This window comes from Pseudomonas peradeniyensis, from assembly GCF_014268935.2.
Lineage (GTDB): Bacteria > Pseudomonadota > Gammaproteobacteria > Pseudomonadales > Pseudomonadaceae > Aquipseudomonas > Aquipseudomonas peradeniyensis.
Map to the genome: position 1 here is coordinate 605,634 of NZ_JABWRJ020000002.1, position 227,531 is coordinate 833,164.

Here is a 227,531-nt window from a genome sequence, read left to right on the forward strand (position 1 = left end):
GGAATGTCGGCGGGGTACGCGACTTCAACAGAATCGACGCTGAAGGCGTTGACCAGAACATTCTTGAAAAATCGCTGGCTGATTTTGAAGGGGAAGCTGCAAAAGCGATTAAGGGCCTAATCGAAGGGGAGGATTTCTCAGGAGAGAGGCGGGAAATCGTCCTATATCTCATCGGTCTGCTTGCTGTCCGCTCTCCACATCGGCGCGAGCAGATGCGTGCATTTCAAGCACAGATCATCGAGCGGATGATGGATCTCAGCTTGGACTCGAAAGAACGCTGGGATTCTCAGATCGAAGGTTTGCGGGCGAGTGGGGGAAAGGTCCTCGATAACGTCACTTACGAAGATGTAAAACGTTTCCATGAGAGCAAGGCATATACAATCCAAGTGGCTAGGGAGAATCACATTAGAATAGAAATGAGCCTGCTCCAGACCATTGTCCCTCTGCTTTCGGCGCGCAACTGGTCTCTGATTCGCTCCGATGACGAAAGCGGCTCATTCATCACTACTGATCGTCCGGTCTTACTGGAGTTCGAGGAGCCGGAAAATGTCCCCGCTTTCTACCGCAGATCTCCTGGCTTTGGCTTGGACAAGACTTACCTCTATTTCCCCGTTTCGAAACATGTCTCTTTGCTCGGGCAGTTTTCTGAGCACCAGGCGGAGATGGGAGCGACACGCACTATTGTAGCCAGTCTCAACTCTGCAATGCTGGGGTCGGTTTACCGCCAGGTGTACGCCCCTGGCCTGGATTTCCCAGTGATGTCAGCCGATGGCAAAGTCATAAGCGGGAAGGCGTTGGTCAAGTAATGAAGCTTCGAGGTCGTTCTTATCGCGCTGTCCCTCCTACGGACACGATCCAAAGCCACAAAGCCGTTGTTCGTATCCGCTCTGGCCGATTGCTTCCCTTCGTGAAGGGAAGCATTGGGGCGTTTTCTGCCGGTCCTTACCTAGTATTTGACGCGGGTGTAGGTAGCTCTCACTGGATCCTTCGCAAGTCCCGATTCGATTCCACTGAAAGCCATAACTAGCTGATTTGTTTATAGACACCCTATGAGGTACATCAAAAAATCCACCAAATTCCAGACCCGCGAAGACCGGGCCCTCACGGCCAAAAACCGTCCGTCTGTCTCCGCACCAGCCCCCAGAAGTCACCGCAGTCCTTGCAGTGCGGGCGTTTTGTTTCTAACCATCTCAGCAGGCCTCATCAATGACCAGATATAGCTAACCTGGACGTGTCTGCTGTGACATGGCTGCTGTACGCAGAAGACCATCTGGTCTACCGAGTTATCTTTTCCTCAGTTCGCCAATCTGCGTACAGCTGCCACCCTCACCACTCAGAACGCAATTATATCGAGTGCGCTTTCACCATGGCAGCAGTACGTGGGACACCTCAGGTGTGCCGGTCCTTTTCGTCCCGGTCGGCCAACCCACGTACTGTTGCCACCTAGCCCCTCCGTGCAATCCATTTCCTACGTTTTCCATCGCTATTTCCTAGCCCCAAGAACCTTGCACTAGAAGCCCCCAAGGAATAAATTCCCTACCAGTCGCGGCAAATTCCGCGACCGGGTTTGGCGACCCGGATAAACTTGGCGCAGCAGCGCCCCACACGATTGCAGGCGCTTTTTTTGCGTCCGCAGCCTCGTGCCATGGCGGCTGTGCGCGGGAGACCTTCGGGTCTGCCGGGTTCCAAGTTCCCGGTTCGCCAACCTGCGTACAGCTGCCACCCATTGTTTGGCGACAGTGCGTGGTGGTTCCAACCTAACTTGGAGTCTCATGCATGACCATCACACGTCTGTACAGGATCCTCGCATCCGCTCTCCGCCGCCCAACCCCCGCGGCCACCCCATCCCCAACCTTCTACCCGATCGACAGCCACTCCCTCGCCACCCGCGCCAACCGGGAGGTGCCCCATGCCTGACCATGAACGCCTGTCTACTCTCCAGAGCTACGTCTGGACCCTCGAACTGCTCGGCGAGGCGCTGGTCCAGCATGACGAGGTGCTGGAGTGCGAGCACAACCCGCAGCTGAGCTTTCGCAACACGGCGGGGATCCACCAGGCGATCCGGATCATCAGCCGGTTGGCCAGCGAGCAGTTTGGCAAGCTGGAGGCGATGAAGGAGGAGAGTGTTTCTGGGGATTGATGCTGTGGGATTTTGGGGCCGCTTTGCGGCCCTTTCGCGGCACAAGGCCGCTCCTACAGGTACGGCGCTGCTTTGAGATTCTGCGTAGTCCTGTGGGGCGGTGCGCCCATGCTACTTGCCCGCGAAGGGGTGCAAAGCAGCCTCGTTAGTGGCGATGAAGCGCTAACTGAGTAGGCCAGCATTTTCAAATCACGCCTGCGTCAGGCCCTACCAGAACCACCCACCCCGCGCGAGCTCCTGCTCGCAACTCCGATACTGCGCACCAAACACCGAAGCCCGGGCCTGGACCTTCTGCGAGACGTTCTTCAGCCACGGCTTGGCGTCGTAGCTGCGGTTGCGGTAGCCGCCCCAGCCTTCGTGGTAATTCAGGTACTGGCCATAGGCGTCCCACTTGGACACGCCGTTGACCTGCTGGCTCTTCTGCATGTACCAGCCCATGAAGTCGATCGCGTCGGCGAAGTCGTCGCGGGCGGCGCCCCAGCCGCCGGCATCGCGCTTGTAGTCGGCCCAGGTCTCGTCCTTGGCCTGGGCGTAGCCGTAGGCGCTGCTGACCCGGCCCCAAGGGATGAAACCGAGGAAGTAGTAGCGCGGCGGCAGGGCGTCGTGCTTGAACGAGGACTCCTGGTACATCATCGCCATCGGCACCTGCACCGGCGCACCCCAGCGCGCCTGCATCTTCAGCGCCGCCTCGTGCCATTTCGGCTTCTCGCGGAAGATCTCGCAGAGGTTGTCGGGGTTGGCCGGGGGCTTGGTGGCGCAGCCGGCAAGCAGCAGGAGCAGGGCTGGCATCAAGAGCCGAAGCATGACGGGGTTTCCTTTGGCAGACGTCGGGGGCGCAGGTTGTTGGCGCTTTATACAGGCTTTGGGGAGGCATATGAATCAGGGGGCTGTTGCGCGATGCCGAGCTGGCCACGGTAGGGCGGTCGTCGCCCATGGCTCGACGGGTAAGTGTATCGGGTTTATATTTCTTTGAAATTTTATGGAATCGTAAACCGAGGGAGACAGCCGATGATCGGCGAGCGGCTTAAACGTGCCCGCGCTGCTGCTGGCCTGTCGATGCAGGCGCTAGGTGATCAGGTGGGCGTGAGCGCCAACATGATCAAGAAGTATGAACATGACCAGAGCATGCCCAGTTCCGGCGTGCTCGTGCGTCTGTGCAAGGCGCTGTCGGTGCGCGCCGAGTACTTTTTCCGCCCTGCCAAGGTCGAGCTGGCGGGTGTCGAATATCGCAAGCGTTGCAGCACGCCCAAGGCGATCCTCAAGCGCATCGAGGCCGATGTGCTGGATCAGGCGGAGCGTTGGCAGGAGCTGATCAATCTATGGCCGGATTATCCCGTGCAGGCGTTCAGCGCGCCGGCAGGGCTGCCCGCACAGTTGGATTCGCTGCAGGCGGTCGACAGCCTGGCGGACCAGGTGCGGCAGCTGTGGGGGCTGGGGGCGAGCCCGATTCCCGATTTGATCGACGTGCTGGAGACGCATGGGATTCTGGTGATCATCACTCAGGTCGATGCACAGGCGAAGTTCGATGGCTTGCAGGCCAGCGTGGCGGGGCAGCCGGTCATCGTGGTGTCGGCGGACTGGCCGGGTGACCGGCAGCGCTTCACCCTGGCCCACGAACTTGGTCACTTGCTGATGCACGGTCGGTTGGCCGAAGGGCTGGACGAGGAAAAGGCCTGTAACCGTTTCGCCTCGGCATTGCTGGTACCGGCCAGCGCCATGCGGCAGCATCTGGGCAACAAACGCCACATGTTGGAGGTGCGCGAGTTGTATCTGCTCAAGGCGGAATTTGGCCTCAGCATGCAGGGTTGCCTGTATCGCGCTGGCGACCTGGAGATCATCCAGCAGGCTGTGCGTGAGCGGCTGTTCATGGTCTTCGTCAAACAGGGCTGGCGCAAACAGGAGCCAGGGGCTGCGTACCGGCAGGAAACCACACGGCTGTTCCAGCAACTGGTCTACCGCGCGTTGGGGGAGGGGATTATCGGCGAGTCCAAGGCGGCGGAGCTGCTGGGCATGACGGTCTATCAGTTCCACCAGGCGCGCAAACTGGAGTTACTGGATGCAGTTGCTCATCAGTGATGCCAACATCCTGATCGACCTTGAAGAGGGTGAGCTGCTGGCCCAACTCTTCACGCTGCCTTACCAGTTCACTGTGCCGGATATCCTCTATTTCGATGAGCTTGAAGCCCAGCATGCGCATCTGCTGGGCCTGGGGCTCGAGCTGGCTGAGCTCAACCCTGCCACCATGCTCTATGCCGTGGAGTTGGTTGGCCGGGTCAGGGGGCCTAGCCGTAACGACTGCTTCGCATTGGCGCTGGCCAGGCAGGAGAAATGCCCGCTGCTATCCGGGGACGAGGCGTTGCGCAAAGCGGCTTTGCTGGAAGAGGTTGAGGTGAAGGGCACGCTCTGGGTGGTTGAGGAGCTTGTTCGAGAAGAGGTGATCTCTGTTGACCAGGCCCATGAGGCCTATCGACGGATGCGGGCGAATGCACGGCGGCTGCCCTGGGCGGTTGCTCATCAACGTCTGGATGAGTTCTATCGATAGCGGCTGAAGTGCTCCCCGAAAAGCCCTAACTCCCTGACCCCAACCATTCCACCCGCTCCCTCAGTTCATCGAGCGCCATCTGGACGCGCTCGTCCTGGGCATTGTCCAGGCTCAGGAACAGGGAAGCTGCATCGGCACGGTTGCCGGATGTATCGAGGGTGTCGTAGGCCCAGATTTCCACCCACGCCCGGGTATCGTCCACCGATTGGCTGAGGCGCAGCGAGCCATCGGCAAGCAGCGCATCAAAACGCCGCTTGGTCATGCCGTAGACGGGCTGCGCGGGTGCGGCCAGGAGCGTTTGGCTGGCCAGGGCTGTTTCACCGGCCAGGAAAACACCCTGGCCGAGAGCTGGTTCAGCGGAAATTGCGACTTTGCGTTTCACCGGGGAGCGTAGGTAAGGCCGAGCCTGTTTGAACAGCTCGGGCGCGCTGGCGCTGAAGGCATAGGCCTGCACCGCGCCGTTGTGCTGGTTGGCATCAGCAGCTTGCAGACTGGCTCAGTGCCTATGCCGATGATGAACATCCGGAAAATGCGCATGGCTATGTCGAATCGGCGCATGCACATGCGGGTGGCTGTGCGGCTCGGTACCGTCCCACTCGAAGTCGTGCTCATGCCGATGGTGCTCATCGTGCGTATGCCGGTGGCTATGATCGAGGGGCTCATGCTGATGCTCGTGAACATGGTTCTCCAACAGGTGAATCCACACACCCAAGGCCATCAACGCCGCAGCGAGCAGAAACATCACGGACACCGACTCACCCAACATCAGGATCGCGACCGCAGCCCCCAGGAACGGCGCCGTGGAAAAATACGCCCCGGTACGCGCACTCCCCAACCCGCGAAGCGCCAGGACGAACAGCACCAGGCTGACGCCGTAGCCGAGAAACCCAACCAGCAGGATCGACCCCAGCGTGCCCAGGGCCGGCAGTTGCGAGCCGATGGCCAAGGCCAGGCCGCTATTGACCACGCCCGCTGCCAGGCCTTTGCTGCCGGCGATGAACAGCGCGTCCGAGGCAGAGACCTTGCGGGTCAGGTTGTTGTCGATCGCCCAGCAAAGGCAGGCGAACGCCACCGCCAGCGGGCCGATCCAGTCATGGGCGGTCGCGGTCTCCTGTGGCCATGACAGCACGATACCGCCCAGGACGATGGCAACCATGCCGATCACGATCCGGCGGTCGGCGTTTTCCTTGAATACCACCCACGCCAGCACTGCCGTAAGAACCGACTCGAGATTGAGCATCAACGATGCAGTGGCCCCCGCTGTGCGAGTGAGCCCGAACATCAGCGCCACAGGTGCAAGCACGCCGCCGAAGAGGATGGCACCCAGCAACCAGGGCCATTCTCCGGCAGGCAGCCCGGGCCGCTGCCAGCTGCGATCGCGCACCAGGCGGACGAGGGTCAGGCCGACGCCGCTGCCCAGGTAGAGCAGCCCGGCCAGCAGGATGGGCGGGGTATCGACACCCAACAGTTTGGCGAGCGGTGTGCTTGCGCCGAACAGCGCCGCTGCAACCAGCGCGTAGAGAACACTCAGATTCATGATGGGGTTGTCCTGTCAGGCTCATTGCGTGCAGGGGAGCATCATAGCGTTGCCGGGATATGCGTTATGTGAAGAGTGGACTCACGTCCGGCTGGATGCTGGGGCGCCCTGTGGCCCAATCACGGGGCAAGCCCGCTCCCACGCAAACGCCTCCAGGGTTCTCGTATCGTTGATGCCGATGTTGTCTTCTGGATAACGGTCAAGCAGAGTCTGCCTACCTTGTCAGGAGACGCCCATGCCATCAGCCGTTTTCGCCGCCGCCCAATGCGCCATTCGTGATGGCGACATCCCCGCCAACCTGGCCTTGCACCTGGCGTTCATGCGCCAGGCCCATGAGCATGGCGTGGAACTGTTGCTCTTCCCCGAACTGTCGCTCACGGGCTACGCCCCCACCCTGGCCAGTGGCCTGGCGCAGGACCTGGACACGCCGCTGCTGGCGCCACTGCGCCAGCTCGCCCAGGAAGCGGGCATGACCACGGTGGTCGGGATGCCGCTCAAGGTACCGGGCCAGGACAAGCCGCGGATCGCGGCCTGCATCCTCCACCCGGATGGCTCGATTGCGGTCTATACCAAGCAGCACCTGCATACCGGCGAGGACGTGTTCTTCAGTGCGGGGAGCGGCGGTGAGTTGTTGTCCGTTTCCGGGCTGTCCGTGGCCTTGTCGGTGTGTGCCGATTTCAGCCATCCGGAGCATGCCGCCCAGGCGGCGCAGCGCGGTGCGCAGGTGTACGCGACGGGTGTGCTGATCGGAGAGGGTGGGTATCCGGCGGATAGCGCGTTGCTGCAGGGTTATGCACAGCGGCATGCCATGGCCGTGCTCATGGCCAACCATGGCGGCACTACGGGCGGCTGGGCGGCGGCTGGGCGCAGCGCGTTCTGGGACGAGCAGGGGCGGTGTGTCGTGACTGCTTCAGGGGCAGGGAATCGGCTGTTGGTTGTTTCTGGGCAGTCGGGCGAATGGCAAGGACGCGAGGTGTTCGTGTCTCTCGATGTCGCGGAGTCAGCCTGAAATCACTTGGCTAATCGCTCGGCTGCTTTGCGGTAAACCTGATCCCGCTCACGTTTATCCACGGCGATCACGAATACCACGACTTCCTGGTCGATGACCTGATAGATCAATCGATATCCACTGCTGCGCAGCTTGATCTTGTAGCAGTCCGGGAAGCCATGCAGACGGTTGGCTTCGACCCTCGGGTTGAGCAGCACGGTTGCCAGCTTCTTCTTGAGCTGTTGGCGAATGGTGTCGCCGAGCTTCTGCCATTCCTTGAGTGCGCGCGCATCGAAATCGAGGTTATAGGTCATCCAGCGTTACCCTTACCCTCTGCGGCGCGGCCAGGCGTTCGCGGACCGTGGCGAGCAATGCTTCGTCCTCTTCGGTCAGCAACACGGGTTTGAACGGCAGTTGCCCGCGCTCAGCGACGTATTGCAGTGCCTGGCGCATCAGCTCGGAAGGGGTTACACCGAGTTTTTCCAGCTCACGGTAGGCGCGCACCTTGAGTTCGTCGTCGATACGCACATTGATGGACGCCATGCTTGCAGTCTCTTTGTAATGACAGTGGTCTGTACAATGAGGCAAAGCAGTCGGTTGGGCAAGGGTGGCAACGAGCTTACCGACAGGCGTGTTACTCGTTGAACTCCGGAGCGACGTCGGGCTGCAGGGAGGGCGATTTCGAGGTGACCGCTTCGAACCACACCGGCCACGAACTGCGATGCCGGTTCTCCACCTGCACGCAAGGAATCAACCGCTCGCGCAATACCTCGGTCCTGCCCACGCTCACCGCCAGCCGATACTTGGCACTGTGCACGCACTCCCGGTCGCCAAACTCGCAACGGTCCAGGCTGGTCCCGCCGCAGGGGCCGTTCGCCAGGCCTTTGGGGCAGGTCTCGGGGCAGATGTAGAGCGTGTCCTCCAACCGACAGCTGCCGCAGGTATCGCACCCCACCATCGGGCGTTTGATGCGCCGCTCCAGCTGATGCAGCCACTGTGCTGCGGTGGGGTTGGCCCACAGCGGCCGGGTCACGGCCCAGCCGAAGGCCTTGCTCAAGGTCGTGGTGCGGCTGAACAGCTGATGGTGCATCGCCGACAGCAGGTGGTAGCGAACCTTTTCCTTGTTGGAGGCGGTGATCTGCCGTTGCCCGAAGCGCCAGGCGTGCCCGGGTGGGTGGAAGGTGACCGGCGTCAGGCCAGGTGCCTGCCAGGCTGCTTCCCAGGCCGTGGTCCAGTCCTGCAGTGAGGTGAACTGCGGCTGCAGCGTGTCGATGGCCTGCTCCAGCGCCTCGAACTGAGCCACCTCGTGGATACCGGACAGGTGCACGCCGGCATAGCCCATCAATTTCAGGCCGATCACCTGCAAGGCCAGGCGATGGTTGGCGCGTTCCCTGGCGTAGGCCTTGGACACCGCCGTTTCGGCGGTCAGCAGCGCGCGCATCGATGGCGTGACGGTCACCCCGGCAACGTGATCGAGCATCCCGGCGCGGCCTTCGGTCAGCGCCATGATGCAGGCCATCAGCGGCTTGGGCCGGGGCTGGCGCTGCATCCAGTCGAAGGCTTCCTGGTGTTTGTCGATATCGAAACCGAGCTGCAGGATCAACAGGTCGGCGCCGGCAGCGAGTTTCTTTTCGGCCTTGCAGTACTGCGCGCCGCCTTCGGCTTCCTGGTACTTGAACGGGTTGAGCGCGGCGGCCAGCAGCCAGTGGGGGCGGGCCTGGCGGACGATCTGCAGGGCGGCGACGGATTCCAGGTAGCGCACCGGCCGTTCGCCCGGGTTGTGGCCGGGCAGGCGGTCGCCGGTGAGCAGCAGCAACTGGTCGAGGCCGGCGGCGTTCATGCGCTGCAACTGGGCCAGCAGGTCGCGGCGTTCGCGGTCCTTGCCGGAGAAGTGCAGCAGGGCGGGGACGGGCTTCGCGAGGCTGCTGAAGGCCTCCAGCGGCGACATGTCCAGGGCGCTGCCGACGCGATCGCCGATGGCCACGGTCAGCGGCCAGCCGCACAGCCGGGTGCGCGCCATGAGGGTTTCGAGGGTGGCGAAACGCTCGGCGCCGGGCTTGGGGACGAATTCCAGGATGCAGGCGAAGGCGTTGGCGTCCAGGGTCGTTTTCAGCAGGCTCATGGGGTGCGGGCTACCGGGTTGGGGCAGGGTGGCAGTGTGCGGCAGATTGGTGGGTGGGGCATGTCTGATTGCGCGGGGGAATGTGTTGATTGAGACATCCTAGGCGACCCAGTCCCCTGTAGGAGCGGCCTTGAACTGGCCTAATGATTTTGGACACCTTCATCGGGCGCTATGATGGCGCCCAATTGGAGGCAAAATCAGTGCGTAAATCTTATTCAAGAGAATACAAAGTCCAAGCTGCCGAAATGGTGCTGGACGGTGGGCAGTCAGTTCCTGAGGTCTGTGCCGCCCTTGGGCTGGGCCCTACCGCGCTTCGCCGCTGGGTTGACCAGGTACGTGAAGAGAGAGCCGGCAAGGTTCCGGCTGGAGCCAAAGCGATCACACCCGAGCAGCAACGAATTGAAGAACTCGAAGCGCTGGTTCGGCAAAAGGATCGGGATATCGAAATCCTAAAAAAGGCCAGTGCTCTCCTGCTTCGGGACTCCAAAGATCGTTCTCGCTGATCAACGAGCTGAGTGAGCAATACCCTGTTGTCGACTGCTGCCGCGTGCTTGGGGTTAAGCGCAGCAGTTTCTATGCGTGGCGCAAACGGCAAGGACGTGAAAAACCGGCCAGAGATGCGCTACGCCTGCTGGTAATCAAGCACTTCAACGCATCGCGAAGTGCTTCTGGCTCGCGAACCCTGGCGCAGGAATTGCGGCATGAAGGCCATGAAATAGGACGATACAAGGTGCGTGCGCTAATGCGCGAAGCTGGCCTGAAGTGCAAGCAGCGCAGGCCGCACCGCTATCGGTCATCAGGGGCAGAAGCGTTGATCGCCGAGAATCAGCTGAAGCGCAATTTCAAGGTTTCGGCGATCAATGAGGTTTGGTGTGGTGATGTGACCTATATCCAGGTTGGCAGGCGCTGGCTGTACCTAGCCGCCGTGATTGACCTCTATGCCCGTCGCGTAGTGGGTTGGGCATTCTCGATGATTGCAGATGCCAACTTAGCTTGTAACGCCCTGCGCATGGCAGCTGAATCGCGGGGTAGGCCGGCGGGCGTAATGTTTCATTCAGACCAGGGCTGTCAGTATACCAGCCATAAATTCAGAGCCGCGCTCGATGAGTACAACTTGAACCAGAGCATGAGCCATCGAGGCCAATGCTGGGATAACGCTGCCATGGAGCGATTCTTCGGAGCATTGAAATCAGAATGGGTGCCGGCAGAGGGTTACGAGACCGAAGCGCAGGCACGAGTGGATATCCAGGCTTATCTGATGCGCTACAACCTCAAGCGCCTCCACAGCTACAACGGCTATGAAACGCCAGTAGCCATGGAGGAAAAACTCAAGGCAGCGGCATGAACCTTAACCGGTGTCCAAAATTACTTGACCAGTTCACCTTGTGCCGCGAAAGGGCTGCGCAGCAGCCCCAGGATTTCAGTGTTGATGCAAAGATCGCCGGGGCCGCGTTGCGGCCCTTTCGCGGCACAAGGCCGCTCCTACAGGGTTCGATATTCCTGCCAGCCATCATGAGGAAATTTTTAGTTCATCTCAAATTTAATGAGTTTGTCTCACCTTCGCCTCGCGCCCAGAATGCCCTCATTCATTTCAAGGCTCGAGGGACGACAACATGGCACTGGCACACAACCTGGGGTTTCCGCGCATCGGCCGCGACCGCGAGCTGAAGAAAGCCCAGGAGGCCTTCTGGAAGGGCGAGCTGGACGAAGCCGGGCTGCGTGCCGTGGGTCGTGGCCTGCGCGCCGCGCACTGGCAGGTGCAGAAGGCCGCCGGCATCGAGCTACTGCCGGTGGGCGACTTCGCCTGGTACGACCAGGTACTCACCCACTCGCTGACCTTCGGCGTGATCCCCGAGCGCTTCCGTGCCAAGGACGGTGCCAAGCCGACCCTGCAGACCTTGTTCGCCATGGCTCGTGGCATCAGTGACAACTGCTGCGGCGGCGCCCACGCCCAGGAAATGACCAAGTGGTTCGACACCAACTACCACTACCTGGTCCCCGAATTCACCGCCGACCAGCAGTTCGCCCTGAGCTGGGAGCAGCTGTTTGAAGAAGTTGAAGAAGCCAAGGCCCTGGGCCACGCGGTCAAGCCGGTGCTGATCGGCCCGCTGACCTACCTGTGGTTGGGCAAGACCAAGGGTGCCGACTTCGACAAGCTCGAGCTGCTCGATCGCCTGCTGCCACTGTACGACCATATCCTCAACCGCCTGGCCGTGCAGGGCGTGGAGTGGGTGCAGATCGACGAGCCGATCCTCGCCCTCGACCTGCCGCAGGACTGGAAGAACGCCTACGAGCGCGTCTACAACATCCTCCAGCGCGCCCCTTTGAAAAAACTGATCGCCACCTACTTCGGCGGCCTGGAAGACAACCTGGGCCTGGCCGCCAACCTGCCGGTCGATGGCCTGCACATCGACCTGGTGCGCGCCCCGGACCAGTACCCGACCATCCTCGACCGCCTGCCGGCCTACAAGGTGCTGTCGCTGGGCGTGGTCAACGGCCGCAACGTCTGGCGCTGCGACCTGGAAAAGGCGCTGGACGTGCTGCGCCATGCCCACGAACGCCTGGGTGATCGCCTGTGGGTGGCACCGTCGTGCTCGCTGCTGCACAGCCCGGTGGACCTGGCGCGTGAAGACCAGCTCGATGACGAACTGAAGAGCTGGCTGGCCTTCGCCGTGCAGAAGTGCCAGGAAGTGGCGCTGCTGGCCAAGGCGCTCAACCAGCCCGAGGCGGCCGATGTCGTCGAGGCGCTGGCGCAGAGCCGCGCCGTGCAGCACGCCCGCGCCACCTCGCCGCGCATTCACAAGCCGGCGGTGCAGGCCCGCGTCGCCGCGATCAAGCCCGCCGACAGCCAGCGTGCAACCGCCTTCGAGCAGCGTATTGCCAAGCAGCGTGCCGGGCTGAACCTGCCAGCCTACCCGACCACCACCATCGGTTCGTTCCCGCAGACCTCGGCGATCCGCCTGGCGCGCCAGTCGTACAAGCAGGGCAAGCTGACCGAGGCGGATTACATCGAGGCCATGCACAGCGAGATCCGTCATGCGGTGCAGATCCAGGAAAACCTCGGCCTGGATGTACTGGTGCACGGCGAGGCCGAGCGCAACGACATGGTCGAGTACTTCGCCGAGCAACTGGACGGTTATGTGTTCACCCGCTTCGGCTGGGTGCAGAGCTACGGTTCGCGCTGCGTGAAGCCGGCGGTGATCTTCGGCGACTTGAGCCGCCCGAAGGCCATGACCGTGGACTGGATCAAGTACGCCCAGGGCCTGACCCGCAAGGTGATGAAGGGCATGCTGACCGGCCCGGTGACCATGCTGATGTGGTCCTTCCCCCGCGAGGATGTGAGCCGCGAAGTGCAAGCCCGTCAGCTGGCGCTGGCGCTCCGCGACGAGGTGGTCGACCTGGAAGCCGCCGGCATCAAGATCGTGCAGATCGACGAGGCCGCCTTCCGCGAAGGCCTGCCGCTGCGCCGCAGTGCCTGGCCGCGCTACCTGGAGTGGGCCACCGAGGCCTTCCGCCTGTGCGCCTCGGGCGTGCGTGACGAAACGCAGATCCACACCCACATGTGCTACAGCGAGTTCAACGACGTGATCGAATCGATCGCGGCGATGGATGCCGATGTGATCACCATCGAGACCTCACGTTCGGACATGGAGCTGCTGGAGGCCTTCGAGCGCTTCGACTACCCGAACGAGATCGGCCCGGGGGTGTACGACATCCACTCGCCACGGGTGCCGAGCAAGGAGGAGATGGTCAACTTGCTGCGCAAGGCGGCCCGGCGAATTCCGGCCGAGCGCCTGTGGGTCAACCCGGACTGCGGCCTGAAGACCCGCGCCTGGCCGGAGACCGAAGCGGCGCTGGTGAACATGGTGGCGGCGGCGCGGGCGTTGCGCGCCGCAGTCTGAAAACCGCGCTGGCTCCCGATGCGGCAGCCAATGCGCTTCAGAAGGTGCCGCGCAGGGTTACCGAGACATTGCGCGGATCGCCCCAGTAGTAACCGGTCGGCGTCGGCGCCACCTGGCGGTAGTACTTTTTGTCGAACAGGTTGTTGGCGTTCAGCTGCAGCGAGTAGTTGTCGTTGAAGCGGTAGTTGACCATCGCGTTGTACACCGCATACCCCGACTGCGAGGCTTCGGCGCTGCCGCTGCGGTTGTAGATGTCGCTCTGCGCCTGCACGCCGCCACCCACGGTCCAGGCCTGCAGCTCGCCCGGCAGGCGATAGCTGGTGAACAGGCGCAGCATGCGCTTGGGGTCGGTGGTGCGGATCGGGTTGCCGTTGTTGCCGGTGGTGTCCTTGAGGTACTCGGTGGTGTTGTAGGTGTAGCCACCGGTCACGTTCCAGCCCGGCAGCACTTCGCCAGAGATCTCCAGTTCGAAGCCCTGGCTGCGGTTCTTGCCCGCGGCGACCTTGCAGTAGCCGCTGGTGTAGTTGGGCAGGCATGGGTTCGGCCCGCTGAGGTCGTCCAGCGCGTTGCCGACCTGGTAGATGCGGAAGAATGCCAGCGAGGTGTTCAGCCGGCCCTCGTAGAACTCACCTTTGATTCCCGTCTCGTAGGCTTCGCCGGTGACCGGCTCGAGCACGGAGCCGGCAGCGTCGGTGTTGGTCTGCGGGTTGAAGATCTCGGTGTAGCTGGCGTAGGTGCTGAAGTTCTCGTTCAAGTCGTAGATCAGCGCGGCGTACGGCACGATCTCGTTGTCGACACTGAACTTGCCGCTGGCCTTGGTGTTGTTCTCCTGCTCGTAGTCGTACCAGTTGGCGCGGGCGCCGATGATCGCGGTGAGCGGGTCGGCCAGGGAGATGCGCCAGGTGGCGTAGGCGCCTTCCTGGGTGGTGCGGGTGCGCACCGGGTGGGCGGTGATATTGATGTTCGGGTTGGCCAGGCTGGTCTTCGGGTCCCAGGTGCGGATGTCGAACACCCCCGACTGCACATTGTTGGTGGCCGAGGCGTAGGAGTCGTTGCGGATGCGCTCGACGCCCAGCATCAGCTCGTGGGTGCGGCCAAGCAAATCGAACGGGCCATTGAGGGTGGCGCTGAGGTTGTTCTGCAGGCTCTCGCCGCCATCGCCTTCGGTCACCTGGTAGCTCATCAGGTAAGGGTTGCGGGTCGGGTTGGCGGTGCCGGTGGCGCGGCTGAAGTAGGTCTGCTTGAAGCCGTTGTCGTCCAGCTCGAAGTGGGTGCGCTGGGCCATCAGCTTGAGCGTCCAGTCGTTGTCGAAACGGTGTTCGAGCTCGGCGAAGGTCTGCAGGTTGCTGCGGTTCCAGCGGTTCCAGTCGGCGCCCAGGTAGGTGCTGCGGCCAAACGGCAGCGGCGAGCCGTCGTAGTCGGCCGGCAGGTTGCCCCAGGCGCCGGTGGCGTCGAGCTGGGTCCATTCCAGGCCGGTGGTGAGGGTGGTGCTGTCGTCGAGGTCGAAGGCCATCACCCCGTACAGCACGTCCTTGCGCTCCTGGCGCGACTGCTGGAAGTGGTCCTTCTCGTCGTGCACCGCGATCACCCGGCCACGCACGTTGCCGGTTTCGGTCAACGGCCCGGAGAGGTCGGCGACGTAGCGCTGGGCGTCCCAGGTGCCGAGGGTGACGCTGCCTTCGCCCTGGAATTCATAGGTGGGGCGCTTGCGCACCAGGTTGACGGTGCCCGAGGGGTTGCCGGCGCCGCGCAGCATGCCGGTGGCGCCGCGCAGGACCTCGGCGCGGTCGAGGATCGCCGAGTCGCTCTGGATGAACGAGCCGCCGCCGCTGCTCTGTACCACGGTGGCGCCGTCGTACTGGATGGCGTCGATCTGGTAGCCGCGCGAGAAGTACTGCACCCGTTCACTGTCGGTGAGGTTGACCACCACGCCGGGGGTCTGTTCGAGCAGGTTGGTGAGGTTGGTGATGTTCTGGTCGTCGATCCGCTGGCGGGTGACCACGGTCACCGACTGCGGGGTGTGGCGGATGCTTTGCGGGGTCTTGCCGATGGTCACCGCCCCGGTGGTGTAGGAGCCGCTGTGTTCGGTGGTCTCGCCCAGGCGGTTGCTGGAGATGCTGGTGGCGCCCAACTGCAGCGCGTCGCCGACGTCCAGGGCCGGGAGCAGCAGGAAGCTCTTGTCGCTTTCCTGTTGGACCTGCACGTCGCTGCCCCGCAGCAGGATCTGCAGGGCCTGGGCGCTGTCATGCCGGCCTTGCACGCCCTGGGTGGTCTTGCCCCGCAGGCTGGTGGCGTCGAACGACAGGTTCAGCCCGCCCTGGCGCGCCAGCTGGTCCAGGGCGGCGGCCAGCGGGCCGGCCGGGATGTTCCAGTCGCGCTGCTGGCTCTGGCTGGCGGGCGCGGCGAGGGCGAGGGTCGGCGGCAGGCCGGCGCAGGCCACGCCCAGGCCCAGGGCGGCGGCGCGGATGGCATGGCGCAAGGGGGCGTTGCGAGGGGAACACGGGCGAATCATGAAGCGCTCCTGAAGGTTGGCAGACCACTGTTCGGGCTTGTTTCCTTCAGGCCGGACGAGAATGAGATTCCACCTCATTTATTTTTTTGCGATGTTTTCAGGCGGCGCCGATGCTCACCCAGAAGCGTGTGCGGTAGTCGACGCGCACCGGCAGGCTGCGGGCGACCAGCAGCAGGATCTGGTCGGTGTCGGCCAGCTGGAAGGTGCCGGAAACCTTGAGCCCGGCCACTTCCGGCGCGCAGCGCAGCAGGCCGGGGCGGTAGCGCGACAGTTCGTCGATGAACTCGCCCAGGGGCATCTGCTGCACGCTGAGCACGCCATCGGTCCAGCCCCAGGGGTCGTTGTGCAGGGTGGCGGGCTGGTAATCGCCCTGGGCGAACACCTGCAGCACCTCGCCGGGTTTGACCCGATGCGCGGCGGCAGAGGCGGGGAACAGCGTCACCTCGCCCCGGCGCACGGCCAGCAGCAGGCCCTGGGCGTTTTCCCGCAGCAGCAGCTGGCCGCCCTGGGTGCTCAAGGCGCCGACGCGGGTGTCGATGCTGAACGGGCGGTTGTCGTTGGTGTTGCCGTCCAGGCTGACCTCGCCGCGCAGCAGGGTCAGCCGGCGCTGCTCGGCGCTGTAGCGCAGGTCGATGGCGCTGGCGGTGTTCAGGCGGATCAGGCTGCCGTCGCTGGCCAGCAGTTCGCGGCGCTCGCCGGTGGCGGTGCGGCTGTCGGCCATCAGCGCCGGCAGGCCCAGATGCTCGCGCGCGGCCCAGCCGACGCTGCCACCGAGCGCCAGCAGCGACAGCAGCTTGAGATGGTCACGCCGGCTCATGCGGCGGCGCTCGCTGCCGGCCAGGGTCTGGCGGCTCAGCTCGGCGGGCAGGCTGGCCAGTTCGTCGCCGAGGCTACTGACCCGCTGCCAGGCCTGGGCATGCTGCGGGTGGCTGGCCAGCCAGCGCTGGAACTGCTGTTCGGTGCGTGGGCCGGGGCTGTCGTAGCGCAGTTTCACCAGCCATTCGATGGCTTGGTCGACCTGGGCCTGGGTCGGGTTCTGGTCAGGCATCGGCGTAGCGGATCCGGTAGCAGACACCCAGGGCCTTGGCCAGGTCGCGCTCGACCGTGGCCCGGGAGACGTCCAGGCGTTGCGCGACCTGGGTAAGGGTGAGGCCGTCGAGCTGGGCCAGCAGGAACGCCTGGCGCACCCGTGGCTTGAGGCGTTGCAGGGCGCGGTCGAGGCGTTCGAGGGTGTCGAGGATCAGCAGGCGCTGTTCTTCGCTGGGGGCTTCCAGCTCGGGCAGGCTGGCCAGGCTCTCTAGGTAGGCTTTTTCCAGGGCACGGCGGCGGAACTGGTCGATCATCAGGCCGCGGGCGATGCTGCTCAGGTAGGCCCGTGGCTCCTTGAGCGGTGAAACCTGGCGCGCCTTGAGCAGGCGTACGAAAGTGTCCTGGGCCAGGTCCGCGGCATGCTCTCGGCAGCCGACCCGGGCGCCGAGCCAGCCGCGTAGCCAGCGGTGGTGCGCTTGATAGAGCAGATCGACCTCGGCCGGTTTCAGCGTGTCTTCGATCTGCATCGTCTGGAGAGCCTGCCCGGATAATGTGATTGTTAATAGTTCTCAATTCTATGCGGGGCGCGGCGAGCGGATCAATGGTATGCCAGTAATTCGATGCGCAAGATTGAGCGTTTCACCGATGAACGGTTGGGCTAGGCTAGGGGATCGTGACTTGTGCGAACGCCCTTGATGATCCTTGCAGACCTTTCCCCGCAGGCTTTTGACGATGCCGCCGCCTGGCTGGCCGGGCAAGACCCGGACTGGGCGCGGCATATTGCCGCCGTGGGGCCCTGCCGGCACCGTGCCACGCCCGGGCGCGAGCCGTACGAGGCGCTGGTGCGCGCGATCGCCTACCAGCAGTTGCATGCGCGGGCGGCCGAGGCGATCCTCGGGCGATTACTGGCGCTGTTCGCGGAGGGGGCGTTTCCCTCGCCCGAACAGTTGCTGGCGGTGACGCCGGAGGCGATGCGCGCCTGTGGGTTTTCCGCGAGCAAGATCGCCACGGTTCACGGGATTGCCCAGGCGCGTGTGGCGGGCGTGGTGCCCAGCCGGGAAGAGGCGCTACGCATGTCGGATGCCGCACTGGTCGAGCGCCTGGTGGCGCTGCGCGGGGTGGGGCGCTGGACGGTGGAAATGCTGCTGATCTATAGCCTGGAGCGATCGGATATCCTGCCGGTGGATGATTTTGGCGTGCGCGAGGGGTATCGGCGCATGAAGGGGTTGGACAAGGCACCGACGCCTGCGCAGATGCGTGCGCTCGGTGCTCCGTGGAGCCCTCATCGCACCGTGGCGGCCTGGTACCTGTGGCGGGCTTGAAGTGTCGTCCGCCTGCATGGCCCTATCGCGGGGCAAGTCGCATCGGCGCACCGCGATAGGGCCCGTGAAAACACCGCAAGAATCGGAGTTCCACGCATCATCCACCCTGCCAGGCTGACGGTATCGAATCCCAGGAGAGGCCCCTGATGAAGCCCGCCCCGACCACCTACACCACCGACGCCGAACGCTGGCACGCCGTGCAGGCCCGCGACACCGACGCCACCGGCCATTTCGTCTACGCCGTGCGCACCACCGGCGTGTATTGTCAGCCCGCCTGCAAGTCGCGCCTGGCCAAGCGCGAAAACGTCGAGTTCTTCAGCGCCGCCACCCAGGCGGAGGCCGCCGGTTACCGCCCGTGCAAGCGCTGCAAGGGCGGGCAGGGCAGCCGCCGTACCGAGCTGGTGGCCCGCGCCTGCCGCCTGATCGAGGCCAGCGAGACCGCACCCAACCTCGACCAGCTCGGCAGCGAGCTGAACCTCAGCCCGTTCCACCTGCACCGCCTGTTCAAGGCCGAGACCGGCCTGACCCCCAAGGCCTACGCCTCGGCCTTCCGCGCCCAGCGCCTACGCGAGCGCCTGGACGCCGCCGGCAGCGTCACCGAAGCCATCTTCGACGCCGGCTACAACTCCAACAGCCGCTTCTACGAAAGCGCCGGCGAGCGCCTCGGTATGCGCCCCAGGGAATACCGTGCCGGCGGCAAGGGCGCGACCATCCGTTTCGCCCTGGCCCAGTGCTCACTTGGCGCGATCCTGGTGGCCCAGAGCGAACGGGGCATCTGCGCGATCCTGCTCGGTGACGAGCCCGAACCCTTGCTCAAGGACCTGCAGGACAAATTTCCCAAGGCCCAGCTGATTGGCGGCGATGACGCTTTTGAGCGGCTGGTGGCGGAGGTGATCGGCTTCGTCGAGGCCCCGGCCCTGGGCCTGGCACTGCCCCTGGATGTGCAGGGCACCGCGTTCCAGGAGCGGGTCTGGCAGGCGCTGCGCGAGGTGCCGGCGGGGACCACGGTCAGCTACACCGACATCGCCGAGCGCATCGGTGCGCCCAAGGCCGTGCGGGCCGTCGCCCAGGCCTGCGCGGCCAACGCGATTGCCGTGGCCATTCCCTGCCACCGGGTGGTGCGCCGCGATGGCGACCTCAGCGGCTACCGTTGGGGCATCGAACGCAAGCGCCAGCTGCTGGACCGAGAGACGGCACTCTCCTGAGCCTCCAGACCGCGTAGAATTCACGCCCTGTCGAGTTGTGTAGAGGAACATTCGATGAGGCGTGTCAGCCTTGACCGATTCTATGCGGGGATTTTCGCCCTGCTGTTGTGCCTGGCCGTGCCGGCCTGGGCCGCGCCGGCCACGCCGGTATCGCGCCTGGCCGTGGCCGAGCAGCAGGTGCTGGACGAGAACGCCAGCCTGGAGGAGTTGAGCGAACGGCTCGACCAGATCCGCCAGGGCGTTACCAGCAATGCCAACGACGACCTGCTCGCGCAGCTGCGCCAGTCGGCCCTGCAGGTGCAGCGCCAGGCCGATGTGCTGGTCACCCAGCGTACCGCCGACGTGCAGCGCCTGGACGACCAGCTCAACGTGCTCGGCCCGCCGATGGAGGAGGAGGCCGAGAGCCTGACTCGCCAGCGCAAGCAGCTCAACGACGAGAAGAACAAGCTGGTCGCCGAGCAGAAGGACGCCACCACGCTGACCCAGTCGGCCCGTGACCTGTCGACACAGATCGTCAACCTGCGCCGCAGCCTGTTCAACTCGCAGATCACCAGCCGCGCCGCCAGCCCGTTGAGCCCGGCGTTCTGGTCGAGCCTGATCCGCCCCACCGACGACGACGTGGCGCGCCTGCGCGACCTGCGTGGCGAGGTGTCGGACGCCATGGCCAGCGCCTTCAGCGCCGAGCACCGCTGGTTGTTCATCACCGCGCTGGTGGCGGCGGTGCTGGTCTGGACCTTGGTACGGCGGGTGCTGGAGCGCCTGCTGGCCGACGCCATGATCCGCTGGCTGCCCGAAGGCCGCCTGCGCCGCAGCGCCCTGGCGCTGAGCGTCAGCCTGGCGACCCTGGGCACCATCTCCGGTTCCGTGTCGCTGCTGCGCTGGGGCCTGGAGAGCAGCGCCGACCTTGGCACGGACCTGGCCAGCCTGACCAACCATATCCTCGCCCTGGTGATCTTCAGTGCCTTCATCTCGGGCCTGGGCCGCGCCATGCTGATGTTGCAGCGCCCGTCCTGGCGCCTGCCGCCGATCCCCGACGAAGTGGCCAGCGCCCTGGGCTGGTTCCCCAAGGTCCTGGCCCTGGCGCTGATGGTGCTGCTCACCCAGGAGCGCATCAACAGCGTGATCGGCACCAGCCTGGCGCTGACCCTGGCCACCAACGGCCTGACTGCCCTGGTGGTGTCGCTGCTGTTCGTCGTGGCCCTGCTGCGCTACCGCCGCGCCCGTCGCCAGCATGACCTTGAGCGGCCCAAGGGCCTGGCCGGGCTGATCCCGTTCGTGATCGTGGTGTGGGTGCTGGCGATCCTGCTGACCCTGCTTGCCGGCTACCTGACGCTGGCCTACTTCCTCACCGCCAAGCTGCTGTGGATAAGCGTGGTGGTGGTCTGTGCCTATCTGCTGGTCACGGTGTTCGGCGACTTGTGCGAGACCCTGCTGTCGCCCCGCCAGCCCGGTGGCCTGGCGCTGGCCTCGGCGCTTGGCCTGCAGCAACGCCACCAGGCCCAGGCCAGCACGGTGCTGGCGGGCATCGGCCGCACGCTGCTGCTGTTCGCCGCCGCGCTGCTGGTGTTCATGCCTTCGGGCACCAGCCCGGGCGAGCTGCTGCTGAGCCTGGCGGACTGGGACGGCACCGGCGGCAAGGTGCTGGGCAACCTGAACATCGTGCCCCAGGACATCTTCCTGGCCGTGGCGATCTTCCTCGGTGGCTGGTTCGCCATCCGCGTGGTCAAGCGCTGGCTGAGCGAGCGCCTGCTGCCGGAGACCGACATGGACGCCGGCATGCGCGCCTCGCTGGTGACCCTGGTCGGTTACCTGGGCTTCCTGTTCCTGGCCATGCTGGTGATGTCCACCCTGCACATCAACCTGACCAGCCTGACCTGGGTGGTCAGTGCGCTGTCGGTGGGTATCGGTTTCGGCCTGCAGCAGATCGTGCAGAACTTCATCTCCGGCCTGATCCTGCTCACCGAGCGTCCGGTGAAGGTGGGTGACTGGGTGAGCCTGGCCGGTGTCGAGGGTGATATTCGCCGGATCAACGTGCGCGCCACCGAGATCCAGATGTCCGACCGCTCGACGGTGATCGTGCCCAACTCGCAGTTCATCTCGCAGAACGTGCGCAACGTGACCATGGCCAATGCCCTGGGGGTGGTCAGCGTGACCCTGACGCTGCCGCTGGAAACCGATGCCAGCCATGTGCGCGAGCTGCTGCTGGCGGCGTACAAGGAGCATGAGTCGATCCTCGATGCGCCGGCCACATCGGTGACCTTCAAGGACTTGACCAGCAGTGGCATGGTGATCGGTGTGAGCGGTTACGTGGCCTCGCCGCGGCAGGTGTCGGGCACGCGCAGCGACCTGCTGTTCACCATCCTCGGGCGCTTGCGTGACGAAGGCATTGCCCTGTCGTCGCCGCAGAGCATGGTGCTGGTGCAGGAGAACGGGCGACCGGCCGACGAGCCGGCGTGAGGCCCTTGGGGCTGCTTTGCAGCCCTTTCGCCGGCAAGCCGGCTCCCACAGGGGTTACCATTCACCTGTGGGAGCCGGCTTGCCGGCGAAAGGGGCGCAAGGCGCCCCCACTGGGTTTCAATGCTGCTTGGCCCGCCGAATCCTCATCAGGATCACCAGCAGCACCAACCCCGCCACCGGCGCCATGCCCAGCATCGCCTCCCGCGCCGTCAATCCCGCCCCCAGCACATTCAATCCGCCATACAGCAGCTTGAACAGGTTCAGCAGGTAATAGGTGATGGCAATGATCGACAAGCCTTCCACCGCCCGCTGGATCTTCACCTGGGCATCGGCCCGGGCATTGAGGCTGCGCAGGATCTCGGCGTTCTGCTCCTCCATCTCCACCTGCACCCGCGCCTGCAGCAGGTCGCCCAGGTTGGCGACGTTCTTCGCCAGCTGCTCCAGTCGCTGCTCGGTGGCCACGCAGTAGCGCAGGGTAGGCTTGAATCGCCGCTCAATGAACACCCCCAGGCGCTGGCAGTCGGCGACATGGCTCTCACGCAGCTCGCCCAGGCGTTCGAACACCAGTTGCGCATAGGCCTGGCTGGCGCCGAAGCGGTGGCGGGTCTGCACCGTGCGGTCGACCACCTGGCGCGACAGGTGGGCGATGGCTTCGAGCAGGGCCTTGGAATCGTGGGCCGCGCTGCTGGCGCCGCGTTCGGAAAGGCTCACCAGGGTGGCGTCGAAATCGTCCAGTTCCTGGCTCAGGGCCTTGGCCGTGTCCAGGGTCAGCGAGGCCATCATGCGGTAGGTCTCGATCTCCAGCAGGCGGCGGATCATGCGGCCCTGGCGGTAGGCGTTGAGCCGGCGGTTGATGAACAGCAAGCGGTTGGTGCCGTCCCCGGTCAGGCGGAAATCGCTCCACACCACCGCATCGCCACCGCCGACGCTGGAGCCGCAGGGGTCCTTGAAGCCATAGCGGGCGAGGTCCAGGTCCTGTTCGTCGCGTACCAGCACCTGCACGGCGTTGATCACCTGTGCCGCCTGCGGGGCGATGGCCTCGGCGAGCACGGCGGGCAGGGGTTGCCAGTCGTTGTCGTGGGTCGTGCAGGGCACCACCAGGGTCAGGGTGAAGAATTCGGTGTGGCGTTCCCACTTGAACGGGTGGCCGTCCAGCCGGGTGATGCCCTGGGCCGCATGGGTGTCGGGCGCCTCGGGGCAGCAGCGCTGCAGCAGGGCCTGGCAGGCGTTGGCGTCGCCGAGCACGGCAAGGTGGTAGACATGCGCCGGGTCGTCGAAATACAGCGACGGGCGGGCGTGCAGTTCGTTGTGCAGGGCGGTGCGAAGAGGATGCATGGGTGGGCTGGCCTGGTGTTGTGATTGTGGGGCTACCAGGAGGTGTGACTTCGCAGGGCGGGGCAAAAGTCACGGGGTGCCGGGGCCGCGTGTTCGGGAATTACACCTGCCTGTGTAGGAGCGGCCTTGCCGAGGCGTCGGACCGGCCGGAAAGGGCCGCAAAGCGGCCCCGGCGATCTGTCTTGTGGCGCAGACTCTGGGGCCGCTTCGCGGCCCTTTCGCGACACAAGGTGTTCTGGTCAAGTTTTTCCGGACACCGATTACGGTGATCAAGCCGCCTGCTGCTCCATGGCTATTGGCGACAGGTAGTTGTTGTAGCTGTGGAGCCTGACTCGGTTGTAACGCATGAAGAAGCTGGTCATATCCTGTCTGGCTTCTTCGATCTCTGTGTAGCCCTTAGTGGGCACCCACTCTGACTTGAGCGTGCCGAACAAGCGCTCTGTCGGTGCGTTGTCCCAGCATTGGCCTCTACGACTCATGCTTTGGGTTATGCCATGCTCAAGCAGTTCGGATTGGAAGCGCTGGCTCGTGTATTGGCAACCTTGATCCGAATGAAACATCAAGCCCGTATGCTTGCCTCGTACTTCCACAGCCATTCTCAGTGCTTTGGCGACCAGGTTGGCGTCATTGATCAGAGAAAATGCCCAGCCAACGACCCGGCGGGCGAACAGGTCAATGACCACAGCCAAGTGATACCAGCGCTTTCCGACCATCAGGCTGGTAACGTCGCCGCACCAAACCTGATTGACTGCTGCTGGCCGGAAATTACGTTCAAGGACATTCTTGGCCACAAATGCCTCAACACCTTTAGAGCGATATTGGTGGCGACGGCGCTGCCTGCTGGTCAGGTTTGCCTCCGCCATAAGTCTTCCAGCCAGATACCTTCCCACTTTGAGTTGCTGGGCCTTCAAGTACTGAGAGATCATTCTTGCACCGGCACTTTCTCTGCTTTCAGCATGCAGTTGCACAACCTTTTCCCTGAGCGCATCGCGCTCGGTATCCGGTACTGAGCGGCGATGGAGCCAGTCGTAAAACGCGCTACGGGAAACGCCCAGAACACTGCAAAGCTGGCTGGTCGGATACGAGCCTGACTCTCTCAGCTCCTCGATCAGGAAAAACGACCGGGATCCGACATCAAGAGAGCGGTAGCCTTTTTTAATATTTCGGCCTCGGTCTCCAAGCGTTTGATCTTGGCGCGTAACTGCTGGAGCTCCCGCTGTTCGTCACTAATCGCCTTGGTGCCTGGCACTGGCTGTCCTTTCTGGCGTTCTTTACGAACCTGATCCACCCACCGGCGCAGAGCCGTTGGACCGACGTCCATCGATGCGCAGACGTCGGGAACCGAACAGTTGTCGTCAAGAACCATGCTTGCAGCACGTTGCTTGAACTCGCGGGTATAGGTCTTTCGCTCTTGCATGGAACCTCCTGAATGGGCGAATCATATCGCCCTTAAGAGGTGTCCGGGATCATTAGGCCAGTTCAAGGCCGCTCCTACAGGGATCGTGCAGGGCAGGTCTCCTGGCGTCAGCCGCAAGAGCAGCGGTTCAGCGCATGTTCCGCCAGCGCCCGCCCCATCTGCACGTTGTGCGCGGCGTTCACCAGCATTCCCAGCCCGGGTTCGCCGGCCAGGGCGCAGCAGTACTCGTCGATGGTGTCTTCGATACCACGCATCAGCTGGATGGCGTGAAGCAGCGCTTCGGTGGTGGGCATATCGTCGTTGATGGTGAAGAAGGGGCGGTTGAGCGGTTTGGCAGGAGGTGGATCAGGAACGATCTTTTTCATGGGAAGCACTCATTTCGATTGGAAAGGTGCCGCCTCCAGATCCCTCTCACAGGATGAGGGTGGCAGCCGTACGCGGGGTGAGAGACCGGTCGAAATGAGCAAATACCGGCCAGGCCTGGGCCTGCCCGCGCACAGCCGCCATGGCAGTGCTGCGTACTTCATTTCGACGGTGGCAGGCTCTCACACCCGGTCGCCGGAAAGACGACCTGGGGAAGTTAGTCCTGCTGATGGTCCTCGACAATTCAGACGCGTCGGCAGCGTGCGTAGGGTAATTCCCAAGCTGTTCTGCTTTGAAGCACTTTGTTTCAGGTTCGGAAATCTCTGACAGGCAAGGCTGATTTGCACAGGCAGGGTTTTTATCGCTCTGAGATTGGCCAGAATGATTGGCCTGGCGATGTGGTTCTGGTCATTGCTTCCAAGGAGGTGATTTTGAAAGACACGAATCTTGCGTATGACGAAAGGCCGAACAATCCTGTCTCGGAGGTGGATGAATTGGAGCCTCAGCCATTCGTGGTCGGTGATGAGGCGTTTGAAGCGTTCATCGACAACCTCGAATATTACCCGCTCAAGGAAAACCAATGCCTTCAAAACCTTATGAGTAGGCCGAAGCGTTGGATTTGAGTGTGGCAGGTGATGCAAATGATCAGATCGCAAGTGCGCCATTGCCCGCTGGATCAATGAGGCTGGGCAGAAGTAGCGCGGGTTGTCGTGGGAGCGGGCTTGACCCTCGATGGGAATGGAGGGCTGGGCTTTCGAGGATACTAAAGACTGTCGCGTGCCGGCGCCCAGGTGTACGACGTTTGTTTTGAGGCGCTTACGAGATCGAGCGCCGCCCGCGCGGCGCATCGCGACGCAAGGCCACTCCTACATCTGTTTCGGGCCAGTCAATCCTGTGCCATTACCGGGTCCGCCTTGTTGGTACGACGCGGTTTCAGTGTAGGCACCACTGGCGCCTCACCTGTCTCAAGACAGGCACCAAGGCGGGCAACCATGGCCTGACAGGTTCGGCACGTTGCAACAAATGTAGGAGCGGCCTTGCGTCGCGATGCGCCGCGCGGGCGGCGCTCGATCTTGCAGGCGCTGCAAGGCTGCCGTCGAACACCTGCCAGCCTCACGCGCCCTGTGAAAGGGCTCAGCTACTCACCCCAAACACCGCGTCACATGCTTCACCGACTGATACCCCGAAAGCCCCCAAGGCCCAAGCTCTCGCCCAATCCCGCTGCCCTTGGTCCCGCCCCACGAGGTCTCGACGAACACCGCCTGCACCGAGTTGATCCACACATGCCCCACCTCCAGCGCATCGGCCACGCGCTCGGCGCGCTCCAGGTCAGCGGAGCAGACGGTGGCCACCAGGCCGAAGCGGCTGTCGTTGGCCTGGGCGATGGCTTCGGATTCACTGCCGAAGCGCCGCGCGCACAGCACCGGGCCGAAGATCTCCTCGCTCCACAGGCGGCTGCTCACCGGCACATCCACGTACAGCGTCGGGCTGACGAACCAGCCGTCGCGGTCCAGCGCCTTGCCGCCGGCCAGGCACTTCAAGCCCTCTTCGCGGGCGGTGGCGAAATAGCCGGCGACCTTGAGCCACTGCGCCTGGCTGGTCAGCGGCCCCATGTCCACTTCTTCCGCCAGCGGGTTGCCCACGCGCAAGGCTTCCAGCGCCGCCTGCAAGCGCGGCAGCAGGGCGTCGGCGATGCCGTCCTGCACCAGCAGGCGCGAGGTGGCCGAGCACATTTGCCCGGCGTTCCAGGTGATGCCGGCGACGATCCACTCCACGGCCTGGTCGACATCGCAATCGTCGAACACCACGATGGCCGACTTGCCGCCCAGCTCCAGCGTCACCGGGCGGCACTGGGCTGCGGCGGCGCGCATCACCTGGCTGCCGACGCCGTTGCTGCCGGTGAACGACAGCTTGTCCAGGCCATTGTGACCACTCAGGGCGGCGCCGGTCTCGGCCTTGCCGCCCACGATGTTCAGCACGCCGGCCGGCAGGCCCAGCACCTCGGCGATCTGGCCGTAGGTCTGCTCGATCAGCGGGGTGACTTCGGAGGGCTTGAGCACCACCGTGCAGCCGGCCGCCAGGGCTGGAGCGAGCTTCCAGGCGCTGGTCACCAGCGGGAAGTTCCACGGCACGATCAGGCCGACCACGCCCACCGGCTCCAGGCGGGTGCGGGCAGTGAAGCCCGGCGCGGCCAGGGGCACGTCGCGGTTCTTCGCCGGCAGTTGCTCGGCGAGGTCGGCGTAGTAGGCGAAGGTGGCGATGGCGTCGTCCAGGTCGATTTCGGCCTCGTGGCGCGGCTTGCCGTTGTTGCGCATCTGCAGGGCGATCAGTTCGTCGCGGCGCTGGCCAAGCTGTTCGGCGAAGCCGCGCAGGTAGGTGGCGCGCTCGGCGGCGCTGACCGTTTTCCACGATGCCAGGGCGCGACGCGCGGCGGCCACGGCCTGGTCGACCTGGGCGCTGCTGGCGGCCATCAGTTCGGCGAACGGCTGGCCGTCGGACGGGTTGTGCACAACGATGCAGTCGCTGCCCTGGCCTTCGACCCAGCGGCCGTCGATGTAGTGAGGTGTGGTCATGGTCGGATTCCAGTCAGGCCATTTCGGCAGTGGTCACGGGCTTTACGGGCGTGCTTTTGCAACGCACCCAGCGCGGGCCTTGTGGGCCGTACACGCCAGTGGGTTCAGGGAACAGGTTGAGCAGGATCAGGTACAGCACGGCGGCGATGCCGAGGGTCACCGGCAGGCTCAGGTCGATACCGCCGGCCAGCTCGCCCAGCGGGCCGACGAACTGCCCCGGCAGGTTGACGAAGCACAGGCCGATGGCCGCGCTAGGGATCCACGCACCCATGCCGCGCCAGTTCCAGCCATAGTCGAACCAGTAGTGGCCGCCTTGCTGGCCACGGGTGAACACTTGCAGGTCGTCGGCATGGTAGAAGCCGCGGCGGGTGATCAGGCCGAGGATCATGATCACCATCCACGGGCTTGTGCAGGTGATGATCAGCACGGCGAAGGTCGACACGCTCTGCACCAGGTTGAAGGTGAAGCGGCCGACGAAGATGAAGCCGATGGCCAGCACGCCGATCAGCAGGGTGGCGGCGGCGCGGCTGAGCAGGCGCGGGAACACGCTGGACATGTCCAGGCCGGTGCCGTACAGCGCCGTGGTGCCGGTGGACATGCCGCCGATCACCGCGATCAGGCACACCGGCAGGAAGAACCAGCCCGGCGAGATCGCCAGCAGGCCGCCGACGTAGTTGTTGGCGGCGATGTAGTCCGGTGCCTGGCTGGCCACCAGGGTGGCGGTGCACAGGCCGAACAGGAACGGGATCAGCGTGGCGGCCTGGGCCAGGATCACTGCCAGCATGATGCGCGACTTGGCGGTTTCGCGCGGGATATAGCGCGACCAGTCGCCAAGGAAGGCGCCGAACGACACCGGGTTGCTCATGGCCAAAATCGCCGCGCCGACGAACGCCGCCCAGAAGCCGGCCTGGCCGAGGTTGACGCTGCCGGCGTAGCCCGCGTCGAAGGGCCCGGCGAAGGCGAAGATGCCCAGCAGGAACAGCAGGCTCGAGGCCCACACGGCGATCTTGTTGACCCACAGCATGAAGCGAAAACCAAAGATGCACACCACCAGCACCAGCACCGCGAACAGGCCGTAGGCCAGGCCCAGGGTGAGGTCGGTTTCCGGCAGGCCGACCAGGCGCTTGGCGCCGCCGACCAGGGCATCGCCCGAGCTCCACACCGACAGCGAGAAGAACGCCACGGCGGTCAGCAGCGACAGGAACGAGCCGACGATGCGCCCGTGCACGCCGAAGTGGGCGCCGGACGATACCGCGTTGTTGGTGCCGTTGAGCGCGCCGAACAGGCCCATCGGCGCAAGGATCAGCGCGCCCACGCCGACGCCGAGCAAAATCGCCCAGACGCCGGCCTGGAATGACAGCCCGAACAGCACCGGGAAGCTGCCCAGCACGGCGGTGGCGAAGGTATTGGCGCCGCCGAAGATCAGGCGGAACAGGTCCAGCGGGGCGGCGTCGCGTTGATCGTCGGGGATCTGTTCGACGCCATTGGTCTCGATACCGGTCGAGTGGCTCATGGTGATGCTCCAGCGCGAATGTTGTCGGCCGTCGGGCGGCCTTGTTGTGGGTGCGATGGCAGTGCGGCAGGGCCGCTTGAAAGGGAATCAGGCCGGCGAGATGACCGACAGGTGCTCGTGGCAGGCCAACCAGCGTTCGCCGTGCAGGCGGAAGACGATGGTCTCGCGTTCGTTCAGGTCGAGGGTTTCGCCAGCGACGCGCAGGCGCGTGGCCACATCGTGCATGAAGATCGCCACGTCGCCCTGCAGGCTCATCTGCGCGTTGCTCGACTCACAGCCGAGCACGGCGAATCCGTCCGCCTGCCAGCTCGCCCAGAGATCTTCATAGGCGCGGCGAGACAGCAGCGGTTGCGGCACGGTGTGGAAAAGGAAGGTGGCGTCTTCGCTGAAGCAGGCGAAGTAGCGGGCGGTGTCGTTGCTGGCGAAGGCGGCGACGAGGTCGGCGGCGGCCTGCCGTACCTGGAGTGTCTGGTCCACGGGAGTGGCCTCACGGTTTATTGTGATTGTTGGTGAAGCGATTCTGGTGGGGGCGGGCGGGGGGAAAAATCGCTGTGGGCAAATAATCAGTTCAGGAAATCGTGAACCAATGGGCTGACCGACCAAGTAACCGACCAAGTAGCGCTACTAAAAATTGCCGATCCATCAGGCTGGTGATTGGGGGCAGGCACTTCATCATCGTTCCCCCAGCGCAACTCTGAGGGTTCACCCATGGGCCTACCGATCTGCGTCTCTCCTCTCTACCGTTAGCCCTGTCGCCCGCCTGGCCCCAGGCCGCACGGGCATTTGCCACGGCCCGCCGACTGACGGTCGCTTCGTTCAGCCAGCGTTGCCTACTCTCATAGTCCCCACTGTGGATGTGTGGGGCGCGGCCCGACCGCAGCGGCCAGGATGGCCTGTTCTCACACCAAGAGGAGAGAACGATGAGCAATTTCTCGCAAGTCGCCAACTTCGAAGGCCAGGTGCCACGCATCGACCCCAACAACGCCACCATGCTGCTGATCGACCACCAGAGCGGCCTGTTCCAGACGGTCAAGGACATGCCCATGACCGAGCTGCGGGCCAATGCCATCACCCTGGCCAAGGTCGCCAGCCTGGCGAAGATCCCGGTCATCACCACCGCCTCGGTACCCCAGGGCCCCAACGGCCCGTTGATCCCGGAAATCCACGAGGCCGCGCCACATGCGCAATACGTGGCCCGCAAGGGTGAGATCAACGCCTGGGACAACCCCGAGTTCGTCGCCGCGGTGAAGGCCACCGGACGCAAGCAACTGATCATTGCCGGCACCATCACCAGCGTGTGCATGGCTTTTCCCAGCATCAGCGCGGTTGCCGCTGGCTACCAGGTGTTCGCTGTCATCGACGCGTCAGGCACCTACTCCAAGATGGCTCAGGAAGTGACCCTGGCGCGGGTGGTCCAGGCCGGCGTGGTGCCGATGGACACCGCCGCCGTCTGCTCCGAGGTGCAGCGTACCTGGAACCGTCCGGACGCCGCCCAGTGGGCCGAGGCCTACAGCGCGGTGTTCCCGCACTATCAACTGCTGATCGAGAGCTACGCCAAGGCCCAGGCCGTCGTCACCGGTCATGAGCAACTAGACTCGCAACGCGACTGACTCTGGCTGTTTCCCATCCAAGCAAGGAGATCCACCATGGCATTCCAATACAAGCGTCTGGACAAGAACAACGCCGCGGTACTGCTGGTCGATCACCAGACCGGGCTGCTGTCGCTGGTGCGCGACATCGACCCGGACCGGTTCAAGAACAACGTGCTGGCGCTGTCCGACCTGGCCAAGTACTTCAAGCTGCCGACCATTCTCACCACCAGTTTCGAGACCGGTCCCAACGGCCCGCTGGTGCCCGAGCTCAAGGAGCAGTTCCCCGAGGCGCCCTACATCGCCCGCCCCGGCAACATCAACGCCTGGGACAACGAGGACTTCGTCAAGGCGGTGAAAGCCACTGGCAAGAAGCAGCTGATCATCGCCGGCGTGGTCACCGAGGTGTGCGTGGCCTTCCCGGCGCTGTCGGCGCTGGAGGAGGGCTTCGATGTGTTCGTGGTCACCGATGCCTCCGGCACCTTCAACGAGCTGACCCGCGACTCGGCCTGGCGTCGCATGGAGGCCGCCGGCGCGCAGTTGATGACCTGGTTCGGCGTGGCCTGCGAGCTGCACCGTGACTGGCGTAACGACATCGAAGGATTGGGCACGTTGTTCTCCAACCACATTCCCGACTACCGTAACCTGATGACCAGCTACAGCAAGCTGGCCAAGTGACGGTGTGTCCGGGCCCCGGTGGCGGGGCCCGGGCCCGTCCTGTCGGTTACGAGGTAATGGATGGCTCCACTGATTGCCTATTTCAGGCTTGCCCTGCGCCCCGGGCGCGATGTGCTGCTGTTCGCGCTGCGTACGGTGGTGGCGGGCCTGCTGTGTCTCTACCTGGCGTTCGTGTTCGACCTGGAACAACCGAAATGGGTGCTGATGACGGTGATCATCATCAGCCTGCCGCTGGCCGGCATGACCCTCAAGCGCAGCCTCGCGCAGGTGCTCGGCACGGTGGTCGGCGCGGCGGTGGCCGTGCTGCTGATGGCGTTGTTCGCGCAGATGCCGTACACCCTGCTGGTCAGCCTGGCGCTGTGGCTGGGGCTGTGCACCGCCGGTGGCACCTTGCTGCGCTATACCGATTCCCATGCCTTCGTGCTCAGCGGTTTTACCGCGGTGGTGGTGGCCATGCTGGCCGTACCCGAGCCCGAGGGCACCTTCATGCTGGCCGTTACACGGGTTACCGAGACCTTGCTGGCGGTGGCCTGCGTGGCCGTGGTCAGCCTGCTGAGCGCCCGTCCGCAGGCCGTGGCCAACAGCTATTTCGCCAAAGTCGACAGCCTGCTGAAACTGATCGCCCAGCATGCCGCCGAGGTGATCCGCACCGAAGAGGACGAGGCCGCATTCGGTCAGCGTCAGGCCCGGTTGATCGCCGAGGTCAGCGCGCTGGAAGGGTTGCGTCGGCACCTGTACTTCGATGCCCCGCACCTGCGCAGCGGTGATGGGCTGGTGCAACTGTTCGCCAACCAGCTGGTGCTGCTGGTTTCGCGACTGCTGGTGCTGCGTCAGCAGCGTGAGCTGATCAAGGCGCACTGGCAGGGGCCGCTGCCCGCGGATATCCAGCTGCTGCGCGACGCCGAACTGGCGAGCCTGGATGCGCTGGCGCGTGACGGTATGGCGCTCTCGGCAGCGGACCGCGAGGCCCTGCGCACCCTGCACAAGGGGTTCGATGACGCCGCCGACCGTGCGGAATTTCTCAATGAGCCACTGCCCCCGCACCTGCGCGCCCTGGCCTGGGCCTTGCGCTGGGAGCAGGCGCGCCTGCTGCAGCAACTGGACGAGCTGATCGAGCTGAACGAGGTCATCCAGCAGGGCCGTCTGGCCAGTTGTCCCCAGCAGCAGGGGCGCGCCAGCGCCTTGCACCTGGACTGGCCGCTGGCGGCGATGAACGCCGTGCGCGCCTGCCTGGCCCTGTTGCTGATCGGCGGGTTGTGGATCGAGAGCGCCTGGGATGGCGCGCGTTCGGCGGTGATCCTGATGGGCGTGATGTGTTCGCTGATGGCGACCTTGCCCCGACCGCTGCTGGCCAGCCAGAACTACAACCGCGGGCTGTTGGTGGGCATGGGCTTGTCCGCGCTCTATCAGTTCGCCCTGCTGCCGCTGTTCACCGACTTCGAGATGCTTGCCCTGTGCCTGGCACCGTTGCTGTACCTGGCGGCGGTCGGCCTGGCCAACCCGATGACCGCGGGGATCGGCATGGGCATCGGCCTGATCAGCCTGTTGATGATCGGGCCGCAGAATGTCGGGGCCTATCACAACAGCGATATCCAGTGGTTCGAGTTCGCCGGTGGCTACCTGGTAGCCGGGGTCCTGGCGATGGCCGTGTTCGCGCTGGTCTTTCCGTTCAATGCGCAGAAACGCATCGCCCGATTATTTCGCCAGACCCGTGAGGATGTGCGCCGCCAGGTGCTCGGGAACGGTTCGCTGGCCGGGCAGTTCGCCTTCGAGAGCCTGCTGCTTGATCGCCTGTCGGCGCTGATCGGTCTGTTGCCGGCCGCTGCGGACATGACCTCGCGCGAGCGTGTCGAGTGTGCGCTGGTGTGCCCGGCGCTGGCCATCGCCCTGGGCCAGGCGCGTGCCTTGTGCAACAGTGACCTGGCGTTGCCGGCGGCGACCCGGACACGCTTGCGGGAAAGCCTGCAGGGCGTCGCCGACTTCGTTGGTGGCCAGGGCGCGGTGGCGCTCGATCCGCTGTTGCGGGAACTGGACGACCAGGCGCAGTTGCTCGATGCCTTGCATGGCGCGCCAGGGCAGATGGGGCGTGACGTCTTGCGCCGACTGTTCATCCTGCGGGTGGCGCTGGCGGTGGCCGGGCAATTGCTGGCGCGTTATCGCCAGGTGCTGGAAGCTGAACGATCGCGGCTGTTGCCGGAGGTGGCCAATGCCCATTGACTTCGAGGTGGGCGGGGTCTACCTGCCGCCCATCGCCCAGGCGCTGCTGCTGGCGCTGCCGTTGTTTCTGCTGGTCGATGCCTTGTTGCGCCGGGTGGGCGTGCTGGCATTCACCTGGCATCCGGCGCTGTTCCAGGGTGCCTTGTACACCGCGATTTGCGCGGCCCTGTTGTTGTGGATGGGAGTGAGCAGGTAGATGTCGTCGATCAAGCCGCTGTTGTCGCGCAGCCTGACCCTGGTCATGCTGGCCGTTGCCATCGTGCTGGGCTGGCTGGCCTGGACGCACTATACCCAGGCGCCCTGGACCCGCGACGCACGGGTGCGGGCCGATGTGGTCACCCTGGCGGCGGAGGTCAGCGGCCGAATCGTCGCCCTGCCGGTGCGGGACAATCAGTTCGTGCACAAGGGCGACCTGCTGTTGCGCATCGACCCGGCGCGCTATGAACTGGCCGTGCTGCATGCCCGGCGCGCGGTCGAGGTGGCACGGGCAGCTCTGGGGCAGTCGCAGGCGAACATCGTCGCCAACCAGGCGTTGCTCAAGCAGCGGCGCAGCGAGGAACAGCGCCGTGGCAAGCTGCAGTCACTGTCGGCCATTTCCGCCGAGGAGTGGGAAAAGTCCAAGACTGATGTGGCTGTGGCCCAGGCCGACCTGCTGCGCGAGCAGTCCAGCCTCGGCCTGGCGCAAGCCAATGTGCAACTGGCCGAAGCCACGCTGGAACAGGCGCAACTTGACCTGCAGCGCACCGAGGTGCTGGCGCCGGTCAATGGTCATGTCACCAACCTGCTGACCCGCCAGGGCGACTTCGCGCAACCGGGCGCCGCATTGCTGGCGTTGGTGGACAGCGATTCGTTCCATGTCAGTGGCTACTTCGAGGAGACCAAGCTGCCGCGCATCGCCGTCGGCAGCCGGGCGCGCATCGTGTTGATGAATGGCCAGGCGTTGCAGGGCACGGTGGAGAGCATCGCCTACGCCATCACCGACCGTGAGAACCAGCCGGGCAACCGCCTGCTGGCCAACGTCAACCCGAACTACACCTGGGTCAAGCTGGCCCAGCGCGTGCCGGTACGCCTGCGCCTGGAGCCGCAGGATGCCGAGGCGCCTGCTTTGCGGGCCGGGACCACCGCCACTGTGACGATCCTCGAAGAATGACGGATGATGCAGCAGTGAGCCGTGGACGAGTGTTGCCGATGTTCGACCTGAACGACCTTTATCTCTATGCCAAGGTGGTGGAGCACGGTGGCTTCGCGCCCGCCGGGCGCATCCTTGGCCTGCCCAAGTCACGCCTCAGCCGGCGCGTGGCCAAGCTTGAGGAGCGCCTGGGTGTGCGCCTGATCCAGCGCTCCACGCGGCAGTTCCAGGTAACCGAGGTGGGGCTGGAGTATTACCGCCATTGCCTGGGCATGCTCGAACAGGCCGTCGCCGCCGAGGATGCGGTCGAACGCAACCGCGCCGAGCCCCGCGGCATCGTGCGTCTGGCCAGCAGCACCGCGTTGCTCGATTCGCGGCTGGCGCCGATGCTGGCGCGCTTCATGGCGCAATGCCCGGTGGTCGAACTGCTGGTAAAGAGCTACAACCGCCGGGTGGATGTGATCGGCGAGGGCTTTGACCTGGTGCTGAGCGTGCAGCACCAGCCACTGGAAAGCAGCGAGCTGGTGATGCGTCGCCTGGCCCCGAGCCGGCAGTGCCTGGTGGCTGCGCCGGGCCTGTTGGCCGAACACGGGCGCCCGCTGTCGCCGGAAGGGCTCCAGGTTCTGCCGAGCTTGAACTGGGGCGCCAACGTGCAGGACGCCTCCTGGATGCTGGTCGGGCCCGCAGGCGCCGAGGCTGCCGTGCGCCATCGACCCCGCGTGGTGTCGGACGACCTCGCGGTGCTGCGCGAGGCCGCCCTGGCCGGGGTGGGCGCGGTGCTGCTGCCCGAGGAGGCGGTGCGCGACGACCTGGCCGCCGGGCGATTGGTGCATGTCCTCGACGACTGGGCGCCACGGGAAGGGGAGGTGGTGGCGTTGTTCCCTTCCCGTCGCGGGTTGATGCCCGCGGTGCGCAAGCTGATCGACTACCTGGCCGATGCCTTCGAGCAGGAGCAGCAGGCCGCTACGCCGGTTCGCGCTCGCTGAAACCAGGCTCTGCGGGTGGGCGGGCCGACCAGAACGCCAGGCCTGCCGCCAACGCGGTCAGCGCGGCGCCGGCCCAGGGGGTGGCCGCCAGCGTCGCCCCGGTGATCACCACGCCGCCGATGGCCGAGCCCAGCCCGACACCGAGGTGCATGGCCGACATGTTCAGGCTCATGCCCGCCGGGAAGGTATCCGGGCCACGGGTCGCCAGGTAGCTCTGCACCACGGGCGAGGTGGTCCAGCTGAGCCCGCCCCAGAGCATCATCGCCGGCAGGAACAGCCAGGGCGTGCCGACGCTCAGGGGCAGTACCAGCAGGCTGGCGAGATAGAGCAGTGGCGCCAGGGCGATGGAGCGGCCGGCGCCGAGCCGGTCCGCCATCCAGCCGCCGACATAGCCGCCCGAGACGCCGGCGATTCCGAAGGCGGCGAACAGGGCGGCCAGCCATTGCACGGGGATGTCGGCGACCTGCCGGGCATAAGGCGCCAGGTAGGCGAACACCGTGAAGTGCCCGGCGATCATCAACAGCGACACACCCTGGGCGGCCACCAGGCGACTGTCGCGCAGATGGCGCAGGTAGCTGCCCAGGGCGATGCGTTCGCTGCTCTGCAGTTGCGGCAGTCCGCGCCAGGCCATCAGCAGCACCGCGATCGCCAGCAGGCTCAGGCCAGTGAACACCCCTCGCCAGCCCAGCACGTCGCATAGCAGCATTCCGGCGGGGACGCCCAGCACGAGTGAGCTGCAGATGCCCATGAAGATCACACCAATTGCACGGCCACGCAGGGCTTCGGGCACCAGGCGCGTGGCCATCAGGGTGCAGGTCAGGCAGGTGAGGGCGCTGGTCGTGGCCATGCCGATGCGGGCGAGCAGCAGCGCGGTATAGCCCGGCGCCAGGGCCGCGGCGAGGTTGCACAAGGCGAACAGGGCCAGGGTGATGCAGAGCAGTCGGCGCAACGGGAAACGGGTGGTCAGCAGGGGAGAGAAGGGGGCGGCGAGGGCGAAGCTCAGGGAGAAGACCGTGGTCAGTTGCCCGGCGATCCCCAGTGGGACCTGCAGGCCATCGGCCAGGGCCGGCAGGATGCCGACCGTGATGTTTTCCGCCATGCCCGTGGCGAATGTCGCCAGGGCCAGCAGCCAGATACGCGGGCTCATGTGTTGCCTCCGATAAACGGGCCGGCCAAGGTCCGGACCCATTTGTCCCGACGGTTGACCGGCAGTGGTCAGGTCCATCGGGTTTCGAGGCAGTGCTTCGGTTATCCCGGTTCAAGCAGGAGGGATTGTAGACGGTTGTGCGCAGGCGATGAAGCCTTGGGTTCTTTCAGGCTGAACAGGACTCCATGGGCTGAGAGATCGCGCAGGGAATCATCACCAGCGTGGGGGGGGGGGGGGGGGGGGGGGGGGGGGGGGGGGGGGGCCGGGCCCCGCGAATACGAAATGCCCTGAAGATCACAGCGTGATCGGCTTCAACTTGAGCCCCATGGCCTGGGCCCGCACCGCCGCGCCGCTGAAGGCCGCGGCATTGCTCGGTGGTGGCGTGGGCCCGTGCACATGCCCGGCCAGTTCGGTGTTCATCTCCTGGACCAGGTCGAGCAGGTCGCAGAGCACCTGCAGCACATTTACCGCCTCGGAACCCAGCCAGGTCTTCGGTGCCTGCAGGCGCTGGCTGATCTTTACCACGCTGTGGCGCAGGCCCTCGATCCGCTCCTGGACGTCGCCGCCGATCGCTGTGTTGAGCTTCTGCCCCACCGCCAGGTTCAGGTCGCGGCCGGTGGCCTGGTGCAGGTCGTCGAGGGCGGCCAGGCTTGCGGAGCCGCCGGACAGCAGCTTGAGCGCGCCGAGGGCCTCGATCTTCTTCACTCCGCCGACGGTCTCGGTGGAGTGGTCGTCCACCGTCCGGGCATGGCTCTGGAACTGCTCGGTGTTGGCCAGCGCCTCGACCTCGCGCTCGATCGCCTTGTCGCGGATCCGGCCATCGGTCTGGCGCAGCCAGTTGCCGTCGGCGTCGGCGCGTTGCTGGCAGGCTTCGCTGTGCTGCCACACCAGGTCGCCCTTCGGCACCTTGGGCAAGCTCAGCCCATGGGGCAGGATCTGCTGGATGAACGGCTTGTGCGGCAGCCCATAGGCGAACGACAGCACCACGGTGGTGCCTTCCTCGGGGAAGCCGAACATGCCGCGTTCCTGGCCACCCATGGGCGCCGGCAGCGGCAGGCTGGTGAACACCGGCAACGCCGGGTCGGGCTCGCCGTCCGGCAGCAGCACCTGGACATCGACGCCGAAGCGCGGGCGGAAATCGTCGCACAGCCCGGGCGCCTCCGGCGCATCGGGCACCGCGACCACGCGGCCGAAGCGCGGCAAGTGATAGCCGCCGGTGATTTCGGGGAACTGGCGCGCTACGGCGCGGCGGATTGCGTCTTCCATCGTATGGCCATCTGGCTGTCGGCCAGCGCGACATGGGTCACGCGCTCGCCGTGGTTGATCGGTGCGCCCGGACGCAGCCCCGGCAGGGCCGCAATGCTGGCGCTCTGGTTGCCCTGGTAGTGGTCGAACAGCTCCATGGGCAGTTGCAGCGCGGGACGCGCGCCGAAGTAGCTGTCGGCCCAACTGCCCACGTACACCTCGCCGTTGCCCTGCTGCTGCCAGATGAAGTCGGGGATGTCGAAGACCTGGGCCAGGCTTTCCATGGCCTGGAAGCCGGCGGCCAGGCTGTAGAAGAACGGCGCGCGCACCGACGCGTAGGGCCGCTCGGGCACGCGAAAGCGCAGGCCGGTCTGCTGGCCGATCTGGTCGAGCACGCCGCGCAGGTCGACGTGGCGCAGGTTCATCGGCAGCGGCCTGGCCAGGATCGCCGCCAGTTCCCGGCAGAACAGCAATTGCTGCCTGGCGTTGGCGCTGGTACAGCGCTCGACGTAGCCGATGAAATGCCGCTGCAGCGGGCTGTCGTTGTAGCCGATGTCGAGGGTGACCAGGCCCTTGAGGGGCGCCTCGGCCTGGACGATGAAGGTTGCCCGCCCCGGGTTGCGCAGTTCCAGGCGCACGTCCGCCCTGACCAGCTCGTATCGCTCGCCGCCGACATTGAGTACCTGATGCAGCTTCATGATTTCTCTCCCAGCCAATCATCCACTTTTTTCAGCAGGCGCTCGAAGCTGGTCAGCTCCGGGTCCTTCTCCTCTTCCTCCTCTTTCGCGCCCACTGCCGCCCCCGGAGCGGACTGGGCCTTGACGCGTTTTTTGGCGCGGCGCTTCTCGACCTTTTCCGGGTTGGAGGTCTTTTCGGCCAGGCCGAACTGCACCCGCCAGCAGGCCAGCGAGTCGTCTTCCCGGGCGTTGACGCTGTCGGCGAAGCGCACCTGGCGGATGCCGAAGGCCTCGGCGGTGTCGTTGACGATGCGGTAGGTCTTGAGCTGGCCGCCGCTTTCGGTGGCTTCGGCCAGGCGCATCAGGCTGCGCAGCCAGGCGCCGTTGACGTAGGGAATGGTCAGGGTGACCGTGAGGGTCTTGGGCTTGAAGCCCTTGTGCGCGGTGTCGGTGTTGCTGGTCTGGCCGGACAGGTCTTCGGCTTCGATGCGCAGGTTGCCGGTGACTTTCAGGGTCTTGCCTTCGACGGGCTGGCCGTCCAACAGTAGCAGTGTCATAAACCCACCATTTCACGTACGAAGCTCAGGCCCTTGGCCGAGCCGACCAGGATCACGCCGGCGCTCATCACCCATTCATGCCCAGGGGCATCGCCTTCGAGCAGCATGCGGCGCAGCTGTGTGTTGTTGCCCGGGCCCAGCAGGCGGGTGCGCACCGAGCTGTCGGCCTGGCCGCCTTCCAGCAGCTGGCGCAGGTCGGCCAGGCGCTGGTCGCGGACCTGCTGCTGGTTGGCCTTGCGCGTCGCCAGCCCGGCCAGGTCGGCCATGGGTGAGCTGTCGGCGGCGTAGCTTTCCAGCACTGCGATCTGCCCGGCCAGCGACTGCTGGGCCGCCTTCAGTACCGTGCAGCGCTCCAGCGGCAAGGCTTCCCAGCGCGGCAGGGCGGTGGCCTGGGGAATCTGCCATTTCTCGGTTTCGAGCCGGGCCAGGTGCTCGGCGCGGCGTTGCGCGCGCACCAGTTCGGGGATCGGCATCAGGGCGTTGAAGCGGGCCAGGCCGGTGGCCAGCTGGTCGTGGCGGGTGCCCAGGAACAGCAGGCACAGCGCGTGCTGCTCACCCTGGGGGCTGCCGTTGTCGGTGGCGTCGGTCAGCTTGTTCGCCAACTGCTGCAGCAGGTTCGGCGCGGACAGGAAGCGCTGGTAGCCACGTCCCTGACCGATACCGCTCTGAAACGGCGTCACCACCAGGCACCTGGGCACTTCGCCCAGCTGTTCGGCCAGGGCCTGGCGCCCGGCTTCGATCGCGCCCTTGGCCGCGGCGCCGACCGGACCGGGGTTGGTGCTGGCCAGTCCCTGCAGGCCGCTCAGGCGCTGGGCGGTACTGGCCAGCTCGTTGCCGGCCAGGGCCTTGGCGGCGTCCAACTGGCCCATCCAGCGGGTCGCCTCGGCTGGCCAGCGCAGGGTGACGGGCGCCCAGCTCATGCCGGCACCGTCCACTTGATTGCACGCAACGCGTCGAGCTTCTTGCCCTGCAGCGCCTTCGCCGCTTCACGCTTGAGCTGGTCGGCGTGCTGCAAGGCCGCTTGTTTGAACAGGACCAGGTCCTTGTTCACCTGCAGCAGCTGGTCGCGGGTGTGGGCCAGGAACTGGCGCACGCCATCGCTGCCGGTGCAGGGGTAGGCACTGTCCAGGCCGCTGAACATCAGGCCTGTCAGGTTGACCTGGTCTTCCAGCGAGCTGCCGTAACGGTGCGCCTCGCCCAGGGCCGCCGAGTCGAAGCCGGCCTCGAGGTACTGCGCGCAGCTGGCATTGATCTCGTCCAGCTTCTGCTGATGGACCTTGGCCAGCACGGCGGCGGTGTCGTCCACCCACTCGCCGTTCTTCCATACCTGGTCCGGGCCGGGCGACTTCACCGTGTAGCCCGAGGGGATCGGGCCCATGCCAGTGAGGGTCAACGGTTCGGCGTTGGTGATGCTGTAGACCACCAGGCCGTTGTGGTAGTCCACCAGGGTCCAGGCCTGGCCGTTCCAGTGGGCGGCCTTGTGTTCGGGGATCGCCGGCGGGGCTGTTTCCACGCAGCCGCCGGGGATCAGGAAGACGCCGGGCTCAAGGGGGGACTCGTCCGCTTCGGTGGTGCCGGTGAACAGTCCAAGCTGGGAAGTTTGATAGACGGTCTTGGTCGTTGCCATGCGGCACCTCAGTATTTGATGAAGGAGTACAAGGCCATGTTCACCGGCCGCGATTCATTGCCGCCGTCGCCAGCGATGGTGATCGCATGGCTGTGCACGCCATCGCCGACCATCGACAGGCCGTGGGTGTGCGCGCCGGCGGCATGGGTCGGTGCCGTCACACCGTTGGCGTAGTTCGCGGTGGTGAAGTTGGGGGCGCCGTTACCGACATCGTTGTTCATGGCACGGGGCGCGGTGTGGGTGTGTTCACCACCCGCGGCAATCGAGCTGCCGGGGTGGTAGTGCCAGCCGGCCTCGGCTGCCGAGGCCGCGTGTGCGTGCCACAGGTTCTGGCTGCTCTGGACGGAGCCTTGGGCTCGGCCTGGGTCGAATCCGCGCCCGTCATCGACGTCCCGGGTGAACAGGCCGCGGGTATCAGGCAGGTTGAAGGTCGTCGCGCCATCGCCGGTGCCGTAGAGGATGCCGATCGCGGCAAACAGCGCGGCATAGGTCGTACGGCTGACGGCCGCGCCATTGCAGCGCAAGGTTCCGCTGGGGGCGGTGCGGCTGAAGGTCTGGATCAGCGTGCCTGCCGGCACGATGGCCGCCGGGTTCAGGTTACCGGTGTGGTAAAGAGGCAGTCCGTTCCAGGCGATCACGCCCTGGGCATTCATGGCCAGGTCGCCCGCTACCGCGCCTCCCCAGTGGAAGCCTATGCGAGGGGCATAGTCCCAGCTCTGCTTGGCGGTCGTGACCAGACCCACCTCACGGATCTCCAGTGCGGGATATTTGTAATCCGAACTGGGTGTGTCCGAATAGAAGCGGGGAACCTGGTTGCTATAGCCCGTGCGCAGGGCGTCGGTTATTCCATACCCGGCAAGGCTGGTGGGTTTGCCGCTGGTGAGCTTGCTCCAGTCCAGGCTCGGAATGTCGGCCGGCTTCAGCGCCTCGTTGCCAACGACCTGGCCTTTGCCGTTGATGACCACTTTCGAATAGGCACCGGGAACCACACCGATATCCGCAAGCGTGGCCTGGAGGGCCACGTTGCTGCTGCCATCGAAGTCCACGCGGCCGGTGACATCACCCTGCAACGCGATCTGCCGGGCTTCGGCCAGACGCCGGGCCTTGCCGGCGGCGGTAGTGCCATCCACCAGGTCGGTGACCGATTTCCGGCTGGCGAAATGGTCCACCAGCGGGCCGGCAATGGGGGCGGATCTACGCTTGTCGGCGATGGTCCCGGCGCTGGCGATGTCCGCCAGCTGAATGCAGTAGACCCAGCCATCAGGGGTGACGTAATCCTGCTGGTCGGGCATGTACACCACCTTCCAGCTGGGGATCACATCGTTCTGCTCGCGGCGCCAGGTGATGTGCATCCATACCTGGGTCGCCCCTTGCGGCGGGCTCAGCGGCACGGCCTTGGGCAGCTCCAGGCGCATGCCTTCCAGGTAGGCGATGCCGGCGGCCAGCTGGTACTTGTCACCCACCTTCTGGAACTGCAAACCGTCGCCGAAGAAGCACGCTCGCCCATACACATCGCGGTTGCTCAGGCGCTCGCGCTCGTCGATGCCTTTCAGGCGCACGGTGAAGTCGTGCTGCCAGGTGCTGGCATCGATGGTGATGCCGGTCAGTTCCTGGGCACCGCTGTATTCCACGAGGATGTTGCGGGTGACGTTGTTGCCGATCTGCAGCGGCGGGATGTTGCGCCGTTTCTGCTGCAGCGGCAGGTAGGCCACGGCGAACAGCACGCCTTCGGCGCTTTCCAGGCCCATCCAGTTCCAGTCGAAGTCGCCGATGTCGCTGCCCAGCATCGAGCTGTAGACGACCTGGTTGGGGTTCACGTAGCCGCTGTTGCCCGCCGGGATGTCGTAGCTGTGCACGATCTGGCTGGCCGGCGGTTTGGTCGCGGCGCGGTCGACTGGCGTGTTCGGATCGAGCCCGGGCACATTGGCGTAGATGAAGCGGGTGATCTGCAGGACTTCTTTGGCCCCCTGCTTCTGGGCAATCAGGCTTTCGCCCGCGAAAGTGATTCTGGCCACGGCGGACTCCTAAAGCGTGGCGACCAACGTCTGCTGGTCGTCGTTGAATTGGGCTGCGGCAATGCGCAGGGTCACGGGGGTGATGCTGATGAAGTCGTAGCGACGGCAGGTCCGGCCGTACTGCTGGATCAGCACCCGCAGCAGCTCGGGGTTCTCCGACAGCTGCGAGTCGGAAAGGCGCAGCAGGACCACGTCCCAGTCGCGGCCGGCCAGGCGTTCGTCGATCTCGACATAGCCCACGCCGAGCCGGCGCAGGATGCGCTTGAGCCCTGCGGTGCTGCCGGCATCGACCGCGTTGATGAAGGCGAACTTCACCCGCAGTCGGTACAGCCTTTCCGGTTCGTCCTTGAAGCGGGTGATGTCCCGCTGCCAGGCGAGCAGGTCCAGCACGGTGAGGTGGCAGGTCTCGGCGTCCATCTGCAGCAGCGGCCAGCGCAGCCACTCGGTCACCCTGGCCCACCAGGCCTGGGCGGCGTCCTTGAGCTTGGTCAGTTCGGTGCCGGCGAGCCAGAACGGCAGTTTCAACGGGCTCATACCAGGTCCACCCGCAGGTTGGCGATGCGCGCGATGCTCAGCTGCGAGACGATGTCCTCGCTGGCGAAATGCAGCGACTCGATGTCGGCGAAGGCCTGGTGCAGCTCCTCGGCCAAGCGGCTGAAGGAGAACCGCGACTGTGGGTAAGTCAGCGTCGGCCGATAGTCGCTGGCCGTGCTTTCGCGAAACGCCGCGCGGATGAACTGGGTGATGCCCTGCTGTAACTCTTCGCGCCGTTTCGCCGTCAGGTTCGCCCGCGGCCAGACCGTCAACGCGATGTCGTGGCGCGTCTCGGGCATGACCATCACCAGCAGGTCGTCGCCGTGACCGTGGTTGCCTTGGTCGCGCACATGGGCGTTGATCTGCTCCAGATACGCCTGCGCCGGCACGTCGGCGTCGAACAGCACGTAGGCGTTGGCGCTGCCCGGACCACGCGGTGCGTCGTGGAGGAAGTACACGCCATCGGGGCGCACCCCCGGGAAGGCGGCGATCATGGCGCGGTAGACCGCGTCGGTGTGCCACTGGTTGACCGCGCTGAACTGGTTGCGGGTGCGCAGGCGCAACTGGTCGTCGGGCTCGGGGTCGGCCCCGGGCGAGGTCATCCAGCCGTCGGCATTGACCACCTGGACGATCCCCGGCACAGGCTCGGGCAGGATGGCGTAGTAACCGGGCGCCAGGTTGTAGCCGCTGCCGACCTGCTGCGCCTGGACCTTGACCGACTGTTGCAGGCGGCCGTCGGGGAACACAGCATCCTCGACCGTCACCAGCTGGTAGACGTGGCCGTTGATCGCGGCGGATTGCACCACCACGCCGGCGCGCATCAGCAGCTCGCCGGCGCTGTTTTCACGGGTGAACAACAGCTGGCCCTGGGCCTTGGTCGCGCCTTTACGCTCGACGTTCACCGCCCAGGCCAGGCTGTCCAGCCAGGCGCCGCTGGCCGTCTTGACGAAGAAGTTGGGCAGCACGGTGTCGCTGATGAAACCGACCAGCCACAGCACCGGCTTGGTCACCAGCGCCGTCACCACGCGCCAGAATGGCGAGTAGGCGCTGGTGTTGCTGAGCTTGCTGCCCTGGGCAGCCACTTCGGCCTCCCAGGCCTGGTGCAGGGCCGCCTCAGTGGTGGGAATGCCGGCGTCGGCCAGCACCTTGCGAAAGTCCAAGTCGCTCACAGGTATACCTCGATATCACCGAATTTCAGGGTTTTCGCCGTGACCAGGTAGCGGCCCGGATGCTCTTCCAGGACGCGCGCGGTACCCGGCAGCAGGCGCTCGTCGTCCTCCACCAGCAGCTCCAGTTGCAGGATGCAGTCGGCCTGGCGCTGGCGGCTGCGCTCGGCCACCAGGGTCACCAGCAGGCCGCTGTCGCGGATCATGTGGGCGATGTCCTGGGCAATGCTGGCCCGGTCCTCGATCAGCAGCGGTTGCTGGGAAGGGTCCAGGACCAGGTCGTTGTCGTGGATCAGCAGGTCGATGTAGTCGCTCATCAGCCCACCGCCATTGCCATCATCTGTTCCAGCTCCAGCGGGTTCATGGCCTTGCTGGTGTTGATCTCCACCTTCTCGACATGCATGCGCCGGTCCTGCGCCTGGGTGGTGTTCTGGATCTGGGTCATCAGGCCTCCCTGGGGAACGCTCGTCGGGCTGGCCGGCGAGAGGTTGAGTGCGGTCTGGGTCATGCGCTGGCGCTGCTGCTCGAGTTGCTCGACCGGCGCGCTGGCCATGCTGGGGGCGACGGTGGCGGGTGCCATCGAAGCCGTGTGCGGGGCCGCTGATGGCACCTGCATCAGGGTCTTGAGCAGTGGTTGCGTATTGCTCATGGGCAGCACGCCGATCGGCGCGACCTGGCTGGCAAGTCCTGGCACCTTGGGTGCTTCCGGCAGATCGGCGAAGGAGGTCTCGATGTTGACGCCCGGGATCTTGTTCAACCACTCGATCACCAGGTCGAGCGAGCTGCGGAAGACCTTGACGATGCCGTCCCAGGCGGCCTTGGCCATGCCGGTCCAGCCCCCCATGTCGGTGAACCACTTGCTCAGTGCGTCCAGCTGTGCGCTGACCCACTGGAAGGCGGCACTGTCCAGGAACGCGGCCTTGAGCTCGTCCCAGTAGGCAATGACCAGGACCACGGCAGCGACCAACGCGATGATGCCCGCGATGATGAGGATGATCGGATTGGCCAGGAGTGCGGCGTTCACCAGCCAGAGTGCGCCTTGCCAGGCAAGGGTGGCGACCCTCACGATCCCCATCCAGGCGTACATGGCGATCAGGCTTGCCAGGAAGATCGACAGCACCAAGGCGTGCCGGAGGAACATGAAGATGCTCTTCAAACCGGTCATGTTGAGCAGGGCCCAGACCGCATTCAATCTGAGCAGGGTCATCCTGTGGATGCCGGCCAGGATCGTCAGCACACCCATCGCGGCAGAAAGACCGAAGATCACCAGGGTGGCGTAACCGACCAGACGGGTGATGTTGGGGAACAGACTGATCCAGCGAACCAAGGTAGTGCCGATCTCGACCAGGCGATTCATCAGGGGTTGCAGGATGGGGATGAGTGCCTGGCCGAATGCTATACGTAGCCCTTCCACTGCGCGGGTGAACTGCTGCCACGGATCGACCATGGCCTTGGCCATTTTCTCGGCCTCTTCCAGCCCACGGACCTTGCCGAGCTTGTCGAGGCTGCTCCTGAAACGATCGGTGTCCTGTGCAAGTGCTCCGATCAACTGGGCGCCTTTGTCGCCAAACGCTTGCGTGAGTTTGGTATTGGCCGCCGCGCCTTTCAGATCACCGAACCGGCCTTCCAGCTTCGCGAGGATGTCCAGCATGGGCAGCGCCTTGCCGTCGGTGTCGGTAAACGAAATCCCGAGCTTTTTCGAAGCCTTGTCGATGTTGTCGAAAAAGGCCTTGTAGAGGCTGCCGGCTTCGCCGCCCTGCATGGTGCTGGACAAGCTGCCGATCACGGCCATCTGCTCGGCCAGACCGATGCCGGCTGCGGAAGCACTCGCGCCTGCTTCCTTGAAACCGGCCTTGATCTGCTCGCCGCTGGTGCGGAACAGTTGTACCGCCAAGGCAGTCTGCCCGCCTAACTGCTTGACCCACAGGCCTTTGCCCATGGCGTCGGCCTGCTGTTTCTGCAGGTTGTACATTGTGCCGACGTACTCGGCCATCACGCCCTGGTCGGTCTTGGTAGCCTTGGCCAGCACGCTGCTGGTGTGGGTGAAGGTGGCCAGTTGCGAGCCGGACAGCCCCTTGATGGCGCCTTCGATCTTGTAGGCCGAGGTGACGAAGCTGCGGGCGCTTTCGCCATAGGTCATGGAAAACTTGAGCGCCTTCCTGTTCAGGGCGTCCAAGGCGTCGTCGGCCACGCCGAGCGAGCGGACGTCGGCCAGGGCGCGATTCATTTCGAGGGCCGGCTGCAGCAAGGCCCCGATTCCCCCCGCCGAACCTTTCAGCTCATTCGTTGCCGCGGTTATCTGCTCAATGCTGGCCTGGCTCCTCTTGGCCAGCACATTGATTCCCTGGCTCACCTTCGCCAGCGGCGCGGTGACTTTGTCGGTCAGCGACAGGATGAAATCCAGCCGGCTGGTTGCGTTGTTCGCGCTCATGGGATGTCAGCCTCCATTGAATGCACGTGCGATGCCGTTGGCGATGGCGATTTCCATTCGCCGCCAGTGCTCGTCCTCCAGCCACTTGGCCGTGCCCAGGTTCTCGGGCGTGGTCGGGGCACCGGGCAGCCAGCGTTCGGCCAGGGCCAGCAGCTGACCCAGGCCGTCCTCGGTCAGTCGCTCTGCGTGGCCGAGCGCTTTTTTACGGTGACTTCCACGGTCGGGGCGTACTCCTCGACCAGGGCGCCGGCCAGCTGGATAACGGTCATCGGGTTGGCCAGCAGCGGCTTGAGCTGGTCCTTGTGCTCGGGCTTCACGGCGGTGACCAGCAGGTTGTTGGCCGGGGCGACCTTGTTGGAGGGGGTCAGGGCGTTGATGTACTTGGTCATCAGCGCCGGATCGATGGCGAAGTCCAGGGACAGGTCGCCGACTTCCAGGGTGATTTCGGTGCGTTGGGTCATGGGTACTACTCCATTGGAATACGGGAATCGAAAAGAACGTGGCGGGCGCTGTGTTCAGCGGCCGCGCTCGTGAAGCTGTTGGCAGGGAACGCAGCGGCGCATGCCGCCCAGGGCGCGGCGCGCCTCGGCGATCTCGTCGCCGCAGTCCGTGCAGTGGGTGAGGCTGGGCCCAGTCGCCACGCGTCGGCCACGGACGGCGGCGATCGCCAGATCACGCCTGAGCTGTTCCAGGGCCTGGGCGCGGTCGAATGGGCACACCATCAGCTCAGGCCCTCGACCTCGGCGAAGGACAGGTACGGCACGCCGTTGACATGGATGAAGTCCGGGCTGGTGACGTCGAACGGCAGCTTGTGCTTGGTCTTCTCGCCGCCCTTGGCGTCGATGTTGAGCAGGCTGGAGATCTTGAAGCGGCAGCCGAAGGCTTCGACGCGGATCTCGTCAGTGGGGGTCTTGGCATAGAACAGCTGGTCGAAGGTCCCCAGCTGGCGGAAGCTGCCGGCCTTGGCGGCGGCTTCGATGATCAGGTTGAAGTTGCTGGTGTCCACTTCCAGCTCGCCGCTGGCGGCCACGTCGCCGGCGACCCAGCCGTCCGGCACGCCCTTGGTGTGCGCCACGGCGCTGTTGTCGGTGATATCGAGGGTTGCGCTCTCAACGTGGATCTTCAGGTCGCCCACGTTGATGTCGAAGTTCAAGCCACTGATCTTGGCCATGGGTTACTCCTGGTTGTCCTGGGAAAGGTCCAGCGCGATGTTCGCGGTGATGTCCTTGGGGCAGTTGTGCGGGCGGATGCGGATGAACACTTCCACCTGGGTGTGGCTTTTCCAGACGATGACCAGGTCGCCGTCGCGCGGCGGCTGGATTTCGCCGGGGAATACTTCGCCGGCGAATTTCACCGCCTTGGCCATCTGTCGCAGCGGCGCCATCAGCGCGCTGGTGTTGGCGGCCATGCTGGCGGGGCTGTTGTTCAGGCGACGGTCGCCGATGCGGCGGATCAGCAGCGGGCGGACCTGGCGGGCGGCCTTGTCGGCCAGGCGCAGGTATTCCAGGACCTGGAAGTCGCTGGCGGCGGTGTCGAGCATGTTGGCATCGCCCCAGTACACGCCCTCGTAGTCCGGGTAGGTCTGCGAAACGGAGTAGCGTGCCTTGTCCAGCTCGCTGCGCACTGCCGATGGCAGTGGCACGCCGTCCTTGTCCGCGGGCACCGCGCCCAGGCCCAGGACAGGGCCGCTGGCGACGCGCATCGGGGTATCGGCGATGCTCCAGGCGGCGTTGGCCAGGCGCCCGGCGAGCACGCCCAGGTCATTGCCGTGCAGCTGCGGCACTACCACGACGCGTGGCGCGGCGATACCGTCGGTGAGTGCCTTCTGCTCGAGCAGGTAGTCCGACCAGGTCACGGTCGGCAGGATGCCGGCGGACGCGGCCAGGACAAACGAGCGCCGGCCATAGCGGGCGTTCAGCTGTTCGGCGGCGGTGTGCATGGCCAGCAGTTCCGCGCCGGCGGCCGCCGGCTTGGTGATGACGATGCCCTCGACCGAGTGGCCGTGCTGCTGGGCGTACTCCAGGGCGCTCGCCCAGTCGCCTTCGGCGCCGATTGGTGCGGCCAGGCAGGCCCAGCGGTCGCCGCCGTTGGCCCGGGCAGCGATCAGTTGGGTCTTCAGGTCGCTGGCGGCCACGCCCAGCTCGTTGTCCAGGTCGCTGTCCGTGTTTAGGGTCAACAGCTTGCCGACGTTCTTGGCGGCGGGGCCGATGAAGAGGAAGTAGCGTTCGATCTCGGTCACGGCACCCTGGCCGAGGTTGAGATTGTTCACGCTGATTTTACCGAGTGCCATAGGTTGCCTCGTTAGCGGGGTGATTGAAGGGGTGTGCCAGGACCTGTCGATCAGGTCGCGGGCGGGTCGGGCGTTGTTGCCCGGGTAATCGGATCAGGGGAGGGGGCTGCCCTGGGGCAGCCCCTGCAGGGCGACATCGCCTTGCTCGGCGACCCACAGGTCGTAGGGCTGGAATGACCAGGTCTTGCCGAAGACCTCAATCTCGCCAGCCGCGTCCTCGGTCAGGTAAAGGGGCTCGACGAACTCAAGGACCAGCGACACATCGAGCAGGTCGCTGCCCGGGGCCTTTTGCTTGACGGCGAGGGTCGGTGCCGGCAGGGCGAACAGGTGACGCCCGGGGTCGTTGGTTTCCAGCCAGCTGCCGGCGAGCGCCATCAGGCGTCCGGGATGACCGCTGAAGTCGTCGAAGTCGAACAGGGCGCGGTAGCGCAGGTTACCCATGTGCAGGCCCAGCTCAGTCGGCGTCCAGGCCAGTTGCAGGTCCAGCTGCTGGGCCCAGGCGTGCAGTTGCCCGGCAGGCACCAGCTTGCGTTCGAGCAGGTAGGTGGTGAGTGCTTTCAACTGGTTCATGGGGAGGCCTCCGTACAGGGCGAGGTGGCTGAGAAATTCATCGTTGAGTACGTGGGGGGATTGCCCGCTCCCACAGGGTTCAGAGAACCGCCGAAACCGTGGTCGGCATTCCAAAAAGCCCGCCGTGCAGGCTTTTCAGTAATGCGTTGTCGAACCGCTGGCCACGACTGGTGACGCCATGCGGCTGCGCTTCAAATTGGTGACTCCGACCGCGGCCGTCTGCCCGCCGGAAAACTGATCGTGGTGCTTTACGCTGCACACCCGGGCCAGTTGCCAACCCTCTGAACAGTCGAGGCCTGTTCATCGCTGCCTGTGTCACAACCGGTTGCTGTCCGGCTCGAGAGATAGGCTATGCATCAATGCATATGCAGTCAATGCATTTTTGGAAATATTTAGGCATGAAAATTTGCCGATATGCATGTCGGTCTTTACGGGCGCGGGTTGTAGGGCTTTTCTGCAGGCGAAAAAAAACCCGCCGGAGCGGGTTTTTTCAGGAGCGGCGCATCAGACGTTGAAGCGGAAGTGCATCACGTCACCGTCCTTGACGATGTAGTCCTTGCCTTCCAGGCGCCATTTGCCGGCTTCCTTGGCGCCGCCCTCACCCTTGAACTGGATGAAGTCGTCGTAGGCCACCACTTCGGCGCGGATGAAGCCTTTCTCGAAGTCGGTGTGGATCACGCCGGCCGCTTGTGGGGCGGTGGCGCCCACGCGCACGGTCCAGGCACGTACTTCCTGCACGCCGGCAGTGAAGTAGGTCTGCAGGTTGAGCAGCTCGTAACCGGCACGGATCACGCGGTTCAGGCCAGGCTCTTCCAGGCCCAGGGCCTCGAGGAACATGTCTTTCTCTTCACCGTCGTCCAGCTCGGCGATCTCGGCTTCGATCTTGTTGCACACCGGCACCACCACCGCGCCTTCTTCCTCGGCAATGGCCTTGACCACGTCCAGGTGCGGGTTGTTGTCGAAGCCGTCTTCGGCAACGTTGGCGATGTACATCACCGGCTTGCTGGTCAGCAGGTGGAAGCCGCGGATCACCGCCTTGTCTTCGGCGCTCATGTTCTTCATCAGGCTGCGCGCAGGCTTGCCTTCGGTGAAGTGGGGGATGAGCTGCTCGAGGATGGCCTTCTGTGCCAGGGCTTCCTTGTCGCCGCCCTTGGCGTTGCGGGCGACCTTCTGCAGCTGCTTCTCGCAGCTGTCGAGGTCGGCGAAGATCAGTTCGAGGTCGATGATCTCGATGTCGCGCTTGGGGTCGACGCTGTTGGAGACGTGGATCACGTTCTCGTCTTCGAAGCAGCGCACCACGTGGGCGATGGCGTCGGTCTCGCGGATGTTGGCGAGGAACTTGTTGCCCAGGCCTTCACCCTTGGAGGCACCGGCGACCAGGCCGGCGATGTCGACGAACTCCATGGTGGTCGGCAGGATGCGGTTCGGCTTGACGATCTCGGCCAGCGCGTTGAGGCGCGCGTCGGGCATCGGCACGATGCCGCTGTTCGGCTCGATGGTGCAGAAGGGGAAGTTCTCCGCCGCGATGCCGGACTTGGTCAGGGCGTTGAACAGGGTGGACTTGCCGACGTTGGGCAGGCCGACGATGCCGCAATTGAAACCCATGGGTATTCCCCTTTCTTAAAGTGTCAGGCCTTCTGGCTGTGCAGTTCGCGCATGGCCTTGGCGAAGTCGCCGGCCAGCACGTCGGGCATCACGCCGAGGGCAAAATCGATGCTGGCGTCGAGCTTCTCCTGCTCGGCGCGTGGCGCCCGGCCCAGGACGAAGTTGGAGACCAGTTTGGCGTCGCCCGGGTGGCCGATGCCGAGCCGCAGGCGGTGGAAGTCGTTCTGGTTGCCGAGCTGCGCGATGATGTCGCGCAGGCCGTTGTGCCCACCGTGGCCGCCGCCTCTCTTGAGCTTGGCGACGCCGGGAGGCAGGTCGAGTTCGTCGTGGGCCACCAGGATCGCTTCCGGCTTGATGCGGAAGAAATTGGCCAGAGCCGCCACGGACTGGCCGCTACGGTTCATGTAGGTGGTGGGGATCAACAGGCGAACATCGTTGCCCTGATGGCTGAACTTAGCCGTCAGGCCGAAATACTTTTTGTCAGCGGACAGCGAAACACGCTGGGCGCTGGCGAGGCGTTCAACGAAAAGAGCCCCTGCGTTATGCCGGGTCTGTTCGTATTCGGGGCCGGGGTTACCCAGGCCGACGATCAACTGGATGGCGGTCACGTCAGGGGCTCTTCCTTGGAGTTGGTGGGTTACGGTGCGCGCGGCACTGTAACCCGATCAACGCCGGCGTGCGAGTGGATTACTCGGCAGCGCCTTCAGCAGCTTCAGCGGCAACGCGCGGGGCGTGGACGTTGGCAACAGCTTTGTCATCACCGTGGGCCAGAGCGACGAACTCTACGCCTTTCGGAGCTTTCAGGTCCGACAGGTGGATGATGGTGCCGACTTCGGCCTTGGACAGGTCGACTTCGATGAACTCAGGCAGGTCCTTGGCTTCGCAGGACACTTCGATCTCGGAAACGACGTGCGAGATTTCGCCGCCTTTCTTGATCGGGGCTTCTTCACCGACGAAGTGAACTGGAACCTTGGCGGTCAGCTTCTGGCCAGCAACGACGCGAACGAAGTCGGCGTGCATGATGAAGCCTTTGGCCGGGTGACGCTGCATGGCCTTGACCACGACGTTCTGCTTGGCGCCGTCGACGTTCAGTTCGATCACGTGGCTGAAGGCAGCTTCGTTTTCGAACAGCTTGGCGATTTCCTTGGCCACGATGGTCAGGGATTGGGCTTCTTTATCGCCACCGTAGACAACGGCAGGGATGTTGGCGGAGTGACGCAGGCGGCGGCTCGCACCTTTCCCCAGGTCAGTACGCGCTTGGGCGTTCAGGATGAAGTCAGTCATTTTGTTTCTCCAAATTAGCCTCCCGAAAGGCGTTTGCGACCAGCGCCAGACGGGGATGGCAAAAAAGCCCCGCCCCAACAACCAGTGTTGGGGCGGGGCGCTTTTCGTCAGCGAGTGTTCCGCTTAGCGGAACATCGCGCTGATCGATTCTTCATTGCTGATGCGGCGGACCGCTTCAGCGACAACCGGTGCGATATCCAGCTGGCGGATACGGTCACAGGCTTGAGCAGCGGCGGACAGCGGCACGGTGTTGGTCACCACCAGCTCGTCCAGTACCGACTTCTCGATGTTCTCGATCGCGCGGCCCGACAGGACAGGGTGCGTGCAGTAGGCGTAGACCTTGGCGGCACCGTGTTCTTTCAGGGCTTTGGCCGCGTGGCACAGGGTGCCGGCGGTGTCGACCATGTCGTCTACCAGGATGCAGGTGCGTCCTTCGACGTCGCCGATGATGTGCATAACCTCGGAGTGGTTAGCCTTTTCGCGGCGCTTGTCGATGATCCCGAGATCGACGCCCAGGGACTTGGCGACGGCGCGAGCACGCACCACACCACCGATGTCCGGGGAAACGATCATCAGGTTCTCGAAACGCTGGTCCTCGATGTCGTCGACCAGTACGGGCGAGCCGTAGATGTTGTCGACGGGGATATCGAAGAAACCCTGGATCTGGTCAGCGTGCAGGTCGACGGTGAGTACACGGTCGATACCCACGACAGTGAGCATGTCAGCGACGACTTTGGCGCTGATGGCTACACGTGCCGAACGCGGACGGCGGTCCTGGCGGGCGTATCCGAAGTAGGGAATCACGGCGGTGATTCGCGACGCTGAGGAGCGGCGGAAGGCATCTGCCATCACGACCAGTTCCATCAGATTGTCGTTGGTTGGAGCACAGGTGGGCTGAATGATGAAGACGTCCTTACCGCGGACATTTTCATTGATTTCAGCACTGATTTCGCCGTCGGAGAACTTACCGACAGAAACATCACCCAGTGGAATATGCAGCTGACGTACGACACGTCGAGCCAGATCGGGGTTGGCATTCCCCGTGAAGACCATCATCTTGGACACGCGCAGTACCTGAAGGCTGAGGGTAACCTGGATGAGTATAAGAAATGGCAGGGGCGGCTGGATTCGAACCAACGCATGGCAGGATCAAAACCTGCTGCCTTACCGCTTGGCGACGCCCCTGTATCTGTTGCTGCGAATTCTTATGAACTCGACTTCTTGATCAGACTTTGCAGCTTGCGATGCAACATCGAAACATTGCTTCCTTTCGCTACAAACCCTGTTTGGGTCTCTGAAAGAAGGGCCAGAACTCTATCAGCTTCGGCTTTGCTTGGGAAGGCCCCAAACACACAACTTCCAGTGCCGGTCATTCGTGCTTCGGTGAATTTACCCAGTGAAATCAGCGCATTGCGAACTTCAGGGTACCGTTGCTCTACTACCGGTTGGCAGTCATTTCGACTGTTTCCCTCGGGAACGGGGCGCATCTTAAGGGGGAGGGAATCACGTGTCAACTCCGGATGCGAAAAAATTTCCGCTGTGCTGACAGACACTTGCGGCACCAGCACGACATACCAGGGTTCCTCGGGGTCGACCGGGGTCAGCTGCTCGCCGACACCCTGGGCGAAGGCCGCGTGGCCACGGACGAACACCGGCACATCGGCGCCGAGCGACAGGCCCAGGCTGGCCAGGCGGTCTTCGTCCCAGTCCAGCTGCCACAGGTGGGCGAGCGCCAGCAGGGTGGTGGCAGCGTCCGAGCTGCCGCCACCGATGCCGCCGCCCATGGGCAACACCTTGTGCAGCCAGATGTCGGCGCCGAGCGGAGTGCCGGACTGTGCCTGCAGCAGGCGCGCGGCGCGGACGATCAGGTTGCTGTCGTGGGGCACGCCTTCAATTTCAGTCTGCAGGCGGATCTGGCCGTCCTCGCGCAGGGCGAAGCTCAGTTCGTCGCCGTGCTCGAGGAACTGGAACACGGTTTCCAGCTCGTGGTAACCGTCGGCGCGGCGACCGGTGATGTGCAGCCAGAGGTTGAGCTTGGCCGGGGCGGGCAGGGTCAGCTTGTGCATCGGCTCAGTGCCCCAGCTGGCGTGGCTGCCAGTCCTTGACTACCAGGGTCACGTCGATGTTTTCGCCGTGCAGCTTCAGGCGCTCGGGCAGCCAGTAGCCGTTCTGCTCCACATAGCTCAGGTACTCGACCTGCCAGCCATCCTGGTGAAGGCTGGCCAGGCGGCTGTCGCCGTCGAGGGTCAGCTGGCTCTTGCTGTCCGGAGCGGGCAGGCCGCGCACCCACCAGACCAGGTGCGACACCGGCAGGCGCCAGCCCAGTTGTTCTTCCAGCAGCGCCTCGGGGTTGGCGGCCTCGTAGCGGCCCTGGTTGGCTACTTCCAGCACCACGCCGCCGGGGCGCCCGGTCAGGCGCGCCGCGCCGCGACCCAGGGGGCCGGCCAGGCGGATGTCGTAGTAGTCCTGGCGTTGCAGCCAGAACAAGGTGCCGCTGCCGGAGTCGCGTGGGGCGCGGATGCCGACCTTGCCGTTGATCTGCCAGCCGTCGAGGCTGCCGAGCTGCTGTTTGTGCTCGCGCCACAGCTGCGGGTTGCCCTGGCCCTGTACGGCTTCCTTGCTGCCGAAGCCGGCGCAGCCGGTGAGCAGGGCAATGAGGGTGAAGGTGATGCAATGACGCAGGAACATGGTTTACAGGCTCTCGGATCCGGTCAGGCGCAGCAGGGTCTTGCGCAGGATGGGGCTGTCGGCCTGGGCTTCGAAGCCCTTGGCCCAGACTTGGCGGGCTTCGCGGCGCTTGCCGTTGGCCCAGAGGACTTCGCCCAGGTGGGCGGCGACTTCATGGTCGGGGAAGCGCTCGAAGGCCAGGCGCAGCTGGCGTTCGGCTTCCTCGAGGTTGCCCATGCGATAGGCCACCCAGCCCAGGCTGTCGAGCACCGCCGGGTCGTCCGGGGTGAGCTGGTGGGCCTTGTCGATCAGCGTCTTGGCTTCGCTGTAGCGGGTGGTGCGATCGGCCAGGGTGTAGCCCAGGGCGTTGAGGGCCATGGCGTTTTCCGGCTCGCGGGCAAGGATCGCGCGCAGGTCTTTCTCCATCTGCGCCAGGTCGTTGCGCTTCTCGGCGAGCATGGCGCGGGTATAGAGCAGGTTGAGGTCGTCCGGGTAGCGCTTGATCGCCTGCGCCAGCACTTGACCGGCCTGGGCCTCCTTGCCGTTGTTACCCAGGCTTTCGGCTTCGATCAGGTACAGCTGGATGGCGTAGTCCGGCTGGGCCTCGCGGGCTTCGGCGAGTATCCGCGAGGCTTCGGCGCTGCGGCCGTTGGCGATGAGGATATCGGCCTGGCGCAGTTGCGCCGGCAGGTAGTCCGGGCCGGGGCCGACCAGGGCGTATTCGCGCAGGGCGGCGGCCGGCTGGCTGCGCTCTTCGCGGATGCGGCCCAGGTTGAGGTGGGCGGCGTCGACGTTGGCGTCACGCTCGACCAGTTCCTGCAGGTATCCCTCGGCTTCGTCCCAGTGTTTGGTTTCCAGGCACACCAGGGCCAGCGAGTAGCGGATTTCGTCGTCTTCGGGGTACTGCTGCAGCAGGCTTTCGAATTCGGCCTTGGCGTCGTCGATGCGGTCCTGCTCGACCAGGGTGCGGGCGTAGGTCAGGCGCAGGCGTTTGTCCTCGGGGTTGTCGCGGATCGCCCCACGCAGCAGTGGCAGGGCCTCGGGGCCACGGTCCATGGCTTGCAGCAGACGGGCGCGCAGTAGCACCGGGGCGATCTCGCCGTTCTTCGGCGGATGGGCCTCGAGCAGGTCGAGGGCCTGTTGCGGCTTGTCGTCCTGGTTCAGCAGCAGGGCCTTGCCGAACACCAGCTGGCCGTTGTCGGGGTATTTCACCAGCAGGCGGTCGAAGCTCTGCATCAGGCCGTCACGGGTGCTCTGGTCGGTCTCGGCGGCCGCCAGGGCGAGGAAATCGAAGTGGGTGTCGCCCTGGCCCTGCAGCACCTTTTCCATGTAGGTCATGGAATCGTCGTAGCGTCCGGCGCGGGCCAGCTGGATGGCCGCGGCGCGCTGGGCGTCGAGGTTCTGCGGATCGTTGCGGGCCCAGATCAGGGCGGTGTCCAGGGCTGGCTCGTCGGCGCCGAGGTATTCGGCGATGCGATAGGCACGCTCGGAGACGGCCGGATCCTGGGTTTTTTCGGCCTGGTCGACGTAGTTGGCCAGGGCGATGTCGAAGCGGTTGCGCTGGCCGGCCAGCTCCGCCACCAGCAGGCTGTACAGGGTTTCCTGCTTGAACGATCCGTACACCACGGGCTTTTCCGCGCTCTTGCCGGCGTCGGTGGCGGGCGACTGGACGTCCGTCTTCGGGGCCAGGCTCTGGCAGCCTTGAAGCAGGGCGAGGGCAAGCAGCAATGCGTAGGATTTGTTCATAGAGGCTTATAAAGAGGCTAAACCGGCGGTCGGAGCATGATGACACAAGCGTGAGGGCAAACCCACCTGCGAAGGTCGTGGTGTGAAGCGGTGCTTCGGAGTATAGGGACAATGAGCCGGGGCGGTGGTTCGCAACCAATCCATGGCATCCCGCCCTTGCCCTTGCCCTTGCCCTTGTTTTTGCTCGGCTTTTGCTTTTGCTTCTAAGCGCGCGGTAGTTCAGGCAACACCAATTGCGACTTCAGGAGGCCGAACGCAGGTCTTGCGGAGGGAGGTGACGGGCATGGATGCCCGTCAAGCGCTGCGCCCCAGGATGGGGCGTTCAGCGCGGTCCTCCCGGGAGCAAGACCGGAGTGAGGGGACCCCGGAGCGAAGCGTAGGGGCCGGATGAATGGAGCGAGGATTTTTTGGTTCCTTTTTGATCCTTCAAAAAGGGACCCGCCGTAAGGGCGGAAAGGTGACTATACGTCGCCATCGCCAATGAATGAGCGCATAACTTCCAAAACCCACGCTCTGAAAATCAAAGTCAAAATCGGTCGGCGCGGGTTTCTACAGGTGCAAGCGCATTCATTTACGATGTCGACGCATAGTCACCTTTTCGCCCTTACGGCGAGTCACTTTTTGTCAAACGCCCGGAGCGCCGGCCGGACAAAAGTAACCAAAAAACGCTGCGCTCCATTCATCCGGCCCTCCGCTGCGCTCCGGGTCCCCTCACTTCGGCCTTGCTCCCGGGAGGACCGCGCTGCAGGGCCCATCCTGGGCCCCAGCGCTTGACGGGCATCCATGCCCGTCACCTCCCTCCGCAAGGCCTGCGTTCGGCCTCCTGAAGTCGCGAAGGTACGGGCGGCGCCTGCACTGGCGCAGCTGTCGCTAGCTGGGTATGGCGCTAGACTCCTGATCGGCAACGGCAGGGAAGTGTGATGGTGCGGGGCGATAGGCACGCCGCATCGCCACAATAGCGAACGGTGGTTGTTCTAAAACCTGCGAAGTAGGACAATTATCGGCTTCACGTCCCAACCAGCGACCTTGCATGGCCTTTCTTGCACTTGGTATCAACCATAAGACTGCCTCGGTAGACGTACGCGAGCGCGTGGCGTTTACGCCCGAGCAGCTGGTCGATGCCCTGCAGCAGCTCTGCCGACTGACCGCCAGCCGCGAGGCGGCGATCCTGTCCACCTGCAACCGCAGCGAACTGTATATAGAGCAGGACCACCTCGCCGCCGACGCCGTGCTGCAATGGCTGGCCGACTACCACCAGCTGAGCCTCGACGAACTGCGCGCCAGCGCTTACGTCCACGAGGAGCACGACGCGGTCCGGCACATGATGCGCGTGGCCTCCGGCCTCGACTCGCTGGTGCTCGGCGAGCCGCAGATCCTCGGCCAGATGAAGTCGGCCTACGCCGTGGCTCGCGAGGCCGGCACCGTCGGGCCGCTGCTGGGTCGGCTGTTCCAGGCCACCTTCAGCGCCGCCAAGCAGGTGCGCACAGACACCGCCATCGGCGAGAACCCGGTCTCGGTGGCGTTCGCCGCGGTCAGTCTGGCCAGGCAGATCTTCTCCGACCTGGGCCGCAGCCAGGCGCTGCTGATCGGCGCCGGCGAGACCATCACCCTGGTTGCCCGCCACCTGCACGAGCAGGGCGTGCGCCGCATCGTCGTGGCCAATCGCACCCTTGAGCGCGCCAGCATTCTCGCCGAGCAGTTCGGCGCGCATGCCGTGCTGCTCTCGGACATCCCGCAGGAACTGGCCAACAGCGACATCGTCATCAGCTCCACTGCCAGCCAGTTGCCGATCCTCGGTAAGGGCGCGGTGGAAAGCGCGCTGAAGCAGCGCCGGCACAAGCCGATCTTCATGGTCGACATCGCCGTGCCGCGTGACATCGAGCCGCAGGTGGGCGAGCTGGACGACGTCTACCTCTATACCGTCGACGACCTGCACGAAGTGGTCGCGGAAAACCTCAAGAGCCGTCAGGGCGCGGCCCAGGCCGCCGAAGAGCTGGTCTCGGCCGGCGCCGACGATTTCATGGTGCGCCTGCGCGAGCTGGCGGCGGTGGATGTGCTCAAGGCCTATCGCCAGCAGAGCGAGCGCCTGCGCGACGAAGAACTGCAAAAGGCCCTGCGCCTGCTCGGCAACGGCGGCAACCCCGAGGACGTGCTCATGCAACTGGCCCGGGGCCTGACCAACAAACTCCTGCACGCCCCCAGCGTGCAGCTGAAAAAGCTCTCCGCCGAAGGCCGCCTCGATGCGCTGGCCATGGCCCAGGAACTCTTCGCCCTCCACGAGGGCTCGACGGACAAATCCCCGCAATGAAAGCGTCGCTGCTGAACAAACTGGACACGCTCCAGGATCGCTTCGAGGAACTCACCGCGCTGCTCGGTGACGCCGAAGTCATTTCCGACCAGACGCGTTTTCGCGCCTACTCCCGCGAGTACGCCGAAGTCGAGCCGGTGATCGCCTGCTATCAAGGCTGGCGCAAGGTCCAGGACGACCTCGAGGGCGCCCAGGCGCTGCTCAAGGACGCCGACCCCGACCTGCGCGAAATGGCGGTCGAAGAAGTGCGCGAAGCGAAAGAGCAGCTGGTGGTCCTGGAGTCGCAACTGCAGCGCATGCTGCTGCCCAAGGACCCCAACGACGGGCGCAACGTGTTCCTTGAAATCCGCGCCGGCACCGGTGGCGACGAGGCGGCGATCTTCTCCGGCGACCTGTTCCGCATGTACTCGCGCTACGCCGAGAAACGCGGCTGGCGCCTGGAGATCCTCTCCGAGAACGAAGGCGAGCACGGCGGCTACAAGGAAATCATCGCCCGGGTCGAAGGCGACAGCGTGTACGGCAAGCTGAAGTTCGAGTCCGGTGCGCACCGTGTGCAGCGGGTCCCGGAAACCGAATCCCAGGGCCGCATCCACACCTCGGCCTGCACCGTGGCGGTATTGCCCGAGCCCGACGAGCAGGTGGCGATCGAGATCAACCCGGCCGACCTGCGCGTGGACACCTACCGCGCCTCCGGCGCCGGCGGCCAGCACGTCAACAAGACCGACTCGGCGATCCGTATCACCCACTTGCCCACCGGCATCGTGGTCGAGTGCCAGGAAGAGCGTTCGCAGCACAAGAACCGTGCCCGCGCCATGTCCTGGCTCTCGGCCAAGCTCAACGACATGCAGACCAGCGCCGCGCAGAACGCCATCGCCAGCGAGCGCAAGCTGCTGGTGGGCTCGGGTGACCGCTCCGAGCGCATCCGCACCTACAACTATCCACAGGGCCGGGTCACCGACCACCGTATCAACCTCACCCTCTACTCCCTGGACGATATCCTCGCCGGTGGCGTGGAGGCCGTGATCGAGCCGTTGCTGGCCGAATACCAGGCCGATCAGCTGGCCGCCCTGGGGGATTGAATGACCATCATCGCCAGCCTGCTGCGCAACGCGCAGTTGCCAGACTCGCCGACCGAACGGCTGGACGCCGAGCTGCTCCTGGCCGCGGCCCTGGGCAAGTCGCGCAGCTTCCTGCACACCTGGCCCGAGCGTATCGTCAGCAGCGAGGCGGCGCAGGTGTTCGCCGACTACCTTGAACGGCGTCGCGCCGGTGAGCCGGTGGCCTATATCCTCGGCCAGCAGGGGTTCTGGAAGCTGGACCTGGAAGTCGCGCCACATACGTTGATCCCGCGCCCGGACACCGAGCTGCTGGTGGAAACCGCGCTCGAGCTCGTGCCGCCCACGCCTGCCCGGGTCCTCGACCTGGGCACCGGCACCGGGGCCATTGCCCTGGCCCTGGCCAATGAGTGCCCGGGGTGGCAGGTCACGGCGGTGGACCGCATCGACGAGGCCGTGGCCCTGGCCGAGCGCAACCGCCAGCGCCTGGGCCTGGGCAATGTCCAGGTGCGTGCCAGCCACTGGTTCGATGCCCTTGTGGGTGAGCGTTTCGACCTGATTCTCAGCAATCCGCCTTATATCCGCGCCGCCGATCCGCACCTGGTGGCCGGTGACGTGCGCTTCGAACCCAGCAGCGCCCTGGTGGCCGGCGAGGACGGGCTGGACGACCTGCGGGTGATCGTCGTCCAGGCCCCGTCGCACCTGCTGCCCGGAGGTTGGCTGCTGCTCGAGCACGGCTATGACCAGGCGCCCGCCGTACGCGACCTGCTGGCGGCGGCCGGCTTCATCGACGTCGCCAGCCGTGTCGACCTGGGCGGCCACGAACGCATCAGCCTGGGGCGCCTGCCATGCTGAGCGACCAGGAGCTGTTGCGCTACAGCCGGCAGATCCTCCTGTCGCAGGTGGATATCGACGGCCAGTTGCGCCTGAAACACGGCAAGGCCCTGGTCATCGGCCTCGGCGGGCTGGGCTCGCCGGTGGCGCTGTACCTCGCCGCGGCGGGCGTCGGTGAGCTGCACCTGGCCGATTTCGACACCGTCGACCTGACCAACCTGCAACGCCAGGTGATCCACGACAGCGACAGCGTCGGCATGAGCAAGGTCGATTCGGCTATCAAGCGTCTGCGGGCGATCAACCCGGAAATCAGCCTGGTCGCCCATCGCCGGGCGCTGGACGAGGATTCGTTGGCCGCGGCGGTGGCGGCGGTCGATGTGGTGCTCGACTGCTCCGACAATTTCGGTACCCGCGAGGCGGTCAATGCCGCTTGCGTGGCTGCGGGCAAACCGTTGGTCAGCGGCGCGGCAATCCGCCTCGAAGGTCAGTTGTCGGTGTTCGACACCCGCCGCGACACCAGCCCCTGCTACCACTGCCTCTATGGCCATGGCAGCGAGGCCGAGCTGACCTGTAGCGAGGCTGGGGTGATCGGCCCGCTGGTGGGGCTGGTCGGCAGCCTGCAGGCCCTGGAAGCGCTGAAATTGCTGGCCGGTTTCGGCGAGCCGCTGGTCGGCCGCCTGCTGCTGATCGACGCCCTGGGCACCCGCATGCGCGAGCTGCGGGTCAAGCGCGACCCTGCCTGCACCGTGTGTGGCAATCGCCATGGCTGAGCGTTCGGCGCCGGTGGGCGTGATGGATTCCGGCGTCGGCGGGTTGTCGGTGCTGGCCGAGATCCAGCGCCTGCTGCCCAACGAATCCTTGCTTTACCTGGCCGACAGCGGCCATGTGCCCTATGGCGAGAAGTCCCCGGACTACATTCGCCAGCGTCTGCGGCTGATCGCCAGGTTCTACCATGAGCAGGGCGCCAAGGCATTGGTCCTGGCCTGCAACACGGCCACGGTGGCCGCAGTGGCCGACCTGCGCGAGCTCTACCCGGACTGGCCGCTGGTGGGGATGGAGCCTGCGGTCAAGCCGGCGGCTGCGGCAACCCGCTCCGGCGTGGTAGGCGTGCTGGCCACCACCGGTACCCTGCAGAGCGCCAAGTTCGCCGCCTTGCTCGACCGCTTCGCCAGTGATGTGCGGGTGATCACCCAGCCGTGTCCTGGGCTGGTCGAGCGTATCGAGGCGGGCGACCTGGTCAGCGAGCAACTGCGCCAGTTGCTCTCGGGCTATGTCAAGCCGCTGCTCGCGGCCGGCTGCGACACCCTGATCCTGGGCTGCACCCACTACCCGTTCCTGCGGCCCATGCTGGCCGAAATGGTGCCGGCGGATGTGGCGATCATCGACACCGGCGCTGCCGTGGCGCGCCAACTGCAACGCCTGCTGGGCGCCCGTGGGCTGCTCAGTGACGGACCGGCGCAGCCAACGGCGTTCTGGAGCAGCGGCGAGCCGGAGTGCTTGCGCAAGGTGCTGCCGCTGTTGTGGAACCAATCCGGCAGCGTGCAGCGCTTCCTGCCTTGAAACCTAGGGTCAGCTGTTCTTTGGTAGCGGCCACAGTTCGCTTGGGTTGAGCACCTCCAGCACCAGATCGGCCTGGCGCTCGTCCAGGCGCGCCAGCAACTCCTGCGCCGCGCTTTGCGCCGTCCAGGGCTCCGGAATGGCCTGCACCGAGGTCACCGGGGCCTTCAGCGATTGAGGCGCCACCACCATCAGGTCGATGCCCAGCGTGTGCAGGACATTGCGCTGCTCTTTCAGCCACGTCGGCAGGCTGTTGCCGCCATTGAGCGGCTGGTTCGGTTCGAACAGCTGCAATGCCGAGTAGCGGCTGAGAATAGTCATGACCTGCGGCTTCTGGCCCTTGGCCAACAACGGCAGCGCGGCGTTCAGGCTCTGGTGCGTGGCTTGCAGGTTGCTGCTGACGATCTGTTCGAACAGGTCTGCATTCGCCATATTGTCCGGCAGGTAGTCGCAGCTCCCGGCATTTACCAGCAGACAATCCAGCGCCCCCCAGGCGGCCTGAAGCCGCTGGCCGGCATCCTGCAAGGGGCCGAAAAGCCGCAGCAAGCGTGCTCCGTGAAGCGCCCCCAGGCTGTCGAGTTCCTGGCTATCCCTGCCACTGGCGGCCACCGTGTGCCCTTGTGCGAGCAACTGTTCCACCAAGGCCAGGCCGAGTCCGTGGCTGGCTCCTGTAACCCAGAAACGACGTGTCATGCTCTATGCCCCCTGATCCTGCCAGCTGGTCAAGCTTTTGAAGGCTTCCAATGCGCGTTGGCGACTACTATCGAGATCGACTATCGGGCCCGAGTAATTATTAGTAGCAAATAGGTCAGCGGATTTCACCGGGAAGTGAATCGATTTATCGTCTTTCCCCTCCAGTTCCGGCAACCACTGGCGGATGAACACCCCTTTCGGATCGAAGCGCTGCGACTGAGTGATGGGATTGAAGATCCGAAAATAGGGCACCGCATCGGTACCGGTCGAAGCGCTCCATTGCCAGCCACCGTTGTTGGCGGCCAGGTCACCGTCTATCAGGTGACGCATGAAATGCCGTTCGCCGTGCCGCCAGTCGATCAGCAGGTTTTTGCTGAGGAACATGGCGACGATCATGCGCAGGCGGTTATGCATCCAGCCGGTGTGCAACAGTTGGCGCATGGCGGCATCGATGAGGGGGAATCCGGTGCGGCCCTCCTTCCAGGCCTGCAGGTCGGCGGGCGCGTCGCGCCAGGGCAATGCTTCTGTATGCAGGCGGAAGGCGCGGTGCCGGGAGACCCGGGGGTAGCCCACCAGCGTGTGCTTGTAGAACTCGCGCCACAGCAGCTCGTTGACCCAGGTCTGCACGCCGACGCTGCCACTATCGAATTCACCCCGGTTGCTCGCCAGTGCCGCGTGCAGGCACTGGCGCGGCGAGACCACGCCGGCGGCGAGGTAGGGAGAGAGCTGGCTGGTGCCGGCCCTGGCAGGCAGGTCGCGCAGCTGTGCGTAGTCGTCGATGGTTTCGTCGACGAAGCGCTGTAGCCGCCGCTTGCCTTCATCCTCGCCTGCCGGCCAGTGTTGGCGCAGGGTTTCGCAAGGGAGCGCGAAGCCTTCGACCTGCTGGGGGACGGTGTCGCTGCCGATCCCGAGGGACTGTTGGGCCTGTACCGGTTGAGCCAGCGACGGGAGGCTGCGGTGCAGGTGCTCCAGGCAGACCCGCTTGAACTGGCTGAATACTTGAAAGTATTGGCCGGTGCGGGTCAGTACGCTACCGGGCCTGAATAGCAGCTGGTCGAGATGGCTGGTGGCGGTGATCCCGGCTTGTTGCAGTGATTCGCGAGTTGCTTGGTCCCTCCGGGCCTCGTTGATGCCGTATTCGTCGTTCCAGTGCACGGCCTCGATGCGGTGTTGGCGGCAGACCTCGAGCATGCATTCAGGGACGTCGGCCCAGGTGTCGGTGGTGCGAATCAGCAGCGGAATGTTCAATGCCGCCAGTGATTGTTGCAACAGTCGCAGGTTGCGCAGCCAGAAGTCGACCTTGCAGGGCGCATCGTCGTGGGCCTGCCACTGGCCGGGGCTGGCAATCCACAGGGCCACGGTCGGGCCGCGTTGGCAGGCAGCCGTGAGGGCGGTGTTGTCGTCGATGCGCAGGTCGCTGCGCAGCCAGATCAGTTGCATGGGTAACAGGCTCAAGGTCGGGGTTGCTGGAGGCGGCGCAGGGCGGCCGGGGGGCTGTCGAACAGGTGCAAGTCAGGGAGTGACAGTGCGTGCAGTTCCGTCTCATGCAGGCTGACGGTATTACCACCCAGGAGTTTCAGTGTGTTGACGTCCTGCAATGCTCGGCCGAGCACGGCGAGGTCGGGGCGACGACCGAGGTGCAGCAGCAGCGCTTGTGGCTGCAGTTGCTCGACGGCCAACCGCAATTGGCGGGGTTCAACGGACCACTCGAGGATCTCCAGTGGGTAGCCGTTGCTGCTCAGCAACCAGGCACAGAGCCAGAACTCGGCATCGAAGGCGCAATCGTCGGAGCGGGCGAGCAGCACGCAAGGGCCGCCAAGCGAGTGGCTGTCGTGATAGACCCGCGCCCCCAGCTTGCTGCGCAGCCAGCCGTGAAAGAACACCTGTTCCAGTCGGGCGTCGAAATGCGTTTGCCAGCGCTGTTCGAGGGCCTCGAGCAGCGGCAGCAGCAAGCGCTCGCAGACGGTCACGGCGGGGTAGAGGGCCATCACCTGGTTGATCAACTGGTCCAGCGGGCGTTGGGAAAGACGGGCGATGGCCGCGATCAGCTGTTCGATGCGTTCGCCCCATTCGCCCTGGATCGGCGCCGTGGCGTGCGCGGCATTGTCCAGCAGTTCGCGCACCTGGCTTACCGCGGCGCCACGCTCCAGCCAGCGCAGCACGGCTTGGACCCGCTGCACCTGGTCCTGTGGATAAAGGCGATGGCCCTTGGGTGTGCGCTGCGGCTTGATCAGGCCGTAACGGCGTTCCCAGGCGCGCAGGGTTACCGGATTGACGCCGGTCAGGCGGGCCACTTCGCCGATGGGCAGCAATGGGTCAGATGGCATTGCGCAGTCCGAGGTCTTCCGGATGGGGTTGCAGGTAGGCCTGTTGCAGCAGGTAGGGATCGGGATGGCGGCGCAGGTGGTGCTTGAGCAGGGTCAAGGGCACCACCAGTGGCACCACGCCTTTCTGGTACTGGCCGATGACCTGCTGCAACTCGGCCTTGTCCGCCTGGCCCAGGTCGTTGCGCAGGTAGCCGCTCAGGTGCTGCAGCACGTTGCCGTGGGTGCCGCGGCTGGCGCAGCGGCGCAGCGCCTGCATCAGCTGGCTGAAGTAGCGCGGGCCGAGTTGCATCGGGTCGTCGTCGCGGCTCATGTTGCCGAGCAGGCGGCCAAGGCTGCGATAGGCCTGGGGGTTGTGAGCCATCAGCAGGTACTTGTAGCGGGCATGGAAGCGGATCAGCGCGCCGCGGCTCAGGCCCTGGCGCAGCAGTTGTCGCCAGTCGGCGTAGGCGTAGACGCGGGCGATGAAGTTTTCCCGCAGCACCGGATCGTGCAGGCGGCCTTCCTCCTCGACCGGCAGGTCCGGGCGCCGCTCGCAGAATGCCGCGGCGTAGGCGCCCCGGCCACCCTGGTGGGCCGGGTGGCCGTCTTCCTGGTAGACCTTGACCCGTTCAAGGCCGCAGGACGGTGACTTCTGCATGAAGATGTAGCCGCAGATATCGTCGAGTTCGTCGGCCATCTGTGCGCCGTAGGCACGCAGCGGGCCGGCGAAATCGGTGGCGCTGTTGCGCGTGCCGGTGACGGCCGGATGCTCGGGGTCGCCTACCAGGCGGATGGGTTCACGGGGCGTGCCCAGGCCGATGGCGACCTCGGGGCACAGGGGGACCCAGTCGAAATGCTTGCCGAGCAGCTCGAGGCACAGGCTGGAGGCTTTGTGGCCGGCGTTGTAGCGCACATTGCGGCCGGTCAGGCAGGCGCTGATGGCCAGGCGAGGCTTGCCACTGGGCGGGGAAGCGTTCATCGCGGTCTCCGGAATGACTTGTACAGGCTGCACGGTTTGTACAAGTCTATTCCAGCACAGATGAAAACTTATACAAGTATAATTTTTTGTATAAGTTTGCCGTCGATTATTCCAGGTGCTCCAGCAGGCGCCGAGCGGCTTCCTGGCCGCTGAGCCAGGCCCCTTCGACCCGGCCGGACAGGCACCAGTCGCCACAGGCGTACAGGCCCAGGTCGGCATCGGCCAGCGTGCCCCACTCGTGATTGACGGCAGGGCGCGCGTACAGCCAGCGGTGGGCGAGAGCGAAGGTCGGTGCGGGAACGACGCAGCCGACCAGTTCGGCAAATTCTCCCCACAGCTGCTCGATCACTTCTTCCTTGGGCAGGTCGATGTGCTGTTTGCTCCAGCTGGAGGTGGCATGCAGCACCCAGGTGTCGAGTTGCTCGTCGCGGCCCGGCTTGCTGCGGTTGCGGGCCAGCCAGTCGAGCGGGTTGTCCTGCACGAAGCAGCCCTGCATCGGGGTTTCCAGCGGTGCCTGGAAGCCCAGGGCAATGGCCCAGGTCGGCTCCATCTGAACCCCGGCGGCAACCGCCGCGAGCTTGGGCGCGGCGGCCAGCAACGGGGTGGTCTGGGGCGCCGGCACGGCGATCACCACCTGGCTGAACGGCCCATGGCTGCAGCCTTCGGTGTCCTGCAGGTGCCAGTACTGCTTGCCGCGGAACACCTCGGTGATGCGACAGCCGAAGTTCACCGTGACATCCTTGAGCAGGCCGCGGGTGATGGCACTCATGCGCGGCACGCCGACCCAGCGGGTCTGTTCGTCGGGGGAGGGGGTCAGTTCGCCATCGCGGTAGTTGTACAGCTGCGGCTTCCACTGCGCGGCCCAGCCGTTGGCCACCCAGTGCTGAACCTGCTCGACGAAGCGCCGGTCGCGGGCGGTGAAGTACTGGGCGCCGAGGTCCAGGGCGCCGGCATCGCTGCGCTTGCTGGCCATGCGTCCGCCGCTGCCGTGGCCCTTGTCGAACAGGTGGACGGTCTGCCCGGCCTTCTGCAAGGCCTGGGCGGCGGACAGGCCGGCGATTCCGGCACCGATGATGGCAATAGGTACTGTCATGATGGCCTCTTCGAACCTAGCTATACGCAGCCTACGCTGCCAGGCAAACCTGTACAATGCACAATGTTTGTATAAGGTTATTCCGCTCGATAGGCAGGTTGGCCTATGTTTATCCGAGAGCGTTCGGTCAAAAAAGTGCCTTGATCTTAAAAATAGACCACGGCCGCCCAGTGTGAGGACACAGCCATGCATATATTGCTGACCGGCGGTACCGGCCTGATCGGCCAACACCTCTGCCAGATGTGGCGCCAGCAAGGGCATCGCCTGACGGTCTGGAGCCGCCGCCCCGAACAGGTGGCGAAAATCTGCGGTACCGGCGTGCGGGGCGTGGCCCGACTGGAGGACATTGCCGATGACGACGAGGTCGACGCGGTGGTCAACCTGGCCGGTGCGCCGATCGCCGACCGGCCGTGGACCGCGGCGCGGCGCAATCTGCTCTGGGCCAGCCGGGTGACCCTCACCGAGCAGTTGCTGGCCTGGCTGGAGCGCCGTGAGCGCCGCCCGCAAGTGCTGGTTTCCGGCTCTGCGGTGGGCTGGTACGGCGACGGTGGCGAGCGTGAGCTCACCGAGGCTTCGCAGCCGGTGAAGGAGGACTTCGCCAGCCAGCTGTGCATCGCCTGGGAGGAAACCGCCCAGCGTGCCGAGGCCCTGGGGATCCGCGTGGTGCTGGTGCGCACCGGCCTGGTACTGGCCGCCGATGGCGGCTTTTTGTCGCGCCTGCGCCTGCCGTACAAGCTGGGCTTGGGCGGGCCGCTGGGCGATGGTCGGCAGTGGATGCCCTGGGTGCATATCGACGACCAAATCGGCCTGATTGATTTTCTCTTGCAGCACAACGAAGCCAGCGGTCCCTATAATGCCTGCGCGCCGGAGCCGGTGCGCAACCGCGAGTTCGCCAAGCGCCTGGGCCGCACCCTGCATCGCCCGGCGTTCATGCCGATGCCGGCGCTGTTGCTCAAGGCCGGGCTCGGCGAGCTGTCGACGCTGCTGCTCGGCGGCCAGCGCGCGCGCCCGGTGCGCCTGCTGGCGGCGGGCTTCACGTTCCGCTTCAACGATCTGCAATCGGCCCTGGACAACCTGTCCAGCCGCCTCTGACATAGGACGCTGCATGACCGATCACGCCCTGCTGCTGGTCAACCTGGGTTCGCCGGCCTCCACCTCGGTGGCCGACGTGCGCCGTTACCTCAACCAGTTCCTCATGGACCCGTACGTGATCGATCTGCCCTGGCCGGTGCGGCGGTTGCTGGTGTCGCTGATCCTGATCAAGCGCCCCGAGCAGTCGGCCCATGCCTACGCCTCGATCTGGTGGGACGAGGGCTCGCCGCTGGTGGTGCTGACCCGCCGTCTGCAGCAGGCGATGGCCGCCCATTGGCCCCATGGGCCGGTGGAGATCGCCATGCGCTACGGACAACCGGCGCTGCCGGAGGTCCTGGAGCGCATGGCCGCGCAAGGGGTGCGCAAGGTGACGCTGGCACCGCTTTATCCACAGTTCGCCGACAGCACCGTGACCACCGTGGTGGAGTTGGCGAAGCAGACCATCGCCGAGCGCAAGCTGCCCTTGCAGACCCGCATTCTGCAGCCGTTCTACGATCACCCTGAGTACATCGATGCATTGGTGGCCAGCGCCCGCCCGTACCTGGAGCAGGATTACGATCATCTGCTGCTGAGCTTCCATGGTTTGCCCGAGCGACACCTGAAGAAGCTCGACCCCACCGGCCAGCATGACTTCCAGGCCGCCGACTGTTGCAAGGACGCCAGCGCCGAGATGCGTGCGGTGTGCTATCGCGGCCAGTGCCTGGCCACGGCCAGGGCATTCGCCGAGAAGATGGGCATCCCGGACGGCAAGTGGTCGGTGTCGTTCCAGTCGCGCCTGGGCCGGGCCAAATGGATCGAGCCCTACACCGAGACGCGCCTGGATGAGCTGGGCAAGGCGGGGGTGAAGAAGCTGTTGGTGATGTGCCCGGCGTTTGTCGCCGATTGCATCGAAACGCTGGAGGAGATCGGCATGCGCGGCAGCGAGCAGTTCGTCGAGGCCGGTGGCAAGGAGCTGGTGCTGGTGCCGTGCCTGAATGATCACCCGGAGTGGGTGAGGGTGTTGGCGGGGATGTGCGAGAAGGCTTGAGAAACTCGCCTGGCTTTGAATCTAGGGGCCGCAAGGCGGCCCCAGGATTTCAAGAAAGACTCAAGGCAGCTGATCATCCAACTTCTTGTTCTTCCAGCCATCGTTGCCCGGCAGGATCAGGTTCAGGGCAATGGCCACCACGGCGCACAGGGCGATGCCTTTCAGGCCCCAGTCGTCCGGGCCGTCGCCGCTGCCGATCAGCACGCCGCCGATACCGAACACCAGGGTCACCGAAACGATCACCAGGTTGCGCGCCTCGGCCAGGTCGATCTTGTGGCGGATCATGGTGTTCATGCCCACCGCCGCGATCGAACCGAACAACAGGCAGAGAATGCCGCCCATCACCGGTACCGGAATGCTCTGCAGCAGCGCGCCGAACTTGCCGATGAAGGCCAGGGTGATGGCGAATACCGCCGCCCAGGTCATGATCTTCGGGTTGTAGTTCTTGGTCAGCATCACCGCGCCGGTCACTTCGGCGTAGGTGGTGTTGGGCGGGCCGCCGAACAGGCCGGCGGCGGTGGTGGCCAGGCCGTCACCCAGCAGCGTGCGGTGCAGGCCGGGCTTTTTCAGGTAGTCGCGGCCGGTCACGCTGCCCACCGCAATCACCCCGCCGATGTGTTCGATCGCCGGGGCCAGGGCCACCGGCACGATGAACAGGATGGCCTGCCAGTTGAAGGCCGGCGCGGTGAAGTTCGGCAGCTCCAGCCAAGGGGCTGCGGCGATCTTGGCGGTGTCGACCACGCCAAAGGCGAACGACAGGGCGAAGCCCACCAACACGCCGGCGATGATCGGCACCAGGCGGAAGATGCCCTTGCCGAACACGGCGACGATCAGCGTGGTCAGCAGTGCCGGCATGGAGATCAGCATGGCGGTCTTGTACGGCATCAGCGCAGCGCCATCACCACCCTTGCCCATCGCCATGTTGGCGGCGATCGGCGCCATGGCCAGGCCGATGGAGATGATCACCGGGCCGATCACCACCGGCGGCAGCATGCGGTCGATGAAACCGGTGCCCTTGATCTTCACCATCAGGCCCATGAAGGTGTACACGAAGCCTGCGGCCATCACGCCGCCCATGGTCTCGGCCAGGCCGAACTGGCCCTTGGCGAGGATGATCGGGGTGATGAAGGCGAAGCTCGAAGCCAGGAATACCGGGACCTGACGGCCCGTGACCAGCTGGAACAGCAGGGTGCCGATGCCGGCGGTGAACAGCGCCACGTTCGGATCGAGGCCGGTGATCAGCGGCATCAGCACCAGCGCGCCGAATGCCACGAAGAGCATCTGCGCGCCCGAGACGACCTGGCGCCAGAGCGGGTCGTTGAAGCCGTCCTGCATGGTCAGGCGTCCTTCTGCTTGGTGCCGAAGATCTTGTCGCCGGCATCACCCAGGCCTGGGACGATGTAGCCGTGCTCGTTCAGGCGCTGGTCGATCGAGGCGGTGTAGATCTGCACATCCGGGTGGGCTTTCTCCACCACGGCGATGCCTTCGGGCGCCGCGACCAGGACCATGGCGCGGATTTCCTTGCAGCCGGCCTTTTTCAGCAGGTCGATGGTGGCGACCATCGAACCGCCGGTGGCCAGCATCGGGTCGATGATCAGGGCCAGGCGCTGGTTGATGTCCGGCGCGAGTTTCTCGAGGTAGGTGTGGGCTTCGAGGGTTTCCTCGTTGCGGGCCACGCCCACGGCACTCACCTTGGCCCCGGGGACCAGGCTGAGCACGCCGTCGAGCATGCCGATGCCGGCGCGCAGGATCGGCACGACGGTGATCTTCTTGCCGGCGATCTTCTCGACTTGCACCTTGCCGCACCAACCGTCGATCTCGTAGGTTTCGAGCGGCAGGTCCTGGGTGGCTTCATAGGTCAGCAGTGCACCGACTTCCTGGGCGAGTTCGCGAAAATTCTTGGTGCTGATATCGGCACGGCGCATCAGGCCGAGCTTGTGGCGGATCAGCGGATGGCGGATCTCACGAGTAGGCATAGGGGGAGGGCTCCGGGAGGCGGGCAAAAAAACCGCGCTAGATTAATCTATTCAGTCCTTGATGTCGTGCAGTCATTGTGCACGTTAGTCCATAAAGGCTTGATCTGGGACGAGCGGATGCGTACCTTTGCCCGCTTTTCCAAAACGCACCCCCTGGAGAGCGCCATGTCCGCCGATCTCGAGCATATCCGTCAAGTGATGCACGAGGCTGATTGCCTGTACAACGAAGCCGAGGTCGAGGCCGCCATCGCCGAGGTCGGCAAGCAGATTTGCCAGGACCTGCACGACAAGAACCCGGTGGTCTTCTGCGTGATGAACGGCGGCCTGATCTTCTCCGGCAAGCTGCTCACCCACCTGCAGTTCCCGCTGGAGGCCTCGTACCTGCATGCCACCCGCTACCGCAACACCACCAGTGGCGGCGAGCTGTTCTGGAAGGCCAAGCCGGAAGTGTCGTTCATCGACCGCGACGTGCTGATCGTCGACGACATCCTCGACGAGGGCCATACCCTCAGCGCCATCATCGAGTTCTGCAAGCACGCCGGCGCCCGCGCGGTGCACACCGCCGTGCTGATCGACAAGGACCACGACCGCAAGGCCAGCCCGGACCTGAAGGCCACCTACACCGGCCTGCCATGCATCGACCGCTACATCTTCGGCTACGGCATGGACTACAAGGGCTACTGGCGCAACGCCAACGGCATCTTCGCGGTCAAGGGCCTCTGACGGCTCCAGGAGGGGCGTCGAACGCCCCTCCACAATGTGCGCCTGGGTCCGTGCTAGAGTGCCTGCTCTTGCCAAGGAGCCTCACATGCGTGCGATCGTCCCCCTCCTGCTGGCGGTGAGCCTGCCGCTTTCCGCTGCGCCGCTGCACAGCCAGTTCCTGCCGCCCGACGACCTCTCCCTGCGCCAGGAGGCTCCGGCCAGCCAGCAACTGCTGCAGGTCACCGACTACAGCGTGGTGGTGGGCACCCAGCGCCAGTCCGACCAGCAACCGATTCCGATCACCTCGTCCCTGCAGATACGCCTTAAGGGCAAGCCGTTGAGCAAGGGTTCTACCATCGCCCAGGTGTTGCTCAACTTCGACGGCGAGGGCGGCAAGAGCTTGAAAAAGCCGGCCTATGACGACAAGAGCCGGACCCTGACCCTCAACTACCCGATGGCCGACTACCGGGTGATCATGGACTTGCTGCGCAACGAAACCCTGTACGTGCAGTTCCTCACCTACGCCAATGGCCACATCTGGGCCGACCTGCACACCGGTACCGTACGTACGCGTTGAGGGCCGTGGGTTTCGGGGGGTAAACTGCCGGCCTTCGAAAATGCCCGTGATGGCCCAGTTGGAGTCGGCGATGCGTAAAGACAAGAAACAAGTGATTGGTGACGAGATCAGCGACGAGTACATCAAGACGTTCCTGCAGTTCGAGCCGGCCGATGGCCTGACCTCGCCGTCCCATCACAAGCTGATCAAGGGCTACCGCGGCCTGCGCATCGATGATTTCGAACGCTATGTGGGCTTCTTCGTCGCCGCCGGCTACGACCTGGACGGCAAGGACGAGCACGGCAAGACCTTCGCCGAGGTGATCGCCGACCAGCGCAATGCGCCGGAGTACATCGAGATCATCGAAAACGCCCGAGTTTGACCCGGAGCGTTGCGTGGGAGCGGGCTTGCCCCGCGATCGCATCGGTACAGCCATGGAAATGGTTCGGCCTGCACCGGCCAGATCGCGGGGCAAGCCCGCTCCCACGAGAGATTTGCCCGCAAACAAAAAACGCCCCGAGGGGCGTTTTTTGGTTTCAGCCGGATCAGGCGTAATGCTTGGCCGGGCTGCTTTCCACCAGCTCCAGCGCCACATCGTTGTCGGCGCTGATCTTGTGGTACAGGGCAGCATCGGTGGCCAGGACCTTCTCGCGGGCCGGGAAGATCTCCTTGAGCTTGGCGGCCCAGGCGCCCTTGGCCTGCTCGGGGAAGCAGCGCTCGATCAGCTCGAGCATGATCGACACGGTCACCGAGGCGCCCGGCGAGGCGCCGAGCAGCGCGGCCAGGCTGCCGTCCTGGGCCGAGACCAGCTCGGTGCCGAACTGCAGGATGCCGCCTTTCTTCGGATCCTTCTTGATGATCTGCACGCGCTGACCGGCCACTTCCAGGCGCCAGTCCTCGGCTTTCGCCTCGGGGTAGAAGCGGCGCAGCGATTCCAGGCGCTGTTCCATCGACTGCATCACTTCGCTGACCAGGTACTTGGTCAGGTCCATGTTGTCGCGGGCCACGGCCAGCATCGGGCCGAGGTTGCCTGCGCGCACCGACAGCGGCAGGTCCAGGAGCGAGCCGTGCTTGAGGAACTTGGTGGTGAAGCCGGCGTATGGGCCGAACAGCAGCGACGTCTTGCCGTCGACCACGCGGGTGTCCAGGTGCGGTACCGACATCGGTGGGGCGCCGACCGCGGCCTGGCTGTAGACCTTGGCCTGGTGCTGCTTGACGATTTCCGGGTTGTCGCAGCGCAGCCACTGGCCGCTGACCGGGAAGCCGCCGAAGCCCTTGCTCTCCGGGATGCCGGACATCTGCAGCAACGGCAGGGCCGCGCCGCCGGCGCCGAGGAAGACGAAGCGGGCGTCGACCTCACGGCTGCCGCCGCTGTTGACGTCCTTGATGCTCACGGTCCAGCCGCTGCCGTTTCGACGCAGGCCGACGACCTTCTTGCTGTACTTGACCTGGGCGTCCGGGCTGTTGCCCAGCTGCTTGAGCAGCTTGTTGGTCAGGGCGCCGAAGTTGACGTCGGTGCCCTTCATCACGCGGGTGGCGGCGATGCGCTGGTCGGCCGGACGGCCTGGCATCATCAGCGGCATCCACTCCTTCATCACCGCCTGGTCTTCGGTGTATTCCATCTCGGCGAAGGCGTGGTGCTGCTTGAGCAGCTCGAAGCGCTTCTTGAGGAAGGCAATACCCTTGTCACCCTCGACGTAGCTCAGGTGCGGTACCGGGTTGATGAAGGCGCGCGGCGAGCCGAAGCCGCTCTTGCGGCTCAGGTAGGCCCAGAACTGGCGCGAGACCTCGAACTGGGTGTTGATGTGCACGGCCTTCTTGATGTCGATGCTGCCATCGGCGGCCTGCGGGGTGTAATTGAGCTCGCACAGGCCGGCATGGCCGGTACCGGCGTTGTTCCAGGGGTTGGAACTCTCCGCGGCTCCGGAGTCCATCGCCTCGACGACCTCAAGCTTCAGGGTCGGGTCGAGCTCCTTGAGCAGTACGGCCAGGGTGGCACTCATGATGCCCGCGCCTACCAGTACCACATCAACCGATTCGTTCTGCGCCATTAACGCGTCTCCACAATCTACAGCACCTAATTGACAGCATAGGATCCGTGGGGTGGCCCGGATCGCCATGTCCGACTCTTCGCAGTTCTTGCAACTTCCGCGGATACCGCCAATCAGTCTTGGGTGTTCGGCTATTGAACGCCCTTTGCCACGGGTGCGGCAATTCGACTTATGGTCAAGTGCTCCGTCGTGCGTTATGGACCGGCCTCAGAGGCTCATCGGGGATGAGCGCTTTTGCCGTCTGTTCAGGGCTGTTCGGGACACATCTGCCGCTCTTGCACATGCCAGACTGTTCATTTGCTCGCCACACTCTCGTGAAGTTGTGAAAAACCGTTTTTTCACGCTCTTTTGGAGTCGTGAACCTCAAAAGTGGACTGCGCGATGGCAACCCGCAGGTTCATGCGAAGCAGAAGGCCGGAAACAGCAGGCACGACAGCCAATGCAAGACCTGAGTGGAAGGCTCTCTGTGGGCGAAGCGTCGAGGGTGCCGGGGTGAAGCGGCGAATGCGGGGCCCGATCAGGAGACGTCCTTATAATCGGGGGGAGATTATAACGATGTCGCGGGCGGAAAGGGCGTACTTGTTGGGTTTTTATTGCAGCGTTTGTCAGGCGGACAGGGTGCGTTGCTGCCAACGCTGCGTTGCACGGGCGCAAATCCGGGCGCTGGCCGGCAGCGGGCGGCCGAGCCAGGCCAGTTGCGCCTCGTTCACCTGCACCCAGGCGCCGTTGCCCGGTGGCGTGGCGCAGTGCTTGAAACCGAGGCAGATGCCGTCGCTGTCGAGGCGGGCGTAGGTGGCGTGGCGCGGGCGGTGGAAGAGCAGGGTCCAGAGCGAGGCCATGATGGTCAGTCCTGTGTGTGAGGGCTGGCGCCAGAGTAACCGGGGGGCATGAAACGATTGTGACAGAAGGGCAGTTGCTAGCTATAAGCGGCAAGCTACAAGGAAAAGGTAGGTGCTTTTGCTTGCAGCTTGCCGCTGGAAGCTTGCCGCTAGGTATACTGTGGGCCTTTGCCGCTTTTTCTGGAGAAACGCGCATGTTGCAACGTCTGTTGGTCGGTTTGTTCGCGGTGGCCAGCCTGAGCCTGGCCGGTTGTGCCCACAGCCCGCAGCAACTCAGCCCGCAACCCAAGCTTACCCAGCAACTGGCCCCGGTCGGCCACGGCCAGCCGGTGGTGGTCAAGGTCGTCGACGGGCGCGCCTCGCAATCGCTCGGCACCCGCGGTGGCATGTACCCCGAGACCAGCACCATCACCGTCAATGGCAACGATGTCGTGCCCAAGCTGCAGGCCCAGGCCGAGGCGGCGGTGCGCCTGCTCGGCTTCACCCCGACGCCCAACGCCTACAACGCGCCGCAGCTGACCGTGACCCTGGCCGAGCTCAAGTACCAGTCGCCCAAGGACAAGATGTACGTGACCGAGGCGACCATCGGCGCCACCTTCCGTGCCGACGTGTCCAACGCCAACCGCCGCTACAGCGGTCGCTACGGTGCCTCGCTGGACCAGCGCTTCGGCATGGCGCCGAACCAGGAAACCAACACCAAGCTGGTGAGCGATGTGCTCAGCGATGCCCTGACCCGCCTGTTCAAGGATCCGACCGTCGGTCAGGTGCTGGGCGAGTAAGGCTTTTGCGATGAAGAAAACCCGCCGCCTGCTCAGCCAGGCGGCGGGTTTTTTATTGTCTGCGCGGACGTATTCGCGGATCAGGCAGCCTGTACATTGAAGTCCAGCAGGCTGATCCCGGTGTGCGGGTCGACTTCCGGCAGGTCCTGGTGGGCATGCCCGCCCAGCGCGCAATACACCAGCCACTGGCGGTCCTGGACATTGATCGCGAAGCCATCGATCAGCGCCTGCTGCTCGTCGCTCTGGGCGACAAGGTAGAGGCGGTCCTGGTTTTCGGCGTGCAGCATGACAAGCTCCGGTTCGGTAGAGGCCGACAGGGTGGCCTGCCTTCATGACGAGCGTGTGACAGATGAAATTAAATGACAGCTGGTCGCAAAATGGCGGCAGCGACCTTGCGCTTGAGTAGAATGCCGGGCTTTGCCGCACGTGATACCGAGGTCGCGCAATGTCGTTGCAAGTGTTCTGGGGCTTCCTGGCCGCCCATCCGGCCAAGCTGATCAACCTGCTGGCCCTGCTCATTACCTGCCCTGGCGGGCTGCTGCTGCACAGTGCCCGGCGCCGCGAGGCGCTGAGCCGGGAAAGCCTGGCGGTGGATGAAGGCGTGGTGGATGCGCTGGAGCAGCGGATACCGCGCTATTACTACATCCTGGGCTTCTGCTGCCTGGCGATGGCCTTGCTTTTGTCCTGGTTCAGTACCTGGATCTGAAGGTGTTTTGCCTGCTGCGTGGGAGCGGGCTTGACCCGCGATTGCATCCTTTCGGGCGACGCTGCCGCTTGAACTGACGCCATCGCGGGGCAAGCCCGCTCCCACGAAACTATTGTCAGGCCGATGCCGGCTGACGCTTGACCTGATACTGGTTACGCACCGGCGTCGCATACTGCTGCACCAGGTACGGCTGATGCTCGACCGGGCACGCGTCCAGGCGGCGCTGCCACTCTTCCTTCGCCTTGGCCAGCTCGTCGGCCGGGAACAGTTTCTCCGCGCTTGGCACCTCGAGCGCCGCGTCCTTCTCCGCCCACATCGCATAGGCCAGGTAGTGCACCGGGAACAGCCGGTAGCCGCCGAGGATCTGCCGGTCGATGGCCTGCGCCAGTTGCTTGGTGTCCTCGTGGTAATCGGTTACCGGTGGCGCGAAGTTGATGTGCACCCGCCCTTTGTAGCCGGTGATGCCCTGGGCGATGCTGTTGTCGTCCTCGCCTGGAGCCTTGGTGTAGCTGCCGGTGGTGGCGCGGATGTACAGCTCGCGGGCCTTGGCCTGGTCGCAAGGGTCATATTCGTAGCTGATCGACACCGGGGTCAGGTTCAAGCTCTGGACCACCGCGCCGAACGGTTCGTCCTTGCGGCTCATGTGGAACATCTTGAGGATTGCCGAGTCGGTACGGTCGTCACCGTCCTTGGCGCGGCCTTCGGCCTGGGCGATCCAGATCGACACGCAATCGTTGCGGATCGAGTGATTGATGTAGGCCGAGAGCAGTTGGTAGGCGGCCAGTTTCTCGCGGCGGCCGCTGATCGAACGGTGCACGATGAAGCTCTTGTTCAGGCGCATCATGTCGCTGACGAACGGTTTTTGCAGCAGGTTGTCGCCGATGGCGATGCGCGGCGTCGGCAGGCCGGCGTGGTACACCGCGTAGTTGACGAAGGCCGGGTCCATCACGATATCGCGGTGGTTGGCCAGGAACAGGTAGGCGGTACCCGACTTGAGCTGTTCGACGCCGGTATAGGTGACGCCGTCGGTGGCGCGGTCGATGGTGCGGTCGACGTAGTACTCGACCTTGTCCTGCAACGTGGACACGCAGCTTACGCCGGCGAACTCCTTGCGCAGGCGCCGGGCGATCAGCGGTTTGAGCAGCCAGCCGAAGGCGCCAGCCGCGCGCGGGAAGCGGAAGTGGGTGAGGATATCGAGGAATGCCGGGTCGCTGAGCAGGCGTGCCAGAACGGCAGGGACCTCAGCGTCGTCGTACGGTCGGATGGCATCGAATTCGCCCATCATGCTCTCTTGTTGGAAACGGCTAGGGTAATTAGGTAGGGGCGGGCTCCGAAAAACGGCTCGGACGCACACTGGCCCTGTAAACAGACCGGCAATTATACGCACAAGTCACTCCGGAGGCCGCGATGCTGGAAACTGCGATCTACGATTGCCCCTATTGTGGCGAGGAAGTCGAAACCACGGTGGACCTGTCCGGCGGCGACCAGGAGTACATCGAGGACTGCCAGGTGTGCTGCAAGCCTATCCGCTTCGTGCTGCAGGTGCATGGCGAGGAGTGGATGCTCGATGTCTACGGCGAGAACGATTGATGCAACGGATCTATGAGCCGGAAAGCCTGCTGGAGGCGCAGATGCTGGTGGGCATGCTGGCCAGCGAGGGCATCGAGGTGCACCTGGTCGGGCGTGACCTGATGGGCGCCGTGGGCGAGTTGCCGATGCACGGGTTGCTCGGCCTGGCGGTATCGGATGAGCAGGCCGGGTACGCACGGCAGTTGATCGATGCGTACAATGCCGCCCAGCCGCTTGCCGGCGACGAACCGGAAAGTTATCCCGGAACCCTGATCTGCTAGGTTTTGATTTCGCCCATGTGTGGACGCTACGCCCTGTTTCGCTGGTCCCAGAGCTTCGCCGGCCTGCCGGGCTTCCCCCCGGGCCAGCAGGCCCAATGGAACATTTCGCCCGGTGCCACGGTGCTGATCCAGCGCCAGCTCGACGGCCAGTTGCAGTTGGCCAGTGCGCGCTGGGGGCTGACCCCGGCCTGGCTCACCGACCTGTCCCGCACCCCGGCCCAGGCCCGCGCCGAGACCCTCGCCGAGCAGCCGATGTTCCGCGAGCCCTTGCGCCAGCGGCGTTGCCTGATGCCGGCCAACGGTTTCTACGAATGGCGCGGTACGGCGCGCAAGCGCCCGTATTGGGTGACGCCGGGGGAGGGCGCGTCGCTGTTCTTCGCCGCACTGTGGGAGGTCTACCCGGTGCAGGAGCAGGCATGGCTGAGTTGCGCGGTGGTGACGCAAGCGGCGATGAACCAGCGTCGGCCGCTGATCCTCGACGAGGCCGAGCAGGCGTTGTGGCTGGATCCCGAAACACCGATGGCGAGATTGCACGAGTTGCTGGCCAAGCCGCCGACGGCACTGCGTGAGCGGGCGCTGGCGAACTTCGTCAATGATCCGAAGCTCAATGGGCCGGAGTGCCTGACCCCGGCCTAGGTGGCGTGCGCTAACTCCCTGTAGGCCTACACCCTGAACTGATTGATCAACCGCCGCTGCTGCTCGGCCAGCTTGGTCAGCTCGGCGCTGGCTTGGCTCGACTCGTCGGCGCCGCCGGCCACTTCGCCGGCCACCTGGCCGATGTTGATCACGTTGCGGTTGATGTCCTCGGCCACGGCGCTCTGTTCCTCGGCGGCGCTGGCGATTTGTGTGTTCATGTCGTTGATCACCGACACCGCCTGGGTGATGCTCGCCAGCGACTCGGCCGCGCGGCTGGCCTGCTGCACACTGATGTCGGTCTTGCCCTGGCTGTCTTCCATCACCTTGACCACTTCGCGGGTGCCCAGCTGCAGTTGCTGGATCATCTGCTGGATTTCCTGGGTGGCCTGCTGGGTCTTCTGCGCCAGGTTGCGCACCTCGTCGGCGACCACCGCGAAACCGCGGCCCTGCTCGCCGGCCCGGGCCGCCTCGATGGCGGCGTTGAGCGCCAGCAGGTTGGTCTGCTCGGCAATGGCGCGGATGGTCACCAGGATGGCGTTGATGTTCTCGCTGTCGCGGGCCAGGTCCTGGACCACGGTCACGGCACGACCGATTTCGGTGGCCAGCTCGCTGATCGAGTGCGACGTATCGCGGACGATGTCCAGGCCCTGGTTGGCGGCGCGGTCGGCTTCACTGGCAGCCTGGGCCGCTTGCGTGGCGTTGCGCGCCACGTCCTGGGCGGTGGCGGTCATTTCGTGCACGGCGGTGGCCACCTGGTCGATCTCGGCCATCTGCTTGTGCACGCCCTGGTTGGTGCGGATGGCGATGTCGGCGGTGTGCTCGGAGGAGTCGCTGACTTTCTGCACCGAGCTGACCACCTGGCTGATCATCGCCTGCAACTTGGCCAGGAAGGTGTTGAAGCCTGTGGCGATGGCGCCCAGTTCGTCGGCCCGGTCGCTCTGCAGGCGGCGGGTCAGGTCGCCTTCGCCCTGGGCGATGTCATCGAGCATGCTCACCATCTGCTTGAGCGGGCGGGCAATGCCCAGGGCCAGCAGCCAGATCACCAGCAGGCCGAGGGCGGCGATGCCCAGGCCGACCACGGTCATGCCGGCGATATCGGTGCGGCGCTGTTCGGCCAGGTCCTGCTGCAGGCGGTTGACGTCGGCCATGACCGTGCTCAGCGGCAGTTCCAGCAGCAGGGTCCAGCGTGCGTCGGTGCCGGCGATCTTGAACGGCAGGTACAGCTCGATGCGGTCCTTGGCGGCATCCACTTCATAGTGCAGCGCCTCGCCGCTCAGGTTTTTGAGGGTGTTGGCTTCGTCGCTGTCCAGCACGTCGCCGGCCTTTTCGCCGAACTTGGCCGGATCGCGGGTGTAGGCCACCAGGCGGCCGTTGCTGGAGACCAGCGCCAGTTCGCCGGCGCCGTCGTAGAGCTGGCGGTCGGCGGCATTGAGCAGGTCCTGGATGAAGTTCACCGACAGGTCGGCGCCGGCCATGCCCTGGAACTGGCCGTCGACCATGATCGGCTCGACGAACGAGGCGAGCATGACCATCTTGTCGCCCACCTTATACGGCGCGGGATCGATCACGCAGGCCTTCTTCGACTCCTTGGGGCACAGGTAGTACTCGCTGGCGCGCACGCCGGTGGCGAGCACCGTGCGGTCGTCGACATCGGCCAGCTTGTCCTGGCCGAGGCTGCCGTCGCCATTGCGGAACCACCAGGGCAGGAAGCGCCCGCTGGCGCTGTCGATGCCCACCAGGTGGCTGCCGACGTAACGGCCATCGGCATGGTCGAGGGCGTTCGGCTCCCAGCCCAGGTAGGCGCCCAGCACGCTCGGGTTGACCTCCACGGTGCGCTTGAGCTGGTTGATCAGGTGTTCGCGATCGACGCGCATCAGTGGCTGGCCGTCGGCGCCCTGCATGCCGAGCATGGCGTTGCCGGTGGCCAGGCCGCGGGCGATCGCCAGGGGCGCTTCCAGGCCACGCTGGATCTCGCTGACCTGGGTGCGGGCCAGGGCCGAGAGGCGCTGCTCGATGACGGTCTCGAACTGCTGTTGCGTGCGCTGTTGCACCAGTGCCTGGGTTCGCTGCCCGGAATACACGGCATACAACACCAGGGCCGCTACTATGCTCAGCACGATGGCACCGGCCAGGGCGGCCACGGAAAACTGGATCGACTTGAACTTCATGGCAAAGCTCCGCGCGCAAGGAGGTCGTTACCGAGGGTTATCGGCGGGCTAATACCAAAGCATGAGGGGCTTGTCAGAAATCTTACCTGTGGCTCTGGCAGGCACGGGCGTCAGGGCCTAGGATACGCGGCACGTAAATAGGGAGTGTTTTCATGCGTAAGTCATTCGTTGTCAGCATGCTGACGGCCAGCGTCCTGCTCGGCGGCTGCCAGGCGGTCAATACCACCAGTGGTGGTGCCGTGGGCGTCCAGCGCCAGCAGTACATGTTCAGCATGCTCTCGACCGATGAGGTCAACCAGATGTACGCCCAGTCCTATCAGCAGACCCTCGGCGAGGCGTCGAGCAAGGGCGTGCTGGACAAGAGCAGCAATGATGCCAAGCGCGTGCAGGCCATCGCCAAGCGCCTGATTGCCCAGGCACCACAGTTCCGGCCGGATGCCGCGCAGTGGAATTGGGAAGTCAACGTGATCAAGAGCGACGAGCTCAACGCCAACTGCGGTCCGGGCGGCAAGATCATCGTCTATACCGGCCTGATCGATCAGCTCAAGCTGACCGACGCCGAGATCGCCGCAGTGGTGGGCCACGAGATCGCCCATGCCCTGCGCGAGCACAGCCGTGAAGCGATGTCCAAGGCCTATGGTGTGGAAATGGCCCGCCAGGGCGCCGGCGCGATCTTCGGCCTGGGCCAGGACAGCATGGCCATGGCCGACACCGTGGTGAACTACGCCATGACCCTGCCCAACAGCCGGGCCAACGAGAACGAAGCCGACCTGATCGGCCTCGAGCTGTCGGCCCGCGCCGGCTACGACCCGAACGCCGCGATCACCCTGTGGAACAAGATGAGCAAGGCTTCGGAGGGGGCACCGCCAGAATTCATGAGCACCCACCCGGCATCGAGCAGCCGGATCGCTTCGCTGCAGGCGGCAATTCCGAAGGTGATGCCGTTGTATCAGGCGGCCAAGAAGTAAAAACCAGCCGCACGTTTCAAGCCGCAAGCTTCAAGAACAAGCCGATGCACTTTTTCTTGCAGCTTGCAGCTGTCTTACCCAATCCAGCCACTGGTCTTCATCGCCGAATACACCGCGACGATGGCCAGCACGATGAACGCGGTCGCCGCCAGGCGACGGATCAGCGTCAGCGGCAGTTTCTCCGCCGCGAAGTTGCCCGCCAGGACCACCGGCACGTTGGCGATCAGCATGCCCAGGGTGGTGCCGATGATCACCATGATCAGGTGCGGATACTGGGCGGCCAGCATCACCGTGGCCACCTGGGTCTTGTCACCGATTTCGGCGAGGAAGAACGCGATCAGCGTGGTGACGAACGGCCCGAAGCGGCGCGCGTTGCTGGTTTCGTCATCGTCCATCTTGTCCGGTACCAGGGTCCACAGCGCGGTGGCGGTGAAGCTCGCGGCAAGAATCCAGTGCAGCACCGACTCGCTGAAGAAACCGCTGACCCAGGCGCCCACGGCACCGGCGGCGGCATGGTTGGCCAGGGTCGCGGCGACGATCCCGGCAATGATCGGCCAGGGCTTGCGAAAGCGGGCGGCGAGGATGAGCGCGAGCAGTTGCGTCTTGTCGCCGATTTCGGCGAGGGCAACGATGGCGGTGGGGACGAGTAACGATTCCAGCATCAGGATTCCTACGGGGGCGGGTCGACACGGCTATGACACGTACAGCCTTCCCGCCCCGGGTAAGGTGTGCGTGTCATAGGTCTTGTCAAACCCTGGACCTGTCTGCGCAGATCGTGGGTCGCACGCGCCATGGCCTGTGGGCCAAGTGTGTTGACGTGTGCCGGGCGAGCAGGGCGCTCGCGGGAGACTACTCCCCTAGGACGGAGCGGATTCTGCCTAGGCGAAACGCTTTCGGCAAGCCCTGTTTTTAGTCGCGGGTCGCCCGGTAGATGCGAAAACCTTGTGCCTCGGCACGGATTTCACAATTGCCCAGGGCGCCTTCGATCAGCGGCTGGTAGCGCAGGAAGCTGTTGGCCACCAGCCGCATTTCGCCACCTTTTCGCAGATGTTCGCCTGATTTTTTCAGCAGGTTTTCCGATGCCTGGTAGTCGGTGTGCACACCGGTGTGGAACGGCGGATTGCTCAGGATCAGGTCAAGATCGGACGGCGCGGCATCGATGCCGTCGCCGCTGATCACCTCGCCTTCCAGGCCGTTGGCCGCCAGGGTCAGGCGGCTGGCCGCGACCGCGAAGGCATCGACATCGAGCAAGGTGACCCGGCTCTGTGGATAACGGCGCTTGATCGTGGCGCCAAGCACGCCGGCGCCGCAGCCGAAGTCAAGGACATGGCCGCCGGGCAGGCCGTCGAGGTGTTCCAGCAGCAGCGCGGTGCCCTTGTCCAGGCGCCCATGGCTGAACACCCCGGGCAGGCTGATGACCTGCAGCGGACCATCTTCCAGCGGCAGTTCGAAGCGTTCGGCCAGGCTTTGCAGCGGTGTGGCTTCGGGAGCGTTGTCCACGGTCACCTGCCACAGCTGGCAGTGCCTGGCGCTGTCGAGCTTGCGCGGTTTGCCGAACGCCTGCAGAAGCTTGGCCGCGCCTTCGATGCCGCCGCGCTTTTCCCCCACCAGGTACAGCTCGCGACCGCCCAGGCGCGAGGCCAGGGCGTTGAGCAGGTAGGCGGCCAGCTCGCGGGACTTGGGCAGGAACAGCACGGCGGCGTCGAACGCCACCTCGGGCACCTCGACACCATAGTGGCTGCGCCCGGCGAAACGGCCCTGCAGCAGCGCCTGGTCGCCGGCATGCCAGGTCCAGCCATGGGCGCCGGGCAGTTGGCCGAGCAGGCCGTCGGCCTGGGCGCCGGCGATCAGCAGCGGGCCTTGGAACAGTTCCGCCTGGCGGAGCAACACTTCACTGCGCGGGTCCATGGACGACGCCTCCTGAAAAAAGTGGCGCAGTGTAGCAGAGGCGTCGGCGGATCAGCCGACCACTCGCCGCGGCTGGCCGGCGAAGTAGGCCTGGGCGTTCTCGGCCAGCTGGCCAACGATGCGCTGGCGCGACTCCACCGCGCCCCAGGCGCTGTGCGGAGTGATGATCAGGCGCGGAATGTCCGCCGCCAGCAGCGGATTGCCCTTGGCCGGCGGCTCGACGCTCAGCACATCGGTGGCGGCGCCGCCCAGGTGGCCACTGCGCAGGGCGTCGGCCAGGGCCTGTTCGTCGATCAGCCCGCCGCGGGCGGTGTTGACCACCAGCGCCCCCGGCTTGAGCAGGGCCAGCTCGTTGGCGCCGATCATGTGCCGGGTCTGCTCGTTGAGCGGGCAGTGCAGGGTCAGGGCATCGACCTGCGGCAGCAGTTCGTCCAGCGGCAGGCGATCGGCCCGGGGCGGCCGGCCGGGAATCTGCCCGCTCAGCACGCGCATGCCGAACGCCTCGGCCAGGTGCGCCACCGCGCCACCCAGCTCGCCGTGGCCGAGCAGGCCGAGGGTCTTGCCTTCCAGCTCGACGATGGGGAAGTCCAGCAGGCAGAACTGGCTGGCCTTGGCCCATTGTCCGGCCTTCACCGCCTGGTTGTAGTCGCACAGGCGCGTGGCCAGGGCCAGCAGCAGGGCCAGGGTGTGCTGGGCCACCGACGGCGTGCCGTAGCCCTGGCAGTTGCACACGGTGATGCCCTGGGCACGGGCGGCGGCGAGGTCGACATTGTTGGTGCCGGTGGCAGCCACCAGGATCAGCTTGAGATCGGTGGCGGCGGCCAACGTCGCGGCGTCGAGCATCACCTTGTTGCTGATCACCGCCGTGGCGCCTTGCAGGCGTTCGGCGACCTGATCGGCAGCGGTGGCGGCGTGCAGCTGCAGTTCATCGAACTGCGCCTGCAGCGGTGAAAGGTCGAGGTCACCCAGGTCCAGTGACTGGTGATCGAGAAACACGGCGCGACGTGGGCTGGGCATCAGGGGCTCCGGTGATTGGGCGGCAGGGCATCGACGCAGTGTCTGGTCCGCCGGCGCCATTCGTCAACGGTGCCGTCCGCACTCATACCTCGAGGGCGCAAATCATTCCTTCGGCTGATTTGACCGGTGCGTCACCGAACTACAGTGGATTACTGAACCGTTCTGCCCGTATTGAAGAAAAGGGATACCCATGTTGCAGACTCGCATCATCAAGCCCGCCGAGGGCGCCTACGAATACCCGTTGCTGATCAAGCGCCTGCTGATGTCCGGCAGCCGCTACGAGAAGACCCGCGAGATCGTCTACCGCGACCAGATCCGCCTCACCTACCCGCAGCTCAACGAGCGCATCGCCCGCCTGGCCAACGTGTTGACCGCGGCCGGTGTGAAGGCCGGTGACACCGTGGCGGTGATGGACTGGGACAGCCACCGTTACCTGGAGTGCATGTTCGCCATCCCGATGATCGGCGCGGTGGTGCACACCATCAACGTGCGCCTGTCGCCCGAGCAGATCCTCTACACCATGAACCACGCCGAAGACCGCTTCGTGCTGGTCAACAGCGATTTCATCGGCCTCTACCAGGCCATTGCCGGGCAGCTGACCACGGTCGACAAGACCCTGCTGCTGACCGACGGCCCGGACAAGACCGCCGACCTGCCGAACCTGGTGGGCGAGTATGAGCAACTGCTGGCCGCGGCCAGCCCGCAGTACGACTTCCCCGATTTCGACGAGAACTCGGTGGCCACCACCTTCTATACCACCGGCACCACCGGCAACCCCAAGGGGGTGTACTTCACCCATCGCCAGCTGGTGCTGCACACCCTGGCCGAAACCTCGGTACTGGGCAGCCTGGACAGCGTCAGGCTGCTGAGCAGCAACGACGTCTACATGCCGATCACGCCGATGTTCCATGTGCACGCCTGGGGCATCCCCTACGCGGCGACCATGATGGGCATCAAGCAGGTCTACCCGGGGCGCTACGAGCCGGACATGCTGATCAGGCTGTGGCGCGAGGAAAAGGTCACCTTCTCCCACTGCGTGCCGACCATCCTGCAGATGCTGCTCAACTGCCCGTCGGCGGCCGGCCAGGATTTCGGCGGCTGGAAGATCATCATCGGCGGCAGCGCGCTCAACCGGGCCCTGTACCAGGCGGCGCTGGCCCGGGGCATCCAGCTCACCGCCGCCTATGGAATGTCCGAGACTTGCCCGCTGATCAGCGCGGCGCACCTGAACGACGAGTTGCAGGCCGGCAGCGAGGATGAGCGCACCAGCTACCGGATCAAGGCCGGCGTGCCGGTGCCATTGGTCGAGGCTGCCATCGTCGATGGCAATGGCAACTTCCTGCCCGCCGATGGCGAAACCCAGGGCGAACTGGTGCTGCGCGCGCCCTGGCTGACCATGGGCTACTTCCGTGAAGCGGAAAAGGGCGAGGAGCTCTGGCAGGGTGGCTGGCTGCATACCGGCGATGTCGCCACGCTGGACGGCATGGGCTTCATCGACATCCGCGACCGCATCAAGGATGTGATCAAGACCGGTGGCGAATGGATCTCCTCGCTCGACCTCGAAGACCTGGTCAGCCGCCATCCGGCGGTGCGCGAGGTCGCGGTGGTCGGGGTGCCCGATCCGCAGTGGGGCGAGCGCCCGTTCGCATTGCTGGTGGTGCGCGAAGGGCAAAGTATCGATGCGCGCGCGCTCAAGGAACACCTCAAGCCTTTCGTCGAGCAAGGGCACATCAACAAGTGGGCGATTCCCAGCCAGATCGCCCTTGTTACTGAAATTCCCAAGACCAGCGTCGGCAAGCTCGACAAGAAGCGCATCCGCGTGGACATCAGCCAGTGGCAGGCCAGTAACAGCGCTTTCCTTTCCACCCTGTAACCCGGGCGCGGGTCGCGCTTTTTCAGGCGCGACCCCGCAGGCTAGACAGGATCTCGCCTTGTCAAACGGCAGAATTGAGCCATGCTTGAGCACTGCCAGCGCGCAGGCCGGCCGATCGGGGTGGGCCGCAAGCAGGACGCGCAAATCACACTTTAGAGGGATCAAGCACCTGTGACCGCTGGCTATAGTCGGGTCAGGGGATTTTCAGGAATGGGGGAGGGCACCACGCGGCAACGCGCGGCGCCACGGGCAGGAGCCTGCTTCACCAGGCGCTCGAGCCGTTTCTGAAAGGACTCACTGCCATAACAAAAAAGTACATGGAGTAGCGTCGATGACATCTGCAAACCTGTTCTGGCGCCGGGCGAAACTGCCCCTGGCCGTCAGCCTCGCTTCCACGCTCGCAAGTCCTGCTTTCGCTGTCAGCTTCAACATCGGTGAAATCGAAGGCCAGTTCGACTCCTCGCTCTCCGTTGGCGCCAGCTGGTCGACTGCCAACCCCAACAAGAACCTCATCGGGGCCAACAACGGCGGCAGGGGGCTGTCGCAGACCTCCGACGATGGCCACCTGAACTTCAAGAAAGGCGAGACCTTCTCGAAGATCTTCAAGGGTATCCACGACCTGGAACTCAAGTACGGCGACACCGGCGTGTTCGTCCGCGGCAAGTACTGGTACGACTTCGAACTCAAGGATGAAAACCGCGAGTTCAAGGACATCAGCGACTCCAACCGCAAGGAAGGCGCCAAGTCCTCTGGCGCGGAACTGCTCGACGCCTTCGTCTACCACAACTACAGCATCGCCGACCTGCCGGGCACCGTGCGCCTGGGCAAGCAGGTGGTGAGCTGGGGTGAAAGTACCTTCATCGGGGGAGGGATCAACTCCATCAACCCCATCGACGTCTCGGCGTTCCGCCGCCCGGGCGCGGAGATCAAGGAAGGCCTGATCCCGGTCAACATGTTCTACCTGTCGCAGAGCGTGACCGACAACCTGACCGCCGAAGGCTTCTACCAGATCGAGTGGGACCAGACCGTCGTCGACAACTGCGGCACCTTCTTCTCCCAGCCTGACGTGATCGCCGATGGCTGCAACAACAACCTGGCGGTGCTGGCCAAGCAGGCCAACGTGGCGGGCCGCCTGGGTCCGATTGCCGCGCCGACCATGCGTGCCCTTGCCGCCCAAGGCGTCTCCTGGGGCTCGCCTGACGAAGGTGTGATCGTGCGCCGTGGCCCCGATCGCGACGCCCGTGACGGCGGTCAGTTCGGCCTGGCACTGCGCTACATGTACGAGCCGTTGAACACCGAGTTCGGTGGCTACTTCATGAACTACCACAGCCGTGCGCCGATCTTCAGTGGTCGAGGCGCCGCTGCGCGCTTCTACAACCCGGCCAACCTGGCAGGCGCACTGATCGGCGCTGGGGTTCCAGCGGGCGCGGCGACCAACCCGGCGTTGCTCCAACAGCTGATGCCGCTGTATGTCGCCGGTAACTCCAGCTACTACGTCGAATACCCCGAGGATATTCGCCTGTACGGCCTGAGCTTCTCCACCACCTTGCCAACCGGCACGGCCTGGAGCGGCGAGATCAGCTATCGCCCGAATGCACCGGTGCAGCTGAACACCACCGACATCCTGTATTCGGGCCTGACGCCACTCGATCCGAACGCATCGGTCCTGAAAGGCACGCCGAACACCGACCAGCCCGGCTATCGTCGCAAGGAAATCACTCAGCTGCAGACCACCTTCACGCACTTCTTCGACCAGGTGATGGGCGCCGAACGTCTGACCATGGTGGGTGAAGTTGGCTGGACGCACGTCGGTGGCCTGGAAAGCACCTCGAAGATGCGCTATGGCCGCGACCCGGTCTACGGCCCTGGCCCGCTGCCCAATGGCCGCTGCCAGAGCCTCAACGCCACCACGCTGGCTGGCGTCGAGCAGAACAACCTGTCGCGCTACTGCGAAAACGACGGCTTCACCACCTCCGACTCCTGGGGTTATCGCGTCCGCGCCATCTGGGACTACAACAACGTCTTCGCCGGTGTGAACCTGCGTCCGAGCGTGGCCTGGTCCCATGACGTCGACGGTTACTCCCCGGGCCCTGGCGGCAACTTCGAGGAAGGCCGCAAGGCGGTCAGCCTTGGCCTGGACGCCGAGTACCAGAACACCTACACGGCGAGCCTGTCGTACACCAACTTCTTCGATGGCAAGTACACCACCGTGGATGATCGCGACTTCGTCGCCCTCAGCTTCGGCGTGAACTTCTAAGAAACCTGATCCAGGACGACACACAATGAAAATGACCACACGTCTGCTGCAAGCCGGTGTACTGGGCATGTCCCTGCTGGCAACCAGCGTCATGGCTGCGGTTTCCGCCACCGAAGCGGCCAAGCTGGGTTCCACGCTGACCCCGATGGGCGCGGAGAAGGCCGGTAACGCCGATGGCTCGATCGGCCCGTGGGAGCCGCTGTCCAAGAGCGCCGGCAGTGCCGACGCCAAGGGCTTCCTGTCTGACCCCTTCGCCAGTGAGAAACCGCTGTTCACCATCACCGCGCAGAACGCCGACCAGTACAAGGACAAGCTCTCGCCTGGCCAACTGGCGATGCTCAAGCGCTATCCGGACAGCTACAAGATCCCGGTGTACAAGACCCACCGCGGCTCCACGGTACCGGACGATGTGTTCGCCGCGATCAAGGAAAACGCCACCAAGACCACCCTGGTCGCGGGCGGCAACGGCCTGGAGAACTTCCGCACCGCCGTGCCGTTCCCGATTCCCAAGGACGGCCTGGAGGTGATCTGGAACCACATCACCCGCTACCGTGGCGGCAGCGTGACCCGCCTGGTCACCCAGGCCACCCCGCAGCAGAACGGCTCGTACAGCCTGGTGTACTTCCAGGACCAGTTCGTGTTCCGCGACAAGATGAAGGACTACGACCCGGCCAACCCGGGCAACATCCTGTTCTACTTCAAGCAGGAAGTGACCGCCCCGGCGCGACTGGCCGGGACCGTGCTGCTGGTCCACGAGACCCTCGACCAGGTCAAGGAACCGCGCAAGGCGTGGATCTACAACGCCGGCCAGCGCCGCGTGCGCCAGGCGCCGCAAGTGTCGTACGACGGCCCGGGTACCGCCGCCGACGGCCTGCGCACCTCCGACAACCTGGACATGTACAACGGCGCGCCGGACCGTTACGACTGGAAGCTCGAAGGCAAGAAGGAGATGTACATCGCCTCCAACGCCTACAAGCTGGACGACCCGAAGCTCAAGTACAGCGACATCATCAAGGCCGGGCACATCAACCAGGACTTGTCGCGCTACGAGCTGCGCCGCGTCTGGCACGTGGTCGCCACCCTCAAGCCGGGCCAGCGCCACATCTATGCCAAGCGTGACTTCTACATCGACGAGGACACCTGGCAGGCCGCGGTGATCGACCAGTACGACGGTCGCAACCAGCTGTGGCGCATTTCCGAGGCCCACGCCCAGCCGTACTACAACGTGCAGGTGCCGTGGTACACCCTGGAGGCCATCTACGACCTGCAGTCGGGCCGCTACCTGGCCCTGGGCATGAAGAACGAAGAGAAGAGTGCCTACAACTTCGGCTTCAGCGCCAGCAAGGCCGACTTCCAGCCGGCAGCCCTGCGTCAGGCAGGCGTGCGTTGAGCTGACAGTCGTTACAACTCCGTTTGATCTCCCAGAACGCCCCGGCTTGCCGGGGCGTTTCTGTTTTAGAGGCGCCCGTCCATCAGCATTGTTTCTTTTTGTTGTAGTCTTTTTCGCTCGATGCGTTTCCATCATCTTCAAATGCGCCGCGTTTGCCGCTAGTCTCGCAACCATCCGTACTGCCGCATTACTCCAATCAGAACGAGCCGGCCATGACAGATTTGTCCCGTACGCATGGAGTCGCCAGCCAGGCCCTGGGCCTGCTGGACGGGCGTTTCTTCCGTCCACCCCTGCCGGAGGCTCACGTCCCCCGAGCGCGCTTGTGCCAGCGCTTGCAAGGCGGGCTGGGCGGGCGTCTGTTGCTGGTGAACGCGCCGGCGGGGTTCGGCAAGAGTTCGCTGGCCATCGAGTTCTGCCAGGCGTTGCCCAGCCACTGGCGCAGCCTCTGGCTCGGGTTGAGCCAGCGCGATGCCGATCCGGGGCGCTTCCTCGAGCGCTTGCTCGAAGGCTTGCAGCAGTTCTGCCCGGCACTCGGCGGCCAGGCCCTGGGGCTTTTGAAGATGCGCCAGCGGCATCAACCCTTCGCCTTCGAAGAGTGGCTCGACGGCCTGCTTGATGAACTCGCGCTCTACCTGCAACCGGACACGCCCTTGCTGCTGGTGCTGGACGACTACCACCTGGCCCAGGGGCCGGTGCTCGATCGTTGCCTGCAGTTCTTCCTCAACCATCTGCCGGCCGGGTTGGTCCTGCTGGTCACCAGCCGCCAGCGGCCCGACTGGCACCTGGCGCGCCTGCGCCTTTCACGGCAACTGATCGAGCTCAACGAGCAGGACCTGCGCCTGACCCCCGATGAAGCGCTGGCCGTGATCGGCCGTCAGCCCACCGGCTTGCGCGGCCAGGCCCTGGATAACCTGATCCAGCGCAGCGACGGTTGGGTGGCGGGGCTGCGCTTCTGGCAACTGGCGGCCAGCGAGTCCGGCGAGGACCACGCCTTGCCCCAGGCGCTGCATGGCGGCGAAGGACTGATCCGCGACTACCTGCTGGAGGAAGTCATCGACATCCTGCCGGCCCCCGTGCAGGCGTTTCTCTACGAGACTGCCTGCCAGGAGCGTTTCTGTGCCGAATTATGCGACGCCCTGCGCGAGCGCCATGACAGCGGCGAAATCCTGAGCTACCTGCAGGCCCACCAGGTGTTCCTGGTGCCGCTCGACGAGCATGGGCTGTGGTTCCGCTATCACCACCTGTTCTCCGACCTGCTGCGCAGCCGACAGGCCAGCGAGCCGCTGGCGGGGCTGCACCTGCGCGCCTGCCGCTGGTTCGAAGGGCAGGGCCTGCTGGACGAGGCGGTGGAGCAGGCACTGCGCGCGGGCCATCTGGACGTGGCGGCGGACCTGGTGCAGAGCCTGTCCGAGGAGCAACTGCTGGCGGAGCAGAATGTCGGCATGCTGCTGCGCTGGAAGATGGACCTGCCCGACAGCCTGTTGATCAGCACACCCAGGCTGATTGTCCTGTACAGCTGGGCCCTGGGGTTGGCCTGTCAACTGGACGCCGCCGAGGAGCTTGCGGCCTACCTGAGCCGCTTCCTGCCCGCACCGTCGGCCACGGCGCAGAAGTCGATGCTGGCCCAGTGGCTGGCCCTGAGCGGGGTCATCGCCCGTGGCCGCGGCGATCGCGAGCGGACACTCGCCTACTGTGGCGAGGCGCTGCAGAGCCTGCCGAACAAACGCTACGGCCAGCGGTTGGTGTGCCTGTCGACGCTCTCGAACCTGGCCATCGCCGATGGCGATTTCTGGCGGGCGCGGGGCTGGAACCGCGAGGCCCTCGAGCTGGCGCAACGGGTTGGCAACCCGCTGTTCGAGGCCCTGGCCCATTACGATCGGGCGCGGGTACTGCACGCCCGCGGCGAAGTGCTGCGCGCCCTGGACGAAGTGCGCCAGGGATTGCAGCGTTTGCAGGGCCTTTCGGGGCAGCGCCTGTATGCCGTACGTGCGCGCCTGACCCTGTACGAAGGCTACTTGCTGGCGGCCCGACTGCACTGCGCCCAGGGCCGTGCGCGCTTGCGCGCCGGGCTCAGCGAGGCGCGCAGCTGCCGCGACATCAGCGTCCTGATCGGGCATTGCGTGATCGCCTCGCTGGACGGTCGCGAAGGGCGTTTTGCCGAGGCGTTCTCGGAACTGGCCGAGGCGGAGCGGCTGATGCATATCTGGGACGTGCCGCCGATCTTCTACCTGGCCATGATTACCCTGGTGAAGTGCGAGCTCTGGTTGGCCCAGGGCCGGACGGACCTGGCCGAGTCCTGGCTGCTGCGCCTGGGGCAGACCTACGGTGGCGAGCAGCCTGCGGCCGCGCCGGAGTTCCACCCGCTGTTGCCGCTGCACATCGAATTGCAGCAGGCCTTGCTGGAACGGGTGCTGACCCGTCCCGGCGATGCCGAAGCGCGGTTGCGCACGCTGGTCGAGCGGGGCCAGGCCAGCGGTGGCATGACGCTGGTGGTCAGCGCGCAGTGCCAATTGATCGCCCTGCTGCTGGCCGAGGGGCGTGACGCCGAAGCAGCCAGGTTGCTCACACCTGCTCTGGAGGCGGCGCAGGGTGGTGCCCTGCAGGCCTTCCAACGCTTGATCGAAGAGCAGCCACACTGGCTGCGCGAGCAGTTGACGGGGCGTGCGGCCTGCCCGGCGCAGAGCGATCTGCTGGCCCATCTGCCGCAGGCCCTGGCCACCGGCGGCGGTGCCACCGAGGCCCTGAGCAGCCGTGAGTTCGCCGTGCTGGAACTGATCGCCCAAGGCTGTTCAAACCAGCAGATCAGCGAGCGCCTGTTCATCTCCCTGCACACGGTCAAGACCCACGCCAGCCATATCAACAGCAAGCTCGGTGTCGAGCGCCGCACCCAGGCGGTGGCCAGGGCCAAGGCCCTTGGCCTGCTGGTCTAGTGGCTCGGGGCGAGGTCGGCCGTTAAGATAATGGCTTTAGGCCATCATTCGGCGTTACCTTTCCGGGCTCATCTTTTCTGACCCGCTGCCGATACAGACCTCGGCGGTATGCATCGCCACGCGCCACTTCCCCACTTTTTCAATACAGGTCGTGTTGATGCTGCAGTATGGGCAAAAAAGCTTTCTGATCGTCGACGACTTCACCGACTTCCGCACCTCGACCCGCTCGATGCTTCGCGAGCTGGGCGTGCGCGACGTCGACACCGCCGACAGTGGCGAACAGGCGCTGCGCATGTGCGGGCAGAAGCGCTATGACTTCATTCTCCAGGACTTCCACCTGGGCGACGGCAAGAAGAACGGCCAGCAGGTGCTCGAGGACCTGATCCTCGACAAGCTGATCAGCCATGAATGCGTGTTCATCATGGTTACCGCCGAAAGCAGCCAGTCGATCGTGCTCAGTGCCATCGAACACGAGCCCGACGCTTACCTGACCAAGCCCTTCAACCGGGTTGGCCTGGCCCAGCGCCTGGAGAAGCTGACCCAGCGCAAGACGCTGCTCAAGCCCATTCTCCAAGCCCTTGATCGCGGGCGCCCAGCCGAAGTGCTCGCTGCTTGCGCCGAGCTGTGCAAGAAGGACCCGCGCTTCGCCCCACTGTGCCTGCGCTATCGCGCCGACGCCCTGCGCGACCTCAATCGTTTCGAGGAGCTGGAGAAGTTCCTCAAGAACATTCTCGCCAGCCGCCCGCAGCCCTGGGTGTACGCCGCGCTCGGCAGCCTGTTGCATAAACGCGGACAGAATGCCCAGGCCCAGGGTGTCTACGAGCAGGCCCTAAAGGCCTTCCCGATCATGCCCAACCTGTACGATGGCATGGCCGAGGTGCTGGTGGCCCAGGGCGAGACCCGGCGTGCCCAGCACATGCTCGAGGAGGCGGTGCGCCTGTCGCCGCTCGCCGTGCGCCGCCAGGCCGCGCTGGGCAAGCTGGCGCTGGACAACGCCGACTTCGAGAGTGCCTCCAAGGCCTTCCGCCATGCGGTGAACCAGGGGCAGAGTTCGCGCTACAAGGACGCCGAGAGCAACCTGGGGCTGGTCCAGGCGTTGATGAACAAGAACAGCGGCAACGGTCTCGATGCCCGTACCCGGGTCGAGATCAACACCGTGCTCAGCGAGGTGGCCAAGGAAAACGTCGAGGACCAGGGGCTGCAGGTGCGCGCGCGCCTGATGAAGGCCGCCAGCCTGCAGCAGGCCGGCGATCCGGAGACCGCCGCCAAGCTCACCGAGCAGGCCATGCAGCGCCTGGAGAAGATGGACCAGTTCTTCTCCGTGGAGGCGGCGCTGACGGTGGCCAAGCAGTTGCAGCAACTTGGCCAGGATGCGGCGGGTACCTCGATTCTCAAGGGCTGCGTGGAAACCTACGGCGACGACCCCAAGGTCATGCAGAGTGTCGCCAAGCTCACCGACGACCCGCTGGTGCTGGGGGCGGTGACCGAAGCCGTGGACCTCAACCGCCAGGGCGTGCGCAGCTACCAGGGCGGCCAGCTCAATGAAGCGCTGGGCATGTTCCGCAAGGCGTTGTCGCTGCAGCCGAAGAACATCAGCATCGCCCTGAACACCGCCCAGGCACTGCTACGCATCGGCGGTGAGACGCCACCGCCGGCGCTGATGCAGGAGTGTCGCGATTGCCTCACCAGCGTGGCCGGTATTCCCGCCAGCGACAGTCGCTATGACCGTTACCGCAAACTGCACATCCGGGTCTTCGGCGCATGAACCAGGACAACCAGGGGCTGGACTTCTCCACGGTGATCGCCTCCACCGTGCACGACCTGAAAAACTCTCTTTCGGCGCTCACCCACGCTCACAGCCAATGGCTGGCGCGCCTGCCCGAAGAGTTGCGCGGCGGTATCGAGCAGGGCGTGGTGGAGCATGAGCTCAGCCACTTGAACGGCATGCTCGTGCAGTTGCTGGGGCTGTACAAGCTGGGCGTCAACCAGCTACCCATTTGCCCCGACTACCACGAGCTGGACGACTTCATCGAGGCCCAGCTGGCGGCCCAGGAAGATGTGATCAAGCACCGCGACATCCTTGCCACCTGGCGTATCGAGACCGAAAGCCCGCTGGGTTTCTTCGACCGTGAGCTGGTCGCCTCGGTGGTGGCCAACGTGCTAACCAACGCCATCCGTTATGCCGGCCACGCCCTGCTGATCAGCATCGAGGAGGAGGGCGAGCAACTGGTGATCAGCGTCAACGACGATGGCGCCGGTTATCCACAGCGCATGCTCGAGCGCCAGCACGACTACGTGCAGGGCATCGATTCACAGAGCGGCAGTACCGGGCTGGGGTTGTACTTTGCCGCGCGAATTGCCGCGCTGCATGAGCGCAACGGTGTGCGCGGGCGGATCGAGATCGCCAATGGCGGTACGTTGGGGGGCGGCTTGTTCCGCTTGTACCTGCCTTGAGCAGCGGCACGGCGTTGGCCCCCGTGCCCCCTCAGGCGCGAAGGGGCCGCGACATGGCCGGAGCAGCCATCATTCGGCTGCTGCGCCTTCGAGCAGTTCGGCCAGTGCATCCGGCTGGCTCTTGAACGCCCGGGCGAACACGTCGCGGTTCTTGGCCATGTAGATACCGGCTTCCTCGACCTGCTGTTCGCTCAGCGACGGCACGGCTTTGTGCAGTACCTCGGCCAGGCGTTCGGCCAGTTCGAGCATCTTGTCGTGACGGTCTGCTTCGGCCTTATCCATGAACAAGCGCTCCGGGTCGCGGCTGCTGCGGTACACCACTTCGACGGCCATTCATCACCTCTGTGCCTTTTTGCTGATGGGGTTGCGGATAACTGTATTTTTATACAGTACATCGCCAGGCCATCATCCTGCAACCGCAATGATGGCCCGGCAAACTGAAAATCAGCGTAGCCCACAGGTGCCCTGCGGCAATCGGCCGCCTTCCAAGACAGGGGCCGTGGCCCTTTAACTGCATGGCACAAGACCTTCAGCCGTATCTAGGAATCGAACATCGTGAACATCAAATGGGCAGAAAGACTGCGCAAGGGCCTGCACGGCTCCGCCGACTCGCTGGGCAACCTGTGCGTGGAAGCCTTCCACTACCTGGCGCTGTTCGGCATCGGCGCGATCACCGCCTATGCGGCGGTGGTGACCTTCCTGGACATGCTGGGCAAGGGCGGGGTCAGCGTCGATGACATCCTGCTGCTGTTCATCTACCTGGAGCTGGGGGCGATGGTGGGGATCTACTTCAAGACCAACCACATGCCGATCCGCTTCCTGCTCTACGTGGCGATCACTGCATTGACCCGCCTGCTGATCGGCGATGTCTCGCACCACAAGGCGCCGGATGTCGGGCTGCTGTACGTGTGTGGCGGCATCCTGCTGCTGGCCTTCGCCATCCTGGTGGTGCGCTACGCCTCCTATCGCTACCCGTCGACCAAGGCGCTGGATGCCAGCGGCAAGGAAGTGGACGAGGGCAAGTAGCCCTCAGTTGGCAATGCCGGCGGCAGGAAAACGCTGTTCGCCATGCCAGGTACGGGTCAGGGCCGCCAGCACCTCAAGTGGGTTCTGCCCCAGCTCGATGGCCAGGCCCAGGCGGATGCTGTCGATGACCCGCTGCAGGCGCACCGGATCGTTGCGCTGGACCTGGCTGATCAGGCGCCTGGCGACCACGCCGCTGTCGTCGGACAGGGTCAGCATGATGCTGCCGTCCAGGCGCTCGATGCTCAGGTTGACCCGGTATTCGGGGGCGAAGGCGGCGCTGATCTGATCGAAAGGGTTGTTCATGGTCGGTCCTGCACTGAATGACTGCAGGGGTTGACCGGGGCAAGGGCGGGTTGGTTCAGGCCCGCTGATCGGCACGCAATGAAAACGCCCGGCGCAAGGCCGGGCGTTTTCATTGGACACATTCGAATGTCAGGCGTCTGGATCGCTCTGCTCCAGGATAGCGCGCTTGCTGCGCAGCTTGCCGTAGAAGTGCTCCAGCGCATGGTTCAGCTTGCTGGCGGCGCCATCGACGGCCTGGTCCAGCGAGGTGGCGGTATGGGTCACGGAAATCGGCTGGTGGCCTTTGGGGCGAGCCTCCATCTGGCAGCGTTTGTCGTGCGGTCCGGGCTTGGCGCCATTGTCGTCGCGCAAGTGGACTTCGATGCGGGTGAGGTCGTCCTCGTAGCGTTCGAGGCTGCTCTGCAGTGTGCTGCGGACCCACTCGTTCAAGCGGACGTTGCCTTGGATCTGGTTGCTGCTGTTGACCTGGATTTGCATGATTCAATCCTTATTCAGCTTGCTCGCGAGAGGCGTGCCTAGGCCACTGAGGGCGTTGGGTTTTCTGCGCCTCTTGACTCTAAAGTCAGGCAACCGCCGGACGAATTCAAGCCCTTTTGCAAAATAAATTTCCTGTTGCAAATCGGCCCGCTCGCAGCGATACCTGCCGATCACTGCAATCAATGATGCTGTGACACTCACCTGGCGGCCCCTAAGCTCGGGCGCATCACTTCATCCCTCGGGAGCGCCGCATGTCCAGCAACCCTCTGTTCCACCCCTTCACCCTCGGCTCCCTCGACCTGCCGACCCGCGTGGTCATGGCACCGATGACCCGTACCTTCTGCCCCGGCGGCGTGCCCCACGACGGCGTGGTCGAGTACTACCGCCGGCGCGCCGCCGCCGGTGTCGGCCTGATCATCACCGAGGGCACCACGGTCGGGCACAAGGCCGCCAACGGCTACCCCAACGTGCCGCGTTTCCACGGTGAGGACGCCCTGGCCGGCTGGAAGCGCGTGGTCGAGGCCGTGCATGCCGAAGGTGGGCGCATCGTGCCGCAGCTTTGGCATGTGGGCAGTGTGCGCCGCCTGGGCACCGAGCCGGACGCCAGCGTTCCGGGCTATGGCCCGAGCGGAAAGGAAAAGGACGGTCAGGTGCTGGTCCACGGCATGAGCCGGGAGGATATCCGCGAGGTGATCGCCGCCTTCGCCCAGGCGGCGCGCGATGCCCAGGCCATCGGCATGGACGGCGTGGAGATCCATGCCGCCCACGGCTACCTGATCGACCAGTTCTTCTGGGACGCCAGCAATCGTCGCGATGACGAGTACGGCGGTGACCTGGCCGGGCGCTCGCGTTTCGCCATCGAACTGATCCAGGCCGTGCGCGCAGCCGTCGGCCCGGACTTCCCGATCATCCTGCGTTTCTCGCAATGGAAGCAGCAGGACTACAGTGCGCGCCTGGTGCAAACCCCCGAGGCCCTGGCGGCGTTCCTCAAGCCCCTGTCCGAGGCGGGCGTGGATATCTTCCACTGCTCCACCCGGCGCTTCTGGGAGCCGGAGTTCGAGGGCAGCGAACTGAACCTCGCCGGCTGGACCCGCCAGCTCACCGGCAAGCCGACCATCACCGTGGGCAGTGTCGGCCTGGACGGCGAGTTCCTGCAGTTCATGGTCGCCACCGACAAGGTGGCCAAGCCCGCCAGCCTCGAAGGACTGCTGCGCCGCTTGCAGGACCAGGAGTTCGACCTGGTGGCCGTCGGCCGCGCCCTGCTGGTGGATGCCGAATGGGCGCGCAAAGTACGGGACGGGCGTGAGGACGCCGTGCTGCCGTTCAGCCGTGAGGCGCTGACGACCCTGGCTTGATCACCAGTGGCGGGGTCTGTTCGCGGGCGGCCTGCAGTTCGCGGCAGGCACCGTACAGGTAGCCCTCGAACTGCTCGATGATCGCCGGCCAGCCCTGTCGGCTGGCGTGCTGGCGGGCATTGAGGCGCACCCTGCGCAGGGTTTCGCCTTCTTCCAGCAACCAGCAGGCGGCGTCGATGAACGCCGCCTGGTCTCCCGGCATGGCCAGGGCGCCGCTGTGGCCGTGGCGGATATGCTGGGCGGCGGCGGCCTCGTCGTAGGCGACCACGGCCAGGCCCGAGGCGAGCGCCTCGAGCACGACGTTGCCGAAGGTTTCGGTCAGGCTCGGGAACAGGAACAGGTCGCCGCTGGCATAGTGCTCGGCCAGCACCTCGCCGCGCTGTGCGCCACAGAACACTGCATCGGGCAGTTGCTGTTCGAGCTGGCCACGTAGCGGGCCATCGCCGACGATCACCAGGCGCAGGCGCCGCCGCGGATAGGCCTTGCCCAGGGCCTCCATGCAAGGGCGCAGCAGGCCCAGGTTCTTCTCTGCGGCCAGGCGCCCGACATGCAGCACGGCAATGTCATCCACACCCAGCCCCCACTGCTCGCGCAGCGCCTGACTGCGCCGTGCCGGATTGAACAGGTTGGCGTCGACCCCGCGGGCCATCAGGCCGAGCCGTTCGAAGCCGCGGCGCTCCAGTTCCAGGCGCTGGCTGGCGCTGGGCACCAGGGTAATGGCGGTGCGCCGGTGGAACCAGCGCAGGTAGTGGGTGAGCAGCCGTGACAGCAGGCCCAGGCCATACTGCCCCGAATACTGCGGGAAGTTGGTGTGAAAGCCGCTGACCACCGCCACGCCCAGGCGTCGGGCGGCGCGCAGGGCGCTCAGGCCCAACGGGCCTTCGGTGGCGATGTACAGCACGTCCGGGCGTTGCCGGCGCCAGCGGCGCCACAGCTTGTGCATCGACACCTCGCCCCATTGCAGGCCAGGGTAGCCAGGCAATGGCCAACCCCTGCACAGCAGCAGGGCCTCGTCGTTGCCGACCCCGTTGTCGGTGGCCTGGCGCGGGCGGATCAGTTCCACCTGGTGGCCGCGCAGGCGCAGCCCTTCGCTGAGGCGGCCAAGGGTGTTGGCCACGCCATTGATCTCGGGTGGGAAGGTTTCGCTGACCAGGGTGATACGCAGGGACGGTGTGCTCATGGGAAAAGTCTGGGCCGCCCCCGTTGCGCCCATGTGACGCCTTTGTGACGTGCGCATGACGCCTGATTTCCGGCACTTGCACCCGTTTGAATATTTCCTTGCAACGCACTCAAGAACTCTCGCCACGCAGCCGATGCAGAGGCATTCGACTACAGGAATTCGCTCCGGGAGAGCGGCCATGTTCAACAGCAAACTGAAGAAAGAAATCCAGCAACTGCGCGAAGAGCTGATGTCCATCGAGCAGGTCAAGAACAGCCTCGACAGCGAGATGCTGGTGCTCCAGCTCGACCCCCAGGGGCGCATCGAGTCGGTAAACAACAACTTCGAGGCCGAGATGGGCTACCGCGCCGAGCAACTGATCGGGCGCAACATCGAAGAGATCGTGCCGACGCATGTGAAGAAGCTCGATTTCTACCAGCGCATGAAGCACGCCATCACCCGTGGCGAGCACCTCAACGGCGCCTTCCGTCTGCTGCGCGGCAACGGTGACGAGGCCTGGCTACGTTCGATCCTGCAGCCGGTCAAGGACAGCCAGGGGCGTATCAAGTACTTCTCCCTGCACTCCAGCGACCTGACCCGCACCATCGAGACCTCCCGCGAGCACGAGAGCCTGATCAAGGCGCTGATGCGCTCCACCGCGGTGATCGAGTTCAACCTCGAAGGCCAGGTGCTGACCGCCAACGACCGCTTCCTGCAGACCATGGGCTACAGCCTGGAGCAGGTCCGCGGCAAGTACCACCGCATATTCTGCGAGCCGGAGGAGGCCAACTCGGCGGCCTACCAGGAGTTCTGGAACCGGCTGCGCCGTGGCGAGTTCGTCGCCGAGCGTTTCAAACGCATCGACGCCCATGGCCGCGTGGTCTGGCTGGAGGCTTCGTACAACCCGATCATCGACGCCCATGACGTGCTGTACAAGGTGGTCAAGTTCGCCACCGTGATCACCGATCAGGTCAACCAGGAACTGGCCGTGGCCCAGGCCGCCGACATCGCCTACACCACCTCGCTGGAGACCGACGACAGCGCGCGCAAGGCCACCGATGTGGTGACCCAGACCGTCGAGGTGATGCGTGGTTTGGAAGGCTCGATGCAGGACGCCGCCGATGGCATCCAGGCGCTGGACAAGCAGTCGAAGGTGATCGGCGCGATCATCAAGACCATCAGCGACATCGCCGGGCAGACCAACCTGCTGGCGCTCAACGCCGCCATCGAGGCCGCCCGCGCCGGCGAGCAGGGGCGCGGCTTTGCCGTGGTCGCCGACGAAGTGCGCCAGCTGGCCTCGCGCACCAGCAGCGCCACCGAGGAGATCGCCAAGGTGGTGCAGCAGAACGAACAGTTGGCCCAGGCCGCGGTGGACATCATCGACACCAGCAAGCGTCAGGCCGAGCAGGGCCTGGCCCTGGCCGCCGATACCGGCGGGGTGATCGTCGAGATCCAGGAAGGGGCGAAGAAGGTGGTGGATGCGGTGGGGCAGTTTTCCAGCCAGTTGAGCCACTGACCGAGCTTAAGCCATCGCGGGGCAAGCCCTCTCCCACGCGGAATGCGTGGGAGCGGGCTTGCCCCGCGATGGTTTCATTCAGGTGCGCTCACGCACCCAGAACAGCGTCGCCCCGGCCACCGCCGCCGGCATCATCAGCACGTTGACCCCCGGGATCATCAGCGCCAGGTAGGTGATCCCGCCAAAGCCCATCGACTGCCAGCGCTTCTGGCGCAGCCAGGCGAGCATGTCCTGCCAGCTCATCTTGTTGTTGTCCGCCGGGTAGTCGATGTACTGGATGGCCATCATCCAGATACCGAACACCAGCCACAGCGGCGCGGCGATCACGTTCACCACCGGGATGAACGAGAGGATGAACAGGCCGATGGCCCGCGGCAGGAAGTAGCCCAGCTTGCGCATCTCGCGGCTTAGGGTGCGTGGCACCATGGCCACCAGCTCGGCCCAGCTGAACGGCGGGAAGGTGTCCTGGCCGCGCACCACCACCTCGACCTTTTCCGCCAGGAAACCGTTGAACGGCGCGGCGATGACGTTGGCCAGCAAGGTGAAGGTGAAAAACACCATCAACAGCACCAGGGCGACGAACAGTGGCCACAGGATGTAGGTGAGAAAGCTCAGCCAGTCGGGCAGGGTGGGCATCAGCGCATCGACCCACAGGCTGAACTGATGGCCGGCGAAGTAGATCAGGCCGCCGAACAGCAGCAGGTTGACTGCCAGGGGCAGCAGCACGAACAGGCGCAGGTTCGGGCTCAGGACCAGTTTCAGGCCCTCGCGCAGGTACTGGGGGCCGGACAGGACGGGGGCTTGCATCGGAATGCTCCGCTTGAGGAAAACGCGCTGACCTTACCGAGTTTGGCGCGCCGACGAAAGGCACCGCGCCTCTGGGAAACGGCGTGTAACAAAGCATTGGCACAATGGCTGCCGGATAGAGACTGTCTATAAGGTGGATTGTCGAAGGATATTTCCTTAATCTCTGCGGCCTCGCTACAGTGCGCTCAACTTTTTCGGTTTTGGACCAACGCGTTGTAGCCTTCCCCAAGTGCTGCGTGGGTCCCTTTTAATTCCAGCTGGCGCAACCGGCACCTAGATGCTGGACCCGTGCGGCCCGCTCGACAGGAGTTCGACATGTCTGAAGTACGTCATTCGCGCGTCATCATTCTCGGTTCCGGCCCTGCCGGTTACAGCGCCGCGGTATACGCCGCCCGCGCCAACCTCAAGCCGCTGCTGATCACCGGCATGCAGGCCGGCGGCCAGCTGACCACCACCACCGAAGTCGACAACTGGCCGGGCGACCCCCACGGCTTGACCGGCCCGGCCCTGATGCAGCGCATGCAGGAGCACGCCGAGCGCTTCGAGACCGAGATCGTCTTCGACCACATCAACGCCGTCGACCTGGCCAACAAGCCGTTCACCCTGCGCGGTGACAGCGGCACCTACACCTGCGACGCGCTGATCGTCGCCACCGGCGCCAGCGCCCGCTACCTTGGCCTGCCGTCGGAAGAGACCTTCATGGGCAAGGGCGTGTCGGCCTGCGCCACCTGCGACGGTTTCTTCTACCGCAACAAGCCGGTCGCCGTGGTCGGTGGCGGCAACACCGCCGTGGAAGAAGCACTGTACCTGGCCAACATCGCCAGCAAGGTGACCCTGGTGCACCGCCGCGACACCTTCCGCGCCGAGAAGATCCTGATCGACAAGCTGCACGCCCGTGTCGCCGAAGGCAAGATCGAGCTCAAGCTCAACGCCACCCTGGACGAAGTGCTGGGTGACAACATGGGCGTGACCGGTGCGCGCCTGAAGAACAACGACGGTAGCTTCGACGAAATCAAGGTCGACGGTGTGTTCATCGCCATCGGCCACACCCCGAACACCTCGCTGTTCGAAGGCCAGCTGACCCTGAAGGACGGCTACCTGGTGGTCCACGGCGGCCGTGAAGGCAACGCCACCGCCACCAACGTCGAGGGCGTGTTCGCCGCCGGCGACGTGGCCGACCACGTCTACCGCCAGGCCATCACCTCGGCCGGCGCCGGCTGCATGGCGGCCCTGGACGTCGAACGCTACCTGGACGGCCTGGCCAACGCCGCGCACTGATCCAGCCTTTGCGGGCCAGCCCCGCATAAAAAAACCGGCCATCTGGCCGGTTTTTTTGTACCCGCGTTTCAGCTCACAGGCTCAGTCGCATCGACAGGTCCACCGCCTTCACATCCTTGGTCATCGCGCCGATCGAGATGTAGTCCACGCCGGTCTCGGCGATCACCCGCAGGGTGGTCTCGTTGACGCCGCCGCTGGCCTCCAGCTTGGCCTTGCCGGCGGTGATGCGCACCGCTTCGCGCATCTCGTCCAGGGTCAGCTCGTCGAGCATGACGATATCGGCCCCGGCCGCCAGCGCCTGGCGCAGTTCGTCCAGGCTTTCCACCTCGATCTCCACCGGCTTGCCCGGAGCGATGCGGTGCGCCGCCGCCACGGCCTCGGCCACGCCACCGCTGGCGGCGATATGGTTTTCCTTGATCAGGAAAGCGTCGTACAGGCCGATGCGGTGGTTGTGGCAGCCGCCGCAGGTGACCGCGTACTTCTGCGCCAGACGCAGGCCGGGCAGGGTCTTGCGGGTGTCGAGCAGACGCACCTGGGTGCCTTCCACCAGGTCGGCCAGGAAGCGCGCGCGGGTGGCCACGCCCGAAAGCATCTGCAGGAAGTTCAGCGCCGTGCGCTCGCCGCTGAGCAGCGAGCGCGCCGGGCCTTCGAGGTGGAACAGCACCTGGTTGGCCGTGGCCCGCTCGCCGTCGGCCACCTGCCAGTGCACCGCCACCCGTGGGTCGAGCTGGCGGAATACCGTATCGACCCAGGCGGTGCCGGCGATCACGCAGTCCTCGCGGGTGATGATGGTCGCCTTGGCCAGGCGCTCGGCCGGGATCAGCTGGGCGGTGATGTCGCCGCTGCCGATGTCCTCGAGCAGCGCGCGGCGCACGTTGGCTTCGATTTCGGCAGTCAGGTCGGCGAGGCGTAGGTTCGGCATGGTCGGCTCCACAAGCTAGGTGCCGGCGATTATAGGGCAGGGGGGCTTCGTGTACAGCTGCCGGGCCGATGACCTTTGGTCAGGCGGTTTGAGCATTCTTGCGTACGCACTGTCAGTTGAGGCGTGCGAAAGGCGTGCTGGTAGCTATCAGTGTTTTCACTGATAATAGCGCCCAGTATTTGGCGTCATAGCTTTGACGATTCCATTCCAGTCGAACAACGTAACATCCAGCAAGGAGTTCGGGATGCATGATGAAGGCAAGGTGGTGCCCCTGGCGGCTGCCATCGACCGGGGTGCGCGCGCGCCCTCGCCATGCCTTCCCGTGCTGCTCCTGCAGGTGCGCGACAAGGCCGCGTTGCAATTGCGCCAGGGCTTGCAGGCACTGTTCGACAATGCCGACGACACCCTGTTCGAAATGGCCGACAAGGCCAGCGGCCGCCTCGACCAGAACCTGTATTTCGAAGCCATGCGTGACCTGCGCCTCAAGCGCAAGAGCATCGAGCGGGGTTTCCTCGATACTTTCTACGAGGCCTTCGCCCGCATCGGTCAGGGTGACGGGCTCGAGTCCCTGGTCAGGGCGCAGACACAGGACAAGCCGTCGCTGGAGCGCTCGGTAGCCGTGCAGGCCATGGTCGACCGGGTGCTGTCCCGCGACGGTTTCCTGCTTGAGCAGTTGAACCTGCGCTTCACCACGCTGCTGGAGTTGCCGCTGGCCAGCGCAAGCAACCCCCTGGGCCCCGGCAACCTGTGTGGCTATTTCCTCGACGCTGGGCGCAACCTCGGGGTCGGCGCCAGCGTCAAGATGGTGCTGCTCAAGCTGTTCGAGCGCTACGTGCTGCGCGACCTCGACCTGCTCTACGGCGAGGCCAGCCAGTTGCTCGCCAGCGCCGGTGTGCTGCCGGAGCTGATGCCCGCCCCGCGGCGCCGCGCCGAGGACCGGCGCAGCATCGCCCGGCGTGTCCCGGCCAGCCCGGCGCTGGGTAGTTTGTCCGACTCCGCCGGCCAGGCCTTCTTCGCCTCGGTGCAGGCGCTGCTGGCGCCGGTGCGCGGACGTGTCGCGCCGCGACTGCAGGCGGCCGGATCCGCGCAGCCGACCAGCACCGGCGACCTGCTGCGCCTGCTCACCCACCTGCAGCACTATGTGCCGACCCCCGGCGAGCCGGATGACTTCAACCTCGGCCTGCAGCTGGAGCAGTTGTTGCTGCGGGTCAGTGTGCGCAGCGGCACGCGGCGGCGGATCGCCACCGACGACGAGGACACGATCAACCTGGTCGACCTGCTGTTCGCCTACATCCAGGGCGACGACAACCTGCCGGCCAGCCTGCGGGCGCTGATTGCCCGCCTGCATATCCCGGTGCTCAAGGTCGCGCTGGTCGACAAGGGCATGTTCAGCCGTGGCAGCCACCCGGCGCGCCGCCTGCTCAACGAGATCGCCGCCGTGGCCATCGGCTGGGAGAGCGATGCCGAGGGGCTGCGCGACAGCCTGCACTTGCGGGTCGAGCGTATCGTCCAGCGCCTGCTCAATGACTTTTCCGACGACTGCGCGGTGTTCAACGAGCTGCTCGATGAGTTTCTCGCCTTCAGCCAGGACGAGCGCCGGCGCAACGAACTGCTCGAGCAGCGCACCCGCGATGCCGAGGAGGGCCGTGCCCGTACCCTGCAGGCCCGCCAGCGGGTGCAGCAGGAGTTGAACGACCGCCTGCATGGCCGGGTGCTGCCGCAGGTGGTGGTGCAGATGCTGGTGCAGTCCTGGAGCCAGGTGCTGCTGCTGGCCTGGCTGAAGCAGGGCGAGGCCTCGGCGGCCTGGGCCGACGCCCTGGCGACAGTGGACGACCTGCTGGTCAGCATTGCCCCGTACCGTGAGCCACAGCGCCTGCTGGAGCAGGTGCCGGGCCTGCTCAAGGCGCTACGCGACGGCCTGGCGGGGGTGGCGCTGGACTCCGCCGCCACGCGTGATTTCTTCCTGCAACTGGAGAAACTGCACCTGCGTGCCTGCGGTGGCACGCCGGAGCCGGACGCCGCATTGGATGAAGTGTGGCTGGAGGAGGCTATCGTGCTGGCGGTCAGCGACGAGTCCGCCCTTGCCCCTGGCCTGCCGCTCGATGACCAGGAGCCGGCATTGCGCCAGGTGCAGCGCCTGCAGGTCGGCAACTGGGTCGAAGTGATGGACGACGACGAGCCGCTGCGCTGCAAGCTGGTGGCGCGCATCGACAGCAATGATCGCCTGGTCTTCACCAACCGCACCGGCATGAAGGTGCGCGAATGGAACCGCATGGGCCTGGCCCTGGCGCTGCGCCGTGGCGAGGTGCGCCTGCTGGACGACGGCCTGCTGTTCGAGCGGGCGCTGGAAGCGGTTTTGGAGCAACTGCGCGGGCAGCAGGCGCAGTAGGCTTTGTACGAAAAGTGCCTGCGCGACGATCATGCTGCGTTGAAAACAGGCTCGGAATGCTCATTTACAACCCGTAAACTCCGCTTCCTCGCCTGTTTTCGCCTTGCCTGATCGTCGCTCGGCTACTTTTCGTACAAACCCTAACGCTGAATTTTCCTACACAATCATTTACATGCAAGCGCCTGCCGGCCACGGCATACTGGGTACCTGTCTCGGGCGTCATTTCAGGATCTGCACCATGCAATTGGACCGTGCGACCGGCTGGTTCACCGGCGTCAGCCACTGCCCCTCGCCGAACTTTAACGCCCGCCCCGACGGCGAGGCCATCGCGCTGCTGGTCATCCACAACATCAGCCTGCCACCGGCCTGCTTCGGCACCGGCAAGGTGCAGCAGTTCTTCCAGAACCGCCTGGACCCGAACGAGCACCCTTATTTCGCCACCATCAACCACCTGACCGTCTCGGCGCATCTGTTCGTCGAGCGCGATGGCGCGGTGACCCAGTTCGTCTCGTTGCTCGACCGCGCCTGGCATGCCGGCGTGTCGCGCTTCGGCGAGCGCGAGGGCTGCAACGATTTTTCCATCGGCATCGAACTGGAAGGCACTGACGAGCTGCCCTACACCGATGCCCAGTACGCCACCCTGGAGCGGCTGACCCGCGAGATCCGCGCGGCATGGCCTGTGATCGACGCTCAGCGCATCTGTGGCCACAGCGATATCGCCCCGCAGCGCAAGACCGATCCGGGGCCGGCCTTCGACTGGTCGCGCTACCGGGCCGCGCTGCAACGCAACGAGGACAAGGCATGAGTTTTCTGGTGTTGGTGCTGGCGCTGTGGGTCGAGAAGTTCTCGGCCCTGCGCCAGCGGTTGCAGCGCGACGGCTTCTACCTGGGCGAGCTGGTGCGCCTGGAGCGCAGCGGCAAGGTCCATCCCTGGTGGACGCTGGGCATCCTGGTCCTGGCGCCGGTGGCGCTGCTCGCGCTGCTGCTGCATGTGCTGGAACCGGTGGCCTACGGCCTGCTGGCGTTGCCGGTGCACCTGCTGGTGCTGGTCTACAGCCTCGGCCGCGGCGATGTGAAGGCGGCGCTCGGGCCGTTTCGCGATGCCTGGCGCCGCGGTGACGACCAGGCCGCGCTGCATGTGGCCGAACGCGACCTGGGGCTGGCCGCCGACGATGCCCAGAGCCTGATCAAGCGGGTCCAGGGCCATCTGCTGTGGCAGGCCTACCAGAGCTTCTTCGCGGTGATCTTCTGGTACTTCCTGCTCGGCCCGGGGGCAGCGCTGGCCTACCGCCTGCTGGCGCTGACCATGGACCACAGCCGCCAGCCGGCGCTGCAGACCCTGGCCGGGCAATTGCGCCATGCCATGGACTGGCTGCCGGTGCGGGTGATGACGGTGAGCTTCGCCCTGGTCGGCAACTTCGTCGCGGTGACCCGGGTGATGTTGCACGAGCTGCTCGACTGGCACGTCAGCGCCGGGCACCTGGTGGCCAAGGTCGGTCGGGTGGCCGACGACATTCCCGAAGAGGAGGACCGCCAGCGTGGCCTGGAGCGCCTGGACAGCCTGTGGGAGCTGCTGCTGCGTTGCGCCGTGTTGTGGTATGCCTGCTTCGCCCTGTGGACCGTGCTGGTCTGAGCCGTTCATCAACGCGTTGCTTGCTTAACCATAAGTTACAAACCTTGATTCCAATCTGCGCTATACAAAGCCACTGGCCCTAGATGGCCTTGTGCTACCCCGCAGAACAACAAGAATTCAAGGAGGTGACCTGTGAAGCGTCTGCTCTATCCGGCCATCGCACTGATGAACCGGCTGAGCTTCGGCATGAAGTTCAGCCTGATCAGCGTCCTGTTCTTCCTGCCTATGCTGGTCACCAGTTTTTACCTGGTCCGCGACGCCTACAACCAGCTGCAGGCCACCCGCGGCGAACTCCAGGGGCTGGCGCCGCTGTCCGAGAGCCTGGCCCTGCGCGGCGACCTGGAGACCCTGGGCAACCTGCTGCAGATCAACGCCGTGCTGGGCCAGTCGGGCCAGGCTGGCGATGTGGAAAGCCGCATTGCCGGCTTGCAGGACAAGGTCCAGGCCCGGCTCGACGGCCTCAAGGGCAGTGACCCTGCGCTTGAGGCCAAGCGTGCCGAGCTGGCCGAGGCCTTTGCCCGCGCCCGCGACGAAAGCTCGCTGCAGAATAAGGCGGCACTGTTCGACAAGCTGCTGGCCCAGGCCCAGGTGCTGGGCAAGCTGGTCGCCAGCCAGTCGGGCTTGAACCAGGACAGCCAGGCCTCGGTGCGCCAGCTGAGCGAACTGGTCGGCAACGCCACGGCGCAGGTCACCCAGGCCCTGGGCGAAGGCCGGGCGATGGGCGCGGTGGCCCTCGGTCGCGGTTTCATGGATTCCTCGGGCAGCGCGCGCTTCGAAGACTTGCTGCAGCGCCTGGAGCGGCTGTCCGCCGACTATGCCATCCGTCTCGACGACGTCCTGGCCAGCGATGCCGGGCTCAAGGCCGCGCTGAACAGCGACGCCGAGGCCAGCCAGTCCACGGTCAAGCAGGCCGCGACCCTGTTCGAGGACCAGGTGGTGGTGGCCGAGACCCTGGATGCGCCCTGGGCCGGCTTCTACCAGCAGACCAGCGACCTGATGGCGCAGACCTACCGCTTCAACGACGCTGTCCTCGCCCACCTGCACGGCCAACTGGAAGAGCGCCTGGGCGAGCACCGCCTGCGCACGATCGCGCTGGTCGCGGCCCTGGCCACGGTGTTCGCGCTGATCGTCTACCTCTACGGCGGCTTCTACGTCTCCACCCGGGAAACCCTCGGCAACCTGGGCAACGCCATGGACAAGGTCGCCGCCGGCGACATGACCATCAGCTTCAAGGCCAACAGCCAGGACGAACTGGGCGAACTGGGGCGTGGCTTCAACGAGACGGTGCGGCGTATCCGCGGGCTGATCGAGCAGGTCGGCAAGACCGTGACCACGGTCGAGGAGCAAGCCGGGCAGGTGCTGTCGGTGTCGAGCCGCAGCAACCAGGCAGTCAGTGGCCAGCGCGAGCAGATCGAGCAGGTGGCCACGGCCATGAACCAGATGAGTGCCACCGCGCAGGAGGTCGCTCGCAGCGCCGCCCTGGCCGCCGAAGGCGCGCAGCGGGTCAACCACGAGAGCGCCTCGGGCCGCGATCTGGTGGAAAGCCAGCAGGGCAGCATCGCCCGCCTGGCCGGCGAGATCGACCAGAGCGTGGCGGCGGTGAACCAACTGGCAGGCGACAGCCAAGCCATCGGCCGGGTGCTGGAAGTGATCCGCAGCATCGCCGAGCAGACCAACCTGCTGGCCCTCAACGCCGCCATCGAGGCAGCCCGGGCCGGCGAGCAGGGCAGGGGCTTCGCCGTGGTCGCCGACGAAGTGCGGACCCTGGCCAGGCGCACCCAGGACTCCACCGAAGAGATCGCGCAGATGATCCAGCGCCTGCGCGAAGGCGTGGGCGCGGCGGTGCGGGTGATGGGCAGCAGCCACCAGATGGCCGCCGGGACCGTGGACGAGGCGCGCCAGGTGCAACAGGCCCTGGGCAACATCCTCGGCGCGGTGGGCGGGATCGTCGAGCAGAACCAGCAGATCGCCGCCGCTGTCGAGCAGCAGACCGCCGTGGCCCACGACATCGACCAGAACATCGTGGCGATCAACCGCGCGGCGCAGGACACCACCGAGGGCGCCTGCCAGACCGAGGACGCCAGCCGGGCGTTGTCGGCGCAGGTGGTGGAGCTCAAGCGGTTGATCGGGGCGTTTCGGGTCTAGTGTCCTGCCTCGGAAATACGTTCTCTTTTGGCGAGTGGCTTGGGTGTTCGGGCAAGGCGCCGCGACGAGTCATAGCAGGGCTATGGCGAGGAGTGGCAACGCCGGCCGGGCGCCCAAGACGCCGCCAAAAGTGAACAGCTTATTTCCGAGACAGGACACTAGCACCTGCGGCGGCATTGAAGAACCGACGCAAGTCGGTGTTTCGTTTGGGCTGTCTCAGGGGCAGGATTGGCGGGCTTCGTAATGACGGGTCTGGTAAGGCAGCAGGGCTTGCGCTTTCAAACCGAGCCCTTCATCAAGTCCCCAGGATGCTGCCAATTCATCACGACGCTTGCGTACAGCACTCGGTGGCTGGGCAATGGGCATGGCGTGGGGAAACAGCTCAAGTGCATGGCGGGTATCCATGACTCGGTGAACTGACGCACAGGAAAAACGCGTCAACTTTTCCAGCAAGTAACCCACTCGACGGACCTGAAGCTCATCGGGGTGGCGGCTAAGAAATACTCGGGCAGCGCCGACCAGGTCGACATCCGAATACCAGACAGCCTGTGCCACACAGACAAGGGTAGAGTCATCCGCTTGACTCAGGGGGAACCTGGCAAGTTTGTTCAAGGCGGATGTGAAGAGGTTGTCGTCAAGACGCTTCGCCATCTTCGGGCTCCAGGAAGTCGTGCAAGAGATGGGTCAATACGGTAGTCGGTGGCTCCTTGGAACCAACATACACATCGATTGCCTCCAGTGCCAGCCGCCGTAGCTCAGTGGTCAGGATCAGGCCAGACCGGAACAGCGCGTGAATGTCGCTCAGATCCTGTTCGGTCGCCCTGGCCAGCTTCGATATGGCGATGTCGACCGGAGCTGCGATACGAACATGCAAGGGGGAGTTTTCCGGGAACTCTGCCAATGGCAGGCTGCGATCCAGGTAGTCTTCGTGGATCGGCCCGAAAGTGGTGGTGTAATGCAGGTCGTAGTGCAGTTCCAGCACTCGTCCGGACTGGACGTCGAAAAAAGCCTGGGGCACCTCGGCAAGCAGAGCTTGAAGGTCGAAGTGCCCGGCAAGGCTGGTCTCGTAACATTCGCCATCGACATCCATGGAAACGCGATGATGTGTGTAGAGATGGACGGCACACCCACCGAAGATGATGATTTTTAATGCACCTGGCCCGGCTTGCTCTTGCGCCAGTTCCGCCTCTACTGACTTGAACATGGAAATCAGGGCTTGTCCCAGATCGCTGTGGGTGTTCAGGCGTGGAGGCATCAAATCCAGGCTGTCCATTGGCAACTTTGGTTTCCTGTTGATCAGCACAAAGCCTTGCCTGAGCGAGGTGCACTCAAGCGCATTTAGTGCATCAATCTATTGGGTAGGCCGAGGTACCGGAAACAGGAGAGTGGCTTCTGGATGTTGCCAACGGGCAGGCTTGAACAGCGGTGGTTACCAGCCAAATAGTGCGCAGGCGTTGTGGCTGCTGGCCTCGGCCAATTGCTCGACATCAACGCCGATAACTTCAGCCAGTGCCTGTGCAATTTCTGGTAAATATTCTGGGCTGTTGCGCTGCCCCGGGAACATCGCCGGCGCCATGTCCGGCGCGTCGGTCTCCAGCACCACGCTGTCCAGCGCCAGCCTTGGCAGGGTCTTGCGCAGGCGCAACGCCTGGGGCCAGGTGCCGGCGCCGCCGAGTCCCAGTTTGAAGCCGAGTTTGATGTACTCCCGCGCCTCTTCGTAGCTGCCGGCAAAGGCATGGATGATCCCCGCCCGCGCCGGCTTGTAGCGCTTGAGCGTGGCGATCACCTGGGCGTGGCTGCGGCGTACGTGCAACAGCGACGGCAGCTCGAAGTCGCAGGCCAATTGCAGCTGGGCCTCGAACAACGCCTGCTGGCGCGTCGGGTCCAGCTCGGGCAGGTAGAAATCCAGGCCAAACTCACCCACCGCACACAGCCGTGGATCGCCGCGCAGGCGTTCCAGCCAGTCGCGCAGTTGCGCGAGGTGTTCGGGACGGTGCTGCTCGAGGTAGATCGGGTGCAGCCCCAGCGCCGCGTACACGCCCTCGTTGGCGCAGGCCAGGTCCCAGACCCGCTGGAAGTTGTCCTGGTACACCCCCAGCACCACCATGCGCTCCACCCCGCGCGCCGCCGCGTTGGCCAGCAGGCGCGGGCGGTCGGCGTCGAAATCGGGGAAGTCGAGGTGGGTGTGGGTGTCGATCAGGCGCATGTTCAGGCCTTGGCGATCCGTTGCTTGAAGGTACGGCCGATGGCGTGCACACCGGGCTCGTAGCGCTTGTCCTCGATGGCGGCCAGGGCCAGTTCCAGCGCGGTGGCGGCGATCAGGCCGTGCTGCTGGGCCATGGCGTTGACCGGCAGCGGCAGGAAGTCGAGCAGTTGGTTGTCGCCGAAGGTGCCCAGTTGCAGCTCGCGCGAATCCTCCGGGCGCGCCTGGAGCGTGTCGAACACGCCCTGCAGCAGCACGTAGGAGGTGGTCACCAGGGCATCCGGCAGGCCGCCCAGTTCGTCGATCAGTTGCTGCATCAGGCGCTGGCCGCATTCACGGCTGAAGGCCTCGCCCTGGTAGCGGCGCACGTCGCCGTCGAAGCCTTGCAGGGCCTCGTCGAAGCCACCGGCGCGGGCCTGGCTCACCGACAGCTCGGGGCGGGCGCCAATCAGGGCGATGCTGCGCGGGCGGGTTTTCAAAAGGCTCTGGGCCAGCTGGCGGCTGGCGTCGCGGTCGTCGCTGATCACCGAGCAGAAATGCGCCGGGTCCAGGCGTCGGTCGATGGCGATCACCGGCAGGCCCTTGGCCTGCAGCTCGCGGTAGCTGTCGTCCTCCGGCGGCAGGCAGCTGGCGACGAACAGCGCATCGCAGCGGCGGGCGCGGAACAGCTGCTGCAACTGGCGTTCGCTGTCGGGCTGGTCGTCGCTGCTGGCGATCAGCAGCTGGTAGCCACGGGCACGGGCGCCTTGCTCCAGTTGCTTGGCGATGCGGGCGTAGCTGGGGTTCTCCAGATCCGGGAGAATGAAGCCCAGGGTGCGCGTGTGTCGGCTGCGCAGGCCGGCGGCCTGGGGGTTGGGCGTGAAGCCGTGGGCCTCGACCACCGCGCGCACGCGCTCGACGGTGCTGTTGCTGATGCGCTGCTGTTCGGCCTTGCCATTGATGACGTAGCTGGCGGTGGTCACGGACACACCGGCCAGACGGGCGATATCGCTGAGTTTCACCGAATTTTCCTTATTGTTTCCGGGACTGGCCACGGGGCTGGACCGGCTAGTTTCACCCATCCACGGCCCTGCGCGCAGACGACCATTGTCGCAATTGTCCGACAGGATGGGGCTTTTTCGTTGGCAGATTATCGAGTAACGTGGCCACTTGGTCAGATTAAACGTTTCAGCAAAACGAAATTTCCTGCCTGGAAATGCGCATTCGCCCGTTGCGCTGATCGTTTTGGCGGCTATTGCCGTCGAATTCCACAACAATACCTCGGTAGCCGACGGGGCTACCGCAAAAGGAGAGGGTCATGCTCGAGCTTGCCGTGGAGCAGATTGCCATGGGCCAGCGTGTCGCCGACAAGGGCGAGGCACTGGCGTTGCTGGCCGATCGACTGGTTGCCGATGGCCTGGTCGCCGAGGGCTACCTGGCGGGGCTGCAGGCCCGGGAGGCGCAGGGCTCGACCTTCCTCGGCCAGGGCATCGCCATCCCCCACGGCACGCCGCAGACCCGCGAGCTGGTGTACGCCACCGGTGTGCGCCTGCTGCAGTTCCCCGACGGCGTGGACTGGGGCGACGGGCAGATCGTCTACCTGGCCATCGGCATCGCCGCCCGTTCCGACGAACACCTGCGTCTGCTGCAACTGCTGACCCGCGCCCTGGGCGAAACCGACCTGGCCGAGGCATTGCGCCGGGCCGGCAGCGCCGAGGCGCTGCTCAAGCTGCTGCAGGGCGCGCCGCGCGAGCTGGCGTTGGATGCCCAGCTGGTCGGCCTCAACCTGGCGGCGGAAGACTTCGATGAACTGGCCTGGCGCGGCGCTCGCCTGCTGCAACGCGGCGGCTGTGCCGACAGCGGCTTTGCCGCCGTGCTGCAGCAGACCGAGCCGCTGCCGCTGGGCGAAGGCCTGTGGTGGCTGCACAGTGAACGCGAGGTGCGCCAGCCGGGCCTGGCCTTCGTCACCCCACAGCAGCCACTGCGCTACCGCGACCAGCCGCTCAATGGCCTGTTCTGCCTGGCCAGCCTCGGCGCCGCCCACCAGGCCTTGCTCGAGCGCCTGTGCGAGGTGCTGATCGAGGGTCGTGGGCAGATGCTCTACCAGGCCACCAGCAGCCGCGCCGTGCTCGAAGTGCTCGGCGGCGAGGCGCCCGCCGACTGGCCCAGCGCCCGGGTGATGCTGGCCAACGCCCATGGCTTGCATGCGCGTCCGGCCAAGGTGCTGGCGCAGTTGGCCAAGGGCTTCGAGGGCGAGATCCGCATCCGCCTGCAAGACAGCGTCCAGCCCGCCGTCTCGGTGAAGAGCCTGAGCAAGCTGCTGAGCCTGGGCGCTCGCCGTGGCCAGGTGCTGGAACTGATCGCCGAACCGGGCGTTGCCGCCGATGCCTTGCCGGTGCTGCTGGCCGCCATCGAGCAGGGGCTGGGCGAGGAGGTCGAGCCCTTGCCGCAAACGGCCGCAGTGGAGCAGCCACCCATCGAAACCCTCCAGGCCCCGGCGCCCGGCAGCACCCTGCAGGGTGTCGCGGCCGCGCCGGGCATCGCCAGTGGCCCGGCCCATGTGTGCGTCGAACGCGAGATCGACTACCCGCTGCGCGGCGAGTCGCCCGGCCAGGAGCGGGCCAGGTTGCGAGCGGCCATCGACAAGGTGCACGCCGACCTGCAGGCCCTGGTGCAGCGCAGCGACAAGGCTATTGGCGAAATCTTCGTCACCCACCAGGAAATGCTCGCCGACCCGGCCCTGACCGATGACGTCGAGGTGCGTCTGGCCCAGGGCGAGAGCGCCGCCGCCGCGTGGATGGCGGTGATCGAGAGCGCCGCCCGCCAGCAGGAGGCGCTGCACGATGCGCTGCTGGCCGAGCGCGCCGCCGACCTGCGGGATATCGGTCGCCGTGTGCTGGCCCAGTTGTGTGGCGTGCAGGCGCTGGTCGAGCCCGAGCAACCCTACGTGCTGGTGATGGCCGAGGTGGGCCCGTCCGATGTGGCGCGCCTGGACCCGGCGCGGGTCGCCGGCATCGTCACCGCCCAGGGCGGCGCCACCGCCCACAGCGCCATCGTCGCCCGAGCCCTGGGCATCCCGGCGGTGGTCGGGGCCGGCGCGGCAGTGCTGCTGCTGGAGAGCGGCACGCCGCTGCTGCTCGATGGCCTGCGTGGGCAGGTCGAGGTCGCGCCGCCCGAGGCCCGCTTGCAACGGGCGCTGGCCGAGCGCGATGCCCGTGAGCGGCGCTTGCAGATCGCCTGGGCCAACCGCCATGAGCCGGCCCTGACCCGTGACGGCCACGGCGTCGAAGTGTTCGCCAACATCGGCGAAAGCAGTGGCATCGACAAAGTTGTGGAGCAGGGCGCCGAAGGCGTCGGCCTGCTGCGCACCGAGCTGATTTTCATGGCCCACCCGCAACTGCCCGATGTGGCCACCCAGGAGGCCGAGTACCGCCGGGTGCTCGACGGCCTGGCCGGGCGCCCGCTGGTGGTGCGTACCCTTGATGTGGGCGGCGACAAGCCCTTGCCGTACTGGCCGATCGCGGCGGAAGAAAACCCGTTCCTCGGCGTGCGCGGCGTGCGCCTGACCCTGCAACGCCCGCAGGTGATGGAAGACCAGCTGCGGGCCCTGCTGCGCGCCGCGGACAATCGCCCGCTGCGCATCATGTTCCCGATGGTCGGCCAGCTCCATGAATGGCGCGCCGCCAAGGCCATGGTCGAGCGCCTGCGCCAGGAGATCCCGGTGGCCGACCTGCAGGTGGGCATCATGGTCGAGGTGCCGTCGGCCGCCTTGCTGGCGCCGCAGTTGGCCCGCGAGGTGGACTTCTTCAGCATCGGCACCAACGACCTGACCCAGTACACCCTGGCCATCGACCGTGGCCACCCGAGCCTCTCGGCCCAGGCCGATGGCCTGCACCCGGCGGTGCTCAACCTGATCGACATGACCGTGCGCGCCGCCCATGCCCAGGGCAAGTGGGTGGGCGTGTGCGGCGAACTGGCGGCCGATCCGCAGGCCGTTGCCGTGCTGTTGGGCCTGGACGTGGACGAACTGAGCGTCGCCGCCCGCAGCATCCCTGAAGTCAAGGCGCTGGTGCGCCAGGCCGACCTTTCGACGGCCCGCGCCCTGGCGCGCGAGGCCCTGCAACAAGACAGCGCCGAGGCAGTCCGGGCGCTGGTGGAGCGTTACTGATGGCCAAGATTCTCACCCTCACCCTCAACCCGGCGCTGGATATCACCATCAGCCTCGATCGCCTGCGCCCCGGCGCGGTCAACCGCAGCCAGGCCCAGCACAGCCATGCCGCCGGCAAGGGGCTGAACGTCGCCCAGGTGCTGGCCGACCTGGGCCACAGCGTGACCGTCGGCGGTTTTCTCGGGCTCGACAACCTGGCGCCGTTCGAGGCGCTGATTGCCTGGCGTGGGTTCGCCGACTGCTTCGTCCGTGTGCCCGGCGAGACCCGCAGCAACATCAAGCTGGTCGAGGCCGATGGCCAGGTCACCGATATCAACGGGCCGGGGCCGCAAGTCGACGAGGCCGCCCGCGATGCCTTGCTGCAACGTCTGGCCGAGGTGGCTCCGGGGCATGACGCCGTGGTGGTGGCCGGCAGCCTGCCGCGGGGCATCAGCCCCGAGTGGCTGCGCGAACTGCTGCTGATGCTCAAGTCGCAGGGATTGAAGGTGGCCCTGGACAGCAGTGGCGAAGCCTTGCGCGCCGGCCTCGAGGCCGCGCCCTGGCTGGTCAAGCCCAACACCGAGGAGCTGGGCGAGGTGCTCGGGCAGCCCGTGCTTGACGCGGCCGGCCAGCGTGCCGCCGCGCAGCGCTTGCTGGCCAGCGGCGTCGAGCATGTGGTGGTGTCCCAGGGCGAGCAGGGCGTGAGCTGGTTCGCCGCCGGCCTGGCGCTGCATGCGCAACCGTCGAAGGTGCGCATCGCCAGCACCGTCGGCGCCGGTGATTCCCTGGTCGCCGGCATGGTCCACGGCCTGCTGCAGGCCGAGGCGCCCGCCGCCACCTTGCGCCGCGCCACTGCCATCGCCGCCCAGGCGGTCACCCAGGTCGGCTTCGGCATCCACGATCGCGAGCAACTGGCCCGGCTGGAGGCCGCCGTGCACCTGGCAGAACAACAAGAAGAGGGCTGCTGATGAACATTGCCATTGTCACCGCCTGCCCCAACGGGCAGGTGTCCAGCGTGCTCAGCGCCCGCCTGTTGGCCGCCGCGGCCCAGCGTCGGGGCTGGAGCACCAGTGTCGAGGTGCAGGATACCGAGCACCCCGAACGTCGCCTGACCACGGCGCAGATTGCTGAGGCCGACTGGGTGCTGGTGGTCAGTACCGGGCCGGTGGACCTGGCGCGCTTCGCGGGCAAGCGCCTGTACCAGAGCACACCAGCCCAGGCCCTGGCAGACCGCGAGGGGTTTCTTGACCAAGCCGCTGCCGGGGCCCGGGTTCACGAGGCGGCGCCGGCCCCGCAGGGCAGCGCGCCGAAAATCGTCGCGGTGACCGCCTGCCCGACCGGCGTGGCCCACACCTTCATGGCCGCCGAAGCGCTGCAACAGGCGGCGCAGGCCATGGGCTACCAGCTCACCGTGGAGACCCAGGGCTCGGTCGGCGCGCGCAACCCGCTGCCTGCCGAGGCCATCGCCGAAGCCGACGTGGTGCTGTTGGCCGCCGATATCGAAGTGCCGGCTGCGCGTTTCGCCGGCAAGCGCATCTACCGCTGCGGTACCGGCATCGCCCTCAAGCAGGCCCGGGCCACGCTGGACAAGGCACTGGCCGAGGGCAAGGTGGAGGCTGCGGGGGATGCGGCCGGCGCGGTGCAGCAGGCCGAGAAGACGGGCGTCTACAAGCACCTGCTGACCGGGGTATCGTTCATGCTGCCGATGGTGGTGGCCGGCGGCTTGCTGATTGCCTTGTCGTTCGTGTTCGGTATCGAGGCCTACAAGGAGGCCGGCACGCTACCCGCCGCGCTGATGCAGATCGGCGGCGAGGCGGCGTTCAAGCTGATGGTGCCGCTGCTCGCTGGCTACATCGCCTGGTCCATCGCCGACCGTCCGGGGCTGGCGCCCGGGATGATCGGCGGCCTGCTGGCGAGTACGTTGGGGGCGGGGTTCATCGGCGGTATCGTCGCCGGCTTCCTGGCCGGCTACAGCGCCAAGGCCATTGCCCGTTGGGTGCATCTGCCCAGTAGCCTCGACGCGCTCAAGCCGATCCTCATCATCCCGCTGCTGGCCAGCCTGTTCACCGGCCTGGTGATGATCTATGTGGTCGGCCAGCCCGTGGCCGCGATGCTCGAAGGGCTGACCCACTTCCTCGACAGCATGGGCACCACCAACGCCATCCTGCTCGGGCTGCTGCTCGGCGGCATGATGTGTGTGGACTTGGGCGGCCCGATCAACAAGGCCGCCTATGCGTTCTCGGTGGGGCTGCTGGCGTCGTCGAGCTATGCGCCGATGGCCGCGACCATGGCCGCCGGCATGGTGCCGCCGATCGGCCTGGGCATCGCCACCTTCCTGGCCCGGCGCAAATTTGCCCAGAGCGAGCGCGAGGCCGGCAAGGCCGCGCTGGTGCTGGGGCTGTGTTTCATTTCCGAAGGGGCGATTCCGTTCGCCGCCAAGGACCCGTTGCGGGTGATCCCGGCGAGCATCGCCGGTGGCGCGCTGACCGGGGCCTTGTCGATGTACTTCGGCTGCAAGCTGATGGCGCCCCATGGCGGGCTGTTCGTATTGCTGATCCCCAATGCGATCAACCATGCGCTGCTGTACCTGCTGGCGATCGTGGCCGGCAGCCTGCTGACGGCAGTGGTGTATGCCGTGATCAAGAAGAGCGAACAGGTGGAGATGGTGGTGGCGCCGGCCAAGGGCTAGCGAGGCCCGGCGCAATCCCTGTAGGAGCGGCCTTGTGCCGCGAAAGGGGCGCGGAGCGGCCCCAGGATTTCAGAGTCATACACAGTGAATGGGGCTGCTTTGCAGCCCTTTCGCGGCACAAGGCCGCTCCTACAGAGGGTGCCGTCAGCCCCGTGTCTTGCCACGCAACGGTTTCAGCAAATCACCCAGCCCGTTGTGGTCGATCTCATGCATCAACGCCAGCAACCCGCCCAGCTCCCCGGGCGGGAAGCCCTTGCGGGCAAACCATGCCAGGTAATCGCCAGGCAGGTCGGCGATGATCCGCCCCTGGTACTTGCCGAAGGGCATGGTGCGGGTGACCAGCAGTTGCAGGGATTCGGGTTTCATCGGGCATCGGCCTGTGGCAGGTGAAGCGCGGACCATACTGCAAACTGCACGACGACCCAAGCGGCGATCATGCAGAACGCCGTTTTCAGGCTTTGTTTATTTAATTGCAAGTTATTGATTTTAATAGGTAATTTTATATTCATTGGCCTGGCACGAAGCCTGCTCCGGTAGTAGTGACTATCACCTGCCAAGGAGTTTGTTGCCATGAGCAATCCCAACAAAGACACGATCGACGTACTCAACGACCTGATCGAGTACAGCAAGGATGGTGAGAAAGGCTTCAAGACCTCCGCCGACGATGTGAAGAATCCCCAGCTCAAAGCCTTCTTCGTGCAGCGCGCCAGCGAGTGCGCCAGTGCTGCGGCCGAGCTGCAGAGCGAAGTGCGCCGGCTGGGTGGCGATCCCGAGACCAGCACCAGCATCAGCGGCGACCTGCACCGCGGCTGGGTCAACCTCAAGTCGATGGTTACCGGCAAGGATGAAGAGGCGGTGCTCAACGAGGTGGAGCGTGGTGAAGACCATGCGCTCAAGGCCTACAAAGAGGCCCGTGAGAAGCTGGTCAAGCTGGGGCGCTCGGCCAATGACCAGAGCTATACGCTGGTGGAGAGGCAACTGCAGGGTGTGCAGCGCAATCATGACCAGGTGAAGGCGCTGCGTAACGCGGCTCGCGCTCGGTCTTGAGTTTCTGGGGGCCGCTTAGCGGCCCTTTTTGGAACAGCTTGTTTGACTGGAACATCGTGGGAGCGGGCTTGTCGGAACGCCGCACCGCCCGGATCACCGGCGAAGCCGGTGCCATCGAGTGCATCGCGGGGCAAGCCCGCTCCCACGCTGCCCCAGTTGGATCAAAGAATTACATTCAATCCTCAGGTCCTTCCACCCGATTCCGACCATTGGCCTTGGCGCGATACAGCGCCTCGTCCGCATCGGCCAACAGCGCCGACAGATCCTGCGCGGTGCCCGGTACATGTAGGCCGATCCCCACACTGACCGTCACCGAGCGCTCATCATCGCCGAACGGCGGCATCGCCTCGACGCTGGCGCGAATGCGCTCGGCCAGCAGCCGGGCGCCGGCCAGTTCAGTCTCTGGCAGCACCACCTGGAACTCCTCCCCGCCATAGCGCGCCGCCAGGTCCGCCGGGCGCCGGATGCATAGCTCCAGGGTCGTGGCCACCTCACGCAGCACATGATCGCCGCCGGCATGGCCATGGCGCTGGTTGAACGCCTTGAAGTGGTCCACATCCACCATCAGCACCGCCAGCGGCTTGCGGTTGCGCTGGGCGCGCGCCCATTCCTGGCGCAACACCTGGTCCAGGCGACGACGGTTGGCAAGGCCGGTGAGGCTGTCGGTGGCGGCAAGCGTGGCCAGGCCTTGCTCGGCATCGTGGCGGCGGCGCAATTCACGGCCCAGCAGCAGGGTCAGCCAGAGGATGCCGATGCACAGCACGCCAGTGGCCACGCTGACCACGATTGCGGTGCGGCGCCACGACTGGAACACCTCGTCGGCCGAGTGCGCCACCAGCACGATCAGCGGCAGGTCGGCGACCCGGGCGAAAGTGTAGAGGCGCTGGCCCTCGTAGGCTGTCGAGCGGGCGGTGAAGCTGCCGCTGCGCTCCTCGAGGATGCGCTTGAAGTTGGGGCGCTCGCTGAAACTGGTGCCGATCATCGGGTCCTGCGGCCGGGTCGGCTGGCGGGCCAGCAGCTGGCCGTCGGTGTTGAGCAGGTTGATGCTGCTGTCCACACCGATGTCCAGGCGCTGGAACAGCTCGTTGAAGTAGGACAGGCGCAGGGCCCCGGCGGCCAGGCCCTGGAATTCGCCGTTGGCGCCGGAGATGCGCCGGCTGAAGCTGATGCACCAGTCCAGGTCGCCCAGCCGCGCCTTGAACGGCGGGCTGATCAGCAGGCCCAGGCCCGGGCGGTCGCGGTGGGCCTGGAAGGCCACGGTGTCGGCGAAGTTGGCCTGGCGCGGCACCGCGCTGGTGGAGTCGCCAAGCACGTCGCCCTTGGCGTCGAGCCAGAGGATGTCGCCGCGCACCGGAGCGGAGAAGGCCTGGTTGAAGAGGATCTGCTGGCGCAGCTTGGCGGGCACGTTGAGCAGCTCGGGGTGCTGCACGGCCCAGATCAGGCCCTTGAGCGACTGGTCGTAGAGTTCGACGTTGCGCAGGATATCGCTTTCGATCAACTGCACGATGTTGCTCGAGGAGCGCATTTCCGATTGCTCGACGCTGTCGCGCTCGCGGGCCAGCAGGTAGCTGACGATGGCCACGATGGCGAGCACGGCAAGGCAGCTGCCCAGGTTGAGGACCAGCTCGGGGTGCGACTTGTACAGGGCGGATCGTGGTGATCGGGTGGGCAACGTCATGCTCGCAACTGCATAAGCCCCGGGATCCATGGGGAGTGGGCCGGAAAGCGGCGGCGGTATTTTAGGCAAGGCGGGATTGTCGGACAAGATCAAAGCTGATTTGGCCGACGGAAATGATTCAGTAGGCCCATCGCGGGGCAAGCCCGCTCCCACCATTCGCCAGGGCCAGGTCATGGTCATGGTCATGGTCATGGTCATGGTCATGGTCGTGGGAGCGGGCTTGCCCCGCGATGGGATGTACGACATTTCCGAATCTGAAACCAAATGCTTCAGTTGGGCTGAGCTTGGGACCTATCCTACGCGTCTGCCGGAAGGGTCTGGATAGGCCGGGAAATACATCAGGGCTAAGGTCGTCGGGTCGCCAGATTTGGTGACCGGGTGTGAGAACCTGACGATATGTCTTTCGGCCACTTCAATGGCAGCCGTGTTCGGGCAGACCTCTGGTCTGGCCGGGTTTCATGTCCTCGGTTTCTCACCCCGTGCACGGTTGCCACCTAATCCCGTGAGAAAGGTTCAAGTGGCGATTTCTTCAATCGACATGAGCGATTCGGAATGAAAAAGCTAGTACCTGACCCCCCCATCCCTTACATCTCCATCATCGACCACCTGCCGCTGGCCGAAGTCTGGGAGCATGCCGCCGTCCTGATGACCATGATGACTCGCACCTGCGATGTCTACATGGCCTTTCCCGTGGATGAGCGTCCCGAGATCCTGGTGGATAACATATCCATCCTCAGCCGGTTGCTGAGCTGTTTGATGGCCCACGCCAGGTCGCTGGAGGTGCAGCCATGAGCGAGCAGCCCGAACCTTGTACCACTGCCGGCGTTTCGACGTTCCTGGAGTGTTTTCGTGTTGAACCCGATGTGCCTTTCAGCCTGGCGTTCAACGAGTTGTCGGTGCTGCAGGGTTGCATTCTGCACCTGACCACCGAGGCGGAAATGGAAGGGGATTTGAAAGCGGGGAGTGCGGCGCGGATCCTCAGCGCCATGGCCAAGGCGTTGATCAATGACCTGGAGATTGGCTTGAACCGTAACCGTTGAAGCCCATCGCGGGGCAAGCCCGCTCCCACGCCTGATAAGCCACCTGGCGTGGGAGCGGGCTTGCCCCGCGATCGGTTCCGGATCAGAACACGTTCAACGGATAATCCACGATCACGCGGAATTCGTCATTGTCCTGGATGTCCGAGTACGCCGCGTTGGCCCGGTGCGTGGCATAGCGCAGCAGCACCGACAGGTCCTTCAGCTGGCCTTGCTGGAACACGTACTTCACGTCGAAGTCGCGCTCCCAGTGCCGGGCATTCTCGCCGTCGGCGTTATAGAAGGCGTAGTACTGGGTGTCCTGGCTGGCCTTGGTCAGGTCGGCCTTGCCGCGCGAGTACGACAGCGAGGTGCTCAGGCCCGGCATGCCGAGGCCGGCGAAGTCATAGTCGTACTGCAGCTTCCAGGAGCGCTCGTTCGGCGCGTTGAAGTCCGAGTACATGCGCGAGTTGTCGAGGAAGATGCTGTCGCCCAGGTTGATGTAGTCGAACGGCGTGTCGCCGTTGACCCGCTGGTAGGCTGCGGTGACGCTGTGGTACCCGGCGGCCACGGTGAAGTGCACGCTCCAGGTGTTGTTGTCGATGTCGCCCAGCTTCGACTGGCCGGTGTCCTGGGTGTGGTAGAAGTGCACGCCTGGGTTCAGGCTGACCAGGTCGTTGACCTGGTAGGTGTAGTCGAAATCGGCGTAGTACTGGTTCCAGATGTCCTTCAGCTCGGCGGCGTAGACGTTGGCGGTAACGCCTTCGGTGCCGCTCCACGACGCGCCGGCCCAGCTCAGGTTCTGGCTGTCCTGCTCGGTGGTCTGCTGGCTGTAGTAGGTGTTGATGCGGCGGTGGCCGCTCTGGTTGTACGGCTTGGTGAAGCTGACCTTGCCGCCTTCGAGCATCAGCCCGTCGATGCTGCGGTTGGTCACGGCGACGCCGCGGAAGGTCTGCGGCAGCATGCGGCTTTCGCCACCGGCGATCACCGGGTTGGTGAGGAACAGGTCACCGGCCTTGAACTCGGTGTCGAAGCCCTTGAGCTTGATCGCGCCGCCGGCGGTGGAGAAGGCGTGGCGTGCCTTGTCTTCCGGCGCGCTCGGCAGGATCGAGGTGCCGGCGCGGCCGCCGCCGCCGTCCAGCTTCAGGCCGACCATGGCGTGGGCGTCGAGGCCGAAGCCGATCACGCCGGGCGTGTAGCCGGACTCGAAGCGGGCGACGGCACCCTGGCCCCACTCGCGCTTGTCCTTGATCGAGGCATTCTTCTCGTTGCGGTTGAAGTAGGCATTTCTGAAGTGCAGGTTCAGCGTGGAACCTTCGATGAAGCCATCAGCCTTGTCTTCATCGGCCTGTACGGCCATGGGCATCGTTGCGGCCAATGCAACGAACAGAGGGGTGAAACGAAACGCAAAAGACACCGGTACAAACTCCTTTGGTCAAGCGATGGGGCAGTTTTTTATTGTCGTGTCTGCAAGTTCTTATTAGAGACGTAACAGCCAGGCTGATATTTTCGACGCATAAAAAAAGCCGCTGAAAGGCAGCGGCTTTGAAAGGCTAACATATCGTCACGGGCACTGCCCATGGTGTAGCCAAGGGAAAACTGGAAACCGGCGTGGGGCCGATCAGCTGTCGGCATCGGTGTCGACAGAGACTTTGGAAGCGGTCTGCCGTGCGTCTTTTACCGCATCGGCCTGTTGCGCGGCGTAGGCTTCGCGAGCCTCTTGGTGAACTGCGGCAAATTCTGCGTTACGGGCGACGAAGGCCGGGGATTCTTCGGCCATGGCCAGGGGCGACAACAACAGGGAAGACAGGACGAACACGCTGGCAATACCCATACTGTTGGACATTTGATGCAACCTTCTTGCGCGGCAAGTGCTAATGGAGACAGGGCTAAAGTTAGTCCTGTAAACAGCGGGGAAACAGAGGCTGTTCAGATAAGCACTGTTGCGCAAAAAGTAATGATCGCGGCAAAAATACTCAGACTTTTACCGCAAACCCGCGTAGTTGAGCGTTCGGCAAGTTGATACCGAAGGTATTGGCCCCGGCTTCGCTGTGCACGAAAACACTGCCGCCGTGCATCAGGGCGATCGCCTTGACGATGGCCAGGCCCAGCCCGTGGTTGCCGCCGCCGCTGTTGGCACGAGCTGCATCCACTCGGTAGAAGCGCTCGAACAGCATCGGCAGGTGCTCGTCGGCAATCGCCGGCCCCGGGTTGCTCACGGCGATGCTGACCTGTTCCTCGCCCGTCTCGATGCGCACCTGGATCACCTGGTGCGGCGCGGTGTGCTGCACGGCGTTGTTCAGCAGGTTGATCAGCGCCCGGCGTAGCTGGGCCTTTTCGAAACAGGCTTGGGCGTCGCCGCTGACGCTGACGCTGACCTGGGCGTCCTCGAGGATATAGTCGAGGTAGTCGAGGGTGGTGGCCACTTCCTCGGCCAGCGACGCGCTGGTCAGCGAGGTGGCCTTGCTGCCTTGGTCGGCGCTGGCCAGGAACAGCATGTCGTTGATGATGCTGCGCAGCCGCTCCAGCTCCTCGAGGTTCGATTGCAGCACCTCGAAGTAGTGCTCGGCGCTGCGCCCACGGGTCAGGGCGACCTGGGTCTGGCCGATCAGGTTGGTCAGCGGCGAGCGCAGTTCGTGGGCGACGTCGGCGTTGAAGGCCTCGAGTTGCGAATAGGCCTGGCTAACCCGGTCGAGGGCGGCGTTGAAGGCACCGGCGAACTGCGCCAGCTCCGGCGGCAGGTCGCGGGTCTGCAGGCGGCCGTCCAGGCGTGGCGGGGCCAGGGCCTGGGCTTCGTCCGACAGCGCCAGCAGGGGCCTGAGGCCGATGCGCGCGACCCAGTAGCCGAGCAGCGAGGCCAGCAGCACGCCGAAGGCGGCCAGGCCGACGATGGCCACCAGCAGGCTGTGCTGGGCCTGCCAGAAAGTCTCGGTGTCGATGCCGATCAGAAAGCGCAGCGGCGGGCGCTCACCCAGCGTCGGCAGTTCGCTGACCAGCACCTTGTACGGGTAGGGGCTGTCGCTCAGGCGCAGGTCGCGCATGCCCGGCGCGCCCTCGGCGAAGCCGCGCACCTGCTCGGTGGGATGGCCGTACTCGAAGGCCGGGTTGCTGCTCACCACCCAGAAGCGGATGCGCCGGTCTTCCTCGCTGAGCAGGTTGAGCTTGTTGTTGATCTTGGCCCAGTGCTCGGGGGTGCCGTAGCGGTTGAGGGTGGATTCGAGCACGCTGAAGCGCGCGTCCAGTTCGGCGGCTGGCAGCAGGTCGAGGCTGCGGTCGACCTGGCGGTACAGGGCGCTGCCGATCAGCACGAACACGGCCAGGGCCACCAGGGTGAACAGGGCCGAGAGGCGCAGGGCGATGGAGTTGCTGGGTTTGCTGGGCAAAAGGGTCATGGGCAAATCTCCCTGGGGGCTGCTGCGCAGCCCTTTCGCGGCACAAGGCCGCTCCTACAGAGGATCACGTCTCCCTGTAGGAGCGGCCTTGTGCCGCGAAAGGGGCGCGCAGCGCCCCCCGGGCTATCCACGGTGCTCCAGGACATAACCCATGCCTCGAATGGTATGCAGCAGCTTGTTGTCGAACGGCCCGTCGAGCTTGGCGCGCAGGCGCTTGATGGCCACCTCGACGACATTGGCGTCGCTGTCGAAGTTGATGTCCCAGACCAGCTCGGCGATGGCCGTTTTGGACAGGATCTCGCCCTGGCGCCGGGCCAGCACGCTGAGCAGCGAGAACTCCTTGGCGGTCAGATCCAGGCGCGCGCCCGCGCGAGTGGCCTTGCGCGCCATCAGGTCGATCCACAGGTCCGCCACCTGAATCTGCAAGGGCTCATGAATGGCGCTGCGTCGCGTCAAGGCCTGCAGGCGGGCGACCAGTTCAAGGAACGAGAACGGCTTGCCCAGGTAGTCGTCGGCGCCTTCGCGCAGGCCATGAATACGGTCCTCGACTCGCTCACGGGCGGTGAGCATGATCACCGGCGTCTGCTTGCGCGCCCGCAGTGCGCGCAGCACGCCGTAACCATCCAGGCCCGGCAGCATCACGTCGAGCACGATCACCGCGTAGTCGCCTTCCAGGGCCAGGTGCAGGCCGTCGATGCCGTCGCGGGCCAGGTCGACGGTGAAGCCCTGCTCGGTGAGGCCGCGATGCAGGTAGTCGGCGGTTTTCTCTTCGTCTTCGATGATCAGCACACGCATGGTCTTGTCTCAACTGGCGGTCGGCGCGGGGGCGGCAGCGGCCCGGCGGCGGTGGAACAGGTGCTCCAGGGCCAAGTATATGACCGGGGTGGTGAACAGCGTCAGCGCCTGGCTCACCAGCAGGCCGCCGACCACGGCGATGCCCAGCGGCTGGCGCAGTTCGGCGCCGGTGCCGAAGCCGAACATCAGCGGCACCGCGCCGAGCAGCGCGGCCAGGGTGGTCATGATGATCGGACGGAAGCGCACCAGGCATGCCTGGCGGATCGCCTGCTCGGGCGTCATGCCCTGGTGGCGCTGGGCGTCGAGGGCGAAGTCGATGAGCAGGATGCCGTTCTTCTTGACGATGCCGATCAGCAGCACCACGCCGATCAGGCCCATGATGGTGAAGTCCTGGCCCATCAGCCACAGCAGGATCAGCGCGCCCAGGCCCGCCGAGGGCAGGGTGGAGATGATGGTCAGCGGGTGCACGAAGCTCTCGTAGAGCACGCCGAGGATGATGTACACCGCCACCAGCGCGGCGAGGATCAGGTACGGCTGGCTCGACAGCGAGCTCTGGAACGCCTGGGCCGCGCCCTGGAAGTTGCCGGCGATGGAGTCGGGCATGCCCAGCTCGCGCTGGGTGCGTTCGAGGATCTGCACCGCGTCGCCCAGAGCCACGCCGGGGGCCAGGTTGAACGACAGGTTGGCCGCCGGGAACAGGCCGTCATGGCTGATCGACAGGGGCCCGGTGCTGGGCGGCGCGACATGGGCCAGGGCCGACAGCGGCACCATCTCGCCGGACAGCGGCGAGCGCAGGTAGAAGTAGTTGAGGCTCTCGGCCTTGCCGCGCTGGCGGGCGTCCAGCTCGAGGATCACCTTGTACTGGTTGGTCTCGGTCTGGAACTCGCTGATCTGCCGCTGGCCGAAGGCGTCGTACAGCGCCTGGTCGACGTCGGTGGTGGTCAGGCCGAAGCGCGCCGCAGCCTGACGGTCGATGTCGATGCGGGTGACGCTGGCGCCCAGCTGCAGGTCGTTGGACAGGTCGCGGAACGCCGGATTCTCGCGCAGGCGCTCGGTCAGGCGCTGGGTCCACAGGTTCAGCGCCACGCCGTCATTGCTCTTGAGCACGTACTGGTACTGGGTGCGCGAGGGGCCGGAGCTGAGGTTGATGTCCTGCCCGGCGCGCAGGTACAGGACGATGCCGGGAATCTGCATCAGTTTCGGGCGCATGCGGTCGATCCATTCACTGGCCGAGACGTCGCGTTCGCCGCGGGGCTTGAGGGAAATCCAGAAGCGACCGTTGGCGATGGTCTGGTTGCTGCCGGTGACGCCGACCGAGTGGGAGAAGGCGCGTACCGCAGGGTCCGCCTCGATGATTTTCGCCAGGGCCTGGTGCTTCTCGATCATTGCCGGGTAGGAGACATCCGCCGCCGCCTCGGTGGTGCCGAGGATGAAACCGGTGTCCTGCAACGGGAAGAAGCCCTTGGGGATGGCCACGTAGCCGGCCACCGCCAGCGCCAGGGTCAGGCCGAACACGCCAAGGGTGACCCGCCGATGCGCCAGGGCCCGGTCCAGGCCCTTCTCGTACCAGCGCACCAGGCGCTGGCCGAGGCCGCCATGTTGTTCCTCGGGCGGGCGGCGCATGCACAGCGCGGCCAGGGTCGGCGCCAGGGTCAGCGAGACCACCACCGAAATCAGGATGGTCGCGGTGGCGGTCAGGGCGAATTCCTTGAACAGCCGGCCGACCACGCCGCCCATGAACAGCAGCGGGATGAACGCGGCGATCAGCGAGAAGCTGATCGACACCACGGTGAAGCCGATCTCGCCAGCGCCCTTGAGCGCGGCGGTGCGGCTGTCGTCGCCGGCCTCCAGGTGGCGGTGGATGTTCTCCACCACGACGATGGCGTCATCCACCACGAAGCCCACGGCGATGACGATGGCCACCAGGGTGAGGTTGTTGAGGCTGAAGCCGAACACGTACATCAGCGCGCAAGTGGCGATCAGCGATACGCCAAGCACACTGGAGACGATGAAGGTCGCCGACCACTGGCGCAGGAACAGCGCCATCACCCCGATCACCAGGGCCACGGCAATCATCAGGGTCAGCTCCACCTCGTGCAGCGAGGCGCGGATGGTTTGGGTGCGGTCCTGCAGCACCGAGACATCGACCGCCGCCGGCAGCATCTCTTGCAGGCGGGGCAGGGCATCAAGCACCCGGTCCACGGTGTCGACGATGTTGGCGCCGGGCTGGCGGAAGATCACCAGGTTGAGCCCCGGCCGGTCGCCGGACCAGGCCTTCACATAGGCGTTCTCGGCGCCATCGATCACCTTGGCCACGTCGGCCAGGTGCACCGGCGCGCCGTTGCGGTAGCTGACGATCAGCCTGGCGTAGTCCTCGGGGTGGAACAGCTGGTCGTTGGCGGCAAGGGTCGACACGCTGTGCTCGCCGTACAGCGCGCCCTTGGCCAGGTTGAGGCTGGTCTGCTGGATGGCCAGGCGGATATCGGCCAGGGTCAGGCCGATGGCGGCGAGCTTCTCGGGCTGGGCCTGCACGCGGATGGCCGGGCGCAGCTGGCCGGTGATGTTGATCAGGCCGACCCCGTCGATCTGGCTGAGCTGGCGGGCCAGCAGGGTCTCGGCGTAGTCGCTCAGTTCGTTGCCGGGCATCTGCGTCGAGCTGACGGTGAGGATCAGCACCGGGCTGTCGGCCGGGTTGACCTTGCGCCAGGTCGGCGGGCTGGGCATGTCCTGGGGCAGGCGCGCGGTGGCGGTGTTGATCGCCGCCTGGACTTCCTGGGCGGCGGTGTCGATGTTCTTGTCGAGGGTGAACTGCAGGATCAGGTTGGTCGAGCCCAGGGCGCTGCTGCTGGTCATCTGGGTCATGCCGGGGATGGCGCTGAACTGCACCTCCAGGGGCGTCGCCACCGACGAGGCCATGGTTTCCGGGCTGGCGCCGGGCAGCTGGGCGGTGACCTGGATGGTCGGGAAGTCGGCCTCGGGCAGGGGCGCCACCGGCAGGCGCGGGAAGGCGATGGCGCCCAGCAGCACCAGGGCGAAGGTCAGCAGCAGGGTGGCGATGGGGTGATCGATGCACCAGGCCGAGACGCCGTTGCGGGTGTTCATGGCTGGCTCCTGCGGTCGGCCATCTCCGCCGGGGCGGGGGCGTCAGGCGTGACCTCGACGGTGCTGCCGGGCTTGAGCCGCGACTGGCCGTCCAGCACCAGGCGGTCGCCGGCCTTGACCCCGGCGATGACGTTCAGCGTGCTGTCCTGGTACACCACCTTGACCGGCACGGCGCTGACCTTGTCGCCGTCCAGGCGGTAGACGAAGTGGCCGTCGATGCTGCGTTGCACCACCGGTGGCGGCACCACCAGGGCGTCCTCGTCCACCGCCGTGCGCAGGCGCACGGTGACCAGCTGGCCGGGCCACAGGCGGCCGTCCTTGTTGTCGAACTCGGCCTTGACCCGCACCGTGCCGGTGGTGGCCGAGACCTGATTGTCGATCAGCATCAGGTGGCCCCTGGCGAGCAGGCTGCGTTCACCGTCGGCGTCCATGTACGCCTCGACCTCGGCGGGGGTAGGTGATTTCAGCAAGCCCTGCAGGACCGGGAGCTGCTGCTGAGGCAGGGCGAACTCCACGGCGATCGGGTCGATCTGGGTGACGCTGAACAGGCTCTGGGTGTCGCTGGTGCGCACCAGGTTGCCGGGGTCGACGTTGCGGATGCCGACGCGGCCGGTGACCGGCGAGCGGATCTGCGTGTAGCTGAGCTGCACCGCGGCATTGTCGATGGCCGCCTGGTTGCCCTTGAGGGTTGCCTGCAACTGGTTCACCAGGGCCTGCTGCTGGTCGAGGGTCTGCTTCGACACACCGTCGTCGGTGCTCAGCAGTTGGTAGCGCTTGAGGTTGACGTTGCCGACCTGCAACTGCGCCTGGGTCTGGCCGAGCTGGGCGCGGGCCTGGTCCAGGTTTGCGCGGATCGCCCGGTCGTCGAGGGTGGCCAGCAGATCACCCTGGCTGACCCACTGGCCTTCCTTGACCAGCACCTGGGTCAGCACACCCTCGACCTGGGGGCGGACCTCGACGCTGTGCAGCGACAGCACCGAGCCGATGGCGCTGAGGTAGCGCGGCACGTCCTGCTGGGCCACCTCGACCACCCGTACCGGGATCGCGCTGGCGGTGCGGCTGGCCGGAGCTTGCTGGCGCAATCCCTGCCAGGTGCCGACGGCGGCCAGCAGGACCAGGGCCAGGGCGGCGAGAACGAGGGAGCGGGACGGACGTCGCATCGGGGCGGGCACCTTGGCCAAGGGGCTGGGAAAAAGATTCGGCTATTGCAGGGTTATAGCGCGCCGACCGGGTCGGCAGCGTGACGCCTGGCTGTCACGGCTGTCAGTTTCGACGGGTTGATGGCCAAGTGCCAATACCCTGCCATGGATCAATATTGCACCGGCGTTTGCCCCTAGAGTCGTACGCCCTGCCGATTTCCCGTACAACAACGAGAGCCTCCGATGAAGTGCAATATGCCTGTTACCGGTCGCGAAGTGGATTACCCCGGCGACGCCAACATCCTGTCCACCACCGACCTGGACAGCCGCATCACCTATGCCAACGACGATTTCCTGCGGGTCAGCGGGTTCTCCCGCGAGGAACTGCTGGGCAGTGCCCATCACATCGTCCGCCATCCCGACATGCCGCCCCAGGCGTTCGCCCAGATGTGGCAGGCGCTCAAGGCCGGCCGTTCGTGGATGGGGTTGGTGAAGAACCGCTGCAAGAACGGCGACCACTACTGGGTGAGCGCCTTCGTCTCGCCGATCAGCAGCGGCGGGCAGGCGCTGGAGTACCAGTCGGTGCGGACCAAGCCCGGGGCCGAGCAGGTCGCGGCGGCCGAGCGCTGCTATGCGCGTCTGCGCGAAGGCCGGCGTGGCTGGCGCGAGCGCTTGCCGGTGCTGGGGTTGGGTTCGCGTCTGTCGCTGGCGGTCGGTGCCGTGCTGGCGGTGGTGCTGGGTGCCGGGCAGTGGTGGCTGGGGGCGCCGCTGCTGGAATCGCTGATGGAGGTGGCGACGGCCGCAGGCTTGAGCAGCCTGGCGATCCTGGTGCTGTTGCGCCCTTACGAGCGCTTGCGCCAGCAGGCCCAGGCGATCGCCGACAATCCGCTGAGCCAGCAGTTGTATACCGGCCGGCGTGACGGCCTGGGGCAGATCGAGTTCGCCATGCGCATGCTCAAGGCGCAGCTGGGGGCGGTGGTCGGGCGCATCGGCGACACCTCGTCACGTCTGGCCGGGCATTCCGGCTCGCTGGTCGAGGCCTTGCACAGCAGTCACGCCAACAGCTTGGAGCAGCAGAGCGAAGCCGACCAGGTGGCCACGGCGATCCACCAGATGAGCGCCAGCGTCGCCCAGGTAGCCAGCAGCGCGCAGATGGCGGCGATGGCCGCCGACCAGGCCGAGGACGAAACCCAGTCCGGCCACCAGTTGGTCGACCGCAACCGTTGCGCGATCCAGGACCTGGCCGGCTCGCTGGTCGAGGCCAGCGAAGTGATTCACCAACTGGAGAGCCACAGCAGCGAGATCTCCGGAGTGCTCGACGTGATCCGCGGCATTGCCGAACAGACCAACCTGCTGGCGCTCAACGCCGCCATCGAGGCAGCCCGGGCCGGCGACCAGGGGCGTGGCTTCGCGGTGGTCGCCGACGAGGTGCGCGGACTGGCCCAGCGCACCGCGCAGTCCACCCACGATATCCAGCGCATGATCGCCGCCCTGCAGGACGGCGCCCGTGCGGCGGTGCAGGTGATGCAGCAGAGCAGCGCCCATGCCGGGCACAGCGTCGAGCAGGCGCAGTTGGCCAGCGACGCGCTGGACAGCATCAGCGTGCGGGTCAACCAGATCAACGAGATGAGCCTGCAGATCGCCGCGGCGGTGGAGCAGCAGAGCCAGGTCAGCGAGAACATCAACCGCAACATCACCAGCATTCGCCAGGCCAGCGAGGCGACGGTCAGCGTCGGGCAGCGCAGCCACAGCAGCGCCAGTGACGTGGCGGACCTGGCCAAGGACCTGCGGCGGCTGGCGGATGAGTTCTGGCGGCGGTGTCAGTGATTGACTGAGTTGTCAGTGCCGGCCCTATCGCGGGGCAAGCCCGCTCCCACAAAAAATTGGCATCGATGCTTCAAAGGGGTAGGGCGTGGGAGCGGGCTTGCCCCGCGATTGGATCTCTCTAGAAACCGATGAACGCGTAGTAGACCGGCGCTTCGCCCGTCACCCGCAGGCGGTGATCCTGCAGCTCGGTCGCAAGCGCCTCGTCCTGCACATGCACCACCCACGGCCCATCGACCGCTGTTGGCGACTGTTCCAGCACCGCAGCGAACGCTGCCATGTCCGGCAACCACGCGGTAAACCCGTTGCCCTTCAGCGCGCTGGTGGTCATCCCCAGCGCCTGGCAGATCGCAACCTTGGCGGCGATATCGTCGCGGTCCGCCTGGCGCGAGGCCTCGATCAAGGCGCGCAGCGCCTCATCCACCGGCAGGCTGCCATGAATCAGCTCAGGCCCTTGTTCCCAAGCCTCGGGCGGGCAGTCCTTGTTTTCCGGCCGCAGCGGCAGGTGCGGGTTGATCTCCGCCGGGTAGATGCGGCAGACCAGTGGTCGGCTTTCATAGATGCCGCACAGGTCGTTGTCGTCAAGGTTGCGGCAGCGCCCCGGGTTGAAGGCGGCGAAGGTGACCGATACGTGTAACTGCCCAGCGCCACAGGACACCGGGAACGAGCGGCGCAGCACATGCTCGCGCTGCTCTGCCGGCATGCCAGGGCCATCGGCAATGAACCCTTCGATCAGTACCACCACCTGGCCGCCGGAAGCCGCCCACTGGCGGGCCTCGGCAAGTGTCAGCGGCACATGATGGCCCGTGCAGCATTTGCCGCAGCCGGTGCAGGCGAAGCGAATACTGTCGCTCATCGCTTGCCGGCTTCCCATTCGCTGGTGAAGGCTTGCTGGCGTTGGCGGTCGTAGAGGCACAGCTCGGTACCGGTGCGGTTCTGCATGTGCTTCTGGGGGTAGGTGCCCTCGATCAGCAGCGCGCTGTAACCGACCTGGTCGTCGAACTCGGCGGGTTTGCCCAGGGCGTGGGCATCCTTGAACTGGCTGGCGGCCAGGCAGGCCTTGAGCATGTGCTGGCGCTGGTCGCTCCAGGCTTGTGGCGTCGAAGCTTGGGCGGAAACGGTTAGTAACGAAAGGCTAAGCAGTATCGAACGTAGCATGGGGCATGACCTCAACAAGAGAGGGAATTATGCCTTCCCATTGGCACAACGCAAATTGCGAATTTTCCTACGTTTTTAGCGGAAATCTGAAACTTTATTAGCAACCATTGCTCGCGCTGGAAAGAGGATGATTCGTGGCTATACCTGTAGGGATTCGAAAGCCAATGGGTAACTGTGAGGTCATGGAATGCGTTTCGAGGGATCATTCGCGCAGTTGAAGGAGCGCCTGGAAGTATTGGCGCAGGTTGGAACATGGAAAGAACTTAACCCGAACCAGTATGAATTTCGCGCCCGTAGCGGTGGTGTGATGTCTTGGTATCCGGGCACGGGTGAACTGAGTTTTCAGGGGAAGCCTGAGTCGTCCCGGGAACTGGAGCAATTGGTAAGAGGGGTACTGTCACAGGCGGGTGTGGCTCTGTCTGATGCCAGGCCGCTCATGGAGAACCTTGCGCACGCTCCTGAAGTTATGAATATGTCCTTCCTGGATGATTCCTATGCGGATTCCGAGCTGGTTCTTGGATTTGTCGGGGCACTGGGAACTGACCTGAAAGTGGTGTGCCAAATAGTCGAGGAACGGCTCAAGGCGTTTCGCTATACCTCACACGTCATTCGTATATCCACTGATGTTATTGCAAAGATCGGGAACGTTCCGGATACCCAGGATCGCGCTGAGCGTATCGACAGGTACATGTGTGAAGGTAATCGGTTAAGGGAGGCATCTGGAGATAATTCGATACTGGCGTTGGGTGCTGCTGTCGCCATCAGCCAATTGAGAGCTCAGGAAAGTCAGGCGGAGCCTGGTCGAAATGCCTATCTGATCAACTCTTTGAAAACACCGTTTGAGGTGCAGCGATTACGTAAGATCTATGCCGGGGGCTTCTTCCTGATCGGGGTGCATGCAGACCATGAACGTAGAAGTCGCTATCTTCTCGATGACTTACGATTGACCGAGGAGCAGGCGGCGGATCTGATTTCACGAGATGAAAACGAAAAGGAGGCCTACGGGCAGCACACCCGTGACACCTATCATTTGTCTGACTTCTTTGTCAGCTATGACGGGAATCTTGATGCCCTCAAGAATCAGGTCTGGCGGATTCTGGATCTGTTGTTCGGAAAACCCTACGTTACCCCCACCTTCGATGAGTATGCGATGTTCATGGCTTTTTCTGCCTCACTGAGGTCCGCTGATCTGTCGCGTCAGGTTGGTGCTGTACTGACCAAGCACGATTGCATCATCGCAACAGGGGCTAACGATGTACCCAAGGCAGGAGGCGGTCTGTACTGGCCTAGCAAGAATGATGCTCATGAAATTGTGGATGAGGAGGATGGAAGGGACTACAAGCGAGGCGAGGATTCCAATGCCATACAAAAAAAGGAAATAATAGAAAATATTATTCGCTCACTGCCCGAGCATTGTCGGGATGAAGTCGCGCCCTTGATAAAAGACAGTGGAATAAAAGATATCACCGAGTATGGCCGGGTTGTCCATGCGGAAATGGAAGCGCTGTTGTCATCTTCACGGGTGGGGGTAAGTGCGGTCGATAGTACGTTGTATTGCACTACCTACCCTTGCCATAATTGCGCGAAGCACATCATCGCCGCGGGTGTTGATCGTGTGGTGTATGTCGAGCCCTACCCAAAGAGTAAAGCGCAGAAGTTTCATTCGGACTCGATTTCCCTGGAGCGTTCGCGTAAAGGGGTATTTTTTGACGCCTTCATCGGCGTCGGGCCAAGGAGCTTCTTTGATCTGTTTTCCATGAATCTGGGTAGTGGCTACGCTGTCATACGTAAGACCGAGGATGGGCAAGCGGTTGACTGGACTGCAGCAAATGCTAAATTGCGAACCCAGATGCAGCCTTGCTCATATATCGATCGCGAATATATGGCCGGGTATACTTTGTCAACGTACTTGTAGGGTGATTCCGATGAGCGGAAGTAAAGAGGAATTTCTTCGTTATCTCGATGAGTGCCGCGAAAAGGTACAGCAATGGCCAGTCTGGAAGCGAGAGGCTGTGAAGGCTCCGAACCGAGAGCCAGTTGTTTTCAGGGAGGCTTCGCAGACCCGCCCTCAGTCGACGAATAGCCGCTGAAACCTCAGAGCCATGCACTCGCATGGCTCTTCACGCTCTGGCTTTCAGCGCTCCTCGAACACCACCGCCCGCGCCGCCGTCACCAGGCAGTTGGTCAGCTCCGGCGAGGAGAACTTGGTCAGGATCGCATTGGCCCCCGCCAGCTTGGCCTTGTCGCCGCTCATCGCACTGTCCAGCGAGGTGTGCAGCAGGATGTACAGGTGCTGGAAATCCGGGGTTTCGCGCAGAGTACGGGTGAAGGCGAAGCCGTCCATCTCGGACATCTCGATGTCGGAGACAATGATGTTGATCTCCCTGTCGGTGCCTTGCAGCTCCAGCAACACGTTGATCGCATCCTTGGCACTGCGCGCGGTATGGCACTCGATGCCGAGGTTGCGCAGGGTGTGCACCGACTGCTGCAGCGCGACCTGGCTGTCGTCCACCACCAGGATGTTGGCGGCGGCCAGCAGGCTGGCGTCCTCTTCGCTGACTTCGCCCGGGTGCGGCTCGTGCTGCGGCGGGGCGATGCCGTGGATGACCTTTTCGATGTCCAGCACCTGCACCAGGGTGTTGTCGACCCGGGTCACGCCGGTGATGAACGAGCGGTTGCCCGAGCCGTAGGGCGGCGGCTTGATGTCGGTGCTCAGGCAATGGACGATGCGACTCACCGCCTGCACGTGCAGGCCTTGGCGCGAACGGCTGATCTCGGTGACGATCAGGCAGCCGCCGTCGGGGTCGGCCAGGGGCATTTCGCCGATGGCGCGGGACAGGTCGATCACCGACAGCGAGTTGCCGCGCAGGGTGGCGACGCCTTTGACGTGCGGGTGCGCCTCCGGCAGCTTGGTCAGCGGCGGGCAGGGGATGATCTCGCTGACCTTGAGCAGGTTGATTGCCATCAGCTTGCCGCTGCGCAGGGTGAACAGCAGCAGGGACAACGAGTCCGCGCGGGCTTTTTGCGTGGCCATGGGCAACCTTCGGTTCGAAATGGGGGAGGATGCCGGGTTATCGGCTTTTTGGCGTCAGGCTTTAGCTTAGTTTGCTATTTGCAATCCATCGCGGGGCTAGCCCGCTCCCACAAGGTATGCGCTGTCTGCGTGGGAGCGGGCTAGCCCCGCGATGGCGTTTTCAGCGCAGTCCCAGTCGCTTGGCCAACCGGCTCAGGTTGGCCCGGTCCAGCCCCAGCTCCCGCGCTGCGGCGGCCCAGTTGTCCCCGTGACGATTCAGGCAGGCTTCGACAATCTGCCGCTGATAATCATCCACCGCCTCGCGCAACCCGCCCTCGGGCAACGGCACGTCGACCGACGGCACCTCGGTTTCCACCTGCGGGGTCGGCGCCACGTTGCGCAGGTCGAGGTCGGCCGCCTCCAGGGTGAGGATCTTCGGCCGCTGCCCGTGTTGCCCCAGCGCCTTGAGCGCCGAGCGGCCAATCAGGTGCTCCAGTTCGCGCACATTGCCCGGCCAGCCATAGGCCAGCAGCGCGGCCTGGGCGTCGGTGGACAAACGCAGGCTGCCCAGCCCCAGGCGCGAGCGGTTCTGCTCGAGGAAGTAGCCGGCCAGCAGCAGCACGTCGCGACCCCGCTCGCGCAGCGGCGGGACTTGCAGTGGATACACGCTCAGGCGGTGGTAGAAGTCGGCGCGGAAGTGGCCGCTGCGCACTTCCTCGGCCAGGTCGCGGTTGGTCGCGGCGATCAGGCGCACATCCACCCGGTGCTCGCGATCCGAACCCAGTCGCTGCAACTGCCCGCTCTGCAGCACCCGCAGCAATTTGGCCTGCACTGCCAGGGGCAGCTCGCCGACCTCGTCGAGGAACAGCGTGCCGCCGTTGGCCAGCTCGAACTTGCCCCGGCGTTCGCCGTGGGCGCCGGTGAAGGCGCCGCGCACATGGCCGAACAATTCGCTTTCCACCAGGGTGTCGGGCAGGGCGGCGCAGTTGAGGCTGACCAGCGGTTTGTCGGCGCGCTGGCTGGCGCGGTGCAGGGCCTGGGCCACCAGTTCCTTGCCGACGCCGGTCTCGCCGGTGATCAGCACGGTCAGGTCGCTGCCGCCAACCAGCCGAATCTCCTCGACCAGGCGCTTGTGCGCCTTGCTCTGGCCAATCAGTTCGCGGTCCTGGCCGCTGGCCTGGCGGTACACCTCGGCGCGTTGGTGTTCGTCCTCGGCGCGCAGGGCCAGGTGCTCGATGCGCTCGGCCACGGTCACCGTGGCGGCGGCCAGGCTGGCGAAGGCCTGCAGGGCGTCGAGCTCCAGGCTCTGGAACTGGCCGGGGGTGAGGGCGTCGAGGGTCAGCAGGCCCCAGGGGCGCTCGTCGACCATCAACGGGCAGCCCATGCAGTCGTGGACTTCGAGGTCGACATGCTCGGCATTGACCAGGCCGTCATAAGGGTCGGGCAACTGGCTGTCGCTGGCGAAGCGGGTCGGCTCCGGGCGACTGAGGAGAATCTTGAAGCGCGGATGCTCGCTGACCTTGAACCGCCGTCCCAGGGTGTCCGGCGACAGCCCGTCCACCGCCAGCGGCACCAGCCACTCACCGTCCAGGCGCAGCAGCGCCGCGGCATCGCAGGGCAGCAGGCCGCGCATGGCGTCGAGCAGGCGGCGGTAGCGTTCCTGGTCGGGCAGGTTGCAGGAGAGGTCGCTGACCAGGGGGAGGAGGGCGGTGAGCAGGGGCTTTGCAGTCATATGGACTCCTGTTGGTCGTAATGACTATACGCCTGAGTGTGTCTTTATGACACTGATGTGCTCAAGGCCCTGATTTTATTGGTGTTTAAAGTTGGCACGATTGCTGAAAAGCCTTACGCAACCATTCGAAGCCAAAGGCTCAGGAGTTGTCGCAATGCTCAATGCCGAACAACGTGCAATCATCAAGGCCACTGTCCCCCTGCTGGAAAGCGGTGGCGAGGCCCTGACCACCCACTTCTACAAACTGATGCTCAGCGAGTACCCCGAGGTGCGCCCGCTGTTCAACCAGGCCCACCAGGCCAGCGGCGACCAGCCGCGCGCCCTGGCCAACGGTGTGCTGATGTACGCTCGCCACATCGACCGGCTCGAGCAGTTGGGCGGCCTGGTCGGGCAGGTCATCAACAAGCATGTGGCCCTGCAGATTCTCCCTGAGCACTATCCGATCGTCGGCAGCTGCCTGCTGCGCGCCATCGAGGAAGTGCTGGGCAAGGACATCGCCACTCCTGAAGTGATCGCCGCCTGGGCCGCCGCCTATGGCCAACTGGCCGACATCCTGATTGGCGCGGAAGAAAACCTCTATAAAGAGAAGGAGCAGGCTGCCGGCGGCTGGCGCGGTACCCGTGAATTCCGCCTGGTGCGCCGCGAGCAGGAAAGCCGCGAGATCGTCTCGTTCTACTTCGCCCCGGTCGATGGCCAGCCGGTGCTCAAGGCCGAGCCGGGCCAGTACATCGGCCTGCAACTGTTCATTGATGGCCAGGAGCAGCGCCGCAACTACTCGCTGTCGGCCCTGTGCGACGGCGAGCAGTACCGCATCAGCGTCAAGCGCGAAGCGGGCGGCAAGGTCTCGAACTACCTGCATGACGGGTTGATGGTCGGAGACACCCTGCAACTGTTCCCGCCGTCCGGTGACTTCACCCTGGCCGCCAGCGAAAAGCCGCTGGTGCTGATCAGTGGCGGTGTGGGCATCACCCCGACCCTGGCGATGCTCGAGGCGGCGCTCAAGACCAAGCGTCCGGTGCACTTCATCCACTGCGCACGCAATGGCGCGGTGCATGCGTTCCGCGACTGGATCGACGGTATGGCGGCGCGTCATCCGCAGCTCAAGCGCTTCTATTGCTACGCCGAGGAGGATGGCAGCCAGGTCGCCGACGCCGTGGGCCTGCTGGACCAGGCGCTGCTGGGCGAGTGGCTGCCGCGTGAGCGTGACATCGATGCCTACTTCCTCGGGCCGAAGGGCTTCATGGCCGCGATCAAGCGCCAGCTCAAGGGGTTGGGCGTGCCGGAAGGGCAGAGCCGTTACGAGTTCTTCGGGCCGGCGGCGGCTTTGGAGTGAAACGCTGAGCCCATCGCGGGGCAAGCCCGCTCCCACGCCAGCACCACCTGGTTCAGCGTGGGAGCGGGCTTGCCCCGCGACTCATCCCAATCGCTGCGGTTCGGCGTTCTGTCGGGCCGACAGCACCCGGATGCTCCCGGCCGTGGGTAATCGAGAACGAAACGGACGATGACATTCGGGGCTATCGGCGTGGCCGAGCGCCGAACCGCAGCGATTGGGCCTATCCCTTCTCTATATAGAAAGAGATGAACGCCTCTACACCCGCGTTCATCTTTAATCCTCCTTTAATCACTGTATCCTTCACTCCCGGGTGTCGAGGGGCCTGCCCCTGTCTGGCGCTCGGACTGGCGCATTTTTCATGTCGGCCAGTGAACCGAAACCGACCCGCTCGGTCCTAGGTCATCAATGGATAGCCGCGCACGCCCCTCCTCGATGCATTCAAAGGTCATCTCCAGCGTGTAGACTGGGCGCCCCTCGGGCAGCCCGCGCTGCCACTCTCCATCGAAGGAATCGGCAATGAACGAACTCTCATCGCGCCTGAATCGGGAACGGCGCTTTCTGGTGCTCCTCGGCGTGATCTGCCTGGCGCTGATCGGCGGCGCCCTGTACATGCAGGTGGTGCTGGGCGAGGCGCCGTGCCCGCTGTGCATCCTGCAGCGCTATGCCTTGCTGTTCATCGCGCTCTTCGCCTTCATCGCCGCGGCCATGCCCGGGCGGCGCAGCCTGACCTTCTTCGAGGCGCTGGTGGTGCTCAGCGCCATCGGCGGGATCGTTGCGGCGGGTAACCATGTGTATATACTCGCCAACCCGATGGTCAGCTGTGGCATCGACACCCTGCAGCCCATCGTCGACGACCTGCCGCTGGCCAAGCTCTGGCCGCTGGCCTTCCAGGTCGACGGTTTCTGCTCCACCCCGTACCCGCCGATCCTCGGCCTGTCGCTGGCGCAATGGGCGCTGGTGGCCTTCGTCCTGACGGCGGTGCTGGTACCCCTGGGGATCTACCGAAACCGTCGTCGCGGTTAGACCAAAGTCCCGAATTGACCTGGGTCTATTGCGCGGCGAGATAAGCCGCAGTGCGCACCGCACGATTGATCCAGGTCAGCCACCAGCCCTTGCGTGGCAAGGGTTTCAGGGCTACTGGAAGGGGTGCGACAAACTGTCGCGAAGTTGATTTTTTGACCAGCATTGTTACGCATTCTGTAAAAGACTGTTGCTCAATAAGTCATAGTCATCGTTGAACGACCTATCTACAATCGCCCCCAATTTCCGTTCGGCACTGCTTGCAAGTCGCAGGATTGATGGAAGCCGCAGCGCTTTCCATTTGCTGACTTCGTCAAGTTTCGCCCAACGGCGATACCGGGCGGACCCCCCTCCGCGTTTTCCGCACCAAATGGACTTGGTCTGAAGTACAGGCCTGTTGCCTACGAAACCATAAGCACCGCACACCCGCTTGACGCCTAGATCCTGCAGTCGGATCCCTGGCAGGGGCGAGTACGGGCGCCAATTGCCGCACTTGGCAGGACGAAGTGTTGGCTACCAAAACACAAATTGCATTGAAGCAAGCTGATCTAGAGGTCGTGAGATGAGTAAAAAGCGTTACCCCAGACTGTTTGGCATATTGCCCTTTTTAGGCATGCTTTTACTCAGTGGGTGCAACTGGACCCTGCTCGACCCGAAGGGCCAGGTCGGCATTGAGCAGAAGAACCTGATCCTGATCGCCACCGGCCTGATGCTGCTGGTGGTCGTGCCCGTGATCATCATGACCCTGGCGTTCGCCTGGAAGTACCGTGCTTCCAACAAGGCCGCCACCTACACCCCCGACTGGTCGCACTCGACCAAGATAGAGGCCGCGGTGTGGATCATCCCGATCCTGATCATCATCGCCCTGGGTTACTTCACCTACCACTCCACCCACAAGCTGGACCCGTACCGTCCACTGGATTCCGATGTGAAGCCGGTGCAGATCGACGTGGTCGCGCTGGACTGGAAGTGGCTGTTCATCTACCCGGAGCAGGGCATCGCCACGGTCAACAAGATCGTCTTCCCGGCTAACACCCCGGTCAACTTCCGTGTCACCTCCGACGCCGTGATGAACTCCTTCTTCATCCCGGGTCTGGGCGGCCAGATCTACGCCATGGCCGGCATGACCACCAAACTGCACCTGATCGCCAACGAGAACGGTGTGTTTGACGGTATCTCCGCCAACTACAGCGGCGCCGGCTTCACCGGTATGAAATTCAAGGCTGTCGCCACTTCGCAAGCTGACTTCGATGCATGGGTCGCTGAAGTGAAGGCATCGCCGAAGAAACTGGACCAGGCCGAATATGACGCCTTGGCCAAAGCTAGCGAAAACAACCCAGTCGCGCTGTACAGCGAGGCTCCGGCTGACCAGTTCCAGCGCATCGTCGACAAGTACGAAGGCATGAACCGCGGTCGTCCGAACCACGAAGAAGCAGGCAGCAAAGATCTGGCCACTACCAAGGGTGTGGAATCGAGTATGCAACCAGCTGCCGGTGCAGAGGAGTAAGAGATGTTCGGTAAATTAACCCTGGAGGCGATACCCTATCACGAGCCGATAGTCATGGTGACGCTTGCCATGATCGCGCTCGGTGGTATCGCCGTCGTTGGTGCCATCACCTATTTCCGCAAGTGGACCTACTTGTGGACCGAGTGGCTGACCACGGTCGACCACAAGAAAATCGGCGTGATGTACATCATCGTCGCTATGGTCATGCTGCTGCGCGGCTTCGCCGACGCCATCATGATGCGTACCCAGCTGGCTGCCGCCACCGGTGGCTCCGAAGGCTACCTGCCGCCTGAACACTATGACCAGATCTTCACCGCCCACGGTGTGATCATGATCATCTTCATGGCGATGCCGTTCTTCACCGGCCTGATGAACCTCGCGGTTCCTCTGCAGATCGGTGCACGTGACGTTGCCTTCCCGTTCCTGAACTCCCTGAGCTTCTACCTGCTGCTGGCAGGCGTGCTGCTGGTCAACATCTCGCTGGGCGTTGGTGAATTCGCCAAGACCGGCTGGGTTGCCTATCCGCCGCTCGCGGGGATCCAGTACAGCCCTGGGGTGGGTGTCGACTACTACATCTGGGCGCTACAGCTCTCAGGCTTGGGTACGACACTGACAGGCGTGAACTTCCTCGTCACCGTGATGAAGATGCGCGCCCCTGGCATGAAGCTGATGGACATGCCGATCTTCACCTGGACCTGCACCTGGGCCAACGTGCTGATCGTCGCTTCGTTCCCGATCCTGACCGCCGCACTCGCCCTGCTGACCGTTGACCGTTATCTGGACTTCCACATCTTCACCAACGAGCTTGGTGGGAACCCGATGATGTACGTCAACCTGTTCTGGGCATGGGGTCACCCTGAGGTCTACATCCTGATCCTGCCGGCCTTCGGCGTGTTCTCGGAAGTCACCTCGACCTTCGCAGGCAAGCGCCTGTTCGGTCACCACTCGATGATCTACGCCTCGGGCGCGATCGCCATCCTCGGCTTCGCGGTCTGGCTGCACCACTTCTTCACCATGGGTGCCGGCGCCAGCGTCAACACCTTCTTCGGCCTGGCGACGATGCTGATCTCCATTCCGACCGGTGTGAAGCTGTTCAACTGGCTGTTCACCATCTACCAGGGCCGTCTGCGCTTCACCGCGCCGATCATGTGGACCCTGGGCTTCATGGTCACCTTCTCCATCGGTGGCATGACCGGCGTTCTGCTGGCTGTTCCAGGTGCCGACTTCGTTCTGCACAACAGCCTGTTCGTGATCGCCCACTTCCACAACGTGATCATCGGTGGCGCGGTATTCGGCTACATCGCCGGCTTCGCCTTCTGGTTCCCGAAAGCCTTCGGTTTCACCCTCAACGAGAAGTGGGGCAAGGCTGCCTTCTGGTTCTGGATCTCCGGCTTCTACGTAGCGTTCATGCCGCTGTACGCCCTGGGCTTCATGGGCATGACCCGTCGTCTGAACCACTCCGACAACCCGCTGTGGGAACCCTACCTGTACGTAGCCGTGGTCGGCGCCGTGCTGATCCTGTTCGGTATCGCTTGCCAGCTGATCCAGATCTACGTCTCGGTTCGCGACCGCAAGGACAACATGGACGTCACCGGCGACCCATGGGGCGGCCGTACCCTGGAATGGTCGACTTCGTCGCCACCTCCGTTCTACAACTTCGCGCACATGCCTGAGCATGTTGGCCTGGACGCCTGGCACGAAGCCAAGCAAGCCGGCGCTGCGTACAAGGCCCCTGCCAAGTACGAAGCGATCCACATGCCGAGCAACACCTCCACCGGTCTGTTCATGGGTCTGCTGCTGACCGTGTTCGGCTTCGCCTTCATCTGGCACATCTGGTGGCTGGTGGGCGCGAGCCTGGTTGCAACCATCGCTGTCTTCGTTCGCCACGCCGCGCGTGACGACCAGGGCTACATGGTTCCGGCCGAAGAAGTGGCGCGCATCGAAGGCGAGCGCATGAAAGCGCTGGCCAAAGCAGGTGCTCTGCCTGCCGGCGCACGTGTCGAATCGTTTGAACGGGTGTAATCAATGTCCAGTCAAGTAATCCACGGTGGCGCGCATGGTCATGACCATGCGCACGACGACCACCACCACGACTCGGGCCAGATGACCGTACTCGGTTTCTGGCTCTACCTGATGACCGACTGCATCCTGTTTGCGTCGCTCTTCGCCACCTACGCGGTGCTGTCCGGCGGTTTCGCCGGCGGCCCGTCGGGTCACGACATCTTCCAGCTCGACTTCGTGCTGGTCGAAACCGCGTTCCTGCTGCTGTCCTCGATCACCTTCGGCTTCGCCATGCTGAAGATGTTCGCCGGCAACAAGGCAGGCGTGCTGGGCTGGTTGGCCGTGACCTTCCTGTTCGGTGCCGGCTTCATCGCGATGGAAATCTATGAGTTCCATCACCTGATCGCCGAGGGCTACGGCCCGCAGCGCAGTGGCTTCCTGTCGGCGTTCTTCGCGCTGGTCGGTACCCACGGCCTGCACGTGACTGCCGGTCTGATCTGGATGGCAATCATGATGTACCAGATCAACAAGCACGGCATCACGCCGACCGCCAAGACCCGCATGAGCTGCCTGAGCCTGTTCTGGCACTTCCTGGACGTGGTCTGGATCTGCGTATTCACCGTCGTCTACCTGCTGGGGGTTCTGTAATGGCTAACGCACACGACACTCACCACGAAGGTAATCACGGCAGCGTGAAGTCGTACATGATCGGTTTCGTACTGTCGATCATCCTGACCGCGATCCCGTTCGGCCTGGTGATGTACCCGAGCCTGCCGAAGAACCTGACCGTCCTGATCGTGGTGGCCATGGCCGTCATCCAGGTGGTTGTGCACCTTGTGTACTTCCTGCACATGGACCGCTCGAAAGAGCAGCGTTCCAACGTGTCGACGTTCCTGTTCACCGTCCTGGTAATTGCACTGCTGGTCGGCCTGTCGCTGTGGATCATGTTCAGCATCCACTTCGAAATGTTGGCCAAGTGAGGTAAGACTGCATGTCCGTGAAGCACTTTATCCAAATCACCAAACCGGGGATCATTTTCGGTAACGTGCTTTCCGTGGCAGGCGGTTTCTTCCTTGCCGCTAAGGGGCATGTGGATTTCGCCCTGTTCCTGGCGGTGGTGATCGGTACTTCCCTGGTGGTCGCGTCCGGATGCGTGTTCAACAACTGCATCGACCGTGACATCGACCACAAGATGGAACGTACCAAGAACCGCGTCATGGTCCAGGGCGGCATGTCGCTGCCCCTGGCGCTGATCTACGCCACCCTGCTCGGGGTGGCGGGTTTCAGCCTGCTGTATGTGCAAGCCAACCCGCTGGCGGCGTTCTGCGCCCTGGTCGGTTTCGTTGTCTACGTCGGTTTCTACAGCCTGTGGCTGAAGCGCAAATCGGTGCACGGCACCCTGGTCGGCAGCCTGTCCGGTGCCATGCCTCCGGTGATCGGCTACTGCGCCGTGAGCAACAGCTTCGACCTGGCCGCGGTGACCCTGCTGGTGATGTTCAGCCTGTGGCAGATGCCGCACAGCTTCGCCATCGCCATCTTCCGCTTCAAGGACTACAGCGCCGCCAACATTCCGGTCCTGCCGGTGGCACGCGGTATTCTCGCGGCGAAGAAGCAGATCGTGCTGTACGTGCTGGCCTTCGTGCTCGCCACCCTGATGCTGACCCTCGGCGGCTATGCCGGCCTGGGTTATCTCGCCGTGGCGGCCGCCATGGGCTTGTACTGGCTGTACATGGCCTGGGGCGGCTACAAGGCCGAGGACGACAGCAAGTGGGCCCGCAAGGTGTTCGGCTTCTCCATCCTCACCGTCACCGCCCTGAGCGTGATGATGGGTGTGGACAGCCAGACTGCGGCCGATGTGCTGATGACCTACGCGCGCTGATACAGCAGCCTGTAACACCAAGAACCCCGGCCATGTGCCGGGGTTTTTTTGTGCCTGTTTTTCCTGTGCCGGCCTCTTCGCGGGCAAGCCATCAAAACATAAATCTTTGATTTTCAAAAAATACATCTGAAAATCTTAGGCAAAGCAGGAAATTATCCTTTACAGAATTATTGTTTCGGCATTATCTTCTGAATCAGGCCGCCGCAGCGGCCAGCGTCGCTCGGACGGTTCCGGGCGCTTACGTCTCTCGAGGAACACATGGCCAACCCAGGTTCGCCGCGCCGCTTCGCGCGCATCGATCGTCTCCCCCCGTACGTCTTCAACATCACTGCCGAGCTCAAGATGGCCGCCCGCCGCCGTGGCGAGGACATCATCGACCTGAGCATGGGCAACCCCGATGGCGCCACCCCGCCGCATATCGTCGAGAAGCTGGTGCAGGTCGCCCAGCGCGAGGACACCCACGGCTATTCCACCTCCCGTGGTATCCCGCGCCTGCGCCGGGCCATCTCCAATTGGTACAAGGAACGCTACGACGTCGCCATCGACCCGGAAAGCGAGGCCATCGTCACCATCGGCTCAAAAGAGGGCCTGGCGCACCTGATGCTCGGTACCCTCGACCATGGCGATACGGTTCTGGTGCCTAACCCCAGCTACCCGATCCACATCTACGGCGCGGTGATCGCCGGCGCCCAGGTGCGCTCCGTGCCGCTGGTGCCGGGGGTGGACTTCTTCAACGAGCTGGAGCGGGCGATCCGCGAGTCGATCCCCAAGCCGAAGATGATGATCCTGGGCTTTCCGTCCAACCCCACCGCCCAGTGCGTCGAACTGGACTTCTTCGAGCGCGTGGTGGCCCTGGCCAAGCAGTACGATGTGCTGGTTGTGCACGACCTGGCCTACGCCGACATCGTCTACGACGGCTGGAAGGCGCCGTCGATCATGCAGGTGCCGGGCGCCAAGGACATCGCGGTGGAGTTCTTCACCCTGTCCAAGAGCTACAACATGGCGGGCTGGCGGATCGGCTTCATGGTCGGCAACCCCGAGCTGGTCAGCGCCCTGGCGCGGATCAAGAGCTACCACGACTACGGCACCTTCACTCCGCTGCAGGTGGCCGCCATCGCCGCCCTGGAAGGCGACCAGCAGTGCGTGCGCGACATCGCCGAGCAGTACCGCCAGCGTCGCAACCTGCTGGTCAAGGGCCTGCACGAGCTGGGCTGGATGGTCGAGAACCCCAAGGCTTCGATGTATGTCTGGGCCAAGATTCCCGAGGCCTACGCGCATCTGGGCTCGCTGGAGTTTGCCAAGAAGCTGCTGGCCGAGGCCAAGGTCTGTGTGTCGCCAGGGATCGGCTTCGGTGACTACGGCGACGATCATGTGCGCTTTGCCCTGATCGAGAACCAGGACCGGATTCGCCAGGCCATTCGCGGTATTCGCCAGATGTTCCGGGCCGATGGGCTGACCAGCAAGTAAGCAGGTCCGGCTTGATCGCGGGGCCAGCCCGCTCCCACGCCAGTCAGTGGGAGCGGGCTGGCCCCGCGATGCGTTTGCGCCGATCAGCGGCGATCTTTTTTTGCTTCCCCCCTCTTCTCAGCCGATCGCGCCTGGATTACAAATAGCGCCGCGGGCGCTCGCCCCGATAACAACAACCTCCTTCCCTGGCCATCATGTCCGATCAGAACCCTTGCCTGACCTGCGGCGCCTGCTGCGGCTACTTTCGTGTGTCTTTCTTCTGGGGTGAATGCCAGTCCGCCGGTGGCGTGGTGCCCGACGATCTGGTGGTGCAGATCAACCCGACCCGGGTCGCCATGATCGGCACCGACGCCAAGCCTTGTCGCTGCGTCAGCCTGGGTGGCGAGATCGGCACGCAAGTGGCGTGCTCCATCTACGAGAACCGCTCCAGCCCCTGCCGCGAGTTCGATGCTTCGTGGGAAAACGGCGTGCACAACCCCAGCTGTGACGACGCCCGGGCGGCCTATGGCCTGCCACCGCTGACACCACCCGGCGCCAACGAGCCGCATTGGCCGGATGAGGGGGCGGAGGTCGCCTGAAGGGATTACTCGGCCTTGCAGACTGTGGACTGCGTGGGAGCGGGCTTGCCCCGCGATTGCGGTGCCGGCGTCATCGCGGGGCAAGCACGCTCCCACAAACCGGTTCACATTCTGGCCATTCGCCATGACCGTTCGTCGGTTGGATCCAATGGCCAAGCGGCTGAAACCCGCGAAACACGTGCCGCCTAGACAAAGTATTAACACCATTTGACCGTCCTCTGCGCCGTACCGCCCGCGCCTGAGCGGCTACACATTCCCTCAAAGGAAATTCGTAGCCATAGATCAGGCGTTTCGGCCGTCGCGTGTTCCACTGCTCTTTCCTGCCCGCTGTGCACGCATTCAAGGACTGAATCGCCTGATCCACGAAGGAGCTCTCCGTGGACAGACGTGCCGCCCCCCGTTCACCCGCCCGTTTCTCGCAACTGTCGCTGGCTGTCAGCCTGGCTGTCGGGGCGATGGCATTTGGTCTGTCCAGCGAACAGGCGCTGGCCGTCTGTAGCGCGGCCGGTTCCACGATCACCTGCAACGGCGCGGCCAACCCGCTGGCGCCGAGCTATACCAATGGCGGCAGTGGCCTCACCGTCAACGTCAACCCGGGCGCGAGCCTGGGCACCTTGCTGGGCGTGGGCGGCACCTCGCTGTCGCTGGCCGGCAACAACAACACCCTGAACAACTCCGGCACCATCGACCCGACATTGCTCGGGCTGCTGAGCATCCAGTCCTCCGCCGTGCTGATCGGCAACACCGGCACCGGCAGCACCCTCAACATCAACAACAACGCCACGGGCGTGATCAAGGGCACCGGCGCCTTGCTCGGCGCCAACCTGCTGAACCTCACCGGCATGGCGCTGGACGCGCGCAACGGCGCCGCCGGCACCACCACCATCAGCAACGCCGGCAGCATCGGCTCCTCGGCGCTGGCCAGCCTGACCCTGGTGAGCGAGGACACTCCGGTCATCGCCGTGACCGGCGGCAGCACGGTGAACTTCACCAACACCGGCATTATCCTCGGCCGTGCCGCGTTCGAGGCTTCCGCGGCGGGCAACACCTTCACCAACGCCGGGACCCTGACCGGCAGCCTGTCGATGGGCGCCAACAGCACCAACCGCTTCAACGCCATCACCGGCTCCAGCGTCGGGGCCGGGCTTGGGGTCGGCGTGGCCTTGCTGGTCACCAGCAACCCGAACCTTGCCTTTGCTGCGGCCGGCAAGATCGACGGTGGCGCCGGTGGCACCAACACGCTGGCACTGCAAAACGCCATTGGCGGCGGCAGTGGGACCAGTGGCAGCGGCACGATCAACGCCACCAACTACATCAACTTCAGCCGCCTGATTGTCGACGCCGGCACCTGGAGCCTGATCGGCCAAGTGCTCAACGGCACCACCCAGACCACCCTCAACGGTGGTCAGCTCAACTTCGACAACTCCAATGCCTTCGGCAGTGGCGCCATCACTGTCAACGGCGGCGGGCTGGCGGGCACCGTCGGCGGCCTGAGCCTGGCCAACAACTTCACCCTCAACGCCGGCCTGAACGTCGGCGGTGCCACCGACATGGCCCTCAATGGCGTGGTCTCGGGTGTTGGCGGCCTGACCAAGACCGGCACCGGGCTGCTCACCCTCGGCGCCACCAACACCTACAGCGGCGGCACCAACCTGGCCGCCGGCGGTCTCAACCTGGCCAGCGCCGCTGCTCTGGGCAGCGGCGGCCTCACCGTCAGCGGCGCCAGCAGTCTGCAGGGCAGCGTGCCGCTGGTGCTGAACAGCAACGTGGCATTGAACGCGGCGCTGACCCTGCCTGGCAGCAACGCCCTGACCCTGGGCGGTGTGCTCAGCGGCACCGGCTCGCTGGTCAAGAGCGGCAGCGGTGGCTTGACGCTGAACGGCGTCAACACCTACACCGGCGGCACGACCCTGGGTAGCGGCACCCTCACCCTCGGCAACGCCAGCGCCCTGGGCAGCGGCACGTTGGCACTGAGCGGCAACGGCACCCTGGACACCACGGCGACCATGACCCTCGCCAATGCCATCAACCTGGGCAGCAGTACCCTGACCTTGCCGGGCAACAACGCACTGACGCTCAACGGCGTGATTGGCGGCAGCGGCAACCTGACCAAGAACGGCACCGCCGATCTCACTCTCAACGGCGTCAACACCTACAGCGGCACCACCACCCTGGGCGGTGGCAAGCTCACCGTCGGCAACAGCGCCGCGCTGGGCACCAGCAGCCTGACCCTGGGCGGCAATGCCAGCCTGGACGCCAGCAGCGCGGTCAGCCTGGGCAATGCGATCAACCTGGGGGCCAACACCCTTGACCTGCTGGGTACCAGCGCCACCACCCTGGGCGGTGTCATCAGCGGTACCGGCGCGCTGATCAAGAATGGTGCCGGCGACCTGACCCTCAATGGCAACAACACCTTCAGCGGCGGCCTGACGCTCAACACCGGCAAGCTCACCGTCGGGCACAGCAATGCGCTGGGCAGCGGAGCGCTGACCCTGGGCGGTAACGTCAGCCTCGACGCCGGCACCGCGGTCAACCTGGGCAACGCGGTCAACCTCGGCGCCAACACCCTCAACCTGCTGGGCACCAGTGCCACGACCCTGGGCGGTGTCATCAGCGGCACCGGCGCGCTGGTCAAGAACGGCAGCGCCGGCCTGACCCTCAACGGCAGCAACACCTTCAGCGGCGGCACCACCCTCAATGGCGGCGTGCTGACCGTTGGCAACAACAATGCCCTGGGCACCGGCGCGCTGTCCCTGGGCGGCAATGCCAGCCTCGATGCGGGCGTGGCGGTCAACCTGGGCAACGCCATCAACCTGGCCGGTAACACCCTGACCCTGCCGGGCACCAGCGCCACCACCCTGGGTGGCGTGATCAGTGGCACCGGGGCGCTGGTCAAGAACGGCAGCAGCAACCTGACCCTGGGTGGCGCCAACACCTTCAGCGGCGGGCTGACCCTCAATGCCGGTACCCTGACCCTGGCCAGTGCCGCAGCCCTGGGCACGGGCGACTTGACCGTAGGTGGGGCCTCGACCCTGGCCAACGCCGTGGCGATGACCCTGAACAATGGCGTCACCCTCGGCGCCAACCTGACCCTGGCCGGCGCCAACAATCTCACGCTGGCCGGCAACCTCAGTGGCACCGGCGGCCTGATCAAGAACGGCAGCGCCAGCCTGACCCTGAGCGGCAACAACACCCAGAACGGCGCCACGGCGCTGAACGCCGGCACCCTGGTGCTGGGCAGCAACACCGCGCTGGGCACCGGCGCGCTCAATGCCGCAGCCAACACCACCCTGGACACCAGTGTCGCCGGGCTGAGCATCGGTAACGCCCTCAACCTGGCCGGCAACCTGAACCTGCCCGGCAGCAACGACCTGACCCTGAGCGGCATCATCGCCGGAGCCGGCGGCATCACCAAGGGCGGCAACACCACCTTGACCCTGACCGGTGCCAACACCAACAGCGGCTCCACCTTCCTCAACGCCGGTACCCTGGTGGTCGGCAGCAACACCGCGCTGGGCACCGGCACCCTCAACACCGCCGCCGGCACCCACCTGGACGCCAGCACGGCCGTGAGCCTGTCCAACGACGCCATCATCGCCGGCCCCCTGACCATCGACGGCACCGCCAACCTGGGCCTGAGCGGCGTGCTCAGCGGCATCGGCTCGCTGGTCAAGAACGGCAACGCCAGCCTGACCCTGAGCGGCAACAACGTCTTCACCAACGGCACCCAGCTCAACGCCGGTACGTTGATCCTGGGCAGCAACACCGCATTGGGCATCGGTGGCCTGACCCTGGGCGGCAACGCCAACCTCGACACCAGCACTGCGGTGGCCGCCACCAACACCATCAGCCTCGGCGGCAACACCCTGACCGTACTGGGCAGCAACGCCACCACCCTGACCGGCCAGATCAGCGGTACCGGCGCGCTGGTCAAGAGCGGCAGCGCCGCCCTGACCCTCAACGGCAACAACACCTACAGCGGCGGCACCACCCTCAACGGTGGGTTGCTGACCCTGGGCAACAACAATGCCCTGGGTACCGGCGCCTTGACCCTGGGTGGCAACGCCAGCCTCGACAGCAGCGGCACCCTCAACCTGGGCAATGCCATCAACCTCGCCGGCAATACCCTGACCCTGGCGGGCAGCAATGCCGCCACCCTGGGCGGCGTGATCAGTGGCAGTGGCGCGCTGACCAAGAACGGCAGCACCAACCTGACCCTGTCAGGCGCCAACACCTTCAGCGGTGGCCTCAACCTCAATGCCGGCACCTTGACCCTGGCCAGCGCCGCCGCGCTGGGAACCGGCGCGTTGAACGTCGGCGGCGCCGCCACCCTGGCCAACTCCACGGCCATGACCCTGAACAACGCCATCAACCTCGCCGCCGACCTGTCGCTGCCCACCACCAGCAACCTCACCCTGGCCGGCAACCTCAGTGGCACCGGCGGCCTGGTCAAGAGCGGCAGTGCCACCCTGACCCTGAGCGGCAACAACACCCACAGCGGCGCCACCGCGCTCAACGCCGGCACCCTGGTACTCGGCAGCAACACCGCCCTGGGCACTGGCGCGCTGAATGCCGCCAACAACACCACCCTGGACACCAGCGTCGCCGGGCTGAACATCGGCAACGCGCTGAACCTGGCCGGCAACTTCATCCTGCCCGGCAGCAACGACCTGACCCTGAGCGGCACCATCGCCGGCGCCGGCGGCATCACCAAGAACGGCGCCACCAGCCTGACCCTGACCGGCAACAACAGCAACAGCGGCATCACCCGTCTGAACGCCGGTACCCTGGTGGTCGGCAGCAACACCGCACTGGGCACCGGCACCCTCAACACCCTGGCCGGTACCCACCTGGATGCCAGCACAGCCGTCAGCCTGGCCAACGACGTCACCATCGCCGGCCCCCTGACCATCGACGGCAGCGCCGACCTGGGCCTGAGCGGCGTGGTCAGCGGCATCGGTTCGCTGGTCAAGAACGGCAACGCCAACCTGACCCTGAGCGGCAACAACCTCTACACCAACGGCACCCAGCTCAATGCCGGCACGCTCACCCTCGGCAGCAACACCGCGCTGGGGATCGGCGCCCTGACCCTGGGCGGCAACGCCAACCTCGACGCCAGTACCGCCGTGGCGGTGACCAACGGCATCAGCCTGGGCGGCAACACCCTGACTGTGCTGGGCAGCAACGCCACCACCCTCGGTGGCCTGATCAGCGGCAGCGGCGCGCTGGTCAAGAATGGCAGCGCCGGACTGACCCTCAACGGCAACAACACCTACAGCGGCGGCACCACCCTCAATGCCGGGCTGCTGACCCTGGGCAACAACAACGCCATCGGCAGCGGCGCCCTGAGCGTGGGCGGCAATGCCAGCCTCGACGGCAGCGCCGCGCTCAACCTGGGCAACGCCATCAACCTCGGCGCCGGCGCGACCCTGACCTTGCCGGGCAGCAATACCACCACCCTCGGTGGCGTGATCAGCGGCACTGGCGCGCTGACCAAGAACGGCAGCACCAACCTGACCCTGTCGGGCGCCAACACTTTCAGCGGTGGCCTCAACCTCAACGCCGGCACCCTGACCCTGGCCAATGCCGCGGCGCTGGGAACCGGCGCGCTGAACGTCGGTGGCGCCGCGACCCTGGCCAACAGCGTAGCGATGACCCTGGGCAACAACATCAACCTCGGCGCCAACCTGACCCTGGGCGGCAGCAGCAACCTGACCCTCGGCGGCGTGCTCGCGGGCACCGGCGGCTTGATCAAGAACGGTGTATCCGACCTGACGCTGACCGGAAACAACACCTTCAGCGGTGCCATCGACCTGTTCGGCGGCAGCATCACCACGGTTGGTACCACGGCCCTGGGCAATACCTCGGCGGTCAGCGTCGGCGCCGGCACCAGCCTCAACCTCGGCGCCAGCGCCACCATCGGTGGCCTGAGCGGCGCCGGTACGGTGAATATCGCCGGCGGCGGCAACCTGACCTTGGGCGGCAACAACCTCAACAGCGTGTTCAGCGGTGCCCTGGCCGGCAGTGGCGGGCTGGTCAAGACCGGCAGCGGCAGCTTCGAGCTGTCCGGGGTCAGCGTGCTCGGCGGCAACACCACGGTGAATGCCGGCCTGCTCAATGTCACCGGCTCGCTGGCAAGCCCCAGCGTGCAGATCAACAGCGGCGCCAGCCTCGGCGGCACCGGCAGCCTGCTGGGGGCGGTCGACATCGCCAACGGCGCGCACCTGCTGGCCAACAGCGGCGCGACCCTCGGCACCGGCGCGCTGACTCTGCACAGTGGCTCGATCCTCGACTTCGGTCTGGGCTCGCCGGCCACCGGCGGTACGGCGCTGGTCAACGTCAACGGCAACCTGACCCTGGACGGCACCCTCAACGTCACCGACGTCGGCGGCTTCGGCACCGGTATCTACCGGCTGTTCGACTACACCGGCGCGCTGGTCGACAACGGCCTGCTGGTCGGCAACGTGCCGGGCGCCATGTTGCCCGGCGACCTGCAGGTGCAGACTTCCATCGGCAGCCAGGTCAACCTGCTGGTTGGCGGCGCCTCCGGCACCGTGCAGTTCTGGGATGGCGGGCAGAACGTGCCCAATGGCGTGATCGACGGCGGCACCGGTACCTGGAATGGCAGCAACACCAACTGGACCGATGTCAACGGCGTGCTCAACGGCAGTTGGGCCAACGACTTCGCGGTGTTCCAGGGCACCGCGGGGGATGTCACGGTGGTCGGCACCCAGGCCGCCACCGGGCTGCAATTCGTCACCAACGGCTACCGCCTGATCGGCGCCGGTGGGCTGGACCTGGTCAACGGCAGCAACGGCGCCTTCGCCGTGCGGGTCGACCCCGGCGTCACCGCGACCCTCAACGTCGGCCTCTCGGGCAGCGGCCAGCTGGCCAAGCTCGACAGCGGCACCCTGGTGCTCAATGGCGCCAACAGCTACACCGGCGGCACCCTGTTCAACGGCGGTACGGTCGTGGTCGGCAACAACACCGCTTTTGGTAGCGGCTCCGTCAGTACCGCCAACGGCACCACCCTGGACAGCAACACCGCCGTGACCCTTGGCAACGCCTTCAATCTCAGCGGCGCCCTGACCGTCGCCGGTTCCGCCGACCTGGGGCTGTCCGGCGTGGTCTCCGGCCTTGGCAGCCTGGTCAAGGCCGGCGGCGCCAACCTGACCCTGGGCAGCGCCAACACCTACAGCGGCGGCACCAGCCTGGGTGCCGGCACCCTGACCCTGGGCAACGCCCAGGCGCTGGGCACGGGTGGCATGACGGTATCGGGCGCCTCCAGCCTGGACACCAGCGGCAACCTGGCACTGGGCAATACCATCGCGCTGAACGCCAACCTCACCCTGCTGGGCAGCAACGACCTCACCCTCAACGGTGCGCTCAGCGGCACCGGCGGGCTGGTCAAGATCGGTGCCGGCACGCTCACCCTCAACGGCAGCAACAGCCAGCAGGGCAGCACCAGCCTGAACGGCGGCACCCTCGTGGTAGGCAGCAACACCGCGCTGGGCACCGGTGCGCTGAACGCAGTCGGCGGCACCACCCTGAGCAGCAATGCCAACGTCACCCTGGCCAACCAGCTCAACCTGGCCGGCAACCTGACCATCGCCGGGGCGCAGAACCTGACCCTGGGCGGCAACGTCAACGGCGTCGGCGGCCTGACCAAGACCGGCAGCGGCACCCTGACCTTGAACGGCACCAATGGCAACCTGGGCAACACCAACCTCAATGCCGGCACCCTGGTGCTCGGCAGCGCCAGTGCACTCGGCCTTGGCCAGCTCAACGCGGCGGCCGGTACCACGCTGGACAGCGCCTCGGCGATCAACATCGGCAACACCGTCAACCTGGCGGGCAACCTCACCATCACCGGCAGCAACGACCTGGGCCTGGGCGGCCTGGTCACGGGGGCCGGCAGCCTGACCAAGAACGGTGCCAGCAACCTCACCCTCAGTGGCGCCAACACCCTGACCGGCGGCGTAACCCTCAATGCCGGCACGCTGACCCTGGGCAACAACCAGGCGCTGGGCACCGGCACCCTGACCGTCGGCGGCGCCAGCAACCTGGCCACCACCGGCGCCCTGATCCTGGCCAACCAGGTGACGCTCAACAACACCCTGAGCCTGACCGGCAACAACAACCTGGCCCTCAATGGCGTGATCAGCGGCACCGGCGGCCTGACCAAGACCGGCAGCGGCAACCTGACCCTTGGTGCGGCCAACACCTACCAGGGCACCACCACCCTGGGGGGCGGCACCCTGACCCTGGGCAACAACACCGCCCTGGGCACGGGCAACCTGGCGGTGACCGGCAGCAGCACCTTGGCCACCACCGGCGTGCTGCAGGTGGCCAACGCCATCGGCCTCGGCGCCGCTACCACCCTCGGCGTCAACAACACCCAGACCCTGACCCTCGACGGTGTCATCAGCGGTGCCGGGGTGCTGAACAAGCTGGGTGCCGGGCAACTGGTGCTCAATGGCAACAACACCTACAGCGGCGGCACCTCGCTGCAGGCCGGCAGCCTGTTGCTGGGTAATGCCGGCGCCCTGGGCAGCGGCGCCCTGACCGTCAACGGCGCCGCCAGCCTCGATGCCAGCCAGGCGCTGGCGCTGGTGAACGCCGTCAACCTCGCCGGTGGCAACCTGACCCTCGGCGGCAGCCAGGCGCTGACCCTCAACGGCGTGGTGTCCGGCAGCAACGGGCTGGTCAAGAACGGCGCCGCCACCCTGACCCTCAACGGCAACAACACCTACAGCGGCGGCACCACCCTCAACGCCGGCACCCTGGTGGTCGGCAGCAACACCGCGCTCGGCAGTGGCGACCTCAGCACTGGCGCCAACACCAGCCTCGATGCCGGCGGCGCGGGCGCCACCCTGGCCAACAACGTGCACCTGGGCGGTACCCTCAACCTGCCGGGCAGTGCCGACCTGACCCTCAACGGCGTGGTGGATGGCGTTGGCGGCCTGAACAAGGCCGGCGCCAGCACCCTGACTCTCAACGGCGCCAACAACTACCTGGGCGGCACCACCCTGAATGCCGGCCGGCTGGTGGTCGGCAACGACAACGCGCTGGGGCAGGGCGCGCTGACCGTCGCCGGGGCCTCGACCCTGAGCAGCGGCGCCAGCACCACCCTGGCCAACAACGTCACCCTCAACGCCGGCCTGACCGTCGATGGCGGCAACGACCTGACCCTCAATGGTGTGATCAACGGCACCGCCGGCCTGACCAAGAACGGCAGCGGCAACCTGACCCTCAACGGCAATAATGGCTACCAGGGCGGCACCCAGCTCAATGCCGGGCGCCTGACCCTGGGCAGCAGCGGCGCGCTGGGCACCGGCACCCTGTCGGTCACCGCCGACGCCACCCTGGCCAACAGCGCGCCCATGGCCCTGGGCAACACCATTGCCCTGAGCAACGGCGCCAACCTGACCGTTGAAGCCGCCAACGCGCTGATCCTCAGCGGCGACCTCGGCGGCAGCGGCAACCTGGTCAAGACCGGCGTCGACGACCTGACCCTGGTCGGCGTCAAGACCTTCACCGGCAACGTCGACATCCAGGCCGGCTCCCTCACCACCCTCGGCAGCGGTGTGCTGGCCAACGTCGACACCCTCAACGTCGGCGCCAGCGGCCAGCTCAACCTCAACGGCAACGCCAGCCTCGGCAGCCTGACCGGCAGCGGCCAGGTCGATGTCGGTATCGGCAGCGTCCTCAGCCTGGGCGGCAACAACCTCAGCAGCACCTTCGCCGGTGGCCTCAACGGCCTGGGCGGCCTGACCAAGGTCGGCAGCGGCACCCTGACCCTGACCGGCACCGGCAACCTGGCCGACAACACCCAGGTCAACGCCGGCACCTTGAAAGTCGACGGCACCCTGGGCAGCAACCTGCTGACCGTCGCCAGTGGCGCCACCCTGGCGGGTAGCGGCACCGCCAACGCCACGGTGGTGATCAACAACGGCGGCCACCTGGCCGGGCAGAGCGGCGCCACCCTGGGCCTCGGTAGCCTGGTGCTCAACAGCGGCTCGATCGTCGATGTCGGCCTGGCCTCACCGTCCACCGGCGGTACCGCGCTGTTCAACGTCGGCGGCAACCTGACCCTCGACGGTACGCTCAATGTCAGCAGCATCGGCGGCTTCGGCAACGGTGTGTACCGCATCTTCGACTACACCGGCTCCCTGACCGACAACGGCCTGGACTTCGGCAGCCTGCCGCTGGGCGTGGGCCTGGGCGACGTGACCCTGCAGACCGTCCTGGCCAACCAGGTCAACCTGCTGGTCAGCGCCGCCGGCCTGAACATCCAGTTCTGGGACGGCAGCCAGAACGTACCCAACGGCCAGGTCGACGGCGGCACCGGCGTGTGGAACGCCGGCAACAGCAACTGGACCGACCTCAACGGCGTGCTCAACACCACCTGGGGCAGCACCTTCGCGGTGTTCCAGGGCACCGCCGGTGACGTCACCGTCGACGGCAGCCAGACCGTCAATGGCCTGCAGTTCGTCACCGATGGCTACCGCCTGCTGGCGGGCACCGGCGGTGCGCTCGACCTGATCAACGGCAGCGGCGGCGACACCAGCGTGCGGGTCGATCCCGGGGCCACGGCAACCCTCGATGTCGGCCTGACCGGCGTCGGCAAGCTCAACAAGCTCGACAGCGGCACCTTGGTGCTCAACGGCAGCAACAGCTACAGCGGTGGCACCCTGCTCAGCGGCGGTACCTTGATTGTCGGCAACAACGCGGCCCTGGGCAGCGGCGCGCTCGACACCACGGCGGGCACCACCCTCGACAGCAACGCCTCGGTCGCGCTGGGCAATGCCATCACCCTGGCCGGCCCGCTGAACATCGCCGGTAGCAACGACCTGGCCCTCAACGGCAACATCGGCGGCGCCGGTGGCCTGGTCAAGGCCGGCAGCGCGCGGCTGGCGCTGGCCGGCAACAACACCTATGCCGGCAATACCGCGCTCAATGGCGGCACCCTGGTGCTGGGCTCCAACACCGCGCTCGGCACCGGCAACCTGACCACGGCGCCCGGCACCAGCCTGGACAGCAGCCAGGCGGTCACCCTGGCCAACAACGTCACCACCACGGGCGACCTCACCGTGCTGGGCAGCAACGACCTGACCCTGGGCGGCACCGTCGGCGGCACCGGCCGCCTGCTCAAGGCTGGCCTGGCCCGCTTCGCGCTGATGGGCGCCAACACCTACAGCGGCGGCACCGACCTGCAGGCTGGCACACTGGTGGTCGGCAACAACGCGGCGCTGGGCACCGGCGGCCTGGAGGTCAGCGGCAACGCCAACCTCGACAGCGCCAGTGCCGTCACCCTGGCCAACCCGGTCAATGTCAGCGGTGTGCTCAACGTGCTGGGCACTAACGACCTGCACCTGGCCGGTGTGCTCAGCGGCGCGGGCGAGCTGAACAAGAGCGGCCTGGCCGACCTGACCCTGTCGGGCAACAACACCTTCAGCGGCATCCTCAACATCCTCTCTGGCAGCCTGAGCACGATCGGCACCACCGCCCTCGGTACCCAGAGCCAGCTGAACGTCAGCACTGGCGCCAGCCTCAACCTTGACGGCAACACCAGCCTCGGCGACATCGGCGGCACCGGCGCGATCCTGATCGCCGCCGGCAACAGCCTGGCAGTGGAGGGTGGGGTGTTCGACGGCAATATCAGCGGCACCGGTACCCTGAACAAGCTCGGCAACGGCACCCTGGCGTTGAGCAGCACCAACAGCCACTCCGGCACCACCAACGTCCAGGCGGGAGGGCTGCAGGTGAATGGCTCCCTGGCCAGCGGCGCGGTCAACGTCGCCAGCGGCGCCAGCCTCAGCGGCGCCGGCAGCCTCGGCGGCGCGGTGACGGTGGCCAACGGCGGCAACCTCGCGGCCACCAGCGGCAGCACGTTGAGCGCCGGCAACCTGGTGCTCGACAGCGGCGCCAACTTCAACGCCTCGCTGGGCACGCCGTCGTCTGGTGGTACGCCGCTGGTCAACGTGGCCAACAACCTGACCCTGGGTGGTACCCTCAACATCACCGATATCGGTGGCTTCGGCGCCGGGGTCTACCGGCTGTTCGCCTATGGTGGCAGCCTGACCAACAACGGTATGAGCTTCGGCACCACGCCGGTACCGATCACCGACCTGACCGTGCAGACTGCCGTGGCCAACCAGGTCAACCTGGTGGTCGGCGGTGCCAGCAACGTACTGTTCTGGGACGGCAGCCAGAGCGTCGCCAACGGCCTGATCGACGGCGGCAGCGGCACCTGGGATGCCACCAACACCAACTGGACCGACGTCAATGGCGTGTTGAACAGCACCTGGAACGACACCTTCGCGGTGTTCCAGGGCGCCCCCGGCACCGTCACCGTCAACGGCAGCCACAGCATCACCGGGTTGCAGTTCGTCACCGACGGCTATGTGCTCAACGCCGGTACTGCCGGTGAACTGCTGGGCAACGGTACCACCAACCTGCGGGTCGACAACGGCGCCACCGCCACCCTCAACGTCGCCCTCAACGGCACCGGCAGCGTCGCCAAGCAGGACGGTGGTACCCTGGTGCTCAATGCCGCCAACGGCTACAGCGGCGGCACCGCCCTCAATGGCGGCACCTTGGTGCTGGGAAACAACAGCGCATTGGGCAGCGGCACCCTGACGGCCGCAGGCGGCACCACGCTGGACAGCAACACCGCCGTCACCCTGGCCAATACCACCGTGCTCAACGGCGCCCTGGCCATTGCCGGCAGCAATGACCTGACCCTCAACGGCGTGGTCAGCGGCACAGGCGGGCTGATCAAGAACGGCGCCGGCCTGTTGACCCTGAACGGGGCCAACACCTACAGCGGCGGCACCCAGATCAACGCCGGCGGCGTGGTGGGCAATAGCACCAGCCTGCAGGGCGCGATCCTCAACAACGGAGCCCTGACCTTCGCGCAGAACGCCAACGGCAGCTACACCGGCAACCTCAGCGGCAACGGCACCCTGGCCAAGAACGGTACCGGCGAGCTGCTGCTGACCGGGGTCAACACCTTCACCGGCGCCACCAGCGTCAATGCCGGTACCCTGCTGGTCAACGGTCGCCTCGACAGCACTAGCGTGCAGGTCGCCACCGGCGCCCGCCTGGGCGGTAGCGGCACCTACGGCGGTGCCGTGCAGATCGCCAACGGCGCCACCTTGGCCGCCGGCCAAAGCGCCACGCCGCTGACCGTCGGCAGCCTCGACCTGGCGTCGGGCAGCGCCCTGGACTTCAGCCTCGGCGCTCCGGCCGCCTCCACCACCGTGGTCAGGGTCAACGGCAACCTGGTGCTCGACGGCACGCTGAACATCACCGATGCCGGCGGTTTCGGCACCGGTGTCTACCAACTGTTCAGCTACGGCGGCACGCTCACCGACAACGGCCTCGTGTTCGGCGCCATTCCGGGCAGCGTGGTCCTGGGCGACCTCAGCCTGCAGACCGCCATCGCCAACCAGATCAACCTGGTGGTGCAGAACTACGGCGAGGAGCTGCAGTTCTGGAACGGCGGCAAGACCAACCCCGACGGCAGCATCGGCGGCGGCAGCGGCACCTGGGGCTCGAACACTGGCTGGACCAATGCCGGCGGCACCACCAGCGAAGGCTGGAGCGGCGGCTACGCGGTCTTCGGCGGCACGCCGGGCACCGTTACCGTGGTCGGCAACCAGTCGTTCGAGGGCCTGCAGTTCCTCAGCAATGGCTACCAGGTCGTCCCGGGCACCGGCGGCAGCCTGACACCGGTCAACGATGCTGACGGCAGTCTGGCGGCAGTACGTGTCAATGCCGGTGCCACGGCTACCGTCAGCGCGCCGCTGGTTGGCACTGGCGGCATCGAGAAGCTCGATGCCGGCACCCTGATCCTCGCGGGCGCCAACACCTACAGCGGCGGCACTACCGTCAGCGGCGGTACCCTGGTCGGCAACACCACCAGCCTGCAGGGCAACATCCTCAACAACGCCAACCTGGTGTTCGCCCAGGGCAGCAACGGCACGTTCAACGGCACCCTCAGCGGTACCGGCACCACCACCAAGCAGGGCGGCGGCACCTTGTTGCTGACCGGCAACCAACCGTTCAGCGGTGCCTTCAACGTCAACCAGGGCGTGCTCCAGGTGGGCGATGCCAGCAACCCGGGCAGCAACCTCGCCGCCCAGGTCACGGTGGCCAACGGCGCCGCCCTGACCGGCAACGGCACCGTCGCCGGGCTGACCAACAACGGCACCGTGCTGCCGGGGCCGGCCGGCAACCTGAACGTGTCGGGCAACTTCACCAATGGCGCCACCGGCACCCTGGTGATCGACCTCGCCACCTCGCCGGTGAACTACCTGAACGTGGGTGGCACGGCCAACCTCGGCGGCAGCCTGATGGTGGCCAACCTCGCCAGCGGCAACGGCCAGTACACCGTGGTCAGCGCCGCGGGCGGCGTCACCGGTACCTTCGCCACCACCAACCTGGCCAACTCGGCGTTCCTCAACAGCTCGCTGAACTATGGCGCCAACCAGGTGACCCTGTCGGTCAGCCGCAACGGCACCTCCTTCGCCGATGTCGCCGCCACCGGCAACCAGCGTGGCGTGGCCCTGGCCCTGAGCAGTGCCGGGGCGCCGGTCGAGCTGGTCAACAACCTGCTGCCGCTGGACCGCCAGGGCGCCCAGGCGGCGTTCGACAGCCTGTCCGGCGAGATCCACGCCAGCACCGCGACCGTGCTGATCGAGGACTCGCGCTACGTCCGCGACGCGGTCAATGACCGCCTGCGCCAGGCCGACTGCAGCAACCAGGACGATCCGCGTCGCACCCTGGCGCCGACCGCCAACCAGCAGCTGACCAGCGAAGGCTGCCAGGGCCAGGCCGTGGGCTGGATCCGCGCCATCGGCGGCTGGGGTACCTACGACGGCAGCAGCAGCCATGCCAGCGTCGACCGTGACCTGTCGGGCTTCATGCTCGGTGTGGACCGTGCGCTGGACGATGAGTGGAAAGTCGGCGCCGCCGCCGGCTACACCCGCTCGAGCATCGATGCGCACCGTCGCCGCTCCGACGCCACGGTGGACAGCTACCACCTGACCACCTACCTCGGCTACCAGCTGGACGCTTTCGCCGCCCGCCTGGGCGTGGCCTACAGCTGGCACGACATCGACACCAAGCGCGATGTCACCGTCGGCAGCTACGACGACCGCCTCAAGGCCAAGTACAAGGCGCGCAGCGCCCAGGTGTTCGGCGAGGTGGGCTACGCCATCGATGCCGGCGGTATCGCCCTGGAGCCGTTCGCCGGGTTGGCCTACGTCAACTACGACAGCGACACCGCCCACGAGAAGGGCGGGGCGGGGCGGCTGGAAGGCAAGGTCGACCAGGACGTGACCTTCTCCACCCTGGGCGTGCGGGCCGGCAAGCGCATCCTGCTCGACAATGGCAGCAGCGTCACGCCGCGGCTCTCGGTGGGCTGGCGGCATGCGTTCGGTGACGACAAGCCCGATGCCGATCTGCGCTTCATCGACGGTGGCGCAGGGTTCAGCACCGAGGGCGTGCCGATTGCCAAGGACGCGGCGGTGGTCGAGGCCGGGGTGGACCTGTCGGTCGGGGCGAGCGGCAAGCTGGGGGTCGGGTACTCCGGGCAGCTGTCGAGCGAGAACCGCGACCATGGTGTGGTGGTGAGCTTCAGCATGGGGTTCTGAGGTAGATCGCCGGGGCTGCTTTGCAGCCCTTTCGCGGCACAAGGTGTTCTGGTCAAGTTTTTCCGGACACCGATTACGGTGATCAAGCCGCCTGCTGCTCCATGGCTATTGGCGACAGGTAGTTGTTGTAGCTGTGGAGCCTGACTCGGTTGTAACGCATGAAGAAGCTGGTCATATCCTGTCTGGCTTCTTCGATCTCTGTGTAGCCCTTAGTGGGCACCCACTCTGACTTGAGCGTGCCGAACAAGCGCTCTGTCGGTGCGTTGTCCCAGCATTGGCCTCTACGACTCATGCTTTGGGTTATGCCATGCTCAAGCAGTTCGGATTGGAAGCGCTGGCTCGTGTATTGGCAACCTTGATCCGAATGAAACATCAAGCCCGTATGCTTGCCTCGTACTTCCACAGCCATTCTCAGTGCTTTGGCGACCAGGTTGGCGTCATTGATCAGAGAAAATGCCCAGCCAACGACCCGGCGGGCGAACAGGTCAATGACCACAGCCAAGTGATACCAGCGCTTTCCGACCATCAGGCTGGTAACGTCGCCGCACCAAACCTGATTGACTGCTGCTGGCCGGAAATTACGTTCAAGGACATTCTTGGCCACAAATGCCTCAACACCTTTAGAGCGATATTGGTGGCGACGGCGCTGCCTGCTGGTCAGGTTTGCCTCCGCCATAAGTCTTCCAGCCAGATACCTTCCCACTTTGAGTTGCTGGGCCTTCAAGTACTGAGAGATCATTCTTGCACCGGCACTTTCTCTGCTTTCAGCATGCAGTTGCACAACCTTTTCCCTGAGCGCATCGCGCTCGGTATCCGGTACTGAGCGGCGATGGAGCCAGTCGTAAAACGCGCTACGGGAAACGCCCAGAACACTGCAAAGCTGGCTGGTCGGATACGAGCCTGACTCTCTCAGCTCCTCGATCAGGAAAAACGACCGGGATCCGACATCAAGAGAGCGGTAGCCTTTTTTAATATTTCGGCCTCGGTCTCCAAGCGTTTGATCTTGGCGCGTAACTGCTGGAGCTCCCGCTGTTCGTCACTAATCGCCTTGGTGCCTGGCACTGGCTGTCCTTTCTGGCGTTCTTTACGAACCTGATCCACCCACCGGCGCAGAGCCGTTGGACCGACGTCCATCGATGCGCAGACGTCGGGAACCGAACAGTTGTCGTCAAGAACCATGCTTGCAGCACGTTGCTTGAACTCGCGGGTATAGGTCTTTCGCTCTTGCATGGAACCTCCTGAATGGGCGAATCATATCGCCCTTAAGAGGTGTCCGGGATCATTAGGCCAGTTCAAGGCCGCTCCTACAGGTACAGCACAACCCTCAAGGGCATTGCTGTACCTGTGGGAGCGGCCTTGTGCCGCGAAAGGGGCGCAAAGCGCCCCCGGCGCCATTCAGTCGTAAGACATTTCCGAACTTGAAACCAAATCCTTCAGCCAGCCAGCGCTTCGGACCTATCCTACGCGCCTGCCGGAAGGCTCTGAATTGGCCGGGAAATGCATCAGGGGTACCGTCACTGGGTCGTCAAATTTGGCGACCGGGTGTGAGAAGCCCGTTGTGTGAACCATGTCGATTCCGTCAATGGCGGTCGTGCGCGTGCAGGCTTTGGCCTGACCGTGGATTCATGGTTACACACGGGCTTCTCACCATGCGTACGACTGCCACCCTAATCTGTGAGAAGGATCGAGGTGGTTGTTCCTGAATTCCAATTTCGAGGAGTAACCATGAAAAAACTTGTACCTGACCCACCCTACCCAATCCCCTTCGTCACCATCATCAGCGACCTCGACCCCGAGGAAGCCATGGCCCACGCCAACAAGCTGATGCACACCCTCAGCGACACCGTCCACGCCTACACCGTCTGCCAGCGCGACGAGCGTCTCGACGTGATGATGGACAGCGTCGAGATCCTCGGCCAACTGGTCATCTCGCTGGTCCGCCACGCCCGGGCCAAGGGGGCGCCGGTATGAGCCACGACAGCAAACCCGGCCCGACCCAGGGCAAGACCACCTGCCTCGAGATATTCTGCATCCAGCCCGGTATCCCGTTCGATCACGCCTTCAGCGACCTGTCGGTGCTGCTCGGCTGCGTGGCGCATTTCACTACCGAGGCGGAGATGGAAGGTGATCTCATGGCCGCCAGTGCGGCACGGATTCTCAGCGGTCTGGCCAAGGGGCTGATCGATGACATGGAGTTGGGGTTGAGTTCGCTACGGTGAAGGAGCTCGCTGCCCCGCTCAGCGACGAGTAGACAAGGCGAGCGGGGTAACGATTAAAACACCCGATAAGTATTCGTTGTAGTCGTGTTCGAGAAAAAATCTCTTGGGTTGGTGAGAGTGTCATTTGACTCAATGATGTTGCCATCTTTAACTGGTGATGCTTCAAGTCTGTCCTGATGCTCGGATTTGAATTTTAATGAGATGCTTGTGATGGATTCTTTGCTTTTCGCGGGCTCTTTTCCGTAGAAGAATTCTACGTCAAGCCCTTTGTCTGTGTTCTCTTCCTGGCTCTCAATTTTTTTGGTGCGTCCGCTTTCGAAATGTACAGTGCTTGTAATGTGTTCGTGTACGATGGAAAGTGAATCGCTAGTAGTGGCAACTCTGTGTTCTATTTTTGTTTTGGTATCTATTGAGTTAGGCGAGCGAGAATGGCGATGTTTAGAGACTTCAGTGACCCATTGCTCATCTGACTCATGGGTTGCCCATGAGAAAGAAGTAATGTAGTGAATGTCATCGATTTGTGGAAATTCCTTCTTGATCGTTTCGAGTCTCGGAGGGGAAAAATTCTTATTCCATGATAGCTCGAAAGTTTTAGAATCCTTTGTTTTAATGTGGGTTAGTATGATCTGTGTCTTGGAGGGTGATGTGATTTCATGGAAGATAAACTGGGTGCTATCATTGAGCTGTAAGATGTATTTGTTTTGTTCTTTTGTGAGTTTGTAGGAATTCCTATTGTCTATGTGGTCTGTTAGTTTTTTGATGTCTGTGGCGTGAAATAGATTAATGGTTTCTTGGTCGGAAATGTTGTCAGGTTTATTGAGTGATAAGGAAAGGTCGAGGCTTTCTTTGGGGAGGGGATTGGAAGCTACTAATTGGAAGTCTTCTTCGTCAATTAAGACGAAATTTATTTTCGCGACGCCAGAGGTTTTGTCAATATTGATGACGTCGTCGGTAATGAGGCTGATTTCCATATGCATATCCTGTCATGTTTTTCAGTTATTTATGCGTCTATTACGGCATGGCGCGAGGAGTGCAAGACCTCTGTAAATATGTGACGCCCAGAGTGCTGCCTACGCAACTGTCAAAAATGCCAGGTGAGTTCACAAAAATCAGGGTGTCTCCAACTCTTAACGAGGCCATGCCTGGACGCTGAGGTGCCCAACCGGCCCCCACAAACGTTAGACTGTCATCTCCCCACCACCGGACAGGAGTCCCGGCGTGCCCGACCCCCGCAGTTTCCCCAGCGACCTGTGCCTTGAAAGCCCACGCCTGCAGCTGCGCCCCATGCGCCATGGCGACGCGCAGCAGTGGCTGACCATCATGGCCGACCCGGAAGTGATGCGTTACTGGTACCACGCCCCCTGGCAGACCCTGGCCGAGGCCGAAAGCGCCCTGGCCGCCGACCGCGAAGCCTTTGCCGCCGGCCAGTTGCTCAAACTGGGCATGTACCGCCGCGACAACGGCGAGCTGATCGGCATGGTCCAGCTGTTCAACCTCGAGGAGGGCTCGCGCCGTGGCGAGATCGGCTACTGCCTGGCCAAGTCCGCCCAGGGCCGCGGCTACATGGACGAGGCGCTGACCTGCTTCATCGACTACCTCGCCCACACCCTGCACCTGCGTCGCCTGGAGGCGGAGATCGATCCGCGCAACCAGGGCTCGGCGCGTACCCTGGAACGCCAGGGGTTCGTCCTGGAAGGCACCTTGCGCGCCCGCTGGTGCGTGGCGGGTGAACTGTCCGATTCGGGGTTGTACGGTTTGCTGCTCGAACCCCCAGTGGCCTGATGCCCACGTGTCATGGACGCGACTTTCACTGATGGGATGGAGCCCGCGCTTTGCCTGCTTTCTACGTGACGTTCACCTTGCTGCTGTTTCTGCTGAGCCTGTGTTTCGATGGCATCCTGATGGGCGTCGACGGGTATATGCCCGCCTTGCAGATAGTGCTCATGGGGCCTTGGGGCATTGCCATGGGGCTTTACCAGTGGTTCGCCAATCCGCTGCTGGGGCTGGCGCTGCTTGCTCACCGGCGTTTTCGCCGGCTGGCGCTTGCAGTCGGGATGATCGCGCTGGGCCTGGCCCTCAGTTGCCTTGGCATCGAGCGGGTGCCGGACAACCGCAGCTATGACATCCAGCCCCTGACCGGGTTTGGCGCCGGGTATTACCTGTGGACACTGGCGATCCTGCTGTTTTGCCTGGGGCAGGGCTGGTGGTGCCGCAAGGTGCGTTCGACGGCGGGTATGCCGGGTTGGCGTTGGTACGACCTGGGGCTGATCGCAGTGCTGGCGGCGACGATCTACGCCGGGACGCTGATGCCGAGCCTGCGCGTTCAGATCAGTAGCTCCGCCCAGTCGATGGATCAGGCTGCGACACGCTGATGCAGCGCACCCGTCGGGTTTGGAAAGACGCCAGGGCTGGGTTAAGGTCGCAGCTTGTCCCGTTTTCTCCAGGTGCCTGACTTGCCCGCTTTCTACCTGACCGCCAGCCTGGCCCTGTACCTGCTGAGCCTGGCCTTCGATGGCGCCCTGACGGGGGCGGGTCGGCATGTGCCGGCGTTGCAGATGCTGCTCTACGGCCCCTGGGGCATCGCCTTCGGTCTGTACCAGTGGTTCGCCAACCCGCTGCTGGCGCTGGCTATCCTCGCCCATCGACGGTTCCGCCGCATGGCGCTGGTATGCGGCCTGGTGGCGCTGTACCTGGCGGCCAGCAGTTTCGCCATCACCCGCTTGCCGGACAACCAGAGCTACGCCTTCCAGGATGTGACCGGCTTCGGCGCGGGCTTCTACCTGTGGTTGCTGGCGATCCTGGTGTTCTGCCTGGGGCAGCTGTGGTGGTGCTGGAAGGCGCGCTCGGCGGCGGATGTGCCGGGCTGGGGTTGGCTCGATGTGGCGCTGATCGCTGCCCTGAGCGTGGCGCTGTATGCCGGTACGCAGATGCCGTCGCTGCGTTTCGAGCCACACAAGGTGATCGTGCCGCCGGAGCAGCCGCGCACCTTGTGATGGCAATTGCCCCTACAGGGCAGCACAATGACTGCGTGGGAGCGGGCTTGCCCCGCGATAGGGCTGCTATGTCAGGCGCTCAACGCGCCGTGCCCCACTGCACCACGATCATCCCGATCACGATCATCCCCACCCCCGCCAGCCGCAACAGGTTCACCGGCCGCTCCGGCAACCCCATCAAGCCAAACTGGTCGATCAGCAGCGACGACAGCACCTGCCCGGCCACCACGCAGACGATGAACCCGGCTGCCCCCAGGCGCGGCGTGAGCACCAGCGCCGCGGTGATGTACAGCACCCCGGCGACCCCGCCGAACCAGGTCCACCAGGGCGCATGGGCCAGTTGCTGCACCTGCGGCAGCGGCGCGCGCATCAGCAGCAGGGCCGGCACCAGCATCAGCAGGCTGACCAGCAACGACACCCCGGCGGCCCACAGCGGATGGCCGAGCATGCGCCCGAGCGCGGCGTTGCTGCCGGCCTGGAACGGCACGGCGGCCCCGGCGAGCAGAGCAATGAGCAAGGGGAGGGCGGCGAAGAGGCTGGCGGGCATGGTGTCTACTCCTGGCAAGAACACTGGTCTTAGTCTCGATCATGCATTTCAATGATGGAAATTCGAACTTCGCACAGGTTGTATTCGTACCATGGATGATCTGCGTCGCATCGACCTCAACCTGTTGCTGACCCTGCATGCCCTGCTCAGTGAGCAACATGTCTCCCGGGCGGCCCTGCGCCTGCATCGCAGCCAGCCGGCGGTCAGCCATGCCCTGGCACAGTTGCGCGAGCTCTTCGCCGACCCGCTGCTGGTGCGACGCGATGGCCGCCTGCAACTGACGGCCCGCGCCGAAGCCCTGCAGGCGCCGTTGCAGGAGGCGTTGCAGCAACTCGACGGACTGCTCGGCACGCCGGGCTTCGAGCCGGCGCGGGCACGGCGCGCCTTTCGCCTGGCCATGTCCGACTACGGCGCCCGTGTGGTGCTGCCAGCGCTGATGCGCCTGTTGCGGCGCGAAGCACCGGGCATTGACCTGGTGGTGTCCCAGGGCAGCCGCGAGGCGATGCTCGGCCAGTTGATCGACGGCGAGGCGGACCTGGCGCTGGGCGTGTTCCCGGAGCTGCCGACGGAAATGGCCCAGCAGGTGCTGTTCGAGGAGTACTTCGTCTGCCTGGCCGACCGGGCCAGCCTGCCGCCCCGCGGCGGCCTGGCGCTCGAACCGTGGCTGGCGCGGCCCCATGTACTGGTGGCGGTACGCCCCGGCATCGACAACGAGATCGACCAGGCCCTGGCCAGCTTGGGCGCACGCCGACGCATCGCCCTGACCTTGCCGCATTGGGGCGTGGCCCAAAGTGTCATTGCCGGGACCGACCTGGTGCTCACCGTGGCCCGCCGCAGCCTTGCCGGTGCCCGGCTGGACCCGGCGCTGCGCCAGTTCGCGCCGCCCCTGGCGATCTCGCCGTTCGCCTTTGCCCAGGCCTGGCATTCGCGTCGTGACGGCGATGCCGGGCACCGCTGGCTGCGGGCGCGGATCCAGGCGCTGTGTGTGAACGAAGGCGCGGCAGGGTGCTAGGCTGTGCCGCATTCATCTGCGAAAAGGAAAGCCCATGTTCAAGCATTGCCTGGTCGGCGCTGCCGCCCTGCTGATCGCCGCTGGCGCCCAGGCCGAGGACTATTCGCCCACCTACACCCAGTGCATGGACAAGGCCTCCAGCACCCTGGCCATGGGCGCCTGCATCCAGGCCGAGACCCAGCTGCAGGATGACCGGTTGAACCGCGTCTACAAGCAGCTGATGGCCAAGCTCGACAGCCAGCAGCAGAAGGACCTGCGCGAAGTCCAGCGCACCTGGATGAAGTACCGCGACGGCAACTGCGCGTTTCACGGCAAGTTGAGCAACGGCAGCATCTACCGCATCGAAGGCGCGATGTGCGAGATGGACATGAGCAAGGACCGGGCGGCGGAGCTGCAGCGGGTGCTCAGCCCGGGGCAGTAGTGCAGCATCAGCTTACAGATTGATGGGTCAACTGGTCGGCTGAAGGGTATCGCCAGAACCTTGATGGCTGTATTTTTGTACAGCTCATGGACAGTGTGTTCACCAAGGGAGAAGCCCATGCCTGACAGCACCGATGTCGCCAACTACTTCCTCACGCTGGAAGGCGAGGCGGGTGAGATCTCGAACCTGAAGCTGCAGAAGCTGGTTTATTACGCGCAAGGCTTCAGCCTGGCTTTGCTGGGCGGGCCGTTGTTCGAAGAGCGAATCGAGGCCTGGATGCATGGCCCGGTGGTGCCCGATCTCTACCGCCGGTTCAGCCAGCACGGCTCGAACCCGATTCCGGTGCCTGCGGTGTTCGAGCCGACCTGCTTTTCCCGGGATCAGACCCGTCTGATCAAGGAGGTCTTCGAGGTCTATGGGCAGTATTCGGCGTGGAAGCTCCGCCAACTGACCCATGAAGAAGACCCATGGCGGGACAATTATCAGGAGGGCGCTTTCAGCCGGGAGATTCCCCGGGACGAAATGCAGCGCTATTTCAGGAACCACCTGGTGAACTGAGCAATGGTACGCAAGCGGCTCAAGGAGCGAGACGCCCAGGGAAATCAAGTCAGGGCACGCCACATGGTAGGCGAGGCTGACGATTCGGACTTGCGCCCACCAGTGTTCTCACTGGAGTACCTGCAATCAGGTTGGTGCATTCAGGATTGCCAGCAGGCGGAGCGGGCCCGGATGCTCGAGCGGCTGCGCCAGATCAGCCAGCGTACGTGGCGAGAGATTCGCCAGCTCGATCGACACGGTTATGGCACGGAGACGATTTCGCGCGGCAGTATCAGGGCTGTGTTGCCTTCATTCCTCACCGAGGATGTTCGGTTGCTGGCGTTCAGGGCTTTCGATCTGGTGGCGATGGTGGGGTATCGCAGCGGGCGGATCTTTCATGTGATCTGGATAGATCGTGAGTTCAAGTTGTACAGGCATTGACGTTAAGTGCAGTGACTCCTTTGGTGGGCCAGGCCAGTTGGGTATGGCACCGGCTTTGCCGGTGTTCGCGGGGCAAGCCCGCTCCTACAGGGGGGAGGAGCGGGCCAGTGATTCAGGCGCCGTGGTACTCGCGCAGTGCCCGGGCCTTCAGGTATTCACGCACCTCCACGCCGTCTCCGGCGAACTCGATCCGCTGTGCCTTGGCCGCACGCTGGTAGGCGTACATCGGGTCGTAGTATTCCTTGAGCAGCCCTTCGATCCACCCTCGGTGCAGGCTCACGTCACCACTGCGCAACTGCTCCTCCAGCGCCTGGTCGAGCAACGCCGACAGCCGCTGGAAGCGCTCGCCGCCCAGGCGCTTGTAGATGTTGGCCATGCTCTGGCGCATGCGCTCGGCGAACAGCGGGCCGCCGGCTTCTTCACCGTGCACGGCGATGTACTCGGCGCACAGGTTGATCACATAGTCGCGCAGGATGCGTTCCACGCGATGCGCGAAGCTGTCTTCAAGCCACACCAGCGGATAGCGCTGCATGCCCTGGTACAGCTCCAGTGGCACCGCGCAGCTGCCGACCACGCGGCCTTCGTCCTCGAGCACGAACTGGCCGACGCCACGCTCGCGTTTCTTGAGGATGTCGATGGCCAGCGCATTCTCGAAATCGATCTGCGCCGGCTGCGCCGTGGCGCGCTTGCCGAAGCTGGAGCCGCGGTGGTTGGCGTGGCCTTCGAGGTCGAGCACGTTGTCCAGTTGGTGCAGTACATCGGTCTTGCCGGTGCCGGTCAGTCCGCCCAGCAAAACGAACGCGCACTGCTGCACCGCCTGCAGCGTGGTATCCATCAGCAGGGTGCGCATGGCCTTGTAGCCGCCCACCACCTTTGGATACTGGATGCCAGCGTCCTTGAGCCAGCCCTGGACGATCTGCGAGCGCAGGCCGCCACGGAAGCAGTAGAGGTAGCCGTCGGGATGGGCCTGGGTGAACGCGGCCCAGGCCTCCAGGCGCTGTTGCTTGAGCCCACCGTTGACCAACTGGTGGCCCAGGGCGATGGCGGCGGCCTGGCCCTGCTGCTTGTAGCAGGTGCCGACCTTCTGCCGCTCCTGGTCGTTCATCAGCGGCAGGTTGACGGCGCCGGGGAAGGCGCCCTTGGTGAATTCGATCGGCGCGCGCATGTCCATCATCGGCACGTCGTCGAGGAACAGCTGTTTCAGCTCGGTGCAGTCGGGGCGCATCAGATCACCTCGACTGCGTGGCTCTGTCGCTCGACCAGCTCGCCGATCGGCGCCAGTTCGAGCCCGAGTTCCCGCGCCACGGCGAGGAATTCGGCCTCGCCCTGCGGGGTGACCGCCACCAGCAGGCCGCCGCTGGTCTGCGGGTCGCACAGCAGGTGCTTCTGCTCGTCGCTCAGCGCGCCGATCTTGTGGCCGTAGCTGTCGAAGTTGCGCAGGGTGCCGCCGGGGATGCAGCCCTCGGCCAGGTAGTGTTCGACGCTGGGCAGGCGTGGTACGGCAGCGAACTGCAGGCGGGCGGTGAGGCCGCTGCCCTCGGCGACTTCGACCAGGTGGCCGAGCAGGCCGAAACCGGTGACGTCGGTCATCGCCTGCACGCCGTCGAGCTTGCCGAAGCGGCTGCCCGGGGTGTTGAGGGTGCACATCCAGTCACGGGCCAGGCCCTGGTCCTGTTCGCGCAGCTTGGCCTTCTTCTCGGCGGTGGTGAGAATGCCGATGCCCAGCGGCTTGGTCAGGTACAGGCGGCAGCCGATGCTGGCGGTGTCGTTGCGCTTGAGGTGGCGCTTGCTCACCACGCCGGTCACAGCCAGGCCGAAGATCGGCTCGGGGGCGTCGATGGAGTGGCCGCCAGCCAGCGGGATGCCGGCTTCGGCGCAGACGGCGCGGCCACCGCGGATCACCTCGCGGGCGACTTCCGGCGGCAGCACGTTGATCGGCCAGCCGAGGATGGCGATGGCCATCAGCGGGTCGCCGCCCATGGCGTAGATGTCGCTGATGGCGTTGGTGGCGGCGATGCGACCGAAGTCGTACGGGTCGTCGACGATCGGCATGAAGAAGTCGGTGGTCGAGACCACGCCGCGCTCGTCATCCAGGGCATAGACGGCGGCGTCGTCGCGCGAGGCGTTGCCGACCCAGAGTTTCGGGTCGAGGGCCTGGGTGCCGCTTTCGGCGAGGATCACATCCAGGACCTTGGGAGAAATCTTGCAGCCACAGCCAGCGCCGTGGCTGTACTGTGTCAGACGAATCGGCTCGCTCATGTGCACCTCGACTTTTCGTGATGCGCGATTGTAGCAAAGCTGGCCTTTGTGCCTGTGGCTCTTATACTTCCCTCGTTTGCCAGCATCGCGGGGCAGGCCCGCTCCCACGCAGACCCGCGATGCGACACCGACTCATGCCCCGCTATCGAACCGGAGAATCCCCCATGCTCAAACGCCCCTTGGCCCTGTTTGCCGGCCTCGCGCTGTCCTGCTGCGCGGTGATCGCCCAGGCCGCCGATGTGCTGCGCGTCAGCGCTATCCCCGACGAGGCGCCGACCGAACTGCTGCGCAAGTTCAAGCCGCTGGGCGAGTACCTCGAGCAGCAACTGGGCATGAAGGTGCAGTTCGTGCCGGTGGCCGATTACCCGGCGGTGGTCGAGTCGCTGGCCAGCGATCGCCTGGACCTGGCCTGGCTGGGGGGCTTCACCTTCGTCCAGGTGCACCTGAAGGACCCCAAGGCCACGCCGCTGGTGCAGCGTGAGCAGGATGCCAAGTTCACCAGCAAGTTCATCACCGCCAACCCTGACGTGAAGAGCCTCAAGGACCTGAAGGGCAAGACCTTCGCCTTCGGTTCGATTTCGTCCACCTCGGGCAGCCTGATGCCGCGTTACTTCATGCTCAAGAACGACAACATCAAGCCCGAGGAGTACTTCAGCCGCGTCGCCTATTCCGGCGCCCACGATGCCACCGCCGCCTGGGTCCAGGCCGGCAAGGCCGATGCCGGCGTGCTCAACGCCAGCGTCTGGGACAAGCTGGTCGCGGCGGGCAAGGTCGACACCAGCAAGGTGAAGGTGTTCGCCACCACGCCGGAGTACTTCGACTACAACTGGACCGTGCGCGGCAACATGGATCCGGCACTGAAAGAAAAGATCAAGCAGGCCTTCCTCGCCCTGGACCCGACCAAGCCTGCGGACAAGGCGATCCTCGACCTGCAGGCCGCCAGCCGCTTCATCGAGACCAGGCCCGAGAACTACGCGGGCACCGAGCAAGCCGCGCGTGAGGCCGGTCTGCTCAAGTGAGTATCCGTGTTCAGGGCGCCAGTGTGCGCCATGGTCAGGTCCAGGCCTTGAGCGCGGTGGACCTGCTGATCGGCCAGGGCGAGCGAGTGGCGATCATCGGTCCGTCCGGGGCCGGCAAGTCCAGCCTGCTGCACCTGATGGGTACCGCCGTGCCGCCCAGTGACGGGCGGTTGGAGTTGTTGGGCGAGCAGCCCTGGGCATTGTCTGCCCGTGCCCGCCAGCGCTTGCGCGCACGGGTTGGCCTGGTGCACCAGGCGCCGCCCCTGCCGCCGCGCCAGCGAGTGGTCACCGCTGTGCTGGCGGGGCGCCTGGGGCAGTGGGGCACATTGCGCGGGCTGCTCAACCTGATCCACCCCGGCGATGTGCCCGGTGCCCGTGCAGCGCTGGCCGAGCTGGGCATGGCCGACAAGCTGTTCGCCCAGTGCGGGCAGTTGTCCGGTGGCCAGTTGCAGCGGGTCGGCATTGCTCGCGCCTTGTACCAGCGACCCGAAGTGCTGCTGACCGACGAGCCGGTCTCGGCCATGGACCCGGTGCTGGCCGATCACAGCTTGGCACTGCTCAACCGCCATGCCCAGGCCCATGGCGTGACCCTGGTCGCCAGCCTGCACGCGGTTGAGCTCGCCCTGGCGTATTTTCCGCGCATCGTGGGCATTCGTGCCGGGCAGGTGGCGTTCGACTGCCCGGCAGCAGCGGTCAGCGAAGCGATGCTCGATGCCTTGTACGCCAACGAGCAACTGGCCTCGCCTGTTGCCGCGACGGCGAGCCTGCAGGTGCAGATCCCGCGATGCTGAGCACTGACCAACGCGATCCCGCAGCTATCCCTCGCGTGTTGCTGACCCTGCTGTGCCTGGCGTTGCTGTGGCCGGGCTTGCACTTGAGCGAGCTGGATCCCGGTGTGCTGTTGCAGGCCGAGAACCGTCAGCAGATGGCCGGTTTTGTCAGCGCGTTCTGGCCCCCGGCCCATGACGCCGGGTTTCTCGACCTGCTGTTCACCGCCACCGTGCAGACCCTGGCCGTGGCCACGGCGGGCATGACCCTGGCGCTGCTGCTGGCGGTACCGGCCAGCCTGCTGGCCAGCCGGGCGCTGTCGCTGCGGGCGGCTTCCAATGGTGGACGTTTGGAACCGTTGTCACGCGCTGCGCGCCTGCCGGTGCGCGGCGTGCTGATCTTCCTGCGCAGCGTGCCCGAGATCGTCTGGGCCCTGCTGTTCGTCCGCGCCGTGGGCCTGGGCCCGACCGCCGGGGTGCTGGCCATTGCCATCACCTACAGCGGCATGCTCGGCAAGGTCTACGCGGAGATCTTCGAGTCGGTGGACCAGCGCCCGGCCCATGCCTTGCTCCAGGCCGGCAGCAGCCGGTTGTCGGCGTTTCTCTACGGCACCCTGCCCGAGGCCGCGAGCGAAGTGGTGTCCTACACGGTGTACCGCTGGGAATGCGCGGTGCGCGCCTCGGTGGTGATGGGCTTCGTCGGCGCCGGCGGCCTGGGCCAGCAGATCGACTTGTCGATGCGCATGTTCGCCGGCGCCGAGGTGGTGAGCATGCTGCTGACCTTCCTGTTGCTGGTGGTGCTTGCGGACCTGCTCAGTCGCTTCCTGCGCGGGAGGCTCGCATGAGGCGGGTGATCAACGGGCTGGTGATCGTCGCGATCCTGGCGGCGGTGCTGGCGTCGTTCGCCTACCTGGAGCTGGACCTGGCAGCGGTTGTCGGCAGCGGCGGGCCGGCGCAGATGGGCGAATACGCGGCGCGTTTCCTGCACCCGGACCTGTCTGTGGCGCACCTGCGGGCAGTGGGGCAGGGCGCCCTGGAAACGTTGGCGATGTCGGGGATGGGGACGCTGCTGGCGATGCTGCTCGGCCTGTTGCTGGCGCTGCCGGCCGCCGGGCGCTTTGGCTGGCCGCTGCAGGGCGCTGCGCGCCTGCTGCTCAATGCGCTGCGGGCGATTCCGGAGCTGGTCTGGGCGGCGCTGACCGTGCTGGCGGCGGGCCTGGGGCCGAATGCCGGCACCCTGGCGCTGGCGCTGCACACCGCCGGGGTACTGGGGCGGCTGTTCGCCGAGGCGCTGGAGAATGCACCGCCGGAGCCTGCGGCGGCGATCCGCCTGCAGGGCGGCAGCCAGGTGGCGGCATTCTGTTTCGGCACGCTGCCCAACCTGTGGCCGCAATTGCTGGCGTACAGCCTGTATCGCTGGGAGAACAACATCCGCATGGCCAGCGTGCTGGGGTTCGTGGGGGCAGGCGGTCTGGGGCAGATGCTCTACGCGACCCTGAGCCTGTTCCAGGAGGCCCAGGCCAGCACGGTGATCATCGCCATGCTGTTGCTGGTGCTGCTGGTGGACGCCCTGAGCGATGTGCTGCGCCAGCGTTTCGTGCGCGCCTGAACGGGCTTGATGCGCTACCTGATCTCTGACTGTAGTCCCGCTCAGGCCTCGCGCCAAGCCCTGTTCGTCAATCCGAAAAATAAACTTCACTAGAGCGTAAAAAGACTTTTTTCGGTCATGGTTTTTGCGGTATCAAGGAATCAGACAGCCGAACCCTGCAGCACAGGTGGCGTCATCCACGCCCCTTTTGCCAGGTGAGCTTCCCGCCCGTAACGACGCGGATACGGGAAGAACGGCAGTCACTCTGCGGCGCAGCCGTTCGCGCCGTGTGGCTTTCACATAAGGTGAACGAGTATGGATGACCAAGGACGCAACCCTTCCTCCAACCAGCCAATCCTGTATGTGCTCGATACCAACGTCCTGATTCACGACCCCAATGCCCTGCTCAACTTCGAGGAGCACCACGTCGCCATACCGATGACGGTGCTGGAGGAACTCGACAAGCTCAAGACCGGTAAACACACCATCGCCGCAGAATGTCGCCAGGCCATCCGCCTGATCGACCAGACCTTGGGCGACGCCTCGCCCAGCGATGTCGAGCAGGGCGTGCCGATCCAGCGTGGCAAGAGTGGGCCCAAGGGTTTCCTGTCCATCCTCATGAGCACGCGCAACGAGCCAAATCGCCTGCTCCCCGAAAACCTCGCCGACAACATCATCATCAACCAGCTGCTGGACCTGCGCGCCAAGCGCAAGGACCTCGACGTGGTGCTGGTGACCAAGGACATCAACATGCGCCTGAAGGCGCGTGCCTGCGGGATCGCCGCCGAGGACTACAGCACCGACCAACTGGTCGACGACGTGTCCTTGCTGTCCAAGGGCTACCACTCGGTCACAGGGTCGTTCTGGGACCGAGTGAGCAAGGTCGACACCCGTCAGGAACGTGGTCGCACCTGGCACCGGGTGCAACTGATCGACAACCTGCCGGCGGTGCACATCAACGAGTTCATCATCGACGAACAAGGATTCGTCGGCTGGATCAAGGGCATCCGCAACGACGAGCTGCTGCTGCTCGACCTGCACCAGGAGCCGCTGCTGCACCAGGAAGCCTGGGGCCTCAAACCACGGGACATCCACCAGAGCCTGGCGCTGTTCGCCCTGCTCGACCCGGATATCCACCTGGTCAACCTGACCGGCGCCGCCGGCTCCGGCAAGACCATCCTGGCGCTGGCCGCGGCCATCGAGCAGACCATGGTCAGCAAGCGCTACCGGCGCATCATCGCCACCCGCAGCGTGCAGGGGCTGGACCAGGAGATCGGCTTCCTGCCGGGCACCGAGGCGGAGAAGATGGAGCCCTGGCTGGGCGCCATCACCGACAACCTCGAAGCGCTGCACATGGACGACGAGAGCACCCACGGCAGCGTCGAGTACATCCTCGAGCGGGTACCGTTGCAGTTCAAGTCGCTGAACTACATCCGGGGTCGCAGCTTCCAGCAGAGCCTGATCCTCATCGACGAGTGCCAGAACCTCACGCCGCACCAGATCAAGACCATCATCACCCGCGCGGGGAACGGGTCCAAGGTGGTCTGCCTGGGCAACCTGGCGCAGATCGACACGCCGTACCTGTCGGCCACCAGCTCCGGGCTGACCTACCTGACCGAACGCTTCAAGGACTTCCCCCACGGCGTTCACATCACCCTGCAGGGCGTACCGCGCTCGGTGCTGGCCGAGTACGCCGAGTCGCACCTGTAACCCAAGCCCGCTCCCACGATTCGTCGTGGGAGCGGGCTTGCCCCGCGATGCGCTGATCTGCCCTCTGCTCAAAGCTGACCTGCAGGTTTACACTCTGTATTCCCTACCCAGGAGCAGAGCAGTGCTGACTCATCTTGATTCCCAGGGGCGCGCCAACATGGTCGACGTCACTGAAAAGGCCGTGACCGCGCGCGAGGCGATTGCCGAGGCGCGGGTGCGCATGTTGCCGGACACCCTGCGCATGATCGTCGATGGCCAACACCCCAAGGGCGACGTGTTCGCCGTGGCGCGCATCGCCGGCATCCAGGCGGCGAAGAAGACCAGCGACCTGATCCCGCTGTGCCATCCGCTGATGCTCACCGGCGTCAAGGTCGAGCTGGCCGCCGAAGGCGAGGACGTGGTGCATATCGTCGCCCGCTGCAAGCTGGCCGGGCAGACCGGCGTCGAAATGGAGGCGCTCACCGCCGCCAGCGTCGCCGCGCTGACGATCTACGACATGTGCAAGGCGGTGGACAAGGGCATGGTCATCGAGCAGGTGCGCCTGCTGGAGAAGACCGGCGGCAAGAGCGGCCACTACAAGGTGGAGGGGTGATGAAGGTCAAGGTCATGTATTTCGCCCGCTACCGTGAGTTGCTGGGCGTCGACACCGAGCGTCTGGAAGGCGACTTCAAGGTGCTGGACGACGTGCGCCAGGCCCTGGTGGGCAAGGGCGGGCACTACGCGGTGCTGGCCGAGCAGAACCTGATGTGCGCCCGCAACGAAGAGCTGTGTCGGCTCGATGAGCCATTGGAAGAGGGTGACGAGATTGCGTTCTTCCCACCCGTGACTGGAGGTTGATCGTGGCCGTACGTGTTCAGCAGGCGGCCTTCGACCCGGGCGCCGAGGTCAACGCCATGCATGCCGCCAATGTCGGCGTTGGCGCGGTGGTCGGCTTCGTCGGCTACGTGCGCGACTTCAATGATGGCCTGGACGTGGCCGGGATGTTCCTCGAGCACTACCCGGGGATGACCGAGAAGGCCCTGGCCAAGATCGTGGTCGAGGCCGAGCAGCGCTGGCCGTTGCTCAAGGTCGAGGTGCTGCACCGCATCGGCGCCCTGGAGCCGGGCGAGCCGATCGTCTTCGTCGGCGTGGCCAGCGCGCACCGCCAGGCAGCGTTCGATGCCTGCAACTTCATCATGGACTACCTGAAGACCCGGGCGCCGTTCTGGAAGAAGGAAAGCACCCAGGATGGGCCGCGCTGGGTGGAGGGGAAGCAGAGCGATCAGGATGCGGCGGGGCGCTGGTAACTCCAGGTGCGAACCGCTTTTGTAGGAGCGGCCTTGTGTCGCGAAAGGGCCGCAAAGCGGCCCCAGGGTTTCAGCATTGATGCAGAAAATGTCGGGGCCGCTGCGCGGCCCTTTCGCGACACAAGGCCGCTCCTACAGGGGGTAAGTGGCCTTTGAGATCAATGATGCTTGCGCGGCACCGGCTTCAACAGCTCATCCGGCGGCATCTCGCACTTGATCTTGCGCCCCAGCAGCTCTTCGATTGCCGGCAGCTGGTACGAATCGTCCTCGCCGGCAAAGCTGATCGACACACCACTGCTCCCCGCACGGCCGGTACGGCCGATGCGGTGCACGTAGTCGTCCGGATCTTCCGGCAGGGTGAAGTTGATCACGTGGCTGATGCCGTCGATATGGATACCGCGCCCGGCCACGTCGGTGGCCACCAGCACGCTGATGCGCCCCTCGCGGAAGTTCTCCAGGGTGCGGATGCGCTTGTGCTGCGGCACGTCGCCCGACAGCTGGGCGGCGTTGATGCCGTCGCGCACCAGTTTTTCCTCGATGCGCCGCACTTCGTCCTTGCGGTTGGCAAACACCATCACCCGTTCCCACTTGTTCTGCGTGACCAGGTTGTACAGCAGCTTGTACTTGTCGCTGCCGGCCACGGCATAGACGTGCTGCTCGACGGTCTCGCTGGCGACGTTCTCCGGCTCGATCTCGACGATGGCCGGGTCGGTGGTCCACTGCTTGGCCAGGTTCATCACGTCGTCGGTGAAGGTGGCGGAGAACAGCAGGGTCTGGCGCTCGCTCTTCGGCGGGGTCTGGCGGATGATCTGGCGGACCTGGGGGATGAAGCCCATGTCGAGCATGCGGTCGGCCTCGTCCAGCACCAGCACCTCGACCATGTCCAGGTGCACCTCGCCGCGCTGGTTGAAGTCCAGCAGGCGGCCGGGGGTGGCCACCAGGATGTCGCAGTGGCGGGCCTCCAGCGATTTCAGCTGCTTGTCGAAGTCCATGCCGCCGACGAAGCTCATCACGTTCAGGCCGCTGTACTTGGTCAGGGCCTGGGCATCCTTGGCGATCTGTACCACCAGCTCGCGGGTCGGGGCGATGATCAGCGCCCGCGGCTCGCCCATGTAGCGTTCCTTGGGCGGCGGCACCTGCTGCAACTGCGAGATGATCGAGATCAGGAACGCGGCGGTCTTGCCGGTGCCGGTCTGGGCCCGGCCGATGGCGTCCTGGCCACGCAGGGTGTGGCCCAGGACCTGGGCTTGGATCGGCGTGCAGTAGGGGAAGCCGAGGTCGTGGATGGCGTGCATCAGCTCGTTGGAGAGCTTGAAGTCGTGGAAGCGGGTCTTGCCTTCCTGCGGCTCGACCACGAAGTCCTCGGGCTTCCACAGGCTGGCCTGGGGCTTGGGCTTGCGTTCGCGGCGCGGCTTGTCCCGGGCGGGCTGCTCGGCGCGCGGCTGTTCGGCGGATTGGGGCTCGGCCTGTGGTTTTGCCGCGGCCCTGGGCTTGGCGTGCTGGCGCGCTGGCGCCTTCTCGACAGGCGGTTGCGCGGCCGGCGCGGGCGGGGTCACGGCGACGGGCTCGGCGGCCTGCGGCGCGGCGTCTCCCTTGGCGAATATTTTCTTGAGTGCCTTGAGCACGGTCGTCTCGTCAACTGGTTAAGGAATGTACGCCGGGCAGTGTAATGCAAGAATCGGGCGCGGCGTAGTGCAATGCATGACGGGCTACAGGGTTACTGCAGCTGGCGGCTCAGCCATTCATGGATGTCGTTGAGTTCCTCGACCACCACTTCGTGCTCCATCGGGTACTCGTACCAGCGGGCGGCGACGCCCCAGGTGTTGAGGTACTCGAACGCGGTGCGGCCCATCGACGGGATCACCACCGGATCGTGCACACCGTGCAGGCACAGCGCCGGGGTGCGCTGCTGGCAGGCGCTCAGCTGCTGGCCGTCGGTGAAGGTTGGCGCGTAGGTGGACAGGGCGATCACCCCGCCCAGGGCTTCCTGCCACTTTATATAGGCGGTGTGCAGTACCACGGCGCCGCCCTGGGAGAAACCGGCGAGGAAGATGCGCGACAGGTTGATGCCCTTGGCCTGTTCCGCCTTGATCAGGGCAATGACCTGATCGGCCGATTCCTCCAGCTGCGTTTCGTCGATGGCCCGCGCCGGGGTCATGGCCTTGATGTCGTACCAACTGGGCATCTCGTAGCCACCGTTGATGGTCACCGGGCGGGTGGGGGCCTGGGGCATGATGAAGCGGGTGCTCAGCAGGCGTTCCTGGAGAAATTCCGCCACAGGTAGGAAGTCGTAACGGTCGGCCCCCAGGCCGTGCAACCAGATCACACAGGCGTCGGCGGTTTTCTGGGGTTCGAGGATCAGCGGGTTGGTCATGACTGCTCCGAAAGAGTGCTTGCGTACTTATGTAGTGCGTAAAAAGAAGGCATTGGAGGTTAATGCCAGAAAAAGATGTCGCAACTCTACAACTTTTACTACTTGACTACCGCTTAATCACTTAAGCCTTCGACTGTGGTACGCCCTTTGCTACGTCCTTGCCATGCGAAGAGGTGGACCGGTCGCGGTAACACCCCTCGTGTGGATCGAAGGCTGTCATAGAACAGCCCATTGCGCCAATTGACCCAAAAACAAGCCAACAAGGGGTCGGATGCGCCTCATAAGGGTGCGGTGCAATTCCGGCTCATACAACAAGAGCGATTTGGAGGTTGTTGATGAAGATGTTGAAAACCACCCTGGCCGTCCTGACCGCCGCCGCCGCGCTGGGCGCCACCAGCTTCGCCCAGGCCGGCGCCACCCTCGACGCGGTGAAGAAGAAGGGCTTCGTCCAGTGTGGCGTGAGCGATGGTCTTCCAGGCTTCTCTGTACCGGACGCGCAAGGCAAGATCGTCGGCATCGACGCCGATGTGTGCCGCGCCGTGGCCGCCGCGGTGTTCGGTGACGCGACCAAGGTCAAGTTCAGCCAGCTCAACGCCAAGGAGCGCTTCACCGCGCTGCAGTCCGGCGAAGTCGACGTGCTGTCGCGCAACACCACCTGGACCAGCTCGCGCGATGCCGGCATGGGCCTGGTGTTCGCCGGTGTCACCTACTACGACGGCGTCGGCTTCCTCGCCAACAAGAAACTCGGCGTCTCCAGCGCCAAGGAACTCGACGGCGCGACCATCTGCATCCAGGCTGGTACCACCACCGAGCTGAACGTCTCCGACTACTTCCGCGCCAATGGGCTGAAGTACACCCCGATCACCTTCGACACCTCCGACGAAAGCGCCAAGTCGCTGGAGTCCGGCCGTTGCGACGTGCTGACCTCCGACAAGTCGCAGCTGTTCGCCCAGCGTTCCAAGCTGGCCGCGCCGACCGAGTACGTGGTGCTGCCGGAAACCATCTCCAAGGAGCCGCTGGGCCCGGTGGTACGCAAGGGCGACGAGGAGTGGTTCAGCATCGTCAAGTGGACCCTGTTCGCCATGCTCAATGCCGAAGAGGCCGGCGTCACCTCGAAGAACGTCGAGGCCGAGGCCAAGTCCACCAAGAATCCTGACGTCGCCCGCCTGCTGGGCGCCGATGGTGAGTACGGCAAGGACCTCAAGCTGCCCAAGGACTGGGTAGTGCAGATCGTCAAGCAAGTCGGCAACTATGGCGAAGTGTTCGAGAAGAACCTGGGCCAGAGCACCGACCTGAAGATCGACCGTGGCATGAACGCCCTGTGGAACAACGGCGGCATCCAGTACGCGCCACCGGTGCGCTGATGGTTGCACCCGCGGCGGCATCCTGCCGCCGCGGGTCGTTCGAATCCCTTCTTTTCGGGGCACTTCATGCAAAATCAAATCGGCGCACGGAAAGGGTTTTCCCTTAGTGATCCACGTGTGCGCGCGTGGCTGTTCCAGATCCTCACGGTGCTCTTCGTGGTGGGCCTGGGCTGGTACCTGTTCCACAATACGCAGACCAACCTGCAGCACCGGGGCATCACCTCGGGCTTCGATTTCCTCGAGCGCAGCGCCGGCTTCGGCATCGCCCAGCACCTGATCCCCTACGTGGAATCGGACAGCTACGCCCGGGTGTTCGTCATCGGCCTGCTCAACACCCTGCTGGTGACCTTCATCGGCATCATCCTGGCGACGCTGCTGGGCTTCATCATCGGCGTGGCGCGGCTGTCACCGAACTGGATGATCAACAAGCTGGCAACGGTGTACGTGGAGACCTTCCGCAACATTCCGCCGCTGCTGCAGATCCTGTTCTGGTACTTCGCCGTGTTCCTGACCCTGCCGGGGCCACGGGGCAGCATCAACATCGACGATACCTTCTTCATCAGCAACCGCGGCCTGAACATGCCCGGCGCCTCGATGGCCGAGGGCTTCTGGCCGTTCGTCATCGCGCTGGCGCTGGCGATCGTCGCCATCGCGGTGATGGTGCGTTTCGCCAACAAGCGTTTCGACGAAACCGGCGAGCCGTTCCACAAGTTCTGGGTCGGCCTGCTGCTGTTCATCGGCATCCCCGGCGTCTGCGCGCTGCTGTTCGGCAGCCCGGTGCACTGGGAAGTGCCGCAGCTCAAGGGCTTCAACTTCGTCGGTGGCTGGGTGCTGATCCCCGAGCTGCTGGCGCTGACCCTGGCGCTGACCATCTACACCGCGGCGTTCATCGCCGAGATCGTGCGTTCCGGCATCCGCTCGGTCAGCCACGGCCAGACCGAGGCGGCCCGCTCGCTGGGCCTGCGCGAAGGCCCGACGCTGCGCAAGGTGATCATTCCCCAGGCGTTGCGGGTGATCATTCCGCCGCTGACCAGCCAGTACCTGAACCTGGCGAAGAACTCGTCGCTGGCCGCCGGTATCGGCTACCCGGAGATGGTCTCGCTGTTCGCCGGTACCGTGCTCAACCAGACCGGCCAGGCCATCGAGGTGATCGCCATCACCATGAGCGTCTATCTCGCCATCAGCATCAGCATTTCGCTGCTGATGAACTGGTACAACAAGCGCATTGCGCTGATCGAGCGGTGAGGGTACTTCCGTGACAGCCCATGTTTTCAAACCCGACATGCCGCCACCGGTGAAGACCGTTGGCGTGCTCGCCTGGATGCGGGCCAACCTGTTCTCCAGCTGGCTCAACACCCTGCTGACATTGTTCGCCCTGTACCTGGTCTGGCTGATCGTGCCGCCGCTGGTGCAGTGGGCGTTCATCGACGCCAACTGGGTCGGCACCACCCGCGCCGACTGCACCAAGGAGGGCGCCTGCTGGGTGTTCATCCAGCAGCGCTTCGGCCAGTTCATGTACGGCTACTACCCGGCGGAACTGCGCTGGCGCGTCGACCTGACCGTGTGGCTCGCCGTGCTCGGCGCAGCGCCCTTGTTCATCAAGCGCTTCCCGCGCAAGGCCGTGTACGGCCTGGGCTTCCTGGTGTTGTACCCGATCCTCGCCTACATCCTGCTGCATGGCGGCGCGCTGGGCCTGGACACGGTGCCCACCAGCCAGTGGGGCGGCCTGATGCTGACCCTGGTGATCGCCACGGTCGGTATCGTCGGCGCCTTGCCACTGGGCATCCTGCTGGCGCTGGGGCGTCGTTCGAACATGCCGGCGGTGAAGGTGGTCTGCGTGACCTTCATCGAGTTCTGGCGCGGCGTGCCGCTGATCACCGTGCTGTTCATGTCCTCGGTGATGCTGCCGCTGTTCCTGCCCGAGGGCATGAGCTTCGACAAGCTGCTGCGGGCGATGATCGGCGTGATCCTGTTCCAGTCGGCGTACATCGCCGAGGTGGTGCGTGGCGGCCTGCAGGCCATCCCCAAGGGCCAGTACGAAGCCGCCGCGGCCATGGGCCTGGGCTACTGGCGGGCGATGGGCCTGGTGATCCTGCCCCAGGCGCTCAAGCTGGTGATCCCCGGCATCGTCAACACCTTCATCGCCCTGTTCAAGGACACCAGCCTGGTGATCATCATCGGCCTGTTCGACCTGCTCAACAGCGTCAAGCAGGCAGCGGCTGACCCGGCCTGGCTGGGCATGGCCACCGAGGGCTACGTGTTCGCCGCCCTGGTGTTCTGGATTTTCTGTTTCGGTATGTCCCGCTACTCCATGCACCTGGAGCGCAAGCTGGACACTGGCCACAAGCGTTAGGAGTTTCGAAATGAGTGAAGCGATCAAGCAGCCTGCCGGCCCCGAAGGCATCATCCAGATGCAGGGCGTGAACAAGTGGTACGGCCAGTTCCATGTGCTCAAGGACATCAACCTGAACGTGCGCCAGGGCGAGCGTATCGTCCTGTGCGGGCCGTCCGGCTCGGGCAAGTCGACCACCATCCGCTGCCTCAACCGCCTGGAGGAGCACCAGCAGGGGCGCATCGTCGTCGATGGCGTGGAGCTTACCAACGACCTCAAGCAGATCGAGGCGATCCGCCGCGAGGTGGGCATGGTGTTCCAGCACTTCAACCTGTTCCCGCACCTGACAATCCTGGAGAACTGCACCCTGGCGCCGATGTGGGTGCGCAAGCTGCCGCGGCGCAAGGCCGAGGAAATCGCCATGCACTTCCTCGAGCGCGTGCGCATTCCGGAGCAGGCGCACAAGTACCCGGGGCAGTTGTCCGGTGGTCAACAGCAGCGGGTGGCGATTGCCCGGGCGCTGTGCATGAAGCCGAAGATCATGCTGTTCGACGAGCCGACTTCGGCGCTGGACCCGGAGATGGTCAAGGAGGTGCTCGACACCATGGTCAGCCTGGCCGAAGACGGCATGACCATGCTCTGCGTGACCCACGAGATGGGCTTTGCCCGCACCGTGGCGAACCGGGTGATCTTCATGGACAAGGGGGAGATCGTCGAGCAGGCCGCGCCGGATGACTTCTTCGACCGGCCGCGCAGTGATCGGACCAAGCTGTTCCTGAGCCAGATCCTGCATTGATGCAATCGGGGCCGCAAAGCGGCCCCTGATCCAAGCCTTACTTCTCTTCCTTTGCCGCCACCGGCGCCGGCGGCGGCCGCAGCCCCACCTCGGCCACCAGCTTCAGCTGCTGCCCATTGCGCACCACCTCGATGGTGATCTTCTCATTGGGCTTGATCCGCGCCACCTGGTTCATCGACTTGCGCCCGTCACCGGCCGGCTCGCCATTGATGCTCAGGATCACGTCGCCCAGCTGCAGCCCTGCGCGCGCCGCCGGGCCATCGCGGAAGATGCCCGCCACGACGATCCCCGGGCGGCCCTGCATGCCGAACGATTCGGCCAGTTCCTGGCTCAGCGGCTGCACTTCGATGCCCAGCCAGCCACGGATCACCTGGCCGTGTTCGACGATCGACTTCATCACCTCCAGCGCCAGCTTGACCGGGATGGCGAAGCCGATGCCCTGGGAACCACCGGACTTGGAGAAGATCGCCGTGTTGATACCCACCAGGTTGCCGTTGGCATCCACCAGCGCGCCGCCGGAGTTGCCCGGGTTGATCGCAGCGTCAGTCTGGATGAAGTCTTCGTAGTTGTTCAGGCCCAGCTGGTTACGGCCGGTGGCGCTGATGATGCCCATGGTCACGGTCTGGCCGACGCCGAACGGGTTGCCGATGGCCAGGGTCACGTCACCGATGTGGATGTTGTCGGAGCGGCCGATGGTGATCGCCGGCAGGCTCTTGAGGTCGATCTTCAGCACCGCCAGGTCGGTTTCCGGGTCGCTGCCGATCACCCGGGCGAGGGTCTCGCGGCCGTCCTTGAGGGCCACGACGATCTGGTCGGCGCCGCTGGTGACGTGGTTGTTGGTCAGCAGGTAGCCTTCCGGGCTCATGATCACCGCCGAGCCCAGGCTCGACTCCCAGCGCCGCTGCTTGGGCAGGTTGTCGCCGAAGAAGCGGCGGAACTGCGGGTCTTCGAACAGCGGGTGGGCGCTCTTGTTCACCACCTTGGTGGTGTACAGGTTGACCACCGCGGGCGCGGCCAGGGTCACGGCATCGGCGTAGGACACCGGGCCCTGCATGATCTTCGTGGTTTGCGGGGCCTGCTGCAGGTTGACGTCCTGGCTGGGCAGACCGACCCATTGCGGGAAGCGCTGGATGATCAGGATGGCGATCAGCACGCCGGTGAGCAGCGGCCAGCCGAAGTAACGCAGAGCCTTGAACATGAATGAATCCTGGGAGTAGGGCGGGGGCCATGTCAGTTCGGCCCGGGGCGAGCGCGCGCGATCATACACGTGAATACAACGATCAGCGATGGCTGGGATCCCCCAGGCGACTGCCGCCGGTTCCCCCGAAACCGGCGACGGCCCATAATGGCGGCCATTATAGGGCCTCGCGCCCTGTCGCAACGCCGAATTCGAGGAGATTTTTCATGGCCGTCGCCCTCAATACCCTGGTCGAGGAAGCCGAGCGCTACCTGGGCAGCGCGAAGATCCAGGACTACTGCCCCAACGGCCTGCAGGTCGAGGGCCGCCCCCAGGTCAGCCGTATCGTCAGCGGCGTGACCGCCAGCCAGGCGCTGCTGGACGCGGCGGTCGAGGCCGAGGCCGACCTGGTGCTGGTGCACCATGGCTACTTCTGGAAGGGTGAAAACCCGTGCATCACCGGGATCAAGCAGCGGCGCCTGAAGACCCTGCTCAAGCACGACATCAGCCTGCTGGCCTTCCACCTGCCGCTGGACGTGCACCCGGAAGTGGGCAACAACGTGCAGCTGGCGCGCCAGCTGGACATCACCGTCGAAGGCCCGCTGGACCCGAACAATCCCAAGGTGGTCGGCCTGGTCGGTTCGCTGGCGGAACCTGTGTCGGCGCGGGATTTCGCCCGTCGGGTACGCGAGGCGCTGGGGCGCGAGCCGTTGGTCGTCGAGGGTGAGCAGATGATCCGCCGGGTCGGCTGGTGCACCGGGGGCGGGCAGGGCTACATCGACACCGCCATCGCCGCCGGGGTCGACCTGTTCATCAGTGGCGAGGCGTCCGAGCAGACGTTCCACAGTGCCCGCGAGAACGGCGTGAGCTTCATCGCCGCCGGGCACCACGCCACCGAGCGCTATGGTGTGCAGGCGCTGGGGGATTACCTGGCGCGGCGGTTCGCGGTCGAGCACCTGTTCATCGATTGTCCGAATCCGATCTGACGGCCTCATCGCGGGGCAAGTCGGGTCGCCGCATCGCCGCTCCCACGAACACCGTGGGAGCGGGCTTGCCCCGCGATGCTTTTTCGCCCAAACCCCTAGTCATATCATTAGACCTTTTCGATCTAGGCAGCCTCCTAAATAGAATCAGGTGCTGTGATAAAGTGGCTCGCTCGAACACGGCCCGCAGGCCGTCCATAAGATCGTTTTTCGTGAGTAGCCATGGTCGACAATCTGACGCACTTGAAACAGCTGGAGGCGGAGAGCATCCACATCATCCGCGAGGTGGCCGCCGAGTTCGACAACCCGGTGATGCTGTACTCGATCGGCAAGGATTCCGCGGTCATGCTGCACCTGGCGCGCAAGGCGTTCTTCCCGGGCAAGCTGCCGTTCCCGGTGATGCACGTCGACACCCAGTGGAAGTTCCAGGAGATGTACCGCTTCCGCGACAAGATGGTCGAAGAGATGGGCCTGGAGCTGATCACCCACGTCAACCCCGAGGGTGTGGCGCAGGGCATCAACCCGTTCACCCATGGCAGCTCCAAGCACACTGACATCATGAAGACCCAGGGCCTGAAGCAGGCGCTGGACAAGCATGGCTTCGACGCCGCCTTCGGTGGCGCGCGCCGCGACGAAGAGAAGTCGCGGGCGAAAGAACGCGTCTACTCGTTCCGTGACAGCAAGCACCGCTGGGACCCGAAGAACCAGCGCCCGGAGCTGTGGAACATCTACAACGGCAAGGTCAACAAGGGCGAGTCGATCCGCGTGTTCCCGCTGTCGAACTGGACCGAGCTGGACATCTGGCAGTACATCTACCTCGAAGGCATTCCGATCGTGCCGCTGTACTTCGCCGCCGAGCGCGAAGTGATCGAGAAGAACGGCACCCTGATCATGATCGACGACGAGCGCATCCTCGAGCACCTGAGCGACGAGGAGAAGGCGCGCATCGTCAAGAAGAAAGTGCGTTTCCGTACCCTGGGCTGCTACCCGCTGACGGGCGCGGTCGAGTCTGAAGCCGAGACCCTGACGGACATCATCCAGGAAATGCTCCTGACCCGAACGTCCGAGCGCCAGGGCCGCGTCATCGACCACGATGGCGCCGGTTCCATGGAAGACAAAAAACGCCAAGGCTACTTCTAATTTCAGGGTTTCCTCATGTCGCACCAATCCGATTTGATCAGCGAGGACATCCTCGCCTACCTGGCCCAGCACGAGCGTAAAGAGCTGCTGCGCTTCCTGACCTGCGGCAACGTGGACGACGGCAAGAGCACCCTGATCGGGCGCCTGCTGCACGACTCGAAGATGATCTACGAGGACCACCTCGAGGCCATCACCCGCGATTCGAAAAAATCCGGCACCACTGGCGAGGAAGTCGACCTGGCGCTGCTGGTGGACGGCCTGCAGGCCGAGCGCGAGCAGGGCATCACCATCGATGTCGCCTACCGCTATTTCTCCACCGCCAAGCGCAAGTTCATCATCGCCGACACCCCGGGCCACGAGCAGTACACCCGCAACATGGCCACCGGCGCGTCCACCTGCGACCTGGCGATCATCCTGGTCGACGCCCGCTACGGCGTGCAGACCCAGACCCGCCGGCACAGCTACATCGCCTCGTTGCTGGGCATCAAGCACATCGTCGTCGCGGTCAACAAGATGGACCTCAAGGGCTTCGACGAGCAGGTCTTCGAGTCGATCAAGGCCGACTACCTGAAGTTCGCCGAGGGCATCAACCTCAAGCCGAGCAGCCTGCACTTCGTGCCGATGTCGGCGCTCAAGGGCGACAACGTGGTCAACCGCAGCGAGCGTTCGCCGTGGTACACGGGGCCGGCGTTGATGGAGATCCTCGAGACCGTCGAGATCGCCGCCGACCGCAACGTCACCGACCTGCGTTTCCCGGTGCAGTACGTCAACCGTCCGAACCTGAACTTCCGTGGCTTCGCCGGCACCATCGCCGGTGGCGTGGTGCACAAGGGTGACGAGATCGTCGTGCTGCCGTCGGGCAAGAGCAGCCGGGTCAAGTCCATCGTCACCTATGAAGGCGAGTTGGAGAACGCCGGCCCCGGCCAGGCCGTGACCCTGACCATGGAGGACGAGATCGACATCTCCCGTGGCGACCTGCTGGTGCATGCCGACAACGTACCGTCGGTCACCGACCAGTTCGACGCCATGCTGGTGTGGATGGCCGAGGAGCCGATGCTCCCGGGCAAGAAATACGACATCAAGCGCGCCACCAGCTACGTGCCGGGCTCGATTGCCAGCATTACCCACAAGGTCGATGTGAGTACCCTGGAGCAGGGCGCCGCCAGCGCGCTGCAGCTCAACGAGATCGGCCGGGTCAAGGTCGCGCTGGACAGCGCCATCGCCCTGGACGGCTACGAGAGCAACCGCACCACCGGCGCGTTCATCGTCATCGACCGCCTGACCAACGGCACCGTCGGCGCCGGCATGATCATCGCCCCGCCGGTACTGCCGCACGGCAGCACCGGCCAGCACGGCAAGCTGGCCCATGTGTCCACCGAGGAGCGTGCCCTGCGCTTCGGCCAGCAGCCGGCCACCGTGCTGTTCAGCGGCCTGTCCGGCGCCGGCAAGAGCACCCTGGCTTATGCCGTGGAGCGCAAGCTGTTCGACATGGGCCGTGCGGTCTATGTGCTCGATGGCCAGAACCTGCGCCACGACCTGAACAAGGGCCTGCCGCAGGACCGCGCCGGTCGCACCGAGAACTGGCGCCGCGCCGCCCATGTGGCGCGCCAGTTCAACGAAGCCGGCCTGCTGACCCTGGCAGCGTTCGTTGCCCCGGATGCCGAAGGCCGCGAGCAGGCCAAGGCGCTGATCGGCAAGGAGCGTCTGGTCACCGTCTATGTGCAGGCGTCGCCGCTGGTGTGCCGTGAGCGTGATCCGCAGGGGCTGTACGCGGCCGGTGGCGACAACATTCCGGGCGAGAGCTTCCCGTTCGATGTGCCGCTGGATGCGGACCTGGTGATCGACACCCAGTCGGTCAGCGTCGATGAGGGCGTGAAGCTGGTGCTGGATGTGCTGCGTCAGCGTGGTGCGATCTGAGTAACCGCGTGATCTAAGAAACCCCGCTTCGGCGGGGTTTTTTGTTTGGTTCAGTGTAGGAGCGGCCTTGTGCCGTGAACGGGGCGCAGCGCGCCCCCGACTCTCTAGATGTGTTTCTCGGAAACGGGAATCACCCGCCGCTCCTTCACCGCCTTGTACGAAAAACTCGAATAGATCTCCTTCACCCCCGGCAAGCGTTGCAGCACCTCCCGGGTGAATTCGCCGAACGACTCCAGGTCCCGCGCCAGGATCTCCAGCAAAAAGTCATAGCGCCCGGAGATGTTGTGGCAGGCGACGATCTCGGGAATCTCCATCAGCCGCTGCTCGAACGCCAGGGCCATCTCCTTGGTGTGCGAGTCCATCATGATGCTGACGAACGCGGTCACCCCGAAGCCCAGCGACTTGGGCGAAAGAATGGCCTGGTAGCCGGTGATGTAGCCGTTGTCCTCCAGCAGCTTGACCCGCCGCCAGCAGGGCGAAGTGGTCAGGGCAACCTGGTCGGCAAGTTCGGAAACGGTCAGGCGGGCGTTGTCCTGCAGGGCGGCGAGCAGGGCGCGGTCGGTACGGTCAAGAGCTGAAGGCATGTCTTGCCCTCCTGGTTCTGTTTTTGTTGTTTTTCTTTCAAAACTTGCGCAATTGCGTGGGCAAGTTTGGAAAAAGCGCGGCAGCTTGGTGGCATAAGCTTATAACAAACCACAAGAGGCTGTTGCCATGCGCGACTCCAACAAGAACACCGGTTTCTCCACGCGGGCCATCCACCATGGCTATGACCCGCTGTCCCACGGCGGCGCCCTGGTGCCGCCGGTTTACCAGACCGCCACCTATGCCTTCCCCACCGTCGAGTACGGCGCCGCCTGCTTCGCGGGCGAGCAACCGGGGCATTTCTATAGCCGCATTTCCAATCCGACCCTGGCCCTGCTCGAGCAGCGCATGGCGTCTTTGGAAGGGGGCGAGGCCGGGCTGGCGTTGGCCTCCGGCATGGGCGCCATCACCGCCACGCTATGGACCCTGCTACGCCCCGGTGACGAGCTGATCGTCGGCAGCACCCTGTACGGCTGCACCTTCGCCTACCTGCACCACGGTATCGGCGAGTTTGGCGTGAAGATCCGCCATGTCGACCTCAACGACATCCCGGCACTGCAGGCCGCGATCACGCCGAAGACGCGGATGATCTATTTCGAAACCCCGGCCAACCCCAACATGCAGCTGGTGGATATCGCCGCGGTGGTCGATGCCGCCCGTGGCCATGATTTGAGCATCGTGGTCGACAACACCTACTGCACGCCCTACCTGCAACGCCCGCTGGAGCTGGGCGTGGACCTGGTGGTGCATTCGGCCACCAAGTACCTGTCCGGGCATGGCGACATCACCGCCGGTCTGGTGGTCGGGCGCAAGGCGCTGGTCGACCGCATCCGCCTGGAAGGCCTCAAGGACATGACCGGCGCGGTGCTGTCGCCCCATGACGCGGCGCTGCTGATGCGCGGCATCAAGACCCTGGCCCTGCGCATGGACCGTCACTGCGCCAATGCCCAGCAGGTGGCCGAGTTCCTCGCCGAACAATCACAGGTCGAGCTGCTGCATTACCCGGGCCTGCCATCCTTCCCGCAGTACGCGCTGGCCCAGCGGCAGATGCGCCTGCCGGGCGGCATGATCGCCTTCGAACTCAAGGGCGGGATCGAGGCCGGTCGTCGCTTCATGAACGCCCTGCAGCTGTTCAGTCGCGCGGTGAGCCTGGGCGATGCCGAGTCGCTGGCCCAGCACCCGGCGAGCATGACCCACTCCAGCTATACCCAGCAGGAGCGTGCCGAGCATGGCATCTCGGAAGGGCTGGTGCGCCTGTCGGTGGGGCTGGAAGACATCGACGACCTGCTCGCCGACATTGCCCAGGCCCTGAAGGCCTGTGCCTGAACCGCCACGGATGAGGCCTGCGCGATGGTAGCGATGATGAACCCGAACGAGCCGTTGACGGCCCTGGAAGCCGCCCTGGACAGTGACCCCGGGGAAACCGCCGAGTGGTGCGAGGCCCTGTCCTCGACCTTGGCCCACTGCGGCCCGGCGCGGGCGCGCTACCTGCTGCAGCGCCTGCAGGCCCATGCCCTGGAGCTGGGCCTGGAGCGTGAGACCCAGGCCTTCTCGGCCTACCGCAACACCTTGCCGGTGGAGCAGCAGGGCAACTATCCGGGCGACCTGGAACTGGACGAGCGACTCACCGGCATCCTGCGCTGGAACGCCCTGGCCATGGTGGTGCGGGCCAACCATGCCTACGGCGAGCTGGGCGGGCATATCGCCAGCTATGCCTCGGCGGCGGAAATCTTCGAGGTCGGCTTCCAGCATTTCTTCCGGGGCGAGGGCGGCGGCGCGCAGCGCAGTGGCGATTTGGTGTTCTTCCAGCCGCACTCGGCGCCGGGCATTTATGCCCGCGCCTTCCTCGAGGGACGCCTGAGCGAGACGCAACTGGCCAACTACCGCCAGGAGGTCGCCGGCAACGGCCTGTGCTCCTATCCGCATCCCTGGCTGATGCCCGATTTCTGGCAGTTCCCTACCGGCTCCATGGGCATCGGCCCGCTCAATGCCATCTACCAGGCCCGGTTCATGCGCTACCTGCAGCACCGCGGTCTGCTCGATACTTCGGCGCGGCATGTGTGGGGCGTGTTCGGCGATGGCGAGATGGACGAGCCAGAGTCGATCGCCGGCCTGACCCTGGCCGCCCGCGAAGGCCTGGACAACCTGACCTTCATCGTCAACTGCAACCTGCAGCGCCTGGACGGCCCGGTGCGTGGCAACGGCCAGATCATCCAGGAGCTCGAAGCGCTGTTCAGCGGCGCCGGCTGGAACGTGATCAAGGTGCTTTGGGGCTCGGAGTGGGACGCGCTGTTCGCCCGGGATCATGAGCATGCGCTGCTGCGCCAGCTGGCGGCGACACCCGACGGGCAGTTCCAGACTCTCGGCGCCAAGGACGGCAGCTACAACCTCGAGCACTTCTTCAAGCAGAACCCGGCCTTGCAGCGCCTGGTGACGCATATGAGCGCTGACGAGATCAACGCCCTCAAGCGCGGTGGCCACGATTTTCGCAAGCTGCATGCCGCCTATGCCGCGGCCAAGGCCTGCAAGGGCCGGCCGACGGTGATCCTGGCCAAGACCAAGAAAGGCTACGGCATGAGCAGTGCCGGTGAGTCGCGGATGACCGCGCACCAGGCCAAGAAGCTCGATGTGCAGGCACTGCTGGCCTTCCGCGACCGCTTCCACCTGCCGCTGTCGGACGAGGAAGTGGAGCAGCTTCGCTTCTACCGTCCGGCCGCCGACAGCCCGGAGATGATCTACCTGAGCCAGCGCCGCGAGGCACTGGGCGGGCCGCTGCCGGTGCGGCGCAGCGATTGCGCCGGCCTGCCCGTGCCGGACCTGGACAGCTTCGCCGGCTTTGCCCTGCGCGCCGAGGACAAGGAAATGTCCACCACCATGGCCGCCGTGCGGATGCTCGGCAACTGGCTCAAGGTGCCGGGGCTGGGGCCGCGGGTGGTGCCGATCGTCGCCGACGAAGCGCGGACCTTCGGCATGGCCAGCCTGTTCCGCCAGATCGGCATCTACTCGCCCCAGGGGCAACGCTATGAGCCGGAGGACGCCGGCTCGCTGCTGGTCTACAAGGAAGCGCGCGACGGCCAGTTGCTGGAGGAGGGCATCACCGAGGCCGGGGCGATCTCTTCCTGGATCGCGGCGGCGACCGCCTATGCGGTGCATGGCGAGGCGATGCTGCCGGTGTATATCTATTACTCGATGTTCGGCTTCCAGCGGGTCGGCGACCTGATCTGGGCCGCCGCCGACCAGCGCGCCCGCGGCCTGTTGCTCGGCGCCACCGCGGGGCGTACCACGCTGGGTGGCGAGGGGCTGCAGCACCAGGACGGCTCGAGCCTGGTCATGGCTTCCATGGTGCCCAATTGCCGTGCCTGGGACCCGTGCTTTGCCGGCGAGCTGGCGGTGATCCTCGACCATGCCGCACGGCGCATGCTGGTGGAGCAGCGGGACGAGTTCCACTACGTGGCGGTGATGAATGAAAACTACCCGCAGCCGTCGTTGCCCGAGGACGTGCACGAGGATGTATTGCGAGGCATGTACCGGTTTGCCCGGCATGCCTCGGCAGCGTCCCGTGGCCAGGTGCGATTGCTGGGCTCGGGCACTATCCTGCGCGAGGTGATCGCCGCCGGCGAGTTGCTGGCCAGTGATTGGCAGATCGACAGCGAGGTGTTCAGCGTCACCAGCTTCAGCGAGCTGGCGCGTGGGGCCAGGGATGCGCAACGCCTGGCGATGGCCGGGGAGCAGGGAGATTGTCATGTGCGTCGTTGCCTGCCCGGTGATGCCCCGGTGATTGCGGCCAGCGACTATGTGCGTGCCTGGCCGCAACTGATTGCCGAGTATGTGCAGGCGCCCTACATCACCCTGGGCACCGATGGTTTCGGGCGCAGTGATACGCGTCAGCAACTGCGTCGGTTCTTCGAGGTGGATCGGCATGCCGTGGTATTGGCGGCATTGTACGGGCTGGTGTGCCAGGGCGTGTTGCCGGCGGATGTGCTCGGGCAGGCGAGGGCGCGCTATGGGATTGGCGAGGAGGGGGCGGCCTGGTATCGGTGAGGTGGCCTGTGCCAGCTCTATCGCGGGGCAAGCCCGCTCCCACGGAGTGATATGGCGGGTAGATCCTGCCCACAAAAAAGGCCTCTTTCGAGGCCTTTTGCATGTCATCGACTCAGCGCTTGAGCCCGTAGCTCTCGTCGAGCATGCCCGGCGAGTTAGGGGCCTTTGGTGCATAGTCGCGCGGCACCTCGGCGGTGTCCTTCGGCGGCGTCAGGCGATCGCGCGGGCCTTGCGCGGCTTCCGAGTGCAGCGCGGCCAGCAGGCGCTGGCGGGTCAGCTCGTCCAGGGCCAGGCGGTTGGCGCCGTCGGCCAGGTGATCCTGGACGTCCTGGTAGCTCTGGGTCAGTTTCTTGACCAGCGAGGCAGTGCTGTTGAAGTGGGTCACCACTTCATTCTGGTAATTGTCGAAGCGCTGCTGGATGTCATCCAGCTGGCGTTGGGTGTTGCTCGGTGCCGCGTTGGGCAGCAGGCGGGCCACTGCGAAACCGACGCCGACGCCGACAACCAGGGCCAGGGTCGGCAGCAACCAAACAAGGAGCGAGTGTTCCACGAGTCCTTCCTCTATAAACGGCTTTGCTTTACGTTAACGGCTCAGACCTGCGCTGTATACCGCGAGCGATCGCAAATCAGAACAGAATTCCTCAGCTAGACGAGTCGACCCTCCTCGAGGTCACGGAGTAGTGCCTTGCTTATCCGCGAAACACCCTTGTTCATCGATGGCCCGTGCGGCCAGCTGGAAGCCTTGTACCTGGACGTGGCCGACGCCCGTGGCGCGGTGCTGATCTGCCACCCCAACCCGGTCCAGGGCGGCACCATGCTCAACAAGGTGGTGTCGACCCTGCAACGCACTGCCCGCGACGCCGGCTACGTCACCCTGCGCTTCAACTACCGTGGTGTCGGCCAGAGTGCCGGCAGCCATGACATGGGCGCTGGTGAAGTGGCCGACGCCGAGGCCGCCGCAGCCTGGCTGCGCGAGCAGCATCCCGAACTGCCGCTGGTGCTGATGGGCTTCTCCTTCGGTGGTTTCGTCGCCGCCAGCCTGGCCGGCCGCCTGGAGGCCGGGGGCGTGGCCCTGCAGCAGCTGTTCATGATTGCCCCGGCGGTGATGCGCCTGAACGAACAGTTCCCGTTGCCCGAGCGCGTCGCCCTCACAGTGGTGCAGCCGGACACCGACGAAGTGGTCGACCCGCAGTTGGTCTACGACTGGTCGAATGACCTGTCGCGCCCCCATGAGCTGCTGAAAGTGGCAGAATGCGGACACTTCTTCCATGGCAAGCTGACCGATCTGAAGGATCTGCTGCTGCCGCGCCTTTCGAACTGAGCCAAGCCTGAATAAGCGAACAGCCATGACCACGCGCATCCTCACCGGTATCACCACCACCGGCACCCCGCACCTGGGCAACTACGCCGGCGCCATCCGCCCGGCCATCCTCGCCAGCCAGCAGCCCGGCGTCGACTCGTTCTACTTCCTGGCCGACTACCACGCCCTGATCAAGTGCGACGACCCGCAGCGCATCCAGCGCTCGCGCCTGGAGATCGCCGCCACCTGGCTGGCCGGCGGCCTGGATCCGGACAAGGTGACCTTCTACCGCCAGTCGGACATCCCCGAGATCCCCGAGCTGACCTGGCTGCTGACCTGTGTCGCCGCCAAGGGCCTGCTCAACCGTGCCCACGCCTACAAGGCCTCGGTGGACAAGAACGTCGAGGCCGGCGAAGACCCGGACGCCGGCGTGACCATGGGCTTGTTCAGCTACCCGGTGCTGATGGCTGCCGACATCCTGATGTTCAACGCCAACAAGGTGCCGGTCGGCCGCGACCAGATCCAGCACGTGGAAATGGCCCGCGACATCGGCCAGCGCTTCAACCACCTGTTCGGCCAGGGCAAGGACTTCTTCGCCCTGCCGGAAGCGGTGATCGAGGAGAGCGTCGCCACCCTGCCGGGCCTGGACGGTCGCAAGATGTCCAAGAGCTACGACAACACCATCCCGCTGTTCACCAGCGCCAAGGACATGAAGGACGCCATCTCGCGCATCGTCACCGACTCCAAGGCGCCGGGCGAGGCCAAGGATCCGGACAATGCGCACCTGTTCACCCTGTTCCAGGCCTTCTCCACGCCGGCGCAATGCGCCGCGTTCCGTGAAGAGCTGATGCAGGGCCTGGGCTGGGGCGAGGCCAAGCAGCGCCTGTTCCAGCTGCTCGACGGCCAGCTGGCCGAAAAGCGCGAGCACTACCACCAGCTGATCTCGCGCCCGTCGGACCTGGAGGACATTCTCCTTGCCGGCGCCGCCAAGGCCCGCAAGATCGCCACGCCGTTCCTGGAGCAACTGCGCGAGGCGGTTGGCCTGCGCTCGTTCCGCACCACCGTGCAAGCCACCACTGAAGTGAAGAAGAAGGCTGCCAAGACTGCCCGCTTCGTCAGCTTCCGCGACGAGGACGGCAGTTTCCGCTTCCGCCTGCTGGCCGCCGATGGCGAGCAACTGCTGCTGTCGCGCAGCTTCGCCGATGGCAAGAGCGCCGGTGCGGTGAGCAAGCAACTGCAGCAAGGTGGCGAGGCCGATGTACGGGTCGAGGGACTGAGCTTCAGCCTGTGGCTGGAGGGCGAGCAGGTTGCCGACGGGCCGCAGTTCGAGGCCGCCGAGGCCCGTGATGCGGCGGTCCAGAGCCTGCGCGAAGCGCTGCAACCCGTTCAGGAGTAATGGGTTTCGTGGGAGCGGGCTTGCCCCGCGATTGGCGTTGGATCATGCAACAAAGCTTTGTTTTCCGACGCCATCGCGGGGCAAGCCCGCTCCCACGAGGTTGATTCCTGCGCGCATTGGTCGCATGTATCATTGCCATCAGGCGGGCCGGTCGCTACAGTGACGGCCCGTTTTTTGTTGCCTCGCTAACGAAATCATGACGCCCCTAGAACGATATCAAGCAGATCTGAAACGTCCCGACTTCTTCCATGACGCGGCGCAGGAAACTGCGGTGCGTCACCTGCAGCGCCTGTACGACGACCTGGTGCGCGCGCAGAACAACAAGCCGGGCATGTTCGGCAAGCTGTTCGGCAAGAAGGAGCAGACGCCGGTCAAGGGCCTGTATTTCTGGGGCGGGGTAGGGCGAGGCAAGACCTACCTGGTCGACACCTTCTATGAAGCGCTGCCGTTCAAGCAGAAGATGCGCACGCACTTCCACCGCTTCATGAAGCGCGTCCACGAGGAGATGAAGACCCTCAAGGGCGAGAAGAACCCGCTGACCATCATCGCCAAGCGCTTCAGCGACGAGGCCAAGGTGATCTGCTTCGACGAGTTCTTCGTCTCCGACATCACCGATGCGATGATCCTCGGCACCCTGATGGAAGAGCTGTTCAAGAACGGCGTGTCGCTGGTGGCCACCTCCAACATCGTCCCCGACGGCCTGTACAAGGACGGCCTGCAGCGCGCGCGCTTCCTGCCGGCCATCGCCATGATCAAGCAGTACACCGACGTGGTGAACGTCGACAGCGGCGTGGACTACCGGTTGCGCCATCTGGAGCAGGCCGAACTGTTCCACTTCCCGCTCGACGCCGCAGCCCATGAGAGCTTGCGGGCGAGCTTCAAGGCGCTGACTCCGGAGTGCACCCAGGCCGTCGAGAACGACGTGCTGATGATCGAAAACCGCGAGATTCACGCCCTGCGCACCTGTGACGACGTCGCCTGGTTCGACTTCCGCGCCCTGTGCGATGGGCCCCGCAGCCAGAACGACTACATCGAACTGGGCAAGATCTTCCACGCTGTGCTGCTGAGCAATGTCGAGCAGATGGGCGTGACCACCGACGATATCGCCCGGCGCTTCATCAACATGGTCGACGAGTTCTACGACCGTAACGTGAAGCTGATCATCTCGGCGGAAGTGGAGCTGAAGGATCTGTATACCGGCGGACGCCTGAGCTTCGAGTTCCAGCGTACCCTGAGCCGGTTGCTGGAGATGCAGTCCCACGAGTTCCTGTCGCGGGCGCACAAGCCGTAAACCAACGCGGCAAACCATCGCGGGGCAAGCCCGCTCCCACCGGTCCGTGGGAGCGGGCTTGCCCCGCGATGGTTTTCAGGCTTCCTGCATGAACTGCTGCCGATACTGGTTCGGCGACAGCTCGGTGTGCTGGCGGAACAACCGAGCGAAGAAGCTCGCGTCGTCGTACCCCACCTCATAGCTGATGGTCTTGATGCTCTTGCGCGTGCTCGACAGCAGGCCCTTGGCTGTCTCGATCCGTAGCCGTTGCAGGTAGTGCAGGGGCTTGTCGCCGGTGGCGCTCTGGAAGCGGCGCATGAAGTTGCGGATGCTCATGCCGTGGTTGCGGGCCACGTCCTCGAAGCGGAACTTGTCGGCGAAGTGCTCCTCGAGCCAGTGCTGGATCTGCAGGATGATCAGGTCCTGGTGCAGCTTCTGGCCGCCGAAACCCATGCGCCCCGGCGTGTAGCTGCGCTGCACCTCGTAGAGGATGTCGCGGGCCACGGCGCGGGCCACGTTGGCGCCGCAGAAACGCTCGATCAGGTAGATGTACAGGTCGCAGGCTGAGGTGGTGCCGCCGGCGCAGTACAGGTTGTCGGCGTCGGTCAGGTGCTTGTCCTGGTTCAGGCGGATCTTCGGGAAGCGCTCGGCGAAGCTGGCGAAGAAGCGCCAGTAGGTGGTTGCCTCCTTGCCATCGAGCAGCCCGGATTCGGCCAACCAGAACACGCCGCTGGCCTCGGCGCACAGTACCGCGCCGCGGGCATGCTGCTCGCGCAGCCAGGGCAGGACCTGGGGGTAGCGTTGCAGCAGGTTGTCGAAGTCGTCCCAGAAGGCCGGCAGGATGATCACGTCGGCGTCGTTCAGGCCGCTGTCGACCGGCAGCTGCACGTTGCTGAAGCTGTCCACGGGCAAGCCGTCCGGGCTCACCAGGCCGATCTCGAACATCGGCTGCAGGCCCAGGCCCAGCTGCTTGCTGTAGCGCAGGCTGGCCAGGTGGAAGAAATCCTTGGCCTGCATCAGTGTCGAAGCGAACACTTTATCCACGGCCAGGATGCTGACGCGCCGCAAGGACGCGGAGGGTTGGGTAAACATCATTGTCATTGTTCTTATAGGGTAGAGTGGTCAATCACCGGCTGGATCGTCTTATTTTTTGGCGATTGTGTCTACCCCGCAAAAGTACGATCCCCATCGCGGGGCAAGCCCGCTCCCACGTTAATCGCAAAGACTTGTGGGAGCGGGCTTGCCCCGCGATGGGTCGTCAGCTCAAGGCGCCGGATTCGGCTGCTCCTGGTGAATCGCCTCGATCGCCGCCAGCAGCTCATCGCCCAGGTTCAGGGCCAGGCTGTCGATGTTGCTTTGCAGCTGCTCCACCGTCGTCGCACCAATGATGTTGCTGGTCACGAACGGCTGGCGCGTCACGAACGCCAGGGCCATCTGCGCCGGGTCCAGCCCATGCTCGCGGGCCAGTTGCACATAACGGCTGCAGGCTGCCACGGTCTGCGGGTTGGAGTAGCGAGCGAAGCGGCTGAACAGGGTCAGGCGGCCGTTCGCCGGGCGAGCGCCGTTTTCGTACTTGCCCGAGAGCATGCCAAAGGCCAGCGGCGAATAGGCCAGCAACCCGCACTGCTCGCGGATCGCGACTTCCGCCAGGCCCACCTCGAAGCTGCGATTGAGCAGGTTGTAAGGGTTCTGGATCGACACCGCCCGTGGCCAGCCGCGGGTCTCGGCCAGGTGCAGGAACTTCAGGGTGCCCCATGGGGTTTCGTTGGACAGGCCGATGTGGCGGATCTTGCCGGCGCGGACCTGGTCGTCGAGCACCTCCAGGGTTTCCTCCAGCGGGGTGAAGATATCCTGGGGCAGGTGCTGGTAGCCGAGCTTGCCGAAGAAGTTGGTGCTGCGCTCGGGCCAGTGCAGCTGGTACAGGTCGATGCGGTCGGTCCGCAGGCGCTTCAGGCTCTCGTCCAGGGCGGCGACGATGTGCTGGCGGTTGTGCCTGAGCTGGCCGTCGCGGATGTGGCTGATACCGTTGCCGGGGCCGGCGACCTTGCTGGCCAGGATCCAGTCGTCACGGTCGCCGTTGGCGGCGAACCAGTTGCCGATGATGCGCTCGGTGGCGGCGTAGGTTTCCGGGCGCGGTGGCACCGGGTACATCTCGGCGGTGTCGATGAAGTTGATGCCGTGGGCCTTGGCCAGCTTGATCTGGGCGAAGGCGTCATCCTGGGTGTTCTGCTCGCCCCAGGTCATGGTGCCCAGGCACAGGGCGCTGACGTTGAGGTCGGTACGGCCGAGCTTGCGGTATTCCATCGGGAAGACGCTCCATGGTAAAGAGGCCCATAAAAGCAGGTTGAAATTTTTCCTGCAATCTGGATAATTCGGCCCCTCTCCGTGTGGCGGAAGTGATGCACCACCATGCAGGGGAACCCTTGTCGAACATTGGCGTGCCCGACCCGAGCCCCCAAAAGCGTCAGCGTTCGGCTGCGCGCTTGCCCTTGGCAAGCTGTGCACTATCCAGTAAGATTCGCCGTCTATTTTTCGCTGGGCGGCCTCTGAGGCTTTAGAGAATGAAAACTTTTACTGCTAAACCGGAAACAGTAAAGCGCGAGTGGTTCGTAGTCGACGCCGCTGGTCAGACCCTGGGTCGTCTGGCTACCGAAATCGCTAGCCGCCTGCGTGGCAAGCACAAGCCAGAATACACCCCTCACGTTGACACCGGCGACTACATCGTCGTCATCAACGCCGAGCAAATCCGTGTGACTGGTGCCAAGTCTTCCGACAAGATGTACTACTCCCACTCCGGCTTCCCGGGCGGTATCAAGGAAATCAACTTCGAGAAGTTGATCGCCAAGGCCCCTGAGCGTGTTATCGAAACCGCGGTCAAAGGCATGCTGCCGAAGAACCCGCTGGGTCGCGACATGTACCGCAAGCTGAAAGTGTACGCGGGTGCAGCTCACCCACACACTGCTCAGCAGCCTCAAGAACTGAAGATCTAACGGGATAGTTCATTATGTCGGCGACTCAAAACTACGGCACTGGCCGTCGCAAGACCGCAACCGCACGTGTATTCCTGCGTCCGGGCACTGGCAACATTTCCATCAACAACCGTTCTCTGGACGTGTTCTTCGGCCGCGAAACCGCTCGCATGGTTGTTCGCCAGCCGCTGGAACTGACCGAGACCGTTGAGAAGTTCGACATCTACGTCACCGTTTCCGGTGGTGGTGTCAGCGGTCAAGCCGGTGCAATCCGCCACGGCATCACCCGCGCCCTGATGGAATACGACGAAACCCTGCGTGGCGCCCTGCGTCGTGCTGGCTACGTCACCCGCGACGCTCGTGAAGTCGAGCGTAAGAAAGTGGGTCTGCGTAAAGCGCGTAAGCGTCCTCAGTACTCCAAGCGTTAATACCGCTTCGGCAGTCGAAAAAAGCCCGGTTCCTTTTTGGAACCGGGCTTTTTTTATGTCTTGAACTAACCTCTCTGTCAGTCCGTGGCCGTTTGTCGCATAGACACAGATCAAGCAAAGCGAGGGTTGTAGCCCGACGAGCGGGTAATCACCTTGTCAGCGTGTGGATTTGTTCCTTACCATTGCGGCCAATTTTTAGTGCCACAGACATACCTAAGTAGATGCCTGTTAGAGCAGGCCAAGCAAGCTGATGGGAGAGGACTGAATGAGCAATGACGGCGTCAACGCAGGCCGGCGCCGCTTCCTCGTAGCCGCGACATCCGTGGTCGGGGCAGCGGGGGCAGTGGGGGCTGCGGTACCGTTCGTGGGGTCATGGTTTCCCAGTGCCAAGGCGAAAGCCGCAGGGGCACCGGTGAAGGTCAATATCGCCAAGGTCGAGCCCGGCCAGCAGATGGTGGCCGAGTGGCGCGGTCAACCTGTATTCATCGTGCGGCGAACGGAAGAGATCCTCGGCAATCTGAAAAAGATCACCGGTGAGCTGTCCGACCCCGAATCCAAGGCGTCGGTGCAGCCGACCTACGTCGATCCGCAAGTTCGCTCGATCAAGCCCGAGATCCTCATCCTGGTCGGCCTGTGCACGCACCTGGGTTGCTCGCCGACGTTCCGTCCTGAAGTCGCTCCCGCCGACCTCGGCCCGAAATGGGTCGGTGGCTATTTCTGCCCGTGCCACGGTTCGCACTACGACCTGGCTGGCCGGGTCTACAAGTCCCAGCCGGCGCCTCTCAACCTGCCAGTGCCACCGCACTCGTACGAGTCGGACGAAATCATCGTCATCGGCGTCGATCAGGAGAACGCATGATGAGCAAGTTCATGGAGTGGATCGATGCGCGCTTCCCCGCGACGAAGATGTGGGAAGACCATCTGAGCAAGTATTACGCGCCCAAGAACTTCAACTTCCTGTACTTCTTCGGCTCCCTGGCACTGCTGGTGCTGGTCAACCAGATCGTCACCGGCGTGTGGCTGACCATGAGTTTCACCCCCTCGGCGGAAGAGGCCTTCGCCTCGGTCGAGTACATCATGCGCGACGTCGAGTACGGCTGGATCCTGCGCTACCTGCACTCCACCGGCGCCTCGGCGTTCTTCATCGTGGTCTACCTGCACATGTTCCGCGGGCTGCTCTACGGCTCCTACCAGAAGCCACGCGAGCTGGTCTGGCTGTTCGGCATGCTGATCTACCTGGCGCTGATGGCCGAGGCGTTCATGGGCTACCTGCTGCCGTGGGGCCAGATGTCCTACTGGGGCGCCCAGGTGATCATCTCGCTGTTCGGCGCGATCCCGGTCATCGGTGACGACCTGACCCAGTGGATCCGCGGTGACTACCTGATCTCCGGCATCACCCTGAACCGCTTCTTCGCCCTGCATGTGGTGGCCCTGCCGATCGTGATCCTCGGCCTGGTGGTGCTGCATATCCTGGCGCTGCATGAAGTGGGGTCGAACAACCCCGATGGCGTGGACATCAAGAAGAAAAAGGACGAGAACGGCATCCCGCTGGATGGCATCCCGTTCCACCCGTACTACACCGTCAAGGATATCGCCGGCGTGGTGGTGTTCCTCTTCGTGTTCTGCGCGGTGGTGTTCTTCTTCCCGGAAATGGGTGGCTACTTCCTGGAAAAACCGAACTTCGAGCAGGCCAACGCCTTCAAGACCCCTGAGCACATCGCGCCTGTGTGGTACTTCACGCCGTTCTACGCGATCCTCCGTGCGGTGCCCGACAAGCTGTTCGGGGTCATCGCCATGGGGGCGGCGATCGCCGTGCTGTTCGTGTTGCCCTGGCTCGACCGCAGTCCCGTGCGCTCCATGCGTTACAAAGGCTGGCTGAGCAAGATCTGGTTGCTGGTGTTCTGCGTGTCCTTCGTCATCCTTGGCGTGCTGGGCGTACTGGCGCCAACCCCGGGGCGTACCTTGCTGTCGCAGGTGTGCACGGTGTTGTACTTCGCCTACTTCCTGCTGATGCCGTTCTACACAAGGCTCGAGAAGACCAAACCGGTTCCGGAAAGGGTGACTGGCTGATGAAAAAGTTGATTGCAGTATGCTTGCTGGCACTGATGCCTAGCCTGTCGTTCGCCGCCGAACATGGCCTGGAACTGGACAAGGTCGATATCGACCTGACCGACAAGGCCGCGATGCAGGATGGCGCGCGGACCTTCGCCAACTATTGCATGGGTTGCCACAGCGCCAAGTTCCAGCGTTACGAGCGCGTCGCCGACGACCTGGGAATTCCCCACGAGCTGATGCTCGAGAACCTGGTGTTCACCGGCGCCAAGATCGGCGACCACATGAAGATCGGCATGCAGCCGAACGATGCCAAGACCTGGTTCGGCGCCGCGCCACCCGATCTGACCCTGGTCGCCCGGGTGCGTGGCAACGACTGGCTGTACACCTACCTGCGCAGCTTCTACGAGGACAAGTCGCGGCCTTACGGGGTGAACAACAAGGTCTTCCCCAACGTCGGCATGCCCAACGTGCTGGTGGGCCTGCAGGGCAACCAGGTGATCGGTTGCAAGCAGGTGCAGACCGAGGTCGACGGCAAGAAGCAGTTCGACCCGCTGACCGGCAGCCCGCTGACCCATGAGGCGTGCGACCAGCTGACCGTGGAGGAGAAATCCGGTACCCTGACGGCCGAGCAGTTCGACGAGAAGGTCAAGAACCTGGTGACCTTCCTGGCCTATTCGGCCAACCCGGTCAAACTGGAAAGCCAGCGCATCGGTACCTACGTGTTGCTGTACCTGGCTTTCTTCTTCGTGTTCGCCTACTTGCTCAAGCGCGAATACTGGAAGGACGTGCACTGATCACGCAGTAGTTTCTGGTAGTTGAACGCGCCCGGGGGGCTCCAGCGATAGTGCTGGGGCGCCCCGGGCGCGTTTTCATTTACAGTTTTACAAGCATCCCGTGCGAGGAGGCGCTACATGGGCGCAACCAACAGGTTAGCCTGCTATTCCGACCCCGCTGATCATTACTCTCATCGGGTCCGCCTGGTGCTCGCGGAAAAAGGCGTCACGGTGCAGATCATCGATGTCGACGCCAATCGCCTGCCGCCCAAGCTGATTGAAGTGAACCCTTACGGCAGCCTGCCGACCCTGGTCGATCGCGACCTGGCGCTGTACGAGTCGACCGTGGTGATGGAGTACCTCGAGGAGCGTTACCCGCATCCGCCGCTGATGCCGGTCTACCCGGTGGCCCGGGGCAACAGCCGCCTGCTGATGCACCGCATCCAGCGTGACTGGTGCGCCCTGGCCGACACCGTGCTCGATGCGCGCAGCAGCGAGGCGGCACGCACCCAGGCGCGCAAGGAACTGCGCGAGAGCCTGACCGGCGTGGCCCCGCTGTTCGGCGAGATGGCCTGCTTCATGAGCGAGGAGCAAAGCCTGGTCGATTGCTGTCTACTGCCCATTCTCTGGCGTTTGCCGGTGATGGGGATCGAATTGCCGCGGCAGGCCAAGCCGCTGCTGGATTACATGGAGCGACAGTTCGCCCGCGAGCCTTTCCAGGCGAGCCTGTCCGCTGCCGAACGTGAAATGCGCAAGGTTTAAGAGGAACCGTTGATGAACTCCAGTCGCCCCTATCTGGTTCGTGCGCTGTACGAGTGGATCGTCGACAACGATTGCACGCCGCATATGCTGGTCAATGCCGAGTATCCGGCAGTCCAGGTGCCCCAAGGTTTCGCCAGCGATGGCCAGATCGTCCTGAACATTTCCCCCAGTGCCGTGCGCAGCCTGCACATGGACAACGAGGCGGTGAGCTTCGAAGGCCGCTTCGGCGGCGTGGCGCACTCGCTCTATGTGCCGGTCGGCGCCATCCTCGGGATCTACGCCCGGGAGAACGGCCAGGGCATGGTCTTCGAACTGGAGCCGCCGCTCGAGGACGAGGATGATCTTGAAGACGACGCCGTGGAGCCGGATGACCAAGGTCCGCCCGAGCCGCCGCGCCCGAGTGGCCGTCCAAGCCTGAAGGTGGTCAAGTAAGCCACGCCGCAAGGCGATCCCGGCCTCTACGCGAGCCTCATGGGCTGTCAACGGATGAGTGAAAGGAATCAGCGTAGTGGCGGGGATCGGCAGGAGATGTTGGCGGGGGTTACTGCTGTGCGGCGTAGCCATCGCCGTGGGGGTGTTGGTCTGGTTCGCCTGGTTGCAGGTCAGGGCGCACCAGATGCAGTGGGCCATCGAGCGTGTCGGCGGCTATGCAGTGCTGCACGACACTCGGTCGCAACCTGACCCCGACGAAGTGCTGTTTCTCAGGGCATTGTCGTTGAACCCTACGCCAGCCTTGCGCGAGTGGGTGATGAAACCTGAGATCTGCCGCGGCGTGGACGCTCGATGCGCCCTGGTCAACCTGGCCATGCTCAACTTCATGATGCTCGGCATGCCGGACGAGTTTTCAAGTCTGAAAACCCTCGATCTGTATATCAACCATTGGAAGGATCAGGGTGGTAAGGGATGTCCGGCGGTCGAGGAGATTTCCGCCATGGTCCGGGACTCCAGCCGGGCCTTGACCCTGCAGGGCGATGCGCGGGCCAGCTCGGCCCAGGATGCCTTCACGCGCTTTCAGGCACCGGGTGGAATGCTGGGAGCAATGGACTCGAACGCGTGCAAAGCCTACTTTGCGAACAAACCCTTCATGGCCCGAGCCTATCTGGCTCACCTGGGATACCTACAGGCACTGGCACAAGGCAGGAACTCCATGCAGGCGGCCTACCTGCTCAGCTTGCCCACGGTATTTTCGATTCTCAAGTACGAAGGGCCTTGAGCGCATACCTGGGTTTTGTGACAGCTGTTGGCTATTTATCATCGCCGATTGACATATCGTAACCAATTTCAGAAGCTCACGACTTGCAGCCGAAGGCTGCCTCCTGGCCTGAGGCCGAAGTAACCTGGCCAGTGGCGCGCGACCGCCTCTGGCTCGATGGGGCCTTGCGGCCAGGCAGTGCAGCGACACACCGGTCGACCCAGGACGGGCGACCCGACAACAAAAACAAGAGTAGTCATCGACATGGATGTGAGATGTGATCAGCTCAAGGCGCTGACGGGCACCCTGTGCCTGGCGTTCGCCACCGGACTGCCGCTGTCTGCTGCGGCGGCCTACCAGGAAACCGGTCGCCCGGGCGACCCCGCCAGCTGGCGGTCGGCCGAGTACCAGCAGGACTGGGGCCTGGAGCGCATGCAGGCGAGCCAAGCCTATGCCGCCGGCATCACCGGCGCCGGGGTCAGCATCGGCGCCCTGGACTCGGGGTTCGATGCCGCCCATCCCGAAGCCAGTCCCGGACGTTTTCACTCGGTTACCGCCACCGGCCAGTATCTGGACGGCACTCCGTTCAGCGTGTCCGGGGTGCTCAATGGCGCCAACGACAGCCATGGCACCCATGTCACCGGCACCATGGGTGCGGCCCGTGATGGCGCTGGCATGCATGGCGTGGCCTTCAATGCCCAGGTCTACGTGGGCAACACCAACCACGACGACAAGTTTTTGTTCGGTCCCGGCCCTGACCCCAAGTATTTCAAGGCGGTCTACGATGCCCTGGTGGACGCCGGTGTGCGGGCCATCAACAACAGCTGGGGCAGCCAGCCCAAGGATGTTAGCTACCAGACCCTGGACGGCTTGCGCGCGGCCTATGCCCAGCATTTCCAGCAGGACACCTGGCTCGACGCCGCCGGCGACGTGGCGCGCCGCGGCGTGATCAACGTATTCAGCGCCGGCAACAGCGGCTATGCCAACGCCAGCGTGCGCTCGGCGCTGCCGTACTTCCAGCCGGAGCTGGAAGGTCACTGGCTGGCAGTGTCGGGCCTGGACAAGAACAACCAGCAGAAATACAACCAGTGCGGCATCGCCAAGTACTGGTGCCTGGCGACCCCGGGCGCGGCGATCAGCAGTACCGTGCCCGGTGGCGGCTACGCCACCTACAACGGCACCTCGATGGCCGCACCTCATGCCACAGGGGCCTTGGCCCTGGTCATGCAGCGCTATCCCTACCTGAACAACCAGCAGGCCCTGCAAGTGCTGCTGACCACCTCGCGCCAGCTTGACGGCTCGCCGACTCAGGGACCCAGCGAGCGGGTAGGCTGGGGCGTTCCGGACCTGGGCCGGGCGTTGCACGGCCCCGGGCAGTTGTTGGGTGAATTCGACGTCAACCTGGGGCGCGGGCAGGGCGATACCTGGAGCAACGGCATCTCCGACCAGGCCTTGGTGCAGCGTCAAAGCGAGGACGCCGCGGAACGCCAGGCCTGGCAGCAGACCCTCAAGGATCGCGGCTGGGAGCATGGCCTGGCAGCGGGCGCCAGCCAGCAGGATCGCAGCGACTATGCCCTGGGCATGGCCCGCGACGCGGCTGCCGCGCAGCGGGTCTATCAGGGCAGCCTGGTCAAGTCCGGGGCTGGCTGGCTCGAGCTCACGGGGGACAGCAGCTACCGCGGCCCGACCCGCGTCGATGGCGGCCTGCTGGCGGTCAACGGCAGCCTGCAATCGGCGGTGACGGTCAACGCGGGCGGTACCCTGGGCGGTAACGGGCGGGTCGGCGCCCTGACCGCCAGCGCCGGGGGCGTGGTGGCCCCGGGTAACTCCATCGGCATCTTGAGTGTCGCTGGCAACCTGGACTTGCAGCCGGGCTCGACCTACCGGGTGGAACTGTCGCCCACGGCCAGCGACCGGCTCGTCGTTGCTGGTCAGGCCAGTGTCGGCGGCGCCAATCTCAGCCTGGAGTCCCAGGCGCGGCCCAACCTGTTGGCCGGCGGCCCGGTATCCAGCCTGGTGGGGCGCCAGTTCGACATCCTGCAGGCCGCGGGTGGCGTCAACGGGCGCTTCGCCCAGGTCGAGCCCGACTACCTGTTCCTGGGGACCTTCCTCGATTATTCGGCCAACGGCGTGCAGCTGGACGTGACGCGTAGCGCCACGACGTTCGCCAGTGTTGGCGCCACGCCCAACCAGCGCGCCAGCGGCGGCGCCGTGGAGCGGCTGGGGCCGGGCAATCCCGTGTATGAAAGCCTGCTGCTTTCGACCTCGGCGGACCAGGCCCGGGACGGCCTGCGTCAGCTGGCCGGGGAGATCTACCCGGCGCTGGACTCGATGCTGCTCAGCCAGGGCTCGGTCTTGCGCGACACCTTGGGCGAGCGCGTGCAAGGTCCTGCCCTGAATGCCAGCGTTTCTGGAGCGAGTGCCAGCGAGCCAGGTTCGACCCAGCTCTGGCTCAAGGGCCTGGGCAGCTGGGGACGCATCGAGGGCGTGCAGGGCAGCGAATCCTATACCAGCTCCCTGGGCGGCATGCTGCTGGGCGTGGACCATGACTTCGACGAGCAGACCCGGGCCGGCCTGGCCGCAGGCTACAGCGACAGCTCCCTGGGCATGGGCGGCAGCCACTCCCGGGCCACGGTCGACAGCTACCACCTGGGCGCCTATGCCCGCCACGACCTGGACCAGTTGCGCCTGAGCCTGGGTGCCAGCCACAGCTGGCACCGTGCCGAAGTCCGGCGCGACCTGGCCTATGGCGAGGTGTCTGGCCGCCAGCGCGCACGGATCGATGCCCGCAGCCAGCAGGTGTTTGCCGAGGCGGCCTATCGCCTGGCATTGCCTGCAGTGCAGCTGGAGCCTTTCGCCAACCTGACCTACCAGCACCTGGAACGCGACGGCTTCCACGAGAAAGGCGATGCCGCGGCGCTGCATGCCGGTGACGAGCAGCGTGATGCCTGGCTCAGCACCTTGGGCCTGCGTGGGCGCGAGCAATGGCAACTGGGCCCGCAGCAAGACCTGCAGTTGGCGGCAAGCCTGGGCTGGCAGCACCGTCTGAGCGGCACCCAGGATCGCGAGCACCTGGCTTTCGCCGGCAGCGACCTGCCGTTTCGGGTGGAGACTGCGCCGGCCTTGCGCGATGCCGCGCTGGTGGGGCTACAGGCACGGGTGGGACTGACCCGCGACCTGGACCTGAGCCTGGACTACCAGGGGCGCCTGGCCAGTCGCGAGCAACAGCATGGTGCAGGGCTCAACCTGCAATGGCGGTTCTGAAGCGCCCTGGCGTGATACGGGCCAGGCGTTGCAACACGGAGTGTGACCAACGCGGTACTAAACCAAAACAAAACTAAGGAAGGTTGTAGTGAAGCAAGTCAGAAAGGATGACAGCGCACTCGCGCAGGGCTGGGCCCTGGCCCCGTTGGGGCGGGCATTGGTGGGTTGGGTGGCGCTGATGGGCACGGCCCAGGCCGCGCCCTACGTGGAGAGTGGCCGGCTGGGCGACGCCAGCAGCTGGCGCAGCAGCGAGTTCAAGGCCGACTGGGGGCTGGGGGCGATCCACGCCGACAGCGCCTATGCCGCCGGCTACAGCGGCAAGGGGGTGAAGCTGGGGATCTTCGACCAGCCGGTATATGCCCCGCACCCCGAGTTCGCCGGCAAGGACAAGATCGTGACCCTGGTCACCAGCGGCATCCGCCAGTACACCGACCCCTACATTCCGGTGAAGGCCGGCGATGCGTTCCGCTATGACGGCAGCCCGTCGGTGGGCTCGGACGGCAAGCTCGGCTCCCACGGCACCCACGTCGGCGGGATCGCCGCCGGCAACCGTGACGGCGAGTCGATGCATGGCGTGGCCTACGCTGCGCAGATCATCAGCGCCGACAACGGCGACCCCGGTCCCGAGGACGGCATCGTCCTGGGCAACGATGGCGCGGTGTACAAGGCCGGCTGGGACAGCCTGGTGGCCAGCGGCGCGCGGATCATCAACAACAGCTGGGGCATCGGCATCACCGACCGCTTCGCCAAGGGCGGGCGCAATCCGGACTTCCCGCATTTCACTGTGGACGATGCGCGGGCACAGTTCGCGCAGATCCAGCCGCTGCTGGGTACCTTGCCCGGCGGCGCCTATGACGGGGCCATCGCCGCCGCCCGCAGTGGAGTCCTGACGATCTTCGCCGCCGGCAACGACTACAACCTGAACAACCCCGACGCGATTGCCGGCCTGGGTTATTTCGTCCCGGACATCGCCCCGAACTGGATGACCGTGGCGGCGTTGCAGCAGAACCCCGACACCAGCAGCGCCAACCCGTACCTGGCCAGCACGTTCTCTTCCCGTTGCGGCTATACCGCAAGCTTCTGCGTCTCGGCTCCCGGTACCCGGATCTACAGCGCGGTGATCGGCGGTACCAGCCTGGAAGACCTGACCCAGGGCTACGCCAACAAGAACGGCACGTCCATGGCCGCACCCCATGCCGCCGGCGCGGCGGCGGTGCTGATGGAGCGCTTCCCCTACATGAGCGGCGCACAGATCGCCAGCGTGCTGCGCACCACCGCCACCGACATGGGCGCGCCCGGTATCGATGCCTTGTACGGTTGGGGCATGATCAACCTGGACAAGGGGATCCGCGGTCCGGGCATGTTGGTCACCGAGCAGGATATCCCCGAGGAGTTCCGCATCGCCGGTGGCTACGGCCCGAGCCAGTTCGTGGTCGATCTGCCGGGTGTCGGCGCCGTGGTCGATGCCGGCAGGCCGACCCAGCGGCTTTGCAACGACCTCAGCTGCGTGCTGGACCTGTGGAGCAACGATATCTCCGGCCATGGCGGCCTGACCAAGCAGGGCATCGGTACCCTGGTGCTCACCGGCAACAACACCTACGCAGGTCCAACCCTGGTCAACCAGGGGCGGCTGGCGGTCAATGGCTCGCTGCAATCGACGGTGACGGTCAATGACGGCGGCGTGCTGGGTGGCAATGGCCGGATCGGCGCGCTGGTGGTCAACCGTGGTGGCGTGGTGGCGCCAGGCAACTCCATCGGCACCCTGCGCGTGGGCTCCGACGTGACCTTCCAGCCGGGCTCGACCTATGCCGTGGAAGTGGATGCCACTGGCGCCGACCGTCTGGTCAGCGATGGCACGGTTTCGGTAAACGGTGCGAACCTGGCCCTGGACCTGCAGAACCCCGGGGTTTCGCTGCAGTCCCAGCAGGCAACCAGTCTGGTGGGGCGTCAGTTCGACATCCTGCAGGCCGCAGGCGGCGTGCAGGGCGGTTTTGCCGCTGTGCAGTCCAACCTGCTGTTCCTCGGTGGTGGCCTGGCCTATACCGGCACCGGGGTGCAGTTGGCGGTGCAACGTAGCGCCAGCTTCGCCAGTGTCGGCTTGACCGCCAACCAGCGTTCGGTGGCCGCGGCCGCCGATCGGCTCGGTGCGGGCAATCCGGTCTACGAGAGCCTGCTGTTGTCGGCCGATGCCGGTAGCGCTCGGCAGGCGTTCGATCAGCTGTCCGGTGAGATCCACCCGGCGGTGGGCAACCTGCTGCTCAACGACAGCCGCCAGTTGCGCGACGCCGTGGGCGAGCGTACCCGCCAGCAGGGCGTCGCCGCCGCTCCGGCCTTGGACGGCCAGGGCAACGGCCTGTGGGTCAAGGCCCTGGGGGCCTGGGGCAAGGCCGACGGTGACTCCGGGCATGCGCGCTACAGCAGTTCGATCGGCGGCATGCTGCTGGGTGTCGATGGGCAGATGAGCGAGGACACCCGCCTCGGCGTCTTCACCGGCTACAGCGACAGCTCGCTGAGCATGGGCGATGGTCGTCATTCCTCGGCCAGCGTCGACAGCTACCACCTGGGTGCCTATGCCGGCAAGGAACTGGAGCAGGTGCGCCTGAGCCTGGGCGGCAGCCACAGCTGGCACCGCATCGAGACCAAGCGCGAGCTGCAGTACAACGAGGTCAGCGATCGCCAGAAGAGCAAGCGTGATGCGCAGAGCACCCAGGTGTTCGGCGAGGCCGCCTGGAAGGTCGCGGTGCCGGGCATGGCCCTGGAGCCGTTCGCCAACCTGGCCTATGTGCATATCGCCAGCGACAGCTTCAAGGAACATGGCGGCGCCGCCGCGCTTGAGGGGGGGCGGGATAACCGTGATGCCTGGCTCTCGACCCTGGGCATGCGCGCCGGCAAGCAGCTGCAGTTGTCCAGCGGCCAGGCGGTGGAGCTTTCCGCCACCCTGGGCTGGCAGCACAACCTGAGCTCCACCGGGTCCGACCAGCACCTGGCCTTTGCCGGCCAGGGCGATACCTACAAGGTCCAGGCGCTGTCCCTGGACCGTGATGCGGCGGTGGTCGGCGCACGGGCGGGGATCAGCCTGGGGCGTCAGGCCCGGGTCAACCTCGACTACAACGGACTGCTGGGTAGCCGCGACAAGAGCCACGGGGTCGGCCTGACCCTGGACTGGGCGTTCTGAGGCCCTGAAAAGCAAAACGCCCGATGCTGTGCATCGGGCGTTTTGCTTGAACAGCCATTCGCAATTACAGGTCCTTGATGCTCTGCACCTGGTCCTTGTTGATGCGGGTCGGCTTGCCGTCCAGTTGCTTGAACTCGTAGAAGCCGGAGTTGCGGTCGAAGTGCGGAGTGTCGGTAGTCTGCAGTTCGCGGCCATCGTTGAGGGTGATCACGCTCGGGGTGGAGCAGCCGGCCAGGGTGGCGAAGGCGCCGATCAGCAGGGCAGGCAGCAGCAGCTTTTTCATGGGGAACTTCCTGGATCAGAGGGAAAAGGCGAGCGTCATGACGCCCGCCGAAGGGTTGTCAGTCGATGTATTCGAACAATTTGACGATCTTCTGCACGCCCGACACGCCCTGCACCACGTTGGTGGCGGCGTTGGCCTCCTGCTGCCGGACCAGGCCGAGCAGGTAGACAATACCGTTCTCGGTGATCACCTTGATGCGCGAGCTGGGGACGCTTTCGTCGGTCAGCATCTGGGTCTTGATCTTGGTGGTCAGCCAGGCGTCGTTGTTGCGCGCCAGGATCGACGACGGTTGTATCACCTGCAGCTCGTTATGCACCTTCTTGACCCGCTGTACCTGGCCGGCGGTCTGCTCGGCAAGGGACTTGAGGTCGGCGCGCGGGGTCTGGCCGGCGAGCAGCACCACGCCGTTGTAGCTGCTGACGACAATGTGCGAGCCCTTGTCCAGCTCCGGGTTGGCCTTGGCGATGTTGACCGAGACCTTGGTCTCGATCAGCGAATCGTCGATCTTGCTGCCGATGGTGCGGGTGCCGCGGTCGTCCTCGATCGGCGAGTTGCGGGTCGAGGTCAGCACGGAACTGCACCCGGAGACACCCAGGCACAGGGTTAGGGCCATCAGGCCGAGACGCTTGGAGATCATTCTTCACTCCCGAACAGTTGGCTGTCGATCAGGTCGCACAGACAGTGGATCGCCAGCAGGTGGACTTCCTGGATGCGTGCGGTCACGGTCGAGGGTACGCGGATTTCCACGTCCTCGGGCAGCAGCAGCGAGGCCATGCCGCCGCCGTCGCGCCCGGTCAGGGCAACGACGATCATTTCGCGGTCATGGGCGGCCTGGATCGCCTGGATCACGTTGGCCGAGTTGCCGCTGGTGGAGATCGCCAGCAGAACGTCGCCGGGCTGGCCCAGGGCGCGGATCTGCTTGGAGAAGACTTCGTTGTAGCTGTAGTCGTTGGCGATCGAGGTGAGCGTGGAGCTGTCGGTGGTCAGGGCGATGGCCGGCAGGCTCGGGCGCTCGCGCTCGAAGCGGTTGAGCAGCTCCGACGAGAAATGCTGGGCGTCGCCGGCCGAGCCGCCGTTGCCGCAGGCGAGCATCTTGCCGTCGTTAAGCAGGGTGTTGACCATGACCAGGCTGGCCTGCTCGATGTAGGGTGCCAGGATGTCCATTGCCTGTTGCTTGGTGTCGATGCTGTTCTGGAACAGTCGGCGGATTCGGGATTGCATGTCCATCTGGGTGACCTTAAGAGGGGCGGTGGCCTTTGCTACGCGCAACAGTGACCAGCCCGCGAAACATAGAGCTAGAAAATCGAATTGGGTTCAGCATTCGAAGGCGTTTTTCAGCCATTGAAGCGGTTGCCCCGCATGTCCCTGGCCCTGCAGGGCGACAACGTCGAAACGGCAGGGGTGGGTGGCCCAGCGGGGCGCTTGCTGCAGGAAGAGGTTGGCGGCCAGCGCCAGTCGCTGCTGCTTGCGCCCATCGATACTGGCGAGCGCTCCGCCGAACTCCGCATGCAACCGGTAGCGGACTTCGACGAATACTACTGTATCGGCATCGAGCATGACCAGATCGAGCTCGCCCCGCTTGCATCGCCAGTTGCGCGCCAGCAGCCGCAGACCTTGCCCCTGAAGGTACTCAAGGGCGTGGTCTTCGGCGGCCTGGCCGGCGTGGCTGGGCGATGCGCCGGGCATCAGCGCGGCGTGTCCGGCAGGCGCTTGACCTGGCCGCCGGCGAACTCGGCCCATGGCAGCTGGCGCTCGACGCGCTGGCTGGCGTTCATGCTCAGGCTGCCCGACAGGCCTTCGACGCGGTTGTCCGGCAGTGCCTTGAGCTGGCCCAGGCGTGGCGCCAGGCTGTAGGCGTCGACGCCCATGGCATACAGGCGGCCGAGGCTGCCGGCGGCCTGTGGCCACTGCTGCACGACCTGCTGGCGCAGGCTGTTGCTGCTGTCCAGCAGCCACGGCGTTTCGCAGAAGCGGATACCGTTCATGTCGTTGTACTGGTTCACGTCGCCGCTGGCGCTGTACAGGTTGGAGGTGGCGTAGACCGGCACGTCGCCGGCGTACTGGAAGTTCAGCGTCGGCTTGATCTGCTGGGCCTGTTGCGGCGTCGAGGCGAGGAAGATGAAGTCGATGTCCTGGCGGCGCGAAGGCTGGGCGGCGATGTTGCCGCCGACGGTGCTCTGCAGGCTCTTGGCGCGGCCTTCGCTCTGGCGCAGCTGGAACAGGTCGGCGATCTGCTGGGCGAGCGCGACCGGCTGGGCAATGCGTTGGGCGCTGATCAGGGTGCCGCCATTGCCTTCCCAATCCTGGCGGAAGGCAGCGAGCACGCGGTCGCCCCACTCGCCGCTCGGCACCAGGGCCACGGCGCGGACCATGCCGTCGGCGCGGGCGCGGCGGGCGACTTCGCGGGCTTCGTCCTCGGCGGCCAGGCCGAACTGGAACAGTTGCGGCGGGGCTTTCTGGCCGGCGTCGGCGTAGTTCAGGGCCAGGGTGGTGATGGGCAGTTGCGGGTAGGCGGCGAGTTTCTTGACCAGCGGTTTTTCCAGCGGGCCGACCACCAGTTGCACGCCGGCGGCCTGGGCCTGGCGGTAGAAGTCATCGAGGGAGGTGATGCGCGAGCTGTCGAACACTTGCACGGCCGGGGCCGGCTGGCCACCTTGCTGGGCCTGGAAGTGGGCGGCCATGAAACCGTCGCGCAGGGCGCGGGCGACACCGGCCAGCGGGCCCTCTTGAGGTAGCAGCAGGGCGATCTTGGTCAGCGGCTGGCTGGCCAATTCCTTGAGCTTGACCAGGGCGGTCGGCAGTTGCCTGGCCGCCGGGTGCTCGGGGTGTTGCTGGCGCCAGCTGTCGATGGCGGCTTGTTGCTGCTCCAGGGTGCCGGCGCGCTTCACGGCGAGGGCCAGGCTGGTCCAGCCGGCCAGGGTCTCGTTGGCGGCGGGCTGCTGCAGCTGTTCGGCGGGCAGCGAGGCGACCAGGGCCCAGGTCGCGTCGTTGTTGGCGGCGGCGGCCTGCTCGCTGAGCAGCGGCGCCAGTAGCACGCGCTGCTGGGCGGCGGCCAGGGCCTGGCCGTCGGCTTCGAGGGCGGCGGCATGGACGCTGTAGGTACGTGCCTGCTGCTCGGCCGGCAGTTCGCCGACGCGCTGCAGGCTCGGGTGGCCGAGGGCGGTCAGGGCGGCCTTGGGCTGGTTGCGGCTCATGGCCAGTTCCGCGGCCAGGGTCGAGGCGAACACCTGCTGGGCGGGCTTGAGCGGTTCCAGCTGGACCTGCTCGAGGATCCGGGCCGCGCGCGGGAAGTCCTTCTGCTTGTATGCCAGGTCCGCGGCGCTCAGGCGCAGCAGGGCCGCGTCCTCGGCGGACTTGCTGGAGGCCGCCTTCTCGAGCAGTTGCTCGATGCTGGCGTCCGGGGTGCGCGGCAGTTCGCCCAGGCTGGATGAGGGCGAGCTGGCGCAGGCTGCCAGCAGGGCAGCGAGGCAGAGGGCTGTGAGCAGCCGCAGACAAGCGATCATGTAAAGGTCCTGTTACTCGATCAAGTTGGCCGGCAATTGTACCCAAGCGGGGGGCGGGGCGCGATCTCGTCGACACTGATCCTTCACTATAGGTGGCCGCCGGCTGCGCCGGGGGTGAAGTTCTTTGCGCCCTGTTACCGGCGCTCGGGCTACAATGCGACCTTTGATCCGGAAAGCAGGTGTGCGCAGTGACTGATGTTGCAGGGGTTTCGAAATCCACGTTGGGCAAGCTGTACGTCGTCGCCACGCCCATCGGCAACCTCGACGACATGAGCGCCCGGGCGCTCAAGGTGCTGGCCGACGTGAGCCTGATCGCCGCCGAGGACACCCGTCACTCGGTGCGCCTGCTGCAGCATTTCGGCATCGACACCCCGCTGGCGGCCTGCCATGAGCACAACGAGCGCGACGAAGGCGGGCGCTTCATCACTCGCCTGCTGGCCGGCGACGATGTGGCGCTGGTGTCCGATGCCGGCACGCCGCTGATTTCCGACCCGGGCTATCACCTGGTGCGCCAGGCGCGGGCCGCCGGGGTGCAGGTGGTGCCGGTGCCCGGCGCCTGTGCGTTGATCGCTGCGCTGTCGGCGGCGGGGCTGCCGTCGGACCGCTTCATCTTCGAGGGCTTCCTGCCGGCCAAGGCCGCCGGGCGCCGGGCGCGCCTGGAGCAGGTCAGGGAAGAGCCGCGCACGCTGATCTTCTATGAGGCGCCGCATCGCATCCTCGAGTGCCTGCAAGACATGGAGGCGGTGTTCGGCGGCGAGCGTCCGGCGCTATTGGCCCGCGAGATCACCAAGACCTTCGAGACCCTGAAGGGGTTGCCCCTGGCCGAGCTGCGCGCGTTCGTGCAGGGCGACAGCAACCAGCAGCGTGGCGAGTGCGTGGTGCTGGTAGCTGGTTGGAGCGCGCCGGAGGGCGAGCAGGCGATCAGCGCCGAGGCCCAGCGCGTGCTGGACTTGCTGCTGGCCGAGCTGCCGTTGAAGAAGGCCGCGGCATTGGCGGCCGAGATTACCGGGGTACGCAAGAACCTGCTCTACCAGTTGGCGCTGGAAAAACAGAAAACCCATTAATGGCGTAATGACATTGTTTGTCACATCGCTTGTTCTTGGGCGCGCCTACCGGTAACCTTGTCGGCGGAGAGTCGATCGGACAGTCGCTGCCGTCTTTTGTTCCGCAAGAGGCGGGGGAGGAAAGTCCGGGCTCCATAGGGCAGAGTGCCAGGTAACGCCTGGGAGGCGCGAGCCTACGGAAAGTGCCACAGAAAACAACCGCCTAAGCACTTCGGTGCCGGTAAGGGTGAAAAGGTGCGGTAAGAGCGCACCGCACGGCTGGCAACAGTCCGTGGCTAGGTAAACCCCACTCGGAGCAAGACCAAATAGGGTTCCATACGGCGTGGCCCGCGTCGGAACCGGGTAGGTTGCTAGAGGCGTCCAGTGATGGCCGTCGTAGAGGAATGACTGTCCTCGACAAAACCCGGCTTACAGATCGACTCTCCACCTCTTCCCTCCCTGCTTGAATCGATAGCAGAAGCGTCCTGGTAATACCGAAAAATTCTTACTCTTAATAAATCACTTTAACTTCGCACTCTATCCGCTTGAGTGTGTTTGATTTTTCCCGTCAGTTTTCTTCTCCGGCAATCCTTCCACCTTCCTTTGTTGAGCTAAATCGCCGTCCTGTAAGGGATTTCCTTATGAACGTGCCTTGACGGTGTGGCGGGCGGATTCCTATAGTGTGCGCAAGTGGCAGAAAGTGGGATGAAGTGGGTTTTCTGACACAAAAAAGCTAACATTGTGGGGAATCGCAGCCGTGTTCCGCGGAGCCAACGCCGTCAGCCTCGATGCCAAGGGCCGTCTCGCCATGCCGAGCCGGTACCGTGACGAGCTCGATTCGCGTTGCAATGGTCAACTGATCGTGACCATCGACGCCGTTGACCCCTGCTTGTGTGTTTATCCCCTCGATGAGTGGGAACAGATAGAAGCCAAGTTGCGCGCCTTGCCGTCGTTGCGTGAGGAAAACCGTCGCCTGCAGCGTTTGCTGATCGGTAACGCGGTTGACCTGGAGCTCGACGGCAGTGGGCGTTTCCTGGTGCCGCCGCGCCTGCGTGAGTACGCCAAGCTGGACAAGAAGGCGATGCTGGTGGGGCAGCTGAACAAATTCCAGCTGTGGGATGAGGACGCCTGGAACGCGGTTTCGGCAGCCGACCTTGCAGCTATTCAACAACCGGGCGCCATGCCCGATGATTTGCGTGACCTGATCCTGTGACCATAGATAGCGGCTTCAACCACATCACCGTCCTCCTCGACGAAGCCGTCGAGGCCTTGGCCCTGCGCGCCGACGGTTGCTATCTGGACGGCACCTTCGGGCGCGGCGGCCACAGCCGCCTGATCCTCAGCAAGCTCGGGCCGCAAGGGCGGCTGCTGGGGTTCGACAAGGATCCACAGGCGATTGCCACCGGGCAAGCGCTGGCGGCCGAAGACGGCCGCTTTGTCATTGTGCAGCGCAGCTTTGCCGAGCTGGGCGCCGAGGTGGCCGAGCGCGGCCTGGCAGGCAAGGTCAGCGGCATCCTGCTTGACCTGGGCGTGTCTTCGCCGCAGCTCGATGACCCCGAGCGTGGCTTCAGTTTCCTCAACGACGGCCCATTGGACATGCGCATGAACCCGGACCAGGGCATCAGCGCCGCCGAGTTCATCGCCACTGCGCCGGTCGAGGAAATCGCCCGTGTGTTCAAGGAGTATGGCGAGGAGCGTTTCGCCGGGCGCATGGCGCGTGCCGTGGTCGAGCGTCGCGAGAAGCAGCCGTTCACCCGTACCGCCGACCTGGCCGAAGTGCTCAAGGTCGCCAACCCGGCCTGGGAAAAGGGCAAGAACCCGGCAACCCGCGCCTTCCAGGGCTTGCGCATTCACGTCAACAACGAACTGGGTGACCTCGAGACGGGCCTTGAAGCCGCGCTCGATGCCCTCGAAGTGGGCGGCCGCCTGGCGGTGATCAGCTTCCACTCGCTGGAAGACCGTATCGTCAAACTGTTCATGCGCAAGCTGGTCAAGGGCGAGGCAGACAACCTGCCGCGCAACCTGCCGGTGCAGCACAAGACCTTCGAGCCGAAGATCAAGCTCATCGGCAAGGCGCAGTTCGCCTCCGAAGCCGAGCTCAAGGCCAACCCGCGATCGCGCAGCGCCGTGATGCGGGTGGCGGAGAAGTTGCGGTGAGCCGGCTGTTTGCCAAACCTTTGCCAGGCGGAAGCTTCCTGATGCTTCTGCTGTTCGTCGCCGTCCTGATTTCGGCCATTGCCGTCTCCTACAGTGCCCATTGGAATCGCCAGCTGCTCAACACCCTGTACGGTGAGCTGAGCGAGCGCGACAAGGCCCAGGCCGAGTGGGGCCGGCTGATCCTCGAGCAAAGCACCTGGACCGCCTCCAGCCGTATCGAGAGCCTGGCCTCCGAGCAGCTCAAGATGCGCGTGCCCGCTGCTGACGAAGTGCGGATGGTGGCGCCATGATGAAGCTCGAGGGCGCGCTCTACCCCTGGCGGTTCAGGGTGGTGATCGGCTTGCTGGCGCTGATGGTCGGTGCCATCTGCTGGCGCATCATCGACCTGCAGGTGGTCGACCGTGACTTCCTCAAGGGTCAGGGCGATGCCCGCAGCCTGCGCCATATCCCCATTCCCGCGCACCGTGGCCTGATCACCGACCGCAATGGCGAGCCGCTGGCCGTCAGTACCCCGGTCACTACCTTGTGGGCCAACCCCAAGGAAATGCAGGCGGCCAAGGAACGCTGGCCGCAACTGGCCGCCGCGCTCGGGCAGAACCCGCAGCAGCTGACCGAGCGCCTCACCCAGCAGGCCAGCAAGGAATTCATCTACCTGGTCCGCGGCCTGACCCCGGAGCAGGGCCAGCACGTGCTCGACCTGAAGGTGCCTGGCGTGTACGGCCTGGAAGAGTTCCGCCGCTTCTATCCGGCCGGCGACGTCACCGCGCACATGGTCGGCTTCACCGATCTGGACGACCATGGCCGTGAAGGCGTCGAGCTGGCCTACGACGAATGGCTCGCCGGGGTGCCCGGCAAGCGGCAGGTGATCAAGGACCGGCGCGGCCGGCTGATCAAGGACATCCAGGTAACCAAGAACGCCAAGGCCGGCAAGACCTTGGCGTTGTCGATAGACCTGCGTCTGCAATACCTGGCCACCCGCGAACTGCGCAACGCCATCGCCGAACAGGAAGCCAAGGCCGGCAGCCTGGTGATCATGGACGTCAAGACCGGCGAGGTCCTGGCCATGGTCAACCAGCCGACCTACAACCCGAACAACCGTCGCAGCATGTTCCCGGCGGCCATGCGCAACCGGGCGATCATCGACGTCTTCGAGCCGGGCTCGACGGTCAAGCCGATCTCCATGAGCGCCGCGCTGCAGAGCGGCCGCTGGAAACCCACCGACAAGGTCGAGGTGTATCCGGGCAGCCTGCAAATTGGTCGCTACACCATCAAGGACGTGTCCAGAAGCGAGGGCCCGATCCTCGACCTGACGGGCATCCTGATCAACTCGTCCAACGTCGGCATGAGCAAGATCGCCTTCGATATCGGTGGCGAGGCCATCTACCGGGTGATGTCCCAGGTCGGTCTGGGCCAGTACACCGGCCTGGGCTTCCCAGGCGAACGCGTCGGCAACCTGCCCAACCACCGCGAGTGGCGCAAGGCCGAGACCGCGACCCTGTCGTACGGCTACGGCGTGTCGGTGACCGCCCTGCAACTGGTGCATGCCTACGCCGCGCTGGCCAACGACGGCAAGATGGTGCCGCTGTCGATCCTCAAGGTCGACAAGGCGCCGGAAGCCGTGCAGGCCATCCCCAAGGAAACCGCCGAAACCGTGCAGGCCATGCTGCAGCAGGTGATCGAGGCGCCGCGCGGGGTGTTCCGCGCCCAGGTGCCGTTCTATCACGTGGGTGGCAAGTCGGGTACCGCGCGCAAGGCCACCGTCGGCTCCAAGGGCTACACCGAGAACGCCTACCGTTCGCTGTTCGCCGGCTTCGGCCCGATGAGCGACCCGCGCTACGCCATCGTCGTGGTCATCGACGAGCCGAGCAAGGGCGGCTACTTCGGCGGCCTGGTCTCGGCCCCCGTATTCAGCAAAGTAATGTCGGGCACCTTGCGCCTGATGAATGTACCGCCGGACAACCTGCC

General features: G+C 65.0%; 204 protein-coding genes, 1 tRNA gene, 1 other RNA gene, 4 pseudogenes and 1 riboswitch (2 of these 211 cut by a window edge). Of the genes and pseudogenes, 113 read left to right on the forward strand and 97 right to left on the reverse strand.

Annotated features, from left to right (window positions below; translation table 11 throughout):
- Both HU751_RS12250 and HU751_RS12255 read left to right on the forward strand, forming a co-directional pair.
- Positions 1-806, forward strand: partial view of a DUF4238 domain-containing protein gene (locus tag HU751_RS12250; RefSeq protein WP_186735382.1) — the 3' portion only. 127 nt of this gene lie to the left of the window's left edge; only the last 806 of its 933 coding nucleotides appear in the window; the start codon falls outside the window, past its left edge; the stop codon is at positions 804-806.
- A 1,103-nt stretch (positions 807-1,909) separates the two neighbouring features.
- Positions 1,910-2,140 carry a hypothetical protein gene (locus HU751_RS12255; RefSeq protein ID WP_011535689.1) on the forward strand — a complete coding sequence of 77 codons (231 nt, stop codon included), beginning with the start codon at positions 1,910-1,912 and terminating at the stop codon, positions 2,138-2,140.
- 207 nt (positions 2,141-2,347) lie between these two features.
- Here the strand turns inward: HU751_RS12255 and HU751_RS12260 are convergent, their stop codons facing one another.
- Positions 2,348-2,944 (reverse strand): transglycosylase SLT domain-containing protein, encoded by a 597-nt coding sequence (locus tag HU751_RS12260; protein ID WP_186735384.1) that lies wholly within the window; start codon positions 2,942-2,944, stop codon positions 2,348-2,350.
- 204 nt (positions 2,945-3,148) lie between these two features.
- Here HU751_RS12260 and HU751_RS12265 point away from each other — a divergent pair, with 204 nt between their 5' ends.
- Together HU751_RS12265 and HU751_RS12270 are read left to right on the forward strand one after the other, a co-directional pair.
- Entirely contained in the window at positions 3,149-4,216 is a 1,068-nt protein-coding gene (locus tag HU751_RS12265) for a helix-turn-helix domain-containing protein (RefSeq protein WP_186735386.1), read from the forward strand.
- Complete coding sequence (locus HU751_RS12270) at positions 4,197-4,682, forward strand: PIN domain-containing protein (protein ID WP_186735388.1); 486 nt, start codon at positions 4,197-4,199, stop codon at positions 4,680-4,682. Before HU751_RS12265 ends, HU751_RS12270 begins: the two co-directional genes overlap by 20 nt.
- 25 nt (positions 4,683-4,707) lie before the next feature.
- Here the strand turns inward: HU751_RS12270 and HU751_RS12275 are convergent, their stop codons facing one another.
- Together HU751_RS12275 and HU751_RS12280 are read right to left on the reverse strand one after the other, a co-directional pair.
- Complete coding sequence (locus HU751_RS12275) at positions 4,708-5,136, reverse strand: hypothetical protein (RefSeq protein WP_186735389.1); 429 nt, start codon at positions 5,134-5,136, stop codon at positions 4,708-4,710.
- A gap of 42 nt (positions 5,137-5,178) precedes the next feature.
- Positions 5,179-6,219, reverse strand: a complete 1,041-nt coding sequence (locus HU751_RS12280; RefSeq protein WP_186735391.1) for a DMT family transporter — start codon at positions 6,217-6,219, stop codon at positions 5,179-5,181.
- 235 nt (positions 6,220-6,454) lie between these two features.
- Between HU751_RS12280 and HU751_RS12285 the strand changes: the two genes are divergently transcribed.
- Positions 6,455-7,228 carry a carbon-nitrogen hydrolase family protein gene (locus tag HU751_RS12285; protein ID WP_186735393.1) on the forward strand — a complete coding sequence of 258 codons (774 nt, stop codon included), beginning with the start codon at positions 6,455-6,457 and terminating at the stop codon, positions 7,226-7,228.
- 2 nt (positions 7,229-7,230) lie between these two features.
- Here HU751_RS12285 and HU751_RS12290 read toward each other — a convergent pair whose 3' ends face one another.
- The 3 genes from HU751_RS12290 to HU751_RS12300 all read right to left on the reverse strand — a co-directional run bounded on the left by HU751_RS12290 (position 7,231) and on the right by HU751_RS12300 (position 9,329).
- The gene (locus HU751_RS12290) at positions 7,231-7,521 is read right to left on the reverse strand and encodes a type II toxin-antitoxin system RelE family toxin (RefSeq protein ID WP_186714182.1); all 291 of its coding nucleotides are present in this window, start codon (positions 7,519-7,521) and stop codon (positions 7,231-7,233) included.
- Complete coding sequence (locus HU751_RS12295) at positions 7,511-7,750, reverse strand: type II toxin-antitoxin system RelB/DinJ family antitoxin (protein ID WP_186714181.1); 240 nt, start codon at positions 7,748-7,750, stop codon at positions 7,511-7,513. The genes HU751_RS12290 and HU751_RS12295 overlap by 11 nt, the downstream gene beginning before the upstream one ends.
- Positions 7,751-7,841: 91 nt before the next feature.
- Positions 7,842-9,329: a methylenetetrahydrofolate reductase C-terminal domain-containing protein gene (locus HU751_RS12300; RefSeq protein ID WP_186735395.1), complete on the reverse strand. Its 1,488-nt coding sequence runs from the start codon at positions 9,327-9,329 to the stop codon at positions 7,842-7,844.
- Positions 9,330-9,472: 143 nt separating this feature from the next.
- Between HU751_RS12300 and HU751_RS27295 the strand changes: the two genes are divergently transcribed.
- The 3 genes from HU751_RS27295 to metE all read left to right on the forward strand — a co-directional run bounded on the left by HU751_RS27295 (position 9,473) and on the right by metE (position 13,231).
- Entirely contained in the window at positions 9,473-9,832 is a 360-nt protein-coding gene (locus HU751_RS27295) for a transposase (RefSeq protein ID WP_075043813.1), read from the forward strand.
- An 8-nt stretch (positions 9,833-9,840) separates the two neighbouring features.
- On the forward strand, positions 9,841-10,674 hold the full coding sequence (locus HU751_RS12305) for an IS3 family transposase (protein WP_437181043.1): 834 nt from the start codon (positions 9,841-9,843) through the stop codon (positions 10,672-10,674).
- 268 nt (positions 10,675-10,942) lie between these two features.
- Complete coding sequence (gene metE, locus HU751_RS12310; protein WP_186735839.1) at positions 10,943-13,231, forward strand: 5-methyltetrahydropteroyltriglutamate--homocysteine S-methyltransferase; 2,289 nt, start codon at positions 10,943-10,945, stop codon at positions 13,229-13,231.
- A gap of 37 nt (positions 13,232-13,268) precedes the next feature.
- Here the strand turns inward: metE and HU751_RS12315 are convergent, their stop codons facing one another.
- The 3 genes from HU751_RS12315 to HU751_RS12325 all read right to left on the reverse strand — a co-directional run bounded on the left by HU751_RS12315 (position 13,269) and on the right by HU751_RS12325 (position 17,299).
- Entirely contained in the window at positions 13,269-15,743 is a 2,475-nt protein-coding gene (locus HU751_RS12315; RefSeq protein ID WP_186735840.1) for a TonB-dependent siderophore receptor, read from the reverse strand.
- 97 nt (positions 15,744-15,840) lie between these two features.
- Positions 15,841-16,791, reverse strand: coding sequence for a FecR domain-containing protein (locus tag HU751_RS12320; protein WP_186735842.1), 951 nt, complete (start codon positions 16,789-16,791; stop codon positions 15,841-15,843).
- Complete coding sequence (locus HU751_RS12325) at positions 16,784-17,299, reverse strand: sigma-70 family RNA polymerase sigma factor (RefSeq protein ID WP_186735844.1); 516 nt, start codon at positions 17,297-17,299, stop codon at positions 16,784-16,786. Before HU751_RS12325 ends, HU751_RS12320 begins: the two co-directional genes overlap by 8 nt.
- Before the next feature lie 168 nt (positions 17,300-17,467).
- On the opposite strand from HU751_RS12325, the gene HU751_RS12330 reads away from it, so the two are divergent.
- The 3 genes from HU751_RS12330 (at position 17,468) to HU751_RS12340 (ending at position 21,756) form a co-directional block, all read left to right on the forward strand.
- Positions 17,468-18,094 (forward strand): DNA-3-methyladenine glycosylase family protein, encoded by a 627-nt coding sequence (locus HU751_RS12330; RefSeq protein ID WP_186735846.1) that lies wholly within the window; start codon positions 17,468-17,470, stop codon positions 18,092-18,094.
- 146 nt (positions 18,095-18,240) lie between these two features.
- Complete coding sequence (ada, locus tag HU751_RS12335) at positions 18,241-19,299, forward strand: bifunctional DNA-binding transcriptional regulator/O6-methylguanine-DNA methyltransferase Ada (RefSeq protein ID WP_186735848.1); 1,059 nt, start codon at positions 18,241-18,243, stop codon at positions 19,297-19,299.
- Between the two features lie 54 nt (positions 19,300-19,353).
- Positions 19,354-21,756, forward strand: a complete 2,403-nt coding sequence (locus tag HU751_RS12340; RefSeq protein ID WP_186735850.1) for a DUF3772 domain-containing protein — start codon at positions 19,354-19,356, stop codon at positions 21,754-21,756.
- 117 nt (positions 21,757-21,873) lie between these two features.
- Here HU751_RS12340 and HU751_RS12345 read toward each other — a convergent pair whose 3' ends face one another.
- The 4 genes from HU751_RS12345 to HU751_RS12355 all read right to left on the reverse strand — a co-directional run bounded on the left by HU751_RS12345 (position 21,874) and on the right by HU751_RS12355 (position 24,873).
- Entirely contained in the window at positions 21,874-23,091 is a 1,218-nt protein-coding gene (locus HU751_RS12345) for a DUF3422 domain-containing protein (protein ID WP_186735852.1), read from the reverse strand.
- A 269-nt stretch (positions 23,092-23,360) separates the two neighbouring features.
- Positions 23,361-24,251 carry an IS3 family transposase gene (locus HU751_RS12350; protein WP_367616959.1) on the reverse strand — a complete coding sequence of 297 codons (891 nt, stop codon included), beginning with the start codon at positions 24,249-24,251 and terminating at the stop codon, positions 23,361-23,363.
- Positions 24,200-24,508: a transposase gene (locus HU751_RS26820; RefSeq protein WP_062574409.1), complete on the reverse strand. Its 309-nt coding sequence runs from the start codon at positions 24,506-24,508 to the stop codon at positions 24,200-24,202. The genes HU751_RS12350 and HU751_RS26820 overlap by 52 nt, the downstream gene beginning before the upstream one ends.
- Positions 24,509-24,615: 107 nt before the next feature.
- The gene (locus HU751_RS12355) at positions 24,616-24,873 is read right to left on the reverse strand and encodes a hypothetical protein (RefSeq protein WP_062572794.1); all 258 of its coding nucleotides are present in this window, start codon (positions 24,871-24,873) and stop codon (positions 24,616-24,618) included.
- 300 nt (positions 24,874-25,173) lie between these two features.
- Here HU751_RS12355 and HU751_RS12360 point away from each other — a divergent pair, with 300 nt between their 5' ends.
- Complete coding sequence (locus tag HU751_RS12360) at positions 25,174-25,494, forward strand: hypothetical protein (protein ID WP_186735419.1); 321 nt, start codon at positions 25,174-25,176, stop codon at positions 25,492-25,494.
- Between the two features lie 519 nt (positions 25,495-26,013).
- On the opposite strand, the gene HU751_RS12365 is transcribed toward HU751_RS12360, so the two are convergent.
- The 3 genes from HU751_RS12365 to HU751_RS12375 form a co-directional block, all read right to left on the reverse strand.
- Positions 26,014-27,444 (reverse strand): aldehyde dehydrogenase family protein, encoded by a 1,431-nt coding sequence (locus HU751_RS12365; protein WP_186735421.1) that lies wholly within the window; start codon positions 27,442-27,444, stop codon positions 26,014-26,016.
- A 13-nt stretch (positions 27,445-27,457) separates the two neighbouring features.
- Entirely contained in the window at positions 27,458-28,957 is a 1,500-nt protein-coding gene (locus HU751_RS12370; RefSeq protein WP_186735423.1) for a purine-cytosine permease family protein, read from the reverse strand.
- An 87-nt stretch (positions 28,958-29,044) separates the two neighbouring features.
- A complete protein-coding gene (locus tag HU751_RS12375; protein WP_186735425.1) occupies positions 29,045-29,434 on the reverse strand; it encodes a YybH family protein in 390 nt (129 codons plus the stop codon).
- Between the two features lie 443 nt (positions 29,435-29,877).
- On the opposite strand from HU751_RS12375, the gene HU751_RS12380 reads away from it, so the two are divergent.
- The 6 genes from HU751_RS12380 to HU751_RS12405 are packed head-to-tail and all read left to right on the forward strand — an operon-like array spanning position 29,878 to position 35,556.
- Positions 29,878-30,567, forward strand: coding sequence for a hydrolase (locus tag HU751_RS12380; RefSeq protein WP_186735427.1), 690 nt, complete (start codon positions 29,878-29,880; stop codon positions 30,565-30,567).
- 36 nt (positions 30,568-30,603) lie between these two features.
- The gene (ycaC, locus tag HU751_RS12385; protein ID WP_186735430.1) at positions 30,604-31,224 is read left to right on the forward strand and encodes an isochorismate family cysteine hydrolase YcaC; all 621 of its coding nucleotides are present in this window, start codon (positions 30,604-30,606) and stop codon (positions 31,222-31,224) included.
- 60 nt (positions 31,225-31,284) lie between these two features.
- Positions 31,285-33,441 carry an FUSC family protein gene (locus HU751_RS12390; RefSeq protein ID WP_186735432.1) on the forward strand — a complete coding sequence of 719 codons (2,157 nt, stop codon included), beginning with the start codon at positions 31,285-31,287 and terminating at the stop codon, positions 33,439-33,441.
- The gene (locus tag HU751_RS12395; RefSeq protein ID WP_186735434.1) at positions 33,431-33,637 is read left to right on the forward strand and encodes a DUF1656 domain-containing protein; all 207 of its coding nucleotides are present in this window, start codon (positions 33,431-33,433) and stop codon (positions 33,635-33,637) included. The genes HU751_RS12390 and HU751_RS12395 overlap by 11 nt, the downstream gene beginning before the upstream one ends.
- A 9-nt stretch (positions 33,638-33,646) precedes the next feature.
- Complete coding sequence (locus tag HU751_RS12400) at positions 33,647-34,591, forward strand: HlyD family secretion protein (RefSeq protein ID WP_096050255.1); 945 nt, start codon at positions 33,647-33,649, stop codon at positions 34,589-34,591.
- A 38-nt stretch (positions 34,592-34,629) separates the two neighbouring features.
- Positions 34,630-35,556, forward strand: coding sequence for a LysR substrate-binding domain-containing protein (locus HU751_RS12405; protein WP_186735467.1), 927 nt, complete (start codon positions 34,630-34,632; stop codon positions 35,554-35,556).
- On the opposite strand, the gene HU751_RS12410 is transcribed toward HU751_RS12405, so the two are convergent.
- The 25 genes from HU751_RS12410 to HU751_RS12525 form a co-directional block, all read right to left on the reverse strand.
- The gene (locus tag HU751_RS12410) at positions 35,534-36,703 is read right to left on the reverse strand and encodes an MFS transporter (protein ID WP_186735437.1); all 1,170 of its coding nucleotides are present in this window, start codon (positions 36,701-36,703) and stop codon (positions 35,534-35,536) included. The genes HU751_RS12405 and HU751_RS12410 overlap by 23 nt on opposite strands.
- Before the next feature lie 294 nt (positions 36,704-36,997).
- Positions 36,998-37,969, reverse strand: coding sequence for a hypothetical protein (locus HU751_RS12415; RefSeq protein WP_186735439.1), 972 nt, complete (start codon positions 37,967-37,969; stop codon positions 36,998-37,000).
- Positions 37,942-38,646 (reverse strand): hypothetical protein, encoded by a 705-nt coding sequence (locus tag HU751_RS12420; RefSeq protein WP_186735441.1) that lies wholly within the window; start codon positions 38,644-38,646, stop codon positions 37,942-37,944. Before HU751_RS12420 ends, HU751_RS12415 begins: the two co-directional genes overlap by 28 nt.
- Positions 38,643-39,182 carry a baseplate complex protein gene (locus HU751_RS12425; protein ID WP_186735443.1) on the reverse strand — a complete coding sequence of 180 codons (540 nt, stop codon included), beginning with the start codon at positions 39,180-39,182 and terminating at the stop codon, positions 38,643-38,645. Before HU751_RS12425 ends, HU751_RS12420 begins: the two co-directional genes overlap by 4 nt.
- Positions 39,179-40,102, reverse strand: coding sequence for a hypothetical protein (locus HU751_RS12430; protein WP_186735445.1), 924 nt, complete (start codon positions 40,100-40,102; stop codon positions 39,179-39,181). Before HU751_RS12430 ends, HU751_RS12425 begins: the two co-directional genes overlap by 4 nt.
- Positions 40,099-40,809 carry a DUF4376 domain-containing protein gene (locus HU751_RS12435; protein ID WP_186735447.1) on the reverse strand — a complete coding sequence of 237 codons (711 nt, stop codon included), beginning with the start codon at positions 40,807-40,809 and terminating at the stop codon, positions 40,099-40,101. The genes HU751_RS12430 and HU751_RS12435 overlap by 4 nt, the downstream gene beginning before the upstream one ends.
- An 8-nt stretch (positions 40,810-40,817) precedes the next feature.
- On the reverse strand, positions 40,818-42,824 hold the full coding sequence (locus tag HU751_RS27105; RefSeq protein WP_186735449.1) for a phage tail-collar fiber domain-containing protein: 2,007 nt from the start codon (positions 42,822-42,824) through the stop codon (positions 40,818-40,820).
- 9 nt (positions 42,825-42,833) lie between these two features.
- Positions 42,834-43,358 (reverse strand): phage tail protein, encoded by a 525-nt coding sequence (locus HU751_RS12445; RefSeq protein WP_062364666.1) that lies wholly within the window; start codon positions 43,356-43,358, stop codon positions 42,834-42,836.
- Positions 43,355-44,527: a baseplate J/gp47 family protein gene (locus HU751_RS12450; protein WP_186735451.1), complete on the reverse strand. Its 1,173-nt coding sequence runs from the start codon at positions 44,525-44,527 to the stop codon at positions 43,355-43,357. Before HU751_RS12450 ends, HU751_RS12445 begins: the two co-directional genes overlap by 4 nt.
- Positions 44,524-44,841: a DUF2590 family protein gene (locus HU751_RS12455; RefSeq protein ID WP_186735453.1), complete on the reverse strand. Its 318-nt coding sequence runs from the start codon at positions 44,839-44,841 to the stop codon at positions 44,524-44,526. Before HU751_RS12455 ends, HU751_RS12450 begins: the two co-directional genes overlap by 4 nt.
- Complete coding sequence (locus HU751_RS12460) at positions 44,841-46,955, reverse strand: phage tail tape measure protein (RefSeq protein ID WP_186735455.1); 2,115 nt, start codon at positions 46,953-46,955, stop codon at positions 44,841-44,843. The genes HU751_RS12455 and HU751_RS12460 overlap by 1 nt, the downstream gene beginning before the upstream one ends.
- 6 nt (positions 46,956-46,961) lie before the next feature.
- Positions 46,962-47,108 carry a DUF6890 family protein gene (locus HU751_RS27300; RefSeq protein WP_437181051.1) on the reverse strand — a complete coding sequence of 49 codons (147 nt, stop codon included), beginning with the start codon at positions 47,106-47,108 and terminating at the stop codon, positions 46,962-46,964.
- Positions 47,109-47,128: 20 nt separating this feature from the next.
- Positions 47,129-47,416, reverse strand: a complete 288-nt coding sequence (locus HU751_RS12465; RefSeq protein ID WP_050703720.1) for a putative phage tail assembly chaperone — start codon at positions 47,414-47,416, stop codon at positions 47,129-47,131.
- 54 nt (positions 47,417-47,470) lie between these two features.
- The gene (locus HU751_RS12470; protein ID WP_050703721.1) at positions 47,471-47,677 is read right to left on the reverse strand and encodes a TraR/DksA family transcriptional regulator; all 207 of its coding nucleotides are present in this window, start codon (positions 47,675-47,677) and stop codon (positions 47,471-47,473) included.
- Positions 47,677-48,126, reverse strand: a complete 450-nt coding sequence (locus HU751_RS12475) for a phage protein (RefSeq protein ID WP_046857144.1) — start codon at positions 48,124-48,126, stop codon at positions 47,677-47,679. Before HU751_RS12475 ends, HU751_RS12470 begins: the two co-directional genes overlap by 1 nt.
- A 3-nt stretch (positions 48,127-48,129) precedes the next feature.
- A complete protein-coding gene (locus tag HU751_RS12480) occupies positions 48,130-49,245 on the reverse strand; it encodes a DUF2586 domain-containing protein (protein ID WP_186735457.1) in 1,116 nt (371 codons plus the stop codon).
- Between the two features lie 93 nt (positions 49,246-49,338).
- Positions 49,339-49,815: a phage tail protein gene (locus HU751_RS12485; RefSeq protein ID WP_186735459.1), complete on the reverse strand. Its 477-nt coding sequence runs from the start codon at positions 49,813-49,815 to the stop codon at positions 49,339-49,341.
- Between the two features lie 504 nt (positions 49,816-50,319).
- Complete coding sequence (gene ychF / locus HU751_RS12490; RefSeq protein ID WP_028691150.1) at positions 50,320-51,420, reverse strand: redox-regulated ATPase YchF; 1,101 nt, start codon at positions 51,418-51,420, stop codon at positions 50,320-50,322.
- A 23-nt stretch (positions 51,421-51,443) separates the two neighbouring features.
- Positions 51,444-52,028: an aminoacyl-tRNA hydrolase gene (pth, locus tag HU751_RS12495; RefSeq protein WP_023629555.1), complete on the reverse strand. Its 585-nt coding sequence runs from the start codon at positions 52,026-52,028 to the stop codon at positions 51,444-51,446.
- Positions 52,029-52,107: 79 nt separating this feature from the next.
- On the reverse strand, positions 52,108-52,704 hold the full coding sequence (locus tag HU751_RS12500; RefSeq protein WP_011532196.1) for a 50S ribosomal protein L25/general stress protein Ctc: 597 nt from the start codon (positions 52,702-52,704) through the stop codon (positions 52,108-52,110).
- Positions 52,705-52,827: 123 nt separating this feature from the next.
- Positions 52,828-53,769 carry a ribose-phosphate pyrophosphokinase gene (locus tag HU751_RS12505; protein ID WP_016391678.1) on the reverse strand — a complete coding sequence of 314 codons (942 nt, stop codon included), beginning with the start codon at positions 53,767-53,769 and terminating at the stop codon, positions 52,828-52,830.
- A gap of 45 nt (positions 53,770-53,814) precedes the next feature.
- Positions 53,815-53,889, reverse strand: a tRNA-Gln gene (locus HU751_RS12510).
- Positions 53,890-53,909: 20 nt separating this feature from the next.
- Entirely contained in the window at positions 53,910-54,770 is an 861-nt protein-coding gene (gene ispE, locus HU751_RS12515; protein WP_186735461.1) for a 4-(cytidine 5'-diphospho)-2-C-methyl-D-erythritol kinase, read from the reverse strand.
- Between the two features lie 4 nt (positions 54,771-54,774).
- A complete protein-coding gene (lolB, locus tag HU751_RS12520; protein ID WP_186735463.1) occupies positions 54,775-55,392 on the reverse strand; it encodes a lipoprotein insertase outer membrane protein LolB in 618 nt (205 codons plus the stop codon).
- Positions 55,393-55,395: 3 nt separating this feature from the next.
- The gene (locus HU751_RS12525; protein ID WP_186735465.1) at positions 55,396-57,117 is read right to left on the reverse strand and encodes a tetratricopeptide repeat protein; all 1,722 of its coding nucleotides are present in this window, start codon (positions 57,115-57,117) and stop codon (positions 55,396-55,398) included.
- A gap of 1,030 nt (positions 57,118-58,147) precedes the next feature.
- Between HU751_RS12525 and hemA the strand changes: the two genes are divergently transcribed.
- The 5 genes from hemA to murI are packed head-to-tail and all read left to right on the forward strand — an operon-like array spanning position 58,148 to position 62,874.
- On the forward strand, positions 58,148-59,425 hold the full coding sequence (gene hemA / locus HU751_RS12530) for a glutamyl-tRNA reductase (RefSeq protein ID WP_062572808.1): 1,278 nt from the start codon (positions 58,148-58,150) through the stop codon (positions 59,423-59,425).
- Complete coding sequence (gene prfA, locus HU751_RS12535) at positions 59,422-60,504, forward strand: peptide chain release factor 1 (RefSeq protein WP_186733886.1); 1,083 nt, start codon at positions 59,422-59,424, stop codon at positions 60,502-60,504. The genes hemA and prfA overlap by 4 nt, the downstream gene beginning before the upstream one ends.
- Positions 60,505-61,335: a peptide chain release factor N(5)-glutamine methyltransferase gene (gene prmC, locus HU751_RS12540; protein ID WP_186733885.1), complete on the forward strand. Its 831-nt coding sequence runs from the start codon at positions 60,505-60,507 to the stop codon at positions 61,333-61,335. It abuts the gene before it with no gap.
- On the forward strand, positions 61,329-62,084 hold the full coding sequence (locus HU751_RS12545; protein WP_186733884.1) for a molybdopterin-synthase adenylyltransferase MoeB: 756 nt from the start codon (positions 61,329-61,331) through the stop codon (positions 62,082-62,084). Before prmC ends, HU751_RS12545 begins: the two co-directional genes overlap by 7 nt.
- Complete coding sequence (gene murI / locus HU751_RS12550) at positions 62,077-62,874, forward strand: glutamate racemase (protein WP_050703733.1); 798 nt, start codon at positions 62,077-62,079, stop codon at positions 62,872-62,874. Before HU751_RS12545 ends, murI begins: the two co-directional genes overlap by 8 nt.
- A gap of 9 nt (positions 62,875-62,883) precedes the next feature.
- On the opposite strand, the gene HU751_RS12555 is transcribed toward murI, so the two are convergent.
- From HU751_RS12555 to HU751_RS12575, 5 genes are all read right to left on the reverse strand, one after another.
- Entirely contained in the window at positions 62,884-63,564 is a 681-nt protein-coding gene (locus tag HU751_RS12555; protein ID WP_186733883.1) for an SDR family oxidoreductase, read from the reverse strand.
- A 3-nt stretch (positions 63,565-63,567) separates the two neighbouring features.
- A complete protein-coding gene (phrB, locus tag HU751_RS12560; protein ID WP_186733882.1) occupies positions 63,568-65,004 on the reverse strand; it encodes a deoxyribodipyrimidine photo-lyase in 1,437 nt (478 codons plus the stop codon).
- Between the two features lie 11 nt (positions 65,005-65,015).
- Positions 65,016-65,891: a MerR family transcriptional regulator gene (locus HU751_RS12565; protein ID WP_186733881.1), complete on the reverse strand. Its 876-nt coding sequence runs from the start codon at positions 65,889-65,891 to the stop codon at positions 65,016-65,018.
- Positions 65,881-66,849: a DUF523 and DUF1722 domain-containing protein gene (locus tag HU751_RS12570; protein ID WP_186713170.1), complete on the reverse strand. Its 969-nt coding sequence runs from the start codon at positions 66,847-66,849 to the stop codon at positions 65,881-65,883. The genes HU751_RS12565 and HU751_RS12570 overlap by 11 nt, the downstream gene beginning before the upstream one ends.
- Before the next feature lie 106 nt (positions 66,850-66,955).
- The gene (locus tag HU751_RS12575; protein WP_186733880.1) at positions 66,956-67,942 is read right to left on the reverse strand and encodes an NAD(P)/FAD-dependent oxidoreductase; all 987 of its coding nucleotides are present in this window, start codon (positions 67,940-67,942) and stop codon (positions 66,956-66,958) included.
- A gap of 186 nt (positions 67,943-68,128) precedes the next feature.
- Between HU751_RS12575 and HU751_RS12580 the strand changes: the two genes are divergently transcribed.
- Positions 68,129-69,034 carry a TIGR01777 family oxidoreductase gene (locus HU751_RS12580; RefSeq protein WP_186733879.1) on the forward strand — a complete coding sequence of 302 codons (906 nt, stop codon included), beginning with the start codon at positions 68,129-68,131 and terminating at the stop codon, positions 69,032-69,034.
- 13 nt (positions 69,035-69,047) lie between these two features.
- The gene (gene hemH / locus HU751_RS12585) at positions 69,048-70,061 is read left to right on the forward strand and encodes a ferrochelatase (RefSeq protein ID WP_186733878.1); all 1,014 of its coding nucleotides are present in this window, start codon (positions 69,048-69,050) and stop codon (positions 70,059-70,061) included.
- A gap of 60 nt (positions 70,062-70,121) precedes the next feature.
- On the opposite strand, the gene HU751_RS12590 is transcribed toward hemH, so the two are convergent.
- On the reverse strand, positions 70,122-71,396 hold the full coding sequence (locus HU751_RS12590; RefSeq protein WP_186713173.1) for a uracil-xanthine permease family protein: 1,275 nt from the start codon (positions 71,394-71,396) through the stop codon (positions 70,122-70,124).
- Positions 71,397-71,398: 2 nt separating this feature from the next.
- A complete protein-coding gene (upp, locus tag HU751_RS12595) occupies positions 71,399-72,037 on the reverse strand; it encodes a uracil phosphoribosyltransferase (protein ID WP_028691132.1) in 639 nt (212 codons plus the stop codon).
- Positions 72,038-72,202: 165 nt separating this feature from the next.
- On the opposite strand from upp, the gene HU751_RS12600 reads away from it, so the two are divergent.
- The 3 genes from HU751_RS12600 (at position 72,203) to HU751_RS12610 (ending at position 73,677) form a co-directional block, all read left to right on the forward strand.
- Positions 72,203-72,760: a hypoxanthine-guanine phosphoribosyltransferase gene (locus HU751_RS12600; protein ID WP_050703742.1), complete on the forward strand. Its 558-nt coding sequence runs from the start codon at positions 72,203-72,205 to the stop codon at positions 72,758-72,760.
- Positions 72,761-72,845: 85 nt separating this feature from the next.
- Positions 72,846-73,316, forward strand: coding sequence for a hypothetical protein (locus HU751_RS12605; RefSeq protein WP_186733877.1), 471 nt, complete (start codon positions 72,846-72,848; stop codon positions 73,314-73,316).
- 70 nt (positions 73,317-73,386) lie between these two features.
- Positions 73,387-73,677 carry a PA4642 family protein gene (locus HU751_RS12610; protein WP_186733876.1) on the forward strand — a complete coding sequence of 97 codons (291 nt, stop codon included), beginning with the start codon at positions 73,387-73,389 and terminating at the stop codon, positions 73,675-73,677.
- A gap of 163 nt (positions 73,678-73,840) precedes the next feature.
- Here the strand turns inward: HU751_RS12610 and mqo are convergent, their stop codons facing one another.
- Positions 73,841-75,346, reverse strand: coding sequence for a malate dehydrogenase (quinone) (gene mqo, locus HU751_RS12615; protein ID WP_050703746.1), 1,506 nt, complete (start codon positions 75,344-75,346; stop codon positions 73,841-73,843).
- Positions 75,347-75,951: 605 nt separating this feature from the next.
- Positions 75,952-76,185, reverse strand: coding sequence for a hypothetical protein (locus HU751_RS12620; RefSeq protein ID WP_186713175.1), 234 nt, complete (start codon positions 76,183-76,185; stop codon positions 75,952-75,954).
- 194 nt (positions 76,186-76,379) lie between these two features.
- On the opposite strand from HU751_RS12620, the gene HU751_RS12625 reads away from it, so the two are divergent.
- On the forward strand, positions 76,380-76,964 hold the full coding sequence (locus HU751_RS12625) for a YajG family lipoprotein (RefSeq protein ID WP_011532230.1): 585 nt from the start codon (positions 76,380-76,382) through the stop codon (positions 76,962-76,964).
- A gap of 80 nt (positions 76,965-77,044) precedes the next feature.
- Here the strand turns inward: HU751_RS12625 and HU751_RS12630 are convergent, their stop codons facing one another.
- Entirely contained in the window at positions 77,045-77,251 is a 207-nt protein-coding gene (locus HU751_RS12630; protein ID WP_050703748.1) for a hypothetical protein, read from the reverse strand.
- Between the two features lie 158 nt (positions 77,252-77,409).
- Between HU751_RS12630 and HU751_RS12635 the strand changes: the two genes are divergently transcribed.
- The gene (locus HU751_RS12635) at positions 77,410-77,670 is read left to right on the forward strand and encodes a hypothetical protein (protein ID WP_186733875.1); all 261 of its coding nucleotides are present in this window, start codon (positions 77,410-77,412) and stop codon (positions 77,668-77,670) included.
- Positions 77,671-77,785: 115 nt separating this feature from the next.
- On the opposite strand, the gene HU751_RS12640 is transcribed toward HU751_RS12635, so the two are convergent.
- Positions 77,786-78,952, reverse strand: a complete 1,167-nt coding sequence (locus HU751_RS12640) for a 1-acyl-sn-glycerol-3-phosphate acyltransferase (protein WP_186713176.1) — start codon at positions 78,950-78,952, stop codon at positions 77,786-77,788.
- A gap of 125 nt (positions 78,953-79,077) precedes the next feature.
- Here HU751_RS12640 and HU751_RS12645 point away from each other — a divergent pair, with 125 nt between their 5' ends.
- The 3 genes from HU751_RS12645 to HU751_RS12655 are packed head-to-tail and all read left to right on the forward strand — an operon-like array spanning position 79,078 to position 80,156.
- Entirely contained in the window at positions 79,078-79,260 is a 183-nt protein-coding gene (locus HU751_RS12645) for a CPXCG motif-containing cysteine-rich protein (protein WP_010225771.1), read from the forward strand.
- Positions 79,260-79,520, forward strand: coding sequence for a putative signal transducing protein (locus HU751_RS12650; RefSeq protein WP_186733874.1), 261 nt, complete (start codon positions 79,260-79,262; stop codon positions 79,518-79,520). Before HU751_RS12645 ends, HU751_RS12650 begins: the two co-directional genes overlap by 1 nt.
- A gap of 15 nt (positions 79,521-79,535) precedes the next feature.
- Positions 79,536-80,156: an SOS response-associated peptidase gene (locus tag HU751_RS12655; protein ID WP_186733873.1), complete on the forward strand. Its 621-nt coding sequence runs from the start codon at positions 79,536-79,538 to the stop codon at positions 80,154-80,156.
- 26 nt (positions 80,157-80,182) lie between these two features.
- On the opposite strand, the gene HU751_RS27305 is transcribed toward HU751_RS12655, so the two are convergent.
- Both HU751_RS27305 and HU751_RS27310 read right to left on the reverse strand, forming a co-directional pair.
- The gene (locus HU751_RS27305; protein WP_371916482.1) at positions 80,183-81,025 is read right to left on the reverse strand and encodes a methyl-accepting chemotaxis protein; all 843 of its coding nucleotides are present in this window, start codon (positions 81,023-81,025) and stop codon (positions 80,183-80,185) included.
- Positions 81,026-81,037: 12 nt separating this feature from the next.
- Positions 81,038-82,324, reverse strand: a pseudogene (locus tag HU751_RS27310) (methyl-accepting chemotaxis protein); the annotation flags it as partial.
- Positions 82,325-82,476: 152 nt separating this feature from the next.
- Between HU751_RS27310 and HU751_RS12665 the strand changes: the two are divergent.
- Positions 82,477-83,292, forward strand: a complete 816-nt coding sequence (locus HU751_RS12665) for a M48 family metallopeptidase (protein ID WP_110735860.1) — start codon at positions 82,477-82,479, stop codon at positions 83,290-83,292.
- Positions 83,293-83,366: 74 nt separating this feature from the next.
- Here HU751_RS12665 and HU751_RS12670 read toward each other — a convergent pair whose 3' ends face one another.
- From HU751_RS12670 to HU751_RS12680, 3 genes are all read right to left on the reverse strand, one after another.
- Positions 83,367-83,951, reverse strand: coding sequence for a TMEM165/GDT1 family protein (locus HU751_RS12670; RefSeq protein WP_177330817.1), 585 nt, complete (start codon positions 83,949-83,951; stop codon positions 83,367-83,369).
- 90 nt (positions 83,952-84,041) lie between these two features.
- Positions 84,042-84,163: riboswitch (yybP-ykoY riboswitch) on the reverse strand.
- Between the two features lie 38 nt (positions 84,164-84,201).
- A complete protein-coding gene (locus HU751_RS12675) occupies positions 84,202-85,200 on the reverse strand; it encodes a methyltransferase (RefSeq protein WP_186733871.1) in 999 nt (332 codons plus the stop codon).
- Between the two features lie 51 nt (positions 85,201-85,251).
- Entirely contained in the window at positions 85,252-86,217 is a 966-nt protein-coding gene (locus tag HU751_RS12680; protein WP_186733870.1) for a 2-hydroxyacid dehydrogenase, read from the reverse strand.
- Positions 86,218-86,407: 190 nt separating this feature from the next.
- On the opposite strand from HU751_RS12680, the gene HU751_RS12685 reads away from it, so the two are divergent.
- From HU751_RS12685 to HU751_RS12710, 6 genes are all read left to right on the forward strand, one after another.
- Positions 86,408-88,090, forward strand: a complete 1,683-nt coding sequence (locus tag HU751_RS12685; RefSeq protein ID WP_186733869.1) for a fatty acid--CoA ligase — start codon at positions 86,408-86,410, stop codon at positions 88,088-88,090.
- Between the two features lie 331 nt (positions 88,091-88,421).
- Entirely contained in the window at positions 88,422-90,347 is a 1,926-nt protein-coding gene (locus tag HU751_RS12690; protein WP_186733868.1) for a DUF1302 domain-containing protein, read from the forward strand.
- Positions 90,348-90,372: 25 nt separating this feature from the next.
- The gene (locus HU751_RS12695; RefSeq protein ID WP_186713185.1) at positions 90,373-91,737 is read left to right on the forward strand and encodes a DUF1329 domain-containing protein; all 1,365 of its coding nucleotides are present in this window, start codon (positions 90,373-90,375) and stop codon (positions 91,735-91,737) included.
- A gap of 212 nt (positions 91,738-91,949) precedes the next feature.
- A complete protein-coding gene (locus HU751_RS12700) occupies positions 91,950-94,667 on the forward strand; it encodes a winged helix-turn-helix domain-containing protein (RefSeq protein WP_186733867.1) in 2,718 nt (905 codons plus the stop codon).
- Between the two features lie 157 nt (positions 94,668-94,824).
- Positions 94,825-96,432 carry a response regulator gene (locus HU751_RS12705; RefSeq protein ID WP_050703762.1) on the forward strand — a complete coding sequence of 536 codons (1,608 nt, stop codon included), beginning with the start codon at positions 94,825-94,827 and terminating at the stop codon, positions 96,430-96,432.
- Positions 96,429-97,121, forward strand: a complete 693-nt coding sequence (locus HU751_RS12710; protein ID WP_186713188.1) for a sensor histidine kinase — start codon at positions 96,429-96,431, stop codon at positions 97,119-97,121. The genes HU751_RS12705 and HU751_RS12710 overlap by 4 nt, the downstream gene beginning before the upstream one ends.
- 69 nt (positions 97,122-97,190) lie before the next feature.
- On the opposite strand, the gene HU751_RS12715 is transcribed toward HU751_RS12710, so the two are convergent.
- Positions 97,191-97,454, reverse strand: a complete 264-nt coding sequence (locus HU751_RS12715; protein ID WP_186713189.1) for a YebG family protein — start codon at positions 97,452-97,454, stop codon at positions 97,191-97,193.
- Between the two features lie 222 nt (positions 97,455-97,676).
- Between HU751_RS12715 and HU751_RS12720 the strand changes: the two genes are divergently transcribed.
- Positions 97,677-98,147, forward strand: coding sequence for a phosphate-starvation-inducible protein PsiE (locus HU751_RS12720; RefSeq protein ID WP_110736873.1), 471 nt, complete (start codon positions 97,677-97,679; stop codon positions 98,145-98,147).
- Between the two features lie 3 nt (positions 98,148-98,150).
- Here the strand turns inward: HU751_RS12720 and HU751_RS12725 are convergent, their stop codons facing one another.
- Positions 98,151-98,450, reverse strand: a complete 300-nt coding sequence (locus HU751_RS12725) for a DUF3509 domain-containing protein (RefSeq protein WP_186733866.1) — start codon at positions 98,448-98,450, stop codon at positions 98,151-98,153.
- 129 nt (positions 98,451-98,579) lie between these two features.
- Complete coding sequence (locus HU751_RS12730; protein WP_186733865.1) at positions 98,580-98,927, reverse strand: HPF/RaiA family ribosome-associated protein; 348 nt, start codon at positions 98,925-98,927, stop codon at positions 98,580-98,582.
- A gap of 251 nt (positions 98,928-99,178) precedes the next feature.
- Here HU751_RS12730 and HU751_RS12735 point away from each other — a divergent pair, with 251 nt between their 5' ends.
- Positions 99,179-100,282 (forward strand): NADH:flavin oxidoreductase, encoded by a 1,104-nt coding sequence (locus HU751_RS12735; protein ID WP_186733864.1) that lies wholly within the window; start codon positions 99,179-99,181, stop codon positions 100,280-100,282.
- Here HU751_RS12735 and HU751_RS12740 read toward each other — a convergent pair.
- The gene (locus HU751_RS12740) at positions 100,251-101,462 is read right to left on the reverse strand and encodes a glycosyltransferase family 4 protein (RefSeq protein WP_186733863.1); all 1,212 of its coding nucleotides are present in this window, start codon (positions 101,460-101,462) and stop codon (positions 100,251-100,253) included. The genes HU751_RS12735 and HU751_RS12740 overlap by 32 nt on opposite strands.
- Before the next feature lie 268 nt (positions 101,463-101,730).
- On the opposite strand from HU751_RS12740, the pseudogene HU751_RS27315 reads away from it, so the two are divergent.
- Both HU751_RS27315 and HU751_RS27320 read left to right on the forward strand, forming a co-directional pair.
- Positions 101,731-102,363: pseudogene (locus HU751_RS27315) on the forward strand (PAS domain-containing protein); the annotation flags it as partial.
- Between the two features lie 171 nt (positions 102,364-102,534).
- Positions 102,535-102,957: pseudogene (locus HU751_RS27320) on the forward strand (methyl-accepting chemotaxis protein); the annotation flags it as partial.
- A gap of 78 nt (positions 102,958-103,035) precedes the next feature.
- On the opposite strand, the gene cysZ reads toward HU751_RS27320, so the two are convergent.
- Entirely contained in the window at positions 103,036-103,764 is a 729-nt protein-coding gene (cysZ, locus tag HU751_RS12750; protein ID WP_186713195.1) for a sulfate transporter CysZ, read from the reverse strand.
- A 315-nt stretch (positions 103,765-104,079) separates the two neighbouring features.
- On the opposite strand from cysZ, the gene trxB reads away from it, so the two are divergent.
- The gene (gene trxB, locus HU751_RS12755) at positions 104,080-105,042 is read left to right on the forward strand and encodes a thioredoxin-disulfide reductase (RefSeq protein ID WP_028689829.1); all 963 of its coding nucleotides are present in this window, start codon (positions 104,080-104,082) and stop codon (positions 105,040-105,042) included.
- 73 nt (positions 105,043-105,115) lie between these two features.
- Here the strand turns inward: trxB and nadC are convergent, their stop codons facing one another.
- Positions 105,116-105,964 carry a carboxylating nicotinate-nucleotide diphosphorylase gene (gene nadC, locus HU751_RS12760; protein WP_186713196.1) on the reverse strand — a complete coding sequence of 283 codons (849 nt, stop codon included), beginning with the start codon at positions 105,962-105,964 and terminating at the stop codon, positions 105,116-105,118.
- 244 nt (positions 105,965-106,208) lie between these two features.
- Here nadC and HU751_RS12765 point away from each other — a divergent pair, with 244 nt between their 5' ends.
- The 4 genes from HU751_RS12765 (at position 106,209) to HU751_RS12780 (ending at position 112,130) form a co-directional block, all read left to right on the forward strand.
- Positions 106,209-108,353: a DUF1631 domain-containing protein gene (locus tag HU751_RS12765; protein WP_186733861.1), complete on the forward strand. Its 2,145-nt coding sequence runs from the start codon at positions 106,209-106,211 to the stop codon at positions 108,351-108,353.
- Positions 108,354-108,591: 238 nt separating this feature from the next.
- Positions 108,592-109,158 (forward strand): 1,6-anhydro-N-acetylmuramyl-L-alanine amidase AmpD, encoded by a 567-nt coding sequence (gene ampD / locus HU751_RS12770; RefSeq protein ID WP_186733860.1) that lies wholly within the window; start codon positions 108,592-108,594, stop codon positions 109,156-109,158.
- Entirely contained in the window at positions 109,155-109,985 is an 831-nt protein-coding gene (gene ampE / locus HU751_RS12775) for a regulatory signaling modulator protein AmpE (protein ID WP_186733859.1), read from the forward strand. The genes ampD and ampE overlap by 4 nt, the downstream gene beginning before the upstream one ends.
- Before the next feature lie 132 nt (positions 109,986-110,117).
- Entirely contained in the window at positions 110,118-112,130 is a 2,013-nt protein-coding gene (locus HU751_RS12780; protein WP_186733858.1) for a methyl-accepting chemotaxis protein, read from the forward strand.
- A gap of 216 nt (positions 112,131-112,346) precedes the next feature.
- Here HU751_RS12780 and HU751_RS12785 read toward each other — a convergent pair whose 3' ends face one another.
- The 4 genes from HU751_RS12785 to cra all read right to left on the reverse strand — a co-directional run bounded on the left by HU751_RS12785 (position 112,347) and on the right by cra (position 115,334).
- Positions 112,347-112,781, reverse strand: coding sequence for a hypothetical protein (locus tag HU751_RS12785; protein ID WP_186733857.1), 435 nt, complete (start codon positions 112,779-112,781; stop codon positions 112,347-112,349).
- Positions 112,765-113,403 (reverse strand): DUF6036 family nucleotidyltransferase, encoded by a 639-nt coding sequence (locus tag HU751_RS12790; RefSeq protein WP_186733856.1) that lies wholly within the window; start codon positions 113,401-113,403, stop codon positions 112,765-112,767. Before HU751_RS12790 ends, HU751_RS12785 begins: the two co-directional genes overlap by 17 nt.
- A gap of 156 nt (positions 113,404-113,559) precedes the next feature.
- Positions 113,560-114,336 carry a TatD family hydrolase gene (locus HU751_RS12795; protein WP_186733855.1) on the reverse strand — a complete coding sequence of 259 codons (777 nt, stop codon included), beginning with the start codon at positions 114,334-114,336 and terminating at the stop codon, positions 113,560-113,562.
- 2 nt (positions 114,337-114,338) lie between these two features.
- On the reverse strand, positions 114,339-115,334 hold the full coding sequence (cra, locus tag HU751_RS12800; RefSeq protein WP_028689822.1) for a catabolite repressor/activator: 996 nt from the start codon (positions 115,332-115,334) through the stop codon (positions 114,339-114,341).
- A gap of 296 nt (positions 115,335-115,630) precedes the next feature.
- Between cra and ptsP the strand changes: the two genes are divergently transcribed.
- Genes ptsP through HU751_RS12815 form a run of 3 tightly spaced genes read left to right on the forward strand, consistent with a single transcriptional unit; the run spans position 115,631 to position 121,148 of the window.
- Complete coding sequence (ptsP, locus tag HU751_RS12805) at positions 115,631-118,480, forward strand: phosphoenolpyruvate--protein phosphotransferase (RefSeq protein ID WP_186733854.1); 2,850 nt, start codon at positions 115,631-115,633, stop codon at positions 118,478-118,480.
- A complete protein-coding gene (gene pfkB, locus HU751_RS12810; protein WP_186733853.1) occupies positions 118,480-119,427 on the forward strand; it encodes a 1-phosphofructokinase in 948 nt (315 codons plus the stop codon). The genes ptsP and pfkB overlap by 1 nt, the downstream gene beginning before the upstream one ends.
- Entirely contained in the window at positions 119,427-121,148 is a 1,722-nt protein-coding gene (locus HU751_RS12815) for a PTS fructose-like transporter subunit IIB (protein WP_186733852.1), read from the forward strand. The genes pfkB and HU751_RS12815 overlap by 1 nt, the downstream gene beginning before the upstream one ends.
- A gap of 144 nt (positions 121,149-121,292) precedes the next feature.
- Here the strand turns inward: HU751_RS12815 and HU751_RS12820 are convergent, their stop codons facing one another.
- A complete protein-coding gene (locus HU751_RS12820) occupies positions 121,293-121,514 on the reverse strand; it encodes a DUF3820 family protein (RefSeq protein WP_110736839.1) in 222 nt (73 codons plus the stop codon).
- 204 nt (positions 121,515-121,718) lie between these two features.
- Between HU751_RS12820 and HU751_RS12825 the strand changes: the two genes are divergently transcribed.
- Positions 121,719-122,195 (forward strand): ferritin-like domain-containing protein, encoded by a 477-nt coding sequence (locus HU751_RS12825; RefSeq protein WP_186733851.1) that lies wholly within the window; start codon positions 121,719-121,721, stop codon positions 122,193-122,195.
- A gap of 175 nt (positions 122,196-122,370) precedes the next feature.
- Here HU751_RS12825 and HU751_RS12830 read toward each other — a convergent pair whose 3' ends face one another.
- Positions 122,371-123,867 (reverse strand): GGDEF domain-containing protein, encoded by a 1,497-nt coding sequence (locus HU751_RS12830; protein WP_186733888.1) that lies wholly within the window; start codon positions 123,865-123,867, stop codon positions 122,371-122,373.
- Between the two features lie 558 nt (positions 123,868-124,425).
- Here HU751_RS12830 and HU751_RS12835 point away from each other — a divergent pair.
- Both HU751_RS12835 and HU751_RS12840 read left to right on the forward strand, forming a co-directional pair.
- Positions 124,426-124,665: a hypothetical protein gene (locus tag HU751_RS12835; protein ID WP_062575113.1), complete on the forward strand. Its 240-nt coding sequence runs from the start codon at positions 124,426-124,428 to the stop codon at positions 124,663-124,665.
- A complete protein-coding gene (locus tag HU751_RS12840; protein ID WP_186733850.1) occupies positions 124,662-124,913 on the forward strand; it encodes a DUF3077 domain-containing protein in 252 nt (83 codons plus the stop codon). The genes HU751_RS12835 and HU751_RS12840 overlap by 4 nt, the downstream gene beginning before the upstream one ends.
- Positions 124,914-124,995: 82 nt before the next feature.
- Here the strand turns inward: HU751_RS12840 and HU751_RS12845 are convergent, their stop codons facing one another.
- The 6 genes from HU751_RS12845 to HU751_RS12870 form a co-directional block, all read right to left on the reverse strand.
- Positions 124,996-126,306, reverse strand: coding sequence for an OprD family porin (locus HU751_RS12845; protein ID WP_186733849.1), 1,311 nt, complete (start codon positions 126,304-126,306; stop codon positions 124,996-124,998).
- 204 nt (positions 126,307-126,510) lie between these two features.
- Positions 126,511-126,735 (reverse strand): hypothetical protein, encoded by a 225-nt coding sequence (locus tag HU751_RS12850; RefSeq protein WP_050703787.1) that lies wholly within the window; start codon positions 126,733-126,735, stop codon positions 126,511-126,513.
- 130 nt (positions 126,736-126,865) lie between these two features.
- Positions 126,866-128,281 carry a heavy metal sensor histidine kinase gene (locus tag HU751_RS12855; RefSeq protein WP_186733848.1) on the reverse strand — a complete coding sequence of 472 codons (1,416 nt, stop codon included), beginning with the start codon at positions 128,279-128,281 and terminating at the stop codon, positions 126,866-126,868.
- Between the two features lie 123 nt (positions 128,282-128,404).
- Positions 128,405-129,076 (reverse strand): heavy metal response regulator transcription factor, encoded by a 672-nt coding sequence (locus HU751_RS12860; protein WP_050703789.1) that lies wholly within the window; start codon positions 129,074-129,076, stop codon positions 128,405-128,407.
- 9 nt (positions 129,077-129,085) lie between these two features.
- Positions 129,086-132,178, reverse strand: a complete 3,093-nt coding sequence (locus HU751_RS12865) for a multidrug efflux RND transporter permease subunit (protein ID WP_186733847.1) — start codon at positions 132,176-132,178, stop codon at positions 129,086-129,088.
- On the reverse strand, positions 132,175-133,338 hold the full coding sequence (locus HU751_RS12870; protein ID WP_186733846.1) for an efflux RND transporter periplasmic adaptor subunit: 1,164 nt from the start codon (positions 133,336-133,338) through the stop codon (positions 132,175-132,177). The genes HU751_RS12865 and HU751_RS12870 overlap by 4 nt, the downstream gene beginning before the upstream one ends.
- Positions 133,339-133,572: 234 nt before the next feature.
- Here HU751_RS12870 and HU751_RS27325 point away from each other — a divergent pair.
- Together HU751_RS27325 and HU751_RS12875 are read left to right on the forward strand one after the other, a co-directional pair.
- Positions 133,573-133,842 (forward strand): annotated as a pseudogene (locus HU751_RS27325) (PAS domain-containing protein); the annotation flags it as partial.
- Positions 133,843-134,100: 258 nt separating this feature from the next.
- Positions 134,101-135,144 (forward strand): methyl-accepting chemotaxis protein, encoded by a 1,044-nt coding sequence (locus HU751_RS12875; RefSeq protein ID WP_437181052.1) that lies wholly within the window; start codon positions 134,101-134,103, stop codon positions 135,142-135,144.
- 118 nt (positions 135,145-135,262) lie between these two features.
- On the opposite strand, the gene HU751_RS12880 is transcribed toward HU751_RS12875, so the two are convergent.
- Together HU751_RS12880 and HU751_RS12885 are read right to left on the reverse strand one after the other, a co-directional pair.
- A complete protein-coding gene (locus HU751_RS12880; RefSeq protein WP_186733844.1) occupies positions 135,263-135,997 on the reverse strand; it encodes a YkgJ family cysteine cluster protein in 735 nt (244 codons plus the stop codon).
- Positions 135,994-136,299 (reverse strand): hypothetical protein, encoded by a 306-nt coding sequence (locus HU751_RS12885; protein ID WP_050703793.1) that lies wholly within the window; start codon positions 136,297-136,299, stop codon positions 135,994-135,996. Before HU751_RS12885 ends, HU751_RS12880 begins: the two co-directional genes overlap by 4 nt.
- Before the next feature lie 187 nt (positions 136,300-136,486).
- On the opposite strand from HU751_RS12885, the gene HU751_RS12890 reads away from it, so the two are divergent.
- On the forward strand, positions 136,487-138,214 hold the full coding sequence (locus HU751_RS12890; protein WP_186733843.1) for an anti-phage dCTP deaminase: 1,728 nt from the start codon (positions 136,487-136,489) through the stop codon (positions 138,212-138,214).
- Positions 138,215-138,433: 219 nt separating this feature from the next.
- On the opposite strand, the gene HU751_RS12895 is transcribed toward HU751_RS12890, so the two are convergent.
- Entirely contained in the window at positions 138,434-139,333 is a 900-nt protein-coding gene (locus tag HU751_RS12895; protein WP_050703794.1) for a chemotaxis protein, read from the reverse strand.
- A 160-nt stretch (positions 139,334-139,493) separates the two neighbouring features.
- Complete coding sequence (gene norR, locus HU751_RS12900) at positions 139,494-141,044, reverse strand: nitric oxide reductase transcriptional regulator NorR (protein ID WP_186733842.1); 1,551 nt, start codon at positions 141,042-141,044, stop codon at positions 139,494-139,496.
- Between the two features lie 154 nt (positions 141,045-141,198).
- Between norR and hmpA the strand changes: the two genes are divergently transcribed.
- From hmpA to HU751_RS12950, 10 genes are all read left to right on the forward strand, one after another.
- The gene (hmpA, locus tag HU751_RS12905) at positions 141,199-142,377 is read left to right on the forward strand and encodes an NO-inducible flavohemoprotein (protein WP_186733841.1); all 1,179 of its coding nucleotides are present in this window, start codon (positions 141,199-141,201) and stop codon (positions 142,375-142,377) included.
- Positions 142,378-142,893: 516 nt separating this feature from the next.
- On the forward strand, positions 142,894-143,400 hold the full coding sequence (locus HU751_RS12910; protein ID WP_186733840.1) for a disulfide bond formation protein B: 507 nt from the start codon (positions 142,894-142,896) through the stop codon (positions 143,398-143,400).
- 559 nt (positions 143,401-143,959) lie between these two features.
- Entirely contained in the window at positions 143,960-144,904 is a 945-nt protein-coding gene (cyoA, locus tag HU751_RS12915) for a ubiquinol oxidase subunit II (RefSeq protein ID WP_028689802.1), read from the forward strand.
- A 3-nt stretch (positions 144,905-144,907) separates the two neighbouring features.
- Complete coding sequence (gene cyoB, locus HU751_RS12920) at positions 144,908-146,926, forward strand: cytochrome o ubiquinol oxidase subunit I (RefSeq protein WP_050703798.1); 2,019 nt, start codon at positions 144,908-144,910, stop codon at positions 146,924-146,926.
- Positions 146,927-146,929: 3 nt separating this feature from the next.
- Entirely contained in the window at positions 146,930-147,553 is a 624-nt protein-coding gene (locus HU751_RS12925; RefSeq protein WP_023629875.1) for a cytochrome o ubiquinol oxidase subunit III, read from the forward strand.
- On the forward strand, positions 147,553-147,885 hold the full coding sequence (gene cyoD / locus HU751_RS12930) for a cytochrome o ubiquinol oxidase subunit IV (protein ID WP_186713218.1): 333 nt from the start codon (positions 147,553-147,555) through the stop codon (positions 147,883-147,885). The genes HU751_RS12925 and cyoD overlap by 1 nt, the downstream gene beginning before the upstream one ends.
- An 11-nt stretch (positions 147,886-147,896) precedes the next feature.
- Complete coding sequence (cyoE, locus tag HU751_RS12935) at positions 147,897-148,784, forward strand: heme o synthase (RefSeq protein WP_028689798.1); 888 nt, start codon at positions 147,897-147,899, stop codon at positions 148,782-148,784.
- Positions 148,785-149,042: 258 nt separating this feature from the next.
- On the forward strand, positions 149,043-150,251 hold the full coding sequence (alaC, locus tag HU751_RS12940) for an alanine transaminase (RefSeq protein WP_050703799.1): 1,209 nt from the start codon (positions 149,043-149,045) through the stop codon (positions 150,249-150,251).
- 194 nt (positions 150,252-150,445) lie between these two features.
- Positions 150,446-150,829, forward strand: a complete 384-nt coding sequence (locus HU751_RS12945; RefSeq protein WP_050703800.1) for a YkgJ family cysteine cluster protein — start codon at positions 150,446-150,448, stop codon at positions 150,827-150,829.
- 377 nt (positions 150,830-151,206) lie between these two features.
- Positions 151,207-166,491 (forward strand): autotransporter-associated beta strand repeat-containing protein, encoded by a 15,285-nt coding sequence (locus HU751_RS12950; protein ID WP_437181046.1) that lies wholly within the window; start codon positions 151,207-151,209, stop codon positions 166,489-166,491.
- Between the two features lie 82 nt (positions 166,492-166,573).
- Here HU751_RS12950 and HU751_RS12955 read toward each other — a convergent pair whose 3' ends face one another.
- Positions 166,574-167,464: an IS3 family transposase gene (locus HU751_RS12955; protein ID WP_367616959.1), complete on the reverse strand. Its 891-nt coding sequence runs from the start codon at positions 167,462-167,464 to the stop codon at positions 166,574-166,576.
- Positions 167,413-167,721, reverse strand: a complete 309-nt coding sequence (locus HU751_RS26825; RefSeq protein WP_062574409.1) for a transposase — start codon at positions 167,719-167,721, stop codon at positions 167,413-167,415. Before HU751_RS26825 ends, HU751_RS12955 begins: the two co-directional genes overlap by 52 nt.
- A 495-nt stretch (positions 167,722-168,216) precedes the next feature.
- Here HU751_RS26825 and HU751_RS12960 point away from each other — a divergent pair, with 495 nt between their 5' ends.
- Both HU751_RS12960 and HU751_RS12965 read left to right on the forward strand, forming a co-directional pair.
- Positions 168,217-168,462, forward strand: a complete 246-nt coding sequence (locus tag HU751_RS12960; protein ID WP_050703801.1) for a hypothetical protein — start codon at positions 168,217-168,219, stop codon at positions 168,460-168,462.
- On the forward strand, positions 168,459-168,710 hold the full coding sequence (locus HU751_RS12965; protein ID WP_186731908.1) for a DUF3077 domain-containing protein: 252 nt from the start codon (positions 168,459-168,461) through the stop codon (positions 168,708-168,710). Before HU751_RS12960 ends, HU751_RS12965 begins: the two co-directional genes overlap by 4 nt.
- Before the next feature lie 53 nt (positions 168,711-168,763).
- Here the strand turns inward: HU751_RS12965 and HU751_RS12970 are convergent, their stop codons facing one another.
- A complete protein-coding gene (locus HU751_RS12970) occupies positions 168,764-169,681 on the reverse strand; it encodes a hypothetical protein (protein WP_186731909.1) in 918 nt (305 codons plus the stop codon).
- 247 nt (positions 169,682-169,928) lie between these two features.
- Between HU751_RS12970 and HU751_RS12975 the strand changes: the two genes are divergently transcribed.
- From HU751_RS12975 to HU751_RS12985, 3 genes are all read left to right on the forward strand, one after another.
- Positions 169,929-170,492 carry a GNAT family N-acetyltransferase gene (locus HU751_RS12975; RefSeq protein WP_050703803.1) on the forward strand — a complete coding sequence of 188 codons (564 nt, stop codon included), beginning with the start codon at positions 169,929-169,931 and terminating at the stop codon, positions 170,490-170,492.
- A gap of 50 nt (positions 170,493-170,542) precedes the next feature.
- Entirely contained in the window at positions 170,543-171,082 is a 540-nt protein-coding gene (locus HU751_RS12980) for a hypothetical protein (protein WP_186731910.1), read from the forward strand.
- A gap of 81 nt (positions 171,083-171,163) precedes the next feature.
- Positions 171,164-171,703, forward strand: coding sequence for a hypothetical protein (locus HU751_RS12985; RefSeq protein ID WP_186731911.1), 540 nt, complete (start codon positions 171,164-171,166; stop codon positions 171,701-171,703).
- Positions 171,704-171,782: 79 nt separating this feature from the next.
- On the opposite strand, the gene HU751_RS12990 is transcribed toward HU751_RS12985, so the two are convergent.
- Positions 171,783-172,250 (reverse strand): DMT family transporter, encoded by a 468-nt coding sequence (locus tag HU751_RS12990; protein WP_186731912.1) that lies wholly within the window; start codon positions 172,248-172,250, stop codon positions 171,783-171,785.
- Between the two features lie 91 nt (positions 172,251-172,341).
- Here HU751_RS12990 and HU751_RS12995 point away from each other — a divergent pair, with 91 nt between their 5' ends.
- The 4 genes from HU751_RS12995 to HU751_RS13010 all read left to right on the forward strand — a co-directional run bounded on the left by HU751_RS12995 (position 172,342) and on the right by HU751_RS13010 (position 174,661).
- The gene (locus HU751_RS12995) at positions 172,342-173,262 is read left to right on the forward strand and encodes a LysR family transcriptional regulator (RefSeq protein ID WP_186731913.1); all 921 of its coding nucleotides are present in this window, start codon (positions 172,342-172,344) and stop codon (positions 173,260-173,262) included.
- Between the two features lie 34 nt (positions 173,263-173,296).
- Positions 173,297-173,683, forward strand: coding sequence for a lysozyme inhibitor LprI family protein (locus HU751_RS13000; RefSeq protein WP_186731914.1), 387 nt, complete (start codon positions 173,297-173,299; stop codon positions 173,681-173,683).
- A 117-nt stretch (positions 173,684-173,800) separates the two neighbouring features.
- Positions 173,801-174,241, forward strand: coding sequence for a Panacea domain-containing protein (locus tag HU751_RS13005; RefSeq protein ID WP_186731915.1), 441 nt, complete (start codon positions 173,801-173,803; stop codon positions 174,239-174,241).
- A gap of 3 nt (positions 174,242-174,244) precedes the next feature.
- The gene (locus tag HU751_RS13010; protein WP_186731916.1) at positions 174,245-174,661 is read left to right on the forward strand and encodes a hypothetical protein; all 417 of its coding nucleotides are present in this window, start codon (positions 174,245-174,247) and stop codon (positions 174,659-174,661) included.
- 112 nt (positions 174,662-174,773) lie between these two features.
- Here HU751_RS13010 and mnmH read toward each other — a convergent pair whose 3' ends face one another.
- Both mnmH and selD read right to left on the reverse strand, forming a co-directional pair.
- Positions 174,774-175,886 (reverse strand): tRNA 2-selenouridine(34) synthase MnmH, encoded by a 1,113-nt coding sequence (gene mnmH, locus HU751_RS13015; protein WP_186731917.1) that lies wholly within the window; start codon positions 175,884-175,886, stop codon positions 174,774-174,776.
- Positions 175,886-176,920, reverse strand: coding sequence for a selenide, water dikinase SelD (gene selD / locus HU751_RS13020; RefSeq protein WP_186713225.1), 1,035 nt, complete (start codon positions 176,918-176,920; stop codon positions 175,886-175,888). Before selD ends, mnmH begins: the two co-directional genes overlap by 1 nt.
- Before the next feature lie 164 nt (positions 176,921-177,084).
- Between selD and HU751_RS13025 the strand changes: the two genes are divergently transcribed.
- From HU751_RS13025 to moaE, 8 genes are all read left to right on the forward strand, one after another.
- Positions 177,085-177,939, forward strand: a complete 855-nt coding sequence (locus tag HU751_RS13025; RefSeq protein ID WP_186731918.1) for a putative selenate ABC transporter substrate-binding protein — start codon at positions 177,085-177,087, stop codon at positions 177,937-177,939.
- Positions 177,936-178,730 (forward strand): phosphonate ABC transporter ATP-binding protein, encoded by a 795-nt coding sequence (locus HU751_RS13030; RefSeq protein WP_186731919.1) that lies wholly within the window; start codon positions 177,936-177,938, stop codon positions 178,728-178,730. Before HU751_RS13025 ends, HU751_RS13030 begins: the two co-directional genes overlap by 4 nt.
- Positions 178,724-179,551: a PhnE/PtxC family ABC transporter permease gene (locus HU751_RS13035; RefSeq protein ID WP_186731920.1), complete on the forward strand. Its 828-nt coding sequence runs from the start codon at positions 178,724-178,726 to the stop codon at positions 179,549-179,551. Before HU751_RS13030 ends, HU751_RS13035 begins: the two co-directional genes overlap by 7 nt.
- A complete protein-coding gene (phnE, locus tag HU751_RS13040) occupies positions 179,548-180,315 on the forward strand; it encodes a phosphonate ABC transporter, permease protein PhnE (RefSeq protein ID WP_186731921.1) in 768 nt (255 codons plus the stop codon). Before HU751_RS13035 ends, phnE begins: the two co-directional genes overlap by 4 nt.
- Before the next feature lie 294 nt (positions 180,316-180,609).
- Positions 180,610-182,004, forward strand: a complete 1,395-nt coding sequence (locus HU751_RS13045; protein ID WP_011535580.1) for a PhoH family protein — start codon at positions 180,610-180,612, stop codon at positions 182,002-182,004.
- Positions 182,005-182,125: 121 nt separating this feature from the next.
- Complete coding sequence (gene moaC / locus HU751_RS13050; protein WP_046857035.1) at positions 182,126-182,596, forward strand: cyclic pyranopterin monophosphate synthase MoaC; 471 nt, start codon at positions 182,126-182,128, stop codon at positions 182,594-182,596.
- Positions 182,596-182,841 carry a molybdopterin converting factor subunit 1 gene (gene moaD / locus HU751_RS13055; RefSeq protein WP_186731922.1) on the forward strand — a complete coding sequence of 82 codons (246 nt, stop codon included), beginning with the start codon at positions 182,596-182,598 and terminating at the stop codon, positions 182,839-182,841. The genes moaC and moaD overlap by 1 nt, the downstream gene beginning before the upstream one ends.
- Positions 182,842-182,843: 2 nt before the next feature.
- A complete protein-coding gene (gene moaE, locus HU751_RS13060; protein WP_186731923.1) occupies positions 182,844-183,290 on the forward strand; it encodes a molybdopterin synthase catalytic subunit MoaE in 447 nt (148 codons plus the stop codon).
- Between the two features lie 158 nt (positions 183,291-183,448).
- Here moaE and rhlB read toward each other — a convergent pair whose 3' ends face one another.
- Positions 183,449-184,915: an ATP-dependent RNA helicase RhlB gene (gene rhlB, locus HU751_RS13065; protein ID WP_186731924.1), complete on the reverse strand. Its 1,467-nt coding sequence runs from the start codon at positions 184,913-184,915 to the stop codon at positions 183,449-183,451.
- 92 nt (positions 184,916-185,007) lie between these two features.
- A complete protein-coding gene (locus tag HU751_RS13070; protein WP_186731925.1) occupies positions 185,008-185,664 on the reverse strand; it encodes an alpha/beta hydrolase in 657 nt (218 codons plus the stop codon).
- A 335-nt stretch (positions 185,665-185,999) separates the two neighbouring features.
- On the opposite strand from HU751_RS13070, the gene HU751_RS13075 reads away from it, so the two are divergent.
- The 4 genes from HU751_RS13075 to HU751_RS13090 all read left to right on the forward strand — a co-directional run bounded on the left by HU751_RS13075 (position 186,000) and on the right by HU751_RS13090 (position 190,156).
- Entirely contained in the window at positions 186,000-187,028 is a 1,029-nt protein-coding gene (locus HU751_RS13075; protein ID WP_023629381.1) for an amino acid ABC transporter substrate-binding protein, read from the forward strand.
- A gap of 66 nt (positions 187,029-187,094) precedes the next feature.
- Positions 187,095-188,273, forward strand: a complete 1,179-nt coding sequence (locus HU751_RS13080) for an amino acid ABC transporter permease (RefSeq protein WP_186731926.1) — start codon at positions 187,095-187,097, stop codon at positions 188,271-188,273.
- Between the two features lie 10 nt (positions 188,274-188,283).
- Complete coding sequence (locus tag HU751_RS13085; RefSeq protein ID WP_050703823.1) at positions 188,284-189,381, forward strand: amino acid ABC transporter permease; 1,098 nt, start codon at positions 188,284-188,286, stop codon at positions 189,379-189,381.
- A gap of 10 nt (positions 189,382-189,391) precedes the next feature.
- Positions 189,392-190,156 carry an amino acid ABC transporter ATP-binding protein gene (locus HU751_RS13090; RefSeq protein WP_050703824.1) on the forward strand — a complete coding sequence of 255 codons (765 nt, stop codon included), beginning with the start codon at positions 189,392-189,394 and terminating at the stop codon, positions 190,154-190,156.
- Positions 190,157-190,193: 37 nt separating this feature from the next.
- Here HU751_RS13090 and algW read toward each other — a convergent pair whose 3' ends face one another.
- The gene (algW, locus tag HU751_RS13095) at positions 190,194-191,354 is read right to left on the reverse strand and encodes a Do family serine endopeptidase AlgW (RefSeq protein WP_186731927.1); all 1,161 of its coding nucleotides are present in this window, start codon (positions 191,352-191,354) and stop codon (positions 190,194-190,196) included.
- Between the two features lie 206 nt (positions 191,355-191,560).
- Here algW and HU751_RS13100 point away from each other — a divergent pair, with 206 nt between their 5' ends.
- From HU751_RS13100 to cysN, 3 genes are all read left to right on the forward strand, one after another.
- Positions 191,561-192,319 carry a Nif3-like dinuclear metal center hexameric protein gene (locus tag HU751_RS13100; protein WP_028689771.1) on the forward strand — a complete coding sequence of 253 codons (759 nt, stop codon included), beginning with the start codon at positions 191,561-191,563 and terminating at the stop codon, positions 192,317-192,319.
- Between the two features lie 219 nt (positions 192,320-192,538).
- Positions 192,539-193,456 carry a sulfate adenylyltransferase subunit CysD gene (gene cysD / locus HU751_RS13105; RefSeq protein ID WP_011535568.1) on the forward strand — a complete coding sequence of 306 codons (918 nt, stop codon included), beginning with the start codon at positions 192,539-192,541 and terminating at the stop codon, positions 193,454-193,456.
- A 15-nt stretch (positions 193,457-193,471) separates the two neighbouring features.
- Positions 193,472-195,373 carry a sulfate adenylyltransferase subunit CysN gene (gene cysN / locus HU751_RS13110; protein ID WP_186731928.1) on the forward strand — a complete coding sequence of 634 codons (1,902 nt, stop codon included), beginning with the start codon at positions 193,472-193,474 and terminating at the stop codon, positions 195,371-195,373.
- 104 nt (positions 195,374-195,477) lie between these two features.
- On the opposite strand, the gene HU751_RS13115 is transcribed toward cysN, so the two are convergent.
- Positions 195,478-195,957 (reverse strand): Lrp/AsnC family transcriptional regulator, encoded by a 480-nt coding sequence (locus HU751_RS13115; RefSeq protein WP_028689769.1) that lies wholly within the window; start codon positions 195,955-195,957, stop codon positions 195,478-195,480.
- A 127-nt stretch (positions 195,958-196,084) separates the two neighbouring features.
- Here HU751_RS13115 and HU751_RS13120 point away from each other — a divergent pair, with 127 nt between their 5' ends.
- Complete coding sequence (locus HU751_RS13120; RefSeq protein WP_186731929.1) at positions 196,085-197,281, forward strand: methionine gamma-lyase; 1,197 nt, start codon at positions 196,085-196,087, stop codon at positions 197,279-197,281.
- A 33-nt stretch (positions 197,282-197,314) separates the two neighbouring features.
- A complete protein-coding gene (gene mdeB / locus HU751_RS13125) occupies positions 197,315-199,996 on the forward strand; it encodes an alpha-ketoglutarate dehydrogenase (protein WP_225933319.1) in 2,682 nt (893 codons plus the stop codon).
- 112 nt (positions 199,997-200,108) lie between these two features.
- Here the strand turns inward: mdeB and HU751_RS13130 are convergent, their stop codons facing one another.
- Positions 200,109-200,546, reverse strand: coding sequence for a Z-ring associated ZapG family protein (locus tag HU751_RS13130; RefSeq protein ID WP_186731931.1), 438 nt, complete (start codon positions 200,544-200,546; stop codon positions 200,109-200,111).
- 135 nt (positions 200,547-200,681) lie between these two features.
- Between HU751_RS13130 and HU751_RS13135 the strand changes: the two genes are divergently transcribed.
- The 3 genes from HU751_RS13135 to zapE all read left to right on the forward strand — a co-directional run bounded on the left by HU751_RS13135 (position 200,682) and on the right by zapE (position 203,983).
- Entirely contained in the window at positions 200,682-201,317 is a 636-nt protein-coding gene (locus HU751_RS13135) for an alpha/beta hydrolase (RefSeq protein WP_186731932.1), read from the forward strand.
- A gap of 25 nt (positions 201,318-201,342) precedes the next feature.
- Entirely contained in the window at positions 201,343-202,692 is a 1,350-nt protein-coding gene (locus HU751_RS13140; protein WP_186731933.1) for a tryptophan--tRNA ligase, read from the forward strand.
- A gap of 196 nt (positions 202,693-202,888) precedes the next feature.
- Positions 202,889-203,983 carry a cell division protein ZapE gene (zapE, locus tag HU751_RS13145; RefSeq protein ID WP_186731934.1) on the forward strand — a complete coding sequence of 365 codons (1,095 nt, stop codon included), beginning with the start codon at positions 202,889-202,891 and terminating at the stop codon, positions 203,981-203,983.
- A gap of 75 nt (positions 203,984-204,058) precedes the next feature.
- Here zapE and HU751_RS13150 read toward each other — a convergent pair whose 3' ends face one another.
- Entirely contained in the window at positions 204,059-204,955 is an 897-nt protein-coding gene (locus HU751_RS13150) for a GlxA family transcriptional regulator (RefSeq protein ID WP_167388431.1), read from the reverse strand.
- Positions 204,956-205,225: 270 nt separating this feature from the next.
- Positions 205,226-206,266 carry an NADP(H)-dependent aldo-keto reductase gene (locus HU751_RS13155; protein WP_186731935.1) on the reverse strand — a complete coding sequence of 347 codons (1,041 nt, stop codon included), beginning with the start codon at positions 206,264-206,266 and terminating at the stop codon, positions 205,226-205,228.
- A gap of 257 nt (positions 206,267-206,523) precedes the next feature.
- On the opposite strand from HU751_RS13155, the gene rplM reads away from it, so the two are divergent.
- The 10 genes from rplM to HU751_RS13205 all read left to right on the forward strand — a co-directional run bounded on the left by rplM (position 206,524) and on the right by HU751_RS13205 (position 218,580).
- A complete protein-coding gene (rplM, locus tag HU751_RS13160; protein WP_008097538.1) occupies positions 206,524-206,952 on the forward strand; it encodes a 50S ribosomal protein L13 in 429 nt (142 codons plus the stop codon).
- Between the two features lie 14 nt (positions 206,953-206,966).
- Positions 206,967-207,359 (forward strand): 30S ribosomal protein S9, encoded by a 393-nt coding sequence (gene rpsI, locus HU751_RS13165; RefSeq protein WP_003260797.1) that lies wholly within the window; start codon positions 206,967-206,969, stop codon positions 207,357-207,359.
- Positions 207,360-207,624: 265 nt separating this feature from the next.
- Positions 207,625-208,218 (forward strand): ubiquinol-cytochrome c reductase iron-sulfur subunit, encoded by a 594-nt coding sequence (gene petA, locus HU751_RS13170; protein WP_023628711.1) that lies wholly within the window; start codon positions 207,625-207,627, stop codon positions 208,216-208,218.
- A complete protein-coding gene (locus HU751_RS13175) occupies positions 208,218-209,429 on the forward strand; it encodes a cytochrome b (protein ID WP_046857021.1) in 1,212 nt (403 codons plus the stop codon). Before petA ends, HU751_RS13175 begins: the two co-directional genes overlap by 1 nt.
- Positions 209,429-210,208 (forward strand): cytochrome c1, encoded by a 780-nt coding sequence (locus HU751_RS13180; RefSeq protein WP_050703833.1) that lies wholly within the window; start codon positions 209,429-209,431, stop codon positions 210,206-210,208. Before HU751_RS13175 ends, HU751_RS13180 begins: the two co-directional genes overlap by 1 nt.
- A gap of 117 nt (positions 210,209-210,325) precedes the next feature.
- Positions 210,326-210,949: a glutathione S-transferase N-terminal domain-containing protein gene (locus HU751_RS13185; RefSeq protein ID WP_028689758.1), complete on the forward strand. Its 624-nt coding sequence runs from the start codon at positions 210,326-210,328 to the stop codon at positions 210,947-210,949.
- A gap of 12 nt (positions 210,950-210,961) precedes the next feature.
- Positions 210,962-211,381, forward strand: coding sequence for a ClpXP protease specificity-enhancing factor (locus HU751_RS13190; protein ID WP_050703835.1), 420 nt, complete (start codon positions 210,962-210,964; stop codon positions 211,379-211,381).
- Positions 211,382-211,565: 184 nt separating this feature from the next.
- A complete protein-coding gene (locus HU751_RS13195) occupies positions 211,566-212,162 on the forward strand; it encodes a hypothetical protein (protein WP_217862543.1) in 597 nt (198 codons plus the stop codon).
- Positions 212,163-212,405: 243 nt separating this feature from the next.
- Complete coding sequence (gene eprS, locus HU751_RS13200; protein WP_186731937.1) at positions 212,406-215,405, forward strand: autotransporter serine peptidase EprS; 3,000 nt, start codon at positions 212,406-212,408, stop codon at positions 215,403-215,405.
- A gap of 178 nt (positions 215,406-215,583) precedes the next feature.
- Positions 215,584-218,580, forward strand: a complete 2,997-nt coding sequence (locus HU751_RS13205; RefSeq protein ID WP_225933320.1) for an autotransporter outer membrane beta-barrel domain-containing protein — start codon at positions 215,584-215,586, stop codon at positions 218,578-218,580.
- 64 nt (positions 218,581-218,644) lie between these two features.
- On the opposite strand, the gene HU751_RS13210 is transcribed toward HU751_RS13205, so the two are convergent.
- The 5 genes from HU751_RS13210 to HU751_RS13230 form a co-directional block, all read right to left on the reverse strand.
- Entirely contained in the window at positions 218,645-218,863 is a 219-nt protein-coding gene (locus tag HU751_RS13210; protein ID WP_028689754.1) for a YgdI/YgdR family lipoprotein, read from the reverse strand.
- 58 nt (positions 218,864-218,921) lie between these two features.
- Positions 218,922-219,500, reverse strand: a complete 579-nt coding sequence (locus HU751_RS13215) for a BON domain-containing protein (RefSeq protein WP_050703839.1) — start codon at positions 219,498-219,500, stop codon at positions 218,922-218,924.
- Positions 219,497-220,090, reverse strand: coding sequence for a phosphoheptose isomerase (locus tag HU751_RS13220; RefSeq protein ID WP_050703840.1), 594 nt, complete (start codon positions 220,088-220,090; stop codon positions 219,497-219,499). Before HU751_RS13220 ends, HU751_RS13215 begins: the two co-directional genes overlap by 4 nt.
- Before the next feature lie 87 nt (positions 220,091-220,177).
- Complete coding sequence (locus HU751_RS13225) at positions 220,178-220,549, reverse strand: YraN family protein (protein WP_186731939.1); 372 nt, start codon at positions 220,547-220,549, stop codon at positions 220,178-220,180.
- Positions 220,549-222,366 (reverse strand): penicillin-binding protein activator, encoded by a 1,818-nt coding sequence (locus tag HU751_RS13230; protein ID WP_186731940.1) that lies wholly within the window; start codon positions 222,364-222,366, stop codon positions 220,549-220,551. Before HU751_RS13230 ends, HU751_RS13225 begins: the two co-directional genes overlap by 1 nt.
- 188 nt (positions 222,367-222,554) lie before the next feature.
- Between HU751_RS13230 and rsmI the strand changes: the two genes are divergently transcribed.
- The 6 genes from rsmI to HU751_RS13260 all read left to right on the forward strand — a co-directional run.
- Entirely contained in the window at positions 222,555-223,430 is an 876-nt protein-coding gene (rsmI, locus tag HU751_RS13235) for a 16S rRNA (cytidine(1402)-2'-O)-methyltransferase (RefSeq protein WP_186731941.1), read from the forward strand.
- 67 nt (positions 223,431-223,497) lie between these two features.
- An RNA gene (gene rnpB, locus HU751_RS13240) (RNase P RNA component class A) lies at positions 223,498-223,857 on the forward strand.
- A gap of 309 nt (positions 223,858-224,166) precedes the next feature.
- Entirely contained in the window at positions 224,167-224,622 is a 456-nt protein-coding gene (mraZ, locus tag HU751_RS13245) for a division/cell wall cluster transcriptional repressor MraZ (protein ID WP_011535546.1), read from the forward strand.
- The gene (gene rsmH, locus HU751_RS13250; RefSeq protein WP_435767514.1) at positions 224,619-225,566 is read left to right on the forward strand and encodes a 16S rRNA (cytosine(1402)-N(4))-methyltransferase RsmH; all 948 of its coding nucleotides are present in this window, start codon (positions 224,619-224,621) and stop codon (positions 225,564-225,566) included. Before mraZ ends, rsmH begins: the two co-directional genes overlap by 4 nt.
- On the forward strand, positions 225,563-225,856 hold the full coding sequence (gene ftsL / locus HU751_RS13255) for a cell division protein FtsL (protein ID WP_028689746.1): 294 nt from the start codon (positions 225,563-225,565) through the stop codon (positions 225,854-225,856). The genes rsmH and ftsL overlap by 4 nt, the downstream gene beginning before the upstream one ends.
- On the forward strand, positions 225,856-227,531 hold the 5' portion of the coding sequence (locus HU751_RS13260) for a peptidoglycan D,D-transpeptidase FtsI family protein (RefSeq protein ID WP_162232950.1). Its footprint extends 52 nt past the window's final position; only the first 1,676 of its 1,728 coding nucleotides appear in the window; its start codon is at positions 225,856-225,858; its stop codon lies beyond the right edge, outside the window. Before ftsL ends, HU751_RS13260 begins: the two co-directional genes overlap by 1 nt.

What these genes read in the sequence shown, in the direction of transcription:
- HU751_RS12255 (WP_011535689.1), top strand. Translation starts at nt 1,910, where the DNA reads ATGCCTGACCATGAACGCCTGTCTACTCTCCAGAGCTACGTCTGGACC.
- HU751_RS12260 (WP_186735384.1), bottom strand. Translation starts at nt 2,944, where the DNA reads ATGCTTCGGCTCTTGATGCCAGCCCTGCTCCTGCTGCTTGCCGGCTGC.
- HU751_RS12265 (WP_186735386.1), top strand. Translation starts at nt 3,149, where the DNA reads ATGATCGGCGAGCGGCTTAAACGTGCCCGCGCTGCTGCTGGCCTGTCG.
- HU751_RS12270 (WP_186735388.1), top strand. Translation starts at nt 4,197, where the DNA reads ATGCAGTTGCTCATCAGTGATGCCAACATCCTGATCGACCTTGAAGAG.
- HU751_RS12280 (WP_186735391.1), bottom strand. Translation starts at nt 6,219, where the DNA reads ATGAATCTGAGTGTTCTCTACGCGCTGGTTGCAGCGGCGCTGTTCGGC.
- HU751_RS12285 (WP_186735393.1), top strand. Translation starts at nt 6,455, where the DNA reads ATGCCATCAGCCGTTTTCGCCGCCGCCCAATGCGCCATTCGTGATGGC.
- HU751_RS12290 (WP_186714182.1), bottom strand. Translation starts at nt 7,521, where the DNA reads ATGACCTATAACCTCGATTTCGATGCGCGCGCACTCAAGGAATGGCAG.
- HU751_RS12295 (WP_186714181.1), bottom strand. Translation starts at nt 7,750, where the DNA reads ATGGCGTCCATCAATGTGCGTATCGACGACGAACTCAAGGTGCGCGCC.
- HU751_RS12300 (WP_186735395.1), bottom strand. Translation starts at nt 9,329, where the DNA reads ATGAGCCTGCTGAAAACGACCCTGGACGCCAACGCCTTCGCCTGCATC.
- HU751_RS27295 (WP_075043813.1), top strand. Translation starts at nt 9,473, where the DNA reads ATGATTTTGGACACCTTCATCGGGCGCTATGATGGCGCCCAATTGGAG.
- metE (WP_186735839.1), top strand. Translation starts at nt 10,943, where the DNA reads ATGGCACTGGCACACAACCTGGGGTTTCCGCGCATCGGCCGCGACCGC.
- HU751_RS12315 (WP_186735840.1), bottom strand. Translation starts at nt 15,743, where the DNA reads ATGATTCGCCCGTGTTCCCCTCGCAACGCCCCCTTGCGCCATGCCATC.
- HU751_RS12320 (WP_186735842.1), bottom strand. Translation starts at nt 16,791, where the DNA reads ATGCCTGACCAGAACCCGACCCAGGCCCAGGTCGACCAAGCCATCGAA.
- HU751_RS12325 (WP_186735844.1), bottom strand. Translation starts at nt 17,299, where the DNA reads ATGCAGATCGAAGACACGCTGAAACCGGCCGAGGTCGATCTGCTCTAT.
- HU751_RS12330 (WP_186735846.1), top strand. Translation starts at nt 17,468, where the DNA reads ATGATCCTTGCAGACCTTTCCCCGCAGGCTTTTGACGATGCCGCCGCC.
- ada (WP_186735848.1), top strand. Translation starts at nt 18,241, where the DNA reads ATGAAGCCCGCCCCGACCACCTACACCACCGACGCCGAACGCTGGCAC.
- HU751_RS12340 (WP_186735850.1), top strand. Translation starts at nt 19,354, where the DNA reads ATGAGGCGTGTCAGCCTTGACCGATTCTATGCGGGGATTTTCGCCCTG.
- HU751_RS12345 (WP_186735852.1), bottom strand. Translation starts at nt 23,091, where the DNA reads ATGCATCCTCTTCGCACCGCCCTGCACAACGAACTGCACGCCCGCCCG.
- HU751_RS26820 (WP_062574409.1), bottom strand. Translation starts at nt 24,508, where the DNA reads ATGCAAGAGCGAAAGACCTATACCCGCGAGTTCAAGCAACGTGCTGCA.
- HU751_RS12355 (WP_062572794.1), bottom strand. Translation starts at nt 24,873, where the DNA reads ATGAAAAAGATCGTTCCTGATCCACCTCCTGCCAAACCGCTCAACCGC.
- HU751_RS12365 (WP_186735421.1), bottom strand. Translation starts at nt 27,444, where the DNA reads ATGACCACACCTCACTACATCGACGGCCGCTGGGTCGAAGGCCAGGGC.
- HU751_RS12370 (WP_186735423.1), bottom strand. Translation starts at nt 28,957, where the DNA reads ATGAGCCACTCGACCGGTATCGAGACCAATGGCGTCGAACAGATCCCC.
- HU751_RS12380 (WP_186735427.1), top strand. Translation starts at nt 29,878, where the DNA reads ATGAGCAATTTCTCGCAAGTCGCCAACTTCGAAGGCCAGGTGCCACGC.
- ycaC (WP_186735430.1), top strand. Translation starts at nt 30,604, where the DNA reads ATGGCATTCCAATACAAGCGTCTGGACAAGAACAACGCCGCGGTACTG.
- HU751_RS12390 (WP_186735432.1), top strand. Translation starts at nt 31,285, where the DNA reads ATGGCTCCACTGATTGCCTATTTCAGGCTTGCCCTGCGCCCCGGGCGC.
- HU751_RS12395 (WP_186735434.1), top strand. Translation starts at nt 33,431, where the DNA reads ATGCCCATTGACTTCGAGGTGGGCGGGGTCTACCTGCCGCCCATCGCC.
- HU751_RS12405 (WP_186735467.1), top strand. Translation starts at nt 34,630, where the DNA reads ATGTTCGACCTGAACGACCTTTATCTCTATGCCAAGGTGGTGGAGCAC.
- HU751_RS12410 (WP_186735437.1), bottom strand. Translation starts at nt 36,703, where the DNA reads ATGAGCCCGCGTATCTGGCTGCTGGCCCTGGCGACATTCGCCACGGGC.
- HU751_RS12415 (WP_186735439.1), bottom strand. Translation starts at nt 37,969, where the DNA reads ATGGAAGACGCAATCCGCCGCGCCGTAGCGCGCCAGTTCCCCGAAATC.
- HU751_RS12420 (WP_186735441.1), bottom strand. Translation starts at nt 38,646, where the DNA reads ATGAAGCTGCATCAGGTACTCAATGTCGGCGGCGAGCGATACGAGCTG.
- HU751_RS12425 (WP_186735443.1), bottom strand. Translation starts at nt 39,182, where the DNA reads ATGACACTGCTACTGTTGGACGGCCAGCCCGTCGAAGGCAAGACCCTG.
- HU751_RS12430 (WP_186735445.1), bottom strand. Translation starts at nt 40,102, where the DNA reads ATGAGCTGGGCGCCCGTCACCCTGCGCTGGCCAGCCGAGGCGACCCGC.
- HU751_RS12435 (WP_186735447.1), bottom strand. Translation starts at nt 40,809, where the DNA reads ATGGCAACGACCAAGACCGTCTATCAAACTTCCCAGCTTGGACTGTTC.
- HU751_RS12445 (WP_062364666.1), bottom strand. Translation starts at nt 43,358, where the DNA reads ATGAGCCCGTTGAAACTGCCGTTCTGGCTCGCCGGCACCGAACTGACC.
- HU751_RS12455 (WP_186735453.1), bottom strand. Translation starts at nt 44,841, where the DNA reads ATGAGCGACTACATCGACCTGCTGATCCACGACAACGACCTGGTCCTG.
- HU751_RS12460 (WP_186735455.1), bottom strand. Translation starts at nt 46,955, where the DNA reads ATGAGCGCGAACAACGCAACCAGCCGGCTGGATTTCATCCTGTCGCTG.
- HU751_RS12465 (WP_050703720.1), bottom strand. Translation starts at nt 47,416, where the DNA reads ATGACCCAACGCACCGAAATCACCCTGGAAGTCGGCGACCTGTCCCTG.
- HU751_RS12470 (WP_050703721.1), bottom strand. Translation starts at nt 47,677, where the DNA reads ATGGTGTGCCCATTCGACCGCGCCCAGGCCCTGGAACAGCTCAGGCGT.
- HU751_RS12475 (WP_046857144.1), bottom strand. Translation starts at nt 48,126, where the DNA reads ATGGCCAAGATCAGTGGCTTGAACTTCGACATCAACGTGGGCGACCTG.
- HU751_RS12480 (WP_186735457.1), bottom strand. Translation starts at nt 49,245, where the DNA reads ATGGCACTCGGTAAAATCAGCGTGAACAATCTCAACCTCGGCCAGGGT.
- HU751_RS12485 (WP_186735459.1), bottom strand. Translation starts at nt 49,815, where the DNA reads ATGAACCAGTTGAAAGCACTCACCACCTACCTGCTCGAACGCAAGCTG.
- ychF (WP_028691150.1), bottom strand. Translation starts at nt 51,420, where the DNA reads ATGGGTTTCAATTGCGGCATCGTCGGCCTGCCCAACGTCGGCAAGTCC.
- HU751_RS12500 (WP_011532196.1), bottom strand. Translation starts at nt 52,704, where the DNA reads ATGACTGACTTCATCCTGAACGCCCAAGCGCGTACTGACCTGGGGAAA.
- ispE (WP_186735461.1), bottom strand. Translation starts at nt 54,770, where the DNA reads ATGCACAAGCTGACCCTGCCCGCCCCGGCCAAGCTCAACCTCTGGCTG.
- lolB (WP_186735463.1), bottom strand. Translation starts at nt 55,392, where the DNA reads ATGTTCCTGCGTCATTGCATCACCTTCACCCTCATTGCCCTGCTCACC.
- HU751_RS12525 (WP_186735465.1), bottom strand. Translation starts at nt 57,117, where the DNA reads ATGAACAAATCCTACGCATTGCTGCTTGCCCTCGCCCTGCTTCAAGGC.
- hemA (WP_062572808.1), top strand. Translation starts at nt 58,148, where the DNA reads ATGGCCTTTCTTGCACTTGGTATCAACCATAAGACTGCCTCGGTAGAC.
- prfA (WP_186733886.1), top strand. Translation starts at nt 59,422, where the DNA reads ATGAAAGCGTCGCTGCTGAACAAACTGGACACGCTCCAGGATCGCTTC.
- prmC (WP_186733885.1), top strand. Translation starts at nt 60,505, where the DNA reads ATGACCATCATCGCCAGCCTGCTGCGCAACGCGCAGTTGCCAGACTCG.
- HU751_RS12545 (WP_186733884.1), top strand. Translation starts at nt 61,329, where the DNA reads ATGCTGAGCGACCAGGAGCTGTTGCGCTACAGCCGGCAGATCCTCCTG.
- murI (WP_050703733.1), top strand. Translation starts at nt 62,077, where the DNA reads ATGGCTGAGCGTTCGGCGCCGGTGGGCGTGATGGATTCCGGCGTCGGC.
- HU751_RS12555 (WP_186733883.1), bottom strand. Translation starts at nt 63,564, where the DNA reads ATGACACGTCGTTTCTGGGTTACAGGAGCCAGCCACGGACTCGGCCTG.
- phrB (WP_186733882.1), bottom strand. Translation starts at nt 65,004, where the DNA reads ATGCAACTGATCTGGCTGCGCAGCGACCTGCGCATCGACGACAACACC.
- HU751_RS12565 (WP_186733881.1), bottom strand. Translation starts at nt 65,891, where the DNA reads ATGCCATCTGACCCATTGCTGCCCATCGGCGAAGTGGCCCGCCTGACC.
- HU751_RS12570 (WP_186713170.1), bottom strand. Translation starts at nt 66,849, where the DNA reads ATGAACGCTTCCCCGCCCAGTGGCAAGCCTCGCCTGGCCATCAGCGCC.
- HU751_RS12575 (WP_186733880.1), bottom strand. Translation starts at nt 67,942, where the DNA reads ATGACAGTACCTATTGCCATCATCGGTGCCGGAATCGCCGGCCTGTCC.
- HU751_RS12580 (WP_186733879.1), top strand. Translation starts at nt 68,129, where the DNA reads ATGCATATATTGCTGACCGGCGGTACCGGCCTGATCGGCCAACACCTC.
- hemH (WP_186733878.1), top strand. Translation starts at nt 69,048, where the DNA reads ATGACCGATCACGCCCTGCTGCTGGTCAACCTGGGTTCGCCGGCCTCC.
- HU751_RS12590 (WP_186713173.1), bottom strand. Translation starts at nt 71,396, where the DNA reads ATGCAGGACGGCTTCAACGACCCGCTCTGGCGCCAGGTCGTCTCGGGC.
- upp (WP_028691132.1), bottom strand. Translation starts at nt 72,037, where the DNA reads ATGCCTACTCGTGAGATCCGCCATCCGCTGATCCGCCACAAGCTCGGC.
- HU751_RS12600 (WP_050703742.1), top strand. Translation starts at nt 72,203, where the DNA reads ATGTCCGCCGATCTCGAGCATATCCGTCAAGTGATGCACGAGGCTGAT.
- HU751_RS12605 (WP_186733877.1), top strand. Translation starts at nt 72,846, where the DNA reads ATGCGTGCGATCGTCCCCCTCCTGCTGGCGGTGAGCCTGCCGCTTTCC.
- HU751_RS12610 (WP_186733876.1), top strand. Translation starts at nt 73,387, where the DNA reads ATGCGTAAAGACAAGAAACAAGTGATTGGTGACGAGATCAGCGACGAG.
- mqo (WP_050703746.1), bottom strand. Translation starts at nt 75,346, where the DNA reads ATGGCGCAGAACGAATCGGTTGATGTGGTACTGGTAGGCGCGGGCATC.
- HU751_RS12620 (WP_186713175.1), bottom strand. Translation starts at nt 76,185, where the DNA reads ATGGCCTCGCTCTGGACCCTGCTCTTCCACCGCCCGCGCCACGCCACC.
- HU751_RS12625 (WP_011532230.1), top strand. Translation starts at nt 76,380, where the DNA reads ATGTTGCAACGTCTGTTGGTCGGTTTGTTCGCGGTGGCCAGCCTGAGC.
- HU751_RS12630 (WP_050703748.1), bottom strand. Translation starts at nt 77,251, where the DNA reads ATGCTGCACGCCGAAAACCAGGACCGCCTCTACCTTGTCGCCCAGAGC.
- HU751_RS12635 (WP_186733875.1), top strand. Translation starts at nt 77,410, where the DNA reads ATGTCGTTGCAAGTGTTCTGGGGCTTCCTGGCCGCCCATCCGGCCAAG.
- HU751_RS12640 (WP_186713176.1), bottom strand. Translation starts at nt 78,952, where the DNA reads ATGGGCGAATTCGATGCCATCCGACCGTACGACGACGCTGAGGTCCCT.
- HU751_RS12645 (WP_010225771.1), top strand. Translation starts at nt 79,078, where the DNA reads ATGCTGGAAACTGCGATCTACGATTGCCCCTATTGTGGCGAGGAAGTC.
- HU751_RS12650 (WP_186733874.1), top strand. Translation starts at nt 79,260, where the DNA reads ATGCAACGGATCTATGAGCCGGAAAGCCTGCTGGAGGCGCAGATGCTG.
- HU751_RS12655 (WP_186733873.1), top strand. Translation starts at nt 79,536, where the DNA reads ATGTGTGGACGCTACGCCCTGTTTCGCTGGTCCCAGAGCTTCGCCGGC.
- HU751_RS27305 (WP_371916482.1), bottom strand. Translation starts at nt 81,025, where the DNA reads ATGATCAGCCAGGTGGTCAGCTCGGTGCAGAAAGTCAGCGACTCCTCC.
- HU751_RS12665 (WP_110735860.1), top strand. Translation starts at nt 82,477, where the DNA reads ATGCGTAAGTCATTCGTTGTCAGCATGCTGACGGCCAGCGTCCTGCTC.
- HU751_RS12675 (WP_186733871.1), bottom strand. Translation starts at nt 85,200, where the DNA reads ATGGACCCGCGCAGTGAAGTGTTGCTCCGCCAGGCGGAACTGTTCCAA.
- HU751_RS12680 (WP_186733870.1), bottom strand. Translation starts at nt 86,217, where the DNA reads ATGCCCAGCCCACGTCGCGCCGTGTTTCTCGATCACCAGTCACTGGAC.
- HU751_RS12685 (WP_186733869.1), top strand. Translation starts at nt 86,408, where the DNA reads ATGTTGCAGACTCGCATCATCAAGCCCGCCGAGGGCGCCTACGAATAC.
- HU751_RS12690 (WP_186733868.1), top strand. Translation starts at nt 88,422, where the DNA reads ATGACATCTGCAAACCTGTTCTGGCGCCGGGCGAAACTGCCCCTGGCC.
- HU751_RS12695 (WP_186713185.1), top strand. Translation starts at nt 90,373, where the DNA reads ATGAAAATGACCACACGTCTGCTGCAAGCCGGTGTACTGGGCATGTCC.
- HU751_RS12700 (WP_186733867.1), top strand. Translation starts at nt 91,950, where the DNA reads ATGACAGATTTGTCCCGTACGCATGGAGTCGCCAGCCAGGCCCTGGGC.
- HU751_RS12705 (WP_050703762.1), top strand. Translation starts at nt 94,825, where the DNA reads ATGCTGCAGTATGGGCAAAAAAGCTTTCTGATCGTCGACGACTTCACC.
- HU751_RS12710 (WP_186713188.1), top strand. Translation starts at nt 96,429, where the DNA reads ATGAACCAGGACAACCAGGGGCTGGACTTCTCCACGGTGATCGCCTCC.
- HU751_RS12715 (WP_186713189.1), bottom strand. Translation starts at nt 97,454, where the DNA reads ATGGCCGTCGAAGTGGTGTACCGCAGCAGCCGCGACCCGGAGCGCTTG.
- HU751_RS12725 (WP_186733866.1), bottom strand. Translation starts at nt 98,450, where the DNA reads ATGAACAACCCTTTCGATCAGATCAGCGCCGCCTTCGCCCCCGAATAC.
- HU751_RS12730 (WP_186733865.1), bottom strand. Translation starts at nt 98,927, where the DNA reads ATGCAAATCCAGGTCAACAGCAGCAACCAGATCCAAGGCAACGTCCGC.
- HU751_RS12735 (WP_186733864.1), top strand. Translation starts at nt 99,179, where the DNA reads ATGTCCAGCAACCCTCTGTTCCACCCCTTCACCCTCGGCTCCCTCGAC.
- HU751_RS12740 (WP_186733863.1), bottom strand. Translation starts at nt 101,462, where the DNA reads ATGAGCACACCGTCCCTGCGTATCACCCTGGTCAGCGAAACCTTCCCA.
- cysZ (WP_186713195.1), bottom strand. Translation starts at nt 103,764, where the DNA reads ATGCAAGCCCCCGTCCTGTCCGGCCCCCAGTACCTGCGCGAGGGCCTG.
- trxB (WP_028689829.1), top strand. Translation starts at nt 104,080, where the DNA reads ATGTCTGAAGTACGTCATTCGCGCGTCATCATTCTCGGTTCCGGCCCT.
- nadC (WP_186713196.1), bottom strand. Translation starts at nt 105,964, where the DNA reads ATGCCGAACCTACGCCTCGCCGACCTGACTGCCGAAATCGAAGCCAAC.
- HU751_RS12765 (WP_186733861.1), top strand. Translation starts at nt 106,209, where the DNA reads ATGCATGATGAAGGCAAGGTGGTGCCCCTGGCGGCTGCCATCGACCGG.
- ampD (WP_186733860.1), top strand. Translation starts at nt 108,592, where the DNA reads ATGCAATTGGACCGTGCGACCGGCTGGTTCACCGGCGTCAGCCACTGC.
- ampE (WP_186733859.1), top strand. Translation starts at nt 109,155, where the DNA reads ATGAGTTTTCTGGTGTTGGTGCTGGCGCTGTGGGTCGAGAAGTTCTCG.
- HU751_RS12785 (WP_186733857.1), bottom strand. Translation starts at nt 112,781, where the DNA reads ATGGCGAAGCGTCTTGACGACAACCTCTTCACATCCGCCTTGAACAAA.
- HU751_RS12790 (WP_186733856.1), bottom strand. Translation starts at nt 113,403, where the DNA reads ATGGACAGCCTGGATTTGATGCCTCCACGCCTGAACACCCACAGCGAT.
- HU751_RS12795 (WP_186733855.1), bottom strand. Translation starts at nt 114,336, where the DNA reads ATGCGCCTGATCGACACCCACACCCACCTCGACTTCCCCGATTTCGAC.
- ptsP (WP_186733854.1), top strand. Translation starts at nt 115,631, where the DNA reads ATGCTCGAGCTTGCCGTGGAGCAGATTGCCATGGGCCAGCGTGTCGCC.
- pfkB (WP_186733853.1), top strand. Translation starts at nt 118,480, where the DNA reads ATGGCCAAGATTCTCACCCTCACCCTCAACCCGGCGCTGGATATCACC.
- HU751_RS12815 (WP_186733852.1), top strand. Translation starts at nt 119,427, where the DNA reads ATGAACATTGCCATTGTCACCGCCTGCCCCAACGGGCAGGTGTCCAGC.
- HU751_RS12820 (WP_110736839.1), bottom strand. Translation starts at nt 121,514, where the DNA reads ATGAAACCCGAATCCCTGCAACTGCTGGTCACCCGCACCATGCCCTTC.
- HU751_RS12825 (WP_186733851.1), top strand. Translation starts at nt 121,719, where the DNA reads ATGAGCAATCCCAACAAAGACACGATCGACGTACTCAACGACCTGATC.
- HU751_RS12835 (WP_062575113.1), top strand. Translation starts at nt 124,426, where the DNA reads ATGAAAAAGCTAGTACCTGACCCCCCCATCCCTTACATCTCCATCATC.
- HU751_RS12840 (WP_186733850.1), top strand. Translation starts at nt 124,662, where the DNA reads ATGAGCGAGCAGCCCGAACCTTGTACCACTGCCGGCGTTTCGACGTTC.
- HU751_RS12850 (WP_050703787.1), bottom strand. Translation starts at nt 126,735, where the DNA reads ATGTCCAACAGTATGGGTATTGCCAGCGTGTTCGTCCTGTCTTCCCTG.
- HU751_RS12855 (WP_186733848.1), bottom strand. Translation starts at nt 128,281, where the DNA reads ATGACCCTTTTGCCCAGCAAACCCAGCAACTCCATCGCCCTGCGCCTC.
- HU751_RS12860 (WP_050703789.1), bottom strand. Translation starts at nt 129,076, where the DNA reads ATGCGTGTGCTGATCATCGAAGACGAAGAGAAAACCGCCGACTACCTG.
- HU751_RS12865 (WP_186733847.1), bottom strand. Translation starts at nt 132,178, where the DNA reads ATGAACACCCGCAACGGCGTCTCGGCCTGGTGCATCGATCACCCCATC.
- HU751_RS12870 (WP_186733846.1), bottom strand. Translation starts at nt 133,338, where the DNA reads ATGCGACGTCCGTCCCGCTCCCTCGTTCTCGCCGCCCTGGCCCTGGTC.
- HU751_RS12875 (WP_437181052.1), top strand. Translation starts at nt 134,101, where the DNA reads ATGGAGGTGGCGACGGCCGCAGGCTTGAGCAGCCTGGCGATCCTGGTG.
- HU751_RS12880 (WP_186733844.1), bottom strand. Translation starts at nt 135,997, where the DNA reads ATGAGCGACAGTATTCGCTTCGCCTGCACCGGCTGCGGCAAATGCTGC.
- HU751_RS12885 (WP_050703793.1), bottom strand. Translation starts at nt 136,299, where the DNA reads ATGCTACGTTCGATACTGCTTAGCCTTTCGTTACTAACCGTTTCCGCC.
- HU751_RS12890 (WP_186733843.1), top strand. Translation starts at nt 136,487, where the DNA reads ATGCGTTTCGAGGGATCATTCGCGCAGTTGAAGGAGCGCCTGGAAGTA.
- HU751_RS12895 (WP_050703794.1), bottom strand. Translation starts at nt 139,333, where the DNA reads ATGGCCACGCAAAAAGCCCGCGCGGACTCGTTGTCCCTGCTGCTGTTC.
- norR (WP_186733842.1), bottom strand. Translation starts at nt 141,044, where the DNA reads ATGACTGCAAAGCCCCTGCTCACCGCCCTCCTCCCCCTGGTCAGCGAC.
- hmpA (WP_186733841.1), top strand. Translation starts at nt 141,199, where the DNA reads ATGCTCAATGCCGAACAACGTGCAATCATCAAGGCCACTGTCCCCCTG.
- HU751_RS12910 (WP_186733840.1), top strand. Translation starts at nt 142,894, where the DNA reads ATGAACGAACTCTCATCGCGCCTGAATCGGGAACGGCGCTTTCTGGTG.
- cyoA (WP_028689802.1), top strand. Translation starts at nt 143,960, where the DNA reads ATGAGTAAAAAGCGTTACCCCAGACTGTTTGGCATATTGCCCTTTTTA.
- cyoB (WP_050703798.1), top strand. Translation starts at nt 144,908, where the DNA reads ATGTTCGGTAAATTAACCCTGGAGGCGATACCCTATCACGAGCCGATA.
- HU751_RS12925 (WP_023629875.1), top strand. Translation starts at nt 146,930, where the DNA reads ATGTCCAGTCAAGTAATCCACGGTGGCGCGCATGGTCATGACCATGCG.
- cyoD (WP_186713218.1), top strand. Translation starts at nt 147,553, where the DNA reads ATGGCTAACGCACACGACACTCACCACGAAGGTAATCACGGCAGCGTG.
- cyoE (WP_028689798.1), top strand. Translation starts at nt 147,897, where the DNA reads ATGTCCGTGAAGCACTTTATCCAAATCACCAAACCGGGGATCATTTTC.
- alaC (WP_050703799.1), top strand. Translation starts at nt 149,043, where the DNA reads ATGGCCAACCCAGGTTCGCCGCGCCGCTTCGCGCGCATCGATCGTCTC.
- HU751_RS12945 (WP_050703800.1), top strand. Translation starts at nt 150,446, where the DNA reads ATGTCCGATCAGAACCCTTGCCTGACCTGCGGCGCCTGCTGCGGCTAC.
- HU751_RS26825 (WP_062574409.1), bottom strand. Translation starts at nt 167,721, where the DNA reads ATGCAAGAGCGAAAGACCTATACCCGCGAGTTCAAGCAACGTGCTGCA.
- HU751_RS12960 (WP_050703801.1), top strand. Translation starts at nt 168,217, where the DNA reads ATGAAAAAACTTGTACCTGACCCACCCTACCCAATCCCCTTCGTCACC.
- HU751_RS12965 (WP_186731908.1), top strand. Translation starts at nt 168,459, where the DNA reads ATGAGCCACGACAGCAAACCCGGCCCGACCCAGGGCAAGACCACCTGC.
- HU751_RS12970 (WP_186731909.1), bottom strand. Translation starts at nt 169,681, where the DNA reads ATGGAAATCAGCCTCATTACCGACGACGTCATCAATATTGACAAAACC.
- HU751_RS12990 (WP_186731912.1), bottom strand. Translation starts at nt 172,250, where the DNA reads ATGCCCGCCAGCCTCTTCGCCGCCCTCCCCTTGCTCATTGCTCTGCTC.
- HU751_RS12995 (WP_186731913.1), top strand. Translation starts at nt 172,342, where the DNA reads ATGGATGATCTGCGTCGCATCGACCTCAACCTGTTGCTGACCCTGCAT.
- HU751_RS13000 (WP_186731914.1), top strand. Translation starts at nt 173,297, where the DNA reads ATGTTCAAGCATTGCCTGGTCGGCGCTGCCGCCCTGCTGATCGCCGCT.
- HU751_RS13005 (WP_186731915.1), top strand. Translation starts at nt 173,801, where the DNA reads ATGCCTGACAGCACCGATGTCGCCAACTACTTCCTCACGCTGGAAGGC.
- HU751_RS13010 (WP_186731916.1), top strand. Translation starts at nt 174,245, where the DNA reads ATGGTACGCAAGCGGCTCAAGGAGCGAGACGCCCAGGGAAATCAAGTC.
- mnmH (WP_186731917.1), bottom strand. Translation starts at nt 175,886, where the DNA reads ATGCGCCCCGACTGCACCGAGCTGAAACAGCTGTTCCTCGACGACGTG.
- selD (WP_186713225.1), bottom strand. Translation starts at nt 176,920, where the DNA reads ATGAGCGAGCCGATTCGTCTGACACAGTACAGCCACGGCGCTGGCTGT.
- HU751_RS13025 (WP_186731918.1), top strand. Translation starts at nt 177,085, where the DNA reads ATGCTCAAACGCCCCTTGGCCCTGTTTGCCGGCCTCGCGCTGTCCTGC.
- HU751_RS13035 (WP_186731920.1), top strand. Translation starts at nt 178,724, where the DNA reads ATGCTGAGCACTGACCAACGCGATCCCGCAGCTATCCCTCGCGTGTTG.
- phnE (WP_186731921.1), top strand. Translation starts at nt 179,548, where the DNA reads ATGAGGCGGGTGATCAACGGGCTGGTGATCGTCGCGATCCTGGCGGCG.
- HU751_RS13045 (WP_011535580.1), top strand. Translation starts at nt 180,610, where the DNA reads ATGGATGACCAAGGACGCAACCCTTCCTCCAACCAGCCAATCCTGTAT.
- moaD (WP_186731922.1), top strand. Translation starts at nt 182,596, where the DNA reads ATGAAGGTCAAGGTCATGTATTTCGCCCGCTACCGTGAGTTGCTGGGC.
- HU751_RS13070 (WP_186731925.1), bottom strand. Translation starts at nt 185,664, where the DNA reads ATGACCAACCCGCTGATCCTCGAACCCCAGAAAACCGCCGACGCCTGT.
- HU751_RS13075 (WP_023629381.1), top strand. Translation starts at nt 186,000, where the DNA reads ATGAAGATGTTGAAAACCACCCTGGCCGTCCTGACCGCCGCCGCCGCG.
- HU751_RS13080 (WP_186731926.1), top strand. Translation starts at nt 187,095, where the DNA reads ATGCAAAATCAAATCGGCGCACGGAAAGGGTTTTCCCTTAGTGATCCA.
- HU751_RS13090 (WP_050703824.1), top strand. Translation starts at nt 189,392, where the DNA reads ATGAGTGAAGCGATCAAGCAGCCTGCCGGCCCCGAAGGCATCATCCAG.
- algW (WP_186731927.1), bottom strand. Translation starts at nt 191,354, where the DNA reads ATGTTCAAGGCTCTGCGTTACTTCGGCTGGCCGCTGCTCACCGGCGTG.
- HU751_RS13100 (WP_028689771.1), top strand. Translation starts at nt 191,561, where the DNA reads ATGGCCGTCGCCCTCAATACCCTGGTCGAGGAAGCCGAGCGCTACCTG.
- cysD (WP_011535568.1), top strand. Translation starts at nt 192,539, where the DNA reads ATGGTCGACAATCTGACGCACTTGAAACAGCTGGAGGCGGAGAGCATC.
- cysN (WP_186731928.1), top strand. Translation starts at nt 193,472, where the DNA reads ATGTCGCACCAATCCGATTTGATCAGCGAGGACATCCTCGCCTACCTG.
- HU751_RS13115 (WP_028689769.1), bottom strand. Translation starts at nt 195,957, where the DNA reads ATGCCTTCAGCTCTTGACCGTACCGACCGCGCCCTGCTCGCCGCCCTG.
- HU751_RS13120 (WP_186731929.1), top strand. Translation starts at nt 196,085, where the DNA reads ATGCGCGACTCCAACAAGAACACCGGTTTCTCCACGCGGGCCATCCAC.
- mdeB (WP_225933319.1), top strand. Translation starts at nt 197,315, where the DNA reads ATGATGAACCCGAACGAGCCGTTGACGGCCCTGGAAGCCGCCCTGGAC.
- HU751_RS13140 (WP_186731933.1), top strand. Translation starts at nt 201,343, where the DNA reads ATGACCACGCGCATCCTCACCGGTATCACCACCACCGGCACCCCGCAC.
- zapE (WP_186731934.1), top strand. Translation starts at nt 202,889, where the DNA reads ATGACGCCCCTAGAACGATATCAAGCAGATCTGAAACGTCCCGACTTC.
- HU751_RS13155 (WP_186731935.1), bottom strand. Translation starts at nt 206,266, where the DNA reads ATGGAATACCGCAAGCTCGGCCGTACCGACCTCAACGTCAGCGCCCTG.
- rplM (WP_008097538.1), top strand. Translation starts at nt 206,524, where the DNA reads ATGAAAACTTTTACTGCTAAACCGGAAACAGTAAAGCGCGAGTGGTTC.
- rpsI (WP_003260797.1), top strand. Translation starts at nt 206,967, where the DNA reads ATGTCGGCGACTCAAAACTACGGCACTGGCCGTCGCAAGACCGCAACC.
- petA (WP_023628711.1), top strand. Translation starts at nt 207,625, where the DNA reads ATGAGCAATGACGGCGTCAACGCAGGCCGGCGCCGCTTCCTCGTAGCC.
- HU751_RS13175 (WP_046857021.1), top strand. Translation starts at nt 208,218, where the DNA reads ATGAGCAAGTTCATGGAGTGGATCGATGCGCGCTTCCCCGCGACGAAG.
- HU751_RS13180 (WP_050703833.1), top strand. Translation starts at nt 209,429, where the DNA reads ATGAAAAAGTTGATTGCAGTATGCTTGCTGGCACTGATGCCTAGCCTG.
- HU751_RS13185 (WP_028689758.1), top strand. Translation starts at nt 210,326, where the DNA reads ATGGGCGCAACCAACAGGTTAGCCTGCTATTCCGACCCCGCTGATCAT.
- HU751_RS13190 (WP_050703835.1), top strand. Translation starts at nt 210,962, where the DNA reads ATGAACTCCAGTCGCCCCTATCTGGTTCGTGCGCTGTACGAGTGGATC.
- HU751_RS13195 (WP_217862543.1), top strand. Translation starts at nt 211,566, where the DNA reads ATGCAGTGGGCCATCGAGCGTGTCGGCGGCTATGCAGTGCTGCACGAC.
- eprS (WP_186731937.1), top strand. Translation starts at nt 212,406, where the DNA reads ATGGATGTGAGATGTGATCAGCTCAAGGCGCTGACGGGCACCCTGTGC.
- HU751_RS13205 (WP_225933320.1), top strand. Translation starts at nt 215,584, where the DNA reads ATGGGCACGGCCCAGGCCGCGCCCTACGTGGAGAGTGGCCGGCTGGGC.
- HU751_RS13210 (WP_028689754.1), bottom strand. Translation starts at nt 218,863, where the DNA reads ATGAAAAAGCTGCTGCTGCCTGCCCTGCTGATCGGCGCCTTCGCCACC.
- HU751_RS13215 (WP_050703839.1), bottom strand. Translation starts at nt 219,500, where the DNA reads ATGATCTCCAAGCGTCTCGGCCTGATGGCCCTAACCCTGTGCCTGGGT.
- HU751_RS13220 (WP_050703840.1), bottom strand. Translation starts at nt 220,090, where the DNA reads ATGGACATGCAATCCCGAATCCGCCGACTGTTCCAGAACAGCATCGAC.
- HU751_RS13225 (WP_186731939.1), bottom strand. Translation starts at nt 220,549, where the DNA reads ATGCCCGGCGCATCGCCCAGCCACGCCGGCCAGGCCGCCGAAGACCAC.
- HU751_RS13230 (WP_186731940.1), bottom strand. Translation starts at nt 222,366, where the DNA reads ATGATCGCTTGTCTGCGGCTGCTCACAGCCCTCTGCCTCGCTGCCCTG.